Origin of the sequence: Shewanella sp. SNU WT4 (assembly GCF_006494715.1) — a bacterium.
In the GTDB taxonomy this organism is placed as follows: domain Bacteria; phylum Pseudomonadota; class Gammaproteobacteria; order Enterobacterales; family Shewanellaceae; genus Shewanella.
Map to the genome: position 1 here is coordinate 1,787,817 of NZ_CP041151.1, position 230,686 is coordinate 2,018,502.

General features: G+C 44.6%; 195 protein-coding genes, 7 tRNA genes, 3 rRNA genes, 1 other RNA gene, 2 pseudogenes and 1 riboswitch (1 of these 209 running past the window's edge). Of the genes and pseudogenes, 140 read left to right on the forward strand and 68 right to left on the reverse strand.

Going from position 1 to position 230,686, the window contains the following annotated elements; all coding sequences use genetic code 11:
* Together feoB and glnS are read left to right on the forward strand one after the other, a co-directional pair.
* Positions 1-782 carry the end of a Fe(2+) transporter permease subunit FeoB gene (gene feoB, locus FJQ87_RS07995; RefSeq protein WP_140932178.1) on the forward strand. The gene continues 1,513 nt to the left of window position 1, outside the view, so only the last 782 of its 2,295 coding nucleotides appear in the window; its start codon lies beyond the left edge, outside the window; the stop codon is at positions 780-782.
* A gap of 152 nt (positions 783-934) precedes the next feature.
* Positions 935-2,602, forward strand: a complete 1,668-nt coding sequence (gene glnS, locus FJQ87_RS08000; RefSeq protein ID WP_140932179.1) for a glutamine--tRNA ligase — start codon at positions 935-937, stop codon at positions 2,600-2,602.
* A 95-nt stretch (positions 2,603-2,697) separates the two neighbouring features.
* Here glnS and FJQ87_RS08005 read toward each other — a convergent pair whose 3' ends face one another.
* Positions 2,698-3,294, reverse strand: coding sequence for a Yip1 family protein (locus tag FJQ87_RS08005; protein WP_140932180.1), 597 nt, complete (start codon positions 3,292-3,294; stop codon positions 2,698-2,700).
* A 267-nt stretch (positions 3,295-3,561) separates the two neighbouring features.
* On the opposite strand from FJQ87_RS08005, the gene miaE reads away from it, so the two are divergent.
* On the forward strand, positions 3,562-4,314 hold the full coding sequence (gene miaE / locus FJQ87_RS08010; RefSeq protein ID WP_140932181.1) for a tRNA isopentenyl-2-thiomethyl-A-37 hydroxylase MiaE: 753 nt from the start codon (positions 3,562-3,564) through the stop codon (positions 4,312-4,314).
* Between the two features lie 89 nt (positions 4,315-4,403).
* On the opposite strand, the gene FJQ87_RS08015 is transcribed toward miaE, so the two are convergent.
* Both FJQ87_RS08015 and FJQ87_RS08020 read right to left on the reverse strand, forming a co-directional pair.
* Positions 4,404-5,120, reverse strand: a complete 717-nt coding sequence (locus tag FJQ87_RS08015; RefSeq protein ID WP_140932182.1) for a UDP-2,3-diacylglucosamine diphosphatase — start codon at positions 5,118-5,120, stop codon at positions 4,404-4,406.
* Positions 5,121-5,129: 9 nt separating this feature from the next.
* Entirely contained in the window at positions 5,130-5,624 is a 495-nt protein-coding gene (locus tag FJQ87_RS08020; protein ID WP_140932183.1) for a peptidylprolyl isomerase, read from the reverse strand.
* 141 nt (positions 5,625-5,765) lie between these two features.
* On the opposite strand from FJQ87_RS08020, the gene cysS reads away from it, so the two are divergent.
* Positions 5,766-7,145: a cysteine--tRNA ligase gene (gene cysS / locus FJQ87_RS08025; protein ID WP_140932184.1), complete on the forward strand. Its 1,380-nt coding sequence runs from the start codon at positions 5,766-5,768 to the stop codon at positions 7,143-7,145.
* Between the two features lie 163 nt (positions 7,146-7,308).
* Here the strand turns inward: cysS and folD are convergent, their stop codons facing one another.
* Complete coding sequence (gene folD / locus FJQ87_RS08030; protein ID WP_140932185.1) at positions 7,309-8,178, reverse strand: bifunctional methylenetetrahydrofolate dehydrogenase/methenyltetrahydrofolate cyclohydrolase FolD; 870 nt, start codon at positions 8,176-8,178, stop codon at positions 7,309-7,311.
* Positions 8,179-8,482: 304 nt separating this feature from the next.
* Between folD and FJQ87_RS08035 the strand changes: the two genes are divergently transcribed.
* From FJQ87_RS08035 to ppiD, 9 genes are all read left to right on the forward strand, one after another.
* Positions 8,483-8,559 (forward strand) — tRNA-Pro (locus FJQ87_RS08035).
* A gap of 63 nt (positions 8,560-8,622) precedes the next feature.
* Positions 8,623-8,699: transfer RNA gene (locus FJQ87_RS08040), tRNA-Arg, on the forward strand.
* Between the two features lie 8 nt (positions 8,700-8,707).
* Positions 8,708-8,783, forward strand: a tRNA-His gene (locus FJQ87_RS08045).
* Between the two features lie 244 nt (positions 8,784-9,027).
* Positions 9,028-10,332: a trigger factor gene (gene tig, locus FJQ87_RS08050; RefSeq protein ID WP_140932186.1), complete on the forward strand. Its 1,305-nt coding sequence runs from the start codon at positions 9,028-9,030 to the stop codon at positions 10,330-10,332.
* A 91-nt stretch (positions 10,333-10,423) separates the two neighbouring features.
* A complete protein-coding gene (clpP, locus tag FJQ87_RS08055) occupies positions 10,424-11,035 on the forward strand; it encodes an ATP-dependent Clp endopeptidase proteolytic subunit ClpP (protein WP_140932187.1) in 612 nt (203 codons plus the stop codon).
* 82 nt (positions 11,036-11,117) lie between these two features.
* Positions 11,118-12,398 carry an ATP-dependent protease ATP-binding subunit ClpX gene (gene clpX / locus FJQ87_RS08060; protein ID WP_140932188.1) on the forward strand — a complete coding sequence of 427 codons (1,281 nt, stop codon included), beginning with the start codon at positions 11,118-11,120 and terminating at the stop codon, positions 12,396-12,398.
* 129 nt (positions 12,399-12,527) lie between these two features.
* Positions 12,528-14,879: an endopeptidase La gene (gene lon, locus FJQ87_RS08065; RefSeq protein WP_140932189.1), complete on the forward strand. Its 2,352-nt coding sequence runs from the start codon at positions 12,528-12,530 to the stop codon at positions 14,877-14,879.
* 262 nt (positions 14,880-15,141) lie between these two features.
* On the forward strand, positions 15,142-15,414 hold the full coding sequence (locus FJQ87_RS08070; RefSeq protein WP_140932190.1) for an HU family DNA-binding protein: 273 nt from the start codon (positions 15,142-15,144) through the stop codon (positions 15,412-15,414).
* Positions 15,415-15,605: 191 nt separating this feature from the next.
* Positions 15,606-17,465: a peptidylprolyl isomerase gene (gene ppiD, locus FJQ87_RS08075; protein ID WP_140932191.1), complete on the forward strand. Its 1,860-nt coding sequence runs from the start codon at positions 15,606-15,608 to the stop codon at positions 17,463-17,465.
* An 82-nt stretch (positions 17,466-17,547) separates the two neighbouring features.
* On the opposite strand, the gene FJQ87_RS08080 is transcribed toward ppiD, so the two are convergent.
* The 8 genes from FJQ87_RS08080 to pspF all read right to left on the reverse strand — a co-directional run bounded on the left by FJQ87_RS08080 (position 17,548) and on the right by pspF (position 25,739).
* Positions 17,548-17,757 (reverse strand): TOBE domain-containing protein, encoded by a 210-nt coding sequence (locus FJQ87_RS08080; RefSeq protein ID WP_140932192.1) that lies wholly within the window; start codon positions 17,755-17,757, stop codon positions 17,548-17,550.
* A 96-nt stretch (positions 17,758-17,853) separates the two neighbouring features.
* Positions 17,854-19,056 carry an enoyl-ACP reductase FabV gene (gene fabV, locus FJQ87_RS08085; RefSeq protein WP_140932193.1) on the reverse strand — a complete coding sequence of 401 codons (1,203 nt, stop codon included), beginning with the start codon at positions 19,054-19,056 and terminating at the stop codon, positions 17,854-17,856.
* 229 nt (positions 19,057-19,285) lie between these two features.
* Entirely contained in the window at positions 19,286-20,071 is a 786-nt protein-coding gene (locus FJQ87_RS08090) for an ATP-binding cassette domain-containing protein (RefSeq protein WP_140934039.1), read from the reverse strand.
* On the reverse strand, positions 20,052-21,059 hold the full coding sequence (locus tag FJQ87_RS08095; protein WP_140932194.1) for an oligopeptide/dipeptide ABC transporter ATP-binding protein: 1,008 nt from the start codon (positions 21,057-21,059) through the stop codon (positions 20,052-20,054). The genes FJQ87_RS08090 and FJQ87_RS08095 overlap by 20 nt, the downstream gene beginning before the upstream one ends.
* Before the next feature lies 1 nt (position 21,060).
* On the reverse strand, positions 21,061-21,951 hold the full coding sequence (locus FJQ87_RS08100; RefSeq protein WP_140932195.1) for an ABC transporter permease subunit: 891 nt from the start codon (positions 21,949-21,951) through the stop codon (positions 21,061-21,063).
* Positions 21,938-22,969 (reverse strand): ABC transporter permease, encoded by a 1,032-nt coding sequence (locus FJQ87_RS08105; RefSeq protein WP_140932196.1) that lies wholly within the window; start codon positions 22,967-22,969, stop codon positions 21,938-21,940. Before FJQ87_RS08105 ends, FJQ87_RS08100 begins: the two co-directional genes overlap by 14 nt.
* Positions 22,966-24,534 (reverse strand): ABC transporter substrate-binding protein, encoded by a 1,569-nt coding sequence (locus tag FJQ87_RS08110; protein ID WP_240778910.1) that lies wholly within the window; start codon positions 24,532-24,534, stop codon positions 22,966-22,968. The genes FJQ87_RS08105 and FJQ87_RS08110 overlap by 4 nt, the downstream gene beginning before the upstream one ends.
* Positions 24,535-24,662: 128 nt before the next feature.
* On the reverse strand, positions 24,663-25,739 hold the full coding sequence (gene pspF / locus FJQ87_RS08115; RefSeq protein WP_140932198.1) for a phage shock protein operon transcriptional activator: 1,077 nt from the start codon (positions 25,737-25,739) through the stop codon (positions 24,663-24,665).
* A gap of 175 nt (positions 25,740-25,914) precedes the next feature.
* On the opposite strand from pspF, the gene pspA reads away from it, so the two are divergent.
* From pspA to FJQ87_RS08145, 6 genes are all read left to right on the forward strand, one after another.
* Complete coding sequence (pspA, locus tag FJQ87_RS08120) at positions 25,915-26,610, forward strand: phage shock protein PspA (RefSeq protein WP_140932199.1); 696 nt, start codon at positions 25,915-25,917, stop codon at positions 26,608-26,610.
* A gap of 10 nt (positions 26,611-26,620) precedes the next feature.
* Complete coding sequence (gene pspB, locus FJQ87_RS08125; protein WP_140932200.1) at positions 26,621-26,854, forward strand: envelope stress response membrane protein PspB; 234 nt, start codon at positions 26,621-26,623, stop codon at positions 26,852-26,854.
* Complete coding sequence (gene pspC, locus FJQ87_RS08130) at positions 26,847-27,233, forward strand: envelope stress response membrane protein PspC (protein WP_140932201.1); 387 nt, start codon at positions 26,847-26,849, stop codon at positions 27,231-27,233. Before pspB ends, pspC begins: the two co-directional genes overlap by 8 nt.
* 55 nt (positions 27,234-27,288) lie before the next feature.
* A complete protein-coding gene (locus FJQ87_RS08135) occupies positions 27,289-28,704 on the forward strand; it encodes a YcjX family protein (RefSeq protein WP_140932202.1) in 1,416 nt (471 codons plus the stop codon).
* Positions 28,701-29,846 carry a TIGR01620 family protein gene (locus FJQ87_RS08140; RefSeq protein ID WP_140932203.1) on the forward strand — a complete coding sequence of 382 codons (1,146 nt, stop codon included), beginning with the start codon at positions 28,701-28,703 and terminating at the stop codon, positions 29,844-29,846. Before FJQ87_RS08135 ends, FJQ87_RS08140 begins: the two co-directional genes overlap by 4 nt.
* Before the next feature lie 226 nt (positions 29,847-30,072).
* Positions 30,073-31,263, forward strand: a complete 1,191-nt coding sequence (locus FJQ87_RS08145) for an aminotransferase class I/II-fold pyridoxal phosphate-dependent enzyme (RefSeq protein WP_140932204.1) — start codon at positions 30,073-30,075, stop codon at positions 31,261-31,263.
* A 53-nt stretch (positions 31,264-31,316) separates the two neighbouring features.
* Here FJQ87_RS08145 and FJQ87_RS08150 read toward each other — a convergent pair whose 3' ends face one another.
* Positions 31,317-32,693: a DASS family sodium-coupled anion symporter gene (locus tag FJQ87_RS08150; protein WP_140932205.1), complete on the reverse strand. Its 1,377-nt coding sequence runs from the start codon at positions 32,691-32,693 to the stop codon at positions 31,317-31,319.
* A 343-nt stretch (positions 32,694-33,036) separates the two neighbouring features.
* Here FJQ87_RS08150 and FJQ87_RS08155 point away from each other — a divergent pair, with 343 nt between their 5' ends.
* Positions 33,037-33,441 carry a helix-hairpin-helix domain-containing protein gene (locus FJQ87_RS08155; protein WP_140932206.1) on the forward strand — a complete coding sequence of 135 codons (405 nt, stop codon included), beginning with the start codon at positions 33,037-33,039 and terminating at the stop codon, positions 33,439-33,441.
* A gap of 141 nt (positions 33,442-33,582) precedes the next feature.
* Positions 33,583-33,679: signal recognition particle sRNA small type (ffs, locus tag FJQ87_RS08160), an RNA gene on the forward strand.
* Between the two features lie 468 nt (positions 33,680-34,147).
* Here ffs and FJQ87_RS08165 read toward each other — a convergent pair.
* The 3 genes from FJQ87_RS08165 to dinG are packed head-to-tail and all read right to left on the reverse strand — an operon-like array spanning position 34,148 to position 37,625.
* Positions 34,148-34,876 carry a DUF2057 domain-containing protein gene (locus FJQ87_RS08165; RefSeq protein WP_140932207.1) on the reverse strand — a complete coding sequence of 243 codons (729 nt, stop codon included), beginning with the start codon at positions 34,874-34,876 and terminating at the stop codon, positions 34,148-34,150.
* A gap of 9 nt (positions 34,877-34,885) precedes the next feature.
* Positions 34,886-35,542, reverse strand: coding sequence for a primosomal replication protein (locus FJQ87_RS08170; protein ID WP_140932208.1), 657 nt, complete (start codon positions 35,540-35,542; stop codon positions 34,886-34,888).
* A gap of 10 nt (positions 35,543-35,552) precedes the next feature.
* Positions 35,553-37,625 carry an ATP-dependent DNA helicase DinG gene (gene dinG / locus FJQ87_RS08175; RefSeq protein WP_140932209.1) on the reverse strand — a complete coding sequence of 691 codons (2,073 nt, stop codon included), beginning with the start codon at positions 37,623-37,625 and terminating at the stop codon, positions 35,553-35,555.
* A 172-nt stretch (positions 37,626-37,797) separates the two neighbouring features.
* On the opposite strand from dinG, the gene FJQ87_RS08180 reads away from it, so the two are divergent.
* The 10 genes from FJQ87_RS08180 to FJQ87_RS08225 all read left to right on the forward strand — a co-directional run bounded on the left by FJQ87_RS08180 (position 37,798) and on the right by FJQ87_RS08225 (position 53,692).
* Positions 37,798-40,326, forward strand: coding sequence for a DNA polymerase II (locus FJQ87_RS08180; RefSeq protein WP_240778872.1), 2,529 nt, complete (start codon positions 37,798-37,800; stop codon positions 40,324-40,326).
* A gap of 223 nt (positions 40,327-40,549) precedes the next feature.
* A complete protein-coding gene (locus FJQ87_RS08185; RefSeq protein WP_140932210.1) occupies positions 40,550-41,746 on the forward strand; it encodes a porin in 1,197 nt (398 codons plus the stop codon).
* A gap of 411 nt (positions 41,747-42,157) precedes the next feature.
* Positions 42,158-44,908, forward strand: a complete 2,751-nt coding sequence (locus FJQ87_RS08190; protein WP_140932211.1) for a TonB-dependent receptor — start codon at positions 42,158-42,160, stop codon at positions 44,906-44,908.
* 444 nt (positions 44,909-45,352) lie between these two features.
* Positions 45,353-48,118, forward strand: a complete 2,766-nt coding sequence (locus FJQ87_RS08195; protein WP_140932212.1) for a TonB-dependent receptor — start codon at positions 45,353-45,355, stop codon at positions 48,116-48,118.
* A 609-nt stretch (positions 48,119-48,727) separates the two neighbouring features.
* Positions 48,728-49,510: a DUF3450 domain-containing protein gene (locus FJQ87_RS08200; RefSeq protein ID WP_140932213.1), complete on the forward strand. Its 783-nt coding sequence runs from the start codon at positions 48,728-48,730 to the stop codon at positions 49,508-49,510.
* Positions 49,510-50,862, forward strand: coding sequence for a MotA/TolQ/ExbB proton channel family protein (locus FJQ87_RS08205; RefSeq protein WP_140932214.1), 1,353 nt, complete (start codon positions 49,510-49,512; stop codon positions 50,860-50,862). Before FJQ87_RS08200 ends, FJQ87_RS08205 begins: the two co-directional genes overlap by 1 nt.
* On the forward strand, positions 50,862-51,389 hold the full coding sequence (locus FJQ87_RS08210) for a MotA/TolQ/ExbB proton channel family protein (RefSeq protein WP_140932215.1): 528 nt from the start codon (positions 50,862-50,864) through the stop codon (positions 51,387-51,389). The genes FJQ87_RS08205 and FJQ87_RS08210 overlap by 1 nt, the downstream gene beginning before the upstream one ends.
* Positions 51,390-51,403: 14 nt before the next feature.
* Complete coding sequence (locus FJQ87_RS08215; RefSeq protein ID WP_140932216.1) at positions 51,404-51,808, forward strand: biopolymer transporter ExbD; 405 nt, start codon at positions 51,404-51,406, stop codon at positions 51,806-51,808.
* A 1-nt stretch (position 51,809) separates the two neighbouring features.
* Positions 51,810-52,436, forward strand: coding sequence for an energy transducer TonB (locus FJQ87_RS08220; protein WP_140932217.1), 627 nt, complete (start codon positions 51,810-51,812; stop codon positions 52,434-52,436).
* A gap of 2 nt (positions 52,437-52,438) precedes the next feature.
* Entirely contained in the window at positions 52,439-53,692 is a 1,254-nt protein-coding gene (locus tag FJQ87_RS08225) for a tetratricopeptide repeat protein (RefSeq protein WP_140932218.1), read from the forward strand.
* Between the two features lie 141 nt (positions 53,693-53,833).
* Here the strand turns inward: FJQ87_RS08225 and FJQ87_RS08230 are convergent, their stop codons facing one another.
* Positions 53,834-54,346: a diguanylate cyclase gene (locus FJQ87_RS08230; protein WP_140932219.1), complete on the reverse strand. Its 513-nt coding sequence runs from the start codon at positions 54,344-54,346 to the stop codon at positions 53,834-53,836.
* A gap of 69 nt (positions 54,347-54,415) precedes the next feature.
* Here FJQ87_RS08230 and FJQ87_RS08235 point away from each other — a divergent pair, with 69 nt between their 5' ends.
* The 10 genes from FJQ87_RS08235 to FJQ87_RS08280 all read left to right on the forward strand — a co-directional run bounded on the left by FJQ87_RS08235 (position 54,416) and on the right by FJQ87_RS08280 (position 67,520).
* Positions 54,416-56,257, forward strand: coding sequence for a DUF885 domain-containing protein (locus FJQ87_RS08235; RefSeq protein ID WP_140932220.1), 1,842 nt, complete (start codon positions 54,416-54,418; stop codon positions 56,255-56,257).
* A gap of 229 nt (positions 56,258-56,486) precedes the next feature.
* Positions 56,487-56,765, forward strand: a complete 279-nt coding sequence (locus tag FJQ87_RS08240; protein WP_140932221.1) for a peptidylprolyl isomerase — start codon at positions 56,487-56,489, stop codon at positions 56,763-56,765.
* A gap of 44 nt (positions 56,766-56,809) precedes the next feature.
* On the forward strand, positions 56,810-57,331 hold the full coding sequence (locus FJQ87_RS08245; protein ID WP_140932222.1) for a GNAT family N-acetyltransferase: 522 nt from the start codon (positions 56,810-56,812) through the stop codon (positions 57,329-57,331).
* A 73-nt stretch (positions 57,332-57,404) separates the two neighbouring features.
* Entirely contained in the window at positions 57,405-57,638 is a 234-nt protein-coding gene (locus FJQ87_RS08250) for an RNA-binding S4 domain-containing protein (RefSeq protein WP_140932223.1), read from the forward strand.
* A gap of 10 nt (positions 57,639-57,648) precedes the next feature.
* Positions 57,649-58,038, forward strand: coding sequence for a ribonuclease E inhibitor RraB (locus FJQ87_RS08255; RefSeq protein WP_140932224.1), 390 nt, complete (start codon positions 57,649-57,651; stop codon positions 58,036-58,038).
* Between the two features lie 331 nt (positions 58,039-58,369).
* The gene (locus tag FJQ87_RS08260; RefSeq protein WP_140932225.1) at positions 58,370-60,325 is read left to right on the forward strand and encodes an NERD domain-containing protein kinase family protein; all 1,956 of its coding nucleotides are present in this window, start codon (positions 58,370-58,372) and stop codon (positions 60,323-60,325) included.
* A 74-nt stretch (positions 60,326-60,399) separates the two neighbouring features.
* Complete coding sequence (locus FJQ87_RS08265; protein ID WP_140932226.1) at positions 60,400-61,170, forward strand: TSUP family transporter; 771 nt, start codon at positions 60,400-60,402, stop codon at positions 61,168-61,170.
* A gap of 16 nt (positions 61,171-61,186) precedes the next feature.
* Positions 61,187-62,401, forward strand: coding sequence for an exonuclease subunit SbcD (gene sbcD, locus FJQ87_RS08270; RefSeq protein WP_140932227.1), 1,215 nt, complete (start codon positions 61,187-61,189; stop codon positions 62,399-62,401).
* Complete coding sequence (locus tag FJQ87_RS08275; RefSeq protein ID WP_140932228.1) at positions 62,398-66,126, forward strand: AAA family ATPase; 3,729 nt, start codon at positions 62,398-62,400, stop codon at positions 66,124-66,126. Before sbcD ends, FJQ87_RS08275 begins: the two co-directional genes overlap by 4 nt.
* A gap of 125 nt (positions 66,127-66,251) precedes the next feature.
* On the forward strand, positions 66,252-67,520 hold the full coding sequence (locus FJQ87_RS08280; RefSeq protein WP_140932229.1) for a peptidoglycan DD-metalloendopeptidase family protein: 1,269 nt from the start codon (positions 66,252-66,254) through the stop codon (positions 67,518-67,520).
* 65 nt (positions 67,521-67,585) lie between these two features.
* Here FJQ87_RS08280 and FJQ87_RS08285 read toward each other — a convergent pair whose 3' ends face one another.
* Together FJQ87_RS08285 and FJQ87_RS08290 are read right to left on the reverse strand one after the other, a co-directional pair.
* On the reverse strand, positions 67,586-68,092 hold the full coding sequence (locus FJQ87_RS08285) for a YgjP-like metallopeptidase domain-containing protein (protein WP_206194379.1): 507 nt from the start codon (positions 68,090-68,092) through the stop codon (positions 67,586-67,588).
* 40 nt (positions 68,093-68,132) lie between these two features.
* The gene (locus FJQ87_RS08290; protein ID WP_140932231.1) at positions 68,133-68,570 is read right to left on the reverse strand and encodes a DUF3010 family protein; all 438 of its coding nucleotides are present in this window, start codon (positions 68,568-68,570) and stop codon (positions 68,133-68,135) included.
* A gap of 112 nt (positions 68,571-68,682) precedes the next feature.
* Between FJQ87_RS08290 and FJQ87_RS08295 the strand changes: the two genes are divergently transcribed.
* Positions 68,683-69,138, forward strand: coding sequence for a YHS domain-containing (seleno)protein (locus FJQ87_RS08295; RefSeq protein WP_140932232.1), 456 nt, complete (start codon positions 68,683-68,685; stop codon positions 69,136-69,138).
* Between the two features lie 138 nt (positions 69,139-69,276).
* Here FJQ87_RS08295 and FJQ87_RS08300 read toward each other — a convergent pair whose 3' ends face one another.
* The gene (locus FJQ87_RS08300; RefSeq protein ID WP_140932233.1) at positions 69,277-70,641 is read right to left on the reverse strand and encodes a DEAD/DEAH box helicase; all 1,365 of its coding nucleotides are present in this window, start codon (positions 70,639-70,641) and stop codon (positions 69,277-69,279) included.
* A gap of 149 nt (positions 70,642-70,790) precedes the next feature.
* On the opposite strand from FJQ87_RS08300, the gene rssA reads away from it, so the two are divergent.
* From rssA to FJQ87_RS08330, 6 genes are all read left to right on the forward strand, one after another.
* Positions 70,791-71,744 (forward strand): patatin-like phospholipase RssA, encoded by a 954-nt coding sequence (rssA, locus tag FJQ87_RS08305; RefSeq protein ID WP_140932234.1) that lies wholly within the window; start codon positions 70,791-70,793, stop codon positions 71,742-71,744.
* A gap of 464 nt (positions 71,745-72,208) precedes the next feature.
* Positions 72,209-74,326 carry an anaerobic ribonucleoside-triphosphate reductase gene (nrdD, locus tag FJQ87_RS08310; RefSeq protein ID WP_140932235.1) on the forward strand — a complete coding sequence of 706 codons (2,118 nt, stop codon included), beginning with the start codon at positions 72,209-72,211 and terminating at the stop codon, positions 74,324-74,326.
* Positions 74,327-74,386: 60 nt separating this feature from the next.
* Positions 74,387-74,872: an anaerobic ribonucleoside-triphosphate reductase-activating protein gene (gene nrdG, locus FJQ87_RS08315; protein WP_140932236.1), complete on the forward strand. Its 486-nt coding sequence runs from the start codon at positions 74,387-74,389 to the stop codon at positions 74,870-74,872.
* Positions 74,873-74,961: 89 nt separating this feature from the next.
* Positions 74,962-75,318: a YibL family ribosome-associated protein gene (locus FJQ87_RS08320; RefSeq protein ID WP_140932237.1), complete on the forward strand. Its 357-nt coding sequence runs from the start codon at positions 74,962-74,964 to the stop codon at positions 75,316-75,318.
* A gap of 180 nt (positions 75,319-75,498) precedes the next feature.
* Positions 75,499-76,110: a GTP cyclohydrolase II gene (ribA, locus tag FJQ87_RS08325; protein ID WP_140932238.1), complete on the forward strand. Its 612-nt coding sequence runs from the start codon at positions 75,499-75,501 to the stop codon at positions 76,108-76,110.
* A gap of 280 nt (positions 76,111-76,390) precedes the next feature.
* Complete coding sequence (locus tag FJQ87_RS08330; protein WP_140932239.1) at positions 76,391-77,218, forward strand: hypothetical protein; 828 nt, start codon at positions 76,391-76,393, stop codon at positions 77,216-77,218.
* 10 nt (positions 77,219-77,228) lie between these two features.
* Here the strand turns inward: FJQ87_RS08330 and FJQ87_RS08335 are convergent, their stop codons facing one another.
* From FJQ87_RS08335 to FJQ87_RS08350, 4 genes are all read right to left on the reverse strand, one after another.
* A complete protein-coding gene (locus FJQ87_RS08335) occupies positions 77,229-77,642 on the reverse strand; it encodes a VF530 family protein (RefSeq protein ID WP_140932240.1) in 414 nt (137 codons plus the stop codon).
* Positions 77,643-77,727: 85 nt separating this feature from the next.
* Entirely contained in the window at positions 77,728-79,164 is a 1,437-nt protein-coding gene (locus FJQ87_RS08340; RefSeq protein ID WP_140932241.1) for a carbon starvation protein A, read from the reverse strand.
* A gap of 157 nt (positions 79,165-79,321) precedes the next feature.
* Positions 79,322-80,032 (reverse strand): two-component system response regulator BtsR, encoded by a 711-nt coding sequence (gene btsR, locus FJQ87_RS08345; RefSeq protein ID WP_140932242.1) that lies wholly within the window; start codon positions 80,030-80,032, stop codon positions 79,322-79,324.
* Positions 80,029-81,705 carry a sensor histidine kinase gene (locus tag FJQ87_RS08350; protein WP_140932243.1) on the reverse strand — a complete coding sequence of 559 codons (1,677 nt, stop codon included), beginning with the start codon at positions 81,703-81,705 and terminating at the stop codon, positions 80,029-80,031. The genes btsR and FJQ87_RS08350 overlap by 4 nt, the downstream gene beginning before the upstream one ends.
* A 115-nt stretch (positions 81,706-81,820) precedes the next feature.
* Here FJQ87_RS08350 and FJQ87_RS08355 point away from each other — a divergent pair, with 115 nt between their 5' ends.
* Positions 81,821-82,063: a YecH family metal-binding protein gene (locus tag FJQ87_RS08355; RefSeq protein WP_140932244.1), complete on the forward strand. Its 243-nt coding sequence runs from the start codon at positions 81,821-81,823 to the stop codon at positions 82,061-82,063.
* A 49-nt stretch (positions 82,064-82,112) separates the two neighbouring features.
* On the opposite strand, the gene FJQ87_RS08360 is transcribed toward FJQ87_RS08355, so the two are convergent.
* From FJQ87_RS08360 to suhB, 3 genes are all read right to left on the reverse strand, one after another.
* Complete coding sequence (locus FJQ87_RS08360) at positions 82,113-82,418, reverse strand: PilZ domain-containing protein (protein ID WP_140932245.1); 306 nt, start codon at positions 82,416-82,418, stop codon at positions 82,113-82,115.
* A gap of 91 nt (positions 82,419-82,509) precedes the next feature.
* Positions 82,510-82,914 carry a phosphate-starvation-inducible PsiE family protein gene (locus FJQ87_RS08365; protein ID WP_140934041.1) on the reverse strand — a complete coding sequence of 135 codons (405 nt, stop codon included), beginning with the start codon at positions 82,912-82,914 and terminating at the stop codon, positions 82,510-82,512.
* Between the two features lie 150 nt (positions 82,915-83,064).
* Positions 83,065-83,868 carry an inositol-1-monophosphatase gene (gene suhB / locus FJQ87_RS08370; protein WP_140932246.1) on the reverse strand — a complete coding sequence of 268 codons (804 nt, stop codon included), beginning with the start codon at positions 83,866-83,868 and terminating at the stop codon, positions 83,065-83,067.
* 156 nt (positions 83,869-84,024) lie between these two features.
* On the opposite strand from suhB, the gene trmJ reads away from it, so the two are divergent.
* From trmJ to FJQ87_RS08450, 16 genes are all read left to right on the forward strand, one after another.
* Entirely contained in the window at positions 84,025-84,753 is a 729-nt protein-coding gene (trmJ, locus tag FJQ87_RS08375) for a tRNA (cytosine(32)/uridine(32)-2'-O)-methyltransferase TrmJ (protein WP_140932247.1), read from the forward strand.
* A 16-nt stretch (positions 84,754-84,769) separates the two neighbouring features.
* A complete protein-coding gene (gene cysE, locus FJQ87_RS08380) occupies positions 84,770-85,591 on the forward strand; it encodes a serine O-acetyltransferase (protein WP_140932248.1) in 822 nt (273 codons plus the stop codon).
* A gap of 183 nt (positions 85,592-85,774) precedes the next feature.
* The gene (gene iscR / locus FJQ87_RS08385) at positions 85,775-86,236 is read left to right on the forward strand and encodes a Fe-S cluster assembly transcriptional regulator IscR (protein ID WP_140932249.1); all 462 of its coding nucleotides are present in this window, start codon (positions 85,775-85,777) and stop codon (positions 86,234-86,236) included.
* A gap of 79 nt (positions 86,237-86,315) precedes the next feature.
* Positions 86,316-87,530 (forward strand): IscS subfamily cysteine desulfurase, encoded by a 1,215-nt coding sequence (locus tag FJQ87_RS08390; protein ID WP_140932250.1) that lies wholly within the window; start codon positions 86,316-86,318, stop codon positions 87,528-87,530.
* A 46-nt stretch (positions 87,531-87,576) separates the two neighbouring features.
* On the forward strand, positions 87,577-87,963 hold the full coding sequence (iscU, locus tag FJQ87_RS08395; protein WP_140932251.1) for a Fe-S cluster assembly scaffold IscU: 387 nt from the start codon (positions 87,577-87,579) through the stop codon (positions 87,961-87,963).
* Between the two features lie 2 nt (positions 87,964-87,965).
* Complete coding sequence (gene iscA, locus FJQ87_RS08400) at positions 87,966-88,289, forward strand: iron-sulfur cluster assembly protein IscA (RefSeq protein ID WP_140932252.1); 324 nt, start codon at positions 87,966-87,968, stop codon at positions 88,287-88,289.
* Positions 88,290-88,298: 9 nt separating this feature from the next.
* Complete coding sequence (gene hscB, locus FJQ87_RS08405) at positions 88,299-88,823, forward strand: co-chaperone HscB (RefSeq protein WP_140932253.1); 525 nt, start codon at positions 88,299-88,301, stop codon at positions 88,821-88,823.
* Positions 88,824-88,887: 64 nt separating this feature from the next.
* Positions 88,888-90,747 (forward strand): Fe-S protein assembly chaperone HscA, encoded by a 1,860-nt coding sequence (gene hscA, locus FJQ87_RS08410; protein ID WP_140932254.1) that lies wholly within the window; start codon positions 88,888-88,890, stop codon positions 90,745-90,747.
* A gap of 9 nt (positions 90,748-90,756) precedes the next feature.
* Positions 90,757-91,092, forward strand: a complete 336-nt coding sequence (fdx, locus tag FJQ87_RS08415; RefSeq protein WP_140932255.1) for an ISC system 2Fe-2S type ferredoxin — start codon at positions 90,757-90,759, stop codon at positions 91,090-91,092.
* A gap of 254 nt (positions 91,093-91,346) precedes the next feature.
* Positions 91,347-91,778, forward strand: a complete 432-nt coding sequence (ndk, locus tag FJQ87_RS08420; RefSeq protein WP_140932256.1) for a nucleoside-diphosphate kinase — start codon at positions 91,347-91,349, stop codon at positions 91,776-91,778.
* A 374-nt stretch (positions 91,779-92,152) separates the two neighbouring features.
* Positions 92,153-94,978, forward strand: a complete 2,826-nt coding sequence (locus FJQ87_RS08425; protein ID WP_240778873.1) for a TonB-dependent receptor — start codon at positions 92,153-92,155, stop codon at positions 94,976-94,978.
* Between the two features lie 115 nt (positions 94,979-95,093).
* On the forward strand, positions 95,094-96,419 hold the full coding sequence (locus FJQ87_RS08430; protein ID WP_140934043.1) for an IS4 family transposase: 1,326 nt from the start codon (positions 95,094-95,096) through the stop codon (positions 96,417-96,419).
* Between the two features lie 567 nt (positions 96,420-96,986).
* The gene (locus FJQ87_RS08435; RefSeq protein ID WP_140932257.1) at positions 96,987-99,656 is read left to right on the forward strand and encodes a TonB-dependent receptor; all 2,670 of its coding nucleotides are present in this window, start codon (positions 96,987-96,989) and stop codon (positions 99,654-99,656) included.
* Positions 99,657-99,789: 133 nt separating this feature from the next.
* The gene (locus tag FJQ87_RS08440) at positions 99,790-101,115 is read left to right on the forward strand and encodes an IS4 family transposase (protein WP_140934043.1); all 1,326 of its coding nucleotides are present in this window, start codon (positions 99,790-99,792) and stop codon (positions 101,113-101,115) included.
* 91 nt (positions 101,116-101,206) lie between these two features.
* Positions 101,207-102,223, forward strand: coding sequence for an IS110 family transposase (locus tag FJQ87_RS08445; RefSeq protein WP_140932166.1), 1,017 nt, complete (start codon positions 101,207-101,209; stop codon positions 102,221-102,223).
* Positions 102,224-102,791: 568 nt separating this feature from the next.
* On the forward strand, positions 102,792-105,413 hold the full coding sequence (locus FJQ87_RS08450; RefSeq protein ID WP_140932258.1) for a TonB-dependent receptor: 2,622 nt from the start codon (positions 102,792-102,794) through the stop codon (positions 105,411-105,413).
* A gap of 98 nt (positions 105,414-105,511) precedes the next feature.
* On the opposite strand, the gene FJQ87_RS08455 is transcribed toward FJQ87_RS08450, so the two are convergent.
* Positions 105,512-106,471 carry a tRNA-dihydrouridine synthase gene (locus FJQ87_RS08455; RefSeq protein WP_140932259.1) on the reverse strand — a complete coding sequence of 320 codons (960 nt, stop codon included), beginning with the start codon at positions 106,469-106,471 and terminating at the stop codon, positions 105,512-105,514.
* Between the two features lie 228 nt (positions 106,472-106,699).
* Between FJQ87_RS08455 and FJQ87_RS08460 the strand changes: the two genes are divergently transcribed.
* The 14 genes from FJQ87_RS08460 (at position 106,700) to FJQ87_RS08520 (ending at position 119,715) form a co-directional block, all read left to right on the forward strand.
* Complete coding sequence (locus tag FJQ87_RS08460; RefSeq protein WP_140932260.1) at positions 106,700-107,098, forward strand: hypothetical protein; 399 nt, start codon at positions 106,700-106,702, stop codon at positions 107,096-107,098.
* Positions 107,099-107,214: 116 nt separating this feature from the next.
* Positions 107,215-108,045, forward strand: a complete 831-nt coding sequence (locus FJQ87_RS08465) for a DUF692 domain-containing protein (protein WP_140932261.1) — start codon at positions 107,215-107,217, stop codon at positions 108,043-108,045.
* Complete coding sequence (locus FJQ87_RS08470) at positions 108,045-108,791, forward strand: putative DNA-binding domain-containing protein (RefSeq protein WP_140932262.1); 747 nt, start codon at positions 108,045-108,047, stop codon at positions 108,789-108,791. Before FJQ87_RS08465 ends, FJQ87_RS08470 begins: the two co-directional genes overlap by 1 nt.
* A 77-nt stretch (positions 108,792-108,868) precedes the next feature.
* Complete coding sequence (locus FJQ87_RS18945; RefSeq protein WP_256260894.1) at positions 108,869-108,997, forward strand: hypothetical protein; 129 nt, start codon at positions 108,869-108,871, stop codon at positions 108,995-108,997.
* Between the two features lie 53 nt (positions 108,998-109,050).
* Entirely contained in the window at positions 109,051-109,431 is a 381-nt protein-coding gene (locus tag FJQ87_RS08475) for a YbaN family protein (protein WP_140932263.1), read from the forward strand.
* 109 nt (positions 109,432-109,540) lie between these two features.
* Positions 109,541-109,936: a response regulator gene (locus FJQ87_RS08480; protein ID WP_140932264.1), complete on the forward strand. Its 396-nt coding sequence runs from the start codon at positions 109,541-109,543 to the stop codon at positions 109,934-109,936.
* Between the two features lie 87 nt (positions 109,937-110,023).
* Positions 110,024-110,575 (forward strand): adenine phosphoribosyltransferase, encoded by a 552-nt coding sequence (apt, locus tag FJQ87_RS08485; protein ID WP_140932265.1) that lies wholly within the window; start codon positions 110,024-110,026, stop codon positions 110,573-110,575.
* A gap of 123 nt (positions 110,576-110,698) precedes the next feature.
* Entirely contained in the window at positions 110,699-113,512 is a 2,814-nt protein-coding gene (gene dnaX / locus FJQ87_RS08490) for a DNA polymerase III subunit gamma/tau (RefSeq protein WP_240778875.1), read from the forward strand.
* 97 nt (positions 113,513-113,609) lie between these two features.
* On the forward strand, positions 113,610-113,939 hold the full coding sequence (locus FJQ87_RS08495; protein ID WP_140932266.1) for a YbaB/EbfC family nucleoid-associated protein: 330 nt from the start codon (positions 113,610-113,612) through the stop codon (positions 113,937-113,939).
* Between the two features lie 7 nt (positions 113,940-113,946).
* Positions 113,947-114,546, forward strand: coding sequence for a recombination mediator RecR (recR, locus tag FJQ87_RS08500; protein ID WP_140932267.1), 600 nt, complete (start codon positions 113,947-113,949; stop codon positions 114,544-114,546).
* Positions 114,547-114,680: 134 nt separating this feature from the next.
* Positions 114,681-116,588, forward strand: a complete 1,908-nt coding sequence (gene htpG / locus FJQ87_RS08505) for a molecular chaperone HtpG (RefSeq protein WP_140932268.1) — start codon at positions 114,681-114,683, stop codon at positions 116,586-116,588.
* Positions 116,589-116,635: 47 nt separating this feature from the next.
* Complete coding sequence (locus tag FJQ87_RS08510; protein ID WP_140932269.1) at positions 116,636-117,481, forward strand: tetratricopeptide repeat protein; 846 nt, start codon at positions 116,636-116,638, stop codon at positions 117,479-117,481.
* A 100-nt stretch (positions 117,482-117,581) separates the two neighbouring features.
* The gene (adk, locus tag FJQ87_RS08515; protein ID WP_140932270.1) at positions 117,582-118,226 is read left to right on the forward strand and encodes an adenylate kinase; all 645 of its coding nucleotides are present in this window, start codon (positions 117,582-117,584) and stop codon (positions 118,224-118,226) included.
* A 184-nt stretch (positions 118,227-118,410) separates the two neighbouring features.
* Entirely contained in the window at positions 118,411-119,715 is a 1,305-nt protein-coding gene (locus tag FJQ87_RS08520) for an inosine/guanosine kinase (RefSeq protein ID WP_140932271.1), read from the forward strand.
* A 119-nt stretch (positions 119,716-119,834) separates the two neighbouring features.
* Here FJQ87_RS08520 and FJQ87_RS08525 read toward each other — a convergent pair whose 3' ends face one another.
* Positions 119,835-121,151 (reverse strand): dicarboxylate/amino acid:cation symporter, encoded by a 1,317-nt coding sequence (locus FJQ87_RS08525; RefSeq protein WP_140932272.1) that lies wholly within the window; start codon positions 121,149-121,151, stop codon positions 119,835-119,837.
* A 216-nt stretch (positions 121,152-121,367) separates the two neighbouring features.
* On the opposite strand from FJQ87_RS08525, the gene FJQ87_RS08530 reads away from it, so the two are divergent.
* Positions 121,368-123,773 carry a hypothetical protein gene (locus FJQ87_RS08530; RefSeq protein WP_140932273.1) on the forward strand — a complete coding sequence of 802 codons (2,406 nt, stop codon included), beginning with the start codon at positions 121,368-121,370 and terminating at the stop codon, positions 123,771-123,773.
* A 54-nt stretch (positions 123,774-123,827) separates the two neighbouring features.
* On the opposite strand, the gene astB is transcribed toward FJQ87_RS08530, so the two are convergent.
* Positions 123,828-125,162, reverse strand: a complete 1,335-nt coding sequence (gene astB / locus FJQ87_RS08535) for an N-succinylarginine dihydrolase (protein ID WP_140932274.1) — start codon at positions 125,160-125,162, stop codon at positions 123,828-123,830.
* A gap of 380 nt (positions 125,163-125,542) precedes the next feature.
* Between astB and topA the strand changes: the two genes are divergently transcribed.
* The gene (gene topA, locus FJQ87_RS08540; RefSeq protein WP_140932275.1) at positions 125,543-128,191 is read left to right on the forward strand and encodes a type I DNA topoisomerase; all 2,649 of its coding nucleotides are present in this window, start codon (positions 125,543-125,545) and stop codon (positions 128,189-128,191) included.
* 313 nt (positions 128,192-128,504) lie between these two features.
* On the opposite strand, the gene FJQ87_RS08545 is transcribed toward topA, so the two are convergent.
* Entirely contained in the window at positions 128,505-129,284 is a 780-nt protein-coding gene (locus FJQ87_RS08545) for a hypothetical protein (RefSeq protein ID WP_140932276.1), read from the reverse strand.
* A gap of 227 nt (positions 129,285-129,511) precedes the next feature.
* On the opposite strand from FJQ87_RS08545, the gene cysB reads away from it, so the two are divergent.
* The gene (gene cysB / locus FJQ87_RS08550; protein WP_140932277.1) at positions 129,512-130,486 is read left to right on the forward strand and encodes an HTH-type transcriptional regulator CysB; all 975 of its coding nucleotides are present in this window, start codon (positions 129,512-129,514) and stop codon (positions 130,484-130,486) included.
* Between the two features lie 16 nt (positions 130,487-130,502).
* Here cysB and FJQ87_RS08555 read toward each other — a convergent pair whose 3' ends face one another.
* Positions 130,503-131,879, reverse strand: a complete 1,377-nt coding sequence (locus FJQ87_RS08555; RefSeq protein ID WP_140932278.1) for an L-serine ammonia-lyase — start codon at positions 131,877-131,879, stop codon at positions 130,503-130,505.
* 223 nt (positions 131,880-132,102) lie between these two features.
* Between FJQ87_RS08555 and nagZ the strand changes: the two genes are divergently transcribed.
* Positions 132,103-133,122: a beta-N-acetylhexosaminidase gene (gene nagZ / locus FJQ87_RS08560; RefSeq protein WP_140932279.1), complete on the forward strand. Its 1,020-nt coding sequence runs from the start codon at positions 132,103-132,105 to the stop codon at positions 133,120-133,122.
* A 75-nt stretch (positions 133,123-133,197) separates the two neighbouring features.
* On the forward strand, positions 133,198-133,761 hold the full coding sequence (ycfP, locus tag FJQ87_RS08565; RefSeq protein WP_140932280.1) for an alpha/beta hydrolase YcfP: 564 nt from the start codon (positions 133,198-133,200) through the stop codon (positions 133,759-133,761).
* A gap of 68 nt (positions 133,762-133,829) precedes the next feature.
* On the opposite strand, the gene FJQ87_RS08570 is transcribed toward ycfP, so the two are convergent.
* Both FJQ87_RS08570 and FJQ87_RS08575 read right to left on the reverse strand, forming a co-directional pair.
* Positions 133,830-134,408 carry a DUF1415 domain-containing protein gene (locus FJQ87_RS08570; protein ID WP_140932281.1) on the reverse strand — a complete coding sequence of 193 codons (579 nt, stop codon included), beginning with the start codon at positions 134,406-134,408 and terminating at the stop codon, positions 133,830-133,832.
* 146 nt (positions 134,409-134,554) lie between these two features.
* Positions 134,555-135,643: a ketoacyl-ACP synthase III gene (locus tag FJQ87_RS08575; protein WP_140932282.1), complete on the reverse strand. Its 1,089-nt coding sequence runs from the start codon at positions 135,641-135,643 to the stop codon at positions 134,555-134,557.
* Positions 135,644-136,535: 892 nt separating this feature from the next.
* On the opposite strand from FJQ87_RS08575, the gene FJQ87_RS08580 reads away from it, so the two are divergent.
* The 11 genes from FJQ87_RS08580 to FJQ87_RS08630 all read left to right on the forward strand — a co-directional run bounded on the left by FJQ87_RS08580 (position 136,536) and on the right by FJQ87_RS08630 (position 146,928).
* Complete coding sequence (locus FJQ87_RS08580) at positions 136,536-137,912, forward strand: hypothetical protein (RefSeq protein ID WP_140932283.1); 1,377 nt, start codon at positions 136,536-136,538, stop codon at positions 137,910-137,912.
* Between the two features lie 3 nt (positions 137,913-137,915).
* A complete protein-coding gene (locus FJQ87_RS08585; protein ID WP_140932284.1) occupies positions 137,916-139,244 on the forward strand; it encodes a glycosyltransferase in 1,329 nt (442 codons plus the stop codon).
* Positions 139,244-140,305: an HlyD family efflux transporter periplasmic adaptor subunit gene (locus FJQ87_RS08590; protein WP_140932285.1), complete on the forward strand. Its 1,062-nt coding sequence runs from the start codon at positions 139,244-139,246 to the stop codon at positions 140,303-140,305. The genes FJQ87_RS08585 and FJQ87_RS08590 overlap by 1 nt, the downstream gene beginning before the upstream one ends.
* Before the next feature lie 159 nt (positions 140,306-140,464).
* A complete protein-coding gene (gene gmhB, locus FJQ87_RS08595; RefSeq protein WP_168195164.1) occupies positions 140,465-141,019 on the forward strand; it encodes a D-glycero-beta-D-manno-heptose 1,7-bisphosphate 7-phosphatase in 555 nt (184 codons plus the stop codon).
* Positions 141,020-141,386: 367 nt separating this feature from the next.
* A 16S ribosomal RNA gene (locus FJQ87_RS08600) occupies positions 141,387-142,933 on the forward strand.
* An 80-nt stretch (positions 142,934-143,013) separates the two neighbouring features.
* Positions 143,014-143,090: transfer RNA gene (locus FJQ87_RS08605), tRNA-Ile, on the forward strand.
* 67 nt (positions 143,091-143,157) lie between these two features.
* Positions 143,158-143,233 (forward strand) — tRNA-Ala (locus tag FJQ87_RS08610).
* Between the two features lie 324 nt (positions 143,234-143,557).
* Positions 143,558-146,448, forward strand: a 23S ribosomal RNA gene (locus FJQ87_RS08615).
* 89 nt (positions 146,449-146,537) lie between these two features.
* Positions 146,538-146,613, forward strand: a tRNA-Val gene (locus FJQ87_RS08620).
* Positions 146,614-146,646: 33 nt separating this feature from the next.
* A 5S ribosomal RNA gene (gene rrf, locus FJQ87_RS08625) occupies positions 146,647-146,762 on the forward strand.
* Together the 16S, 23S and 5S rRNA genes with 4 tRNA genes alongside form the textbook arrangement of a ribosomal RNA operon.
* Before the next feature lie 89 nt (positions 146,763-146,851).
* Positions 146,852-146,928: transfer RNA gene (locus tag FJQ87_RS08630), tRNA-Asp, on the forward strand.
* A 158-nt stretch (positions 146,929-147,086) separates the two neighbouring features.
* Here FJQ87_RS08630 and FJQ87_RS08635 read toward each other — a convergent pair.
* Complete coding sequence (locus FJQ87_RS08635; protein ID WP_140932286.1) at positions 147,087-147,569, reverse strand: glycine zipper 2TM domain-containing protein; 483 nt, start codon at positions 147,567-147,569, stop codon at positions 147,087-147,089.
* A gap of 276 nt (positions 147,570-147,845) precedes the next feature.
* Here FJQ87_RS08635 and FJQ87_RS08640 point away from each other — a divergent pair, with 276 nt between their 5' ends.
* Together FJQ87_RS08640 and corA are read left to right on the forward strand one after the other, a co-directional pair.
* Positions 147,846-148,208 carry a hypothetical protein gene (locus FJQ87_RS08640; protein WP_140932287.1) on the forward strand — a complete coding sequence of 121 codons (363 nt, stop codon included), beginning with the start codon at positions 147,846-147,848 and terminating at the stop codon, positions 148,206-148,208.
* Positions 148,209-148,313: 105 nt separating this feature from the next.
* Complete coding sequence (corA, locus tag FJQ87_RS08645) at positions 148,314-149,261, forward strand: magnesium/cobalt transporter CorA (RefSeq protein WP_140932288.1); 948 nt, start codon at positions 148,314-148,316, stop codon at positions 149,259-149,261.
* Here corA and FJQ87_RS08650 read toward each other — a convergent pair.
* The 3 genes from FJQ87_RS08650 to FJQ87_RS08660 form a co-directional block, all read right to left on the reverse strand.
* A complete protein-coding gene (locus tag FJQ87_RS08650) occupies positions 149,256-149,582 on the reverse strand; it encodes a DUF3135 domain-containing protein (protein ID WP_140932289.1) in 327 nt (108 codons plus the stop codon). The two genes, corA and FJQ87_RS08650, sit on opposite strands and share 6 nt — an antisense overlap.
* Before the next feature lie 278 nt (positions 149,583-149,860).
* Complete coding sequence (locus FJQ87_RS08655; RefSeq protein WP_140932290.1) at positions 149,861-150,205, reverse strand: hypothetical protein; 345 nt, start codon at positions 150,203-150,205, stop codon at positions 149,861-149,863.
* 239 nt (positions 150,206-150,444) lie between these two features.
* On the reverse strand, positions 150,445-151,128 hold the full coding sequence (locus FJQ87_RS08660) for a LysE family translocator (protein WP_240778877.1): 684 nt from the start codon (positions 151,126-151,128) through the stop codon (positions 150,445-150,447).
* A gap of 287 nt (positions 151,129-151,415) precedes the next feature.
* On the opposite strand from FJQ87_RS08660, the gene nadE reads away from it, so the two are divergent.
* Complete coding sequence (nadE, locus tag FJQ87_RS08665) at positions 151,416-152,237, forward strand: ammonia-dependent NAD(+) synthetase (RefSeq protein ID WP_140932292.1); 822 nt, start codon at positions 151,416-151,418, stop codon at positions 152,235-152,237.
* 203 nt (positions 152,238-152,440) lie between these two features.
* Complete coding sequence (locus FJQ87_RS08670) at positions 152,441-153,868, forward strand: IS4 family transposase (protein WP_140932293.1); 1,428 nt, start codon at positions 152,441-152,443, stop codon at positions 153,866-153,868.
* Positions 153,869-153,875: 7 nt separating this feature from the next.
* Here FJQ87_RS08670 and FJQ87_RS08675 read toward each other — a convergent pair whose 3' ends face one another.
* Positions 153,876-155,993, reverse strand: coding sequence for a diguanylate cyclase (locus tag FJQ87_RS08675; RefSeq protein WP_168195165.1), 2,118 nt, complete (start codon positions 155,991-155,993; stop codon positions 153,876-153,878).
* Positions 155,994-156,510: 517 nt separating this feature from the next.
* Positions 156,511-158,223, reverse strand: coding sequence for an RluA family pseudouridine synthase (locus tag FJQ87_RS08680; RefSeq protein WP_140934045.1), 1,713 nt, complete (start codon positions 158,221-158,223; stop codon positions 156,511-156,513).
* 442 nt (positions 158,224-158,665) lie between these two features.
* On the opposite strand from FJQ87_RS08680, the pseudogene FJQ87_RS08685 reads away from it, so the two are divergent.
* Positions 158,666-159,607, forward strand: a pseudogene (locus tag FJQ87_RS08685) (IS30 family transposase).
* Positions 159,608-159,654: 47 nt separating this feature from the next.
* On the opposite strand, the gene FJQ87_RS08690 reads toward FJQ87_RS08685, so the two are convergent.
* Together FJQ87_RS08690 and bioA are read right to left on the reverse strand one after the other, a co-directional pair.
* Entirely contained in the window at positions 159,655-160,602 is a 948-nt protein-coding gene (locus FJQ87_RS08690; protein WP_140932295.1) for a Dyp-type peroxidase, read from the reverse strand.
* Between the two features lie 273 nt (positions 160,603-160,875).
* Complete coding sequence (bioA, locus tag FJQ87_RS08695) at positions 160,876-162,195, reverse strand: adenosylmethionine--8-amino-7-oxononanoate transaminase (RefSeq protein ID WP_140932296.1); 1,320 nt, start codon at positions 162,193-162,195, stop codon at positions 160,876-160,878.
* A 94-nt stretch (positions 162,196-162,289) separates the two neighbouring features.
* Here bioA and bioB point away from each other — a divergent pair, with 94 nt between their 5' ends.
* From bioB to bioD, 4 genes are all read left to right on the forward strand, one after another.
* Positions 162,290-163,348, forward strand: coding sequence for a biotin synthase BioB (bioB, locus tag FJQ87_RS08700; protein ID WP_140932297.1), 1,059 nt, complete (start codon positions 162,290-162,292; stop codon positions 163,346-163,348).
* Positions 163,349-164,515 (forward strand): 8-amino-7-oxononanoate synthase, encoded by a 1,167-nt coding sequence (locus FJQ87_RS08705; protein WP_140932298.1) that lies wholly within the window; start codon positions 163,349-163,351, stop codon positions 164,513-164,515.
* Positions 164,516-164,795: 280 nt separating this feature from the next.
* Entirely contained in the window at positions 164,796-165,545 is a 750-nt protein-coding gene (gene bioC / locus FJQ87_RS08710) for a malonyl-ACP O-methyltransferase BioC (RefSeq protein ID WP_140932299.1), read from the forward strand.
* Complete coding sequence (gene bioD, locus FJQ87_RS08715; protein WP_140934046.1) at positions 165,545-166,231, forward strand: dethiobiotin synthase; 687 nt, start codon at positions 165,545-165,547, stop codon at positions 166,229-166,231. Before bioC ends, bioD begins: the two co-directional genes overlap by 1 nt.
* Positions 166,232-166,273: 42 nt before the next feature.
* Here bioD and pepE read toward each other — a convergent pair whose 3' ends face one another.
* Positions 166,274-166,981 (reverse strand): dipeptidase PepE, encoded by a 708-nt coding sequence (gene pepE / locus FJQ87_RS08720; RefSeq protein WP_140932300.1) that lies wholly within the window; start codon positions 166,979-166,981, stop codon positions 166,274-166,276.
* 245 nt (positions 166,982-167,226) lie between these two features.
* On the opposite strand from pepE, the gene htpX reads away from it, so the two are divergent.
* Complete coding sequence (gene htpX, locus FJQ87_RS08725) at positions 167,227-168,090, forward strand: protease HtpX (protein ID WP_140932301.1); 864 nt, start codon at positions 167,227-167,229, stop codon at positions 168,088-168,090.
* 258 nt (positions 168,091-168,348) lie between these two features.
* On the forward strand, positions 168,349-168,675 hold the full coding sequence (locus FJQ87_RS08730) for a cytochrome c3 family protein (RefSeq protein WP_140932302.1): 327 nt from the start codon (positions 168,349-168,351) through the stop codon (positions 168,673-168,675).
* Positions 168,676-168,751: 76 nt separating this feature from the next.
* On the opposite strand, the gene FJQ87_RS08735 is transcribed toward FJQ87_RS08730, so the two are convergent.
* Positions 168,752-169,471, reverse strand: a complete 720-nt coding sequence (locus tag FJQ87_RS08735) for a cytochrome b/b6 domain-containing protein (protein WP_140932303.1) — start codon at positions 169,469-169,471, stop codon at positions 168,752-168,754.
* Positions 169,472-169,778: 307 nt separating this feature from the next.
* Here FJQ87_RS08735 and FJQ87_RS08740 point away from each other — a divergent pair, with 307 nt between their 5' ends.
* The gene (locus FJQ87_RS08740; RefSeq protein ID WP_140932304.1) at positions 169,779-170,405 is read left to right on the forward strand and encodes a LuxR C-terminal-related transcriptional regulator; all 627 of its coding nucleotides are present in this window, start codon (positions 169,779-169,781) and stop codon (positions 170,403-170,405) included.
* A gap of 255 nt (positions 170,406-170,660) precedes the next feature.
* On the opposite strand, the gene FJQ87_RS08745 is transcribed toward FJQ87_RS08740, so the two are convergent.
* Positions 170,661-172,427, reverse strand: coding sequence for a PDZ domain-containing protein (locus tag FJQ87_RS08745; protein ID WP_140932305.1), 1,767 nt, complete (start codon positions 172,425-172,427; stop codon positions 170,661-170,663).
* Between the two features lie 556 nt (positions 172,428-172,983).
* On the opposite strand from FJQ87_RS08745, the gene hinT reads away from it, so the two are divergent.
* From hinT to FJQ87_RS08840, 19 genes are all read left to right on the forward strand, one after another.
* Positions 172,984-173,340: a purine nucleoside phosphoramidase gene (hinT, locus tag FJQ87_RS08750; RefSeq protein ID WP_140934047.1), complete on the forward strand. Its 357-nt coding sequence runs from the start codon at positions 172,984-172,986 to the stop codon at positions 173,338-173,340.
* The gene (locus tag FJQ87_RS08755) at positions 173,337-173,867 is read left to right on the forward strand and encodes a PaaI family thioesterase (RefSeq protein ID WP_140932306.1); all 531 of its coding nucleotides are present in this window, start codon (positions 173,337-173,339) and stop codon (positions 173,865-173,867) included. Before hinT ends, FJQ87_RS08755 begins: the two co-directional genes overlap by 4 nt.
* A gap of 1 nt (position 173,868) precedes the next feature.
* The gene (locus tag FJQ87_RS08760) at positions 173,869-174,303 is read left to right on the forward strand and encodes a PaaI family thioesterase (protein WP_240778879.1); all 435 of its coding nucleotides are present in this window, start codon (positions 173,869-173,871) and stop codon (positions 174,301-174,303) included.
* Between the two features lie 100 nt (positions 174,304-174,403).
* On the forward strand, positions 174,404-174,811 hold the full coding sequence (locus FJQ87_RS08765) for a YcfL family protein (protein WP_140932308.1): 408 nt from the start codon (positions 174,404-174,406) through the stop codon (positions 174,809-174,811).
* Between the two features lie 72 nt (positions 174,812-174,883).
* Positions 174,884-174,987: riboswitch (TPP riboswitch) on the forward strand.
* A gap of 44 nt (positions 174,988-175,031) precedes the next feature.
* Positions 175,032-177,215, forward strand: a complete 2,184-nt coding sequence (locus tag FJQ87_RS08770) for a TonB-dependent receptor (RefSeq protein ID WP_140932309.1) — start codon at positions 175,032-175,034, stop codon at positions 177,213-177,215.
* Positions 177,216-177,305: 90 nt separating this feature from the next.
* Positions 177,306-177,566, forward strand: a complete 261-nt coding sequence (locus FJQ87_RS08775; protein ID WP_140934048.1) for a hypothetical protein — start codon at positions 177,306-177,308, stop codon at positions 177,564-177,566.
* Positions 177,567-177,618: 52 nt separating this feature from the next.
* A complete protein-coding gene (gene pnuC / locus FJQ87_RS08780; RefSeq protein WP_240778912.1) occupies positions 177,619-178,206 on the forward strand; it encodes a nicotinamide riboside transporter PnuC in 588 nt (195 codons plus the stop codon).
* Positions 178,207-178,209: 3 nt separating this feature from the next.
* Positions 178,210-179,532 (forward strand): phosphotransferase, encoded by a 1,323-nt coding sequence (locus FJQ87_RS08785; protein ID WP_140932311.1) that lies wholly within the window; start codon positions 178,210-178,212, stop codon positions 179,530-179,532.
* Positions 179,533-179,607: 75 nt separating this feature from the next.
* A complete protein-coding gene (locus FJQ87_RS18950) occupies positions 179,608-179,952 on the forward strand; it encodes a DUF6279 family lipoprotein (RefSeq protein ID WP_140932312.1) in 345 nt (114 codons plus the stop codon).
* A 38-nt stretch (positions 179,953-179,990) separates the two neighbouring features.
* Positions 179,991-180,485: a DUF6279 family lipoprotein gene (locus FJQ87_RS18955; RefSeq protein ID WP_276613167.1), complete on the forward strand. Its 495-nt coding sequence runs from the start codon at positions 179,991-179,993 to the stop codon at positions 180,483-180,485.
* Positions 180,486-180,541: 56 nt separating this feature from the next.
* The gene (locus FJQ87_RS08800; RefSeq protein WP_140932314.1) at positions 180,542-181,135 is read left to right on the forward strand and encodes a DoxX family protein; all 594 of its coding nucleotides are present in this window, start codon (positions 180,542-180,544) and stop codon (positions 181,133-181,135) included.
* A 131-nt stretch (positions 181,136-181,266) separates the two neighbouring features.
* Positions 181,267-183,855 (forward strand): TonB-dependent receptor, encoded by a 2,589-nt coding sequence (locus tag FJQ87_RS08805; RefSeq protein ID WP_140932315.1) that lies wholly within the window; start codon positions 181,267-181,269, stop codon positions 183,853-183,855.
* 224 nt (positions 183,856-184,079) lie between these two features.
* Positions 184,080-184,628 carry an NAD(P)H nitroreductase gene (locus FJQ87_RS08810; protein WP_140932316.1) on the forward strand — a complete coding sequence of 183 codons (549 nt, stop codon included), beginning with the start codon at positions 184,080-184,082 and terminating at the stop codon, positions 184,626-184,628.
* 172 nt (positions 184,629-184,800) lie between these two features.
* Positions 184,801-185,436 carry a GNAT family protein gene (locus FJQ87_RS08815; RefSeq protein ID WP_140932317.1) on the forward strand — a complete coding sequence of 212 codons (636 nt, stop codon included), beginning with the start codon at positions 184,801-184,803 and terminating at the stop codon, positions 185,434-185,436.
* A gap of 45 nt (positions 185,437-185,481) precedes the next feature.
* A complete protein-coding gene (locus tag FJQ87_RS08820; RefSeq protein ID WP_168195166.1) occupies positions 185,482-185,931 on the forward strand; it encodes a GNAT family N-acetyltransferase in 450 nt (149 codons plus the stop codon).
* A gap of 38 nt (positions 185,932-185,969) precedes the next feature.
* Positions 185,970-186,395, forward strand: a complete 426-nt coding sequence (locus FJQ87_RS08825; protein WP_240778880.1) for a hypothetical protein — start codon at positions 185,970-185,972, stop codon at positions 186,393-186,395.
* A 7-nt stretch (positions 186,396-186,402) separates the two neighbouring features.
* On the forward strand, positions 186,403-186,876 hold the full coding sequence (locus FJQ87_RS08830; RefSeq protein ID WP_140932319.1) for a hypothetical protein: 474 nt from the start codon (positions 186,403-186,405) through the stop codon (positions 186,874-186,876).
* A gap of 303 nt (positions 186,877-187,179) precedes the next feature.
* Entirely contained in the window at positions 187,180-188,052 is an 873-nt protein-coding gene (locus FJQ87_RS08835) for a 6-carboxytetrahydropterin synthase (protein WP_140932320.1), read from the forward strand.
* A 104-nt stretch (positions 188,053-188,156) separates the two neighbouring features.
* Positions 188,157-189,083 (forward strand): M23 family metallopeptidase, encoded by a 927-nt coding sequence (locus FJQ87_RS08840; protein ID WP_240778881.1) that lies wholly within the window; start codon positions 188,157-188,159, stop codon positions 189,081-189,083.
* A 91-nt stretch (positions 189,084-189,174) separates the two neighbouring features.
* Here the strand turns inward: FJQ87_RS08840 and FJQ87_RS08845 are convergent, their stop codons facing one another.
* From FJQ87_RS08845 to FJQ87_RS08875, 7 genes are all read right to left on the reverse strand, one after another.
* Complete coding sequence (locus FJQ87_RS08845) at positions 189,175-189,885, reverse strand: pseudouridine synthase (protein WP_140932321.1); 711 nt, start codon at positions 189,883-189,885, stop codon at positions 189,175-189,177.
* 184 nt (positions 189,886-190,069) lie between these two features.
* A complete protein-coding gene (locus FJQ87_RS08850; RefSeq protein ID WP_140930149.1) occupies positions 190,070-191,389 on the reverse strand; it encodes an IS4 family transposase in 1,320 nt (439 codons plus the stop codon).
* A gap of 131 nt (positions 191,390-191,520) precedes the next feature.
* The gene (locus FJQ87_RS08855) at positions 191,521-193,686 is read right to left on the reverse strand and encodes a M3 family metallopeptidase (protein ID WP_140932322.1); all 2,166 of its coding nucleotides are present in this window, start codon (positions 193,684-193,686) and stop codon (positions 191,521-191,523) included.
* 295 nt (positions 193,687-193,981) lie between these two features.
* Entirely contained in the window at positions 193,982-195,685 is a 1,704-nt protein-coding gene (gene ggt / locus FJQ87_RS08860) for a gamma-glutamyltransferase (protein ID WP_140934051.1), read from the reverse strand.
* Positions 195,686-196,016: 331 nt separating this feature from the next.
* Positions 196,017-196,634, reverse strand: a complete 618-nt coding sequence (locus FJQ87_RS08865; RefSeq protein WP_140932323.1) for a LysE family translocator — start codon at positions 196,632-196,634, stop codon at positions 196,017-196,019.
* A 154-nt stretch (positions 196,635-196,788) separates the two neighbouring features.
* Entirely contained in the window at positions 196,789-197,829 is a 1,041-nt protein-coding gene (gene hppD / locus FJQ87_RS08870) for a 4-hydroxyphenylpyruvate dioxygenase (RefSeq protein WP_140932324.1), read from the reverse strand.
* Between the two features lie 46 nt (positions 197,830-197,875).
* A complete protein-coding gene (locus FJQ87_RS08875) occupies positions 197,876-199,033 on the reverse strand; it encodes a homogentisate 1,2-dioxygenase (protein WP_140932325.1) in 1,158 nt (385 codons plus the stop codon).
* 122 nt (positions 199,034-199,155) lie between these two features.
* Between FJQ87_RS08875 and FJQ87_RS08880 the strand changes: the two genes are divergently transcribed.
* Complete coding sequence (locus FJQ87_RS08880; RefSeq protein WP_140932326.1) at positions 199,156-200,049, forward strand: LysR family transcriptional regulator; 894 nt, start codon at positions 199,156-199,158, stop codon at positions 200,047-200,049.
* Positions 200,050-200,099: 50 nt separating this feature from the next.
* Here FJQ87_RS08880 and FJQ87_RS08885 read toward each other — a convergent pair whose 3' ends face one another.
* Both FJQ87_RS08885 and FJQ87_RS08890 read right to left on the reverse strand, forming a co-directional pair.
* Positions 200,100-200,558: an EVE domain-containing protein gene (locus FJQ87_RS08885; RefSeq protein ID WP_140932327.1), complete on the reverse strand. Its 459-nt coding sequence runs from the start codon at positions 200,556-200,558 to the stop codon at positions 200,100-200,102.
* A 284-nt stretch (positions 200,559-200,842) separates the two neighbouring features.
* The gene (locus tag FJQ87_RS08890) at positions 200,843-201,802 is read right to left on the reverse strand and encodes a cytochrome-c peroxidase (RefSeq protein WP_140934052.1); all 960 of its coding nucleotides are present in this window, start codon (positions 201,800-201,802) and stop codon (positions 200,843-200,845) included.
* 218 nt (positions 201,803-202,020) lie between these two features.
* Between FJQ87_RS08890 and FJQ87_RS08895 the strand changes: the two genes are divergently transcribed.
* Positions 202,021-202,794, forward strand: coding sequence for a transporter substrate-binding domain-containing protein (locus FJQ87_RS08895; protein WP_140932328.1), 774 nt, complete (start codon positions 202,021-202,023; stop codon positions 202,792-202,794).
* 49 nt (positions 202,795-202,843) lie between these two features.
* Here the strand turns inward: FJQ87_RS08895 and FJQ87_RS08900 are convergent, their stop codons facing one another.
* Entirely contained in the window at positions 202,844-203,251 is a 408-nt protein-coding gene (locus FJQ87_RS08900) for a YccF domain-containing protein (protein WP_140932329.1), read from the reverse strand.
* 230 nt (positions 203,252-203,481) lie between these two features.
* Here FJQ87_RS08900 and FJQ87_RS08905 point away from each other — a divergent pair, with 230 nt between their 5' ends.
* Both FJQ87_RS08905 and FJQ87_RS08915 read left to right on the forward strand, forming a co-directional pair.
* A complete protein-coding gene (locus FJQ87_RS08905; protein WP_140932330.1) occupies positions 203,482-204,351 on the forward strand; it encodes a pyridoxal-phosphate dependent enzyme in 870 nt (289 codons plus the stop codon).
* An 853-nt stretch (positions 204,352-205,204) separates the two neighbouring features.
* Positions 205,205-206,161, forward strand: coding sequence for a chemotaxis protein CheV (locus FJQ87_RS08915; RefSeq protein ID WP_140932332.1), 957 nt, complete (start codon positions 205,205-205,207; stop codon positions 206,159-206,161).
* On the opposite strand, the gene FJQ87_RS08920 is transcribed toward FJQ87_RS08915, so the two are convergent.
* Together FJQ87_RS08920 and FJQ87_RS08925 are read right to left on the reverse strand one after the other, a co-directional pair.
* On the reverse strand, positions 206,158-206,733 hold the full coding sequence (locus FJQ87_RS08920) for a hypothetical protein (RefSeq protein WP_140932333.1): 576 nt from the start codon (positions 206,731-206,733) through the stop codon (positions 206,158-206,160). The two genes, FJQ87_RS08915 and FJQ87_RS08920, sit on opposite strands and share 4 nt — an antisense overlap.
* A gap of 98 nt (positions 206,734-206,831) precedes the next feature.
* The gene (locus FJQ87_RS08925; RefSeq protein ID WP_140932334.1) at positions 206,832-207,197 is read right to left on the reverse strand and encodes a DUF2750 domain-containing protein; all 366 of its coding nucleotides are present in this window, start codon (positions 207,195-207,197) and stop codon (positions 206,832-206,834) included.
* A gap of 297 nt (positions 207,198-207,494) precedes the next feature.
* On the opposite strand from FJQ87_RS08925, the gene FJQ87_RS08930 reads away from it, so the two are divergent.
* From FJQ87_RS08930 to FJQ87_RS08950, 5 genes are all read left to right on the forward strand, one after another.
* Positions 207,495-208,790 (forward strand): lytic murein transglycosylase, encoded by a 1,296-nt coding sequence (locus FJQ87_RS08930; RefSeq protein WP_240778882.1) that lies wholly within the window; start codon positions 207,495-207,497, stop codon positions 208,788-208,790.
* 39 nt (positions 208,791-208,829) lie between these two features.
* Complete coding sequence (locus FJQ87_RS08935; RefSeq protein ID WP_140934054.1) at positions 208,830-209,312, forward strand: FKBP-type peptidyl-prolyl cis-trans isomerase; 483 nt, start codon at positions 208,830-208,832, stop codon at positions 209,310-209,312.
* Between the two features lie 152 nt (positions 209,313-209,464).
* Entirely contained in the window at positions 209,465-209,692 is a 228-nt protein-coding gene (locus FJQ87_RS08940) for a DUF3389 family protein (RefSeq protein WP_140932335.1), read from the forward strand.
* 93 nt (positions 209,693-209,785) lie between these two features.
* Positions 209,786-210,472, forward strand: a complete 687-nt coding sequence (locus FJQ87_RS08945) for a dienelactone hydrolase family protein (RefSeq protein ID WP_140932336.1) — start codon at positions 209,786-209,788, stop codon at positions 210,470-210,472.
* 404 nt (positions 210,473-210,876) lie between these two features.
* Entirely contained in the window at positions 210,877-211,323 is a 447-nt protein-coding gene (locus FJQ87_RS08950; protein ID WP_140932337.1) for an Hsp20 family protein, read from the forward strand.
* A 167-nt stretch (positions 211,324-211,490) separates the two neighbouring features.
* Here the strand turns inward: FJQ87_RS08950 and ilvN are convergent, their stop codons facing one another.
* The 3 genes from ilvN to FJQ87_RS08965 all read right to left on the reverse strand — a co-directional run bounded on the left by ilvN (position 211,491) and on the right by FJQ87_RS08965 (position 215,406).
* Positions 211,491-211,985, reverse strand: a complete 495-nt coding sequence (gene ilvN, locus FJQ87_RS08955) for an acetolactate synthase small subunit (RefSeq protein ID WP_140932338.1) — start codon at positions 211,983-211,985, stop codon at positions 211,491-211,493.
* A complete protein-coding gene (locus tag FJQ87_RS08960; RefSeq protein WP_140932339.1) occupies positions 211,985-213,718 on the reverse strand; it encodes an acetolactate synthase 3 large subunit in 1,734 nt (577 codons plus the stop codon). The genes ilvN and FJQ87_RS08960 overlap by 1 nt, the downstream gene beginning before the upstream one ends.
* A 428-nt stretch (positions 213,719-214,146) precedes the next feature.
* The gene (locus FJQ87_RS08965; RefSeq protein WP_276613168.1) at positions 214,147-215,406 is read right to left on the reverse strand and encodes an HAAAP family serine/threonine permease; all 1,260 of its coding nucleotides are present in this window, start codon (positions 215,404-215,406) and stop codon (positions 214,147-214,149) included.
* Positions 215,407-216,200: 794 nt separating this feature from the next.
* Between FJQ87_RS08965 and FJQ87_RS08970 the strand changes: the two genes are divergently transcribed.
* Positions 216,201-216,482, forward strand: coding sequence for a hypothetical protein (locus FJQ87_RS08970; protein ID WP_140932341.1), 282 nt, complete (start codon positions 216,201-216,203; stop codon positions 216,480-216,482).
* Positions 216,483-216,635: 153 nt separating this feature from the next.
* Here the strand turns inward: FJQ87_RS08970 and FJQ87_RS08975 are convergent, their stop codons facing one another.
* The gene (locus FJQ87_RS08975; RefSeq protein WP_140932342.1) at positions 216,636-217,793 is read right to left on the reverse strand and encodes a Bcr/CflA family efflux MFS transporter; all 1,158 of its coding nucleotides are present in this window, start codon (positions 217,791-217,793) and stop codon (positions 216,636-216,638) included.
* A 236-nt stretch (positions 217,794-218,029) separates the two neighbouring features.
* On the opposite strand from FJQ87_RS08975, the gene yegD reads away from it, so the two are divergent.
* Positions 218,030-219,397 carry a molecular chaperone gene (gene yegD / locus FJQ87_RS08980; RefSeq protein WP_140932343.1) on the forward strand — a complete coding sequence of 456 codons (1,368 nt, stop codon included), beginning with the start codon at positions 218,030-218,032 and terminating at the stop codon, positions 219,395-219,397.
* Positions 219,398-219,625: 228 nt separating this feature from the next.
* Here yegD and FJQ87_RS08985 read toward each other — a convergent pair whose 3' ends face one another.
* The 4 genes from FJQ87_RS08985 to FJQ87_RS09000 all read right to left on the reverse strand — a co-directional run bounded on the left by FJQ87_RS08985 (position 219,626) and on the right by FJQ87_RS09000 (position 224,855).
* Positions 219,626-220,924, reverse strand: coding sequence for an anaerobic C4-dicarboxylate transporter (locus FJQ87_RS08985; protein ID WP_140932344.1), 1,299 nt, complete (start codon positions 220,922-220,924; stop codon positions 219,626-219,628).
* A gap of 211 nt (positions 220,925-221,135) precedes the next feature.
* The gene (locus FJQ87_RS08990) at positions 221,136-222,320 is read right to left on the reverse strand and encodes a cystathionine beta-lyase (RefSeq protein WP_140932345.1); all 1,185 of its coding nucleotides are present in this window, start codon (positions 222,318-222,320) and stop codon (positions 221,136-221,138) included.
* A gap of 92 nt (positions 222,321-222,412) precedes the next feature.
* Positions 222,413-223,435, reverse strand: a complete 1,023-nt coding sequence (locus FJQ87_RS08995; RefSeq protein WP_140932346.1) for a GGDEF domain-containing protein — start codon at positions 223,433-223,435, stop codon at positions 222,413-222,415.
* 436 nt (positions 223,436-223,871) lie between these two features.
* Positions 223,872-224,855, reverse strand: coding sequence for a RimK family alpha-L-glutamate ligase (locus FJQ87_RS09000; protein WP_140932347.1), 984 nt, complete (start codon positions 224,853-224,855; stop codon positions 223,872-223,874).
* Positions 224,856-225,384: 529 nt separating this feature from the next.
* Between FJQ87_RS09000 and FJQ87_RS09005 the strand changes: the two genes are divergently transcribed.
* Positions 225,385-226,236, forward strand: coding sequence for a LysR family transcriptional regulator (locus FJQ87_RS09005; RefSeq protein WP_140932348.1), 852 nt, complete (start codon positions 225,385-225,387; stop codon positions 226,234-226,236).
* A 79-nt stretch (positions 226,237-226,315) separates the two neighbouring features.
* Here FJQ87_RS09005 and FJQ87_RS09010 read toward each other — a convergent pair whose 3' ends face one another.
* Positions 226,316-226,690, reverse strand: coding sequence for a diacylglycerol kinase (locus FJQ87_RS09010; RefSeq protein WP_140932349.1), 375 nt, complete (start codon positions 226,688-226,690; stop codon positions 226,316-226,318).
* Between the two features lie 107 nt (positions 226,691-226,797).
* Here FJQ87_RS09010 and FJQ87_RS09015 point away from each other — a divergent pair, with 107 nt between their 5' ends.
* Complete coding sequence (locus FJQ87_RS09015) at positions 226,798-227,643, forward strand: DNA ligase (RefSeq protein ID WP_140932350.1); 846 nt, start codon at positions 226,798-226,800, stop codon at positions 227,641-227,643.
* 104 nt (positions 227,644-227,747) lie between these two features.
* On the opposite strand, the gene ylqF is transcribed toward FJQ87_RS09015, so the two are convergent.
* Both ylqF and FJQ87_RS09025 read right to left on the reverse strand, forming a co-directional pair.
* A complete protein-coding gene (ylqF, locus tag FJQ87_RS09020; RefSeq protein ID WP_140932351.1) occupies positions 227,748-228,692 on the reverse strand; it encodes a ribosome biogenesis GTPase YlqF in 945 nt (314 codons plus the stop codon).
* Positions 228,693-228,756: 64 nt separating this feature from the next.
* Entirely contained in the window at positions 228,757-229,599 is an 843-nt protein-coding gene (locus FJQ87_RS09025) for a 2OG-Fe(II) oxygenase family protein (protein WP_168195167.1), read from the reverse strand.
* A gap of 102 nt (positions 229,600-229,701) precedes the next feature.
* On the opposite strand from FJQ87_RS09025, the pseudogene FJQ87_RS19025 reads away from it, so the two are divergent.
* Positions 229,702-230,593: pseudogene (locus FJQ87_RS19025) on the forward strand (bifunctional methionine sulfoxide reductase B/A protein).
* Positions 230,594-230,686: the final 93 nt, after the last annotated feature.

The window sequence follows — 230,686 nt, forward strand, 5'->3', positions numbered from 1 at the left end:
GTAAGCGGACTAAGGGATTTATTTTCGGCGCCGGTAAAACCATAGTTATCGTCGTGACCTTGCTTAATTTTGTTAATGCGATTGGTACTGATGGTAGTTTTGGCCATGAAGACTCGAAAGCTTCACTGCTGAGTGTCGTTAGTCAGCAAATTACGCCTGTGTTCACCCCTATGGGCGTAGAAGCGCATAACTGGCCAGCGACTGTGGGTATTGTCACAGGTATTTTTGCTAAAGAAGCTGTGGTCGGTACGTTAAACAGTTTATATACCGATGCAACCCCTACTGATGAAGGCTTAACGCCTTTAAGTGAAAGCTTTATGGAAGCGCTGCATACCATTCCAGAAAATTTATTTGGCATTGATTTGCGCGACCCATTATCGTTAGCGGTTGGTGAGATTGCTAACCAGCAAGTCGCAGCAGAAGAGCAGGGCGTTGATACTTCAACTTTTACTGCGCTGCAGGTAGGTTTTGGTAGCACGATTGCCGCCTTCAGTTATTTGCTGTTTGTGTTGCTCTATACCCCATGTGTGGCGGCTATGGGCGCCTTAGTGAATGAATTTGGGATACGCTGGGCAAGATTTGCCGCCTTATGGACCTTTGGTTTAGCTTATGGTTCAGCGACCTTAGTGTACCAAGTGGGTACCTTTAACCAGCATCCACTGCAGTCGTCAATGTGGATAGTGGCAATTATCTCATCACTGCTAGCGTTTGTGGCTTGGCTTAAGCATTTAGCTAAGCGCACCGAGCAAACACCGCTTGCCATCAAAGTGGTTACTGAATAAACATAACGCGTTGAAACAAAGCAGCCTGATGGCTGCTTTGTTGTTTTTATTCAGAGTTATTCAGAGTTTTTTAGTCTGGGGATTGTGCTGAGGCCTGATCTGTAGGATCATTATCGTTTAGTCAAATTGCCACTGCTGTAAAGAGGAATTCCATGAGTCATGTGGACAACGAAGCTCGTCCAAGCAACTTCATTCGCAATATCATTGATGAAGATCTGAAGAGCGGTAAACATACCCAGGTTCATACTCGCTTTCCGCCAGAGCCTAATGGTTACCTGCATATCGGTCATGCTAAATCTATTTGCCTTAACTTTGGCATTGCCAAAGATTACCAAGGCCAATGTAACTTGCGTTTTGATGATACCAACCCTGAGAAAGAGAACATAGATTATGTTAACTCTATCCAGCAGGATGTGCAGTGGCTCGGTTTCCAGTGGACCGGTGACATACATTATTCATCCGATTACTTCGATCAACTGCACGATTATGCGGTGGAACTTATCGAGAAAGGTTTAGCTTACGTGTGCTTTATGAGCCCTGAGCAGACCCGTGAATACCGTGGTAACTTAAAAGAGCCAGGTAAAGATAGTCCGTATCGCAATACTGATGTTGTTGAAAACTTGGCTTTATTTGCCAAGATGCGCAACGGTGAGTACAAAGAAGGTGAATGCGTTCTGCGCGCTAAAATCGACATGGCATCGCCATTCATGTGTATGCGTGATCCGATTATTTACCGCGTGAAATTTGCCCATCATCACCAAACCGGTGATAAGTGGTGCATTTATCCTATGTACGACTTTACTCATTGTATTTCTGATGCGCTGGAAAATATCAGCCATTCATTATGTACGTTAGAGTTCCAAGACAACCGTCGTCTGTATGACTGGGTGCTTGATAATCTGAGTGATTTCCAGCAGCCAAATCGTACTCGTCAGTACGAGTTTTCGCGTTTAAATTTAGAATACACCTTAATGTCTAAGCGTAAGCTTAATGACTTAGTGGTGCGCGAACTGGTATCTGGTTGGGATGACCCACGTATGCCGACCATTGCTGGTCTTCGTCGTCGTGGTTATACCCCAGCGGCTATTCGTGAATTCTGCAAGCGCATTGGTGTAACTAAGCAAGACAACCTGATTGAAGTTGGCATGTTAGATGCGTGTATTCGTGAAGAATTAAACGAACATGCACCGCGCGCTATGGCAGTCATTAAGCCAGTTAAAGTGATTATTGAAAACTTTAGCGGTGATAATGAAATGATTAAGGCGCCTATGCACCCGAATCTGCCAGAAATGGGCGAACGTACTTTAGCCTTTGGCCGTGAAATCTTTATTGATGCTGAAGACTTCCGTGAAGAAGCCAACAAGCAATACAAGCGCTTAGTGCAAGGTAAAGAAGTGCGTTTACGCAATGCCTATGTCATTAAAGCTGAGCGTTGTGATAAAGACGAAGATGCTAATGTGACCACCATTTATTGTACTTATGACCCTGAAACTTTGGGTAAAAACCCAAGCGATGGTCGTAAAGTAAAAGGCGTAATTCATTGGGTTGAAGCAAGCTCTGCTATCCCTGCTGAGTTCCGTTTATATGGTCGTCTATTTACTGATGCTAACCCTGCTGCCGCTGACACTGTGGATGAAGTGCTGAATCCAGAATCATTGGTCGTGCGTCACGGTGTGGCTGAAGCATCGCTGGCTAACGCTGCTGCTGAGCAAGCTTATCAGTTTGAGCGTGAAGGTTACTTCTGCGCGGATAACAAGGATTCAAGCCCTGAACATTTAGTGTTTAACTTGACCGTCGCTCTGCGTGATACTTTTGCTTAATCAGATACTTTTGCTTAATCAATAGTCATCGTAAAAAACGAAAGGCCACTTAAAAGTGGCCTTTTTTATTGCGCGCTTTAAAACTTAAGCAATCATTAAACGTAGGCTGGGCCAAAACCAAAACTCCAAATAATCACGCTACCCGTCATTAACGCGACCAATAACACTAAGCCTGCGGTAACTACTGAGCTTGCATAGATAAAGCCTTTCTCTTCTGGGATATGCATCATGATGGGCACACCGGTATATAAAAGGTATACCGAATACGTTAGCCCAACTAACCCGACTAACATCATCACCCAGATGACAGGGTAAAGCGCGCCAAAGCCTACCATAAACAGCGGCGTTGCCGTATATACCGCAAGTTCAAAAGATTGAGTATAAGTCGGCGTTGAATCGAAGGTTTTTGCCATCCAGAAGATGAGGTAAGCGAGGGCAAACACCCCACCAATTAAGCCAAAGTAGGTGGCTATTGACATGAAAATCGCACTTTCATTGGTAAGAAACAATTTGTCACCCACACCTAAGTCCCAACCTATATGGGCGTTGGCAAAGTATGAGCAAATAGCAGGTATTAACGCGACTAAAAAGATGTGGCCTAAGCTGTCGGCAATCGATTCGTGGTTATCATCTATGTGATGCCACTCTTCCTTTGGATGTGTGTAGAGTCCTTTTATGTGATCTAATATCATATGCAAATGTCCTCATAGTGTCCCCAATAATCGCCGCACGACAGATAAAAGCGATGTCACTTATAGTCTATTTATCGTGCATCATCTTAATAAGATCAAGATTTGGCTGTATTTCAATCAAGCTCGTCACATCCATTTAAGCCTAGTGGTCAGTTTAATGCGTGAGCAAATTACCGAGCGTCATGGTTAACAAGTCCAGATTTAGCGCTAACCCAGTGCTTGCCTGTGGTAAAATAGCCAAAATTGCTATGAGTCTTTTTAGGTAATATGGATTTAATACTGGCACCGATAACTAATTTTTTGCACTGCGAAACCCCTCAATCTTGGCTGGATGAGGCGCAAAAGCCTGAAAACTTAAAAGTGATTTTACTTGATCACTTAATTTGCGAATTAAAGGCGGGTCAATCGGCCATGTTTCTTATTCGTAAATATGCCGTTGATAAAGAAAGTGGCGATGCTTTGCTTGCTTGGTTTAAGCCTTATGAAGATTTTGCATATCGCAAAATTGGTGATTGGCAAAGTCTTGGGCAAGTCAAAGGTGTGTCTAAAAGCATGTTGCCAAAATCTGGTACGGCTTATGGCCAAGATTTGATTGATAAGATGGTGCTACTGATCAAAGAAGAGCTGCATCATTTTTATCAAGTTCTTGAGATCATGGCTGAATACAATATTCCTTATGAAACCATTAGCTCAAGTCGTTATGCCAAAGGCCTGCTTAGCCATGTGATCACTCATGAACCGCATACCTTAATTGATAAGCTGATTTGCGGTGCTTATATTGAAGCGCGCTCGTGTGAGCGCTTTGCCAAATTAGCGCCATTGGTGGATAAGCGTTTGGGGGATTTTTATGTGTCGTTACTGCGCTCGGAAGCCCGTCATTATCAGGATTATCTCGCATTAGCTGAGCAAATTGCAGGGCATGATATTAGCGATCGAGTGCGCTATTTTGGTGTGATGGAAGCTGATTTAATTTTATCTGCAGATAATGATTTTAAGTTTCATAGCGGCGCGCCAGAATAGCTACTAGCTAAGTGAAACACTAAGCAAATGGGTAAGCAGTTAGATAAAACAAAGAGCTCAGTTAACACGCTGAGCTTTTTAATGACAATTCACTTTGAAAAAGGCAGTTGCTGCAAACTCACCTCATCAGGCGTAATTGTGAGTACGCTGCCTTGCTGATACCAATCCCCTACAACCATGCGCTGCTTATTGTGAGCCAGAGAATGAATATTCGGTCTATGGGTATGGCCGTGGATCATCCATTCACATTGATATTGCAATAATAAGGCATCAACGCTTGCGGGTTCCACATCCATGATTTCCATGGTCTTATTGCGATTGCCACTTTTACTCTTAGCGCGAATATTGGCAGCTATGCTAAGGCGTTTGCGTTTAGGCAATTTGCCATACAACCATCGAAATACGCTGATATTGCGAAAGCGGCGAAAACGTTGGTAAGCGGCATCTAAGGTGCACAAGCTATCGCCATGCAAGAGTAAACAAGCTTTACCATAAATATTGGTAGCGTAATGCTCTGGCAATAATTGTAAGCCTGCACTTTTGGCAAACTGTTTGCCGAGCATAAAATCGCGATTGCCGTGGATATAGTAAATCGGGATACGCGTTGAAACTTGCAATAACTGCGCGGCCAGTTGCTTGGCAAAGGGTACGGCTAAGTCATCACCTACCCACACCTCAAATAAGTCACCGATGATATATAAAGCATCTGTGTCATTGGGGAGTTGCTGCAAGAAGGTTTCAAAGGCTTGCGTGATATCAGGGCGATCAGCACTTAAGTGCAGATCGCCAATAAAAAGAGTGCGCATTAGCTCAAATTATTCGCTAATGGTAACGCTTTCAATCACAACAGGCTCTAAAGGAACATCTTGATGCATGCCCTTGTTGCCTGTGCTCACGCCTTTAATGGCGTTAACTACGTCCATGCCTTCAACTACTTCGGCAAACACACAGTAACCAAAACCTTGAGTAGTTTCTTTAGTGAAATCTAAGAAGGTGTTGTTATTGATGTTGATAAAGAATTGACCGGTAGCTGAATGCGGATCAGAAGTACGAGCCATAGCTAAGGTACCGATTTTATTCGATAAACCATTGTTGGCTTCGTTCTTAATGGTAGCGCGAGTGGCTTTTTGTTGCATAGCAGCATCAAAACCGCCGCCTTGGATCATAAAACCATCAATCACGCGATGGAAAATGGTGCCATCGTAAAAGCCGTCTTTAGCATATTGGGCGAAGTTTTCTGCGGTGGCAGGGGCATTATCAAAATCTAACTGAATTTTAATATCGCCATGGTTGGTGTGTAATGTAATCATTTTCGTAAGACTCTTGTATAAATGTGGGCGGATTCTAACTTATAAGACCCAGAGCTTAAAGGGCAGTGTTCAATCTTGTCTGACCCATGATAAACTCGAAGATAGATTTTTATTTTAATCATATCTTTAAAGAGAATGCCGATGTTGCAAATATACAACAGTATTACCCGCCAAAAACAAGAGTTTGTACCCATAGTGCCAGGTAAAGTCGGCATGTATGTGTGCGGGGTAACCATTTATGATTTATGTCATATTGGCCATGGGCGCACCTTTGTTTCATTCGATATGATAGTTCGCTATCTGCGCTACAAGGGTTATGAGGTTAATTTTCAACGAAATATTACTGACGTTGACGATAAAATCATTAAGCGTGCTAACGAAAATAATGAGACCTGTGAGTCATTAACGGAACGCTTAATTGGCGACATGCACCAAGATTTTGATGCACTCAATATGATGCGCCCTGATTTTGAGCCACGTGCCACCTTGCACATTGCCGAAATCATTGACATGGTTGAGCGCTTAATCGAGCGTAAGCACGCTTACGTAGCTACCAACGGTGATGTGCTCTTTAGTGTACTGTCATTCCCTGAATACGGCCGTTTATCGGGTCAAGATTTAGATCAACTGCAAGCAGGCGCGCGCGTTGAAGTCGATGAGCATAAGCATAATCCGATGGATTTCGTGCTGTGGAAAATGTCTAAGCCGGGTGAACCTACGTGGGAATCACCATGGGGCCCTGGCCGCCCTGGTTGGCACATTGAATGTTCAGCCATGAACAGCAAGCATTTAGGCCTGCATTTTGATATTCATGGCGGCGGCAGTGATTTACAGTTCCCGCATCATGAAAATGAAATTGCACAGTCTTGCTGCGCCCATGACACACCTTATGTGAACTACTGGATGCACACTGGCATGGTGATGGTTGATAGAGAAAAGATGTCTAAATCATTAGACAACTTCTTTACTATCCGCGATGTATTGTCTCACTATGACGCCCAAACCGTACGTTACTTCTTACTGTCTGGTCACTATCGCAGCCAGTTAAATTATTCAGAAGATAATTTAAAGCAAGCTCGTGCGGCGTTAGAACGCTTATACACAGCATTAAATGACTTAGATTTAACTGTGACGGCAGCGCCTGCCACTGATTATGTCAGCCGCTTTACGGCTGCTATGGATGATGACTTCAACACCCCTGAAGCCTATTCAGTGCTGTTTGATATGGTGCGAGATATTAACCGCTTGAAGCTTGAAGATATCAACGCGGCTTCTGCCTTAGGGGTTGCCATGAAGCAACTCGCTGATGTACTTGGCATTATGAGCCAAGATGCCGATAGCTTCTTTAAAGGCGAAGGCACAGATGATGAAGTGGCAGAAATTGAAGCCTTAATTGTTGAGCGTAATCGTGCTCGCACAGAAAAAGATTGGCCTGCAGCCGATGTTGCTCGCGATCGCCTCAATGCGTTAGGGGTTGTGCTTGAAGATGGTCCAAGCGGCACCACTTGGCGCAAGAAATAGTTATCGCGCTTTGCGATAGCAGAGTGTCATACTTGATTCATATTCGCTAATAAAAAACGCCAGCAATTGCTGGCGTTTTTGTTGTTGTATTCTTTATACCTTGATTTTCTACATCATGGCTGTTGAAGCTTAATCAGTGTTTAGCAGGTGTTTAAGCTGCGAACTAGCAAGCATCCTGCTGGTCGTGATATTGCTCAGCGGCCAATAAGGTATTTTCTAATAGACTGGCAATCGTCATCGGGCCCACGCCGCCAGGTACAGGGGTAATAAATTGCGCGCGGGTAGCGGCCACATCAAAATCGACATCACCCACTAACTCACCTGAATCTAAACGGTTAATACCCACGTCTATCACAATAGCGCCTGGCTTAATCCAATCGCCAGGAATAAAATGCGGTTTACCGACAGCAACCACGAGTAAGTCTGCTTGGCGAATTTTACCTTCAAGATCTTTGGTAAAGCGATGACAAGTGGTGGTCGTGCAGCCTGCGAGTAATAATTCCAGCGTCATTGGCCGGCCAACTATGTTGGAGGCACCCACTATGACAGCATCTAAACCATAGGTATCAATGCCGGTGGACTCAATCAAGGTCATAATGCCTTTAGGCGTGCAAGGGCGCAGCAGTGGAATGCGCTGGGCTAAACGGCCGATATTGTAGGGATGAAAACCATCGACATCTTTATCCGGCGCAATCCGTTCAATCACCTTGGCGTCACTAATGTGAGCGGGTAGGGGCAATTGCACTAAAATGCCATCGACTTTAGGGTCGGCGTTGCACTCATCAATCAGAGTCAATAATGCCTGTTCTGAAGTATCAGCCGGTAAATCATAAGAATAAGAGGCAAAACCCACTTCCTCACAGGCTTTACGCTTACTGCCAACATACACTTGTGACGCGGGATCGGCACCGACTAAAATGACAGCCAGTCCGGGTGGACGTTTACCTTGTGCTATTCTCTCGCTGACGGCATGGGCGAGACGGTGGCGAACGGCTTGTGAAATAACTTTCCCATCGATAATTTGGGCTGTCATGGTGGTACATGTCCTCGTAGCGTGACAGTGAAAAACACCGCCATTCTAGCAGTCTGTGTTTCTGGTGTCATAAAAGACTAATAAACGCTGTGTTTCGACTTTAAATCAATGTATTGATGGGGAATGCTGTAAAAATACGCCAATTGATTTATATTTCAGCAAGCAGTGGTTGCGGGGTAAAAAAGGGGTTGACGCCATTCACCTGTACCGCTAATATGCGCTCCGTTCTCCGGCGGTAAGTGAGCCGCTAGCAAGTGTGATGGTTGAAAGAGTTAAGCTCTTTATCTTGTTAGATAAGAACATTCGGTGATTAGCGCAGCCCGGTAGCGCATCTGCTTTGGGAGCAGAGGGTCAGAGGTTCGAATCCTCTATCACCGACCATATTCGATTTAATGCTTAGCATTGAGTCAAACCGGTTAGGAAACAGTGTTTACTGTTAACCATGCGCCCGTAGCTCAGTTGGATAGAGCATCCGCCTTCTAAGCGGATGGTCGCAGGTTCGAATCCTGCCGGGCGTACCAAAATTATGGTGATTGTAGCTCAGTTGGTAGAGTCCCGGATTGTGATTCCGGTTGTCGTGGGTTCGAGCCCCATCAGTCACCCCATTATAAAAATAAAAAAAGCGACCTCTGGTCGCTTTTTTTATGTCCGATTGCAGGAAATTGCCCCTCGACTCAACAAAAAACGCTGGCTATAATGTCGGGTCTTGATCAGTATCAACTCCGAGCGAGAAGTGCCACAAATCTAATACGATAGGCATTCAAGCGTAATTAAATCAAGCAACGAATACCTGAATAGTTGATGACTCGACTATTACAAAGGACGTTAGACATATTTCGAGGTAATACAATGCAAGTTTCTGTTGAAACAACTCAAGGCTTAGAGCGTCGCCTGACAATTAGTGTACCAGCTGAACAAATCGAAAAGCTGGTTAATGATAACCTGCAACGTGAAGCCAAGCGTGCACGTATCCCAGGTTTCCGCCCAGGTAAAGTTCCTGCTAGCGTGATCAACAAGCGCTATGGCGCTGCGATTCGCCAGGAAGTGACTGGTGAAATCATGCAACGTAACTTCATCGAAGCTATCATTGCTGAGAAAATGAATCCAGCCGGTGCTCCAACTTTCGTACCAGGTCAATCTGATGCTGAAAAGTTTGAATTCGTAGCGACTTTTGAAGTTTACCCAGAAGTTACCCTGACTGGTTTAGATGCTATCGAAGTAGAAAAGCCTACTGCTGAAGTTACTGACGCTAACGTAGCGACTATGATCGAAACTCTGCGTAAGCAACACGCTACTTTCGACGCAGTTGAGCGCGCGGCTGCTGAAGGCGACAAAGCTATTATCGATTTCGTCGGTAGCATTGACGGTGAAGAATTTGACGGCGGCAAAGCTGAAGGCTTCGAGCTGGAATTAGGCAGCAACCGTATGATCCCAGGTTTTGAAACTGGTGTTATCGGTCATAAAGCCGGTGAGCAGTTTGATATCGAAGTGACCTTCCCAGAAGATTACCACGCTGAAAACTTGAAGGGTAAAGTAGCGACTTTCGCTATTACCTTGAATGAAGTGCGTGCCGCATCTTTACCAGAAGTAACTGATGAGTTCGCAACTCTGTTCGGCATTTCTGAAGGCGGCGTTGCTGCTTTAGAAACTGAGATCCGTAAGAACATGATTCGCGAATTAGAGCAAGCTCTGAAAGCTAACGTTAAGCAGCAAGTGATTGAAGGCTTATTAGCTAACAATGAACTGAGCCTGCCTAAAGCTATGATCGAAAGCGAAATCAACGTATTGCGTCAGCAAGCTATGCAACGTTTTGGTGGCCAAGCCGCTAACATGCCTGAATTACCAGCTGACTTGTTCACTGAACAAGCTGAGCGTCGCGTTAAAGTAGGTCTGTTGTTAGGTGAAGTGATCAAGACTAACGAGCTGAAAGCTGATGAAACTCGTGTTGCAGCACTGATTGAATCTATGGCTTCTGCCTATGAAGATCCAAGTGAAGTAATCGCTTATTACAACAACAACAAAGAGCTGATGCAGAATATGCGCAACGTTGCTTTAGAAGAGCAAGCGGTTGAAGCCTTACTGTCTGGCGCTAAAGTTGCTGAAAAAGCAGTTGAGTTCGAAGAATTTATGAACAAGGCTGGCGCTCGCGCGTAAGTGAAACTTGACTTATTTGGCACTTAGCCATTTATAATGGTTCGTATGGGGCTCCTCATACGAGCCATTTTTTATTTTAGGGAAACTAATAATGGTTAATACGTCGGGATCCGTACAAAATGCACTCGTACCTATGGTTGTTGAACAGACAGCTAAAGGTGAACGCTCGTATGACATTTATTCACGCTTACTTAAAGAGCGTGTGATTTTTCTGGTGGGTCAAGTTGAAGAACATATGGCCAATTTGATTGTGGCGCAGTTATTGTTCCTCGAATCTGAAAATCCAGATAAAGACATTCATTTGTATATCAACTCACCTGGCGGTAGTGTGACTGCGGGTATGGCGATTTATGACACCATGCAATTCATTAAGCCAAACGTCAGTACTGTATGTATTGGCCAAGCGGCCAGCATGGGCGCATTTTTATTAGCGGGTGGTGCTCCAGGTAAGCGTCATTGTTTACCTAATTCACGAGTAATGATCCATCAGCCTCTGGGTGGTTTCCAAGGTCAAGCTTCTGATATCGCAATTCATGCTCAGGAAATTTTGGGCATCAAGAATAAGCTCAATCAAATGCTGGCGGATCACACTGGTCAATCGTTAGAAGTAATTGAACGTGACACGGATCGTGACAATTTCATGAGCGCAACTCAGGCAGTGGACTATGGTCTGGTTGATTCCGTGTTAACTAAACGTGGCTGATCTTTGCTGATTGCTGGGCTATGCTCAGAGATAAGCGATGAAAAATCTAGGCAGTAGAGCAAGCTGCAGATGAGGTAGTAGAATGGGCGATAACAAGAGTAACGGTGACGGCGGCAAACTGCTGTATTGCTCTTTTTGTGGAAAGAGTCAGCATGAAGTACGCAAATTAATAGCTGGCCCTTCCGTCTATGTTTGCGATGAATGCGTTGAATTATGCAATGACATTATTCGTGAAGAAATTAAAGAGATTTCTCCAAAACGCGGGCAAGAAAAATTACCGACTCCGCATGAATTACGTGCGCATTTAGATGATTACGTGATTGGCCAAGAAAAAGCCAAGAAAGTATTGTCGGTAGCCGTGTATAACCATTACAAGCGCTTAAAGAATGCCAGTCCAAAAGACGGCGTTGAACTAGGCAAGAGTAATATTCTGCTGTTAGGCCCAACCGGTAGCGGTAAGACCTTATTGGCAGAAACCTTAGCGCGTTTCTTGAATGTGCCATTCACTATGGCTGATGCCACCACGTTAACCGAAGCCGGTTATGTGGGTGAAGACGTTGAAAACATCATTCAGAAATTACTGCAAAAATGTGATTACGACGTCGAGAAAGCGCAGCGCGGTATCGTCTATATCGATGAAATTGATAAAATCAGTCGAAAGTCTGACAACCCATCAATTACTCGCGACGTGTCTGGTGAAGGTGTGCAGCAAGCTTTACTTAAGCTGATTGAAGGAACTGTTGCTGCAGTACCACCACAAGGCGGCCGTAAGCACCCTCAGCAAGAGTTTTTGCAAGTAGATACCTCTAAGATCCTGTTTATCTGTGGCGGCGCTTTTGCTGGCCTAGAGAAGGTGATTGAGCAACGCTCGCACAAAGGTTCAGGCATAGGTTTTGGTGCTGAAGTTAAAGGTCAAAGCGATAAAGCCACAATTTCACAAACCTTAGCTCAGGTAGAACCTGAAGATTTAGTGAAGTTTGGCTTAATTCCAGAGTTTATTGGCCGTTTACCTGTGTTAGCCACTTTAGAAGAGCTGGATGAAGCTGCCTTAGTGCAGATTCTATCTGAGCCTAAAAACGCGCTGACAAAGCAGTATGCTGCGTTATTCGAGATGGAAAACGTTGAGCTTGAGTTCCGTGAAGATGCGCTGCGCGCCATAGCGCACAAAGCTATGACACGTAAGACAGGTGCTCGTGGTCTACGTTCTATCGTTGAAAGCATTCTGCTTGATACCATGTATGACTTACCGTCAGCAGAAGGTGTCGTGAAAGCTGTGGTTGATGAATCTGTGGTTAAAGGTGAATCTGCACCAATCTTGATGTATGAAAATACTGAAGCGCAAGTTGCGTCAGGTGAGCATTAATTAAGCGATTGTAATTAAATCGAAAAATAAAGGAGCCTTAGGGCTCCTTTTTTTCGTATAGTCCATTGAAACACTATCCCTTGCCCCAATATACTCGCTAATAATGCAACTAAAAAACGGAATCGAGCTATGACAATAGAGCGTGAGACGCAAATCGAACTTCCCGTGCTGCCCCTACGTGATGTAGTGGTTTATCCTCATATGGTTATTCCGTTGTTCGTGGGTAGAGAGAAATCAATTCGCTGCCTTGAAACTGCAATGGAGTTGGATAAACAAATTATTCTGGTAGCTCAGCGCGATGCCGATCTAGATGAACCAACCGTCAATGATATGTATGAGGTGGGTACGGTTGCCTCTATTTTGCAATTACTCAAATTGCCGGATGGAACCGTCAAAGTATTAGTCGAAGGCGGGCGCCGTGCTCGCATTACTCGCTTTACTCAAGAAAACGAATTTTTTGTCGCCAAGGCTAAATACCTCGAATCTGCTGACATGGAAGACAAGGAAGAAGAAGTCCTTGTTCGTAGTGCATTAAGTCAATTCGAAGGTTACGTTAAGCTTAACAAAAAGATCCCGCCAGAAGTCCTGACCTCATTGTCAGGCATTGATGAAGCAGCGCGTCTAGCAGATACCATGGCTGCGCATATGCCATTGAAATTGGCTGACAAGCAGTCTGTGCTGGAAATGGTTAACATTTCCGAGCGTTTAGAATATCTGATGGCCATGATGGAAGCGGAAATTGACCTGTTACAGGTTGAAAAACGTATTCGTTCTCGCGTCAAAAAGCAGATGGAAAAGAGTCAGCGCGAGTATTACCTCAACGAACAGATGAAAGCCATTCAAAAAGAACTTGGCGATCTCGATGAAGGCGGTGATGAATTTGATGTGCTTGCCAAAAAGATTGAAGATGCTGGCATGCCAAAGGATGCCAAAGATAAGGCCATTGCTGAGCTCAATAAGCTGCGGATGATGTCGCCTATGTCGGCTGAAGCCACTGTGGTGCGCTCATACGTCGATTGGATGACTTCAGTGCCTTGGAAAGAGCGCTCACGCATCAAGAAAGATTTAGGCAAAGCGCAAACTATTCTGGATGCTGATCACTTTGGCTTAGAAAAAGTCAAAGATCGCATTTTGGAGTATTTAGCGGTTCAAAGCCGAGTTAAACAGCTCAAAGGCCCTATTTTATGTTTAGTCGGACCACCAGGTGTTGGTAAAACCTCATTAGGTCAGTCGATTGCTAAAGCGACAGGACGCGAATATGTACGAGTTGCCTTAGGCGGCGTACGTGATGAAGCGGAAATTCGTGGTCACCGCCGTACTTATATTGGTTCTATGCCAGGCAAGATTATCCAAAAAATGGCTAAAGTCGGGGTTAAGAACCCGCTATTTTTGCTCGATGAAATCGACAAAATGAGCTCGGATATGCGTGGCGACCCGGCATCTGCCTTACTTGAAGTGTTAGATCCTGAGCAGAACTCAACCTTTAGCGATCACTACTTAGAAGTGGATTACGACCTATCGGACGTAATGTTTGTGGCAACTTCTAACTCTATGGATATTCCAGGGCCACTACTTGACCGCATGGAAGTGATTCGTTTATCGGGTTACACCGAAGATGAAAAACTTAATATTGCTAAGCAGCACTTGCTGACTAAGCAGCTTGAGCGTAATGGCTTGAAGAAGAATGAAATCACCATAGATGATGGTGCGCTACTCAACATTATTCGCTACTATAGCCGTGAAGCGGGTGTACGTGCGCTTGAGCGTGAATTATCTAAGATTTGCCGTAAAGTCGTTAAACAAATTCTGCTGAATAAAGACATTAAGCATGTTGATGTTACCGCTGATAATCTAAAAGAATTTTTAGGTGTGCAGCGTTTTGATTACGGTAAAGCGGAAAGTAAAAATCAGGTCGGTCAAGTGACGGGCTTAGCATGGACACAAGTCGGTGGTGATTTACTCACGATTGAAGCCACCTCTGTGGCTGGTAAAGGCAAACTGCTGTTTACCGGTTCATTAGGCGATGTCATGCAAGAATCGATTCAGGCGGCGATGACAGTAGTGCGCGCCCGCGCTGAGCAATTGGGAATTAACGCTGATTTTTATGAGAAGCGTGATATCCATGTGCATGTGCCAGAAGGTGCTACTCCGAAAGATGGACCTTCAGCTGGCGCGGCTATGTGCACGGCTTTAGTGTCAAGCTTAACGGGTAACCCAGTTCGGGCCGATGTTGCTATGACTGGTGAAATTACCTTACGCGGTGAAGTGTTACCTATTGGTGGCCTTAAAGAAAAACTGTTAGCAGCGCATCGCGGCGGCATAAAACACGTGTTGATCCCTAAGGAAAACGAACGTGATTTGGAAGAAATCCCACAAAATGTGATCGCCGATTTGTGCATTCATCCAGTGCGTTGGGTGGATGAAGTACTTAAATTAGCCTTGGAAAGACCGGTCGAAGGTTTTGAAGTGGTTAAAAAATAGCAAAATAGCAAGAAATTGCGCTAACACACTAAAAAATTGAAAAAAATGGATTAACAAACGCTATTCATGTGGTAGCCTAAGTTTGTGAAGGGTCGGTTGCCCCTAGCCCTTGGGGTGACTGGCTTCTAGCAACTTCCAATATTATATTTTGGTTTTTTGATTAGGCTTGCTCTTTGTGAATAAGCTTGTTATAAAAGCCTCCGCAGTCCGCTCTTAACATGGATTTGGATGCGGAGCGAAAAATTACATTCAAGGGGATGACATGAACAAATCTGAACTGATCGAGAAAATTGCTACTGGTGCTGATATTTCTAAGGCGGCTGCTGGCCGTGCACTGGATTCTTTCATTGAAGCAGTTTCTGAAGGTCTGAAAGAAGGCGATAAAATTTCTCTAGTTGGTTTTGGTACTTTTGAAGTACGTCAGCGCGCTGAGCGTACTGGCCGTAATCCACAAACTGGTCAAGAAATTAAGATTGCAGCAGCTAACATTCCAGCTTTCAAAGCCGGTAAAGCGCTGAAAGACGCAGTTAACTAAGATTGCGCACGGCCTTTAAGGGCTCGTAAAATGAAGCACTGCCTAGCAGTGCTTTTTACGAATTAAAAGGTGGTGATTCAATTGAGTCGGCGCCGGCAATATGACAACAGTTATAGTTGCAAAGACATTAAAGGCGCACCAGCAATGGCTGCGCTTTTTTATTTTTTTTTCGCCAATAAGCGAGTTCAACAATGTTAGAAAAAATTCGCGAAGGTTCACAAGGGGTCATTGCCAAGAGTATTTTGGTACTTGTGATACTGTCTTTCGCATTTGCAGGAGTCAGCAGCTATTTAGGCACTTCGACTGAAGTACCCGCTGCGACAGTGAATGGCCAAGAAATTACCCAAGCACAATTAGAACAAGCGTTCCAAGGTGAGAAGTCACGTATGGAACAACAGTTGGGTGACATGTTCGCGGCCTTATCTGCCGATGATAACTACATGAACCGTTTAAAGCAGTCAGTATTAGATCGCTTAATTGGCGATATCTTACTGGATCAAGCGGCCGATAAAATCGGTTTACGAGTTTCTGACGAGCAGATTAAGCAAGCCATTTTCACTGAAACTGCGTTCCAAACCAATGGTCAGTTTGATAACGAACGTTATCAAGCGGTATTGCGTCAGTTAGGCTATCAGCCAATTCAATTCAGCGACATGATGCGCCAAGACATGACTCGCCGTCAGTTGGTGAGCTCAGTGGTTGGCAGTGAGTTCGTGTTAGCGGGTGAAGCTGAGCAATTAGCTAAACTTCAAGGCCAGACGCGTAATATTCGCTACCAAATTATCGATGCGGCGCCTTTAGCGGCCAATGTGGTGATTAGCGATGAGCAAGCAAAAAGTTTTTATGATGCTAATCAAGCGCAATTTACTAGCCCAGAGCTTGTGAGCTTAGATTATGTTGACTTAGATTTGTCGCAAATGGCGAAGACGGTTGCTGTGACTGATGAGCAAGCGCAAGCCTATTATGATGAGCACAAGACGGATTATCAGACTGCTGAAAAGCGTCTGGCTGCACATATCCTGATTGATGCCGGTCAAGAAGGCGCTGAGCAGAAAGCCAATGACATTCATCAGCAGTTGTTAGCAGGCGCTGATTTTGCGCAGTTAGCCAAGCAAGAGTCTAGTGACAAGTTCACGGCGGTTAATGGCGGTGAACTGGATTGGTTTGAACAAGGCGTTATGTCGCCTGAGTTCGATGAAGCCCTGTTTGCTATTACTGCCAAGGGCGGTGTATCTGCGGTGGTTAAATCTGACTATGGTTATCAAATCATTAAGTTAGTGGACGTACAACCTGGTCAAGCCGAAGCCTTTGATACAGTGAAAGCTGAAATCATAGCTAAGTTGCAGCAAGATAAAGCCACTAACGAGTTTTACCAGTTGCAACAAAAGCTGGCTGACGTGTCTTATGAAGTGCCAGATAGCTTGATTGATGCGGCGCAAGCCATCAATGGTAAAGTGCAAACCACTGACTTATTTAGCCGTCAAAATGCTCCAGCAGGCTTTAATACTCCTGAGATAGTGAAAGCTGCCTTCTCTGAGCAAGTATTATTATCAGGCTTGAACTCAGATGTGTTGCAGATTGCCCCTAATCATGTGATGGTACTGCGTTTGAACAAGCACCAACGTGCAGGTTCGGTTCCGTTTGCTGATGTAAAAGCCGATATCGTGGCGCGTTTACAACAAGAGCAAGCGTTAGAGCAAGCTAAAGTCGCGGCGCAAAACGTAATGGCTAGCATCAAGGCGGATAAACCAGATGCTAACTTAGTGGCTCAGGATAAGATTGGGCGTTATACCCAAGATATTAATCCTGCCATAGTGACTAAGGCTTTCCAAATGCCAAGCCCACAAGGCGCGCCAGTAGTTGATACTGTGGCTTTAGGTCAAGGGTATGGCGTAGTCGTGTTAGACGGCGTTAATGCCGCTGAAGGCATTACGGCTGAAGTATTAGCGACTTTAAGCCAAGGCTTAAGTACGTCACTGAGTCAAACTGACTATATGGCTATGATTGATAGCTTAAAGAAGACAGCTGAAATTACTTTCCCTACGGAATAGTGTTTTAAATCGTCATTCTTAAAATGAGATAACAAAAAGGTCAGCAGCTGCTGACCTTTTTTATTAGCAATTAATCCACAGATTAATCAACAGCAACCATTACGCTGCTTGCTTTAACGATAGCGTAAGCTTCGCCACCGACTTTTAAGCTTAAAGCTTCGCAAGCGTTCTTCGTCACGATAGAAGTGATAACCACGTTTGGTGCTACTTCGATGGCTACTTCATTGTTTACTGAACCTTCAGCGATAGAAACTACAGTGCCTTTCAGGTTGTTGCGTGCGCTAATTTTCATAATATATTCCTAAATATTTCAATTGGTTGGAGCTCTCTGGATAATAATAAAAAAGGCTATCATTAAGATAGCCCTTTTACTTAAGAATGTGATCTATTAGAGATTGATGACATCAAACTCAACCGCAGTACTCACATCAGCCTCATAATCTATGCTGTCGATACCAAAACCGAACAACTTAATAAATTCAGCTTTATATTCAAGGTAGTCAGTTAATTGCGCTAAATTCTCTGTGGTCACTTGTGGCCACAATTGCTGGCAATGCTGCTGAATATCTTCTCTTAATTCCCAATCATCTAAACGCAGGCGGTTGTCTGCATCAGTTTGTGGTTGTGCACCATCGTCTTGATATAAGCGCTCGCGGAACAAACGCAAAATCTGCTCCATGCAACCTTCATGCAGGCCTTGCTCACGCATCTTTTTAAAGACCATAGCAATGTAAAGTGGCATGACAGGAATGGCTGAGCTTGCTTGAGTCACGACGCTTTTTAATACTGCCACATTAGCGCTACCGCCAGTTGGAGCTAATAAGCTGTTTAACTCATGAGCGGCGCGATCTAAATCCATTTTGGCTTTGCCAAGGGCGCCATGCCAGTAAATAGGCCAAGTGATTTCAGTGCCTATGTAAGAATAAGCCACTGTTTTGCAGCCTGGGGCTAATACGCCGGCATCATTTAGGGCATCAATCCACAATTCCCAGTCTTGGCCGCCCATCACAGTGACAGTATCAGCAATCTCTTGCTCGGTAGCAGGTTCAACTGACGCTTCAATGATGCAGTCTTTATTCGTATCAACCGCAGTGGCAGTATAAATATCACCAATAGGCTTTAATGATGAGCGAATAAGCTCGCCGCTGTCTGGCATTTTACGAACTGGCGATGCCAGTGAGTACACCACCATATCAATTTGGCCAAGATCAGCTTTGATAAGTTCGATAACTTTGGCTTTAGCTTCATGGCTGAAGGCATCGCCATTGATAGATTTAGCATAAAGGCCCGCTTCTTTGGCAAACTTGTCATAGGCGGCAGAATTATACCAACCGGCAGTACCAGGCTTGGCTTCTGTCGATGGCTTCTCAAAGAATACGCCTATGGTTGCAGCGCCGCAGCCAAAGCCCGCGGCAATACGAGATGACATGCCATAACCACTGGAGGCTCCCACGACTAATACGCGCTTAGGACCGTGCTTAATTGGGCCTTGGGCTTTAGTCAGGTTGATTTGCTCTAACACATTGGCTTCACAGCCTAATGGATGAGTGGTAGTACAGATAAATCCACGAATTTTCGGTTTAATAATCATGAGATCGCTTCTAGAGTCAACTTTGCACAATAGGATAATGATTTCAGTGAATAAATGGCACTGCTATTTTGCCATCATCCCTAAAATTCACAGTGGTTGGAGCAGTATAGTGTCAGTAATAGCCATGGTTTTTAGCCATGAGCCATTGCGACCATACTCACTCGCCTTACCGCACTAACAACTATTTACGGCTTAAACTATTTACGGCTTAAACTATTTACGGCTTAAACTATTTACGATTGAACAATAAGTCCTGCTCGGCAATAAGCCTTTGGGTATATTCATGCTGAGGATGGTTAAATAATTCTTCAGTACGGGCTTTTTCAACCACTACACCTTTTTGCATCACCATGATTTTGTCACTAAATTGACGAATGATGCCAAGATGATGCGACACAAAAATGTACGACAATCCCAGCTCTTGCTGCAGTTTTAGCAATAAATTCAGAATTTGCGAGCGGACGCTAAAGTCGAGTGCGGTTAAGGCTTCATCGGCAATAATGATTTTAGGATCGAGCATTAATGCTCGTGCCACCGCGACGCGCTGTTTTTGACCTTCAGAAATCATGTGCGGGTAAAATTCAGCATGTTCAGGTAGTAGGCCAACTTTGCGTAAAGTATCAAATACTTGCTTGTTAATAGTGGCTTTATCTAACTGAGTATTAAAGCGTAACGGTTCAGCCAAGAGTTCACCAATGGTGAGCCTTGGGTTAAGCGAAGTGTTAGGATCTTGAAATATCATGCGAATGAGGCGGCAGCGTTTAGAGTTATCATGGCTATCTAATGACACGCCTTCAAACAAGATTTCCCCATTAGTGCGCGGCTCAGCGCCCACTAAGATACGGGCCAAGGTACTTTTACCTGACCCAGCTTCACCTACTATCGCTAAAGTTTCGCCGGCATTAAGCTCAAAACTCACGTCGGATAATGCTTGTGAGTATTGCTTGCGCAGGCGTCGATAACCGCTGAAATAGCGTTTATTGAGATGGTTTACTTTAAGCAGCGCTGTCGTCATTGTCTGACTCGGTTTGGTATGGGAAATGACAGGCATAATACCTATCGCGAATATGGCGTAGATTCGGTTGATTCACGCATTGTCTTTGCGCTTGTGGGCAACGCGGCCCTAAACGACAGCCAATGGGTAAATGCTGCAGCGGCGGCGCCGAGCCTGCAAGTGTTGGCATGATCATCTTATGGCGCATGGGATTACCATAATCCGGTAAACATTCGAGCATAGCTTTGGTGTAAGGATGAAACGGACTGGCGAGCAGCTCTTCGGTTGGACCAGATTCCATCACTTGCCCAGAGTAAAATACGGTTACGCGCCCGCACCATTGCGCTAACGTTTCAATTTCATGGCTAATCAATAAGATGGAAACATCTTGCAGTTGATTGAGCTTAGATAGCAATCTAAAGATTTGTGCCTGAGTACTGACTTCCATTAGGTTAGTGGGTTCATCGGCAATCAGCAATTTGGGCTGCTTTGCTAGTGCCATAGCAATCATTACTTTTTGGCATTCGCCTTCTGATAACTCCCACGCATAACGGCGAATGATGCGATCGGGATCTTTAACGCCGACTTTATGTAACCACTTTTGCATATTAAGCTTGCGGGCTTTACCCCGTTGCCAAAAAGGTAATTGCGGGTTGCTCGGCATAGCTTCAAGTAATTGTGCGCCTATGGTGATGGAGGGATCTAAGCTCGCTGATGGATCTTGAAATATCATGGAAATTTCTGATCCCATGATTTGCCGTCTTTGCTGTTGCGGCATTTCCAGTAGATTCATGCCATCCCACATCATGCGATCGACGGTGACCGTCCAATTGGCCTCTGGAATGCCCATAATGGCGCGCGCCAGTAGGGTACGACCAGAGCCCGATTCCCCAAGTAAGCCATGCACTTCACCGGCATTTAAGGTTAAGCTGACTTTTTCTAGGGCTTTAACTCGGCCATAGGGCGTATCTAACTCAATGGTTAAGTTTCTAATATCAAGTAGTGGCATATTATTGATTCCCTCGTGACATGGCGGTACGTAACCCATCGCCAACTAGGTTTATCGATAACACAGTAAAAAGCAGCGCAAGTCCAGGAATGGTGACATTCCAAGGTGCGACTAATAAAGAGTCAATTCCTTGCGCCACCATAGCGCCCCATTCTGGGCTTGGTGATTGCGCGCCAAGACCTAAAAAACCTAAGGCGGCTATATCTAAAATCGCGGCAGAAATGGCTAAGGTGGTCTGCACTATTAGGGCGTCCCATATATTAGGTAAAATCACATACCAGTAAACTTGCAAGGTATTGGCGCCATCAAGCCTTGCGGCGGTCACATACTCTTTTTGCGACTCTTCGTGCACGGCTTGATGAATAGCGCGCACAAATTGCGGCGTTAACGATAAACCCACAGCCCAAAACACATTTTGAATGCCAGGGCCAGCGACTGCGACCAACAATATCGCCATTAACAGTGACGGAATGGATAAGAGGGCGTCCAATAAGTGCGACAGAATGGAAGATTTAAGCCCGCTCATCATACCTGACAATGAGCCTATGATAAAACCCACCACTAAGGCGGTGAATACGACCAGTAAAGATAAGCCTAAGGTGAGCTGCGCGCCATAAAGGATACGGCTGAAAATATCGCGCCCCAGAGCATCTGTCCCTAAAAAGTGCTCAACCGTACCGGCCGGATCCCATGAAGGCGGCAGTAAAATTGACTGAGTATTTTGAAGTTGCGGCGCATAAGGCGCCATTAATGGGCCAAAGATTGCAATGACTAACAATAAGCCCACGGCCCATAAACCCACCACAGAAAAGGGGTTAGAGCAAAACGACCGCCACACCCGTTTACGAGGGGAGGGAATGCGCTCTTCTTGATAAATACTAATGGGAGGCATAAATCTCTTTCCTACTTTTTGGGTTCGCTGCGGTATGAATAATATCGATAAAAATACTAAAGAAGATGATCAATAAGGCGACCGCCATAATACCGCCTTGAATGACAGTGTAATCGCGCTGATAAATGCCTTGCACTAACCAAGCGCCAACGCCAGGCCAAGCAAAGATCACTTCCACCACTATGGCATAACTGGCAAAGGGACCCAGCATAATGCCTAGGTTTTTGAGCACAGGGATTAAGGCGTTAGGTAGCGCATGTTTCATCACTATTTGGCGAGTATGCAGGCCGCGCGCTTCTGCGGCGCGAATATAGGTTTGCTGCATCACATTCATCATGGCGCTGCGGGTTAAGCGCACAACCACAGTGAATGGAAATACCGCTAAGGTGAAGGCCGGTAAAATCATGTGCTGCAAGGCATCAATAAAGGCGCTGTAGCTATATTCATTATCCGATAACAGGCAATCAATCAGTAAAAAACCAGTCACTGGCTGGATGTCATAAAGAAGGTTAATTTGCCCTGAAATCGGCAGCCAGCCTAATTTAACCCCAAACCACAGTGATAAAGACAAACCTAACCAAAATACCGGAATGGAATAGCCTGTGAGCGTAATGGCAATAATACTGTTCTGAGTGAGCTTATCTTTACTTAAGGACGCAACCACGCCAATGGGAATACCAAAACCTAAGGCGAGCATGGCGGTGACTATGATGAGTTCAAACGAGGCGGGCAGTACATCGGCAAGTTCACTGGCAACACTTTGCTGGGAGGTGACTGAGATGCCAAGATTGCCACTTAACCTCTGCTGCAAATAGGCAATAAACTGGCTGAACTGACCATCGTCTAAATGATAATCGCGATTAATTTGCTCGGCTTGTAATTCAGTTGGTTGCTCTATTCCGCTAAGAGCATAACTGCTACTGACAGGGAATAAGTGAGTGGCCACAAACAGCACTAATAACAACACTATACTAGTGGCTAGAAATAAATTAAGGCGTCTTAGTAAGTAATAACTCATGGTTGCAGCTCCTGCACTTGTTTCACCTTATCAAAGGCAATGCCGCCAAAAGCGGGCAAGGGCATATGGCTCACAGTATCATTGACTAAAACCATGCGCTGCGCGTGCGCTAGGCTCACTAAGGGGACCTGTTGACGCACTATTTTTTCGGCATCAGCATACAAAGCCTTACGGGCTAACTGCGATGGCGTGGCGCGCGCTTGATTTAGCAAAGATTCTAACGGGACATGACAAAAACGTGAGCGATTAGTGCTACTCATAATGGCGTTACAACTTAGAAGCGGCGTAAAGAAGTTATCGGGGTCGCTATTATCTGCGTTCCAGCCAATTAATACCGTATCGTAATCGGCTTGATTGAGCTTATTGATAAACACACTCCAGCCATAACTTACGATTTTGGCTTTAACGCCTATGTTGGCTAAGTCGGCTTGAATGAGTTCTGCGGTTTTGTTGGGGTTAGGGTTGTAGCTGCGCCCGACAGGAGCCGACCAAATATCTAAGCTTAAATCGCTAATGCCAGCTTGCTTAAGTAAGGCAATGGCGCGCTCAGGGTCATACACTGAATCGACGTGAATATCATCAAACGCCCAAGATGCTGGCGGTAGTAATCCATGGGCAATGACGCCTTTATCGCGGTAAACCGCATCGAGTATGTTTTGTTTATTGACCGCCATTTCTAAGGCTTGGCGCACTTCTAAGCGATCAAACGGACTCTTTTGGGTGTTAAAGGCCCAAAATGAAACATTTAAACCCGGGTGGCTCTCAAGTCTAAGCTTTGGATGGAGCTCAACTACGTCAAGCTCTACAGGCTTAGGTAAGGCCGAAACACTGCAATCGCCTGTGATTAATTTTACCAAGCGAGTCGCGCTCATGGGGGTGATATCAAACACTAACATAGGCAATTGCCCAGCCTCACCCCAATAATTTGGATGGCGACGATAACGGATCATTTCATTTTTGACATATTGCTGAAATTGATACGGGCCTGTACCTATGACTTCAGTATCCAAACGCTCTGGCATGTTAGTAAACAATAACTGCTGCGCATATTCACTGGAATGTATGACGGCAAAATCTGTGGCCAGATTCGATAAAAATGTGCCATTAGGCTCAGTTAAGTGAAACACCAGTTCTAAGTCGTTGATTTTTTCTATGCTTTTTATTTGCTTAGCAAAACTGATGCTTTCAAAAAATGGATAGCCAGTTTTTGAAACAAAGTGATAAGGATGGTTTGGGTTGATAATGCGCTCAAATGAAAAGAGAACATCATCAGCCGTTAAGGTGCGACTTGGGGTAAAGATGTCACTTTGATGAAAATGCACATCATCGCGTAAGGTAAAGTGATAACGCAGGCCGTCTTGACTGACATGCCATCGTTTGGCGATGGAAGGCACTATGGTCTCTTGTTGATGGTTATATTCCACCAAACGATTAAAAAGCTGCTGAGAGGTGGCATCGATAGTGGTGCCTGATGTCACTAATTGCGGATTAAAGGTCTCTGGATTGCCCTCAGAGCAATAGACTAATCCCGCCGGTAGTGTTTGAGGACTACAGCCACCCAGCATTACCGCCGCGACTAAGGTCAACCCAAGGTAGATAGTGCCACTTAAGGACAGCTTCATATCAAGATCGATTATTATAGATAACAAGAATCGTATTTTAACAGTGCCTTTGAGTTTGGAGCAAACCCAGCTCAATCTTTATCCAATAAATTGTATTTTTTGAGAATTCCGCGCAACTGATGATAGCTTAATGACAATAATTCTGCGGTTTTCTTCTGATTAAACTGCCCTAGGGTTAATGCTTGCTCTAACAAAGCTTTTTCTTGTTGTTCACAATGAGTTTTAAAATCCAGTGGAAAGCTTAGCTGAGCGGCATTTGTTGTGGCAGCGTTAGCACCATTAGCTGCTGATATTGAGCTAGTGTCGTTTGTGACTGCAGCCTTACTTGGTCTTCTATCTTGAGTGCGTATGCTTTGCTTAGGCCGAAAAGGAGAGTCAAAGGGGTCAAGGGTAATGTCTTGAATAGGTTTATCGCGCTGTTGATTACGATACACGGCGCGCTCCACCACGTTTTTAAGTTCACGAATATTTCCAGGCCATTGATGATCAAGCAAGATTTGTTTACTGCTCGCACTAAATCCCGCGAAGTATTCAAGCCTAAGTTGGCGCGCCATACCAATCGCAAAATATTCTGCCAGTGACATAATATCTTCAGGGCGACAGCGCAGCGGCGGTAAGGTGATGACATCAAAGGCTAATCTATCGAGTAAATCGGCGCGAAACTCCCCCGCATCTGCAAAGCTAGGTAAATCTTCATTGGCGGCGCATATTAAACGCACATCGGTTTTTAAGGAGCGATTGCCGCCCACACGCTCATACTCGCCATATTCAATGACTCTCAACAGCTTTTCTTGAATAAGCCCTGAGGTATTGGCCAGTTCATCTAAAAATAAGGTGCCACCATCGGCGCGCTCAAAGCGACCTTCATGGCGTGCTTTGGCGCCAGTGAATGCACCGGTTTCATGGCCAAACAATTCGCTTTCTAATAGGCTATCACTTAAGGAGGAGCAATTAAGCTTAATAAAGCTCTGATCCCAACGGGTCGATAAGAAATGAATGCGTTCAGCAATCAGTTCTTTACCTGTGCCTCGTTCACCTATGATAAGTACAGGTTTAGATAAGGGCGCTATTTGCGATACATGCTCAAGGACTTCGAGTAGGGCATTCGATTGGCCGATGAGATTGTCTTGTTGGTTTTGTTTAGCCACGATAATTTTTGGTCTATGTCACTAACAAATGGTGAAAATTATAATATGTGTCTAGTTGGTGAAAATAAAGATAAACTTAAAAATATATCTATCATATTGTAATTGAAAGGAATTTAAAAGTTGGCACGAAATGTGATTAAAGAACATTGTAACCGCTAACTTTGAGGATAAGATTATGGGAATTTTTTCACGCTTTGCAGATATCATTAATTCAAACATCAGTGCTTTATTAGATAAAGCCGAAGATCCTGAAAAAATGGTACGTCTTATCATTCAAGAAATGGAAGATACTTTAGTTGAAGTGCGCTCAACCTCAGCTCGTGTTTTAGCTGAGAAAAAAGAAGTGCACCGCCGCGTTGCTCGCATTGAAGAACAAGTGGCAGATTGGCATGCTAAAGCGGAACTGGCGTTATCTAAAGATCGTGAAGATTTAGCCAAAGCCGCGTTAGTCGAAAAGCAAAAAGCCAACGATACCTTAAAAGCCTTGAGCGATGAAATGCTGATCATCGATGAGCAAATTAGTCGCTTAAAAGATGAAATCACGCAATTACAAGAAAAGTTAGCCGATGCGAAGGCGCGTCAGAAAACCATTATCATGCGTAATCAAACGGCGACGTCGCGCTTAGAAGTGAAACGCCGCTTAGATTCCAGCAAAATTGATGATGCCATGCTCAAGTTTGAGCAGTACGAGCGCCGGGTAGAAGGGATTGAAGCGCAAGTGGAAGCCTATGAATTATCTAAGGGCGCCAATAAAGGCTCATTAGCGGATGAATTTGCCGCGCTGCAAGCAGAAGATGAAGTGTCGGCTGAATTAGCGGCCATGAAAGCTAAAATGCAGGCTAATGCCGCCACTGAACCTAAAAAATCATAAGGAGTAACTTATGGATTTAGATCTGCTCATCGCCCCGATTATTATTTTTTTAGTGGTGGTTGCACCTATCTGGTTGGTGCTGCATTACCGCAGTAAGAAACAAGTTAATCAGGGCTTTACCGAGGAAGAGTTTACTCAGCTAAATGAGTTGATTGTTAAGGCCGATAAAATGAGCCAGCGCATAGCAAGCTTAGAGGCAATCCTTGATACCGATAGCCCAGAGTGGAGGAGTCGCCATGAGTAGAGGCACCTTATACCGCAATCGCGCGCAGGGGAAAATCGCTGGAGTGTGCGCAGGCCTTGCAGACTACTTTAACTTTGAGACCTGGTTAGTGCGAGTTGTAGTTGTATCGATTTTCTTACTGGGCGGCTCTGGCGTAGTGTTTATTTTGTATATAGCGCTGTGGGTCATCCTTGATGAGACGCCAAAAACGCAAAATATGGACGCTTATCATAAAGAGTCAGGGCTTAAAAAGAAGGCGTGGCAAGCAGGTGAGCCCGCTAAACAAGCGCTAGCAGATTTGAACGGCCGTTTTCGCGCCATTGATATTAGATTGCAGAATATCGAGCGCCATGTAACGTCGGATCAATATGATTTAAAGAGACAAATCAATAATCTTTAGATGTGCTTTCGTTATACTAGGTGGCTAATGCCACCTTTTGTTTTTGGGGTCTTTTATGATAAATGTGCGTCACTCATGGTCACGACTGCAGCAGCAAGCGCAGCAAGTGGCACTGCGCGCCGGTGATAGGCATATTCGTTTAGCAGTTACCGGTTTATCGGGCGCAGGTAAAACCGCCTTTGTGACCGCCTTAGTCAATCAATTGACCTTAGGGACAGACAAGCTCCCGTTATTTGCCGCCGCGCGCGAACATAGGCTGATTGGGGTTAAGCGCGTGATGCAACCGGATTTAAATATTGCGAGCTTTGATTATCAAGGGGCGATAGCGCAATTAACAGGGGAGCCACCTCAGTGGCCATCATCGACCCGCAGTATTAGCGAGTTAAGATTAGCTTTGCGGTATCAGCCAACGAAAGGGCTACGAGCTAAGCTGGTGGACTCTGCCACTTTATATCTAGATATCATTGATTATCCTGGAGAATGGCTACTTGATTTACCTATGCTCAAACTCGACTTTGTGCAGTGGTCTAAAGAGATGCAAACCCAAGCGCAAAAATTTAGTCATAGTCCACTATTTGCGGACTTTACTCAGGCACTATCAGCACTTGATTTAGCGGCGCCCGCCGATGAGCAAGTGCTCGCTAAACTCAGTGAGCATTATCAGACGTTATTAGTCGATTTAGTGAATGAACACGGTTTTTATCAAGTGCAGCCCGGGCGGATGTTATTGCCAGGTGAGCTTGCTGGCGCGCCAATATTAAGCTTTTTTCCGTTATTGACTGTGACAGATGATGAGTGGGCCGCGCTTAACAATAGCGATAAGCATTCTTTTTTCCATGTGTTGCAGCATAGATACCAGCAATATATCGCTAAGGTAGTAAAGCCTTTTTATCGAGATTACTTTTGCCATTTTGACAGGCAAGTGGTGCTGGTGGACTGTTTAGGCGGCTTAAATCGCGGTAAATATCAGTTTGAAGATATGACATCCGCGCTCGAGCAAATTCTCGAGAGTTTTCAATTTGGTCAAAATAGCTTATTGAAGCGATTATTTGCGCCAAAAATCGATAAGTTACTGTTTGCTGCCAGTAAAGTGGATCATATCAGTCGCGATCAACAAGCTAATCTATTGCATTTACTCACCCACCTATTAAAGAGTGGTCAGCAGCAGGCAAAATTTGATGGTTGTATCGTTGAAACTATGGCCATCAGCGCCATTAAAGCCAGTAAACATGGCATGGTTGATACGGCCGCAGGCCCATGTGAAGTCGTGCAAGGCAATGCTCTTGATACGGGTTTACCGCTCACTATTTTCCCCGGTGAAGTGCCGACCAGTTTACCTCAGGCTGATTTTTGGTCGTCTCAAGGCTTTGATTTTCCATCGTTTGCGCCACCATTAGCGCTAAATAAGCGCTTTGAGCATATTCGCATGGATCACTTGTTTGAATTTATTCTGGGAGACAAGCTGTTATGAATACCGGTGCTGATAACTCCCTCAAAGGGCGCCAAGAGTTTACGGCGGTGAATGATGCTGCCACTGAAGCTTCAAAAGATAAACATAATTTGCAAAGCCGCACTCAGTTTGCTGCTAATACTTTTGTGGCTATCGATGAGCAAACATCAAATCTTGAACAAGAGAATTTAGATGCCGCCTTTGCGCCAGCCCAAACTAAGCGTAAACGCTCGCGTTTATTGGTGCTGGTGGTGTTATTATTGTGCGCTGTGGTTGGGGTTGAAACATATTTGAGCCTGCGCGCGGCCTTAGCGCAATCTGTGTGGCTGTTTGCTTTGTATGGCTCAACCTTAGTGGCGCTGGTAGCATTTGCTGGCCGCGCGCTATGGTCTGAGTTTAAAAAATTGCGGCGTTTACGCCATACGCTAGCATGGCAAGAGACTGGCGACAGACTGCGCCTTAGCATGCAATCTGGTGAAGCGGCGCCTGTTATTCGGCAATTAGCCCAAGGGTTTGGCGATGATAAAGATGCCGAGGGTAAAAAGCGTACGTTAGTGGCCATACAGCAAATGGCATTAAGTCAGTATTATGCTAAAGCGACCGCTGATCATAACGACGCTGAGCAAGTGCAATTATTTGAAATCGAAGTCTTATATCCACTTGATAAGCAGGCGCAAAGCATAGTGAGTCGCTACGCCTTAGAAGCCGCGACCTTGTTAGCGGCAAGTCCATTAGCTGTGATGGATATGGCGATTATTTTGTGGCGCAATCAAAAGCTATTAAATGATATTGCCGCTTGCTACGGGATTGAGCTTGGCTATTGGAGCCGGATAAGGCTACTGAAAACCATAGTGCTTAATGTAATTTATGCTGGTACTACTGAAATTATTACCGATTTAGGCAGTCAGTTATTATCTATGGAAATGACAGGTAAGTTGTCGGCGCGTTTAGCCCAAGGGGTTGGCGGCGGACTATTAACGGCAAGGCTTGGTTATCAAGCCATGGCCTTGTGTCGCCCGTTAGCTTTTGCGCCTGAACACAAGCCTAAATTATCAAGAGTCCATAAAGACTTACTTATCGAGCTAAAGCGGATTTTTACCGACAAGCAGGACTCAGGCTTAAATGCTGAAACAATCACTCAAGCTGAAAAAGTAAAGCGCTGAAGTCAAATGCAGTCGATATCATCTATATGTGTAATCAAAAAGTGTCATCAAAGAATGTTATCTATGAGTGCTCTGCTATTTAAGCCATATGCACACTCACTACACAGCTAGGACATCCCAAATGTAACGTATTAGTTACGCTGGTTTTTGGGGTTATTTAGGGTTGCTGCTATGCCCTGATCATTGGACTCGCTAGAGTGAAGCTAATGATCATAGGGGATATATTATGAGACACACTGCAAAAGAATGGCATCTTGCCACTCTCGCCATTCATGGCCCCAAGCCTAGTCATCAAGCGCGTCCTTTGGTTAAACCTTTAGTTCAAAGTGCCACCTTTGTGTTTGACAGTGTCGAGCAAGGTGGCCGCTGTTTTAGTGGTGAAGAGTGTGGTGATATTTACACCCGCCTTGGCAATCCATCCATTCGGGAGCTAGAACAAACCATAGCGGCTTTAGAAGGCGCAGAAGCTGCAGCGGCGACAGCTTCTGGCATGGCGGCAGTGAGTGGCGCTTTGCTGGCTAATTTACAAGCTGGCGATCATCTCATCGCCAGCCACGCCATTTACGGTTGCAGTTTCTCGTTAATCACTGAGCAATTACCAAAATTTGGCATACAGGTGAGTTTGGTTGATTTTGCCCAACTTGATGCCATTACCGCGGCTATCAAGGTCAATACTAAGCTGGTGTTTTACGAGACGCCAGTAAACCCGCATTTAGATGTCTATGATATTGCAGCGGTATCAGACATATGTCAACGCCATCAATTAATATCTATTGTTGATAACACCTTTATGACACCGCTGTTGCAGCAGCCCTTAGCCCTTGGCGCTGACATAGTCATACATAGCGCCACTAAGTATCTTAATGGTCATGGCGATGTGATAGCAGGAGTCGTGTGTGGCAGTGAGCTATTTATCTCTCATCTTAAAAGCACCATTATTAAAGACTTTGGCGGCGTGTTATCGCCGCACGATGCTTGGCTTATTTCTCGGGGGCTTAAAACCTTAGATATCAGGATGGCGCGACATTGCCAAAGCGCGCAAGTGGTGGCTGAGTTTTTGCAGGCACACAGCTTAGTGAGTAAGGTCTATTACCCTGGGCTGAGCACTCATGCCGGGCATTTATTAATGAGCACGCAAATGCAAGGGGCGGGTGGGGTGATAGCCTTTGAATTGAAGGCCGATTTACAGCAAGCCAAAGCCTTTGTTAATCGCTTACAGTTATTTAGCATAGCCGTCAGTTTAGGCGACGCCGAATCCTTAATTCAGCATCCTGCCTCTATGACTCACTCGCCTTATACGCCAGAGGCTAGAAAACTTGCTGGCATATCCGATAATTTACTGCGCATCTCAGTGGGGCTTGAAAATGTGACGGATATTATTGCCGACCTAAAACAAGCCTTGGCCGGCATAGGGTGATAGCTGGCGCAGCGCCAGCCATTACCTCTTTACTATGCACTTATGGCTATGGCTTATATGTTCCAAAAGGTATGAGCCACGATATAAAGCACTACTATGCTGATGAGGTTAATTATCATGCCAGCTTTGACCATTTCAGATTGGCGGACATGACCTGAACCATAAACAATGGCATTGGGAGGTGTTGCTACAGGTAACATAAACGCGCATGACGCGGCTATTCCTATGAGCACTGCTAGCATAATCGGCGACACACCCAGTGGTTCGGCGATGGCCGCAAAAATAGGTACTAATAAGGCGGCGCTTGCCGTATTACTGGCAAATTCAGTCAGCATGATCACAAAGGCAATAACCACTAAAGTGAACAGCGCCATATGGGTGCTACCAAACACATCAGTTACCCAATGGGCTAGAAATACACTGGTTCCTGTGGTTTTTAAGATGGCGCTTAGGGTTAGGCCGCCACCAAATAAAATCAGCACGCCCCAATCTGTGGTCTGCTCAATTTTCTTCCAGCTCACTAAGCCCAATCCTGCCAGTAACGCTACTGCGCTAAGTGCCACTACGGTATCAAACTGTGAAATACCGCCTAATGCTGAAGCTAGTGGTACGCTAAAGACCCACGCCAGCACTGTGAGTAAGAAAATTCCTAAAGTAACCTTGCCGCTAAAGCTGAGTTCTTGCTCTTCAGTATTTATTTTACAAACAAAGGCTAAATCAGGTTTCAAGAAAAAATATAAGGCGATGAGCATGCTTGGCAGCATTAACGCCACTGTGATTAAACCAAACTTGAGCCAATCGGCAAAACTTAATCCCACTTGAGCGGCGGCAATGGCATTTGGCGGACTGCCAACTAAGGTGCCTATACCGCCAATGTTCGCTGAATAAGCTATGCCTAACAGTAAAAACAAATAGGTACTTTTATGCTGATTGTAATCCAGCTGTTTTAAGATACCTAAGGCAAGCGGCAGCATCATAGCCGCAGTCGCCGTGTTACTTATCCACATAGACAATAAGGCCGTCACCGCAAACATTAATAAACAGGCTGAGCTCAGTTTGCCTTTTGACGCTTTAAGTACCTTGTTGGCAATCAGCTTATCAATCCCTTGATAATTGAGTGCCGCGGCCATGACAAAGCCACCGAAGAATAAATAAATGATGGGATTAGAAAAGTTAGCCATAGCGGTTTTGACGTCAAACACCCCAAGGGCGACAGCGACTATGGGAACTAAGATGGCGGTGACACTGAGATGGATAGCTTCGGTTAGCCATAAAATGGCGGTAAATACTAAGATGGCTAACCCAGTGTTGACCTCAGGTTCATAGGGTAAAAATTCTTTAAGCAAAAACAGCAAGACTATATCAACGCCCACTATGGCTAAATTGGCTGCGACTTGATGGTTGGGTGGTCGACTCTGTGTTTGCTGCATAATTATCCCTTTCTGCACGAGTTTTTAACTCACTGTAGGGGAGAGATACCCTTATACAAATATCTTTATTAATGCTTGCTTTGTTGGTTTTTTATCACTTTTACTACTTATTTTGGGGTATTTTGGTTGGTTAACGAATTAATGAGGTTGTTTTTCAACAAATACTAGATATATCAATAGTTAGTATCCTTTCGTGGCTAAAGACTGTAATTAAACCAGATGTCATTTATGTGATCTTGATATGGTTTTTTTATGAGAATTGGTAACTTGCACTTAGCTTTTACTGGTCTAGGCTTTTATTTGACCAAGGAGTTAGAGGTCATTTACTAATAGGAGAAAGTGAATGAGAAAAATTTTATCCGTTTTTGGTTTGTCCATGTTGTCATTTTTATTTGTACCCTCAACTTTTGCTGCCGATCCGCAGCTTAAGGCGGTGAAGGAAAGCACCAAAGCCATTCCGAGCACAGCAACAGATAAAGTGAGCACTAAAGCGTTAGAGGCTAAAGCTGAAGCGCGAGGCGCCATGGAGAAGCCAAAATCGAGTGTTGGCCAAGCCATGCGAATTAATATCAATACCGCAAACGTGGAAGAATTAAGTATGCTTGATGGGGTTGGCCCGTCTAAAGCACAAGCGATTGTTGATTATCGCAAACAACATGGTAAGTTTTCATCGATTGATGACTTGCTGAATGTGAAAGGCATAGGTCCTAAGACGCTGGATAGCAACCGTAATCTGCTGGGTTTGTAACCACAAAGGTGGTATTTGTTCAATCAGTGTTCACTTGGAGCCACTAATAGTGTTAGTGGCTTTTTAATGCTTGAATATCTTAAGGGGCTAAGGGATAATGACTTCGTTGTCAGAGAGAAATCCTGATAAATCAATGGTGACCTAGGGTCCCCCCGCAATGATAACCTGTGAACTCGGCCAGGCCCGGAAGGGAGCAACCGCAGCAGGCGACTCGTGTGCCGGGGTGTGGCTCTAGGGAACCTCCAAATTGTTTTATTCCTTAGCTTACAATCAATTAAACCTTCTTGTTATTCCAATTACTCTCCAGCGTAAATTAATTTATCCCTTTGTTTTATGGTCATTTAATCGTTTCGTATTAATCCACTCAGTTGTTAATTCAGTATGCTGTTGTTTGGTTTTCTTGGCCTTTCTTACTATTTTCTTTTGCCATTTTTGTAGCAAGGCTTTTTAGCGCTTGGCATTTGTGCTTAAACGTCATTACTAACGTTATGAACTAGTCTGCGAATGCATACACTAAATTCAGGCAGCATGACTGAGACTAAGATTAACTGCGATTAAGGCTATCTATAATTAAAGCTAACTGTGCTTAAGATTATCTGTGGATAGATGATGGTAAAACCGGATGCTAACCAGAGGGTTAGCATCCATAGTGCGGGTCAACACTGTACGCCAAAACTATAAGTAAGCAGATTGGTTAGGCTTAGTATTACAGCTGCTTAATGGCCCAGCCCATAAATTCTTTACGAGTATTATCATCTGCTTGTAACCACCAGTATTGCAGCATTTGCTCTGGGTTAGCACCATCGTTAACGGCGGTGGCTGGCGCAGTGACTACACCAGATGCCGTTTGCGCTGCGCCAGTGGCTATCACAATCGCATCCGCACTATTTGCTTGATTGGTTGTTGTCTGAGTATTGGCTTGAACCATAGCGCTAGTGCCAACAGCAGTGGCAGCAGCTGTGCTGGCATCAATTTTGGCAGTTTGACTACCAGTAAATAACCGATTAAAGAAGCTTGGCTCTTCATATTGGGTTAATACATATTGGAAACTTACCGGCGAATTATTGTTGCTGTTGATATTGACCTTAGGTGTTTCTGCGTATTTCTTTGGGTCTTTCAGCGCTAAGTCAGAGGCGGGAGCTAACTGATATTCAGTGTTATCCTGCACATCTAAGGTGATGATAAAGGGGGATGATTTAACGAAAGTTTGGCTGTCGCTGTACTGATCTTGCACCATATCATGAAAACGAATCGCGATTTTATGTGTGCCAGGGGTTAAATCTAACTCAGCTTGATGCTTAAACGAAGTGGTTGAAATTTCTTGGCCATCAAGGGCCAAATATTCAAAATTAAGCGGGATCTCTAAGCTTGACGCCAATATAGATGCACTGAAAAATAAACTCGCAAAAGCAGTCGTTGGCACTAAATATTTCATTGAAACTCCTTATCTATTTCTAAAGTTAGGTCGCTCGAGCGCTTGGATCCTATCTTCAATGTAGGTAATTGCCTGCCGACATTTACCTAAACGTTTATGCATTGATAGGATTTCATTTTGAAACTTGATTTTGTCATTACTATGACAGTTTGCAAGATGCATATCGAGTTCGGCGATTTTTTGTGTAAATTTATCAGCCCACTTCAAATGCTTATTCAATTCTTGATATAAATCATGGCTATTTTGCATCACCGCCGATGCAATCCACTCAAAGCCGGTTTGTTCATGCTGAGTTTGTTGGCGCTTAGCCCATAGGGTTTTACGGGTTCTTTGGGTTTGCTGCGCGGCCTTAACATTGATTTGGGTCGAGGTCAGGGCTTTTTTAACGGCAATAAATTTATCTTGAATGCGCTGACAACTTAACGCAATCAATTGTGGGCTTAATTTCATCCGCAATTGTTTTTCAAGCTGTTCAATGGCCGTTCTAATTTGCTTAATGCATGGCGTAAGGGCGGCGCCATGCTGCACAAATAACTCATTATTAAAACGTTCAGTATCTTGAATTAGCCGACAAGCGGTCGCCGTTAACAACCTGTCATGCTGTAGCACTTCTTGTTCCAGTTGTTGCAGCTGTTGGCGTAATTGTAGTAGCGGGTCTAAAGCCATAATAATAAGCCTATTCAATGACCTGACGATAAGGTGGCAAGGAGTCTAGCAATGATTGACCGTAACGCTTAGTCACTAATCGTCTATCTAATATGGTAATACGACCATAGTCTTGCTCTTTACGCAATAAACGTCCGCAACTTTGAATTAATTTACGTGAAGCATCAGGAATTGTTAACTGCATGAAAGGGTTACCGCCGCGTAACTTAATATATTCAGCATGCGCCTGCTCAACCGGTGAGGTAGGTACTGAAAACGGTAACTTAGTAATAATCAGGTTAGTTAGATAATCCCCTGGTAAATCCAAACCTTCTGAAAAACTGCCGGTACCAAACAAAATAGATACTTGGCCGTCATCACAACGTTTTTTATGTTGCTCCAGCAGCATTTGGCGTGAATCCGTGCCTTGGATTAACAAGTGCTTACCTAACTTAGGCTTAACTAAGTCGGCCACTTTTTCCATTTGCCAATAAGAGGCAAATAGCACTAAAGTGGCGGTTTCATCTTCAACCAGTTGAATTATTTGCTGGGCTAATTCTTCGGTATAACTGTCTTCAGTCGGCTCAGTTTTCATCTTAGGTAAAAACAAGGTGGCATTGTTTTTATAATCAAAGGGCGATTCTAATGCCAAATAGCGACTGCCATCATTGAGCCCAAGACCCACTTGATGGGCAAAGTGGTCAAATTTATTTAAGGCGCGCAGTGTGGCTGAACATAACACCACGCCGGCAGCTTTTTCCCACAACATACTATCAAGCATATAGCCAACTTCGATAGGGGAAGCGCACACTAAAAAATCACTTTGGCGGTTGTTGATGACTTCAATCCAGCGCGCCATAGGTGCGCCTTTAGGACTGTCTTCTTTGGCCATCATCTTCCATAACTTACTGATGTTTTCTAGGCGCTGAATAGTAAAACCAACATCGGTTTGCAAACTATCGGCCTGGGCTTTGGCAACGTCGCCATCTTTAATGGCTTCATTTAATAGGCTTTGCAGACGAGTAAAGTTCTTTAAGGTCGTGGCGCTGGCCTTGGCTAAATCATTGGCATGGCTGGTTAATTGCTGCGGTAATTTACCATGCTCAAAGCGCCAGCGATTATCAAGATTGGCAAACATCTTAGGGTTCGCATCTAAGCTGGTGGCCAGTAAATTAAGCAGGCGAGCTAATTCACCCGCATCATCTTGTAATTGCTGCACTGGGCCATTGACTTGCGATGATTTAATCAAGTCTTGCAGTTTCTTACTGGTTTTTAAGGCTTTATCTAACCAGTCTATACTGCCTCGGACTGTGGCTTGGGCACTTGAAAAGTCACGAGCAACCGATGGTAAATGATGGGCTTCATCAATCACATAATAAAGCTCGGCAGGATCTGGCAATATGATACCGCCCCCGAGTTCAAGATCAGCAAACAGCAAGCTGTGGTTAACGATTAATACATCCCATTGGTCCATATCTTCACGGGCCAGATGAAAAGGGCATTGCCTATGACTTGGGTGGCCACGTTGGCAAGAATGCTTATCACAAGATATCTGCTGCCATAAATAGTCAGGGATAGCTTGCGGCAAGGTATCTAGCTCACCATTCCAGCGTTTGGCGTGATAATCTTTAAGTAGAGATTGCAGCAATTCAACCTGACTATTGTCAGGTTTAGTTTGCCACAGGGGCATTTGATCGATATTGCTATCACCGCAAAGCAGTTCCAATTTCGCAAGGCACACATAACGCTGGCGGCCTTTGACTAGGCCATAACGAAAATCTAGCTGGGACACTTCTTTAAAAAATGGCAAGTCTTTATGCAGCAGCTGCTCTTGCAAAGCAACCGTTGCGGTGGCAATGCACACTTTCTTCTTGGTATTTAGGGCTAACGGTATGGTCCCCAAAATATAGGATAATGACTTACCAATCCCGGTACCGGCCTCAACCACAATAATAGGGCGTTTTTGATCGTATTCGCCCACTAAAGTCTTGGCAATTTCTGCCACCATATAGTTCTGTTCCCGGCGCGGGCAAAAGTGAGGCATAGCCGAAGCAACAGCTTTGTAAATGGTGCGGATTTGGGTTTTAACGAGATCAGGAAGCATGGCCGCAATCGTTAGCAAAATGGCTGTACATAATATCAGTATTTGGCGGTCGGTGAAACTAGCGCAAGCAATGTGAAGCGAATGCCTGAACTAATGCTCAAGCAATGCCAGAGTGCAGCCCAGCCTAATTCGGTGTAGCCTATTCATCCTTAAACCTTTATTGGATATTTGCGTGTCATTGTCAGTACTCACGACTATTTCAGGTCGGATTTTAAGCCGTCACTGGCAAGTTTCCTCAGGCCAAGCGTGGGCTGAATATTTTATCGCCACCCCAAATGGCACTGTGCTGGCCAAAATGGCAGAACAATGGCCTACCTGTTTTTGCCTGCAGCAAGATGAAGCGCGAATTCGCCAATTGCGAACCGATATTCGTGTGAGTCGCCCCGTCACTCAGACTAACTTTGCGAGGCAGGCATTAACTTTGCTGCAGCTGCCCTCGATGGCGGCTATGGGGCAATTGTATAAGCAAGGCTTAGATCTCGGTTTACCTATTTACGAGAGTCAATTTAGGCCGGAGCAACGCTTTTTAATGGAGCGCCATATTCATCTTGATATTGAATGCCGTGGTCAGTGGCGTGGCGATGATAATGGCGTGCCTATATTTGAGATAACTCAGGCAAGACCCGCCTTAGCCCTAGCTGCGCGCAAGTTAAAGTTAGTGTCATTAGATATTGAATGCGCCCCTTCTGGAGTGCTTTACTCCATAGGGCTTTACAGCGGCAGTGATAAACGGGTGCTAATGGTTAACAGTCACGGCGCTAATAATAACGCCAATTCTGGTAATGACACTCAATCCACTCGGCAGAGACTTGAAGGCGATTGCGAGTTTGAACTTGAGTATGTTAATGATGAGCGTCAGTTACTGCTTAAGTTAATGGATTGGTTTATCGAGCAAGATCCTGATGTCTTAATCGGCTGGTCTGTGGTCAATTTTGACTTGGCGTTATTGCATCAACGCGCGCAGGGCTATCAGTTACCTTTATTGCTGGGGCGGGCAGGGCGGGCGTTAAGCTGGAAAGTTAAAGATGTGCATCGCAGTGACACCCTTATCATTCCAGGGCGAGTGGTGCTTGATGGTATTGAATGGTTAAAGGCAGCCTTTTATCAGTTTGAACGCTATTCCCTCGAGTTTGTCGCACAACAACTATTTTCAAGCGGTAAGCTGATTGATACTACTAAAAATAAAGTCGAACAAATCACTCATTTATTTAATCTTGATAAACCGGCACTGGCGCAATATAACCTGCAAGATTGCAGCTTAGTGTGGCGAATTTTTGAAAGTAAGGAGTTGCTGGCTTTTGCCCTTGAGCGCGCAGGTATGACAGGGCTGGAACTCGGCCGCGTTGGTGCATCTGTCGCGGCCTTTATGCACTTATATTTACCGCATTTGCATAGGCATGGTTATGTGGCGCCCATAGGTAATGAAGTGTTACAAGCCGATAGCCCAGGTGGCTATGTAATGCAATCGCTGCCGGGGTTATATCAAGACATAGTCGTGCTGGATTTTAAGAGCCTCTACCCTTCAATTATTCGCACATTTGTTATTGACCCCAAAGGATTAGTGGAAGGCTTGCACCAAAAAAGTGAGCATGAGCGGCGCACTAGCACTGAAGATAGCACAGACTTTAGCACGCAAATTAGTACTGAAATTAGTACTAGCCAAGGTTATCGCACAAAGACTCACGAGAATGACCATTGCCATGATAATCAACTCGTACCAGGTTTTTTAGGGGCATGGTTTAGTCGGGAGCAACCGATATTACCTAGCATAGTGGCGCGTTTAAGTGAGGCGCGGGAGCAAGCAAAACTCGAAGGTAATCAGGCATTATCGCAAGCGATTAAGATTATTATGAATTCACTTTATGGCGTTCTAGGTAGCCAATCTTGCGTGTTTCACGATCCCAAACTTGCTAGCTCAATCACCTTGCGTGGCCATGAAATCATGCAGTTAACTCGAGATTGGATTGAAGCGCGCGGTTTCAAGGTAATTTATGGCGATACCGATTCTACATTTGTGCATTTAGCAGGGGTGGATGATGTCAACGCGACTGCGCAGCAATTAGTGACTGAGATTAATCAAGCGTGGCAACAAAAGCTTGCCAGTGAACTTGGTATTAACAGTTATCTGGAGCTGGAGTTTGATGCTCATTATCACGCGTTTGTGATGCCAACCCTGCGTGATTCTGAGGTGGGTAGTAAAAAGCGCTATGTCGGCGCGAGCTTACATGATGGCCACTGGCAATTGACTTTTAAAGGCATGGAGCAAGTGCGCAGTGACTGGACCGTATTTGCCAAAGAAGTACAGTATCAATTGTATTTACTGTTATTTCAGGGCCTTGATGTTAAATCCTACCTAAAGCAAGTCATTCAAGATGTTAATGCCGGCCGTTATGATGACAAGTTAGTCTTCACTAAACGGCTGCGGCGCGATCTCAATCATTATCGCGCTACCGCCAGTCCTCATGTAAAAGCTGCACGTTTAGCGTGGGAGCGCAGTGGCGATAGTCGTTTTAGTCATCTAGGCACCAGCATTACTTATGTCATGACGCAAGCGGGCGCAGAGCCTGTCGATTATCAATACAGCGCTCTGGATTATGGCTATTACATCGATAAACAATTAAAAGCGATTGCTGATCCGGTACTTTCGATAATGAAATTAGATTTCGAAAGTATCACCAGCCAACAACTTAAGTTAATTTAGCTGGCGTTAATGTTTGGTTGTTTGGCTTTGGTGGTTAATTGCGGGTATTATCTTTGTTAAGTCAAAGTGTTTTTGGCATAAAAGTGATAACTTGCGCATATTTCTGGATAGTTCATCTTTGAGTGACTACTAATGTTTTGTTAATCTCGCTGCAACAAGGAAAGTTATAAAGCAACGGAATGGGGATGACAAATTGAAAACAACAAAGGTTAGGTTTACTCAAATGAAAAAGACACTCGTAGCAAGTGCATTGGCCGCCATTATCGCCGCGCCAGCAGTATATGCAGTAGAAGTTTATCACGACGACACCAATTCTTTAACCGTTGGCGGCATCGCTGACGTTCGTGTCGTAAGCAGCCATGGCGAAACTGACATGGTTCCTGGCTGGTCACGTATATTTTTCACCTCTAAGCATCAGTTGAATGATGGTTGGAGCGCATTCAGTAATTTCGAGTGGTCTGTTAACCCATTTGGGAACACTAAAGTTAATGTTAATACTAACGGTCAGTTTTCAGATTCTAAGGCCAACTTCCTTGGTAACCGTTTAGGTTATGTTGGCCTAGGCCATGACCAATATGGTCAATTAAGCTTTGGTAAGCAGTGGAGCGTATGGTACGACCTTTCAGGCGGCACCAACAATGCTATCGGTTTCGATGGTAACGCATCAGGCACTTATACCTATAACAAATCAGACGGTTCTTTCAACGGTACTGGTCGTCCTGACAAAGCCATTCAATACCGCAATGCCTTTGGCGACTTTAGCTTTGGCCTGCAGTTCCAGCTGCAGCAAAATGAAGTTAAAGTTGAAGATATCTTAGATGGTAATGCGGGTCCTAAGGCTGCTTTTGCCCGAGCTACTCCAAATATTACTGTTGAATACCAGAATACCTATGGTTTCTCTGCCACTTATGCTGTTACCGATAAGCTGAACTTAATCGCTGCCGCTAACACCGGTGAGCTGACCATTACCGAAGATGGTATTCAGCGTGATGAAACTGATTACATTTATGGCGTAGGTATGACTTACGGTAGCATGAATGACGGTCTGTATTTAGCGGCTAACGTTAACAAAAACCAAAACCACGACACAGATAACGCCGGCCGTTTACTGCCAGAATCTGTAGGTGTTGAAACGTTTGCTAGCTACACCTTTGCAAATAAGGTACGCCCAATCATCTCTTACAACATCTTAGATGCTGGCGATGAATATGCTGAGACTTATGATAAATACGGTACTAATGATGAGTTCAAGCGTGAAACTCTGATTGTTGGTGTGCATTACTTATGGACTCCGCAGTTGACTGTATACACTGAAGGTCGTTTTGATTTCAGTGACTTCAACATCAATGGTCCTTTAGCTGGTAAAGCTGCTGATGGCGAAGGTGATGCTTTCGTTGTTGGTATGGCATATAAGTTTTAATTAACAATATATCAAAGTAACAGCTTGTTACTTGTGTAAATATATTGTGATATTGAGAATAGAAATGGATTGATTAATTTCAATCCATTTTTTTGTTTAAATTTAAATAGCGTATTACCACTCCTCATTTCTTAGTATTTGAAGTTTTCATCTGCGATATGATCAATTATCAAATTTATACCCTCTCATCGCCATTGTTGCGCCATTGTTAAGCAAAGTGTTGATTTAGCGCTAAAAACGATATGTTAATGTTGTGATAAATTAGTGCTAAATATTCTCGCAAGGATGTTGTTATTTGTTATTGGTTGTGTTTTTATTGCGCCAAATAGGTGGCTTACTGAAGTTACCTGTTTATCGCAGTGAACTTTATTAATACGAAAACATAATTAAAAATCCAGGGAGTAATGAGTAATGGATAACAACACACTGACAACGGCTATTCGCGTTGCCTTAATTAGCGGCGCCGCCACCGCAGCATTTAGTACCCCAACATTTGCGGCTGAAGCTAAACAAGATAAAGTTGAACGAATTGAAGTGACAGGCTCGCGTATTCAACGCACCGATATGGAAACTGCGACCCCAGTAACCATTTTTAGCGCTGCAGATATCGATAAAACGGGTTTTGCAACTGTGGCTGAATTCTTACGTACTACAGCATCATCCGGTGGTTTTAACGAATCATCAACATTAAGCCAAGCCGCTGGTGCCTCGTCTGTTGGCCTGCGTGGTTTTTCCCCTGACTACACCTTGATATTATTGAATGGTCGCCGTCTGCCGAAAAACTCTGCCGGCGGAATATTTACCGACGTTAACCAATTACCTATTGCTGCGGTAGCGCGTATTGAAGTGTTACCTGATGGTGCCTCTGCCATTTACGGTTCTGATGCGGTAGCTGGCGTTATTAACATTATTACTAAAACTGATTTTGACGGTTTAGATGTCTCAGCTCGCTATGGCGCAGCGCTTGAACATATGGACGCCGATGAATCTAATTTCTCGCTGGTGACTGGCGCGTCTAACGATAAGACTAACGTGTTATTTGCCGCTGAATATTTTGAGCGTAAACCAATAGAAGCCACAGATCGCGAGTTTGGTAGTACGGCTAATATCGAAGGTCATGAAGGCGGTGATGGTCAATCAACTTGGGGCATTCCTGGTTTTACTCAGATTGGTGGTAAAAAAGGTACTGTTTCAGCAACACAAGGCACTAAGCCTTGGTCTGATTGTCCTCCTGAGAATATTTTAAGTAGTGGTCGCTGCGCTTATGACTTCGCCCCTTTATATCAAATTCAACCAGCATCAGACAGACAGTCCATATTTACCGCGATTAATCATGAGTTTAATGCTGACTTAAAACTTGATGGTCAATTCCGTTATTCTCGTGCATATACGCTCACTTCAAATGCGCCATCACCAGGTGCCGTTGATGTCACTAGCAGCCCGTACTTATATGATTTCTTGTTGAACGATCGCTATAAAGATGATCAAGTGACAGGTCAAAAAGTTATCGAAGAACTGAAGGCGGGTAATGCTTTTGTTAGGGTCGGTCGCCGTTATGTCGATTTCCCTAATCGTGAGAAGGATAATACTAACGAAACGTTTGAATCTGTGGTGGGTTTAAATTACAACCTAGACGATAACTGGAACTTAGATTACGACTTAGGTTTTTCTCGTTTGACTAACCGTCAAATTGGCTCAGCGGGTCAACTCTTAATTGAAGGTGTGGAAGAGGCATTTGCTTCTGGCGCGCTAAATCCTTTCATTATCAACGACTGTTCATCAGCGCAGTTATCTGAAACTTGTAAAGATTTGCAAGCATCGATTCACCGCACCGGTGAGTTTAAGATGGCTTTCTCCTCATTAGTGCTTGCAGGTACTACGCCTATCACTTTGTGGGGCGGTGATGTTGGCTTGGCGACAGGTCTTGATTATCGCAAAGAAGAATACTCAGATCGCTCAGATCCCGCATCAGTTGCCGGTCAAGTGATTGGTGGCGCTGGATCAAACGGTGGCGGTAGCGCGACTAACAATGCTGGCTTCATTGAAGTTTCATTGCCTGTGATTGAAAATGTTGAAGTCAACTTAGCCGCTCGTTACGACATGGCTGATTGGGAAGTGAATGATGACAGTAAGGCGACTTACTCAGCCAAAATTGCTTATACCCCGATTGAAGACTTATTGCTGCGTGCCAGTTATGGCACAGGCTTTAAAGCACCAAGTTTAGATAGCTTATATTTGAACGAATCATCAGGTGTGACTTTCGCGATTGATACCAAGCTGTGTAAAGCTGCTGGTAATAATCCTGCGAGTGCTGATTGTAAGCGATTAGAGCTTAATTCTAAATCTGGCGGAAACGTCAATTTAGAATCTGAAACTTCAACTTCTTATAACGTTGGCAGCGTTTATCAGTTCACTGATGATTTATCATTCTCAGTCGATTACTGGTCATTATCGGTGGATAACATAGTCGGCAGTTTAAGCATGCAGGAAATTCTGGATGCCGAAGCTGTGGGTGAATTAACGGATTTAGTGATTCGTAACGCGCAGGGTCGTTTAGATGACACGGCTCGTACTGGTTATGTACGTACTAACTTACAAAACCTTACCGAGAAGAGTGCAACTGGTTTAACTTACGACCTGCAATACGCTGGTGATTTCTCATTTGGTGGCTTGAGTGCGGTATTACGCGCTGAGCAGTACTTATCGTATGAGACTCAGTCTTCAGCAGTTCAGCCTCTGTGTGATTGGGCCGAAGATGATGCCATGGAAAAATGGCGTTTAAATGGTAATGTCACTTATACCGCTGGTGATATGGCGACCACGTTAAATGCGCGTTGGTTACAAGGATACGATCAATATCAAAAACGCAATACTGGTAATAAATCGTGCCAGTTAGTGGGTTGGTATGATGTCGGTACTGAAGTCGATGCCAACGGTGATTTGACCGATATTGGCAGAGCTCAGCACGTAGCTAGTTACGTTCAATTTGACTTAACCAGTGTTTACAATATTGATAACCACAATAAAGTCACCATGGGTATTCGTAACTTACTCGACCGTCAACCATCATTCAGTGACCCATACAGCTGGCCATTCTATGAGCAAGGTTCATACGACAACATAGGTCGTTTTGCTTACCTGCAGTATGACGTTAGCTTCTAATTGAAATAATCATTTAGTGCAGTAGGCCTCTTCGGAGGCCTTTTTTGATCAAGTCATATCAAACCAATCCAACCCCCGGCCTTTGTTACATGTATAGAGAATCATTGTATATTTATGAATATATTTCGTTGTTATTTGCTGAAATCATTCAATACACTCATTACTCACTGTTTCTAGTTAAATTGCATTAAATCAATTGCTTATGCATTTGTGCTGGTCATTGTTAGATTGAGAATTAGATGTAACCCCTAAGAATTCGACTTTGAATGCAAAAAAAGTGAATTAAAAATCGCCACATCACTTGGTGACATTTGTTATGTCGTTGTTGCGAGTTGGTTTATTTTGTGTTTCTATGAGTGTGGGTAGTACACATTTGATGGTGTAAATGTGTCACCAACTCAAACAGGGTTGGCAAATAACAAGAGATGACTGGGAGAAAGACTAATGTTAATTAATAAATTCTTAGCTCGTTCCATCAAGGTTGCATTACTGAGTAGCGCTGGCGTCGCAGCCTTTGGTGTTGGTTCGGCGATTGCCGCAGAAGAAAAAATAGAACGAATTGAAGTGACTGGCTCAAGTATTAAACGTATCGATATGGAAGGTGCGTTGCCTGTTACTGTGATTACCAATGAAGATATAGCCCGTTCAGGCGCTGTGGATACCGCGGATTTAATTCAGCAATTACCATCAATGCAAGGTTTTACTGTTTCTGCTGACTCTGTGGGTGGTGGCGGTGGGGGTTTGCAAACCGCATCTATTCATGACTTAGGTGCATCCTATACCTTAGTGTTGATTAATGGTCGCCGCTTAGCACCATCGACCTCTGGTTCAACCATTGACTTGCAAAGTATTCCTTTAGCCGCTATTGAGCGCGTTGAAGTACTAACCGACGGTGCATCAGCATTATATGGTTCAGATGCGATTGCGGGTGTAGTGAACTTCATCCTAAAAGACAATGTTCAAGGTGTTCAACTTCAAGGGCGTTACGATAAACCACAAGAGTCGGGCGGAACTAGCTGGAATGGTAGCATTACCGGTGGTTTTGGTGACTTTGATGCCGATGGTTACAACGTTATGCTGTCATATACCCATGATGACCAAAGCCAGTTATCATCAAAAGATCGTGACTTTGCCAGCTCCGGTATTATTAACTTCAAAAATGCGGGTAAGGATTATACCTTCTTCAACGGTTCCGGTAATGCGATACCAGGTAATGCTCGGGTTCGTGAAAAAGGCACTAATAACTGGCGGGTTTTTAACCCTTATGAACAAGCAAATGGAAAATGTGCCGAAGACAACGCTTTGGTAGGAACTCAGTGTTTCTTTGACTTCACTTCTACCATTGAAATTGTTCCAGAAAGCACCAGAGATAGCTTATTCGTTAATGCAAACGTTGCAATATCGGAAGATATTAAGTTATTTGCTGAAGGTATTTTTGCAAATCATACAACCACAGCTCGTATTGCTCCTTACCCAACTGGTTATTTCCCAATTCCGGCAAACTCTGCGCTTGTTAGTCAATATGTTGTTCCGTATTTAACCGCCGCTGAAAAAGCACTTTATGATGCGGGTAACCTGGATTTTCAATCTAGATGGCGCGCATTACCAGCGGGCAATCGCACCACTGAATACGACACAACCGCTGTGCATTTAGTTACAGGTATCGATGGCGTTATTAATGATTTTGATTTTGAAGCAGCACTGACTTACTCAACGAACGATCAAGAACAAAATTATCCTACCGGCTGGTTACTTGCCGACCCGTTCCTTAAAGCTGTTAGTAGCGGTAGTATTAACGTATTTATACCACCATCTGAACTTGATCAAGCCAGTAAAGATGCGTTAGCGCAAACCATTTATTCTGGCCCATGGAGTGGTAACAAAATTGAAACTTTAGGCGGAGACTTTAAAGGTTCATTACCAGTGTTTGAAATGGATGCTGGTCAAGCGTATTTGGGATTCGGCGCCGATTACCGCATGACATCCTTTAAGCAAAATATCGCTGAAGTTAACAAAAACGAAGAGATTTTATTCTTAAGTACTGATGACACTTATGATTTAGAGCGTAACACCTATGGCTTATTTGGTGAGTTAGTAGTTCCTGTGTTTGAAGATCTTGAATTAACAGGTGCCCTGCGTTATGACTCAATTGGTGGTGTTGATGACAACCAAACAGGCACGAAGGTCAATGATTCGGTTAGCGATGTAACTTATAAGTTTAGCGGTCGTTACCAAGCGACGGAAGACTTGTTGTTACGTGCTTCTTACGGTACTGGTTTTAAGGCTCCATCTATGCTGGAAATTGCGCGTCCACGTGCAGAGTTTGGTGTGACTGGTGATTCTTACTCTTGCCCATTCCCAGCAGGTGACCCATTAGCAGCTTTCTGTTTACCAGGATTGTCACAATACTCAGTGTTTACTCAAGGCTTCCCTGAGCTAAAACCTGAGAAATCAACACAGTATTCATTTGGTGCTGTATTTGCACCAAGCCAAGAGTTCAGCATTGGTGTTGATTACTGGAATGTTGAAATGGAAGATCAGGTCACTTCACTAACGGAAGACCAGATTTTCTCTGAAGCAGAAAGATATCGCGATTTATTCACCACCAAACGTAACTTAGCCACCGGTGAAGATGAACTGGCGATTTTACAAACAGCGGTGAATGTTGGTAAGGCTAAATACAGCGGTGTTGATTGGAATGTAACCCTTAATAATGATTTAGGCTGGGGCGAGTTATCTTCCTACTTTGTTGGAACTTACATGATAGATAGTGAGTACACTAAGCCTGGCACCGATGAATACATTAGTAGTCTTGGCGCGTTTGGTGATAACAACTCTGTGACCTTTAGAGTGGTATCCCACATAGGGACTACCTTAACGGTCGGAGATTCTCAAAACAGTTTAATAGCTAAGTACAAGTCAGGTTATCAAGATCAATTTAAGTCAAAAGAAGATTGTGGAGTTACTGATGCTGATGGTGAGTGCGTTGATATTCAATTGCACGTGCCTTCATACACTACCGTTGACTTCCAATCACGTTACTTCTTTACTGAAAACTTTAATGCTACCTTCGGTATAGCTAACTTGTTTGATAACGCACCTTCGTTATCATTACGCGGCGGTGGTTCAGGCCATCAGGTGGGTTATGACCCACGTTATACAGACTCCTTTGGTAGAACATTCTATCTACAAGCTGACGTAAAGTTCTAAGTTTGATTTAAATAATACTTAATTAGCGTATTAACTTTAAAAATCCGAGCGTGTAAAACGTTCGGATTTTTTTATTGGATTAATTTTGTTGAAAAATAGTACTGATTGAGCTGAGTTTTTGATTTTTGATGATGACTTTTTCATTAACAATACCAATCCAATGCATAAGCCTTATTTTTTATTCATGCTAACGCCAAAAAACGACTGAGTTTACCCTTGCTAAAAGTTGAGCAAAGCCTGCTTAATAGCCAACATTCATTATGCTTAAGGTGTTGTTTTATACCAGATTATAGTGGTATAAATAAGTCCGTTACTTGAGTGAAAAGGCTCAACAAGGAACAACTTAACTTAGTTTGAATGATTAAGTTTGATAAATGTTTTTTTGTTATTTTTGCTCAGGCCAAATTGTTGACATAGGTCAACAATTTGTGAAATGATGCCTCTGTCTCTATACCTTGTACTGAATATAGAGAGCGAAATAAAATACTAACAATCACAAGAGAAAGACATACTTAGCAGTAATGTATGTGAGTTTCACCCTCAAGGTGTCGCGAAGCCATCCTTTATCTGCAAGTTAACTTTTTATTCACTTCAAATTGGTTGGGAACTATGTCCAAGGTAAGCAATAGAACAAAAATCGCTACTGCACTTGTTGGCGCTCTGGCGTTTGCCAGCAGCAACCTAGTGGTCGCAGATCCACTTACCGACGTGCAACAAGCGGATAGCAAAATTCACGCTGAAGGCGCTGCGTCACAGAAAAAAATTGATAAACATTTTGATCAGGCGCAAGACATGCTGTTTGAATACAGCTCTGTCGCTGATGAGCGTGAATCTCTTAAAGCCTATAACAATTATGTGGCGACTTTAGTTGCCGATCAACAAAACACCATGTCGTCAATCCAAGCCGATATCAATGGTATCGACAAATTACGTCAAGGCGTGGTGCCTTTGATGTTTAATATGGTTGATTCGTTGGAGCAGTTCGTTCAATTAGATCTACCTTTTAACTCAGATGTTCGTGCTGAACGTGTTAAAAACTTGCGTAATCTTCTCAATACAGCAGAAGTCTCTTTAGCTGAAAAATATCGCTTGATATTAGATGCCTACAGTATTGAGCGTGAATACGGTAACTTTGTTGAAGTTAAACCTGGCCAAATTAACATAGATGGTAAAGAAGTCTTAGTCGATTTCTTTAACTTAGGTCGTGTCGCTCTTTACGCGCAAAGCTTAGATCAACGTTCTGGTTGGATATATAACCCAGAAACTAAATCTTGGGATGTACTGGCTGACAGCTATATGCGTGAACTGACCAAAGGTATTCGCATTGCTCGTAAGCAAGGCGCACCAGATATGTTCGCATTACCAGTTCCAGCTGCGGAGGCTGCACAATAATGAAAAAGTTAATTATTTCAGCTGTAGTAGCAGCAACTTTCGCGTTAACGGGCACGGCAATTGCTGCCGAACAGCCTAAAAATATCGATCAATTATTTCAGCAAGTACAAGCAGACCGCGCTAACTCTGCGAAAACTAACAGTAAACGTGAAGCTGAATTTCAAGCTGAACGTGGCGATAAAGCCGCCATGCTTAAGCGTGAAAAAGATGGCTTAGCGGCTGAACGTCAGCGTGGTATTGATCTTAACCAAGCCTTTCTTGACAACGAGCGTAAAATTGCTCAGTTAGAAGAAGATTTAAAGACAGCTCAAGGTGACTTGGGGGAAATGTTTGGTGTGGTTAAAGGTGAAGCCGGTGATTTCGCTGGTAAGTTAGTGGGTTCTAACATTAGCGCTCAATATCCTGGTCGCAATGCATTTATCGCCGATTTAGGTGCTCGTAAACAGTTACCTAAGATTGAGGAATTGCAGCAATTCTGGGAAGCACAGTTATTTGAAATGGTAGAAAGCGGCAAAGTCGTAAACTTCCAGGGTAAAGTGACTGATATTGAAGGTAACGTACGTGACACCACTATTACTCGTGTGGGTCCATTCAACTTATTAGCCGACGGTGAATATGTTGTATACAACAATGAACTGAACATCATTCAGGAATTGTCACAACAACCTGATGGCTATGTAGTTAATACAGTGAAGCCTTTCCAGGCCGCATCTGCTGGCACTGAAGTATTGTACATCGACCCAGTTAAAGGCGTGTTACTGAGTATCTTTACTCAGAAAGCAACCTTTGAAGATCGTCTGGAGTCGGGTGGCGTGATTGGTTACATCATTCTGGCACTGCTGGCATTAGGTGCGCTGATCTCTGTTGAGCGTCTTGTTACTCTGTATGTAATTGGCGCGAAAGTTAAAGCTCAGAGCAAGAATGTGGACAATCCAGGTAACAACCCATTAGGTCGTATCTTGAAGGTTTATCAAGCTAACAAGAATGTTGACGTTGAAACCTTAGAACTCAAGTTAGACGAAGCCATCTTGAAAGAAACACCTGCCATTGAAGCTCGTATTCCAATTCTTAAGGTATTGGCGGCGATTGCTCCTATGATGGGTCTGTTAGGTACAGTAACAGGTATGATTGCAACCTTCCAAAGTATCCAATTGTTTGGTACTGGCGATCCTAAGCTGATGGCAGGTGGTATTTCTATGGCACTGGTAACCACAGTTCAGGGCTTAGTTGCAGCATTACCTCTGATGTTATTACATGCCATTCTAGTGGCTCGCAGTAAGACAATCGTACAAATTCTTGAAGAGCAAAGTGCTGGTATCATAGCCGCACACGCTGAGAAGAGGGCTGACTAATGATGCTATTCCTGATGGATATTTGGGATTCCGTCAGGGGCTTCATGGCCTCCGGAGGCGATGTCCTCTGGTTGGTTGCGGTAGTGTTGTTTTTAATGTGGGTGTTAATGCTTGAACGTTTTTGGTACCTCAATTGGGTGTCACCAAATCAACATAAAGCCATTATCGCTACATGGGAACAGAGGACAGATACTACGTCCTGGTATGCACACCGCATCCGTGAAGCTTGGATATCTCAAGCAAAGCAAGAATTAAACGCGCGTATGCTGTTAATTAAAACTCTGGTAGCTGTTTGTCCAATGATAGGTCTGCTTGGCACGGTAACCGGTATGATTGCAGTGTTCGATGTAATGGCAGTACATGGGACGAGTAATGCTCGTATGATGGCAGCTGGTATTTCAATGGCGACCGTGCCGACAATGGCGGGAATGGTTGCGGCGCTTTCTGGGGTGTTTTTTAGCACTCGGTTAGATGCCAAAATGAAAATCAGTCTGGAAAAGCTGAAAGACAGCCTGTCTCACCACTAGAAGAGATATTAAACATGGCACGTAAAAAGCATTCCGTAATGGATGATGAAGCGCAAATTGATATGACACCGATGCTTGACATCGTGTTTATCATGCTGATCTTCTTTATTGTGACGACTTCGTTTGTTAAGCCTTCAGGTCTTGACTACAACAAGCCTGAAGCGTCCCAAGCGACCACGAAGCCTTCTGCGAACATCTTTATTGGTGTAAGTAAGACAGGCGTGATTATGATGGAAAACCGTCAGGTTGATATCGAACGAGTAACGGCTAACGTTGAACGTATGTTGGCTGAAGCGCCTGAAGCTGCTGTATTAATTCAAGCAGACAAAGATGCTCAGCACGGCTTAGTGGTTAAGGTTCTTGATCAAGTTAAGTCAGCCGGTATTTCTAAAATATCCGTATCAGCGGGGAAGGATTAATATGCTAAGAGCAATAGTATCAATCATAGTTGGTGCTGCTATTACTTTTGCTCTGTTCGTGTTTATGGCGTTTTTGATTGGTGGCGGCGCTCAGCGCGCCGACGTCGGAGAAGACGCACCTGTTATTGAAATAACGATGGATAAACAGGATTCGACAGCTCAAAAGAAGCCAAGGGTAGTTCCTAAGCCGCCACCACCACCAGAAAAGCCACCGCAGTTGGAGCAAGCTCCACCTGAGACGTCTTCTAACCTCGACACCAATATGTCATTCAATATGAATGGCGTAGCGGCAGAGGGTGTGAGTACCGGCTTTAAACTTGGCGATATGATGACACGAGATGGCGATGCCACCCCGGTTGTTCGTATTGACCCTCAATGGCCAGTGCAGGCGTTACGCGATGGTAAAGAAGGCTTTGTTCAGCTGAGTTTTACCATTAACGAGCTCGGCGGTGTTGAAGATATTGAAATCATGAATGCTGAGCCAAAGCGCTTGTTTGATCGTGAGGCCAAGCGTGCATTGTCAAAGTGGAAGTACAAGCCGAAGATTGTTGATGGCAAGCCAATGAAGCAACCTGGCATGACAGTTCAACTTGATTTTAAACTAGATAAAGCACAGCAGGGAGGATAAGCATGCGTAAAGTAACTCAATGTGCCACAGCATTATTATTAACCCTGTGTGGTGGCAGTCTAGTGTTATCGCCTTTGGCCATGGCCAAAGACGATTGCCAGATTGATACACGTAAGTCACAAGCAGTTGGTGAGCGCAGTGGTAAGAAAGTTCAACGTTCTTACGAAGCCTATACTAACGGCAATTTAGATGAGGCTATTGGGCTTTTGCTAGAAGCAAATCCTTCTGATTCATTTGATAAGGCTTATGTAGGTCGCATGCTCGGTAACTTTTATGCCGAAAAAGGCGACATGTCGGCGGCTCGCAAATATCTGAAACAAGCGGTTGATGCCAATATTTTAAGTGGTACTGACCATGCGGCTACTTTACGTCTATATGCTGATATCTTGTTGCAAGAGAAACAGTATAAAGAGGCGATTCCTTACTACAACAAGTGGATGGAGTTTACCTGCAAAACCAATGATGCCAATATTTATAAGCGCATTGGGGTAGCCCACACTGAGCTGGAGCAGTGGGATAAAGTGCTGGCGGTAGCAGATAAAGGTATCGAGTTTGCTGATAAGCCAGATCAAGCGCTATATCAGATGAAGTTGACGGCTTACTACAACAAGAAACAGTATAAAAATGCCGTTTCTGTGCTTGAGGTGATGATCCCAATTTGGCAAACAGATAAACGCCTGTGGGTTCAATTAGCTCAGTTTTATGTAGTTACTGAAAACTATGATAAAGCGCTAGCAACATACGATTTAGCTTACAAAAATGGCTTTTTAGATACCGACGCTAACATTACCCGTTTAGCCCAATTGTTAAATCAAAAAGAGTCACCTTATCGTGCGGCTCAGATTTATCAAAAGGCGTTGGATAGTGGTGTTATCGCTAAAGATGCTAAGTCCTATAAGTTATTAGCGACTTTCTTTCAAAATGCGAAAGAAACCTCTAAAGCTGCACAATATTATGGCTTAGCTGCTGATGCTGGTGGTGATGGTGATTTATATTTGCGACAAGGCCGTCTGTTAGCCTTAAGTCAAGAGTATGAAAAAGCTATTCCTGCGTTGAAAAAAGCGTTAGATGCTGGGATTAAAAACCCAGGAGAAGCTCAGTTTGAAATGGCTTTGGCCTATTTGAATCTTAAACAGTATAAGGCTGCTTATAATAATGCAGTATTAGCTGCCAATGATAAGAAGACAGAGCGCAGTGCTAAGAGTTATATGGCATATATCAAAGAAAAAGCGCGTATTTACAACGTTACTTTGTAATAGTTTATTGAATGAATGCCTTAAAAAGCCCGCATCGCGGGCTTTTTTATTACTGACATTTCGCGGCTAATTGGTGGGTTAGCGATTAGCTTTTGGCATTAGTTAATGCTAACTTATTGAATAATAAAGTGGTACAGACAGTTAAGCTCTTTGCATATATTTAAGCGCTAAATGTTGGTTTTGCCGCTCTAAATCATCACTGATTTGCTCGACAAAATTAAATAACTGCTCGATATTATTGCGTCTATCAGGAACGCACACGCCAGAGGCAATTTTATAGTCAAGGGTAAAACTATGATCTTGGCCATAAGTTGCCATAAACTGACTTATCTGCTCTTCGACTCTTGCAATAACTACATCCGCGCCTTCTTCATTAATGTTAAATAAACCTAAGGCAAAGATATCTTTGTCAAACTTCGCAATTAAATCGGTCGCTCTTAATAAACTTTTTTCAATGTCATGACTGAATATTTCGAGTAATTTATGATGTTTAATCATTTCATGAATATGCGGCCTTAGATACACTAGCGCTAAGCTTTGCTCTTCACGCAAATGCCGATACCATTCACGATTAAATACCTCAAGAAAATATTCTTGGTTATAGATACCAGTTTGTGGATCTCTAAAGCTGGCATTACGAAATGAATAAATCATATGGCGCCTCCCTGTCCTAATCATAAGTATAGAAATATCTGGGAAAAAGCCTGCATCTGGAGAATAAAAATGAAACAGAAGAAAACACTGGCAGGGATTATCCTCGCTTTCGGACTATTGGGATGTGATGATGGTGTGGTAACTGGGGCACTAAATGTAAGCCAGTCGTCTGCGGTAGATGCGGTTAAATCAGCTGAGGTTAATGCCGAGCAAGCTTATCAAAAGCTGACAGCCGATTATTTTGCCAAGCTACTAGCGCTTGAGCCTATCTTTGCCACCTATGTAGGCGTTAATGATTACAATCATGTATTTACTGACGGTTTAAGCGATGAATATCTGACTAAACGTCATCAACTCAATACCGATTTTTTATCCCAAGTTAAAGCCATTGATGCCGCTGCGTTATCAGCCCAATCACAGTTAAGCCGCAGTATTTTTATTTACGAGCGCGAGCAAGCTCTCGTAAGCGAAACTTTTCCTGAACGCTTCATGCCGCTAAATCAATTTGATAGTCAGTTATTTTTACTGATGCAATTAGGCAGCGGTGAGAGTGCGCAGCCGTTCGCGACCCTTGCGGATTATCAAGCTTGGCTCGCGCGGGTTGATAGCTTTATTGTGTGGAGCAAGATGGCGCAGCAGCGCATGAATGATGGTATTGCCAGTAAAGTGGTACTGCCACGAGTGCTGGTTGAACGCATGATTGAGCAGATTAAAAGCATGCGCGCGCCAGTCGTTGAAGACAGCGTGTTTTATCAACCTGTGGCAGAGTTTCCAAAGGCTGTGCCGTTAGCCGAGCAAGAGGTGATGCGTGCTAATTTCAAACAGATGATAGTAACTAAGATATATCCTGCGCTGGATGACATGCAGCAATATTTAGAAACTGTGTATTTGCCAGCTAGTCGCGGCAGTGATGGCTGGTGGGCCTTACCTAATGGCCGGGTTTGGTATCAACATTTGGCCAATCAACACACAACTACCCAGATGTCAGTTGATGACATTCATCAAGTAGGCTTGCAGGAAGTGTCTCGAATCTTAACTGAGATGGATAAAGTGAGGCAGCAGGTTAACTTTGATGGCGATCTTAAGGCGTTTTTTAAGTCATTATCGACTGAACCTCAGTATTTTCATACCAGCGCCGAGGCACTCATTAAGGGCTACGATATTTTAAGAGTCACCATTAACCAAGTTGTGCCCCAATACTTTAATGTTAAACCGCAAGCTGATTATGTGGTGAAACTTGTGGAAGCGTTCAGAGAGCAATCTGCCGCGGGCGCCTCTTATCAAGCGCCTGCCATTGATGGTTCGCGTCCTGGTATCTTTTATATCAATACTTTCAATTTGATGGCGCAGCCTATTTGGGGAATGACGACGTTATCTCTGCATGAAGCTTCACCTGGGCATCATTTCCAAATAACGATTAAGCAAGAGTTACAAAATCTACCCGATTTTCAACGTTTTGGCGGCTATACCGCGTTTGAAGAAGGCTGGGCCTTATATGCAGAAGAGTTAGGTATTGAAATGGGGTTGTTTTCTGACCCTTATCAATATTTTGGCAAGTTATCGGACGAAATGCTTAGAGCCATGCGCCTAGTCGTTGATACCGGCTTACACACTAAAGGCTGGAGTCGCGAACAAGCTATTACTTATATGCAGGATAATTCGCCCATGGCTAAGAGCGATATTATTGCTGAGGTTGAGCGTTATATGGCAATTCCTGGGCAAGCGCTGTCTTATAAGATAGGTCAGCTAAAAATCTTAGAGTTGCGGGAGCGGGCTAAGGCGGCTTTAGGAGACAACTTTGATCTTAAAGCATTTCATGATGAAGTCTTAACGTCTGGCTCACTGCCTATGGCAGTGTTAGAGCAAAAAATTGATGCTTGGATAACCGCCAACAAGCAGCCTAAGTCATAGCCGTTATTAATAGCGGGATTAAAGACTAGAAGCTTAGTTATTCATTCCTAGTTACCAGTGATTTGCTAAAGCTACCCATGATGGTCGTTAAGGTATGCAGCTTTGCCTTAGTGACCATCATTTTACTAAAAAGTGCTGGTATTCAGCTTGTGAGTTTTTATACTTGCAGGCGGGCAGTTATTGACTGCGAAGTTTTCGCCGATGGCGAAGTAAATAAAGGATAGTGATTATGGTACAAGCAAGCGCAAGACATCTGTTAGTTAGCAGCGAAGCTAAGTGTAACGAACTGAAGCAACAGATTGAAAATGGCGCGGATTTCGCCGAGATAGCTAAAGCACATTCAAGCTGTCCATCGGGTGCTCAGGGCGGCGAATTAGGCTCTTTTGGCCCAGGCATGATGGTCAAAGAATTTGATGAAGTGGTATTTAGTGCGCCGCTTAACCAAGTTCAAGGACCGGTTAAAACCCAATTTGGTTACCACTTACTGGAAGTAACCAGCCGCGGTTAATCAATACAGCAGCTTCGGTTGCTGTTTCTTTATGGGGAGTCGTTATGATTGACTTAATGACGGCAAGACTGCATTTATCACCCTTGCTTGACAGTGATTGGCAAGATTTCCTCACTCTGCATCAACACAGTGACGTCAATCATTTTGTGCGTGAACCTGACCCTATCTGTAAAATCCGCGCTAAATTCATCACAGCTCTACAGCCTTGGGTTTATGAGTCTGGCGACTGGCTCAGCTTAAAAATAACCAATCAGCAGCAAGAGTTTGTCGGCATTATCGGCGGTTTTTGTGAGGATGTGTTTTCAGCGCGCATTCAAGTGGGATATATGCTTAACCCTGCCTATCAAGGTTTAGGCTATGCCACCGAAGCATTAACTGAATTATTGCGCTGGCTTCAATCCACTTATCAAGTTCATAAGGCGATTGCCTATTGTCATCATCATAATCTCGCATCCATTAGGGTGTTAGAAAAATGTGGCTTTGTAGTGGAAGGGCGGTTATCACAAAACTACCGTCTTGGGTCTATATGGATTGATGAAGTGCAATTAGGTAAGGTACTGGCGTAATTTTTTGATGCTTGTCGTGCCAGCCTGTATACTAGCGCCCGAATGATTTCTTTGACCGAATAGGCGAATACGCGTGAGCGATAATATTGAGCAATTACCCCTGCGAGCTGGGGATGAGTTTGTTGAACTGTACAAGGTACTCAAAATCCAAGGCTGGGTAGATGGCGGCGGCGATGCTAAGCATTTGATCAGCGAAGGCCAGGTCAAAGTGAATGGCGTAGTTGAAACTCGCAAGCGTAAAAAATTAGTCGTGGGTGACAAAATCCAGTTTAATGGTGAGTCAGTCGTAATCTCTGCAGCGCAATAAGGAATCTACCATGCAATTTCCTGATGATGACAATGGCCAAATGCTAGCCGCCATGCAAGAGTCTGGTATTGATTTAAGCCAAGCTCTTGATGTTGATTTCTTCTTAGTGTTTGAAGACAAGCGTGACGCCGAATCAGCCTTAGAAGATTTAAGTGCTTCTGAGCTTAATGGTGAATTAGAACTTACTTTCAACGAAGAGTTGGAAAAGTGGGAACTGATAGTTTGTCTTAACATGGTGCCAGAGTACGATGCACTGGTGGCTAAAGAAACTTGGTTAAATACCTTTGCCGGTGAGTTTGATGGTCAAAGTGATGGCTGGGGCGTGATGCAGCACCAACATGGTGATGACGAATTTAGCGACGAAGACGATCATGAGTGTGGCGATCATTGCCACCATTAATGGCCCCATAGCCACTAATGTCAAAAAATACTGCCAACCTGTTTAGGTTGGCTTTTTTTTGCAATGTTGCCGCGTAATGTTATTTCTTGGCTAAAGACAGATACCTTTGGTTTGATGATCGCTTTGAATTCTTCTTGAAGCCGCAAGTGGTTTGTTAGTCAGCAATTAACTCAGCAATTACCTCAGCAACTACCTCTGCTATGACCTCAGTTTTTACCGCAGCTAAAGCCGCTCTTGAACCCTAAATTCTGCCTCTGGGATTAGCCCTAGTAATTTGCTCTCTCGCCCTTTAGACTCGATTCAACTTTTGCCAGCCAACAGGATGTTTTTTATGGCCAAACACATCAGCTTTAATACCCCAGTTAATGACGCCGAGCGTTGGGCATTCACCTTATTAGCCGATGAGCTTCCCGATGACTATAGCCTGCTCACCAATGTTGAAATCCCGTCGCGCTCAGGTCAACCCTTAGAAGTCGATGCCTTAGTCATAGGCGAGTGGGGCGTGTATGTGGTCGATGTTAAAGGCTATATAGGGCGCTTAAATGCGGGTATGCATGCTTGGTCATTAGATGGCCGTGATGTGGATAATTCCTTGGCCAAAGCCAATTATGTGGCGCGGGTGTTAGCTGGCAAACTCAAATATAAAATCCCTGTAGGCGTGTACGCGCCTTGGTGCCAAGGCATGGTGTTTGTCACTGGCCGTAAAGGCGAAGAAATAGAGCTTGAAAAAGATGATGGCGCCTTAAGTATTTATACGCCAAGACAAATTGTTGAAGCCTTAACCCAAGAGTGGGGGCTAACAGCGCCGCGCAAACATATGATCACTGAAGAGCAAAAAGCAATGGTGCTCGATACCATAGGGCAGGTCGCCATTGTTGAGCAGCGCAATCATCGCATTCAGGATTTCATTAAATTAAAGTGTCTGTTTATTCAACATGGCCTTGAAATTTGGCAGGCCGAATATAGCCCTGGTGGCTGGACGGCGCCTTGGTTGCTTAAAATTCTAACCCCAGTAGAGTTTACTGAGCCAGAGCAAGCCCATGCCCATGAACTGACTATGCGTGATGAATTTGCGCGCTTGCAATCATTATCAGGTTGCAGCGGCGTGCCTTATTGCGCGCCGCTTATTCAAGACGGTGAGCAGCTGGTGTTACCCATAAGAATGCCGCGCGGCGTGCCGATGAATATTGTGGAGTACGACAGGCTCACTACCTATCAACTGTTAGAGATATTGCGCCGCTCAGTTACTGGGCTGCAGCAAATTCATCGCCGCGGCTTTACTGTGGGCGGCTGGGCCGAAAACTGCGTGTTTATCTCAGCCATCGGTGATGTTGAGTACATAGATATCCGTGACAATATTGATAGCAGCCAAGACATAATGGCTTATGCCAAGTGTTTCTTAAAGGTGGCGGAGCGCACTCATCAACCGCGAGTTACAGCGTGGTATCGCTTAGCTGCGCGCGGAGGCACGGTTGATATTGATGGTTTACGCTGCGATTTAAGCGCCTTAATGCAGCAAGGGGTGTGCGATAGTCTGGATGTTGCCTTTACTATCGCGTCCGCGGCTATCTTAGATAATCATTATGAGTTGCAAGGCTTTATCGCTAAAACGGCCACGAGTGAGTTATGGCAAGGGCGCCACATTCAAGGGCAATATCCGGTGGGGATTAGCTTTTATCGAGAGACTGAGTGTCATTGGCCGAGCCTTTGCAGCCAGTTTGTTAGCTTATCTCACTTATATCATCCGAGCATTGAAAAGCTACTGGCCTTTGGTCAATTGCCTAAGAGTGATGACTTGTATATTGTGCGGGCGTGGGAAGATGGCGTATCCCTTGATGAGCTAGAAAGTTATGAGCCCGAGCAGTTAAAGATTTGGTTTGTGCAGCTGCTTGGCGCCTTGCAATACTTGCATCAATTAGATATTTACCATGGGGCCATTTGCCCTAAAAACATCATAGTGCGTGGCGGGCGCGCTATTTTAGTCAACTTTGGCATTGGGCTTGATATTGCTGCTAGTCATTATGCCAGCCAGTATGCCGATCCCGCTTTATGGCTAGAAGAAGGGCCTGCTGAGAAAGATCTCTATGGTTTAGTGGCTTCTATGATTGCCAGCATTAGCCGTCATGGTGAGGAGGCCCGCGCGGAGAGTTTGCTCGCGGCATTAGTGCAAATCCAACCTATGTTTGCCAAATCGCCACTGTATCAAGCCTGTGAGCAGGTACTTACTTTTCGCTTACATGTGACCCCAGGTCAGGACTACTTAGCAAATTTCGGATTATCTGCCTGAAGAGGGTGATTACCTTTTGAATTTTCCAATAAAAGTGAGTCTAATAGCCTCACTTTCGCTGTATGGATACTGCCATGGAATTTGAACTAACTTGGCAACTGGTGACCATCCTCTTTGGGGTGGCCATAGTTGCAGGATTTATTGATGCGATAGCTGGCGGCGGCGGTTTACTGACTATCCCGGCCTTACTCTGGGCCGGTTTATCTCCAGCACATGCCTTAGCAACCAATAAGTTGCAGGCTTGCGGTGGCAGCTTTTTTGCCAGTCTTTATTTTGTGCGCAAAGGCTTAGTAAAAATCTCTGAGCTCAAACTGCCTTTAGCGTGCGCGTTTGTGGGCGCGGCGATAGGCACGTTAACAGTGCAAGCCATTGACGCCAGTATTTTACAATTAGCGCTGCCATTTCTTATCTTGGCCATTGGCATGTATTTTTTGTTTTCACCCAAAATCACCGATGATGATCGCCATAGAGTGTTAACGCCCACAGTATTTTCATTTACCGCAGGGCTTAGCATAGGTTTTTATGATGGTTTTTTTGGTCCAGCGACCGGCAGCTTTTTTGCGTTGGCCTTTGTGTCATTAGCGGGTTTTGGCCTTGCCAAAGCCACAGCGCACGCCAAATTATTGAACTTTGCTACCAATATCTCATCGTTAATATTTTTCGCTTTGGGTGGCAAGGTGGTGTGGTTACTTGGTGGCATTATGTTACTCGGCCAAGCACTCGGCGCGACATTAGGTTCGCGCATGGTAATGACTAAAGGCTCAAGCATCATTAAACCACTCGTTGTCAGCATGTCATTGGTGATGAGTATTAAGTTACTGAACGATCACTTTTCATTTTTTTAGTGAGTAGGAATAAGTCATGCGTGTGTTACACACCTCAGATTGGCATTTAGGGCAATCGTTTTATGGCAAAAGCCGCTTTGAAGAACATCAAGCATTTTTAGGCTGGTTATTAGAGCAAGTGCGTGAGCACAGCATTGATGCCTTGATAGTGGCAGGCGATGTGTTTGATACCGGCACGCCCCCTAGTTACGCCCGCGCCTTATATAACCAGTTTGTGGTGCAAATGCAGCGTTTAGCTTGCCCTATGTTTATTCTTGGCGGCAATCATGACTCGGTTGCTATGTTGGCTGAATCCCAAAGTTTGTTAAGTTGCCTCAATACCTATGTCGTGCCCAATGGCACCAGTGCTGAGCAATCAACCTTTATTATCAATGACAAAAATGGCCAACCAGGCCTAGTACTTGCCGCCGTGCCTTATTTACGCCCGCGAGATCTGATTCGCAGTGAAGCCGGGCAAACCGGGCAAGATAAGCAGCAGCAACTGGGGGACGCCATCAGGGATTACTACCACAGCCATTATGAGTTGGCGTTAGCTAAAGCCACTGAACTTGGCGCTGATGCCCCTTTACCTGTAGTAATGACGGGGCATTTAACTACCGTTGGCGCGACTAGCAGTGAGTCGGTGCGCGAGATTTATATTGGCAGTTTAGATGCCTTTAATGCTAATGCCTTTCCGCCAGCAAGCTACATAGCGCTTGGCCATATTCATCGTGGTCAATTGGTGGCGGGTAGTGAAGCGATTCGTTACAGCGGTTCACCTATTCCGCTCAGTTTTGATGAAGTTAGCCGCAGTAAACAAGTGTTACTGGCTCATTTTGATGAGCAAGCCCTAGTCAAGGTTGAATCACTTGCCGTACCTATGTATCAAAAGCTGATGGTGGTTAAAGGCCTGCTCGGTGAGGTAGAAGCTGAGCTTGCAAAGCTGGTGGCAATGGATGAGAGCGTGTGGGTCAGTATCGCCCTTGGCAGTGATGAATTACTCAGTGACTTACAGCAAAGGTTGCAAGCGCAAGTGGCTGACTCGCAAGTGCAAGTATTACAAATCAAACGTTTGCGCAGCCAACGGCAATTAAGCGCTATCGATACTGGTGAAACCTTGTCTGAGCTTAGTGTCGATGAAGTCTTTAGTCGCCGATTAGCGAGTGAACCTTACACTGAAGATGAGCAGTTGCGACTGACCGCCTTATTTAAGCAAGTCAGTATGGCGGCAATGGAGGCCCCTGAGGCATGAAGATTTTACGTTTACGCTTTAGCAATATTAACTCCCTCAAAGGCAGTTGGTTTATTGATTTTACGGCGGCGCCCTTTACCGATTCTGGACTCTTTGCCATCACAGGCCCCACGGGCGCAGGTAAAACCTCCATATTAGATGCTATTTGCTTGGCCTTATATCATCAGACCCCAAGACTTGGCTTAATTTCCAAAACCAGTAATGAACTGATGACCCGCGGCACCGCCGAAGCCCACGCCGAGGTCGAGTTTGAGGTAAAAGGTGTCGGTTATCGCGCCTTTTGGAGCCAAAGACGCAGCCGTAATCAAGTGGATGGCAAGCTGCAAGATGCCATGGTGGAACTGGCCTATTTAGAATCTGGCGAGATTGTAGCGAGCCAAATAAGACAAAAATCTGAACTGATGGAAAGTATTACCGGCTTAGATTTTGGCCGTTTTACTAAATCAATGATGTTATCCCAAGGGCAATTTGCCGCATTTTTAAATGCATCGGCCAATGATCGCGCCGAGTTATTGGAAGAACTCACTGGCAGCGAGATTTATGGCCGTATTTCAGAGCAAGTGCACCTTGATTATAGTGAGTCAAAGCTAGCCTTAGCCCACTTACAGGACAAGGCTGAATCGGTCGTGCTGCTAACCGCACAAGAGCTTACTCAATTAACTGAGCAGCAAAGCAATATCAATGCTGAGGTGGCTGGTCTTGATAATCAGTTTACGCAAGTGCAGCAACAAGTTAATTGGTGGCAGCAAAGAAGTGCGCTCAAGGCGCGGGAATTGGCTGCGACCACACAAGGCGAGCAAGCGCAGCAAGCACTGATGGCTAATGCGCCATCGCTTGAGCGCTTAGCGCGCAGTTTGCCGGCGCAGCGCCTGCAAGGGCATTATCAAGTGAAAACGGCGCTGCAAACCCAGCAGACAGAGATAATCGCTAAGCAGCAGATCCGCGCTGAAGCTAAAGCTGCCTTAATAGAGCAAGAGCAAGCACTAACCCTTGAGTTAGCCAATATTAGCCAGAGTTTGCAGCAAGCTGAGACCGAATTAGCCGCCTTAACCTTAGTCATAGATGAGCAAGTGCGGCCGCTTGATACCGAATGCGAATTGTTAACTGAGCAGCAGCGCAGCTTAAATGAAGAGCAGCAACTTAATCAGCAGCAAATAATTGAGGCGCGCGCGGCGCAAAGCGCAATGCAGGCATCATTGCAGCATATTGAGCAGCAATTGCATGCACTTAATCAGCAGCAAAATGAATATCAAGATTGCAGCGATATAACATCAGCCTTAAGCGGTTGGCAGCAACAGTTATTGCAATTGCACGCGTTAAGCACTACGGCTGCCAATTTGCAGCAGGCGAGTTTGCAGCAGCAAGCGGCGCAGGCGCAAAAACTGGATGCTATAAAACAAGCGCTACCCGCGCTTGAGCGGGCGCAGCAGCAATTAGCTAGTGTGCAACAGCGCGAGCAACAAGCCTGTCACGCATTAAGCCAATTACTGGCAGGTGCCAGTGATACTGAGGTCTACCAAAGCTTACATTACTGGCAGCAATTGCAGCCCAAGCTCTTAACCTTGCAGCCACTGGCGCGAGAGTTCCAGCAGCATAATGAGCAAATCAGCCAATTACGCCAGCAGCATAATGAGCGCGAGCAGCAATTGCAGCAGCTTGATGCTCAACGCGGGCAACTGCGGGTGCAGTATCGCCAAGTGCAGCAGCAATTTAATGATGTGGCGACCTTACTGAGCCAAGAAAAAACCATCATGGATTTGCAGCAACTGCGCGCGCAGCTGCAACCCCAGCAGCCGTGCCCACTATGTGGCGCTAGCGAGCATCCGTTAGTTGAGCAATATCAGCACTTAGATGTCAGCGATACTCAAAAGCGCTATAGCGAATTAGAAAAGCAGTTAGCGGAAATAAAGCAGCAGGGCAGTACTCTGACTGAAACCGAAAAATTATGGCTGCAATCGCAAACTGAGCAATTACAAAAAATTGCCGAATTTGAGCTCAATCAAGGCCACATTCAGACGCGCTGGCAGGCATTAATCACTGAGGTGATGACGAACTTAGTGCCACCCGTTGGCATTAGCCCATTGTTCTTGGCATCCATTGAAAGTGAGTCAGAAGCCAGTATTGCGGCGCATTTAGTCCATGTTGGTACCGAACTTGCTAGCCTTGAAGCGAAAGCCAATAATTTGCGCGCCGCGCAGCAAGCGTTGCAAGTGAGTCAGCAGCAAGCATTGCAAGCGCAGCAAGAATGCCAAGGCTTAAGCTATCAGCAGCAGCAAAGTAAGCTGGAGCTTAAGCATTTACAACAGCACGAGCAGCAGCAACAAGTGGAATATCAGCAGGCTAATCAGCAAGCAAGTACTTTGCGCAAGCAATTGGCGAGTCAATTGCAGCCGTTTGCCTTGGCCGTGCCGCAAGATCATGAACTAGAGGCTTGGCTGCAAGCATTACGCAATAAACTGAAAGCTTGGCAACACTGGCAGCAACAGCTCACTGAACTTAATGGCGAGAGCGATAAACTGCGCGCAACGTTAGCTGTCAGCAATGCTAAAGATGCTGATTTAAGCACTAAGACTGAGTTAAGTGAGGCTAAGCTTACAGTCTTTAGCCAAAAAATTAGTGCTAATCGTGCCAAACGTTTTGAATTAGTGGGCGATTTACCCATTAAACTCTTGCTAGATACTAAGCAAGGCATATATCAGCAACATAAAGAGAGCGCCGCGCAGTTACACCTTAAACATCAAGGCTTGCAAACGCGTTTAGCCCATGAGACAGGGGTAATAGAGGCACTCGACGCCGATAGCCTCAAACTCGCGCCATTTTTGAGCGCTGCCATTAGCGAGTGGCAAAAATTACTTGATGAGAGTGAATTTAATGACGAGGCCGAGTTTGCGGCGGCATTGTTAAGTGATGAAGAGCGTAACCAACTGCAAGCGCTTGAGCATGAATTGCAGCAACAGTTGCAACATGCGCGCCTTAGTCTTGAGTCGGTAACCAGTGAGCTAGCTCAGCATTTAGCGGCCGCGAGTGCTTGCCCTGAACTTGATGTTGATGCGCTTGAAAGCGAAATTGTGGTCATTAAACATGGCCGAGACTTATGTAACGAGCAGCTTGGTGGTATTAAGGCAAAACTGCAGCAAGATAATCAACTGCGAGCAACGCAGCAGCAATTGTTAGTGCAATGGCAATTGGCTAAGCAAACCCATGAAGATTGGGCGCGCTTGCATAGCTTAATTGGTTCGCGCGATGGCAGTAAGTTTAGACGCTTTGCCCAAGGGCTGACCTTAGAACATTTAGTGGCGCTGGCCAATCGCCAACTTGAACGCTTGCATGGCCGTTATTTATTGCAACGTAAGGCTGATGGTTTACTTGAACTTGAAGTCATAGATACTTGGCAAGGCGATATAAGCCGCGATACTCGCACCCTTTCTGGCGGTGAGAGTTTCCTCGTGAGTTTAGCCTTAGCATTAGCCTTGTCCGACCTTGTTAGTTATAAAACCAGCATTGACTCGTTGTTTTTAGATGAAGGTTTCGGTACGTTAGATGCGGACACCTTAGATATTGCTTTAGATGCGCTCGATAACTTGCATGCTAGCGGCAAAATGATTGGTGTGATCAGTCATATTGAGGCGATGAAAGAGCGCATTGATGTGCAAATCAAGGTGAAAAAACAGTCTGGACTTGGCTATAGTCAGCTGCAAGACTGTTTTAAAATGAGAACAGAGTGATCAAGGCCGGGAACTGTGGTAGTTAATATTTGTCAAACCGATAATTTTTACGATAACATCGCCGGTTAAAGGCGATTTATTTCCCAAATTTGCTTCACCTAAGGTGAATTACTAGGATTATAAGAGTGCATTTATCGGAACAAGAACCTAGTTCATGGCCTCAATGGCTAAGCGTATACCATAAGCGAGCGTTACTCGGCGGCGGGTTATTACTCGCTACAGCACTGCTATGGCCAACGCCCCAATTAACGACAGGTCAGCGCATTGCGTTGCCCTTAGATTTATCAAGCACTAGTACCCATTTCTCTGTGCCAGATACATTAGAAGCCTTGGCAGATAAGCCTGCTTTTAGCACTACTATCACGACTGGAGACACCTTAAGTAAGTTATTTGAGCGCGCTGGGGTTGATCAACAAACCATGTATAAGGTGCTTGAGGCCGACTTAAACATTTTGGCCTTAGATACCTTGCAGCCAGGGAACGAGATCAGTTTCTATCTTGACGAAAACCATCAATTGATGCGTCTTGAGATTGATTTTAGTTTAGCTCGTCAAGTGGTATTTACTCAAGTTGATGGCAGTTATGATGTAGAAGAAATTCAGAAAAAAGGTCAATGGCAGCCCAAAGCTGTCAGTGGCGATATTTATGGATCTTTTTATACTTCGGCCAGCAAAGCAGGCTTAACCGCTGGGCAAATTCAGCGCATTGAAACTATTTTGAAAGAAAAAATCAACTTTGCCCGCGACTTACAAGCTGGTGCAAGTTTCTCTGTGGCTTTAAGTGAGCAATACATTGAAGGCGTGGCGAGTGGTGATAGTCAGCTGCTGGCGATTCATATCAATAATCGCGGTAAACAAATTGATGCTTATCAATTCAGTGATGGTCAGTACTATGATGCCAATGGTGAGAGTTTAGTTAGAGCCTTCCTGCGTACGCCGCTAGCTAAGACTTATCGTTTAACCTCTAACTACAATGGTAAGCGTCGCCATCCTGTGACAGGGCGGATAGCGCCTCATAACGGCACTGACTTCTCGACCCCGATTGGCACGCAAGTGATTGCACCAGGTGATGGCGTAGTCACTTTAGTTACCGATCACCGTTATGCGGGTAAATACATAGTGATAGATCATGGCAACCAATATGTGACCCGTTACCTGCATTTATCAAAAACTATGGTTCGTAAAGGGCAACGCGTGACTCGTGGCCAACCTATTGCATTAACGGGTAATACTGGTCGCACGACGGGTCCGCATTTGCATTACGAGTTCCATATCAATGGTCGCCCAGTGAATGCCATGACAGCGAAGATCCCAATGGCAAGCCGTTTAAATAAAGCCGAATTGAAACGCTTTAAGAGCATGGTCAGTCAGCGCAATATTCAAATGGGTGTATAACTAACATCTGTGTCTATGGGCTAAAACGCAACGCTAAAGCCCATAGACACAAATGCGCTAGGTCATTAACTTGCTGGCAGTTCTTGGTCTTGCAAGGTTAAAAATAGCCGTAAGTCGAGTTCGAGCTGATGATAGTCGGGCTCCATATGGCAACAAAGTTGATAGAAGGCCTTATCGTGGTCTTTTTCTTTAATATGGGCCAGTTCGTGCACAACTACCATATGCAGTAACGCCTCCGGTAACTGTTTTAACTGACCACTTATCCTAATTTCATGCTTAGCCTTGATACGACTTCCATGCTGACGCCGAGCGTAAGTATGTAATCCTAGCGCTTGCTGCTTTAAGGTTTGCTTGTCATCAAAACATACCTTGGCCAACGGCGGCGCATTTTTCAAATACCGATTTTTCAGCGCCATAGTATATTGATACAAGGCTTTATCGTTGCGCAGATTATTTTGGGGTTGGGGGTATTTTTTATCGAGTACCAACTTGAGTTGTTGGTTGTCGAGTAAGCTTTGTACTTGTTGTTGCAGAGATTCTGGATAATGAGCGAGATACTTGAGCATAGCCACCTAATGAAAAAATGCCGAAGCTTAGCTTCGGCATTAATGATTAATCTTTGTTGTACATTAAATTCATGTGCTGAGCATAGGCAGCTTCAAAAGATAATTGCTGGAATTTCTTTAAATCTAAACCTTCAAATGCCGCAACTGGCGGATTACGCTTTAATTGCGCCTTAATATCGACAGCTTTAATCAAACTTACCGGTAAATCCATTAACTGAATGGCCGCTTCTAATTTAAAGCTAGTCGCGCTGCCGGCAAATTTACCTTTCTGCTCGCGCTCAACTATCACCACTTCATCGACTTTGTAGTCAGCCATCAGCTTGGCAAAATCGAACTGAAACTTACGAATTGCCTCAGTGGTGGCAGATTGCGGTACCGCAAAGGATTGCTTACGGCATGCAGGTACCACAAACACATCCGCATTTTGTTCCAGTAAACAAATAATGGCTTCGCCACCTTTTAACTCCACACCACAAACTTTCATGTTACACCTGTCAGCAAATTTTAAGGCCGTCATTGTATAAGCTTTCGGGCTAAAGCTGAAATGATTTCCTTATACTTAAGGTCAACTGACAAGGATTCACTAACGGAAAGCCATGATGAGACTCTTTTTATTGGTTACTCTGATGCTTAGCATCAGCGCTTGCACTAGCTTAGGCGGTGATGATTGGTATGTGAATGAGCAAGGATTTGGCGCATCAGGGTATGATTTGGTGAGTTATCAAACTGAGCAGCAAGCCGTCGAGGGCAAGGATGAGTTTGTGGTGAATATTGCTAATGCCGTGTGGCGCTTTAGCTCGGCTGAACATGCCAAGTTATTTAGTCAAAACCCAAAGCAATATCTCCCCCAATACGGCGGCTATTGCGCTTATGCCATGGCGCAGGGCTTTGTGGTGAGTTCAGATCCTAAGGCTTTTACTTGGTATAAAGATAAGCTGTACCTTAATTACAGTGTGGGCGTGCGTGAAACTTGGCTACAAGATAAAGAGGGTTATATAAAGGCCGCTAATGACAACTGGCAAGAAAAACTGCAAGCGCAAAAGATGGAATAAGGCTTGAGTAAGCATCAAAGGTGGCTGAATCAAAAGTACTGAAAAGTTAAGACTACAACAAAAAATAAAACCCTCGCATTCAGAAGCTTGGCTCTAAGTGCGGGGGCTTAATTTTTACAAAAGCTGAGGTTTTAGCATTTAATCTTCAAACGTACCGATAATACTTTCTTCATCAGTATCTTGCAGTGGTTTAGCTTTTCGGCGCATTGGCGCATCACCCACATCAATACCGGTAATAAAGCGTTTGTCACGCTTTGGCGCCGCTTTTGGTGCTTTCGTGCTAGTGGTACGGAGCGTCTTAGCAGCAGTATTGACCTTAACATTGGCCGCTTTAGCCTTAGGCTTATCACTCAAACCTTTGAATTTTGCTTCAAGGCCAGCGACTTGGCTGAAATCCAATTGTTGGCGTAAGAACAATTCAACTTTCTTAAAGTTCGCCCAGTCTTTAGGACCGACTAAAGAGATAGCATCCCCTTTAGCGCCAGCACGACCGGTGCGACCGATGCGGTGAATATATTCTTCGGCAAACTTTGGCATATCAAAGTTAATCACTAATGACACATTGAGTAAGTCCAGACCGCGCGAGGCTAAGTCTGTGGTCACTAAAATGCTGTACTGACCCCGGCTAAATTGATCCATGATGCGGTTACGTTCATTTTGCTTTAACTCACCACTTAAGGCGATAGCACCAAGGCTTGACTGATTCAGCAAGCTCGCTAAACGCTCGGTATCACTGCGAGTCGCGGTAAAGATAATCACTTGCTTGTGGGCCTTAGCCGTTAACAAATGGCTTAACAGCGCTTGCTTATGATCTAAGTGATCGCACAAGTACACAGCTTGCTGAATATCTTGGTGGGCGACGTTGGCGCTACCAATGGCGATATGCTCAGGGTTTTTCAGTAATTCACTGGCAAGTTCATTGATATCGCTGTGATCTAAGGTAGCCGAGAACATTAAGGTTTGACGACGCTTATGATCCGCAGCCAAGTTAATGGCACGCAGTTGCGGCGCAAAACCTAAATCAAGCATACGGTCGGCTTCATCTAAGATCAGCAACTCTAAGCCATTTAAAAATAAATGACGTTTTTGCAAGTGATCGGCAATGCGCCCTGGGGTTGCCACAATAAAATGCGGTTCGCGGGCAAGCGCTTTGGCCTGATCGTTAAAGTTCTCACCGCCTAAAATGCTAACCGCTTTATATTGGGTATTAGCAATCAGTAAGCGTAATTGGCTATACACCTGATGAGCTAGTTCGCGAGTTGGCAGTAAAATCAGTACCCGAGGGTCTTTTTTATTCAGTGCGCGGGTAGAAATAATCCTTTGCATTGCCGGTAATAAAAACGCCAATGTTTTACCCGATCCCGTTTTTGACGAGACCATTAAATCCTTGCCAGCCATAGCGACTGGAATGGCCTGAGCCTGGACGTCGGTTGGAGTGGTTAACCCCATATGCTCAAGACTCGTCATTAAGCGTTTATCAAGGGAAAAATCGGTAAAGTGCAAAAGAAAACTCCTTAAAAAATTGACCCAATATTGTAAACCCAAAGCCTGTCTGGCACCAGCAATGATGGATAATCACAGCTAAGGCTTGTGCCTTTTGCTAGCTATGGTATACATGGCGCCAAGTTTGATTAGCTAGGATGAATAAACCAATGCAAAGCAAAAAACGCGCAACCATAGGCTTAGCCCTTGGCAGTGGTGCCGCCAAAGGTTGGGCACATATTGGTGTGCTTAATGGCTTAAAGAAGATGGGCATTGAGCCAGATAAAGTGGCGGGTTGCTCCATTGGCTCGTTAGTGGGCGCGGCCTATGCCAATGATCATTTAGAGCAATTGCAATCATGGGTGGAAGGTTTCTCATCGTGGGACGTGCTCGGCATGATGGATTTAAGCTGGCGTAAAGGCGGCTTAATGGGCGGTGAAAAGGTATTTGATCAAATGCAGGCCAGTATTGGCGCGGTTAAGATCGAAGACTTAAAACGCCCGTTTACAGCGGTAGCAACTGACCTTTATACCGGCCAAGAAATTTGGTTTCAACAAGGTGACTTGCGCCAAGCCGTGCGCGCTTCTTGCTCAATGCCGGGAATTTTATCGCCAGTGCGCTTAAATCAACGCTGGCTGGTGGATGGCGCTGTGGTTAACCCTGTGCCTGTATCTGTGGCTAGAGCCATGGATGTCGATATTGTGATTGCGGTTGATTTAAGTGCCTATAAGCGCACTCGCATGCAGGTATTGCCAGTGCAAATGATGTCGAGTACTCCATGTGCCCAAGATGCAGTGGATAATGCTGGCCATAAGGGCGCACGCTTTATGGATTTACTCGCCAAAGGCAAAGAGTATGTGTCGGGCTTAACCGATAAGCTAAGTCTCAGCCAAAGCTTTGGCGATCCTGGCATGTTAGCTGTGATGTCGCAATCTATGGAAATCTTAGAAATGCGCCATAAACGCGCGCGCTTAATGGGCGACCCGCCGGATATCTGTTTAGCCCCGAAAGTGGCAGATATTGGCACTATGGAATTTCATCGCGCCAGTGAAGCGATTGCCGCTGGTGAGCAAGCTGTGATTGAGGCTGCCCATTTGATTGAAGCCGCATTAAGCGGCCACTAGAGAGTTACTCATATTTTTATGATTAAAAGTGCTTAGTGGCAGAGTCATTGCCGCTAGGCACATATGTTAGTACTCAATCTACTCACTCTACTCAATCCAATTAATCGCCATCATTCTTAGCCATCATTTTCATTGCCCACAAGCGTCGCCATCAGCGTGTTTCGCTATTTTCTTATTGGTTTCGCCGTTTGTTCGTTTCAATTCAAAGTCGCTTTCACGCCCAAAATAACAGCAATAATGACGCTATTACTCCGAGAAATGCTTAGGGTCAAGTAGCAGTTTGGCAAACAGTGCTCGGGGCATCACTAATAGGGCAGTGTTGCAGCCATCACACAATTTGCATGATCTGGATCAATGTTTTTTCTGTCAGCTTGGCGCTTAATACGCTACATATTGTGTCTGTAGTTTTAAATGCCACTACATATAGTGCGTATTTTCATCATAGCGTGGAGAGATAAATCATAATGCCAGTAGTGATTAAGCGAGACGGTTGCCGTACTTTGTTTGACGAAGCCAGGATCAAGGATGCAGTAATGGCGGCAGCTTGCTCAGCTGGCATACAAGATGATGAATATGCGGTTGCGGTTGCTGCAGGCGTAAGTGGTGCTGTTGCCCATTTGGCTGAAGTAGAAATTGCTTGTCTTCAAGATGCGGTAGAAAATGCGCTGATGGAAGGCCCGTACAAGGAAGTGGCGCGCCATTATATTGAATATCGCCATGACCGTGATGTGCAGCGTGAATCTACCAGTCGCCTGAATCTTGAGATTAAAGGCTTAGTTGAGCAAAGCAATCCAGCGCTATTAAATGAAAATGCCAATAAAGATGCCAAGGTTATTCCGACTCAAAGAGACCTGTTAGCCGGTATCGTGGCTAAGCATTATGCCACTCGCTATTTATTACCAAAAGATGTAGTCGCCGCGCACGAAGCGGGTGAAATCCACTTCCACGACTTAGATTACTCGCCATTCTTCCCAATGTTTAACTGTATGCTGATTGACTTGACCGGCATGTTAACTCAAGGGTTTAAGATGGGTAATGCTGAAATTGATACGCCTAAATCGATTTCAACCGCGACTGCCGTGACGGCGCAAATCATTGCGCAGGTGGCGAGCCATATTTACGGCGGCACCACGATTAACCGTATCGATGAAGTGTTAGCGCCATTTGTGACTAAGAGTTATCAAAAGCATTTAGCTATAGGCACAGAGTGGCAGATAGCCGATCCTGTCGCTTTTGCCCGCGCGCAAACTGAAAAAGAATGTTATGACGCTTTTCAATCGTTAGAGTATGAAGTCAATACCTTGCATACTGCTAATGGCCAAACGCCGTTTGTGACCTTTGGTTTTGGTTTAGGGACTAGCTGGGAATCACGCTTAATCCAGCAATCTATGATGAAAGTACGCATTGGTGGTTTAGGTAAAAACCGTAAAACAGCGGTATTCCCTAAATTAGTCTTCGCCATTCGTGATGGTGTTAACCATAAAGCCAGTGATGTTAACTATGACATCAAGAAGTTAGCGTTAGAGTGCGCCACCATGCGCATGTACCCTGATATCTTAAACTACGAGCAAGTTGAGCGCGTCACCGGCTCATTTAAAACGCCTATGGGCTGTCGCAGCTTCCTTGGTACCTATGAAGAAAACGGTGAGCTCATTCACGAAGGCCGTAATAACCTCGGTGTTGTGAGCTTAAACTTACCGCGCATTGCCTTACAAGCTAAGGGCGATGAAGCTGAGTTTTATAAAATTTTAGACGCGCGTTTGCTGGTGGCACGCCGCGCCTTAGATTCGCGCATTGAGCGCTTAAATGGCGTTAAAGCCCGTGTCGCTCCAATTCTTTATATGGAAGGCGCGTGCGGCGTACGTTTAGGGCCTGATGATGATATCGCGCCAATTTTCAAAAATGGCCGCGCCTCTATTTCATTAGGTTTTATTGGCTTACATGAAACCATTAATGCCTTGTATGTGGGGCAAGGTCATGTGTACGACAGTGAAGTGTTGCGTCAAAAAGCCATTGAAGTGGTGCAATACTTACGCAATGCTACCGATAGCTGGAAAGAAGAAACTGGCTATGGTTTTAGCTTATACAGTACTCCAAGTGAGAGCTTATGTAGCCGCTTTGCCAAAATCGACACCAAAGAGTTTGGCGTTGTGACCGGTGTGACAGATAAAGGCTATTACACCAACAGCTTCCATCTGGATGTGGAAAAAGCGGTGAACCCTTATGACAAATTAGAGTTCGAGCGCGCTTATCCAGAAATCGCCAGTGGTGGTTTTATTTGCTACGGCGAATACCCAAATATGCAGCACAACATTGAAGCGCTGGAAGATGTGTGGGATTACAGTTATTCCCGCGTGCCATATTATGGCACTAACACGCCAATCGATGAATGTTATGACTGCGGTTTTACTGGCGAATTTAGCTGTACCAGCAAAGGCTTTACTTGCCCTAAGTGTGGTAACCATGAGCCGAGCCGAGTGTCAGTGACACGCCGCGTATGTGGGTATTTAGGTAGCCCAGATGCGCGTCCATTTAACTATGGTAAGCAAGAAGAAGTGAAGCGCCGCGTTAAACACTTATAAAGGCTAGGTTTACTTTTGCTATTCATCCACAGGGCGCCTTAGGCGCCCTTTGAGGTTATTATGAATTATCATCAATATTTTCCGCTCGATGTGATTAATGGTCCCGGCACGCGCGCCACCTTATTTGTGTCGGGCTGCGAGCATCAATGCCGTGGTTGCTACAACCAAAGCACCTGGGGACTCAATTCTGGGCATTATTTTGATGACGCCATGGTTACGCAAATCATTAACGATTTAAACGATGAGCGTATTAAACGCCGTGGTTTGTCATTAAGTGGCGGCGATCCTTTGCATCCGGCGAATTTAGCCGCCATTGAACACTTATTATTGCAAGTGCGTGAACATTGCCCTGGCAAAGATGTGTGGCTATGGACTGGCTATGAATTATCGAGCTTAAGCGCCGCGCAAGAACGCGTGGTGGCACTCATCGATGTGCTGGTGGATGGTAAATTTGAGCAAGCCTTGGCCGATCCGAGTTTGCGTTTTCGGGGCTCAAGTAATCAGCAAATTCACTATTTGACGGTAAACTCCAGCCCTGAGGTATAAATCAGACTGTTTCTCAAGCGACAGGCAGTGTTATAATCAGCGCACAAACAGCTATTGATTGCTGTATTTTCCATCCCTAAGGTATCAAGATGAATTTGAAAGAAGAACTGCAACAGCTCAATGACAAGCTGGACAAGTTTCGTCGTAAACTGGCCGTGGCTGAACAGCGCGGTGATGCTGGCGTAATTCTGCAGTTTAAACGTGAAATCGCCACAGTGACTAAGCGTATTGGTAGCATTAAAGGCCAACAAGATCGTTTGCTGAATAAAGAAGGGCAAGACATCAAGAACTTGCCATTCAAGCGTGAATTGACTTCACAAGAGCAAGCCAATATGGGCCAGCTGAAAAAGACGGTAAAAGACTTAGTCGTTGTTCATCCTATGACTAAATTAGGCCGTCAAATGGGCTTAACTAAAGTGACTGGTTACGCTCCTAGTGCATTCTAATCAACGCGCCATGAGTTGACGTCTAGGATGTGAGGCGTCCACAGAGTAAGCGTGTCAGTGAGTGTTGTGTCTATGTGTGAAACCACACCATTGTTGATGACAACACTCAATTATTAAAAGGATTTCTCTTCAATGGATTGGATAGAATTCAACGGATAGAGTTGTCGTTAAGGTTTTTACATGTCGATTAATTATGTCGCCACCTCAAAATTACCCACCCCTTGGGGCGTTTTTGCTATGCATGGTTTTGAAGATACTGAAACCGGCAAAGAGCATGTGGCGTTAACTTTTGGTGAGTGGTCGTTAGACACTCCAGTGTTGGGCCGAGTGCATTCTGAATGTTTGACTGGTGATGCGCTGTTTAGCTTACGTTGTGATTGTGGTTTTCAGTTACAAACGGCGATGCAAAATATTGCCGAAGCGGGTCAAGGATTTATTCTTTATTTGCGTCAAGAAGGCCGCGGTATTGGCTTACTCAACAAAATTCGCGCTTATGAATTGCAAGATAAAGGCGCTAATACCGTTGAAGCTAATGAGATGCTGGGCTTTGAAGCCGATATGCGCCGCTATGACATGATAGCGCCTATGTTCGCGCATTTAGGCATAGCTCAGGTTAAGTTAATGACCAATAACCCAAGAAAAGTAAACGCGCTTAAAGATATTGGTATCAATGTCGTTGAGCGAGTGCCTTTGCAAGTGGGTAAAAACCGCTATAACGAAGCCTATCTAAAGACCAAGTCGACTGAGTTAGGCCATATGATGAGCGAATATCATTTTAATGATGAGGCTTAACTAGCCTTTAGCTCCATTATTGCTTATGCGTCGCTAGATGTAAGGCTTAAGTGTATACGCTTAGGCTTTGCTTCTGTTTCATGGCTTATTTTTTCATGAGTTATTTTTTCATGAGTTATTTTTTCTTAATATCACCCCATCTATATTTGTGTCTTCTATCCTTGTAAATCCCTGCAAGCTTTCAAAATTTTATCAGTATTATCAAAATTTTACTTAACATCATGGCTATCTCATTTATTATGGTGAGCGAATTATCGTAAGAGCATAAGAGGGCGCAGTAATGGATGTGAGGCAAGTGGCACTGATGGCAGGGGTTAATCTTTGCGTTGCAACAAGCTCTCTCGCAACAACAGAAACCACTGACTCAAGTAGTGACGCACATTTTGCCTTTGCCAGTTATTTAGGTAGTGGTATTTATCGCACCAGTGGTCAGCAAGCGTCAGTACTCAACTTACCCTTATATGTCACCCTTGAACAAGATAGCGACCATAAGATCAATTTACGTTTACCCGTGTCCTTAGGCTTTTTTGATTATCAATGGCAAGACTTACCTGATGGCGATTTACCCTCAAGCATAGGCACTGCAACCTTTACCCCTGGGATTGAATACAGTTGGTTTATTGACCCGCAACTTACTTTAGAGTCTTATTTAGATTTAGGTGTAGGTTGGAATTTTAGTGAGAATCGCCAAGTCGGTATTTATTCCACTGGCGTGAGTAGTCTCTATAAATTAACCCCCGAACAAGATGCGGCCATTTGGGTCGCAAGGCTGTATACCGCAGGCTATAACGATAATAACCGCGGCCAAACCGAAACCTATGGCGCCTTACATACTGGCATTGATTGGTCGTTGGGGGAGGGATGGCATTGGCAAGCGCATCAGTTGCAACCGCGCGCATTTGCTGCCGCTTACTGGTTTTTTTCACCAGTTAACTTTAACTCAGGTGAAAAGAATCTATTTGCTGATAACGCCATCGAGCTAGGATTAAGTCTCGCGCTTGACCCCGTGCCGCAATGGCTCGGGGTTACACTGAGTCGAGTTGGGATCAGTTATCGTTACTCGCAAGATTTGCGCGTGTGGCGTCTTATCTTTGATTTTCCGTTCTAATCCCAGTCGCTTAATTTTTTCCCCAAATATGGGCATTAACGTTAGCGCTGTCATCGCTGGCACTAGCATCGCTTTGGCGAGCGTTAGTCGGTTGGCTGCTATGGCTCTTAGGGCTATGGCTTCTAGCGCTATGAGCTTTGGCGCCTTGAGTCTTAGCGCTTGGCTCTTTAGGGCTCTGGGTATACACGGCCACTAAGTGTGGCGGTAACGCTAATTTATGTTTGTTGAGATATAAGATTTCAACTTTCTCTCTGGCCCAAGTCGTTTTACGCAGGAATTTGAGGCTAGATTTGATGCTGGGATTATCGTTAAAACAATTGATGCGGATTTTCTGATAAAGACCTTCCCAGCCATAGTGAGACTGTATATCAGTTAAAATGGCTTCAAGGGTGAGGCCGTGTAACGGGTTATTCGCTTGATTCATGTTGAGCTCATCAGAAAGTGAGCCGCTAGTATAACAAAAAAGCACACAGGACATAGCCCTGTGTGCTTTTGAATAGCGATTGAGCTTAGCCTTCGGCTTGCTCATCCGCTGCAATTTTGCCGCGGGTCTTTACTACGATTAACGCGGTAATCACTAAGGTAGTCACTATGCCAGCCACCGTTGAAATCGTCATAGGTAAGCCTGCACCTAATGTGGCAGAGTTCAGCATAAAGGTGATAACCACTGTGGTCATAAACATGGCTGGGATAGTACAAATCCAGTGCAGCTTGTTGTGACGCAGCAAATAAGCTGATGCTGTCCATAACATCATGACTGCAGTTGCTTGGTTAGCCACGCCGAAGTAGCGCCAAATCACACCAAAATCCACTTGAGTTAAGATGCCGCCTAAGGCGAACAATGGCAGAGCCAGCATTAAACGCTTGCCAACTTCAAGTTGTGACATCTGAAAGAATTCAGCCAAAATCAAGCGAGCAGAGCGGAATGCGGTATCACCAGAAGTAATAGGCAGGATAATTACACCCAGCACGGCCATAAAGCCACCGACCACACCCAGTAAGCCAGTGGATGCTTCATAAACTACGTTGGCAGGATTGCCAGCCATGCCAGCATTTAAGCCTTCAACACCGCCAAAGAATGACAGGGCAATCGCACACCAAATCAGGGCGATAATACCTTCACCTATCATGGCGCCATAAAACACGAAGCGACCATTAGATTCATTTTCAACGCAGCGCGCCATGAGCGGTGACTGAGTTGCATGGAAACCAGAAACAGCGCCACAAGCAATAGTGATGAACAGCGCAGGCCATAATGGCATGTCGTTCGGGTTCATGTTGCTAAAGAAATGCGCGATTTCATAACCTGGCAGTAAATCATGCTCGCTTGAAACGATTAACGCTAAGGTTAAGCCGACAGACATGAATAGCAGCAGCGCACCAAAGAATGGGTATAAGCGGCCAATAATCTTATCAACAGGGACTACGGTAGCAATGAGGTAGTAAACGAAAATACAGCCTAAGAAAATGCTCATATCAAGGCCGGTCAGCTTAGTCAAAAGACCCGCTGGCGCTGAAATGAACACTACGCCAACCAGCAGCAATAAGATGATGGCAAAGCCATTCATAAAGTGCTTAGCGCCTTTGCCTAGGTATTTACCGGCAAGATTAGGCACGGATTGACCTTGGTTGCGTACTGATAGCATGCCAGAGAAATAATCGTGCACGGCGCCTGCGAAAATACAACCAAACACAATCCATAACATGGCGGCAGGGCCATACAAAGCGCCTAAAATCGGACCAAAGATAGGGCCTACGCCAGCAATGTTCAGCAATTGAATGAGGTAAACCTTGCCTTTAGACATAGGCACAAAATCGACCCCGTCAGTCTTGGTAAAAGCAGGTGTTTGACGCTCAGGTTTGATGCCGAAGATTTTTTCGACGAAGGCGCCGTAAATGAAGTAGCCGCCAATTAGCAAGCCGACACACAATAGAAACCAACTCATAATTTTATTCTTATTCCATTAATAAATATGGAAAATATATTAACGGAAAATGAATTATTTTTGGGGCTAAGCTGATTGAGTGGTCTGATTTTTTGTCTTAGCGGTCATATAGGCGGGTAAGCGGCGGGCTCATTTATTGATCCCGCGCAACTTTGGGTTATAAATAACCAAAATGCTGTTTTAGGCTTTTTAAATAACGGCGCGAAATCGGTACTTTGGCGCCACTGTGAGTAATGGCTTGGCCGCCAGATTCGAGTGGTTCAATTTCAGCAATGGCTGCCGGCATGATTAAATATTGGCGATGACAGCGTACCATAGCGGTTTTTTCTTCCAATATCCTTAAGGTCAATTGGGTATGAACATTGTGATCGTTTGTCACCACATGAATACCGCTAAGATCGCTAAACACATATTCTACCGCAGCCGCTTTGACGACTCGCAAGCGATTGCCACAGTAACAAGGCAAATGGGTGAGCTCATCGGGCACTATGGCTGGCATTAATTTCGGCCGTAAATCTCGCCTTACTTTATCTAAGGTTTGGGCTAAGCGTGATTCATCCAGCGGCTTTAACAAATAATCATAAGCATGATATTCAAAGGCTTTTAATGCGTAATCATCATACGCTGTGGCAAACACTACTCGCGGCATAGTCTCAGGATCCAGCATAGCGAGCAATTCTATGCCACTAATTTGCGGCATTTGAATATCAAGAAATACCAGTTGCGGCTTTAAACGATTGATGGCGCTTAAGGCTTCAATGGCATTGGCGCATTGGGCTATCACCTCAATATCATCGGTCGAGGCTAAGAGTTCGGCTAATTCATCACGGGCGAGCGGTTCGTCATCAACAATAATGCAGCTAATCATACTGTGTCCCTGTCGGCTGGCAGTTTAATGGTGATTAAGGTGGAATGCTGCGCGTTACACACAGCAGTGAGCCCATATTCTTGGCCAAATTGATTTTTTAAACGCTTATCCACTAAGGTCATGCCAAGGCCTTGATGATCATCTTGGGGCTGATATAGGCCGGCATTATCTTCAACACTGAGATAATGACTGTGCTCAGTCTGCCAAGCTCGGATATGTATGATGCCTTGGGAGAGTAATTGCGATGTACCATGTTTGACGGCGTTTTCGATTATGGGTTGCAAGGTAAATGCGGGTAATTGCCATTGATGAAATTCAGTTGGAATATCAATGGTTACTGTTAACTTATCACTAAAGCGGGCTTTTTCTATGGTGAGATAATTATCTATGTGATCCAGTTCATCACTTAGGCTAATTAGGCCGGTGGTGCGCTTTAAATTAATCCGTAAAAATTGCGCCAATTGCAGCAGTAAGGTGCGCGCCTTAGTGGGGTCTTTACGCATAATCGCGCTGATGGTATTGAGCGCATTAAACAAAAAGTGAGGATTAACCTGGGCTTGCAATAGCTTAAGTTCAGCTTGAACCAGCAGGTTTTGTTGAGCCTCCAGTTGGCCATACAAAATTTGATTGGATAACAGCTTAGCTATGCCTTCGCCTAAGGTGCGGTTGATATTTAAAAACAGCTTTTTTTTGGGCTCGTATAACTTGATTGTGCCTATGACTTCAGTGTCACTGTGCAGCGGGATCACTAAGCAAGAGCCTAATTTGCAATGAGAAGACAGTGAGCAGGCGTAACGGGTATCGACCCCATCGGCAAACATAACCTTGTTTTGGGTTAAGGCATCTAAGGTTAACTGCGATGAAATCGCGGCGCCTGGAATATGATGCTCAGCGCCTATGCCGATAAATGCCAGTAATTTATCTTTATCGGTAATAGCCACCGCGCCCACTTTGGTTTCTTCAATAATGATTTGCGCCATTTGCGCAGAGGTCTGTTGGTTAAAGCCTTTGGATAAGACGCCAACACTACGCTCAGCTATTTTAAGCGCCTTAGTTGAAAAGCTTGATGACAGCTTATCAAACATGGTTTTTTGGTCGCGCACCATACTCATGAATAAGGCGGCGCCTAGCGCATTGACAATCAGCATAGGTAGGGCAATTTGCTGCACTAAATCTAAGGCAAGCGCTAGAGGCTCTGCAACCAATACAATCAATAGCATCTGCAGCGCCACCGCAAATAAGGTCACGGCAAATGCCAAACTTGGCATAAATAGCTTTTCTATCTGACCTTTACTGCGAAAATAGTAACTGACTAACCCTGCCGACAAGCCTTCTAAGGTGGTTGATATAGCGCAGGCTAAATCGGTGAAACCGCCCACACTGTATCTGTGCAAGCCGCCGGTAATGCCGACTAAAAAGCCTGTCACCGGGCCGCCAAGCAAACCACCTAATACAGCACCCATGGCGCGAGTGTTAGCTATGGCATCCGCCGTTTGCTCACCAAAGTAAGTTCCCATGATGCAAAAACCCGAAAAGATAAGATAAATGAAAATCTTATGAGGGAATCTTGGCGACGTTTCAGTCACTATTTTAAATAGAGGTGTTTTACTGACGAGATAGACTATGACCAAATAAACACACATTTGTTGCATGAGGAGCAGTATTAAAGACATGGATCATCGCTTGGGAATATTTGGCGTTATTTTGCCAGACTTTTGCGGTAGATCAGAGATTAATTATCTCAAACCCTTTAAGCTATAAAAAATTTACATGTTTAAAGGCGTAACAATGACACAATCAATTCATGGCCATAAAGTAATGGATTTTATGGTAGAACTCGGCCTAAAGGTTGAGCTCGACTTAATCGCAGCAATTCAGCATCAGTTTGGCGCAAGCCAGCGCTTTCATACCTGTAGCGCCACCGACCTTGATGCCAAAGCTTTATTAGATTTTTTAAAAACTAAGGGTAAGTTAGTTGCCATTGAGGGTGAACAGTGGCAACTAGCGGCTGGCCAAAAATGCGATCATTAATGTCCCGAGCAAATTAAAGAGTCGGTTAAGTCGTTGGTTAAACCACGACTTAAGCGTTACTTTTTTGCTCAAACTCAACAGCAATTAAAAATAGTTGCTGTTGCGGTTCTACTCGGCAAACCTTAGCGGGAATTTTTTCGACACTATCTTTACTGGGTTGCAGTGCTATTAACACGTTACAACCGAGAGGGAAGTTTGTACTTGAAATAAAACTCGTACCGAAACGTGAAATATCAGCGTGTTTGGCAATCAGGCTGTGCTCTTGTCCTTGCTCAAGCCAAAAGACACCAATATCGCTCGCTTCCATATCAATTCGTACCGACTGACGCAGTTCTTTGAATCCTTGAATAGTCACAACTAATTCCTTTTATTGGTAAAGAATCCAAGATAATAGTAGTTGCTGCCGGCGGTAAATCAAAAAAAACGGCCAATGGCCGCTTATCGTATTAGTCGTCGTTGTCTGGCGTTTTAGGGTAGGGCAGTTTTAATTGGCCCCAACGAATAACAATAACAGTTCCGGCTAACACTATGGTTGATAACGAAATGGCGGCAATGCGCCAATCATCCATGCTTTTCATATCAAGAATAAGGTAGCGAGCTAAAGCAACAATGGCGATATACACGGGCATACGTACTGGCAATTTACCCGACTCAATGTAATTAGACACCATGGCTAATACTTCAAGATAGATAAATAGCAGCAGTAAATCGGCCAAGGCCACCATGCGAACATCAATGATATGCACAATTTCTTGACCAATAGCCACCATAGTGGCAATAGCGATAAGTGCTAAAACTAGATGTTCAACCAACTTGATGCTTTTAATCCCGTTTCTGCGGATTTTTCCCATAGTGCTCTCAGTGGATAATTTAATGGACGGCATGGTAGCAGCATCGCAGGAAAATGTGACATTAAGGCGTGTGATCAAGATCGGGATTTTAAATTTTTAGCAATAAAAAAACCGCCAAATGGCGGTTTTTAATGAGAACAGTCGCTTAACTTAGCGCTTTAACGCTTCGTTTAAATGAGGGCGGAATGCCTTCACTAAGTGGCTAGTCACTTTAGGAGAGCCAGCAACTATGTTGCCTGACATCATATAGTTGTGGCCACCGGTGAAATCAGTCACGGTGGCGCCCGCTTCACGACAGATTAAGTCGCCAGCAGCTATGTCCCAAGGCTTTAAGCCTAACTCGAAGAAACCTTCAACGCGGCCAGCGGCAACATAGGCTAAATCAAGTGCGGCAGAACCGGCGCGGCGAATATCGGCGCACTGGTTAAATACGTCAGCTAACATAGCGAAATAGCTTTCGGTATGTTGACGAGCCTTGAATGGGAAACCAGTAGCAATAATGGCGTTGTTCAAATCATTTGGTTGACCTACGCGGATACGACGGTCATTGAATTTAGCGCCTTGACCACGAACGGCTGAGAACAGCTCGTCACGCATTGGATCATAAACTACGGCAACTTCAGTCTTACCACGGATTTGTAAAGCAATAGACACTGCGAAGTGAGGAATACCTTTAACGAAGTTATTGGTACCATCCAGTGGGTCTACAATCCAAATGTAATCAGTGTTGGTACCACGGTTTTCACCGCCTTCTTCACCCACGATAGTATGATCAGGGTAAGATTTACGAATTTGGTACACGATCGCTGATTCGGCTTCTTTGTCGACGTTAGTTACGAAGTCATTAATACCTTTTACACTGACTTCAATTTTATCTGAGTCGTGATAAGCACGCATAACGGTTTGACCGGCGGCGCGAGCGGCGCGGACGGCGATGGTTAGCATCGGATGCATTGCATTCCCCTGGATGTAAAAGAACGAAAAAATAACCGCGAGATTATACTCAAATCTCAAGTTATATCAAATGCTGATTTTGCACTAAAGAATCAAACTGGCTTGTGGTAAGCTTTTAGCCTTATAACTCTTTGTCTAAGAAAATTATTCTATCTTATGCTCAGTAATATTCGTGTTGTACTGGTGGGAACATCTCACCCAGGTAATATAGGTTCAGTGGCCAGAGCCATGAAAACCATGGGATTATCAAGCTTGTATTTGGCTGAACCTCGGGTTGAACCCGATGGTCAATCGGTGGCGTTAGCCGCTGGTGCTTCTGATATTCTTAAGCATTTGGTGAAAGTTGACTCACTAAGCGATGGCATTAAAGATTGTTCATTAGTGATTGCGACCTCAGCGCGCAACCGCACTTTAGATTGGCCTATGCTCGATCCCCGTCAAGCCGGTGATAAGTTAGCCACTGAGGCGCGCACTGGCCCGGTTGCTATTGTTTTTGGCCGTGAAAACCATGGTCTGAGCAATGAAGAACTGCAAATGTGTAATTATCACGTGTGTATTCCTGCCAATCCTGAATATAGCTCGCTTAATTTAGCCCAAGCAGTGCAGTTGATTTGTTATGAGACTCGGGTTGCTCATTTGGCACATTTAGCCAGTGAAAGCGCGCCTGAAGCGCCGGCTGAATACCCATTAGCGGACGATCAAGAACGCTTTTTCGTCCATTTAGAAAACACTTTACTGTCGACGGGGTTTATTGTTAAAAACCACCCAGGTCAAGTGATGACTAAATTACGCCGCCTCTTTACACGCGCGCGCATCGAAGCTCATGAAATGAATATTTTACGCGGTATTTTGACCTCTATTGATAAAAAGGTTGGCAAAAACTAACGGTTAAAGGAAATCCATGGGTATCAAGGCGAGATTAAAAGAAGATATAGCGTCTATCTATGACAGGGACCCTGCCGCGCGCAGTACCATAGAGATTTTATTCAATTACCCAGGGATGCATGCTATTTGGTTGCATCGCATTAGTCATAGATTGTGGAAGGCCGATTGGCGCTTGAGTGCTCGGTTATTATCAACTTTTTCCCGTTTTCTAACGGGGGTTGAAATTCATCCGGGCGCTACCATAGGTCGACGCTTTTTTATCGACCATGGCATGGGCGTGGTGATTGGTGAAACGGCTGAAATTGGCGATGATTGCACCTTGTATCATGGAGTGACGTTAGGTGGCACCAGCTGGCAAGCCGGTAAACGTCACCCGACCTTAAAAAATAACGTAGTAGTGGGCGCTGGCGCTAAGATTTTAGGCCCTATTACTATGCATGATGGTGCGCGTGTCGGCTCTAACTCAGTAGTCGTTAAGGATGTTGAGCTTGATACCACAGTGGTCGGTATTCCAGGGCGCGCTGTGGCTAAACCCACCAGTCACGACCAAGAACAAAGCGATAGACGCAGCGCCATGGCTAAAAAATACGGCTTTGATGCTTATGCGGTATCACCGGATAACCCAGATCCGGTCGCCAATGCCATTGGCCAGATGCTTGATCACATGCATTTAATGGATTCTAAGGTGCAAGAATTGTGTCAAGTGGTGGAAAAACTTGGCGGCGATGTCTGCACTGACCGCTTACCTCAGTTAGATGTTGGCGATTTTAATGATGCTGAAATTGCGGCAGCTCAAAAGCGCCAAAAATCGATTGATGAGTTTGATCCCATTATCTAAGGCTATTTGCCATAAAATGGCCTGACAAGATTGAAAGTTTGACTAGAAAAGGGTTAAATACCCCAGCGTTAAGACGGGGTATTAATCTTATAATGTCCTAGTATTTTACTCAGGTAAATACTTGACTAAAATGCTTGGGTATGTTGCAATGCTTACCAAGAACCGTTGGGAGCAGTAGTAGTTATGAAATTAACCTCGAAAGGACGCTATGCCGTCACTGCCATGCTGGATGTAGCTATTCATTCTGCCAATGGCCCGGTACCTTTAGCCGATATTTCCGAACGTCAAGATATCTCATTGTCTTATCTTGAACAGCTGTTTGCCAAATTGCGTAAACAAGGGTTAGTCGCGAGTGTCCGTGGACCTGGTGGAGGTTATCGTTTAGGGCTTGATGCCGATACGATTACTGTGGCTATGGTAGTGAGTGCAGTCGATGAGTCCGTCGATGCCATGCGATGTCAAGGTAAGGCCAATTGCCAGGGTGGCAGCCGCTGTTTAACTCACTCGTTGTGGGGCGATTTAAGTAAACAGATATCAGATTTTCTCGATAGCATAACGCTGGCGGGACTGATGAAGAAACGAGACGTACAGGTTATCTCTGTCAAACAAGACGAGAAACACCTAAAACAACGTGTCAGTGCGTGATATTCGCAACCCAATCAACATTTTTTTTGTACGTAGTAGGCAATCGCAACATTGCAGATTGTAAAGTACGGAGTGTGAAATGAAGCTTCCTATATATCTCGATTATGCCGCAACCACCCCTGTTGACACTCGTGTCGCTGAGAAAATGGTTCAGCATATGACTATGGATGGTGTGTTCGGTAATCCTGCGTCACGTTCTCATCGCTACGGTTGGCAAGCTGAAGAAGCTGTTGACAATGCTCGTAGTCAAGTGGCTGAGTTGATTAATGCCGATCATCGTGAAATCGTATTTACTTCAGGTGCGACTGAGTCTAGCAACTTGGCTATTAAAGGTGTTGCTCACTTTTACCATAAGAAAGGCAAGCACATCATTACCAGCAAGACTGAGCATAAGGCGACGTTAGATACTTGTCGTCAGCTTGAGCGTGAAGGTTTTGAGGTAACATATTTAGAGCCTGGCAGCAATGGTATTATTTCGCTGGCGCGTTTAGAAGAAGCCATGCGTGACGACACTATCTTGTTAACCTTAATGCATGTTAATAACGAAATCGGTGTTATCCACGATATCGAAGCCATTGGCGAATTATGTCGCGCTAAGAAAGTGATTTATCACGTTGATGCTGCCCAAAGCGCCGGTAAATTACCGATTGACTTACAGACAGCCAAAGTCGACTTGATGTCAATTTCTGGTCATAAGATGTATGGCCCTAAAGGCATAGGTGCATTATATGTGCGCCGTAAGCCACGCATTCGTCTAGAAGCACAAATGCACGGTGGTGGTCATGAGCGCGGTATGCGTAGTGGCACTTTAGCAACTCACCAAATCGTAGGTTTAGGTGAGGCCGCCGCCATTGCTAAGCAAGATATGCAAGCTGATGGTCAGCGCATTACAGCGCTGCGTGACAGATTGTGGAATGGCATCAATGATATCGAAGAAACCTATATCAATGGTGACATGCAGCAACGTTATGCCGGCATTTTCAACGTCAGCTTCAACTTTGTTGAAGGTGAGTCTTTGATGATGGCCTTAAAAGATTTAGCTGTGTCATCAGGCTCTGCCTGTACCTCTGCCAGCTTAGAGCCAAGCTACGTATTACGTGCTTTAGGCCTGAGTGATGAAATGGCGCATAGCTCAATTCGTTTCTCTATCGGCCGTTTTACCACAGAAGAAGAAATTGACTACGCAATTAAGACCATTCGTGCATCGATTGGCAAATTACGTGAAATGTCACCTTTGTGGGAAATGTTTAAAGACGGTGTTGATTTAAGCAAGGTGCAATGGGCTCATCACTAAGTGATCCCCCATTAACGAAGCAATAGTAAAGAATTGGAGCAGGATCATGGCTTATAGTGAAAAAGTAATAGACCATTATGAAAACCCTCGTAATGTTGGCGCCTTCGATAAGGATGACCCATCAGTAGTAACAGGCATGGTGGGAGCACCTGCATGTGGCGACGTGATGAAATTGCAATTGAAGATTGATGACAATGGCATTATTCAAGATGCAAAATTTAAAACCTACGGTTGCGGTAGCGCGATTGCTTCTAGTTCATTAGTGACTGAGTGGGTGAAAGGCAAAACTGTTGCTGAAGCTTTAGCGATTAAGAACACTGATATTGCTGAAGAGTTGGCATTGCCGCCAGTGAAGATTCACTGTTCGATTTTGGCAGAAGATGCGATTAAAGCCGCATTGGACGAGTACAAGTCTAAGCATTCAGCGGAGTAATCATGGCGATTTCGATGACACCTGCAGCCGTCGCTCGGGTGAACGCATTTCTCGAAAACCGCGGTAAAGGTATTGGCTTACGCCTGGGGTTACGTACCTCAGGCTGTAGCGGCATGGCGTATGTCATTGAGTTTGTTGATGAACTTAATGACGATGATGAAGTTCATAACGTTGACGGCGTCAATATTATTGTTGACGCTAAGAGTGCTATTTACTTGCAAGGCATCGAGCTTGATTTTGTCAAAGAAGGCCTGAACGAAGGCTTTAAATTTAACAACCCTAACGCCAAAGGCGAATGTGGTTGTGGTGAAAGCTTTACTGTATAAGCTGACGTTATGAATTATTTTGAGTTATTTGCACTACCTATTAGTTTTGAGCTGGATAATGCCGCGCTCAGTGAACGTTATCGTGAACTGCAGCGCACTGTGCACCCCGATACATTCTCTGGCGGTAGTGAACAAGATAAACGCATTGCTTTGCAGCGTACCTCGCAAGTGAATGATGCTTATCAAACCTTGAAACGCCCAGTGACTCGCGCTGAACATATCTTGTGGCTTAACGGCAAAGATATTCAGCACGAAACCACCACAGTCAAAGATATGGCATTTTTGATGCAACAAATGAGTTGGCGAGAAGCACTGGCAGATATACCGTCTGCCCGTGAGCCCGAAAACGATATTGCACAATTAGCCACAGAGTTTACTCAATATCAATCGACTATCTTGCAGCAACTGGCGCTCAAATTAGCCAGTGACGATCCTGATGATCTTAACGTTGCAGTCGATTTGGTGCGTAAGCTCAAATTCATGAATAAGCTGCAGGATGAACTTAGCCGGGCAGAGGATGCTTTGCTCGACTGATCCTGTATAAAGAGTTGCCATCGAGGCTCAACCCAGTTGAGCCTTTATTACAAGAGTTATCACTATGGCCTTACTGCAAATTGCTGAGCCCGGACAAAGCGCGGCTCCGCATCAACATCGTCTCGCCGCCGGTATCGATTTAGGCACCACCAACTCACTGGTTGCTGCTGTTAGAAGTGGCCAGGTTAATACTCTCGCTGATAGCCAAGGGCGCCATGCGTTACCTTCGATAGTGCGTTATTGCGAGCACTATGTTGAAACGGGTTATCGCGCTGCTAATGCTTCTGCTAAAGATCCACAAAACACCATAGTCTCAGTTAAACGCTTTATGGGACGCAGCCTTGCTGATGTGCTGAGTAAAGACAATCATCACGCCTATCAGTTTACTGCCAGCGATAATGGCCTGCCTTTATTCAATACAGTGCAAGGGCCGGTTAACCCCATTCAAGTCTCCGCCGAAATCTTAAAGCCGTTAGTGGCTAGAGCCGAAGAAACCTTGGGCGGTAAGCTTGAAGGCGTAGTGATCACTGTGCCGGCTTATTTTGATGATGCTCAGCGCCAAGGCACTAAAGATGCCGCTAATTTATTAGGGCTTAAAGTCTTACGTCTGTTAAATGAGCCTACGGCTGCCGCTATTGCTTATGGTTTAGATTCCGGCCAAGAAGGCGTGATCGCGGTTTATGATTTAGGCGGTGGCACCTTTGATATTTCGGTGTTGCGCTTACATAAAGGCGTATTTGAGGTCATGGCTACAGGTGGCGATTCTGCCTTAGGTGGCGATGATTTTGACGAGTTACTGGTGCAACACTTAGTGACCGAATGGCAATTAGCGCAAACTAATCATCAAGTGAATCGCCAATTGCTGATTGAAGCGCGCCGCATTAAAGAAGCCTTGAGTGATGCCCCCACTGTTGCTGCCAAGCTTGATATTGATGGTCAATCTTACGAGCTTACTATCACACGTGAACTATTTAACCAGCTGATTGAGCCATTAGTTAAAAAGACTATTGCTGCTTGTCGCCGCGCGCTGCGCGATGCTGAAATTAGTCAAGATGAAGTGCTGCAAACCATTATGGTGGGTGGCTCTACCCGCGTACCTTTCGTGCGTGAGCGCGTGGCTGAATTTTTTGGTAAATTGCCATTAACTAGCATAGATCCAGACAGAGTCGTGGCCTTAGGCGCCGGTATTCAAGCCGATATTTTGGTAGGTAATAAGCCTGAATCTGAACTGCTGCTATTAGATGTGTTACCTCTGTCGCTTGGCATAGAAACCATGGGCGGCTTAGTGGAAAAGGTGATTACTCGCAATACCACTATTCCGGTGGCGCGCGCGCAAGAATTTACCACCTTTAAAGATGGTCAATCGGCCATGGCCTTTCATGTCGTCCAAGGCGAGCGTGAATTAGTGCAAGATTGCCGTTCATTAGCGCGTTTTACCTTGCAAGGTATTCCGGCGTTAGCGGCGGGCGCGGCGCACATTCGCGTGACTTTCCAAGTGGATGCCGATGGTTTGCTCAGTGTTACCGCCATGGAGAAATCTTCTGGCGTGCAGTCTAGCATTCAGGTTAAGCCATCGTTTGGTTTAAGCGAAAATGAAATTAGCACTATGCTAAAAGATTCGTTAAATCATGCGAAAGCTGACATTGAACTGCGGATGTTAACTGAGCAGAAAGTAGAAGCGGCGCGCGTGATTGAATCTTTAACCTCGGCGTTAAGAAAAGATGCAGATTTACTGGATGCTAGCGAGCATGCCATGATTGAATCTGCCATGCAGGCGCTCGTGATAGCCGCTGACGGTAGTGATGTTAAAGCCATTACTACTGCCATCGAAGCGGTAGATGCCCAGACCCAAGAGTTTGCTGCGCGTCGTATGGATAACTCGATTAAGACGGCTTTAACTGGCCAATCTGTTGATAATATATAGGTACAAGCTATGCCACAGTTAGTTTTTCTTCCTCATGAAGAATTGTGTCCGCAAGGTGCGGTAGTTGAAGCAGAAGTCGGTGAGTCGATTCTGGATGTTGCCCTGCGCAATGGCATTTTGATTGAGCATGCCTGCGAGAAATCCTGTGCATGCACCACTTGTCATGTGATAGTGCGCGAAGGCTTTGATGAATTAGAGCCAAGCGATGAACTGGAAGATGATATGTTAGATAAAGCTTGGGGCTTAGAGCCTGAAAGCCGTCTTTCGTGTCAGGCTAAAGTGGTTGATTGCGATATGATTATTGATATCCCTAAATATACCATTAACATGGTTAGCGAAGGTTAATCTGCCTTCACTCTATAATCCTCGTTTCGGCGGGGTTTTTTTTTACCCGTAAGTTCTGAGTTGTGAGCACCCATCAATTAGATTATCAGTCAAGACTAATTCAGTCTTATCTCAAGTTTGAGCGGTTGCGCGTGTTAGGTAATCGCTCTTGGTGAGCTTTGTCACGAATTCGTTGTTATAAAGATAGGATTCAATACGTTAATCTCGTATAATTCGCGCAAATTGATAATCCCTACTGAAAGGAATACATAATAATGGCGATCGAACGCACTTTTTCAATTATCAAGCCTGATGCCGTAGCCAACAACCATATTGGTGCTATCTACAGCCGTTTTGAATCAGCGGGTCTTAAAATTGTTGCTTCAAAAATGGTGCACTTAACTAAGGAGCAAGCTGAAGGTTTTTACGCTGAACATAGCGCACGTCCATTCTTTGGCGCCTTAGTGGCCTTTATGACCTCAGGCCCAATCATGGTGCAAGCCTTAGAAGGCGAAAATGCCGTGTTAGCTAACCGTGAAATCATGGGCGCAACCAATCCTGCTGATGCCGCCCGTGGCACTATCCGTAGCGATTTTGCTAGCAGTATTGATGAAAACGCTGTTCATGGTTCTGATGCATTAGGTTCTGCCGAGCGCGAAATTGCTTACTTCTTCAGTGTTGATGAGTTGTGCCCTCGCACTCGTTAATATTTGATTGCAAAGTGATTATTTTAGTCGTTAATGATAAAGGAGCTTAGGCTCCTTTTTTGTGGCTGTAATGTGATCACTGTCAAGTTTATTGAAAAAAACGAGCAGTGACTGAAACTTTTATTGTTATCAGCTTGTTTCGATCCCACTGATTGCGTGTTATTTGTCACTCAAGTTAATCGCCTGATTTTTAACCGCTTTATTTCCAGTTTCATTATTTTCTAAATCTCCTGAAATTCAAAATCGCCTAAAACCAACATTTTAGCAACAAATGGTTGTGTTGATGTTGTTTTTGTTGCGAGTTAGTTTGTTTTTGGGGTGGTTACTCTTGTTTTGTAACCATGATAACAACAATGAATGAAAGGATGAGGCATATGACAATGCAAACTGCAGTGGCTAACGCTGTTGGTATCAGCCTGTTTGCTATGGGGGTTAGCTCTATTCCCGCATTTGCGACAGAAACCAACGAAGTTGAACGGATTGAAGTCACAGGCTCACGAATTGTTAGGGAAGGCGCGATAGCTCCAACACCTGTGACTGTGATTACTGGTAAAGAGCTGCTCAATACGGGTGCAGTTAACATTGCCGATGCACTGAATGAATTACCGCAACTGGCGGACACATATTCACTCGGTAATTCAGGTACTTCCATTGGTACTGCGGGTCTGAATCGTTTAGATTTACGCGGTATGGGTTCGAATCGAACCTTGGTACTGGTGGATGGTAAGCGCCATGTGGCGGCTGTTCCTGGCTCTGCGGCTATGGATATTAATACTATTCCTACCGCTTGGGTTGAAAGCGTTGAGATTATTACCGGCGGTGCATCGGCGATTTATGGTGCCGATGCCGTGACTGGCGTGGTTAACTTTAAGCTCAAAAAGAGTATTGAAGGCTTTAACGCTAATGTCAGCAGTGGTTGGGCTGAAGACAGCGGTTATAACAATCAGCGCGCATCACTTAGTTACGGTAGTAACTTTGATAATGACCGTGGTAATGCCGCTATTTCGGTGGAATACGCGCAGCAAGCGCGCCTCGATATGATGGAACGCGATCAGACCGCAGTCTCTTGGGCAAGGTTTGCCGATAAATCTGGCAATACTGTCAATGAGTTTTTACCTAATGCTGGTCATTATCGGATCAGTAATGGCGGCACTACCAACATAGGCGGCAAATATTACACCTTTGACCCAGATGGCAGTGTGCGTGAAGTTGACCGTGGCGATAAATTTGATGGCGCCTATTGCGCTGGTGATTGCGACTACATCAATTTACGCCAGTGGGAAGAACTACAACCGGAATTTGATCGCACCACAGTGAACTTCAAAGTGAATTACGATCTTACCGATTCGCTCAACGGTTACTTGGAAGCTAAGTATTCGCAAACTAATGCGACCACGGCAGGTCAGCCAGCCTTCTTTTTCTTTAACCCTAAAACCACCATTGAAAGAGATAATGCTTTCATCAGCAATGAACTTGGCGCCTTGATGGATACTGCAGGCCTTGACAGTATCATGGTTAACCGGTTTATGAGTGATTTGGGGCCGCGCACCGAAGAAGATGAACGCACCACCCAGCGTTATGTGATGGGTATTCAAGGTGAAGTATTTAGCGGTTGGGACATGGACTCTTATGTGGTTTATGGCCAAACCAAGCATGACAGAACTAACCTTAACAACCTGATCTACGATAACTTTAACTATGCCATCGATGCCATTAAAGACCCCACTACTGGTCAAATTGTGTGCCGTGACTTAGAAGCTAGAGCCAATGGCTGCGTGCCCGCAAATATCTTTGGTCATGGTAATTTAAGTGATGAAGCGCGTGATTATATCAGTACTACTACTCGCGGTAGCTCTACTATCAAGCAGTTTGTGACTGGTGCATCCATCGCTAACTCGAGTTTATTTGAGTTACCCGCGGGTTATGTCGGGGTTGCGACAGGGGTTGAATATCGCCGCGAAGAAAGTACTTCCGATGAAGACCCATTTGCCGCCGCAGGCAATACCTTCTTCAATGCTTTGCAAAGTGAAGGTGGTAAATTTAACGTTAAAGAAATTTTTGCTGAAGTCTCTATTCCACTGCTCGCCGATTTGCCGTTAATCGAACAGCTGAATATGGATGCGGCGGTGCGTTATGCTGATTATTCATCTGTGGGTGATGCTACCAGTTGGAAGCTTGGGCTTGATTGGGCGCTATATAGTGATTTGCGAGTGCGCTCGACCATTGCTACCGCGATGCGGGCACCTAATATTGGTGAGCTTTATTCCGCGCAGTCGCAGAACTTCTTTAGGGTGAACGATAGCTGTAAAGCCAGTGAAATGACCAGTTTAACTCCAGAGCAGCGCGCTATTCGCAGTGCTAATTGTGCAGCCCTTGGTGTACCCACTGGCTTTGATGATCCCTATGATGATAAGACCCTCGAAGGGTTATCTGGCGGTAATGAAAACTTAAAGCCTGAAGAGTCTAAGTCATTTACCGCAGGCTTTGTGTTTGAGCCAAGCTATGTCGAAAACTTAGTCTTTATGGTGGATTATTGGCAGATTGAAATTACCGATGCTATTAGCTCAATTAGCGCGCAAGATATTATAGATAAGTGCGTGGATTCAGCGACGGGAGTCGATAATCAATATTGCAGCTTGATCACCCGCGATAAGAATAATCATCAAATCACAAACATTTTACAGGTAGTGCAAAATATAGCCAAGTCAGAAACCTCTGGGGTGGATTTCCAGTTAGGATATGATTTCCCATTGGCAGGCGGTGACTTTAAAACCAACTTACTGGCGACTTATTTAATCGAGAGTAAGAGTTATCCATTCCAAGATAATGTCAGCGAATATGAAGAATATGCTGGCGTAATTGGCGATGCTAAATGGCAAGGGCAACTTAGGTTTGCCTACAATATAGATGCGTTAACCTTAAATTGGAAAACGACTTATATCGATAGGGTAAGTTTATATACCGACCAATTTAGCGCTAATTACGATAAGCCTTATTCCAATATTATGGAATATGGTTCATACGCGACCACAGATATTTTTGGTTCTTATGAGTTGAATAATGGCTTATCTATTGGTTTAGGTGTTGATAATTTATTCGATAGAGATTTGCCGATTATGGCTACTGGTAACGGCAGTGGCCAAGGCGGCTACGATAATATAGGTAGGTTCTATTATTTAACGCTAGATTATGCCATCTAATGTTTAAACGATAAAAAAGCCCTCAACTGAGTAATGCCGATCAGTTAAGACAGATCGCTTGACGATCTCACTGAAAGGATCAAAATCCGATGACCCCATGTCATCGGATTTTTTTATGCAACTTTCAGAAGCTTTGGCGCGTACTCATATCAATCGCCATACCGAATTCACCTGTCTGGCCGATGTGCTTGAGCCAGATTTAATTCAGTCGTGCCTTGATTCACATGGTGTTGCCAGTTTACGGCGACGTAAGTTACCTATGGATGCCATGATTTGGGCGGTGATTGGTATGGCTCTGTTCAGAGGCGAGTCCGTCCGCTCTCTCATCAATAAGCTTGATATCGTCTTACCTCAAGAGGTGGATTACGTGGCTCGCAGCGCTGTCACGCAAGCGCGCAAGCGCCTGGGCTCTGACGTTGTTCAGGATGTGTTTAAGCGAAGCGCCAAGACTTGGCATGAGAGAGCAGAGCATCCTCATTGGTGTGGACTCAACCTCTACGGTGTCGATGGTGTCGTGTGGCGAACACCTGATAGTGAGCAAAACAACCAGGCCTTTGCCAAAACCGCCAATGCTGCTGGTGATGCTGCCTATCCTCAAATTCGTATGGTTTGCATGATGGAATTAAGCAGTCACTTGGTATTGAACAGCGCCTTTGATTCTGTTGCTGTCAGTGAAATGAATTTAGCCGCCGAACTGATATCCAGCATACCCAATAACAGCCTGACGCTGTTTGACAGAGGCTTCTATTCGTTGGGGCTTTTGCACGCCTGGCAACAGGCTCAACCTAACAGCCACTGGCTGCTGCCGTTGAAGAAAGGGACACAATATGAAGTGGTACGCTCTTTAGGAAAACACGACCAACTGGTGCAGTTAACCACCACACCTCAAGCCAGAAAGAAGTGGCCTATGCTGCCTGACAATATTGAAGCTCGCTTACTGACGAAGACGGTAAAAGGTAAGTTGGTTTCAATTTTGACCTCATTAACTGACCCCTTGCGTTATCCGGGGGCCGAGATAGTGGATTTATATGCCCATCGATGGGAGATAGAAGTGGGCTATCGGGAGATGAAGCAGCATCTGCTGGAGAGTCGCTTTACGTTACGCAGTCAATTGCCAGAGCTGGTTATCCAAGAATTGTGGGGGGTACTGTTGGCCTATAACCTCATCAGATACAAGATGGTGTTGATGGCTAAAAGCTTACCGTCGTTACATCCGAACCAATTGAGCTTTAGAGATGCGTCGAGTTATATCATTTTAAAACTGACTCAGCTGTCATCTCAAACGCGAGGGAATGTCCCGAGAGATGTCTTGGACATAGTGCGTAATGCGAGACAGTTCAAGCTTGATGGGAAACGGGATAGGGCCTATCCACGTGCGTTAAAAATGAGTAAAAACAAGTATCCCATTAAGCCTAAGAAAAATGCCGTTCACACTAAGTGAACGGCATTACTCAACTGAGGGCTTTTTTTTGCATAAAAGTTAGCGTTAGTGAGATGTTATTGAATATTTTACGTTTGCAAGTCTCTATTGGCTCTGGTTTATAGCACTTTTTTGGTTGTCGACCAGAATGTGCCAATCCTTGATGTTGATAAATGACTCGTTAACATGTGAATGGCCATAAAGCTTAATTTATTGTCAGTTTACTCAGTCATTAATCCCTTATAGTTGCGAGTTAAATGATATTTGCGGTGTGATATTCATCACGGATTTGACAATTTCGTGCCGTTCGATTTTTTGTTGTTAAATGTTAATTGTTATGCGCTTGTGTTAATTGGTATTTGCTAATCAAGCCTGCTACTACTGGTTGTTCCTTATGCTAATAATAATTAGTCAATTCATTTATCTCATCAAATTTAACCAAGCTTAAAAAAGTGACTATTTTAGTTAACAATATTTAATGTTGACCTGTTGCTTGTTATTGATAAGTATTTTTATCGGAAGGCATGGTTATTAAAATAATAAGTTTCGGTAAATCCTCCTACTGCCGAATGTTGAGGGAATGAAAATATGTCAACGCAAACAGCTGTATCTAAGGCAGTACGTCTTAGTTTGTTTGCTTTAGTTTCATCATCTGTGGCCAATATCGCCCAGGCTGAAACTGAGCAAAATGAAAATAATCTTGAACGCATTGAAGTCACTGGTTCACGCATTCAACGTACTGATATGGAAACCTCATCACCTGTGACCGTGATCAGCAAGGCTGAAATTGATGCTTCAGGTGTGGCGACTGTGTCTGATTTTGTACGTAATTTATCACAGAACAGTTTTGGTTCATTTCGTGATGCGTCAGGATTTGGTGCCGGTCAATCATCGCAATCAACTGTGAGTATGCGTGGTCTTGGCCCGCAGCGTACCTTGCTGTTGATTGATGGTCGCCGCATGGGGTCATCGGTGGCATTTGGCGGTGGTACTCAAAATCTTAACGTTGTGCCTATGGCTGCGGTGGAACGCATTGAAGTACTGCGTGATGGTGCTTCTGCGGTTTATGGCTCTGATGCTGTAGCAGGCGTAATTAACATTATCACCAAAAAAGAATACCAAGGCGTGGAAGTGGATGCTGAACAAGGCATTACTGAGCACGGCGGTGCGGAAAACAGTAACCTACGTATGACCTTTGGTGTGTCAGGTGACAAAACCAATATGGTCGCTTCAGTAGAATACTTTAATCGCTCTCCCTTGTATGACAGAGACAGAGATTTTAGTAGTCACTTAGATAGTTCTTGGGGCTGGCCTGGCACAGGTTCTTACACTGATGGTAGTAAGCCGAAAGTTGATAAGGAAGGAAAACCAGTACTTGATGCAAATGGTAAGCCTGTGTATGAAACGGTTTCCTTTGCTGATGCGCGCTGTGATGGCTCAGAAAATTCAAGCTTAATCACAGATAATAAAGGCAATAAAATTTGCGCATACAACGCCGCGCAAGACTCTGCCACTATGGCTGCGCAAGAACGTTTCTCGACTTTCTTTAAAGTGGATCATGAGCTCACCGCTGACATCAACTGGACTAACCGTCTGATGATGACTCGGGTGTGGACTGAAGGTCAGTATGCCGGCGCGCCAAACAGTAATAACCCAGTACTTAAACATACGAGTGAAAACTCAGACATCTATCTGGCAACGGTTGATAAATATGGCAGCCAATGGTTAAAGGATGAAGTGGCTGCTGGTCGCTATGTTGATATCGCGCTTAAAATGCGAACCACGCCGCTTGGGCCAAGGATCACTAAGGTTCAAGACTCAGATATTAACTTCTTAACCGCACTCGATGGTTATTCAGATGTGTTAGGCGGCATGACTTGGGGTTTGGGCGCGCAGTGGATCCGATCCGATGTAAGTTCTGTGCAATCAGGCGCGGCTAACGCCACTGTTATTCAAGAGTTATTAGATAACGGTAAGCTTGATTACTTTGCCGCGGGTAGCGGTTATGTTGAAGGTCATAATGAAGAGGCGATTCAGGCCGCAGGCCATACCGCGTTATTTAACGGCCGGGTGCAAACCTATGGTGTCGATGGCGGCTTTAGCATAGATCTGTTTGATATTCCCAATGGCACCATTCCATTAGCCTTAGGCTTTGAGTGGAACCGTACCGAATATGAAAAAATTTATGACTTAGCATCTAACCAAGGCAATATTGTCGGCAGCTCAGGTGGCGACATTATCACAGGTAAGAGTCGTGAAGTATGGTCATTATCGGCAGAAACCATTATTCCGGTATTGGATAATTTAGACGTGGAATTGTCGGCTCGTTTTGATGACTACAGCGATTTTGGTAGTACTTTCAATCCGAAAGCTGGTATTAGCTATCGCCCATTTGACTCGTTATTACTGCGCGCCTCTTATGGCACAGGCTTTAGAGCGCCAACCTTTGATGATTTGTACACAGGTCAGTCGGAAACCTTCCTATGGGCTTCAGATTGGGCATCATGCGCAGGCTCTTCAACCTGTGATAAGAAGCAATACAAGGCATTTTATCAGGGCAACGAAGACTTAGAGCCTGAAGAGTCAACCTCTTTGTCTATGGGAATGGTGTGGAATATCACTGATGAGTTAGATGTTGAACTCTCTTATTATGATATCCAAATAGATAATGTTATCAGCACCTTGTCATCACAAGATGTATTTAACTTAGAGCGCGATGGCTATGATGTTTCAGGAATGCTGTTCCGCGAGAATAATGGCGACGTTAACCATCTCTTATTGCAAAAACTGAATTTGGGTGAGTTAAAAACCCGCGGCATTGATTTCAACGTCCGTTACTTATTGCCAACCCAAGTGGGTGACTTTAACTTTGGCGCTGAGACCAATTATGTCTTGAGCTGGGAAGCTAAGGATGGCCCAAATTCGCCAATGGAAGATATCGTGGGTGAAACAGATCAACCGCAATTTAGGATAAATCTTAGCTCTACCTGGTCACATAATGAGTGGGAAGCATCTTTGTTTGCCCGTTATACCGCAGAGCAAGAAGATGCTGAATATGGCAAGACGGACGGTCAATGGATAGTCGATACGCAAGTAGGTTACTATTTACCATGGAATGCTAAAGTCAATCTTGGTATTCGTAATTTACTTGATGAAGAGCCGCCATTTAATTATGAAGTTGGTTTCCCTTATTACAGCACTAGCTTATATGACCCCATAGGGCGTGAATATTATCTGCGTTACAACCAGAAGTTTTAATATTCATATCATGTAAAGTAAGCGTATAAAAAAAGACCAGTCAATAGCTTAATGCCGATCAGTTAAGACAGATCGCTTGACGATCTCACTGAAAGGATCAAAATCCGATGACCCCATGTCATCGGATTTTTTTATGCAACTTTCAGAAGCTTTGGCGCGTACTCATATCAATCGCCATACCGAATTCACCTGTCTGGCCGATGTGCTTGAGCCAGATTTAATTCAGTCGTGCCTTGATTCACATGGTGTTGCCAGTTTACGGCGACGTAAGTTACCTATGGATGCCATGATTTGGGCGGTGATTGGTATGGCTCTGTTCAGAGGCGAGTCCGTCCGCTCTCTCATCAATAAGCTTGATATCGTCTTACCTCAAGAGGTGGATTACGTGGCTCGCAGCGCTGTCACGCAAGCGCGCAAGCGCCTGGGCTCTGACGTTGTTCAGGATGTGTTTAAGCGAAGCGCCAAGACTTGGCATGAGAGAGCAGAGCATCCTCATTGGTGTGGACTCAACCTCTACGGTGTCGATGGTGTCGTGTGGCGAACACCTGATAGTGAGCAAAACAACCAGGCCTTTGCCAAAACCGCCAATGCTGCTGGTGATGCTGCCTATCCTCAAATTCGTATGGTTTGCATGATGGAATTAAGCAGTCACTTGGTATTGAACAGCGCCTTTGATTCTGTTGCTGTCAGTGAAATGAATTTAGCCGCCGAACTGATATCCAGCATACCCAATAACAGCCTGACGCTGTTTGACAGAGGCTTCTATTCGTTGGGGCTTTTGCACGCCTGGCAACAGGCTCAACCTAACAGCCACTGGCTGCTGCCGTTGAAGAAAGGGACACAATATGAAGTGGTACGCTCTTTAGGAAAACACGACCAACTGGTGCAGTTAACCACCACACCTCAAGCCAGAAAGAAGTGGCCTATGCTGCCTGACAATATTGAAGCTCGCTTACTGACGAAGACGGTAAAAGGTAAGTTGGTTTCAATTTTGACCTCATTAACTGACCCCTTGCGTTATCCGGGGGCCGAGATAGTGGATTTATATGCCCATCGATGGGAGATAGAAGTGGGCTATCGGGAGATGAAGCAGCATCTGCTGGAGAGTCGCTTTACGTTACGCAGTCAATTGCCAGAGCTGGTTATCCAAGAATTGTGGGGGGTACTGTTGGCCTATAACCTCATCAGATACAAGATGGTGTTGATGGCTAAAAGCTTACCGTCGTTACATCCGAACCAATTGAGCTTTAGAGATGCGTCGAGTTATATCATTTTAAAACTGACTCAGCTGTCATCTCAAACGCGAGGGAATGTCCCGAGAGATGTCTTGGACATAGTGCGTAATGCGAGACAGTTCAAGCTTGATGGGAAACGGGATAGGGCCTATCCACGTGCGTTAAAAATGAGTAAAAACAAGTATCCCATTAAGCCTAAGAAAAATGCCGTTCACACTAAGTGAACGGCATTAAGTCAATAGCTGGTCTTAATTAGATGGTCCGCCTCACCCCTAAGCTAAGCTTAGGGTTAGGCAAACAAAGAGGCGAACCATCATGTCTACTATTAAAGTAATTGGGATCGATTTAGGCAAATCTTCTTTTCATCTTGTTGCTCATGACTATAGCGGTCGAGAGCAATTTCGAAAGCATTTATCTCGCGCAAAACTTATTGAGTTTTTAGCTCAAACACCCGCAACAATCATAGCCATGGAGTCATGTGGTGGCTCACATTGGCTCGCTCGAAAGTGCCAGTCTTTTGGGCACGAAGTTAAACTCATTCCTCCGCAGTACGTTAAACCTTACGTTAAAACTAATAAAAATGATTACATCGATGCTGATGCAATAGCGGAAGCATCAACACGCCCATCGATGCGCTTTGTTGGTGTTAAAACTGAAACTGCTCAGGTTATCTCAGTGATCCAACGTATTCGTTCTAGTTACGTAAAAGAGCGTACCGCGTGCATGTCCCGTATTGGAGCTATCTTGCTTGAATTTGGTATGAGCTTCCCTAAAGGGCATAGCAAGATGAAGAGCCTATTTCAATGGCTTGCTTATAGTAAAGAATCTATTCCTCAGATGTTAATGCAGGAGTTGATTGAGCATCACGAATACTATTTACAGCTTAATGAGCGTATTGCAGGTCAAGATAACAAGCTGAAACAGCTTGTCGAGCAAAATGAAGATGCTCAACTGCTTAAATCTATCCCAGGTGTGGGAAATTTAACCGCGAGTCAGTGTTTAGCGGATATCTCCGATGTGGGTCACTTTAAAAATGGACGACAGTTAGCCGCCTGGATAGGGCTTGTCCCACATCAATACTCAACTGGCGGCAAAACCACGCTTTTGGGGATAAGTAAGCGCGGCAACAAAGCGTTGAGGACGTTATTCATCCATGGTGCACGGTCGATTTTATCAAGGCCAGAGGTTGCAGTCGCTGTTTTTGGTGAATGGATTTTGGAGTTAAGAGCCAGAAAGCCATTTAACGTAGCGGTTGTCGCTTTGGCGAATAAGTTAGTGCGGATAGCGTGGTCAGTGTTATCGACCAAGCAAGCATTTGAAGTAAGAGTTTAAGCCGAGTTTGCAGATGATAAAAAAGATGGCAGAACGGTCAGACCACTAGATTGAAGACCTGACATAAAAAACAGCAACGCAGTATGCTTTGGGCTTTTTGAGGACAATCTAGCGCGGAACTCATCGTGGAGCGGGTGGTAGCACCTAATGAAGACTCCGAATACATTAGCGCAAACCAACCTCGTTATCGAAAATATCATTTGCAATAACGAGACGGACCATACATTTTTTATGCGTTAATGCGGCAAGTTAATGCCGCTGAATAACAAATGTTACTTAAGTGCGGGGTGAATTAATTGTAGCATATGTTGCGCAAGTGTAAATAATGTAAAATATGTTAAATCAATAAAAATATGTAACTGCTTGATTTTTAGTGTTTTGTGTTTTTAGTCTTACTTTTTTTGTTAATTAAAATTCGCCATGTAAAAAAACATGATAAATATCACAAAACATGATTGACTGCGCTCAAATTGTTTAACATTATTCACTCAGCAATTTAATTGTCATACACATAAATATAAAAACAAAGCAGCATTTGACTTGTTCTGGTCAAATATTGGAGGGATATATGGTAGCAATGAATTTAACGGCTAAAGCAGTACGCCGCTCATTATTAGTGTTAGCGTCAACGAGCACAGTGTTTACTGGCGTGAGTTATGCTGCAACTGCAACCGATGCTGAAAAAGTAGAACGCATTGAAGTGACTGGCTCTCGTATTCAACGTGCCGATATGGAAACCGCAAGTCCAGTCACAACCATTGATGCAGCAACGATTAAAGCTAGTGGTGCAACATCTATTGATGAAGTTTTACAAAAAATGACCGCCACTGGCGGAGCTATGACTAATCCTGGTGTTAATAATGGCTCTAACGGTAATGCTAGCATCAACCTCAGAGGCTTAGGTTCACAGCGAACCTTAGTGTTAGTCAATAGTCGCCGTATGGTTAACTCAGGTACAGGTGCTGCTTCAACAGTTGATTTGAATACCATTCCTGTCTCTATGATTAAACGCGTTGAAGTACTTAAAGATGGCGCATCAGCTATCTATGGTTCCGATGCCGTTGCCGGTGTCGTCAATATCATTTTGGTTGATGATTTTGAAGGTTTCGAAATGAACCTGCAAAACGGCATTTCAGGCCAAGGTGATGCCGAGGAAATGAGCTTTGATATTACGTTAGGCGCAAACTTTGACCGTGGAAATGTGGTCATGGGCATGCAATATATGGATCGCGGTAGTGCTTCTATGTCCGACCGTGGATTTTCTGAGTGTCCAATATTAGAGCGAAATGCTGCTGGCGGTGGTAGAGAAACCTTTTGTGGTGGTAGTGCTTATAGTGCTTATGGTCATATTTGGGGACCAGATGGACGCGATGAACTGCAAGGCGGTGCTGATGGCAGTTGGCATGAGTTTGCTGATGCCGACCGTTACAATTATTCAAGTACCAGTTACCTATATACCCCTATGCAGCGCTTAAATCTAACTGCTTTAGCTAACTATCAACTGACGGACGACACTAAGTTATTTGCTGAAGGCATGTTTACTAAACGTTGGTCATCGCAACAAATGGCACCTCAGCCAATTTGGACAGATACCTTTGAATATAAAGAAGCTATGGGTAATAGCCTATTAGCTCATGGGTACAAGTATGGCGATTCACTTGATTATGGTCGCCGCATGACGGATATCGGTAACCGTGAATTTAGCCAGGTTGTTGATACTGCAAGGGTTGTATTAGGTCTTGATGGTGAACTGAATAATGGCTGGAATTGGGATGCTTCGGTTAACTATGGTCGAAATGACTCAGTCGATCGCTTAGCCAATCTGGTTAATATGGGTAGCATTAATGAAGGTATTGAAAACGGCACCTTTAATCCATTGGATCAAAACTCTTGGAGTAGGGAGAGTCTAGGTGGAAGTATCTATACAGAGCTTAACTCTGGTGGTAGCGAGATGTTTATTGTCTCGGCTAACATTGATGGCGAGCTCATGGAGCTACCAGCGGGTTATTTAGGCTTTGCGGCAGGTATTGAGCACCGAAAAGAAAGTGCGTGGTTTATTCCAGACTCTTTAACCTCACAAGGTTTGGCTAACGATCCTAAGGTGGAGCCTACTAGTGGTGAATACGATGTGAATGAAGCCTATCTTGAGTTAGCTATTCCGTTGTTAAGTGATTTACCATTTGCTCAGCAAGTTGATTTAAGTGCAGCGGTTCGTGCTTTTGAATACAGTACCTTTGGTATGGATAGCACTTGGAAGTTAGGATTAACCTGGCGCTTAGTGGATGACTTGATGTTACGTGGCGTGGCTTCTACAGCCTTCAGAGCCCCCTCTGTTGATGAACTTTATGGTGGTGAATCTCCATCCTTCGACAAAGTGGAGCATCCCGTTGGTCAAGAGCAAGCGGAGGTAACGCGTGGTGGTAATCCGAATCTGACACCAGAAGAGGCCGATATCCTGACTGCTGGTTTTGTATATTCACCCGGTTGGTTTGATGGTTTTTCTATGACCGCCGATTATTACAATATTAAAGTGACTAACTCTATTGCCTTAGTTGATTCACAATATATTGTTGATCAGTGTATGGATGCTCAAGGTAACCCAATTAATGGTGCAACCGCATTATGTAAGTCGGCAGATATTAAGATGGGACCTGGAAATCGGATTATTTTCAATAACCAGTTACAAAACATTGGTGCAGAAAATACCTCAGGTGTGGATATTAACTTAGCCTATACCTTCGAAGCTTTAGGCTTAGATTGGCGCACAGGCTTAGACACCACAATTTTACTCGAAAACGAGTCGATTATTCTGGATCAAGCAATTGACTACGCGGGTTTTATTACTGCTGGTAACGGCGGTTTTGCTAAATATAAGAGTAACTTTAGTTTAGGCGTCCAATCTGACGAATGGACTGCAAATTATGAAGCACGCTATATCGATGGCATGGACAGTTATGCGTGTGTTGCTGATGCCACTAAATGTGTTGCGCCTACTACAGGTTCTGTGATGTACCATGATATTTCGGCAAGTTACTTCTTACCACATGGTTGGAAAGTATCAGGTGGCGTGAACAACTTGTTTGATAAGGCACCACCTTATTACACGGGTAACAATGATTCAAATACCGATCCATATACCTATGATACTTTAGGTCGTTATTTTTACCTGCAAGTTAGTCTAAAAATGTAATTTTAATGATTCACTAAAAAAGCGCCTACGGGCGCTTTTTTTATGGCTAAGCTAATTCATCAAACATACGCATAAAGTGAATACAGTGAAACACTCGATTATTGCTGCAAGCTGAGCTCGGCTTTTGCCGCCTGTAGACTGGCGACAATCGGGGCGGTTTCTTTATGAGAGCGTAACTGCCTAAATAACGTATCGGCCTGTGGATATTGGCGATTCAAATACGAAAACCACTGCTTAATTCGAGATGGATAATAACAACTCTTACGACCATTAAGCTCACGTTCTGAATACGCCAGCATCAAATCTAAGGTTTGCTCCCAGGTAAATGGGGTATCACCATTTTTAATACAGGCGGCTAAATTGGGGAGCGAAATGGCGCCGCGTCCAATCATCACGCTTTCACACCCAGTAATGGCTTGGCAGCGCTTGGCATCATCGGCAGACCAAATTTCGCCATTGGCTATCACAGGAATTGCTAAGGCTTGGCGCAAATCAGTAATGTATTCCCAATAAGCAGGCGGCTTATAGCCATCCACTTTACTGCGGGCATGTACCGCAAGCTCATTGGCGCCAGCTTCCGCAATGGCTAATGCATTTTCCATGTATAAACTGCGATCGTTAAACCCCAAACGGATTTTTGCTGTCACCATATGCTCTGGAGGCACAGCATCGCGCATGGCTTTAACAATGGCATAGAGCTGCTCAGGATATTGCAGTAATACCGCGCCGCCATTGCTTTTATTGACCATTTTCGCCGGACAGCCAAAGTTGATATCGACGCCATGGGAGCCAAGCTCTACCGCTTTTACTGCATTTTCAGCAACATACTCAGGATGCTGCCCTAATAACTGCACTCGAACTGGGGTGCCAGATGGGGTGAAACCATCATTTTTAAGCTCAGGGCAGAGCCGATAAAAAACCTTATCCGGTAAAATTTGGTCTGTGACACGAATAAACTCTGTCACCATTAAATCAAAGGGATTAATGCTGGAAAGTATGTCGCGCATGAGTGCGTCTACTACACCTTCCATAGGTGCCAGAATAACTCGTGTTTTCATAAATGTCTGCGAATGATAACGATGGGCGCGCATTTTACCTCAAGGGAAATCATTGGCATAGCCTTGCTTTATTTTGTAACTATGCGATAACAACTGTGGCGGTAACTCGGCGAAATTCGCGACAATTGATTAACGGTCGAAATTTTTTTTAGCCGCTGTGGGTCTACTAGCTAAGTTCATAGCAAACAGTGCTAATGAATGCCTTTCATCAATTACGAGGGAAATTTTATGAATTCAGTTAACAAGACAGCCGTAGCCGTGGCCTTAGGTGCAGTGATTATGTCTGGCGCAGTGAGCCACACTGTAGAAGCGCAAGCCTTGTTTGGTTTCGAGCAAATGGAAGCGGGTTATCAGTTAGTGGGTGAAGAAGGTAAATGCGGTGAAGGCAAATGCGGCGAAGGTAAAAAAGCTAAAGAAGGCAAATGCGGAGAAGGTAAAGCCGCTGGCATGAAATCTGGCGAAGGTAAGTGCGGAGAGGGCAAATGTGGCGAAGCTAAAGCGGCCGCAATGAAGGCGAGTGAGGCTACTAGTGCCGGCGATAAAAAAGCCAAAGAAGGTAAATGTGGTGAAGGTAAGTGCGGCGGTGACAAAAAAGCGAAAGAAGGCAGCTGCGGCAGCAATCGTTAATCCACAAAACTGAGCCTCTTTTATTGCGTTAAAGAGGCTCAAAAAAAGCAATGTAGCCAGTTAAAACGGCCCGGACAAACTGTCTTGGTTCGATTAATAAGTGATAAGGATAATTGATGACATCAGCATGCGCAGGATTAGGCTTAAGGCGGGAGATGCTAACTGAGTTTTGCCTGTCATTACCCAGCGCCATCGATTTCCTTGAGGTAGCACCAGAAAACTGGATGACGCTCGGGGGCAAATTTGGCAAGCAGTTTCGAGCGCTCACTGAACGTCATCGTTTTTTTTGCCACGGTTTATCTTTATCCGTCGGCGGACCTAGCCCTGTTGATATTGAATTTGTTAAAGGGGTGAAGGCGTTTTTAGACCTGCATAACATCGAGTGTTATTCCGAGCACTTAAGTTACTGTAGCGGAGCGGGTCATCTTTATGACTTAATGCCAATTCCATTTACCAGTGAAGCGGTAACTCATGTGGCGCAGCGGGTGAAGCTTATTGAAGATGTGTTGGAGCGGCCCTTAATCTTAGAAAATGTGTCTTTTTACGCAGCACCAGGCGCGCAAATGACTGAGCAAGAGTTTGTATGCCAGGTGTTAGAAGAGGCCGACTGCGGTTTACTGTTGGATGTTAATAACATCTATGTGAATGCCACTAATCATGGCTATAACGCGCAAGCATTTTTGGCGGCTATGCCCACCTCACGCATTCGCTACTTACATGTGGCAGGCCATTATCGGCAAGATGCAGATCTCATTATTGATACCCATGGCGCCGATATTAATGCGCCCGTATGGCAATTATTGGCGCAGTGTTATGCCATACATGGCGTATTTCCGACCTTGTTAGAGCGCGATTTTAATTTACCTGCCACATGTGAATTAGTGGCGGAAATTGAACATATCAAATTTTTACAGCAACAAGCCTTGAGTCACAGAAGGTCAGCGTAATGGCATTTAAACACATTCAGCAAACCTTTATTGATTATATAAAAAATCCGCTGGAGCCTTTGCCTGTGGGCACTGATGCGCGCCACATGCAGGTATACCGCGATTTGTTTTATAACAATATTTATGGCTTTGTTTCCAATGCTTTTCCGGTATTAAAAAGCTTATATGGCCCGAATGATTGGGGCAGGGTAGTGGATAAGTTCTTTCAAACCCATGACTGCCAAAGCCCCATATTTGTAGATATCGCCGGTGAATTTATGCATTTTTTGCAACAGCAAGATGCCAAATATTTACGTTTTCCGTTTGAATTAGAACTTGCCCATTATGAGTGGCAAGAATTAGTGGTTGCAGTCGCTAGCAATGAAGATAGTCAAAATGTATTGCAGGCTGATGAATTAGCTCAGTATCCCATGATGCTCGCAGGCTTTACTGCGGTGGTGAGTTATCAATATCCAGTGCACAAAATTAGCCCAGATTTTTTACCCCAAGCGGTGTCAACGCCTGCCCATAATTTTTGCATTTATCGCGATATTGATGACGAAGTGCAGTTTTTGCAACTGACGCCGTTAGCGGCGCAGGCCTTATTTTTATTAAAACAACATAGCTATGATTTGCGCGAGTTGTCCGCAGCAATCACTGCTCTTTATCCCAATATAGCGAGTGATATCATCTATTCAGGCTTAACGGCGTTATTAACCCCTATCGCTGCTATGGGGATTTTGCGTAAAACTCATGCAGTTAACTAAATATCTGCAACAATGTGATTGTGGTCACGCTTTATTTGTACGCATAATAATGGGGTCTACAACAGAGGATGTTAACAATGCAATCGGAATTCAAAGATCCATTTAACGCGCTTTATCTGCTGGTGTTTGTATTATTGCTATTACTGCCTACCTTGCCTGCGACCTTGTCTTGGCTTAAAGTGGCCGGCATTATTCCTTATTATTAATCCTAACTATATTAGGTTGGCCAGATACCGCTCTGGCCTGTGCTGGACGACTCATGATTTTTAAGCGTGGATTATTGCTTTTTATCGGCTTGCTAAGCTTAGTTCTTGGTTTTGCTGGTGTATTTTTACCTGTATTGCCCACAGTTCCCTTTATTCTGTTATCAGCCTATTGCTTTGCTCGCTCGAATCAAAGATTGCACGATTGGTTGCACCGTCACCCATGGTTTGCTGATGGTCTGCAAAATTGGGAGCAACATAAAGCCATGCGTCCAAACTTAAAGCGTAAGGCGATAATGATGAGTGCTTTAAGTTTTATGATCAGCATTTACTTTGTTCCTTTGCTATGGGTTAAAGTTCTTTTAATATGTTGTTTTTGTTCGCTAATGTTATTCATTTGGCGTATCCCGACCTTAAGTGAATCTATAGATGTATAAATTTGTTTACACTTAATCACGTGCGTTACCGCACGTTCTGTGACGTTCGTCATGAAATTTGACGGCAACTAGCTTAAAATCCGCGTCATCGAGAATACAAGGTGTAACTATGACATTTAGAATACTTGTCGTCGATGACAATAGGATCAGTCGCGAAACTCTACAAACGTTATTAATGCACTCAGGTTGTCAAGTGGATTGTGTGGACAATGCTATTCAGGCCTTATCGAAAGTCGGCCATGTCCAATATGATTTAGTGATTACTGGATTTTTTATGCCAGTCATTGATGGCCCTCATTTGACCGGTTTGTTGAAAACCCGCCATGATTTAGCGCATATCCCCGTCATTATGCTAAGTACCCGCAGTACAAGTGATGTCGCCGCGGCTATGGATATGAACTTGTTGTCGTTGTTTTTACGCAAACCGTTAAATTGTGACGCTAAGCGGCTATTACTCGAACACATCAGCACACTCATAGTTGCAACGAGTGGCAAAGCGGCATAAGCTTGTGCCGGATAGTAAAGCAGTCCACCATAGTGTGGACTTTTTTGTTGTATAGACCGGTGTAACCGGCAGACTAAGTAAGCGAATATGGCAATGAATTCAGAAAGCCTGGCGATGATAAAGCAAAGCATTAAAACAATTCCAGATTATCCAAAAGCTGGGATCATGTTCCGTGACGTCACCAGTTTATTGGAAGACCCAAAGGCCTATAAGGCGACTATAGCTATTATGGTTGAAGCTTATAAAGACATGGGTTTTACCAAGATAGTAGGTACTGAAGCCCGCGGGTTTTTGTTTGGTGCTCCGTTAGCGCTTGAACTTAATGTTGGCTTTGTGCCAGTGCGTAAACCAGGCAAGTTACCTCGCGCAACTATCGCCGAAAGTTACGAATTAGAATACGGTCATGACACTTTAGAAATTCATCAAGATGCGATTGTTGCAGGTGATAAAGTGTTAGTGGTTGATGATTTATTAGCAACCGGCGGTACCATAGAAGCCACAGTTAAACTGATCCGTCGTTTAGGTGGTGAAGTGACTGAAGCTGCTTTTGTGATCTCATTACCTGAACTCGGTGGTGAAGCGCGTTTAACAGCGCTGGGTTTGAATATTCTCAAACTGTGTGAATTTGACGGCGAATAACCAAGCAAACTTTTTCATCCGATATTGGCACCATATATAAGCTTGAGCTTTAGATAATATGGTGCCAATATCGTTCGCAATAAAGCGGAGCTTGCTCCCAACTCATATTATTTGGGGAGTCTCATGTCCTATCAGGTGTTAGCCAGAAAATGGCGCCCTGCCACCTTCGAGCAAATGGTTGGTCAGTCGCACGCATTACAAGCCCTGACAAATGCTTTGCAGCAACAACGTCTTCATCATGCTTACCTATTTACTGGCACCCGCGGTGTTGGCAAAACCAGTTTAGCGCGTCTGTTTGCTAAAGGGTTAAATTGCGAAACTGGGATCACAGCCACTCCTTGTGGACAATGCAGCAGTTGTATCGAAATCGCCCAAGGGCGCTTTGTTGACTTAATTGAAGTTGATGCTGCGTCACGCACTAAAGTCGATGACACTCGCGAACTCCTCGAAAACGTGCAATATCGCCCAAGTCGCGGCCGCTTTAAGGTCTACTTAATCGATGAAGTGCATATGCTGTCGCGCAGCAGTTTCAATGCCTTATTAAAAACTCTCGAAGAGCCGCCTGAGCACGTTAAATTTTTATTAGCAACGACAGATCCACAGAAATTACCTGTGACTGTATTATCGCGCTGCCTGCAATTTAACCTTAAAAGTCTGGGGTTAGATGATATTCTCGGGCAATTACAGCATGTATTAACGGCTGAAAGTATTCCGTTTGATGATGGCGCGCTGCGCCTTATCGCCAAATCTGCCAACGGCAGTATGCGTGATGCCTTAAGCCTTACCGATCAGGCCATAGCTTATGGCGCTGGCCATGTTGAACAAGCGCAAGTGCAAGCTATGCTTGGCACATTAGATGCGCAGCATATTCAAGCTATGCTGGCCGCGCTGATTGCAGGTGATTCAGTCACTTTATTAACCTTAGCCGCCGAAGCATTAAGTTATGGCGGTGACGCCGGTGAAATACTGCGCAGCCTGTTAGAGCAACTGCACCAAATAGCCTTGTGTCAATTTGCGCCTGCGTGCGCGCAGTTAAGTTTAACGGGTGAAGATTTATTGCCATTTACTGAGTTACTTAGCCCAGAGCAAGTGCAACTCTACTATCAAATGTTGCTGCAAGGCCGTAAAGATTTACCTTTCGCGCCGGACCCGCGCTCAGGGCTAGAAATGGCATTACTGCGCGCCATGATGTTTGAGCCTGAGCCCGACCCAAGTGGTGGACAGGCAATTGCAAGCTCATCCGCCGCGCCTGCAAATAAAACACCAGGCGCTGGTAAGCGAGCGTTTAGTCAATTATCGCAGCAATTGCATCAAGCACTGGTAAAGCCCGCAGCAACCGCTCATTCAACTAGCGCGTCGTCAACTGTATCAGTCGCTACTCAAGCCGCAGCAGCAATAACAGCGCCGAGTGTAAGCTTGGTAGCTGTTGAGCCTGTTGTAGCCTCAGTTGTGCCTTCAACTCCTGCGGAGGCGCAGTTGCAAGTTTCTGCGCAAGTAAATACACAAGCAAACGTACCGGCGCCATTAGATGTGAGTCATCAGGCTATTGGTTATGACCAAAATCATGACCAGAACCATAAACTGCATGATGAATTAAATGGTGATGCAGCATTATTGGCGGAACAAGCGTTACTCATTAGCCAAGCCCAATCCCATGGTTATCAAATTGACGCTGGTGGTCATCAATCGGGTGCGGCGCAGCAAGCGTATTGTGACGCTGCGCCTTCACAAGATGAACCAGCATTACCAGAAATGGGCAATGATGGACTCGATGGTTATGCCTTAGATCACTCATCTTTCAATGGCTATGGCAATGACGCCAGTCAGTTTGATGATTATCAAGCGAGTTTCACTGAACCTGCTGCTGATAACGCGCTCGAAAGTTATGGCCAAAGTGTTGAGCTAGTAGTATCGCAGCCAACAGCACAATTAACTGAGCCGAGCGCAGGCTTTAACCCATTAGATGACATTTTGGATCAAGTGCTTAAATCGCAAGCAGAATTGTTATCAACGATTGCCCCGCAGACCACGGACTCTGAGCCGCACACTAGTGCTTTGGCTAGGGTAGGTGATATAAAAAACTCTGAAGGTAAGTCGGCGTTAACATCGGGGCTGTTAGCTGGTCGCAACAAAGCGGCTTTGCAAATCCCTGACGCTGGCAGTGTTAGTGATGACGAGGCGGTTCAAGCGGCAAATACCAATGCGCCAGCTATTGCAAGCCCAATGGCGAACACTGTTACCAATACCATTACCAACAGTGCGGCAACTACGGCTCGTGTACTCACGCCCCAAGAAGTTGAGGCTAACCGTCCGCCATGGGAAGACGCGCCAGTAACAGCTAATGAAACTGCCGCGAGTGCTCCATCTCAGGTTCACTTAGCCAGTGCTAATACTGTTGTCGCATCTTCAGCAACCGTGGCAACGACTCCTGCGCCTAAGGTGGCACCGAATACCACTCAGTTAAGCTCTACATTTGCGCCGACCGGCGATGCTTTAGATTTGCATTGGTATAAGCAGATGTCGAATATTCAGGTGGGCGGGCGTGTGCGGCAATTGGCGGTCAATTCAATTTGCCAGCAGTGGTCTGAAGATAGAGTGATTTTGCTCCTTAAACCGGATCAAAAGCATTTAGCTGCGGCGAATGCCATCGAGCAACTAAGAGATGCATTAGCACCTATACTGGCAGCTGGCCTTGAATTAGTGATAGATGTGGGTCTTGATATTGGGCATGAAACTCCCAGAGAATTAAGGCATCGCTTTCATCGGCAGTTATTAGGCCAAGCGCGAGATGCGCTATTAAGTGATGAGCAAGTGCAATGGATGCAGACCATGTTAGCGGCAAGCTTAGATGAAGATTCTCTGAGTTATCCTGGCGAATTATTGACAGCGGTCGCGCAGCAAATTCCATCTTTAAGCGCTCCAGTGGCAAAAGCATGACAAAAGTCACTAACTCAGTTTGCCAAATAGAACGTTTTCAGTAAGATTAACCCCTAGGTGGGATAATCCCATTTTTTGATAACAAGAGATAAGTATTATGTTTGGAAAAGGCGGCATGGGTAACCTGATGAAACAGGCCCAAATGATGCAAGACAAAATGGCGAAGATGCAAGAAGAAATCGCCCGTATGGAAATTACTGGTGAAGCCGGTGCTGGTTTAGTTAAAGTCACTATGACGGGCTCGCACAATGTTCGTAAAGTGGACATAGATCCAAGCCTGCTTGAAGACGACAAAGAAATGTTAGAAGATTTAATTGCAGCAGCTTGTAATGATGCCGCTCGCCGTATCGAAGAAAATCAAAAGTCTAAAATGGCTGATGTCACTGGCGGTATGCAATTACCACCAGGCATGAAACTGCCATTCTAAGCTGCTAATGAAATTCAGTCCTCTGGTTGATGAATTAGTGCAAGCCTTGAAGTGTTTGCCTGGCGTTGGGCCAAAATCGGCTCAACGTATGGCCTTTTCTTTGCTTGAGCGTAATCGCAATGTAGGTATTGCCTTGGCTGATACATTGGCTGCGGCAATGCGTGATGTTGGCCATTGTCGTCAATGCCGCAATTTTACCGAGCAACCAACCTGCCCGATTTGCGCGAGTCTAAAGCGCGGCCACGCCGAATTAGTGTGCGTGGTGGAAACGCCTGCCGATGTGCTTGCCATTGAAGCGGGTGGTCATTTCTCTGGCCGCTATTTTGTATTGCTGGGGCATTTATCCCCCCTTGATGGCATTGGTCCGCAAGAGCTAGGTTTGGCCCTGCTTGAAGAGCAATTAGCTGCGGGTGGGGTGAGCGAATTAATTTTGGCGACCAATCCGACCGTGGAAGGGGATGCGACCGCTCATTACATTGCCGATATTGCCAGACGCTATAACGTGATGATTTCCCGTATTGCCCATGGTGTCCCCGTTGGTGGTGAGCTTGAGTATGTTGATAGTACGACTTTAGCCTTGTCTTTCACCGGCCGCTTACCTTTGTAAGCTTGCAATGGACGTAACTGAATGAAAAAAGACCCAATGATGGGTCTTTTTTGTTTTTTACCCTTGAAATAATGTCAGCTAACCCCATTTAGTTGGTATCGAATTTGTATTTGTGTAAAACAAGGGAAATTTTCATGTCTAAACAAGAAACACTAGGTTTTCAAACAGAAGTTAAGCAACTTTTGAAATTGATGATCCACTCTTTGTATTCCAATAAAGAAATTTTTCTGCGTGAATTGATCTCAAACGCTGCAGATGCCGCCGATAAATTACGTTATTTGGCGCTGACCAATGACACGCTTTATGAAGGCAATGGTGAACTGCGAGTGCGTGTCAGCACAAATAAAGAGCTGGGCACTGTGACCATTGAAGACAATGGCATCGGCATGAACCGCGACAGCGTGATTGAGCACTTAGGTACTATTGCTAAATCAGGGACTTCTGAGTTCTTTAGCCACTTATCAGGTGATGCTGCCAAAGATTCACAACTGATTGGTCAATTTGGTGTGGGCTTTTATTCAGCCTTTATCGTTGCCGATAAAGTGACAGTCACTAGCCGCGCGGCCGGCGACAGCAAAGATAAAGGCGTGCAGTGGCAGTCTTGTGGTGAAGGTGATTTCACCGTTGAAGATATCGAAAAAGCGGAACGTGGCACTAAAATCGTACTGCATTTACGTGATGATGATAAAGAATTTGCTGATGACTATCGTCTGCGTTCTATCATCACTAAGTATTCTGATCATATCTCTATCCCAGTTGAAATGTGGGAAGAGGGCACTGCTGAACGTGAAGAAGACGGTGAAACCATTCCAGCCGTTGCTGGTGCTTGGAAAGTTATGAACAAGGCATCAGCACTGTGGCTGCGTAGCAAGTCAGAAGTGACGGATGAAGAATACCAAGAGTTCTACAAGTACTTATCCCATGACTTTAGCGATGCGTTAACTTGGGCGCATAACAAGGTTGAGGGTAATCAAGAATACACTAGCTTGTTATACATACCAGCCAAAGCGCCATGGGATATGTGGAACCGCGATCGTAAGCACGGCTTAAAATTGTTTGTGCAGCGTGTGTTCATCATGGATGACGCTGAGCAATTTATGCCATCTTATCTGCGCTTCGTGCAAGGCTTACTGGATTCTAACGATTTACCGCTTAACGTTTCCCGTGAAATTCTGCAAGACAGCAAGGTTACCCGTAATTTACGTAATGCGTTAACTAAGCGCGTTCTGAGCCTGCTTGAAAAGTTAGCTAAAGATGATAGCGATAAGTATCAGCAGTTCTGGAGCGAATTTGGTCAGGTGCTAAAAGAAGGCCCGGCGGAAGATTTTGCTAACCGTGAAAAAGTCGCTGGCTTATTACGTTTTGCATCGACCCATAACGATAGTGCCGCGCAAACAGTGTCTTTAGATGACTATATTGCCCGTATGAAAGATGGCCAAAAGCACATTTATTACATAGTGGCTGATAGCTACGCTGCTGCGGCGAATAGCCCACACTTAGAATTGCTGCGTAAAAAAGGCATTGAAGTTTTATTAATGTCTGAACGTATCGACGAGTGGTTGGTTAATCATCTGCATGATTATAAAGAAAAATCACTGCACAGTGTTAGCCAAGGTGACTTAGATTTAGGCGAACTTGAAGATGCTGAAGAAAAGCAAGCCCAAGAGCAGTTAGCTGAAAACAGCAAAGACTTGATTGAGCGCGTAAAAGCCGCCTTAGGTCAGCAAGTTAAAGACGTTAAAGTCACCACGCGTTTGACCGATACACCGGCGTGCGTTGTGGCTGGTGAAGGCGAAATGTCATCGCAAATGATTAAGTTGATGCAAGCTGCCGGTCAAGCCGTGCCAGAATCTAAGCCAACCTTTGAGATTAACCCTAACCATCCATTGGTGGCGCGTTTAATCACTATGCAAGATGAACAAGCCTTTAGCGATTGGAGTGAGTTGTTACTGCAACAAGCTCTGTTATCTGAAAAAGGTTCGCTGGCCGATCCATCCAGCTTTATCAAGCTGATGAATCAAATGTTACTGCGTCAAGATTAATACCAGTAGGGCCACCATAGGTGGCCCTGTTTGTCTGAGGAATGTATATGAATGGCATAATTGATTTAACTAAAGAGAACATTCAGCAAGTCGTTGATGCCTCAATGCAACAGTTAGTAGTGTTAGCTTTTTGGTCACCGTCTGAGCCTGCAAGTTTGGCTGTGTTAGAACAACTGGCACAAGAACAAGCGCGCGGTTTTTTACTGGCCAAAGTAAACTGCGACACTGAAATGGAGATCGCGGGCTATTTTCGTATACAAGCCTTACCTACCTTGATGTTATTGCAACAAGGTCAGCCGATAGATGCGCTAATGGCACCTATGTCGGGCGAAATGATAAGCGCTGTACTCGACAAACACGTTAAGCCGTTATGGCAACATCAATTGGCGCAAGCCATGGCTATGTTGCAAGCCGATGACGCCAGCTTATTGCCACAAGCGCAAATGTTACTAAAAAGCGCGCAAGCAGCCCATCCTTGCGATGAAATTAGTTTGGCCTTGGCTGATGTGTACTTGCAGTTGCAAGACGCGAGCGCGGCGCAAACGTTATTAGCGACTGTCGGTCTAGCCGGGCAAGATGGCTATTATGCCAATTTAATGGCCAAGCTTAATTTGGCTAAAGAGTCAGCCGACAGCCCAGAGATTCGTTCATTAGAAGCGGCATTTGAGCAGACGCCTGATGATATCATCGTGCGCCAAGCGTTAGCTAAGGCCTATCATCAAGTGCATCGTGATGAAGAAGCGTTAGCGCTGTTATTTGAACAGCTGCGCCGTGACCTCAATGTTGGTGATGGTAGCTTGAAAAAAACCTTTATGGAAATCATTACCGCTTTAGGGCAAGGCAGTTCGATTGCCAATCAATATCGCCGAAAGCTTTATAGCTTGTTGTATTAGTGCTGACTCATCCTAAGGTCTAATGAAAATTCCTTCTATCCTGTGCTCATATATGCGAAGATCACGGACTTTAACAATTAGTGCAAAAGAGGACTCTTGAATGCGCATTATCCTATTGGGCGCCCCAGGTGCCGGTAAAGGTACTCAGGCTCAATTTATTATGGAGCATTTTGGTATTCCACAAATCTCCACCGGTGATATGCTGCGTGCCGCGGTTAAAGCGGGTACTCCGCTTGGTCTGGAAGCTAAAAAAGTAATGGACGCAGGTCAACTGGTTTCTGATGATCTAATTATCGGTCTAGTGAAAGAGCGCATTACTGCTGATGATTGTGTTAAAGGCTTCCTGTTAGATGGTTTCCCACGCACTATTCCACAAGCCAATGCCATGGTTGATAATGGTATTGCGGTTGATCACGTCATTGAAATTGATGTGCCAGACGAAGAAATCGTTAAGCGTATGTCTGGCCGTCGTGTACACCCAGGTTCTGGTCGTACTTACCATGTGGTATTTAATCCACCAAAAGAAACGGGTAAAGATGACGTGACGGGTGAAGAATTAGTTATTCGTCCAGATGATGAAGAAACCACAGTACGCAAGCGTTTAGATATTTACCATGAGCAAACTAAGCCTTTGGTTGATTTCTATGGTGCTATGGCTGCTGCCGGTGAGACTCAATACCGTAAATTTGATGGTACCCAAACTGTTGCCGCAGTGAGCGAGCAAATGGTTGCTGCGCTGAAGTAAATATCGGCGCTAGAATAAAAAGCCTGCCTAAGTGCAGGCTTTTTTGTATTTGAATTAAGCTCAGCACTGGTGCATCGACTAATTTATGCTAAAATCTGCCGCCATTAGCAACCCGTTGGTTGTATGGGGACAGGTTAGTCTGTCTATAAGGCGTGCACGGAAGCCAGTAATTAGAGAACCCAGAATGAAGTTTCCCGGTCAGCGTAAATCTAAGCATTATTTTCCCGTTAAAACCCGAGACCTTTTACTCGCGCAACTGACGCAACAGCCAGAACCTTTTTCCGCTTATATCACAGGTATAGATCAGACCTTAGTGGATATTGAAGCCAAAGTAGAAGATGAATTGCTTGAACGCTATCAGCTGCCTAAGGGAAATTCGACCTTAATTAATGATGAGCAAGCGCACCAACTGTATCATGAGCTTAAATCACTGCAATTGATCAGTGATGAATTTGCGGGTGGCACTATTGGTAATACAGTTCATAACTATTCTATTTTGGCCGATGATCGCTCAGTGCTGTTTGGTGTAATGAGCCAGAACATTGAAGTGGGCAGCTATGCTTACCGTTATTTATGCCATACCTCATCCAAAGTTGACTTAAATTACTTGCAGCCAGTTGATGGCCCTATTGGTCGTTGTTTCACGTTAATCTCTGATTGCGGCGAACGCACTTTTGCTATCAGCAAAGGCTCGATGGATAAGTTAACGCCAGAGTTTATTGATTGCGATGTTATTCAAGGCGCGAGCGCTTTAGTGTTAACTGCCTATTTAATGCGTGCTAGCGATGGCGATGGCATTACTGATGCGGCGATGAAAGCCATTGAATATGCCAAAGCTGCCGATGTTCCTGTGGTATTAACTTTAGGTACGCGCTTCTTAATTGCTGAAGATCCTAAGTGGTGGCAAGAGTTTATTGCTGAGCATGTGACTGTGCTTGCGATGAATGAAGACGAAGGTGAAGCGCTGACTGGTTTTAGCGATCCTTTGCTTGCGTGTGAAAGTGCCTTAGATTGGTGTGACATGATTTTACTCACTGCTGGCCCAATAGGTTTATATACCGCAGGTTACACTGAAGAAAGCCAAAAGCGCGAGACTCAGCACACCTTATTGCCAGGCGCGATTCCTGAATTCAATCGCTATGAATTCTCACGTCCTATGATGAAAGAAGATTGTGTAACGCCGCTTAAGGTGTATGCCCATATTTCGCCATACATGGGTGGCCCTGAGCGTATTCGCAACACTAATGGTGCGGGCGATGGCGCGTTATCTGCCTTGCTGCATGACTTATCAGCGAATGATTTTCATAAAACCAATGTGCCAGGTTCGAGTAAGCACAAGCGTGAAGGCTTATGTTATTCATCTTTCTCGCAAATTTGTAAGTACGCTAACCGCGTTGCTTATGAAGTGTTAGCCCAGCATAGCCCACGTTTATCTCGCGGCTTACCTGAGCGTGAAGACAGCTTAGAAGAATCATACTGGGGCAGATAATTTAGTTATCTTCGCCAATAAAAAAAGCGCCTTTAGGCGCTTTTTTTGTTACTAGATAACTACTGAGAATTGGGTGATTACTTAAAAATAGTTATTTAACATTAACGGCTTAAAGATAATTACAACGGGCGATGAACTTGCTCGTCAAAACTTAATGCCACTTTTCCTGCTTGTGAGTCATTGTAAATATCAAGATTTAGCTCGCCTTCAGACTTAGCAACAATCACAGCTGCAACTGAGTCACCAGTCACATTGACCGCGGTGCGTACCATATCCAGCAATCGGTCAACACCGATAATCAAGGCAATACCTTCAACAGGTAAACCCACTTGATTAAGGACCATAGCTAGCATAATCAAACCTACCCCAGGCACGCCAGCAGTACCAATGGAGGCTAAGGTTGCAGTAATTACCACCATAAAGTAATCGGTAATGGTCAGTTCAATACCAAACACTTGAGCAATAAATACGGTCGCAACCCCTTGCATTATCGCTGTACCATCCATGTTAATAGTGGCGCCTAAGGGCAAGACGAAGGACGAAATTTTGTTATCAACTCCGAGCCTGTGCTCGGTGGCCTCCATCGTGATAGGCAAGGTAGCGTTCGAGCTGGCGGTACTAAATGCAAATAACTGCACATCACGCATTTTACGAATGAACAGCAGCGGGTTTAGTCCTGAAAACAATTTAAGCAGTACGGGATAAACCACTAAGCCGTGGAATAACAGCATGACTAATACCACTAAAAAGTATTTGATAACGCTGCCAAAGGTATCCAAGCCTAAGGTTAATGCCAGTTTCGCCATTAATGCCGCAACACCATAAGGCGCTAATTGCATCACTAAGGTGACGACGCGCATGATCACTTCATTTAAGTCATCAAATAATTGAGCGACACGTTTACCACGCTCACCTATGTGGGCAATTGCAAAACCAAAAATAACAGCAAATATAATGATTTGCAGCATATTGCCTTGGGTCATGGCCTCTATTGGGTTGGTCGGGATAATATTTATGATGACTTCAGATAAGCTCGGCGCTTCTTTCGCGACGTACTGTAAATTTTCAGTACTAGTTAATGATGCATTGCCTGGCTGAATGACGACGGCAGCCATGATGGCAAAACTCAAGGCAATAACGGTAGTAAATAAATAAAAACCTATGGTCTTACTACCTAAGCGTCCAAGTTTGGAGGGTTCGCTTAACGAGCAAGTACCACACACCAGTGAGATAAAGACTAAAGGAACGACCAGCATTTTTAAGCTAGAGATGAAAATGGTGCCTATGACATGTAAAAAACCATCAGTGATATATTCTTTAACAATCTCATTAGCAGGGAACATATTACGTAGCAGTAGGCCAAAAATGATGCCTATGGCCATGCCCAGTAATATTTTTGCGGTTAATCCTAGCGGTTTGCTCTTTGTTTTATTCATGGGTGATTCCGTTTAAATATTGTGATTATTGTTTTAAACGAGAGAGAGACTAACAAGAATATGCCACTAAGAGAATAACTAAAGTGGGTTATATTGTTGTGATTTCTCGATATTTTTATATTATTATGAATGATGTGTTGCGCATTGTTAGCTCGGTTACGTGTTGATGCTGCGTAATAACCCATGGAATTGACGGATAATACGGGGAGTCTGACAATGATGTCAGCGTTAAGGATGTTTACCGCCCTCATTTTGGCGGTGTTTTTGGCAGGATGTAGTGGCGGCGGTGGTCTCAGTGATACTGGCACCAATCCTGATCCCACGCCGAGCAAGCTAATTAATGTTTCGATCAATACCACGACTATTTCCGCCGAAAATCCAGCTCAGATTTCAGCCAAAGTCACGGATAGTTCAAATACACCGCAGTTCAATCAATTGGTCACTTTTGTACTTAATGACCCTAAGCTTGGCACCTTAGTCCCTGCCATTGGTACAGCGGTAACCGGAGCTGATGGTATCGCGACAGTTTCCTTGTATACCGGTAGTACAGCAGGCGCTGGTAGAATCACTGCGAGTCTTAGCAGTAGTGAAAGTGCGGACGTAGCCTTTACCATGGTTGGTGATGGCGGTGATGTCACTGGCGGCGCTCAAGTCGTATTATCTCTGACTAATCAACAAGGCGAGCCTATAAGCACTATTAATAATTTAATCCCGGGGAGGATTAAGGCTAAAGTATCTGGGGTTAACAAACCTGTGATAGTGACCTTTACAACGACTAAAGGTGAATTGCCGATTGATACCGCTGTGACTAATGCTGCAGGTGAAGCCATTGTTGATATTTATGCGGGAACTAGCTTAGGCGCAGCGGAGGTGTTTGGCACATTATCAAGTGGCGAAAAAGCCGCTGTTATCGTGGTGATTGGTGAAACTGATTTAGATATGGGCAGTGGAAGTCCATTTGTTGATGGCAAAGCTGCCGTTAGTAGTCCTATCCTTTCAGCGGGGGGAACGGCTTCGGTTGAGGTTGTTATTCAAGATAAAAATGGCGTCCGGTATAATCAACCCATAGATGTTATTTTTACGTCAACCTGTAGTCGAGCATCAACTCCATCTGCAATCTTAAGTTCACCAGTGCAAGCGGTGAATGGCATTGCTACTAGTACTTATTTAGCGAAAGGCTGCGATGGTAATGACACTATTAATGTCACTGCTAATGCGGGTGGGCTTAACTTATCGGCCTCTGGCGCGATAAATGTGTTAAAGGCAGATGTTGGCAGCATAGTATTCGTCTCAGCCACCCCTAAAAATATTGGTATTTTAGGCACAGGTGGTGATGAATCTTCTGTTGTTGTATTTAAAGTTCTTGATACTACTGGCAGTGTAGTCAGTAACCAGAGCGTGAATTTCAGCCTCAATACCGACGTTGGGGGGATAAAAGCCAGTCCTGTCACTGCAACCACTAATGGACAAGGCTTAGTGCAAACCGTTATAAACTCAGGCACTGTGGCCACTAGTGTGCGAGTAACTGCTAATGTTGTTGGTTCGAGTCCATTAATTTCAAGTCAGTCCAGTGAACTTGTAGTATCAACTGGTATTCCAGATCAAGACAGTTTTTCACTCTCAGCATCAACCTTAAATCCTGAAGGCTGGGATATAGATGGTACCGAAGTTACCGTGACAGCTCGTCTTGCTGATGCATTTAATAACCCAGTTAAAGATGGTACTGCAGTAACATTTACCACAGAGGGCGGTGCAGTCGACCCATCATGTACCACGCTTAATGGCAAATGTACTGTTACTTGGCGCAGTCAGCAGGCGCGCCCTGATGGTAAGAAACTACCTGTTTTAGGCGTTAACCCTCGCACTGATAACTTTATGGGGCAAGCCTATGGCGGCCGAGCAACCATAATAGCTACAGCTATTGGTGAGGAGTCTTTCCCTGATACCAATGGTAATGGTCGGTTTGATGCCGCTGAAATGCCAACCTTTTTAACTGGGGTAGATGTTAGTGGTAATAGCTACGATCTAAATGAGGCTTTTGTTGATCACAATGAAGATGGTGTTTTTAATCCCCAACAAACAGGTGGTGATTCTCTAGGCGGTAAGAATGAAGAGTTGATTGATTTTGATAGTGATGGGGTATTTGATCTTGCCGATAAGCTTTATAACGGCGTGCTTTGCTCTGAACCTACGCATTCTGGTTGCGCTGATGGCGTATCTAACTCTAAATCAATTAACGTTCGAGCTAGCTTAGTATTAGTCATGTCGGGTAGCACGGCATACGGCTCAACCCCAATAATTAATGATGGCGGCGCGGTTGATGATGGTGATGGCGTGCTTGATATTAATGGTAAAAGCAGCGGCACTGTCAGTATAGTGATTAGTGACTTACATAATCAGCAGATGCCTTCTGGCTCAGTGGTGAGTTTTAAAGCCACTGCTGGGTCTGTGGTGAGTACCAGTAGTTATACTTGGCCATCATCAAATCATAATGGTGGTAGTGCCTATGGGGTGGTGATTAAGGGTGAGGATAAACCAAATTCCGGCACATTAATCATAGAAGTAACATCGCCCTCTGGATTAGTAACGCCTGTGGCTAATATTCCTATTAATATTTATTAATGACTTGTTGGTGATGAAAAATGGCGCTAATGCGCCATTTTTATTTAGATTAACTTAACCTTGAAATGAGTAAATACTGCCTAAGTTCATGATTTGTGTGAGCTCATCAAGGGCGGTACATGACTCTTGATAAAGGCTGATGTCAGCAAGGTCGGCGGCGCTTATCCTGTCGCGATAGTGTTTATTCACCCACTGCGTGAGTTGTTGATACAAAGCATCATTTAAAATGACATGCGGATTAACCGCGGCGAGCTCTGCTTGGCTAAGGGCTACGCGCAGGCGTAAACAGGCGGGTCCTCCGCCATTTTGCATGCTTTGTTTAACATCAAAATATTTAACTTGGGTGATTGGGCTGCCGCGCTCGGGAAGGCTTTGTAAGTATTGATAAACTTGCGGGTGTTCTTGGCAATCACTGGGGGCGATTAATATCATGCTGTCATCATTTACACTGACTAATTGAGTGTTAAATAAGTAGCTTTTCACCGCAGCATCTATGCTCACATCATCCGTGCTGACTTCTACCAGATGCAAATTCCCATGCATTTTTTGCTGCAATTGCGCTAACTGCTTTTGACTATCGACAAAAGCTTGTTGGTGATAAAAAAGTACATTTTTATTACCAACGGCAATCACATCATTATGAAACACGCCTTGGTCAATAACCGCTGGATTTTGCTGAATAAAATGAACACTGTTGTGCTCAAGCTGATGCAATCTGGCAATGGCTTGACTGGCTTCAAGGGTTTGCCTTGCAGGATAGCGCCTGGGCGCTGGGGCACTTGGATTACTGGCTTCACGGCCATAGACAAATAACTCAACGCCTTGTCTGCCATAGTCACTGCACAAACGGGTATGATTAGCCGCGCCTTCATCCCCAAAAAATGGATGTTCAGGTAAATGGGGGTGATGGGCGAAGTGGTTGTCGTTGGCAAATATCGCCTTGAGTGTCTTAGTTGTTTGCGTAGGCTCAATGCTGCGATGCAGCTTATCGACTAAGTTTGCTGCGGTAAAATGCACTTTGCCATCGGCGCAATCAGTGCTTGGAGACACAGTAGCAGCATTGGCGGTCCACATACATGACGCACTACTAAAACTATTGAGTAGATGCGGCGCTAACTTAGCGGCTTGGGTTAATACGTTAGCATCACTACCCGTGAAACCTACTCGGCGCAAACTGGATAAGTCTGGACGCGCTTGTGGCGGTAATATTCCTTGAGTTAATCCCATGTCAGCTAATGCTTTTGCCTTAGTTAATCCTTGTAATGCTGCGGCTTTGGGATTCGATGGCGCCGCTGCATTATGTTGTGATGCCACATTTCCAAACGACAAGCCGGCATAGTTGTGGGTCGGTCCTACTAGTCCATCAAAATTAGCTTCCAGATAACTCATGAATCATCCTCGTACTCATCGACTTACGTTTAGGGAAATAACCTATATGAATTGGATAACACTTGTATTTAGCTTGAGTGGTTAGTGTTGCTTATCTGTAAAGTCATGAAGTATACGTGAGCGGTTAGCGCACACAAGGGGCAGAGGATTTGCTTATGTGGGCATCCATGACCTAAAGTGCATAAGTATTTTCATTAGATGGTAAAAACTGAAAGAATAGTTTTTAATATCGCAAGATTATTTTTTACAAAAAGCCATAAATTGTATAAAAATTGACTCGCTGGCGCACATAATCGAGGGATTCACTTGAAACTCGTAGGACAACCCTCTATATATGGAGCCATTTCCACCTTCCAGAGACCATTGGCGCGAATCATACTATGGGTAAATCGCTAGTTATTGTCGAATCACCGGCTAAAGCCAAGACCATTAATAAGTATCTTGGTAAAGAATTTATTGTTAAATCGAGCGTAGGTCATATTAGAGATCTACCTACATCTTCCTCGGTGTCTGATGGCAATGGCGTTACTAAAACCGCTGCTGAAGTTCGTAAAATGTCTCCTGATGAAAAGGCGGAGTATAAGCGTGCAAAGGACAAATATAATCTAGTAGCACGCATGGGGGTTGATCCTGAACATGGCTGGAAAGCCAACTATCAGATCTTACCCGGCAAAGAAAAAGTCGTTAAAGAGTTACAAGCCTTGGCCGATTCCGCAGATAAAATCTATCTCGCAACGGATTTGGACCGCGAAGGGGAAGCTATTGCCTGGCATTTACAAGAAATCATCGGCGGTAATCCTGAGCGGTATCAGCGTGTAGTCTTTAACGAAATTACTCAAACAGCTATTCAAGAAGCTTTTAGCAAACCAGGTCAACTCGACACTAACATGGTCAATGCTCAGCAGGCGCGCCGTTTTCTCGATCGCGTTGTGGGCTTTATGGTATCGCCGTTATTGTGGAAGAAAGTCGCGCGCGGCTTATCGGCTGGCCGAGTGCAATCTGTGGCTGTGCGTTTAGTGGTTGAACGTGAAAGCGAAATTAAAGCCTTTGTGCCTGAAGAATTTTGGGACGTGCATGCGGATTTAAAGACGCCATCACAGCAAGATATCACCATGCAGGTCCTGCGTTTTAAAGGTGAAGCCTTTAATCCGGTGACACAAGCTGAAGCGCAAGCTGCTGTTGATGCTTTATCAAATCAGACATTTACTCTTATAGATCGCGAAAATAAAGCGACTCAAAGTAAGCCAACGGCGCCTTTTATAACTTCAACATTGCAACAAGCGGCAAGCACGCGTTTGGGCTTTGGGGTTAAAAAGACCATGATGATGGCCCAGCGTTTGTATGAAGCTGGATATATTACTTATATGAGAACTGACTCGACAAATATCAGTCAGGAAGCCTTAGACGCTGTCAGAGGCCTGATCTCTAAAGAATTTGGTGCTAAGTACCTGCCAGAAGCTCCACTGCGCTACGGTAGCAAAGAGGGCGCTCAGGAAGCTCACGAAGCTATCCGTCCATCGGATGTTGCCGTTGAAGCAGCGTTCTTAAAAGACATGGAACGCGATGCCCAGCGTTTATACGAGTTAATTTGGCGTCAGTTTGTGGCGTGTCAGATGACACCTGCTAAATATGACTCTACTCGCTTAACCGTTAAAGCCGGTGAGTTTGAGCTCAAAGCGTCAGGTCGAATTTTAAAATTTGACGGTTGGACACATGTACAACCAGCGCTGAAGAAGAAAAACGAAGAAGAAAAACTACTGCCTGAAATTGGGATTGGTGAAGCACTGGGCTTAACGTCGCTGCTGCCAAAACAACATTTTACCAAGCCGCCAGCCCGTTTTAGTGAAGCTTCTTTGGTTAAAGAATTAGAAAAGCGTGGCATTGGTAGACCATCGACTTATGCGACCATTATTTCTACCATTCAAGACCGAGGTTATGTCAAAGTTGACAACCGTCGTTTCTATGCTGAAAAAATGGGTGAAATCGTCAGTGACAGATTAGTTCATAGCTTTAAAGAACTGATGAGTTACGATTTTACTGCCGGAATGGAACAGACCTTAGATAACGTCGCTAAAGGTGAGCGTGATTGGACCCAAGTACTCGATGGTTTCTATCATGATTTCGTTGGGCAGTTAACCACGGCTGAAAACGAGCCTGAAGAAGGCGGCATGTTAACCAATGACATGGTGCTGACCGATATTCCTTGTCCAACGTGCGATCGTCCTATGGGCATACGTACCGGTACTACTGGTGTGTTCCTCGGCTGTAGTGGCTATGCATTACCGCCAAAGGAAAGATGCAAAACCACTATGAATCTGACATCGGGTGATGAGGCTATTACCTCTATCAGCGAAGATGCCGAGACTGACGCTCTGCGTGCCAAGCATAGATGTCATTTATGTGGCACGGCCATGGACTCTTATTTGATTGATGAAACTCGTAAGCTGCATGTGTGTGGTAACAACCCTACATGTCTTGGTTATGAAGTGGAAATGGGTCAGTTTAAGATCAAAGGTTATGAAGGACCTCTGATTGAGTGCGATCGCTGTGGTAGCGATATGGAACTTAAAAATGGTCGTTTTGGTAAGTATTTCGGCTGTACTAATAGCGAATGTAAAAATACCCGTAAACTGCTGAAAAGTGGTGAGGCTGCGCCGCCAAAAGAAGATCCTATTTATCTTCCAGAGCTTAAGTGCACTAAGTCTGATGCGCACTTTGTACTGCGTGATGGCGCTGCAGGTATCTTCTTAGCCGCTAGCACTTTTCCTAAGTCACGTGAAACTCGCGCGCCGTTAGTGGAAGAGTTAGTGAAATATCGCGAATTGTTGTGGCCAAAATACTTGTATTTAGCCGATGCACCAGTAACCGATGACGAAGGTAATAAAGCACAAGTTAAGTTTAGCCGTAAGACCAAAGAGCAATATGTCGCCACAGAAGTGGAAGGCAAAGCCACAGGTTGGACCGCTAAATACTTAGATGGCAAATGGGTGATTGAAAATACCCGTAAGAAGAAAGCCAAAGAAAGTTAATTAACTTTGCCAACATAAGCTTACTTAATTAAATCCAGTGCTGAGCACTGGATTTTTTTATGCAGATTTTTTCAGTCTCAGAGACTTATGCTGATGTTTAACTTCTTTAATGCATCAGTCTTTTCATACAATAGACTGTTCATACATTAGTCTTTAGGTGTGTCATCGCTTTGAGTGGATAATGGCATGTAAACATTGCTGGAATTAGGCTTGTGTTTACTATTATCCATCAGGTTGTTGAACATGGCGTAAAACATAGGATATGGGCATAAAAAAACCGCCAATACAGCGGTGTTTTAGCGGTTGACCAGGTTTACCATTTCTTTTTCGGTTGAAACAGCATGTCTAATTCATCCCCTGGTTTTTGTGCTTGATTGGCATTGGGTTGTTCGGTTTGCTGCGCCCCGGTCATTTCTTCTAAAAGATCTTTTGCCTCATCAGATTTTTTTAAGACAAAAGGATCGGTAGGGTTGTGTTGTTTAAGGGCATTTAAGGTGGCAATGGCTTTAGTGACTAACTGTTTAGCTGAACCGTACTGCTTAATGGCGCAAGCGCTTTTCGCGCGATTGAGCATTGCATCAACGTTAATTCGCAGTTGTAAACTATCAATCCGTTTTTCTTCCTGGCTAAAAATTTCAGGGACGACTTTGCCTTTAGTATTTTCATTGCGCAGTATTGCTTTTAATTTTTTTAAGGATTGAACCAATAACAAAATTTGTTTGTCATTGTCTGGCAAGCGAAAACTCTCAATCGAAGGCGTGTTGTCGGCGTTCTTTCTTAATTGCTCGAGCATGTTGTTTACATCAACTAAACGCTTTTCTAGCTGGCTTGATATCGGGGGAATTGCTGAAGTTAACGCACTTTGCAGTGCATCTTTAATGCGTTCATGCAAAATGATAATAATTTGGTTGGAGCATGGTAATATCGCTGAATTGGCGAGAACAGCTTCCGTTTCATCAAGAATCGCTTTTTGGCGATTAAACTCATTTCTACGGTCACCCTCAACGCGCGCTTTTTGTTGCTGTATTATGTTAATCCCAATGACTACTAATACTAGGGCACCGATGAGGACTAAGACCACAGTAATTATCATAGATAATCCATTAAGTTAGACATGGGAACAATGCTACATGAAATCAAATAGCTAGCATAGTTATCTTAGACTAGCTTTGAGTCTGTGTCGTTATTGGTCATTAAATCAGGTTTTTTATTCCACTTTGGTTTGGTAATCTGCACCATTAAAACTAATAATTATACGTATACAGTCAGGAAGGACTTCCGCAGGCTTTATGCGGAGTATTTAGTGCTTAGGAAATTAGCATGAAATTACAACAGCTTAGATATATAGTTGAAGTTGTTAATCATAATCTTAATGTCTCTGCGACGGCAGAATCTCTGTATACCTCTCAGCCAGGTGTTAGTAAACAAGTCAGAATGCTTGAAGATGAACTCGGTGTACAAATCTTTGAGCGCAGTGGTAAACACCTTACTCACGTGACTGAAGTCGGTAGCCAAGTCATAGCTATTGCCACTGAAATTTTAAGCCGAGTCGATAGCATCAAGCGTGTGGCTAATGAGTTTACTTATCCTGACCGCGGTGAATTGCGGATTGCTACCACTGAAACCCAGGCTCGATATGCGCTCCCTCCTGTGATAAAACCTTTTATGGCAAAGTATCCTAAGGTTAATTTGCATATGCATCAGGGCACTCCGGCACAAATTAGCGATAAGGTTGCTCGCGGTGAAGTGGATTTTGCTATCGCCACCGAAGCTATGCATTTTTACAGCGATTTAATTATGCTGCCTTGTTACCACTGGAATCGCAGCATAGTTGTCTTGCCAGATCATCCGTTAGCTAAGGTTGAGCAGATTAGTCTTGAAGATTTAGCGGATTACCCATTAATTACTTATGTGTTTGGATTTGATCCCGCATCCCCAATCGATGCCGCGTTCAATCGTGCCAATCTTGAACCTAGGGTCGCCTTTACTGCAACTAGCGCCGATGTACTAAAAACTTATGTACGCTTAGGTTTAGGGGTCGGGGTGATTGCCACTATGGCGCTTGATAGTAAGCTTGATAGCGATCTTATCGTGCGCGATGCTAGTCATTTATTTGCGGCCAGTACGACTAAAATTGGTTTTAGGCGTGGCAGCTTTTTACGCAGTTATATGTATGAATTTATTGAAGAGTTTGCGCCGCACCTTAGTCGCGATGTAGTTGAAGAAGCCATCATGCTCAAAGATCAAGACTTGATTGAGAGCATGCTGGCGACTATTGAGTTACCTGTGCGCTAAGCCGTTATCTGCTTGTTTAGCATTCAACAATATTGACCGCCAGACCTCCTTTGGCGGTTTCTTTGTATTTACTGCCCATGTCTCGGCCTGTATCCATCATGGTTTTGATAACTTTATCTAAGCTGACCTTATGATTGCCATCACCGCGAAGCGCCATTCTTGAGGCGTTAATTGCTTTTACAGCGCCCATGGCATTGCGCTCAATACAAGGAACTTGCACTAAACCACCAACAGGGTCGCAGGTGAGGCCAAGGTTATGCTCCATACCAATTTCAGCGGCATTTTCAACGTGTTCAACCGTGCCGCCCATAATGGCTGTTAATGCTCCTGCGGCCATAGAGCAAGCAACCCCAACTTCACCCTGACAACCCACTTCAGCGCCTGAAATGGAGGCATTCTTTTTATATAAAATGCCGATGGCAGCTGCCGTTAACAGGAAGCGATTACAAATATCTTGGTCGACTTCTTGCACAAACATGTCGTAATAACACAGTACGGCAGGGATAATGCCGGCAGCACCATTGGTTGGGGCCGTGACCACTCTATCGCCTGCGGCATTTTGCTCATTGACTGATAATGCAAATAAATCCACCCAATCCATTGCCGTTAATGGGTCAACATTATTGCGACCTTCGGCTTTAAGGCGACGGTATAACGAAGGAGCGCGGCGGCGCAGTTTAAGGCCTCCTGGTAATAAGCCTTCCTTAGAATATCCTTTATTGACGCATTCTTTCATGGTCTGCCAAATTGCCCATATTTTTTGGCTAATGGCTTCTTCTGTGCGGATACTAAGTTCGTTTTTCATCATTAAGGATGAAATGCTTAAGCCATTGTCATTACACATTTTAATGAGTTCATTGGCGCTGTTAAAATCAAATGGCGCAGAGCCCAGTGGTGTTGCTGGTGAGGCATTCACGGCCAAAATTTCGTCTTGATCTAAAATAAAGCCGCCACCCACGGAATAATAGGTGCGCTCGGCAATACATTGACCTTGCTGGTAAGCGTAAAGTGTCATGGCATTGGCATGAGCCGGTAAGCTTTTGCGTCTGTGGTAAGTGATACCATCTTCGCGGGTAAAGCGCACAATATGGCCACCGCTTAACGTTAACTGTTGTTCTTGCTCGACTAAAGCGAGTGTCGCATCGATATTGTCTGTATCGACTTTATCTGGCTCCTCTCCCAGTAAACCTAAAATAACGGCTTTACCTGTCCCATGACCTTTACCGGTTTGACCTAAAGAGCCAAAGAGTTCACAGCGCAATTCATCGACTGGAGTCAGGATACCTTGGGCTTGTAAACCATCAATAAATAGTTTGGCAGCTTTCATTGGGCCAACAGTGTGAGAACTTGATGGGCCTATGCCGATTTTAAACATATCAAAAACACTGATCATACTCATACCTTGATGTATCCAAATTTGAAGGATTATAGCTGGAATGTCGCCAAGCCGTTAATGTCTCAAGTATCCCATAGTCAAGACGCTATTATTTCATGATATTTTCTTATCTAAATGTGACGGCATGACAAATTTTATTGGTTAATGGCAGCATACTCGCTCCCCAGAACATTCGCTTTTGTGGCAGACTAAGGCATTACTCTTTGATGATGGACATACGATGAGCTATTTAATGATGGATCTGGCGGGGTTAACCTTAGACCCGCAAGAAGCAAGTCAATTGCAACACCCAGCCGTTGGCGGGTTAATTCTTTTTAGTCGTAATTATCAAAATCGTAGCCAACTAGCACAACTCATTGCCAGTGTTAGGCAATGCCGACCCGATCTCTTGATTGCCGTTGACCATGAAGGTGGCCGCGTACAACGTTTTCGTGAGGGCTTTACCTCAATTCCGGCCATGGGTGATTTGTTACCTTTGGCAAAAGATATGGCAGAAGCGTGTGACTGGGCGCGTGAGCTGGGCTTTTTGATGGCAATAGAATTATTGTCGCTAGATATTGATTTAAGTTTTGCGCCGATACTGGATTTAAATGGCATTAGTGCCGTGATTGGTAAACGCAGTTTTAGCTCAGAGCCGCTGGAAGTCGCCAGTTTAGCGCAGGCCTTTATTGAGGGCATGAATAGTGCGGGTATGGCCGCAGTAGGTAAGCATTTCCCTGGGCATGGCAGCGTAGCGCCGGATTCTCATATCGCTATGCCGGTGGATGACCGTAGTTTGCAACAAATTGAAGCCCTTGATCTTATCCCATTTGTTAAGCTGATAGACGCCGGTCAATTGCAAGGCTTAATGCCTGCCCATGTGATTTATCCGCAGGTGGATGAACATCCTGCAGGTTTTTCAACGGTATGGCTGCAAGAGATTTTAAAACAGCGTCTGCAGTTTAACGGCGTTATTTTTTCTGATGATTTAGGCATGAAGGGCGCCAGTGTCGCGGGGAATTATCGCGCACGGGTGAAGGCGGCATTACTGGCGGGTTGTGATATGGCGTTATTGTGTAATGACCCCGAAGGCGTTGCCAGCGTGCTTGCTGATGATTTTGTGTGGCCACCACTGCCTATTGCTTCGAAAGTCTCTCAATTACTGGCGAACAAGCCGCAAGTTGCCATTGCGCTGCAACAAGAAACACGGTGGCTAGAAGCGGCTGCGTTAGCCAAACGCATTAGTGCTCAACTTTCATAGTCAATAATTTACTGAGAGCTCAATTTTCAACGTTGTTAATTTGAATCGTATTTAACATTATGCATAGGAGGCGTGATGATTTTTTATCTCCATGGTTTTGATGCCACAAGTCCTGGTAATCACGAGAAGATGCGCCAGTTACAATTTATTGATAGCGATGTGCGGTTACTGAGTTATTCCACCATGCACCCAAAGCATGATATGCAGCAAATACTCAATCAAGTTGCTCGCCAATCTACTCCTGCTGAGGTACAAAAGCCGTTATTTATTGGTGTAGGTTTAGGTGGCTATTGGGCTGAACGGATTGCGTTTCTAACGGGGGGGTATAGCGTACTCATCAATCCCAATTTATGGCCTGAAACCACAATGCAAGGCAAAATTGATAGGGCAGAAGAGTATCAAGACATAGCCACTAAATGCGTGACGCAATTTAGAGAGAAAAACCAAGGCAATGCCTTGGTCATTCTGTCGAGGCAAGATCAATTGTTAGACGTAAACGCCATTGATGACTGTTTGAATGCTTATTATCAAGTTCACTTTGATGAGCAGCAGTCGCATAAGTTCTCGCAATTAAGCCCTTGGTTAGCGACGATTAAACAGTTTTACGCCGCTAAGCTATTAGTCAGCCCTGTGATTTAACGCTTTAGTCCGTAAGTTATAATCCAAGGCCATCATGCGAATGCTGAATAACTGTCAGCGTTCGCTGTTTACTTTTTGTCACCTAAGTTGTCATCAGTGTCATGGCGCTGACAATCACTCAGTAATTGCTGGAAGAATGCGGCGCCTTTGCGCTCGCAAAAGGCAATATTACGCTCAGGAATCGATTCAGGCTCAAGGTAACTGGCTAATGCCTTTTCTAAACTGGCTTCACGAATAATGTGTAGAGTTGGGTAGGGCGCTCGATTGGTATAATTAGCGGCCGCATTAGCATCGTCACCATCAAAGCAATAGTCGGGATGAAAACTGGCCAGTTGATAAACACCTTCATAGCCATTATCCATTAAGGCATCGTTAGCTACATCCACCAAATCTAAGTAGTGATGAAAATCTTCAAATCCACGCGGTAGGATAAATAATGAGGTTTCAAGTGCTTGATGTTCATCTAAGTATTGGCATTCATCGATTAACTGTTTTAATACGGCCTTAAACTTAGTGTCTTCAACCACGCGATAACGCATGGCATTACGTTCCACTTCTTTACGGGCGAACGGACAAATATTGTATTTCATGATAACTCGCTTAACCCAGTTATCTGTGTGAGTAATAATATCGTTCAGTTCGTGCATAGCAGTCTCTTGTTGGCTAGGTATATGTTCGCAGTAAGTGACTTATCATCACTCAATAGTGAATGGTACTTTGAAAATAAAACGTCCACCTAAATGATGTTAGGTGGACGCCATGCTGCAATGAAGTCATTGCTACTTTTTATTGCTTAAGCTTCTTGATTAGCATGCGCTTTTGATAAGAAATAATCCGCAGCACGTTTAACCAATTCAATGCCGGTCGATTCACATGGCGGCAGATCAGCATCTGATAACGCGATTGGCTCAACGCGCTCGCCCCATTTTAGCAATAATGCCGCTGAGGTTAAGCCCGCACCAAAGGCGCAAGATAAAATAGTATCGCCAGCCTTAATGCGGCCTTGTTCCAGTGCATCACAAATAGCAATGGGGATGGTGGCAGCAGAGGTATTGCCATAATTTGCGATATTGACAAAAGCTTTGCTCTTATCAATCTTCATGCGGCTCACTAAAGTATCAATAATGCGCTCGTTAGCTTGGTGAGGTATGACTAAATCTATGTCATCTTTATCTATGCCGGTTTTCTCAAGCACTTTTTTGCTGAGATTGCCCATGCCACTAATGGCACGTTTAAAGATTTCTTGGCCATTAAACTGAATATAAAAATCCAGTGAACTTGGATCGAATCTATCCATAGCCGTACCAAAACCAGCGCTTAAGATTTCGCGGCAACTTGGGTCGTTATTTAGCTCGTAAGCTAACACGCCTTCTTTATTATCCGTGGCTTCAAGTACGACAGCGCCGGCACCATCACCAAATAACACCGCAGTATCACGGCGTGACCAATCAAGATAATAACTTAAGCGCTCAGCACCGATTACCATTACGCGTTGGCATTGACCACTTTGAATTTGAGCATTGGCTAGACCCATGCCGTATAAAAAGCCACTACAGGCGGCATTGATGTCGAACGCAGCGCAGCTGGCACCAAGATTAGCTTGTACCGTTGAGGCAATGTTAGGGATGAGCGTATCTGGGCTCGCGGTTGCGAGGATGATCATATCAATTTGGCTAGCTTCAAGACCTGCGGCCGCTAATGCGCGCGCCGCGGCCACCGATGCGAGCTCAGAGGTGTTGACATGGCTAATATGACGCTGAGAAATCCCTGTGCGTGGGCGAATCCATTCATCAGAGGTTTCGATAAAAGTTGCGAGGTCATCATTAGTTAATACTGCAGGAGGCAAGCATTTGCCCCAGCCGGTGATAGTTGCGTACTGCATGGTTTACTCTCTTGTCGTGGGCCCTAAGCCCTGACCAATAAAACTAGGATTCGACCTTGGATGGTGTTGAATACTCAGCGATTAGCTAGTGTGTAAACTCATCATTCAGGCTAGACCGTGGGTAAGAAAATAGCCTAAGTGACACCTGTTCAAAGCTAGGTATCAATAATGATGCTTTAACCACGCATCTGCTTTATTGGTGTTGGTTTCTACATAATGCGAGCGAGTCGCAATGTTCATGTTCAGCTTGCTAAGCACCGCCAGCTAACACGCTGAATCTGATATCTCGCGTTCACCATGGGTATTCTATCCATGAACAACATCTAAGGTGTGAGGGCGGTTGGCAGCTTGAGATTCACCAGTCAATTTGCAAGAGTAACTTACCCTATATCGCAAAACTAGCTTCACAGTTAAACGCGGCGGTAAGTATATCCAGCACTTTCTCCGCATAAATTAGCCGTCATCTTGAATGTTTGAGCTAGCTTTGGCAAGTCATTCAGCTTCAATTAATCTTGTTTATGCTGGCGCTAATGAAAGAATCAAATTGAATTTCAGTCGGTTGCAAAGGTTACTCTAGTGCGTCAGCGGCAATCCACTGGGTGAGAGATGGCTATTGTTGGTGGCTAATTTTCGTTCTCATAAGCAGGGTGGGCGAAAATGTACTAACGTTTATGTTAACTAAGGGCTATTAACCACAAGGTTTTGCCGCCGATCGATGAATAGTAATCTCGTCACTAAATAAAGAAATACAAGTTAGGTGTGGACTTGAGTTTTTTAGTTCCTTTGTTAAATATACGTTTTGCTAGTTTTTGGCGGGGTTGATGTGTGAGGTCATATCTAAGTGGCTAGATAGTTGATCTGCAATGTGTTTAATGACAATAAAGTGGTGAACATGCAAAATTTACGTGAAATCATTCCTCTCCCAAAGGCTAATTGGCATCATAGTGGTGTATGGCTCGGTATACCTCCCCCGATAGAGTTGCAACATAAATTTATTTTTATTGATCGCCTTAGCGGCTTAGTTGAAATCGATTTGACCGATGCGTTTTTTGTCGTCGCTTGTGATGCTCATGAGCAAGACGAGATACTGACTGCGCTGAGAAAAAATCAAAATACGGCGTTAAGTTTGATATTAGTCATTGCGCCAAGTCCGTTATCACCTTATCTAGCCAATGGTACATTTGATATGGATACCCTCACTAAGGTGGAGGAGTATTTCCATAAAAAGAGTCTAGTTAACTTATATTATGAAAATAATCGTGAGTTTACATTGCTAACCTATTTGTGGCTGCACTCAGGTAATGATTTATCTCCCATAAAAGATCCTAAAAATGCCAGTGTTTATTACTATCCCTTGTTTGATGCTTGGGGCATTAATATTATCGATAGCTTTGCTTTGCTGGCACAGTTGCAGAGTAAAGGGTGGCTAGAGTCGACACGATTAGAGAGTCGTATTCGCTGCTGTCCAAGTTGCCAATCAGCTCGATTGAATTACATTGATGTTTGCCCGCGCTGCTTTGGCATTGAAATTAATCTTCGTGCGAGTTTGCATTGTTTTAATTGTGGTCACATTGGCGAGCAGAGTTCATTTCGAGAATCAGGCATGCTTGCTTGTCCTAATTGCTTAACGCAACTACGCCATATAGGTGTGGATTATGACCGGCCGATTGAAACTCATTCTTGTCATCATTGTCAGCATTTATTTGTGGATGCCAAAGTTCAGGCTCAATGCTTGGAGTGTGGCACTACCAGTGAATTGTCTGATCTCATAGTTCGCAACGTTCGTCACTACCATTTAACGCAAACCGGTCGGCTATTAGTGATCCAAGGCGCCTTAGATCAATTATTTGCAGATAATAGTTCAAACATTATGGATACCAATCAATTTTATTGGTTGGTGAAATGGCAGAACGATCTTGCTAAGCGTCATAACCTCGAGCACGCCATTATTTCAATGAAATTGCTCAATCTTCAAGAAATAGTGAGCTCTAAAGTGAGCTTTGATCAATTGCAAGAGTTTCAGCAACGCTTGTCATCTGTGGTGCGTGGTACCGATGCGTGCAGCCAATTTACCGAAGAAGGTTTATTGCTATTTTTACCTTTTATCAGTCCAGATGAGATACAACATGTATTTCAAAAACTCACCGATTTGATAGCTATTTTTCCAGAAGAATTCAAATTTAGTTTTTGTGAAATCCATTTGCCGGCGGAGATAGGAGCAGATGTCAAAAGTTGGCTGGTGGATAATTTAGCCTCATTGGAACGTTAATCTATGAGCGAAATTACGACACTTATCTATTTAGTGCTCGATCTAGCTCATAGCTTAGGTCAAAGTATGACAGTGATCTTTTGGTTCATGCCACTGATGATCATGTACGAATTGCCACTATTAATTTTAGTCGTAACTGGGATTTTGCGTTTTTATTATCAGCAGCATAGCACCACTCAAGTCACTAGTTTATACACACCTAAGGTGTCCTGCATTATTACCTGCTATGGCGAAAAAGCAGCAGTTGTCACAACTATCGCATCATTTGCCGAGCAAGTTTATGACGGTGAAATGGAAATTATCGCCGTTGTTGATGGCGCTGTAAGTAATGCTGAAACTTACGAATTTGCTAAAACCGCAGCAGTTAAATATTCGACTAATAATCGCCATATAGTCGTGTTACCTAAATGGCAACGCGGCGGGCGAGTATCGGCATTAAATGCTGGGCTGAGTGTGGCAACTGGCGAGATAATCTTTAATGCCGATGCCGATACGTCATTTGATAATGATAGTGTGGCGCAAATAGTCAGTTATTTTATTGACCCTAACGTGCCTGCAGTGGGAGGAGCATTAAGAGTCCGTAACGTCAACGCGTCATTTTTAACGCGTATGCAGTCAATTGAATACCTAATTTCTATGCAAGGCGGTAAAACTGGCTTGGCTCAATGGAATTTACTCAATAATATCTCAGGTGCCTTTGGGGCATTTAGGCGCGATCTATTAATACAAATCGGCGGTTGGGATACTCATACGGCAGAAGACTTAGACTTAACGGTACGTATCAAGCAATATTTTAGTAGGCATCCGCAGTGGCGCATTCCGTTTGCGACCTTTGCTGTGGGACACACTGATGCACCTCACACATTAAAAGATTTAATTTTGCAGCGAATGCGTTGGGATGGCGATTTGTTTTTTCTCTATTTTAGAAAGCATTGGCCAGCGTTTACCCCTAAGTTATTAGGTTTTGGCACCTTCATATACACCTTACTTTATGGCTACCTGCAGAATGTGTTAATGCCAATTATTATTGCCATTTACTCAGTTGCTATTTTCGTCGCTTTTCCTTTTGTGTTTTCTTCAGCGGTAGCGGTTGGCATCTACTTCGTTTATTTAGCGATATTATTCTATATCTTCATCATAGTGTTCCTGGCAATTTCCGAGCGTCCTAAAGAAGATATCAAGCTTATTCCTTGGCTAGTATTTTATCCAATTTACGCATTGTTCATGCGTTTTGTATGTTTATTTGCCTTGCTAAATGAATGGTTGAGGCGCTCGCATGAAGAAAGCTCCATGGCTCCTTGGTGGGTATTAAAACGAGGTCGAAAATTTTAATGAAAGTTATCTATCCAGCTACATCTAAAATGGATCAACCTACGCTTGAACAAGGCATAAAAATCAATTATGCCCAATCTAAACGTGGTGGCTATCAAGGCCGTTGGTATTTATTGATTCTGGTTGTCATTTCACCTGTGTTGGTGGTGTCTTGGTTTTTAGCTCGCCCTTACATATTTATCCTAGCCCCTGGGGTGTTAACAACCGAACCCTTAGCTATGCGTGCGCCTGAATTTGCAGTGGTTGGCCAGGTATTGGGAACCATTGGCCAAACCATAACTAAAGGTCAGGTACTCATTCAATTAGATAACCCAACCTTGGATGCTCGGATTGATGAAATTATTGGCCAGCAGCGGCAATTGAATGTGCCGCTAACAGCAGAGCAGCAAGCAATCATTAATCAATCCCAGCAAAGGATCAAAGTGGCTGAACTTGGGCTTTCAAAACAACAGTCATTATTAGTGGATTTTAAACAGTACCAAACTCAGGGATTGGTGCCTTTGGCTGATATGGCTGTTATCATCCAGGCTCACACTGCCGCCAGTATGGCGTTTGAGCAAGCCAAAGCCGACTACCTCAATGTTATATATCAACAAAAAATAGAACAAGAATCCGGAACTATAGCGCAGCTCAAACTTGCGTTAGCGCGAGAACTGAGCGAGTTGACCAGTAAACGTCAACAACTGGCGATTATGGCGCCTTTTTCTGGGCGAATTAGTGATATTCAAGTGCAGGCTGGCGAGTATGTTAATAGTGACCTCCCTCTGCTGTGGTTATCAAGTAATGACCAGCCGGTTATTCAGGCATACTTAGACCCTAAGTATTTAGACTTTGTTGGCATAGGACAAAAGGCATCGGTTAAGTTACCTAATGGCGATATTTTTGATGCTGAAATACGTGAACCAACTAAGTTAGTTGGCCGTTTGCCTAAACAATTGATGGGGCCATTTGATGGTGAAAAACCCGTCTTGAAAGTAACGTTAACGCCTCTCATTGAGTTAGCCATAGATATAGAAGGCATACCAGTAGAAGTTACATTCGATCACGACTGGCAGTGGTAACGTCCTAATTTTGAGTGAATCAGCCGTTTTGGTGAGTTTATTCTCAGGTTTAGCGAGCACTTTGCAAGTTCCTGCCGCCAGTATCGAATGAAGGCGATGCAATTTCACAGTAACAGTGGAATAATACAAGGGTTAATAATAGCGATTGGAGCTTGTACTGTGAGTCGAGCCATTTTTTTAGACCGTGATGGCGTGATAAATAAAGATCACGGTTATGTACACCAAGTTGACGATTTTGAATACATTGATGGTGTGTTTGAAGCATGTGCAGCCTTAAAGCAAATGGGATATAAGTTAGTTGTCGTGACTAATCAGTCTGGAATTGCTCGCGGCATGTATTCAGAAGATGAATTTCACAATCTCACCGAGTGGATGGACTGGAATTTTGCTGATAAAGGTGTGGAGTTAGACGGTATCTACTATTGTCCGCATCATAATGAACATGGCATAGGTGCTTATAAGGTCGATTGTGATTGCCGTAAACCTAAGCCTGGTATGATCAATGATGCTGCTAAGTTTCTAAAACTTGATGTTACTCAATCTGTCATGGTGGGTGATAAAGCAGATGATATGCTAGCCGCAAAGGCTGCTGGGGTAACGATTAGAATATTAGTGCGCACTGGTAAACAAGTGCCGGAGCATTCAGAAGCAACGATAGTGCTAGATAGTATTGCCGATATACCTAATTATTTGCGTTCATTAACCGCAAATTAACTGAAAAAGCTTTGGTTTTGATCTAAAAAACATCGTTCGGGCTAAAAGTTGTTCGAACGAATGGTTTTTTGTGTTTTTTACCTAAAAAGGTCTTGCGCTAATTTCTATCTTCCCTATAATTCGCAACCACTGACACGATGAATGAATCGCAAGTCAGCGAGCTGATGCTCAGTCACCTAGTGACATGTTCTTTAACAATTTATCAGACAATCTATGTGGACATTCACAGTAGTTGCTAAATCGACAACGATTTAAAACGTCTCGCAAGAGACATCAACGAAGATGTCCGCATAACATGCAAATTTGATGATTTATCATCGAATCGACAGAATTCATTGAGCAGGACTTTCGGGTCCGAACAAAACTTTAATTGAAGAGTTTGATCATGGCTCAGATTGAACGCTGGCGGCAGGCCTAACACATGCAAGTCGAGCGGCAGCGGGAAGTAACTTGTTACTTTGCCGGCGAGCGGCGGACGGGTGAGTAATGCCTGGGAATTTGCCCATTGGTGGGGGATAACAGTTGGAAACGACTGCTAATACCGCATACGCCCTACGGGGGAAAGCAGGGGAGCCTTCGGGTCCTTGCGCTGATGGATAAGCCCAGGTGGGATTAGCTAGTAGGTGAGGTAAAGGCTCACCTAGGCGACGATCCCTAGCTGTTCTGAGAGGATGATCAGCCACACTGGGACTGAGACACGGCCCAGACTCCTACGGGAGGCAGCAGTGGGGAATATTGCACAATGGGGGAAACCCTGATGCAGCCATGCCGCGTGTGTGAAGAAGGCCTTCGGGTTGTAAAGCACTTTCAGTAGGGAGGAAAGGTTGACGGTTAATACCCGTTAGCTGTGACGTTACCTACAGAAGAAGGACCGGCTAACTCCGTGCCAGCAGCCGCGGTAATACGGAGGGTCCGAGCGTTAATCGGAATTACTGGGCGTAAAGCGTGCGCAGGCGGTTTGTTAAGCGAGATGTGAAAGCCCCGGGCTCAACCTGGGAATTGCATTTTGAACTGGCAAACTAGAGTCTTGTAGAGGGGGGTAGAATTTCAGGTGTAGCGGTGAAATGCGTAGAGATCTGAAGGAATACCGGTGGCGAAGGCGGCCCCCTGGACAAAGACTGACGCTCATGCACGAAAGCGTGGGGAGCAAACAGGATTAGATACCCTGGTAGTCCACGCCGTAAACGATGTCTACTCGGAGTTTGGTGTCTTGAACACTGGGCTCTCAAGCTAACGCATTAAGTAGACCGCCTGGGGAGTACGGCCGCAAGGTTAAAACTCAAATGAATTGACGGGGGCCCGCACAAGCGGTGGAGCATGTGGTTTAATTCGATGCAACGCGAAGAACCTTACCTACTCTTGACATCCAGAGAATTCGCTAGAGATAGCTTAGTGCCTTCGGGAACTCTGAGACAGGTGCTGCATGGCTGTCGTCAGCTCGTGTTGTGAAATGTTGGGTTAAGTCCCGCAACGAGCGCAACCCTTATCCTTATTTGCCAGCACGTAATGGTGGGAACTCTAGGGAGACTGCCGGTGATAAACCGGAGGAAGGTGGGGACGACGTCAAGTCATCATGGCCCTTACGAGTAGGGCTACACACGTGCTACAATGGTCGGTACAGAGGGTTGCAAAGCCGCGAGGTGGAGCTAATCTCACAAAGCCGATCGTAGTCCGGATTGGAGTCTGCAACTCGACTCCATGAAGTCGGAATCGCTAGTAATCGTGGATCAGAATGCCACGGTGAATACGTTCCCGGGCCTTGTACACACCGCCCGTCACACCATGGGAGTGGGCTGCACCAGAAGTAGATAGCTTAACCCTTCGGGGAGGGCGTTTACCACGGTGTGGTTCATGACTGGGGTGAAGTCGTAACAAGGTAGCCCTAGGGGAACCTGGGGCTGGATCACCTCCTTACCTATGCGATTTACGGTTACTGTTGAGTGTTCACATAGATTGTCTGATAGAAGATAGAGAATATTGCGAGACCAAAGCATGGGTCTGTAGCTCAGCTGGTTAGAGCGCACCCCTGATAAGGGTGAGGTCGGTGGTTCAAGTCCACTCTGACCCACCAAATTGTTTTGTTATCAAACCGATTTGGCGGATGTTTTAGGTTTCAATATGTTTTCGACTGCTGCAATGGGGCTATAGCTCAGCTGGGAGAGCGCCTGCCTTGCACGCAGGAGGTCTGCGGTTCGATCCCGCATAGCTCCACCATTTCTCTGATTAGAAATGGACACCATTGCAGATTTTGGAATAGAAATGCCAAAGATAATGTAAAATTTATCTTTGGCTTTTTTAAGCCTAATTTCAACCAAGTCGTTGAAATATGTTCTTTAAAAATTTGGAAAGCTGATAGTAGAACTTAGTGCGCAAGCATTAGGTGATACAAAATTGAGTTCTCAAAATACTTTAATCAAGTGTTTTGGATATTCTTTAACTTCAGAAATGAAGTAAATCAAGGCGTTCTTTTGCGAAAGCAAGAGACAGTAAAAACCAGCTAGTTGCAATACGCTCAAGTGAAACTCATTTGGGTTGTATGGTTAAGTGACTAAGCGTATACGGTGGATGCCTTGGCAGTCAGAGGCGATGAAGGACGTAGTAACTTGCGAAAAGCGTTGGCGAGCTAGTAACAAGCATTTGAGCTAACGATGTCCGAATGGGGAAACCCGGCCACATAAGTGGTCATCATGCAGTGAATACATAGCTGTATGAGGCGAACCTGGGGAACTGAAACATCTAAGTACCCAGAGGAAAAGAAATCAACCGAGATTCCCTAAGTAGCGGCGAGCGAACGGGGATTAGCCCTTAAGTCTAGGGGGTGTTAGTGGAATGGTCTGGAAAGTCCAACGGTACAGGGTGATAGTCCCGTACATGAAAACTAACCTTAGATGAAAACGAGTAAGGCGGCACACGTGATATGTTGTCTGAACATGGGGGACCATCCTCCAAGGCTAAATACTCCTGACTGACCGATAGTGAACCAGTACCGTGAGGGAAAGGCGAAAAGAACCCCTGTGAGGGGAGTGAAATAGAACCTGAAACCGTATACGTACAAGCAGTGGGAGCGGTTCTTGAGACCGTGACTGCGTACCTTTTGTATAATGGGTCAGCGACTTACATTTAGTAGCGAGGTTAAGCGAATAGCGGAGCCGTAGGGAAACCGAGTGTTAACTGCGCGTTTAGTTGCTAGGTGTAGACCCGAAACCCGGTGATCTAGCCATGGGCAGGTTGAAGGTTGAGTAACATCAACTGGAGGACCGAACCGACTAATGTTGAAAAATTAGCGGATGACTTGTGGCTGGGGGTGAAAGGCCAATCAAACCGGGAGATATCTGGTTCTCCTCGAAAGCTATTTAGGTAGCGCCTCGCACGAATACCATTGGGGGTAGAGCACTGTTAAGGCTAGGGGTCATCCCGACTTACCAACCCTTTGCAAACTCCGAATACCAATGAGTACTATGCGGGAGACAGACAGCGGGTGCTAACGTCCGTTGTCAAAAGGGAAACAACCCAGACCGTCAGCTAAGGTCCCAAAGTACTAGCTAAGTGGGAAACGATGTGGGAAGGCTTAGACAGCTAGGATGTTGGCTTAGAAGCAGCCATCATTTAAAGAAAGCGTAATAGCTCACTAGTCGAGTCGGCCTGCGCGGAAGATGTAACGGGGCTAAGCTAGTCACCGAAGCTACGGGTGCATTTCATTAGAGATGCGCGGTAGAGGAGCGTTCTGTAAGCCGTTGAAGGTGAAGGGGTAACCCACGCTGGAGGTATCAGAAGTGCGAATGCTGACATGAGTAACGATAAAGGGGGTGAAAAACCCCCTCGCCGGAAGACCAAGGGTTCCTGTCCAACGTTAATCGGGGCAGGGTGAGTCGACCCCTAAGGCGAGGCCGAAAGGCGTAGTCGATGGGAAACGGGTTAATATTCCCGTACTTGTGCTAACTGCGATGGAGAGACGGAGAAGGCTAGGCTAGCGCGGCGTTGGTAGTCCGCGTTTAAGGTGGTAGGCGGTATTCTTAGGCAAATCCGGGAATACATACGCTGAGAGCTGATGACGAGGTCCTACGGGACTGAAGTAGTTGATGCCATGCTTCCAGGAAAATCTTCTAAGCTTCAGGTTAGCAGGAATCGTACCCCAAACCGACACAGGTGGTCGGGTAGAGAATACCAAGGCGCTTGAGAGAACTCGGCTGAAGGAACTAGGCAAAATGGTACCGTAACTTCGGGAGAAGGTACGCTCCTGCCGGTGATGAGACTTGCTCTCTAAGCTAGCGGGAGTCGCAGATACCAGGTGGCTGCAACTGTTTATCAAAAACACAGCACTGTGCAAAATCGCAAGATGAAGTATACGGTGTGACGCCTGCCCGGTGCCGGAAGGTTAATTGATTGGGTTATCTTCGGAGAAGCTCATGATCGAAGCCCCGGTAAACGGCGGCCGTAACTATAACGGTCCTAAGGTAGCGAAATTCCTTGTCGGGTAAGTTCCGACCTGCACGAATGGCGTAATGATGGCCACGCTGTCTCCAGCCGAGACTCAGTGAAGTTGAAATTGCGGTGAAGATGCCGTATACCCGCGGCTAGACGGAAAGACCCCGTGAACCTTTACTATAGCTTGGCACTGAACATTGAACCTACATGTGTAGGATAGGTGGGAGACTTTGAAGCATGAACGCTAGTTTGTGTGGAGTCGTCCTTGAAATACCACCCTTGTAGTTTTGATGTTCTAACCTAGGTCCCTTATCGGGATTAGGGACAGTGCCTGGTGGGTAGTTTGACTGGGGCGGTCTCCTCCCAAAGAGTAACGGAGGAGCACGAAGGTTGGCTAAGTACGGTCGGACATCGTACGGTTAGTGCAATGGCATAAGCCAGCTTAACTGCGAGACAGACACGTCGAGCAGGTACGAAAGTAGGTCATAGTGATCCGGTGGTTCTGAATGGAAGGGCCATCGCTCAACGGATAAAAGGTACTCCGGGGATAACAGGCTGATACCGCCCAAGAGTTCATATCGACGGCGGTGTTTGGCACCTCGATGTCGGCTCATCACATCCTGGGGCTGAAGTCGGTCCCAAGGGTATGGCTGTTCGCCATTTAAAGTGGTACGCGAGCTGGGTTCAGAACGTCGTGAGACAGTTCGGTCCCTATCTGCCGTGGGCGTTGGATGATTGAGGGGAGCTGCTCCTAGTACGAGAGGACCGGAGTGGACGAACCGCTGGTGTTCGGGTTGTCATGCCAATGGCATTGCCCGGTAGCTACGTTCGGAATCGATAACCGCTGAAAGCATCTAAGCGGGAAGCGAGCCCCAAGATGAGTCATCCCTAGGACTATAAGTCCTCTGAAGGGCCGTCCGAGACTAGGACGTTGATAGGCAAGGTGTGTAAGCGTTGTGAGGCGTTGAGCTAACTTGTACTAATGACCCGAGAGGCTTAACCATACAACCCAGATGGGTTTTACTGAACAAGCCTGATAAAGAATCGAAAAATACTTGATTGAAGATTAAGTACTCAATAGCAAAAAATCTCAGGTCGCTTAGCTCAGCTGGGAGAGCACCTCCCTTACAAGGAGGGGGTCACTGGTTCGAGCCCAGTAGCGACCACCATATTTTTTCACAGCTTTCCGAATTCCAAATTTGTCTGGAGACCATAGCACTGTGGCACCACCTGATCCCATTCCGAACTCAGAAGTGAAACGCAGTCGCGCCGATGGTAGTGTGGGGTTTCCCCATGCGAGAGTAGGTCATCTCCAGGCGCCTAATTTGCTTGCAAAAGCACGTCTCCTAACGCTGACACGTTAGCGACGCTAAAAGAATTTAGTGAGAAGCGCAAGCCATCACTAAAGGAGCGGTAGTTCAGTTGGTTAGAATACCGGCCTGTCACGCCGGGGGTCGCGGGTTCGAGTCCCGTCCGCTCCGCCAACATAAAGATGAAAGCCTCAGCAGAAATGCTGAGGCTTTTTTCGTTGTTTAACACTTGGACATTGAAAGTACCGACTTATGATTGAAGTCGGCATTAAGATGCATATTCATAACTTTAACCATAAATCCTATGGTAAGCGTCGGTTATTATTAGACTACTATTGAATTGCACCGTTGGCAGGGACGACTCTCGCTGTGCCATTTAGTTGATAAATATCTACTTGTTCACCAACTTGAAACAGTATTCTTGGATTTACTTGTTGGACGATGGCGACCGTTTGCCCATCGCTAAGTTGTATGACTATGTTGACCCCATTATGGGTGCCTGCTGCTTGTCCTGCATCGTTACCAACAATACCCCCTAATAAACCGCCACCAATCGCCGCAATTTCTGATCCAGAGCCTCCACCTATATGTGAGCCTAATATGGCGCCTATTGCTCCTCCTGCTATGGTGCCAATCGTACTGGAGTTTTCACCAGACAAGGTAACAGGAACTAATTTAACTATGGTACCAGCGGTTACCGTTTGAATTTGCTGGGCGTCTGCGACTGAATAAGCATCACCATAAGGATTTGAAGTGCAAGCCGTTAAGCCGACAGAACTTATTATAATGAGTGCTATTACTGATATTTTTGCCATCTTGACTCCACGGAAATGAAATATAAAACCACTTGAGTATAAAATATTTGGCTGGATATTTTGGTGGTAATCAGCATTGATGAAGCTTATTTAAGCTGGCAGTTAACGGCTGGCAATCATCCAATAACAAGTGCGCTGATTACCGCTGAGTCAATGGCTAATTATCTGATTAGGTTGTAATTTGAACTAGATCTCAGCTTGTAGGATTTAATGCTAAAAGTGACATAGTTTAGTGATAAGGCGCGTTACAATAGCTTTTTTTAAGGGGCACTTGTTATGCTGTTAAAGTTATTTTTTACTGCCGTTGTCATTGCCTGTGTGTGGTTCATGCTAACTCGGCGCCGAAATGTCGTGGTTACTACATCCGAAACGCCCATTCTTACCAGTCAAGCATTACTGCGTAAATACATGTTAACGGCATCATTAGGCGTGGTGCTAGTGGCAGGTATGTGTGCTAGTGCTTGGCATTGGTTAGAGCAGCAACGAGTCTTGCTTGTCAGTATTCAATCACCGACAGAAACAACAGTTAAAGAATATCGTGTTAGAAAAGGTGATATTCAGGGAAATCGTATGGTTACTATTGATGGCTTACAGGTGCGTTTTTCAACAGAAGATCGCGTTATTATTTCACCGCTTTAGTCGCTAACATATTAATCTTTTTCTGAAATCGTTACAGTTTACTGTGATTGATCAATAATAGCATACACTGATAAACGTTATTCTTAGTGGAAAGTAGGGGGCTGCATGATCACTGCATACATCTATGATAATCGCCAACTCATTTTAAAAGAGCTGAGTATTCACGACTCTTTACCCGTAGATACCCTGTGGTTAGATTTATACAAACCTGAAGATAACGAAAGGGAATGGTTATCAGCGTTTTCAGCTGAAGAGGTTCCTGACGAAGAAGATATGAATGAAATCGAGGCCTCTGCACGTTTTTATCAAAACAAAGATGGCTTACACATTAATTCATTATTTCCTCAGCGTGTAGGGCAGGAAGTGAGAGCGGTTAACATTTCTTTTAATCTGCGTGAGCGATTTTTGATAACCATGCGTGAGGAGGATGTTGGCCTTATCCGTTTATTGCGTAATTACCTGCGTTTAGGGCGTCTTGATATAGTGACGCCGCAGCAGCTATTCATCGAGCTTTTTACGCTTAAAGTCGATTATCTTTCTGACTTAATAGAAGATGTGTATACGGTTTTAGATAATGTAGGACATGAGGTGTTTGATAATGAAGAGTTAGATGATGTTTTTAAACTCATCACTCTACAGGAAGATTCCAACGGTAAAATTCGCTTAAGTTTGCTCGATACTCAAAGATCGCTGCGTTACATTCAGCGTTATTATCGTAAAAAACTCTCCGATGAAGATATGAAAGAATTGCGCGAAATGCTCTCTGACATTGAGTCCTTAATGCCTCATAGCCAATTTATTTTCGATAAACTCAATTTTTTGCTGGATGCTGCCATGGGGTTTACTGGACTTCAACAAAATAAAATCAGTAAAATTTTCTCTATTGCAGCGGTGCTTTTTTTACCACCAACCTTAATCGCCAGTAGTTATGGGATGAACTTTGAAGATATGCCTGAACTGCATTGGCATTATGGTTATCCGTTGGCACTGGGTCTAATGTTAGCTAGTGCCACGGCAACCTATTGGTTTTTTAAGTTAAAGCGTTGGTTATGAATTTTGGACCCTGTCATGTTGAGTGGGAAATTCTAGTATTTTTGCTTTATGCGCTTTGAATTCAGCGGGCTGATTCAATACATTCGACAAAGTCACTAATTTATTGCGCATCAAAGTCATAGCCACTACACATCTTTGATACGGGTTATTGCACAAAGACATCTTGTGTTGATAATGATGTTTTAAGCTTAATAATTGCTCCCTATTTCTTCCTGAAGATTCGATAATTTCATCCATGAGGGTTTCCTGTAGCTTCGCTAATTCGTCTGGCTCATTTTCTGCCATCCGCTTTAGGGTATCGAAGTCGGGTAAGTTGGTCATAAACCACCCCTCTGGTTATTGTACTTCTTGCATAGAGAATTATGCTGGATAGTAACTGCCTTAAAGCCAGTTAACACTATCCTAACTTTGTTAACTCATCAAGACTGCTTCACTATATCGAAATGCTAGTTGGATGTAATTTGTTATAAGTTGGCTAAATGGCATTGGAATTTAGGATGCAATGTTTTGGCATTAGGCTGATTTCTGTGATGGAAAGGTTTTACGAAAAATCGTAGTCGAGGGCAGGTTGCTACCCTCGACTAAGGCGAAAATAAGAATTATTTTAGCTGATTGTTTAACTGGCGACGCTTAAGGATGCCATTGCCGCAATAGGCGGCAAATAAACTAAAGGCAGTGACGGTAAGCATAATTACCATAAGACGTAGCCAAGGGGCATTCATTAGTATACGCGTTTGTACGTACTCATAAGTGCTGCCGCCCCAAACTAAGCAAGTGCTTATTACTAAACATAATTGTAATGCACGCATTACTAACGGATATTGAATAAAAATCAATAATGGCAGTAGGGTGTAAGTACCAGCCAGAATGACTTGGTTATATCTGAGGAAGTGTGCGCCCAGTAAAATATAGGCTAAGGTCATTAAAATTATACGCCACCACATAAGTATGCCTGCATCTAAAAAACCGCATTATACCAAGCAGTAAAGCTATATTATACATGCACCTATTTGAGGTGTGAAATAGCGCATATCTTAAGATTTACAGGCTTGGACTTTACGATTGTGAATTTGGCAGATTAATTTATTGGTTTGTTTTTATGTTGAGGTGTAATAGTGGTTAAAGGCTAGCCGGTTAGGGCTTAGCCTGTCGCTGTGGATTGCTAATTAACTCATTATCAGTATTACAATGTTAGTAATAATTGCCTAATTATCATGACACTTACCGCAACAAATAGTATGCCCGTGATTAAATCCACATAGCGGCTGTTGCGCTCTAGCATAGATTTAATATCGCCTTTAGAAATCACTATCGCTAAACCGCCAAACCACAATGCGGTCAGAGCAAAAAATAAGCCACTAGCTGTTATCTTAGTTGCTAAGTCAAGATCTGGCGGGACCAACGCTGAAAGCAAGGTAATGAAAAATAACATAGCTTTGGGGTTTAGCAGGTTAGTATAAAACCCGATTAAAAAGCCGCGATGAGTCGCCATAGGTTTAGCGGCTATGGTTTGTTCTTTGTCATCAAGTGTTTGTTTTTGTGTAGATGCTGTTGCTTGCCACTGCTTAAATGCACTGGTTAATGCGGCTATACCTATCCAGGCTAAATAGGCCGCGCCCATGAGCTGAATGATGGTGTAAGCCAACACTGAATTTGCAATTAATATTCCCATACCAGTCAAACTTAACGCACAGTGAATAAGAATGGCTGTGGCTATACCGAATGCACAGGCTAGGGCGACGGTACGATTTTGTTGGCTGGCAAGTTTAACTATGATGGCAAAATCAGGCCCTGGGCTCACTAGAGCGATAAAGTGGAGTACGCTGAGCGTGAGTAACAGTGAATAATCCATGAAAGAGTCGGTCATTATTTATGTGGGGCCGCATTATCACTGATCCCGCGTGGGAACACCATTATCAAGGTTCGCTAATGTAGAATAAGTGATTAATAAGTAAATTATTTCAATCATCAATCTTATGACAAGTACCTTGCTATTGATTGTTATGGATGAATCATTGCCACTTTGGCATCATGTCCATATTCCTAGGCAGTTTTTACTATAGCGCTACAGCAAATAATGATAAATTTAGCTAATTCTGGTGGGCGGCGACAATCACTTCATCCAATTGATAAACCATTAGCACGGAGTAACCTGTGAAAGGACAAATCTTAAGAGAAATGAAAGTACTCAAGGCGATTGAACCTGAGTATGAAGTTCAACGTAGAGTTGCCTTTATCAAAGCCAAGTTGTTAGAAGCTAATAGCCGATACTTAGTGCTTGGGATCAGTGGTGGTGTTGATTCATCCGTTGCTGGACGTTTATGTCAATTGGCCATTAATGAACTTAATAAGCCTGTAACGGATAAACCATATCAATTTATTGCTGTGCGCCTACCTTATCAAATTCAGCAAGATGAAGCGGAAGCTCAGTTAGCTTGTCAGTTTATTCAACCATCGTCACTCTTAACCGTTAATATTGGTGATGGCGTTGAAGGAATACATAATGCAACCCTTAACGCGGCCGCAAGTGTGCTTGATAGTAATATCAATGTCGATTTTGTTAAGGGCAATGTCAAAGCGCGGATGCGCATGATAGCTCAATATGAAATTGCGGGATTATGTTCAGGACTTGTGGTTGGCACAGATCATAGCGCCGAAAATTTAACTGGTTTTTATACTAAATGGGGTGATGGCGCCTGCGATTTAGCTCCCTTATTTGGTTTAAATAAACGTCAAATTCGCCAGCTCGCTGAATATTTAGGCGCGCCAGACCAATTAGTTTATAAGGCGCCGACAGCAGATCTTGAAGAAAATAAACCATTATTGCCAGATGAAGTGGCATTAGGGTTAACTTACGATCAAATTGATGATTTTTTGGAAGGTAAAGATGTTGGTGAAAAAGTCGATAAAAAACTTATCGGCATTTATAAGCGCACTCAGCATAAGCGCCAGCCTATCCCGACGCTATATGACTAACTGATTAACTCGTAATCGCGCCATGGCATTGCCCGTGGCGCTAAATCTATTAGCCTAACGCTATACTATTTAGGCGATAGATGATTCGCACAAGGTTAATTGATGGCAACCCTGTCTCTTCTACACAAATTATTAGCAAAAAATGGAACTTTCTTGACTGGCGATGATCAGATCATGCAAATTCACTCACTTCATCATTTTTAATGTCAATTTTTAACCCGAACAAATGGGCATATGATCACTTTCATCATGCTGAGCTAGGTGATAAACGACGAGCGGCAAGGTTAACCGCCGTCGCTGAACACATGGCGGTTGGCAGCGGTAAATCGGTTGCCAGATCTTGTAATGGTGAAGATGCCAAACTCGAAGGAGCCTATCGATTGATCCGCAATGATAATGTTAGCCCATCTATGATCAGAGCCGCCGGTTTTGCTCGCACCGCCCAAGCGATTGAAAATATAAATGAAATACTTGCTCTCGAAGACACGACAGCCCTGAGTTATAAGCACAGTGTGGCGTCTGAATTAGGGAAATTAGGCAAACCTACCGATAAGTCTCGTGGTTGGTGGGTTCATTCTGTCTTGCTACTGGATAGCCATACTTCTCGGACCTTGGGCTTGATCCACCAAGATTGGTGGTGTCGACCTGATAATCCCAACAAGGCCGATGAAAAAGAGAGCGGTAAATGGGCCGATGCATCCTATTTTACGCGGCAACGCTTGCAGGCTCACATGTCGCGAGTGATCTCAGTGTGTGATAGAGAAGCGGATATCATGCATTATTTATCGGATAAACAATCACATAGTGAACGGTTTGTGGTGCGGGCAAAACATGCAAGAAACCTAGTAGAATACGAGGCTAAGCTGTTTGAGCACATGGATAGTCATCCCGTTACCGGCGGATACACCATCGCCATCCCACAAAAAGGCATAAAGGAAGCCAGTGGGAAAAGCAAGAATCGTCCCTCGCGAACAGCCAAATTCACCCTCAAAGCCAGTGCGGTTAACATCAAACATAATCGTCAGCAGCATGCGATTAATGTGGTGTACGCACAAGAGCTCAATCCTCCCCAAGGTGAAGATGGACTATCTTGGATGCTACTGACCAGTGAGCCGATTGACACGTTGGCGCAGCAACTTCATGTGATTGATATTTATACCACTAGATGGCGCATTGAGGACTTTCATAAGGCGTGGAAAACCGGCGCGGGGGTTGAAAGGTTACGCATGACATCGCCAGACAACCTTGAGCGAGCGGCCTCGATACTTTGCTTTATTGGTGTGCGGCTACTGCAACTTCGGGAAGTGATGAGCCAGCCAATTTATCTGAGAAAAAGAGGGCAAATCGAAGCAGCGCAAAGCATGGAAAATCAAAGCTGCAGCAATGTCTTAGAGAATGATGAATGGCGAGTACTGATGCAGCTCTACAAGCCAAGGGGACATAAAGGCAAAGAAGCCCCAAATATGAAGTGGGCTTATCAATCCTTGGCCAAACTAGGAGGCTTTAATGATAGCAAGCGCACGGGAATGGCCAGCTGGTCCACGATTTGGGAGGGATGGGATGATCTTCAGGCTCAGGTAAAGGGGTATCGCTTAGCCAAAGCCCTATTTGAAGCCGGAGAAACGCTATGAGATCTGATCAAGAGACAGGATGGCAACCTGTGCATATGACTTGGTTTCTTCCTTGTTTTTTCGCTTGGTATAAGTTTTCATCGGCAATACTCAGCCATTTATCTAGGGCTGAGCCAAATTTAGCCGCGCAATTAAAACCACCGATACTCGCCGTTACCTTAAATGGTGCAGCAGCGCCATAATGAATTGAAAGTTGTTCAATCTGCTCCCTAAAGTGCTCTAAGTGGGCAATTAATGTGGCTTGTTCATAGCCAGATAAAATAATTAAAAACTCTTCGCCGCCATAGCGCGCTAAAATATCGGTTTCACGCCTAAAATGCTGCTTTAATAATACGCTTACCTGCCGTAAACATTGATCGCCTGCTAAATGCCCATAGGTATCGTTAACGGTTTTAAAATGGTCAAGATCCAATAGAATGACGGCCAGATTTTCTTGGCTGCGTTGGCAGTATTCCTGCGCGATAATAAATAACTGTTCGCCATGGCGTCGATTAGATAGCTGAGTTAAGCCATCTTGAGTCGCTAATTGTTGGAGCTTGTCATTGGCCTGTTTCAGCTCAAGGGTGCGAATAGTGACTTGCTCTTCCAGCGCTAATTGATGGGCTAATAACTCTTGCTGATTTAGTGATATTTGCTCATACAAGCTAATCATTTCAATCGGCGTATGCTGGGTAAATTCCATCTTTATGTTTTGAGTATCTTTATTGGTTACGCACCGACTAATAAGCACTAACGGTCGAGTCTGAATGCGGCTAATAATGCCAGCTAGACTCATAGCTAATGCAATCGCTAGCCATAAAAATCCAAAGGTATAAAGATACAGCTGTTGAGCCGACATTAATAATGGCTCAAAAGGCTGTAGTAGCATTAAACGTAATCCATTATCAAATGAGCGAGTGAGATAGATATATTCCGGCGCATTAGTCGATAAATCATGTAAATTTATCATGTTAAATGGAGTGCTATAGCCCTCTCCTGACTGTCGATATTTAAGCGGACTTAGCAAAGGCAGTGTTAATGATGGTGATGAATAAATAATATAGCCCTTGGCATCTGTAATAATGACCAGCGGCTGAGACTGATTAGCGCTCTCTATATTAGTAGTAAACATCTGTGGTAAATTAAAAGTCGCCAATAGATGACCTAAAAGCTGCTTATCTTGCTGTGATATTACGTCTATGGTTAAGGTTAACTTATCAAGGCGAGTCTTTTCTTGTATAAAGCTTGGCGGCTTTTCTGCCTCTACCCCAGGAATATGGCTGTTTGACTTGCTTTGCAAAAGGCTGGCAGGCTCAGTGTCCATTATCAGCGGTGTAATCGCTTGATATTTTAAGGTTAAATAGTCCGCGTTATGCTCGACTAATTGATTGATATCAATATTTATCGCATCGGTTGTCTCTGCCGATAAACCTAACCACAGCGCCATAGTCGATAAGGATTTATAGTGATCCTCAAATGAATGTTCGAGTGTTTGATATTGATAATTCAGAGAGTCACTGAGCTTATTTAGCAGCAACTGCTGTTGTTGCTGTAGATGCGAATAGTTAAGGAATAAGGTCGAAATTAATAATGCGGCTGTGATAATAAGGCAAAATATATAGGTTAGGTGTGAGTTAAACGATCTCCGCGGATGATATGGAAAACGGTCAAATTGATATAAGTAGGGCCAAACCAATAAGATTAATGCGGCTATTGCCGTATAAAGTAAGCCGTTAATGGCTTGTTTAAGCAAAATGAAGGGTAAATGACTGATGGGTAATTGGGTGAATACTAGCGTGTAACAATAAAAAATCACTGGCGCAAGCAATAACCAAAACAGCATGCTGGCATATAAAATATAAATGTTTTTTCTGCGCGCAAACCCCAATACTATGGCCTCAATGGCCAAAAATACGAAGATAAACCAATTCCCCCAAGATAGAAACAAACCTAGGGCACAGAGCATAGCTGTGAGTAATGCAAACCATGGCCCCGCCAACACAGCAATAATAACTAAAGCCGTATTACCAAAAATTAGCTGCACGTTAGCAAATAATGGAATAGGAAAGAGGTTGAGTATTAGGCCTATGACGCCAAAAATAACACTTAACATCAAAGTTGTTTGGTATTTACTGGGTTGTTGCACGTATAAGCCTTTAATAGTTGCGAGAAAATGCTGCGTTGCAAATATGTTGCGCTTGATGCGTATGTTACTTGTTTCTGTGCCAACTTGCATCAGTTACTTGATGATAATGCTGCGCCAATCAGTATTCGCCGTGGGTGATTAACTGCTTTGAACTAATAATTCCAGTCACCCAGTAGGTTTGAGTCACCAATACATAGCACTAACATAAAGCTGTATTTGCTTGATACGAGTTTCTTGGTAGTACAGGTGTAAATGTTGGCGTTATAGGTGAGTGTGGGGCAAAATTTAGCAAGCTAAGTGTATATTTAGGTGTATGTCTAGGTGTATCTCAAGGTGTGAGCCTAGTTGAATGGCTATTAGTTAGTTCAGCTATCAAATCGCAGCTGTCGATATAAATAGGCGCTGCGCTCAAGATTGCTCCTGATGCCGGCGGCAACGCCTATAGTTTAAAAATCTCAAAAATCTCAAAAATCTCAAAAATCTCAAAAATCTCAAAAATCTTAAAAATGTTAAGTGGTTAAAAGTCGGCATCCACTTGGAAGGTCATTAACTTGCCACTCATCGGATGGCTCAAGGTTAGGGATTCAGCATGAAGATGCAGGCGGTTAGCAACTTGTCCATAGAGATCATCACCCACCATAGGCATATTTAAGCCGCGAGCATGGGCGCAGTGGACACGCAGTTGATGAGTGCGACCAGTTTTGGGATATAAATACAGTTTAGTTTTTTGGCCAATATGCTCAATCACTTGCCACTCGGTGATGGCTTCTTTGCCATGTTCATGACACACAAGTTGCCTTGGTCTGTCATCTAAATCACCGCGCAAGGGCAGACTAATAGTGCCGCTAGCTATGCTTAGCTTGCCATCTATTAAGGCGACATAGCGCTTACTGGCAGTACGCTGAATAAACTGCCGTTGCAACGCTTTATGCGCATCTTTAGTTAGGGCAATCACCATTAAGCCCGAGGTCGACATATCAAGGCGATGGACAATTAAAGGCCCGGTCGCAGCCGGGAACATAAGCTGCGCGCGGCTAAATACCGAATCCGTGACTTGCTTACCTGGCACAGATAAAAATTCGGCCGGTTTATTGATAATAGCCAAGGCGTCATCTTGATAAATAATCTCGATAGATTTGCCTGCCGCAGTATTTTGCAGCAATGGATTATCATCCACAGTTAATCCTTGCAGCATGTGGCTTAAAATCGGATGGCATTTGCGCTGACAAGCGGGGTAGTAGTATTTATGTTGTCGCACTTGGGATTTAGGTGAAGCGCCCCACCAAAACTCAGCCATAGCAATAGGTTGATAATTATGACTAAAGGCATAATGCAGCAATTTTGGCGCGGCGCATTCACCAGAGCCAGCTGGCGGGGTTAATTCTACGGTCGATGTAAAAATGCTATGCAGGCTTTTACTCTCGCCTTTGATATTTAAAAAACGGTATTGCTCAAACAAGCGTTGTTGCAACTCATTGGACAGTTGTTTCCGCTCGGTTTGTAATTGCTCAATATCGCGGGTTAATCGTGATAAGGCGTGCTGCGCCGTATCGATTTGTTGCTGCCAAGCAAGCTTAGTATCACGTAAATGCAGTTTTTCTCGCACGCTTTGCTGACTAAGCTCAAGGGCTAATGTTTGCCCTTGCTGTTCAAGCATTAATAAGTCCTCGCCCTTGGCACTGTCACGCTTTGCTTGCCACTGCTCGCGGGCTAATTTGCGCTGCGCTCGTGCCACTATCATGGCTTGCCTTAGCGCGGCAATAGCAAGGTCTGCCTGTTGTTCAATCTGCTTAAGGTGCAGCTGACAATCACTTAACTCGTGTGCGGCTTGTTTATGCGTGACTTGGCGGTTTAAATCATCGATATAACGCTTTTGCTCAACAAAGAAATTATCGGCCTGCAGCATGTCATACACGGGCGGTGCAAAGCCTGTAATGTGATTACTGTTAGCCAATTTTCCTGAAAATGCGCTGAGGTAGCCTAATTCGCCGGCTTGATTGCGTACCACCAGTACGCCAAACATTTTGCCTATGGCAAATGCATCGCTATCGTTTAAGCCGAAATTATGTTGCCACTCGTGTGGCGCGCTAAGATAAGCCTGCAGCGACTGCGCCGCTAATACACAAAGCGGATGCGGCTGATAGTAAAAGGGGAAGGTGAAGCGTGCTGGCAATTCAATTTCTTGAGCAATATCTGGCAGTAAGGTGAAGCAAGCGTCGGTCATAGACATAAAATAAGTTACATTCGGCGAGTAAACTAAGGCGGCCGCTATTCTACCTGTTCGCGCCATAGAGATCATGGCTTAATTCGACTCGCCATAGCGTGTAGCAATAGGAGTGTAGGAATGAGTGTGTAGTCGTTGGAGTGTAGCAATAGGATTGTCAGGATCGGAGCGTTAGTAGGGTGGGTGTTTTGACGAGTTGGCTTGCTGCTGGGCTTTGCTAATGAATGGCTAATTTGCATGCTAACTGGCGGCGACTAGTTTTCCGCAATTTACTTTTCGCGACTGACCTTTTATGACGAACTTGCCGCGACTTGCTATCGCGGCAATGCTTGGGGTGTTTGTTTCTGCCAGAATTCAGATAATAACTGCGACACTCTAATTGAGGTGTAGAAGAAGCCAACTGCTGAAAGTGGTACGCTTTATCTCGCCAAAGTAAAAGAGTATCACTATGAATTATCAACAGTTGACTGAAGCAAGACGAGACCAGATTTCCGTGCTTTTAGAACAGGGCTTTTAGATAGCACATATAGCTAAATGCATTCATTGCCATCGCTCTAGTGTCTATCGGGAAGTGAAACGATGCCAAGGGCAATCACGCTATCAGCCTGATATTGCACACGAGCAGGCTGTCACAATGAGGCGTCAGTCGAGTAAATATGCGATACCCTCGCAGTGAATAGAGAGCATCATCCTTTTGCTGGAATTGGATTGGAGCCCTGAGCAAATCTCGCAGGTGTTGCGCCTAGTGAAGGAACCTGTCAGTCACGAGTGGATTTATCGCTATATTGCACGCGACAAACGCCGTGGCGGTAAGCTTTATCGTCATTTACGCCAAGGACATAAGCGTTATCGGCGCGGTAAAGTAGAGCAAGCTCCTACCATAAAAAACGCCGTATCGATTGACGACAGACCTGCGATTGTCGATAGCCGAGAGCGATTTGGAGACTGGGAAATCGATACTGTATTGGGTCTACATGGAACGGGCTCTATTGTGACTCTATTAGAGCGTAAGACTCGGTTTTATTTGATAAAGAAAGTTAGTTCAAAGTCAGCGGCAGATGTAACGAAAGCGACTATTGAGTTACTGATGCCATATAGGGCACATGTGCTGACGATAACGGCAGATAATGGACGCGAATTTGCTAACCACCAAGAGATAGCAGAGGCGCTAGATACACAGGTGTATTTTGCGCACCCTTATCGTTCTTGTGAACGTGGTGCGAATGAAAACGCCAATGGATTACTCCGGCAGTATGTCAAAAAAGGCGTTGATTTGAGGCTAGTGAGTGACGAATTAATCGAATTTGCTCAGAATAGAATTAACTATCGACCAAAAAGGTGTTTGAAGTTTAAGCAGCCTGCGGTGGTATTTCACCAATTAGCTGCTTAATTGCCGAGTGTCGCACTTCGGAGTTGAATTCGGGTGTAAGGCGTTAGTTAATCGTCAAATTGCCCTAAGAAAGTCGCTGATGGCATAAAATAAATGGCGCCAGTTTTCGCATCTACAAAATCTAATAAGCGATCGTAATCGCCATTGTCATCGGCAAAAATCATTTGTTTTAATGAGGTGTTGATAATCTCAGGGGTCGATGCAAAACCCACGAAAAAGGTGCCATGTTCTTTGGCATTACCCCAAGGGCGGTTTTGTCTTAGCATCTTAATTTCAACATCATCAATTTCAACTTTACTCTTGGCATTGTGCGCCCACGCTGGTTTGACATCGTCATCAAGCTCAACATTATCCATTTTAGTGCGACCAATCACTTGCTCTTGATATTCGGTATGCTGCGCTTCCCATTTATCGAGATTATCCACATAACGTTGAGTCGTGAGATAACTGCCCCCTTGGTGCAGTTCAATATCTTGTTGCACTAATACGGCCTCAACGCGCTCGTCTCCGCTTGGGTTTTCAGTGCCATCGACAAAATCAATCATGTCGCGGTTATCTAAATACTTATAGCCTTGAATATCTTCGATAAGCTCAGCGATGGCTTGTAAGTCACGCATGACTAGCTTGGCGGCTTGGAAGTTGAGATCGATGCGATTTGATTTAATCATCACAAAAATATCGCCAGCGGTGGCAGGAAAAACCCGCGTGCCGTCACGCATTTCTGTAAAGGGTTGCAGCTGCGCTGGCATTGGCATGCTTGGGAATAACTGCGGCCAAGCATTAGCCGAAAAACCTATGCTAATCGTGAGGCTTGCGTCTAAATCTTTTTGGTTAATGGATTTAGTGATGACATCCAGTTTGGCCAAGCAATGGGCAATTTGTGCACTTAAATGATTAGTATCAAGCCTTTGTTCAAGTACAAAGGTCATATACTCAGCATGAGTGGTAGGATTTGATAGCACACCGGGTTGGGCCAAGTTACTTAACACTGTCATGGGACACTCCTGCAAATATTGATGATAATCGCATTATTAATTCATTACTCACTGGTAATGTTAGCGTTAGCTTATCAATCAAGGCGGTTTACGATACGTTAATTTATGAACTTACTATACGTAGTTAACATAGTGAGTGGTATCCACATAAATCAGAATTAATCCCGCGAGTAACTCCTTGCTAATTTCGCTAATTCCTCGCTAACACCTTCGGCTAATCCGCGCTAATCGCAGCGCTTTGCCATGCACGACAAGATAACCAAGCGCCCAAGTTTAGCCATTACAGGGCGTATCGGCAGGCAAAGCTTGTCGGCTCAGTTCTTGCGCCACTGTGGTCATGGCTTGGGTTAGCTGAGTTAATTGCGCAGAGCTAATAGTGTAGGGCGGCATAATATAAATAAAATGGCCAAATGGGCGAACCCATACCCCGAGTTCAACAAACCTTGGTTGCAGTAAACTGGTATTGACCGCTGAGTGCATTTCAATGACGCCCACGGCGCCTAACACGCGCACCTCTTTTACTGCGCTAAAGTGTGCCGCTTGTGCCAGTTGTTGTTGTAACTGCTGTTCAATATTGGCCACTTGTTGTTGCCAATCACCAGTTTCAAGAATGGCTAAACTGGCGCTGGCGGCAGCGCATGCCAACGGATTAGCCATAAAGGTCGGGCCATGCATAAATACTGAGGTCGAAGATTGGCTAATGCCGCGCGCGATTTCATCCGAGCATAAGGTTGCCGCCAAGCTGATGTGACCGCCCGTCAGCGCTTTACCTAAGCACAGAATATCCGCTTCAATATCAGCGTGTTGATAGGCAAAGAGCTTACCTGTGCGGCCAAAGCCAGTGGCGATTTCATCCAAAATCAAAAGCACATCATATTGACTACAAAGACGGCGCAATAGCTTAAGGTACTCAGGGCTATAAAAGAACATAGCGCCAGCGCCTTGCATTATAGGTTCAATGATACAAGCCGCTAGCTGGTGGTGATTCTTCGCAAATAAGGTTTCTAAGGCGCTAATGTCCTCGGGAGTTAGTGCTTGCGTAAACGGCGTGCGCGGCGCAGGTCCAAAACACTGCGGGCTTAAGGCATGATTAAACAGATTGTGCATGCCGTTATCTGGGTCGCACACGCTCATGGCAGCAAAGGTGTCGCCATGGTAACCATGTTTAAGCGTTAACATTTGTTGCTTATGACTGTGACCGCGCCCATGCCAATATTGCATTGCCATTTTCATAGCCACTTCAACGGCGACTGAGCCTGAATCACTGTAAAAAATCTTAGTTAACTGCGGGCTCGTCATCGCCAGTAACTGCTTGCCTAAGCGGATGGCGGGTTCATGGGTCAAACCGCCAAACATCACATGGCTAAGTTGCTGTAATTGCGACTGCATGGCTGCAACAATCTGCGGATGACTATAACCATGGACACACGACCACCAAGAGCTGGTGCCATCAATGAGTTGCCGACCATCCGCTAACGTCAGTAGGCAAGCATCACCAGAAACCACACCAAACACTTGGGCGGGTTGCTCGAGATTGCTATAAGGGTGCCAAAGATGCTGACGGTCGAAGGAGTAGTCGATGCTGTCGCTCATATTTTAATCACTAGTAAATGTTAAGTTGGCAGATTGATTGACAGTTTACGACCTGAGGTTATGCTAGCCAAGTTAAAATTACTCAGGGAACCCTATGTCTACTCAGTGTCGCCACGATTGGCAAAAGCATGAAATTGAAGCCTTGTTTGCATTACCTATGAACGATTTACTGTTTCAGGCGCATAGCATTCATCGGCAGTCATTTGATGCTAACCAAGTGCAGATTAGTCGCTTATTGTCGATTAAAACGGGAGCATGCCCTGAGGATTGTAAATATTGTCCGCAAAGCGCTCGCTATGATACTGGCCTTGAAAAAGAGCGTTTGCTGGAAATTGATAAAGTGATCACTGAAGCTCGCAGCGCCAAGGCTGCAGGTGCCAGTCGTTTTTGTATGGGCGCGGCTTGGCGTAATCCGCGGGATAAGGACATTCCGTATCTTGCTGACATGGTGCGTGAAGTCAAATCCTTAGGGCTTGAAACCTGTATGACCTTGGGGATGTTAAATCAGCAGCAGGCGCAGCAATTGGCTGACGCTGGGCTTGATTATTACAACCATAACTTAGATACCTCGCCCGAGTTTTACGGCGATATTATTACCACTCGCACTTATGCTGATCGTTTAGATACTCTTGAACATGTGCGTTCTGCCGGCATGAAGGTCTGCTCTGGCGGTATTGTCGGCATGGGGGAAACCACCACCGACAGAGCCAGTTTATTGCAGCAATTAGCTAATCTGCCAAGACACCCTGAATCTGTGCCTATCAATATGTTGGTTAAAGTTGCGGGAACGCCGTTAGACAAGGTGGAAGATTTAGATCCCCTCGAGTTTGTACGCACCATTGCTGTGGCCAGAATTGTGATGCCGCAATCAAGAGTGCGCTTATCGGCGGGGCGCGAAAAGATGTCAGAAGAACTGCAAGCCATGTGTTTCTTTGCTGGCGCCAACTCGATTTTTTACGGTTGCAAACTGCTAACCACTAATAATCCTGAAGAAAATCAAGATATGCAGTTGTTTAAAAAGTTAGGGTTAACGCCAGAGCAAGGCGCAGTAGCCAGCGCGACTATCGCCCGTGAGCAAGATGTGATGGCAAGCGTAAAAGCCAAACAAGATAAAACCAATAATGCGTTATTTTTTGATGCTGGAGCCTTGTAAGTGACGCCATTTGCTCACTGGCAACAAGGATTGGCGGCAACCTTAACTCGCCAAGCCAGCCTTGGTTTGTTGCGACAGCGCAAGCTTGCCCATATTGACTCAACTCATGCTGAGCCGCCGTTGGCTGAGGTCGATTTTAGTAGCAATGATTATTTAGGGTTAGCGCGGGATAGCGATATCGCGGCGGCGCTTGCGAAGGGCGTTGCTGTATTTGGTCATGGCAGCACGGCATCGCCATTAATTAGTGGTTATAGCCAAGCCCATCTTGAGTTAGAGCAGCGCTTGTGTATGACGGCGGGGCAAGATGCCGCGTTACTTTTTTGCTCAGGCTTTAGTGCCAATGTCAGTTTATTTAAAACCTTGTTTACGGCCAGAGATGTGATTGTCGCCGACAAACTGATGCACGCGTCTGCCTTAGATGGCATTGCAGATAGCGGCGCTAAATTAGTGCGCTTTACCCATAACGATGTCGCGTCTGCCAAGACGCAGTTGCAACGCTTAGCTGAAAAAGGCACGCCTGCGACGGCATTAGTCACTGAATCGGTATTTAGTATGGATGGCGATGAAGCGCCATTGGCAGAACTTAAACAGCTTGCTACTCAATATGGTTGCGGCTTGATTGTGGATGATGCCCATGGTTTTGGCTGGCGGCCTTTAGCCGTAGTGCCAGATATTCATTTAATCACCTTTGGTAAGGCGCTCGGCGGTCAAGGCGCCGCGATTTTAAGTCAGAACACTGTGATTGATTATTTAGTGAGCCATAGCCGCGCTTATATCTATTCAACCGCGTTATCTCCGGCAAGTTGCATGGCAGTGAGTGTCGCGGTAACTAAAGCCAAAGAGTCGTCATTAGTGGCTAAGCTGCGGGCTAACATTGCTTATTTTCAAGAAAAAACCAAGGAGCTAGGCATAGCTATCATGGTATCAAACAGCCCAATTCAAGGGGTGTTGACCTATGATATTCAGGCGACAATGGCCTTAGCCGCAGCGCTTGGTACACAAGGACTCAAAGTGGGTGCCATTCGCCCACCGACCGTGCCTAAAGGCCTGTGCCGCTTACGTATTACCTTAAGCGCCGCCCATCAGCACACTGACATCGATAGATTATTAACGAGCTTAAGCCATCTGTTAGCGCAAGAGGCCAATCACTTAAACGCCGTTAGCTAATTGGCTAAATTAACAGTCAAATTAACAGCCAAACTATAGCCATAACAATAGTCACAATAATTTTTGAATCATGCGTTTAAGCATTTACTGTGGAGCAGCCGCTTAATGATTACAGCGAGCATGGCTTAGGTTGTTGATAGCTATAGTTTTCGAAAGAAATGATTGTCGATAGCGATGGCGAAGGCTATGTATAGACGGATAGGCGGATAGACATTGGCTTACCGATACAAATGGTTATCGATAAAAATTAGCTTATCGATACAAAATAGCAGGAGGCGAGATGGCCACTGAAAACCTTATCGCCAGTCACTTTTCAAGAGCTGCCACTGGCTATCTTGAGCACAATCGAGTGCAGCGCATTTGTCAGCAGCAATTGTTATCTGGTTTAGGCCAAGGTCAAACACTACTGGATATTGGCGCTGGGCCAGGCACAGATTTTAGTCAGCATACACAGGCTCATATCCAGGTTTATGCCTTAGATATTGCCGGTGGCATGCTGCAACAATTAAAGCGCCATTATCCTGCCTATCAGGTGCTGCAAGGAGACGCCCAGCAGCTCCCGTTGGCAGATAACAGCATGGATGTTATTTATTCCAACTTAGCCTTGCAGTGGTGCCCTGATATTAATCAGGTGGCGCGTGAACTTAGCCGCGTATGTCGCCCTGATGGCCAAATATCCTTAAGCATAGTGACCGCGGGCAGTTTGCCTGAACTCAAGGCGCTGAACTTACAGGTCAATGCCTTTGATGCCAGTTGCGATATTATTGACGCCTTTAGTCTTAAGGATTGGCAAGCCTTAAATGTCAGCACCCAAGCTATCACAGTGCATTTTAAGGATGTCCGTGAATTGCTGTATTCCATCAAAGGGGTAGGGGCCAACACGACCTTAGCCAATCAAGGCGCGGGGCGTAAAGGATTAATGTCGCGCCGCTATTGGTTAGAACTAGTTGCTCGCGCAGAAGCATTGCGCCAAATGGAGGGTATTCCATTAACTTACCATATCACTTTTATCCATATGAGGCGCTTATGATGAAGCCGACCCTATTTATTACCGGCACAGATACTGACAGCGGTAAAACGCTGATTGCCAGTGGCTTGTTGCATTTAGCGCGCTCACAAGGATTAGAGACCCAAGGCTATAAGCCGCTGGCTTCTGGTTGCGTTAATACTGAACACGGCCTGCGTAATCCCGATGCACTGGCGCTAATGGCAGAATCATCGCTGGGGCTTGATTATCAAGAGGTCAATCCGTTTGCATTTGAGCCCGCGATTGCGCCGCATATCGCCGCGGCCAAAGATGGACAAGATATCTCCGTGGCAAAAGTCTCTGATGCGCTGCTCGCCATTGGTAGCGCTAGCTTTGCTGCGCAGTTGGTGGAAGGGGCGGGCGGTTGGCGTCTGCCTTTAGTGATGGGTGAGTATTTATCTGATGTAGTTCAAGCGCAGCAATGGCAAGTGGTGCTGGTGGTCGGCATGAAACTTGGCTGTTTAAATCATGCCATCTTAAGCGCTGAAACCATTTTGGCGGACGGTTTGAATTTAGTGGGCTGGGTTGCGAATCTCGTGGATCCTGACATGAGCTGCTTTGATGAGAATCTTGCGAGCTTGCAGCAAATGATGCCAGCGCCATGCTTAGGGGTGGTTCCACATTTAGAAAGTGCTAATGCTAAGCAAGCGGCAGCCTATTTACAGCTGCCGACGTGTTGGCAAAGTTAACAGTTAACTGTTAAGCGCTAACTCAGTGGTGAGTTCCGAGTCTTAGTTACTGAGAGAAAGCGCACTTCCTGGTGCAATTTCTTGATGCTGGATGGCGCCGCAAAAGTAATAGGCAGGGTTGCAACCCAGTAGACTTAAGCGTTGCCCTTGCAAATGTAAGACTGAACCTTCTTGCAGGCCAATCACCGCCGCGTTGCTATCAACCCGAGTAAACTCTTCAATCCGCTGCGCGCGAGTTTCACCATTGTGACCGGCTTGCACATAGTCACTGTAATGCGGGTTTAATTGATAGGGCACCAATGCCAAGGACTCAAAACTTGGCGGATAAATGATGGGCATATCATTGGTGGTGCGAATACTAAGGCCAGCAATGTTAGCCCCTGCGCTCCAGCCTATATAAGGCTTGCCTGCGGCCACGGCCGCTTGGATTGTCGCCAATAAATCAAAGCGATACAGTTCATGAAGTAAGTGAAAAGTATTGCCACCACCAACAACAATCACATCGCAATCGGCGATGGCTTGCTGGTAGTCGGAATATTGATGAATGCTCGTCAATTCAATGGCTAAAGGCGCTAAACCTGTGGCGACTTGCGCCAAATAATCATCATATTCAAGGCTAGCATCGGCAAAAGGAATAAATAACCATTTCTTAGTGGTTAAGCTAAAAGGCCGCATAAATTCAATGGCATGGCTTAAGTAAGGTGTCGCTTGGTATTTTGAACTGCTTAACAATAACGCTTGAGTGGTCATGATTCGGATCTCATTTTTCTTTTTGGGCTTGGAACTGGTTAACTTGGGTAAGAGGATATCAATTTATTGATAATTAATGCAGCATGTTAGCCTATCTAAGTCATGATTAAGTTTGGCTTAATTAACTGTTCTTAGACTATTTACCGCCAAACAAAGTAGGTTGTGCCCCTTGAATTTTGGTAATTCAGACATATTATGTCATTAGACAGGTCATCTTGGCACAAAGTGCCCTATTAGGAGCGTTAATGAAACGTATATTCTTATTGATTGTAACTAACTTAGCTATATTGCTGGTTGCATCAATCGTCATGTCACTCTTAGGTGTCAATACCTCTACCATGAGTGGATTATTGGTATTTGCTGCGATTTTTGGTTTTGGTGGCGCGTTCGTCAGCTTGGCCATTTCCAAGTGGATGGCAAAGAAAACCATGGGGTTACAAGTTATTACTCGTGCGCGTGATAGCTCTGAACAGTGGTTGTTAGACACTGTGGCTCGTCAAGCGCAGCAAGTTGGGATCAAGATGCCAGAAGTGGCTATTTATGATTCACCAGAATTAAACGCCTTTGCCACTGGCCCAAGTAAAAATAATTCGTTAGTGGCTGTGAGCACTGGCTTGTTATATAACATGTCTCAGGCTGAAGTTGAGGCTGTGTTAGCTCATGAAGTTAGCCACGTAGCCAATGGCGACATGGTGACCTTGACCTTAATTCAAGGCGTAGTGAATACCTTCGTTATTTTTGCTGCCCGCGTAGTTGCCGGTATTATTAATAACTTCGTAGCAAGTAACGATGAAGAAGGCCAAGGCTTAGGCATGTTTGCCTATATGGCAGTGGTGTTTGTTCTCGACATGCTGTTTGGTATTTTGGCGTCAATCATAGTGGCTTACGTTTCACGTATTCGTGAATACAGTGCCGATGAAGGTGGCGCTCGTTTAGCCGGCAAAGATAAAATGATTGCCGCGTTAGAGCGTTTACGTAATGGCCCAGAAGCCGGCGCTATGCCAGCATCAATGGCGGCCTTTGGTATTAACGGTAAGCGCAGCTTAACCGAATTATTAATGAGCCACCCACCGTTAGATAAGCGTATTCAAGCTTTACGCCAATCATAATAGTTAATTTCAATTATAAAAAAGGAGACTCTGTCTCCTTTTTTATTTTCTGCAATAGTGACTTCTGATATTAAGTACATGAGATAGCGCACAGTTCATAAATGCTATGGCTGCTAAAATAGGGATGACTACTTTTTTTACTGCACTCTTGATTAGGTTGCGCTAAATTAGTGTGAGTAGACATACATAATTACAGGTTGCCACAAGCTCAGAACGCAAGTGAAGCTTATTGTAGGCACCATCTTCGGAGGATATATCGTGAGCAATAAATTACTGAGCATATTATTCGGCGCTGCTATCGCCTTATCACCAGCCGCTTTTGCTGCAGATGAAAATTTGGCTGACTTCCACGCTGAAATGGGTGGCTGTGAAAGCTGTCACGCCAATGGCGAGCCTTCTGCTGATGGCGCATTTGAATTTCAACAATGCCAATCTTGCCACGGTTCTTTAGCTGAAATGAGTGCAAACCACAAAGCCCATGATGGCGTGCTGACTTGTGCTGATTGTCATGCTCCGCATGACATGAATGTTGGCCAAAAGCCAACATGTGATGCTTGTCATGACGATGGTCGTAAAGCACAATAATATTGAATTAATAAAAGGCCGGCTTTTAGCCGGCCTTTTTATTGGGCGCTATTTATTCATGGTTATTGATTGTTATTCATCGATCTATGGGTGGCCGCGGCAGGTATTTTTTACCTGAAAACATCGCAGAGATAGTGCCAGGTTGGCTGGTGACTTCTTGGCGAATAGCGCCAATAATATGCAGTACGAGTAATATCCATAATAGATAGGCGCCGTACAAATGAATCTTACCTACTAGGCCTTTTACCGGCGATAACTTTTGTTCCTGCTCAGTATTCACCCCTGTTTTATCATAAGGTTTGATGCTTGCAGGGGATACGCCATCATCCGCTAAATAGCTTTGTATCATATGGCCAAAGGGTGGGTAGTAAATATCAGTTCCAGCGCGAAATAAACCGCTAGTTGCCATGGTAATGAGTAACAGATACAGCGCCATTACAGCTAATCGCCCTAACGGGTTATGTCCCAAATATTGCGGTGGCGAGTCTGATTTGATGGCTTGTAAATAAGGCTTAATTTCGTTTGACTTACGAGCGCTAAATAATGCGCGCCAGCTATTTTTCCCTGATAGCATAAAACCTGCCAGTAATCGCACGACCAAATTAATCACAAACACATAGCCAAATAATACATGTATTTGTTTTAAGCCTATTTTAGCGGCAAGTCCTTCAATCCCAAGCTCAGCCTTAAACATCATGACCAAGCCTAATAGGCTGAGGGTGAAAATGAGTAAGACATTGATCCAATGAAATAGTCTTACCGATAAATGCCACACTTTATACTCTTGGATTTCCATAGCATTGCCTTAGTTTTTTAAGATTGAATTAAGTGTACGGCATTTCATATTAAAAATAAGCTTACAAATAGATTACTTCATCATTATGAATGACTGCAGATCTTGGTATCTGTAGGTGTGACAAGGGATTGGTGGCTGGTTAGCCTATTTGGTAATAACTAAGATACTGATTGTTACAGCATATTGACGTTACTTTCTTGTTAAAAAAACGTAGCTGCAATACAATCCCATGAATAGATTAGGGATACTTGCTTGATGCTGTCTGTATCAAGCGGAATTTGCCAATACAATTATCAGGGAGTAGATAATGTTTAAGGTCAAAAAATGGATTTTAGTATCACGTTCGTCGCTACTGAGCGACTTGCTACACCACTATTGGCCGCAAGAATTCTTAATTAAATTAAATGCCCGCACCCCAGACCAAGTCACTACTGTGGAATTAAGTCAGCATTCATTAATGCTGATAGATTTATCCTCTGTGGATTTGCAAACTGCCTATCAACTCACGCGTTTAGCGGAAAAGCTAATTGCTCCCATTAAATTAGTGTATTTACATTACCCGCGAAAAGCCGATGCCGCCTTTATATTAAATCCGTTAAAAACCGCCGGAATTTTTTATTGCAATAATACTTTGGCTGAGATTTCAGCAGGGCTTAATGGCATATTGCGCGGCCAGCATGCTATTCCAGATGCGATTGCTGAAAAAATCGTAAATATGGAGAGCCTAGAGAGTGAAACGCTCACTTTGCGTGAACGCGAAGTGTTGCAAGCCTTATTGTGCGGTTCTACCAATCAAGATATCGCTAAAAAACTGTATGTCAGTGAAAGTACTATTAAGACCCATCTTTATCGCGCGTTTCGTAAAATCGGGGTAACGAGTCGCGGTCAAGCCATTGCTTGGGCGCAGCAAAATATGCACGAGGTGAGGGTGTAAGCCATTACATCGGCGTGACGGATGAACTCCGCGTTCGCAAATCTGGTTATCACTGATTACTGATTTATAAAGCAATCAATAAAGATGAGTGAATACTCCCGTAGAAACTAACGGGAGTATTCACTTAGTTCAGGCGAAGAATTCCGAGCTAAATGCCAAGCGGCATAGTAGCAACATACCAAATACCAAACACTTAAGACAACAACACACCAAGCGCGTAAGACAACGCCAGAGCTCACACAATGTTTATGCCAATTACAGCCAGCGCTTTAGCTTTGCTTCATCGGTAATAGTAAAGTGCACTGTATTTAAGGGCGGCGCCATTAGCGGTAAGATTCCGCTGAGTAACTGGTCGCGGCGAAAATAGTGCAATTCAATCTGGCTCGCTTTTGGATAATCTTGCAGATTTTCCATAAATTTAGCGGTGACTTTTAAGCCGTTGGCTGCAATCAAGACATCGCCAGCGCTGAGTCCTGCTAACATAGCTGGGCTGTCTTGGCGCACATTTTTAATCACGAGCCCATGACTTTCAGCGCTAAACTGCGCGCCAACATCCCAGCGTGCGGGCGTTAATGCTTGGCCGCCGTTATCTTGCGGATTGGCTTTGGCGCGCACATGCATAGTCACCCCAACTTGCTTGAATAACTCAGCGAGCGGAATATCTAAGGTGTTGTCGATATAGCTAAACATGTCGGTGGCATCGCGGCCTAACACTTGCGTGACTAATGCTTGATGGCTGGAATCATCCGTGCCTATACCTGTGAGACCATGTTGCTGCCATAACAGGCGCATCACATCATCAAGGCTGGCATTGGCGCTTTCAAGGCGAATGGTTAAATCCACAAATAGCGCAAATAAAGCGCCTTTCGTGTAATAAGACACTATGGCGTTTTGTGCATTTTCATCTTGCTGATAAAACTTAGTCCAAGCGTTAAAGCTTGAATCACCCAGGCTTTGTTTACTTCGGCCTTGGCTGCGATACACCCGCGTTAACGTTTGCGCCAGTTGCGCTAAATACTGGGATGGGGAAATCACCCCAGATCTATAGGTCATCAAGTCATCGTAATAAGAGGTAATTCCTTCATAGGCCCATAATTGGCGGGTATAGGTTTCTTGACTTAGTTGATAGGGAATAAATGGCTGCGGTTTAATTCGCTTGACGTTCCAACTATGAAAATATTCATGGCTGCATAAGGATAAATAGCCAAGATAGCCATCATTAATTGGCTGCTGGAAAGTAAGCGGTAAATCTGAGCGGCTACACATAAGCGCCGTTGAGTTTCTATGCTCTAGGCCGCCAAAACCATTGTCGAGCACAGCTGTCATAAATAGGTAGTCAGTAAAAGGTGCTGGCGTACCAAATAAGGCGATTTGACTGCGACAAATCTTAGTTAAGTCACTGGCTAAACGCTGCAAACATGGGCTGCTGTCTTGCGCTAACGCATCGGGTAAGCGGCCAGCTAAAACAATGTCATGGGGCACGCCATCAACATCAAAGCTATGGTGGGCAAACTGGCCCAATTCAAAGGGATGATCTATGAGTTCATCGTAACTCTTGGCCATAAAGTCGCCATAGTGCCATTTAGCGCCAGTAACGCGCTTAAGACCTGTGGCAAGTAGCCAGTGCTCAGGCCCTGCGACTGTGACTTTATGAGGGCTATCTTCTAAGCCTTCAAAGCCTACAAATACGCTACTACCATTAAAAAAGCCGCGCTCGTTATTAAGAAAGGCGCTGCGCACCGATAAATCGGCGGCATACACTTGATAGCTTAAGGAAAATTCAGTGCAATTATTCACAAGTTGCCAGCGCTGCTTATCTAATTGCACCAGTGCCAATGGCGCGCCGTTGGCATCATGGGCCTTGATATCAATAAGATGACGGGCAAAATCACGGATCATATAACTGCCAGGGATCCAGGCGGGAAGATAGAAAATCTGTTGCGGCTTGGCTGAGCTCACATCAATAGTGACATCAAATAAATGAGCCAAATAGTGGTGCGCATTAATCTGGTAATGTGGCATAGGTTAATCCCAATCTGAATCCTGATAGATGTTGCTCCTATGCTAGCAAAATTTACTTGATTACTCAGGGATTTTGCTGAGCCTAGTGGCAATTTCCTGCGCTTATTAATTCCAGAACTTCTCAATACGAGATGTTTAGTAATGGCCGAAGCCAAGGCATAGGTTAAGGACGAATCACAAGCTGAGCTTTCCCCTTCGGTTAACGACTTAGGCTAACAGCTTATGCTACGACTTAGACTAATGACTGGCATAACGCTTAGTGTTATTGCCGTTAGTTGCTCATGGTTTACAGCGGGGCTTGCCATTCGCTAGAGCCTATCCCAAGTATTTGATTTTAAGTTATACTGGCGCCACGTTATTTAAGGCTAACGCGCTATTCTCTGCTGCTATTTACTCATACGGCTCAATGTAAACGACGCTAATTAAAGCCATGCTTGCTGCAGCTATTTACATGCTTAGGGTGATTTGAGTAACTTGCATAACGAGGCGCGCTCGCTAATTATCAGGTATACCGCCGAGGGGATTTTCAATGACATCATCAAAAGGACAAACACTCATGGCCGAAGAAACCATTTTTAGTAAGATTATCCGCCGTGAAATTCCAGCGGATATTTTATATCAAGATGAGCTAGTGACCGCGTTTCGCGATATTTCTCCGCAGGCGCCGACCCATGTGTTAATTGTCCCTAATCACCTGATCCCAACCCTGAATGACGCTAAAGCGTCTGATGAACTGGCGTTAGGGCGGATGATGACAGTGGCTGCGCGTCTAGCGCAAGAAGCGGGCATTAGCGAAGATGGCTACCGAGTTATCATGAATTGCAATCGTCATGGTGGCCAAGAGGTGTACCATATTCACCTGCACTTAGTTGGTGGTCAGCAGTTAGGCCGGATGTTGAGCCTTAAAGCATGAAGGTATCCCCCCAAGATTTCCCACTCACAGGCTTAGCGCAGCGCTTTGTTGCGCAGCTTGCTCATTGTCGGCAGTTAAACATTAAGGTGTTAGAGGCCAGCGAGCATCATGTCTTGCTGGAATTACCTTACAGCACTGACATAGTGGGCGACCCTGATTCTGGGGTTATTCATGGCGGGGTGATCACCACCTTAATGGACACCAGTTGTGGCACTGCCACTATTTGCGCCATTAAGAATAAATACAATGCGTTAGAAATATCCCCGACCTTAGATCTACGGGTGGATTATATGCGCCCAGCGGCGCCGCATTTGCCTGTGTATGCCATGGCTGAATGTTATAAATTAGCCACAAGCGTGGCCTTTACTCGGGCGATCGCTTTTCAAGATTCCATAGATAACCCCATAGCCCATGCGGTAGGCTCGTTTATGCGCATTAGCCCCGAAATGGTGGGGGATGCCTTTCGCGCAGCATTGATGGGCGATGATGCCGACGCCGACAAGCTTGGTAACAATGATGGAAACTAACATGGAACATAGCCACTCATTACTTAGGCAAGCGGCGCGCAGCCAAGATGTTAATCGGATATTAGCCTTAGTGCCTTATGCTAATTACATTTGCATGGGAGTTGAACGCTTTGGTGATGAATTAGTGTTTAAATTGCCGGCTAAGGCTGAAAATCTTGGTAATCCCGTGTTACCCGCGCTGCATGGCGGCGTGATCGCGGGCTTTATGGAAATGGCGGCGATAGTGCAACTTATGGTGCTGATGCAAGCCTCTGGCGTCCCTAAGGTCGTGGATTTCTCCATTGATTACTTACGTGCAGGCTATGATAAAGATACCTTTGCCGAGTGCCGTATTACTCGCCAAGGTCGACGTGTGGCCAATGTGAGTATCGATTGCTGGCAGTCGAATCGAAAGCAATTAATTGCCACAGCGCGGGCTCATTTTCTGTTAGGTTAGTGTTTTACGATGAAGGCTTAACATGAGTGAGTCGCGGTAAGTATTATTGGTAGGTAAAAGTGAGTTATTTAATCTGGCTTAGCTTGAACAGGAGATGCTGATGAAACCCCATATTCGCTTAGGTTATGCGTTTGCTATGTTGTTAGTTGTTGCTGGCATGAGTGCTTGCAGTCATAGAACTGGCGGGATAATGGCATCCACGGGTGGTATTACCCGCGTTGATAACAGCAGCGTGGGCAGTGATGTCAGCATTAGTGAGCTTAAAACTCGCCTTATCGGCGGCATGATGCAAGGCATTGCGACTATCACTAGCTTAGATTCCACCGACTTAAGCCTGCAATATCAATTTACTTGGTTTGATGGCAGTGGTTTTGTGATTGAAGGTGACTCTTCATCTTGGACCCCGTTAACCTTATACGGTAAACAACAAGTCCAAGTGCAAGCCATGGCGCCAGCCAATGGTGCTGTTAGTTTTGAAATTTATGTGCGGGAAGTATTCTCTCAATAAGTTTATTTTTAACAAATAGGCGTAATTTACTGATTATGCTCTATTAACAATCTGACTACTTAAGCTATACTTGCGGCCGCCAAGGGGTGTCAGCAGCGCTGACTGAGATGTCGATAGACGAACCCTTAGAACCTGATCCGGCTTATACCGGCGTAGGAATGGTGTGTTTATTGCCTTCGCGCGTCTTGCCGGATCTCAACCTAGTATAGATTGAGGTCCCATGAAATATCCTATCTCTTTGCTGTCGTTAGCTATATCGACAAGCTTTTGTAGCAATGCCTTCTCTGCCACCACAGGTTTAACCGCGCCCGATAATAAGCCGATGGAAGTCTTAGTGGTATCGGCCGATTTTCGCGCCATTAATGTCAATCAAGTGCAATCTAGCGTCAGCGTCATTGATAAATCCCAATTACAAGATGATGGCGGCGAAAACTTTCAAGATATTTTAAATGGTGTCCCAAACCTTAACTGGTCTGGCGGCAGCTCGCGGGCGCGATATTTTCAAATTCGCGGTGTGGGCGATCAAGAAGAATATCAAGGCGCGCCTAACAGCTCAGTAGGTTTTTTTGTCGATGATATCGATTTGTCTGGGTTAGGCATGGCATCAGGCTTATTTGATATCGACCAAGTTGAAGTGCTGCGCGGTCCACAAAGTACCTTGTTTGGTGGTAATGCCTTAGCGGGCGCGATTTATTTAACCAGTGCTGAGCCGAGTGCCATACCTGAGGCTGGCACTGAACTCACCTTAGGTACCGATGATTTGTGGACCTTAGGTGCCTATGCTGGCGGCTCACTTAATCAAGACGATAGCCTGCTTGGGCGCATTTCAGTGCAAACCCATCAGCAAGATGGCTTTATGGAAAATAGCTATCTTGGCCGTGATGATACCAATAAGCGCGATGAAACCTCAGTTAAAGCTAAATTACGCTGGTATATCAATGATGATTTACAAGCGGATTTAACCTTACTGCACGGTAATTTTGATAATGGTTATGATGTTTGGTCGCTAGACAGTAACGGTACTTATACTAATACCGACCAACCCGGAGTCGATACTCAAACCACCAATGGCGCGGCACTTAAATTATCTTGGCAAGCTGATCCGCGCTTTAGCATTGAATCCATCAGCAGCTTTACTGATACTAAACAGCGCCATGCCTATGATGGCGATTGGTCAAACTCAGAGTATTGGCAGCAGTTGGAATGTGCTGTTTATGATGATGGTGGTACTTTCATTGGAATGGCGCCATGTGTGTATGACAGTTGGTGGGATAAAACCGCTAAACGCCAAAATTTCAGTCAAGATGTGCGCATCCTGAGCGATGATGCTGGGCGGATATTTGCTGGCACCACAGATTGGTTGTTTGGCTTGTACTTTAATAGGCTGACTGAAGATAACCTGCTTAGAGAAGAATATAACGGTTGGGATTCTTCTTGGTTGAGTAATTATGAGGCTTTAAAACTGTCCGTCTTTGGGCAATTGGATACCTATATTAATAAGTTTCACTATTCTATTGGATTGCGAATAGAGCAATGGCAAGCTGATTATAGTGATAGTAATGACGAGGTTTATTCGCCAGATGCGACTCTTTTTGGAGGGCATATTTCTGTTGGTTATCAGATATCAGATGAACAGCAACTCTATGCAAAAGTAGCTAGAGGATACAAAGCTGGTGGATTTAACGTTGGCTTAGACTTAGCTACCTATCCAGAGTTAAGTGATTATATTGGATATGAAGCCGAGACTCTTTATAACTATGAAATTGGGCATAGTGGTAACTGGTTAAATGGTGACATGAATACCCGTGTTTCACTTTTCTTTATGGATCGCCAGGATCAGCAGGTAGACGCTTCAATTCAAGTTTTCAATATTGAAGCCAATACTCAGAAGTTCATTTTATATACCGCTAACGCAGCAAGCTCAACCAATTACGGTCTCGAAGCTAATGTTAATTACTACGCCACTCAGAACCTTGAACTATACGCTTCTTTGGGATTATTAAAGGCGACCTATGATAACTATATCTATCGAGACGATAATGGCGAGATAGACTTATCTGACCGTGAGTTAGCGCATTCTCCTAGCTATAACTATCAAGTGGGCGCTACTTGGCGTAACGCTGGCTATTTTGCCAACCTGACCTTATCCGGCATGGATAGTTTTTATTATTCTGACAGTAATGAATTTCAATCCGATGATTACCATTTGCTTAATATGCGTTTAGGTTACGAGGCGAATGCTTGGTCTGTGTATCTGTGGGGGCGTAACCTCACTGATGAGCAGTATGGCGTGCGCGGTTTCTTATTTGGTAATGAACCCAATAAAGACTGGGCCGATCAGCAATATGTGCGTTATGGCGATCCACGCCAAGTAGGTATTACTGTTAAATATGATTTTATGTAATTTAACTCTCTGAATGTATTCAGTGAGTCATTCTTGGCCACAGCCGTGGCCTTTTTCAATGTGGCATTGCCGCAAACTTTGGACATTATGATGAAATTAACCGCCGAAATTAGTATGTATCCGCTGCAAGACAATTACTTAGAAGCCATTGAATGGTTTATTCAACGAGTTGACTCTTACCCTAATATTGAGCGTGTAACTAATGCTATGGCCACGCAAGTGGTTGGTGAATATAGCGAAGTGATGGCTATGCTTGCCGTTGAAATGGAAGCTGCCCATAGTAAATTTGGTAAGGCGGCGTTTGTGTGTAAATTCTTGGGAGGTGAGCTTAATTTGGCTCATAAGCAGTAATATGTGGTCGCAATTGACGACTTGGCTCCAAAGCTTACAGTCTGATTGGTTGATGATGAATGGCTGGGAAGCGTTAGCTGTGCTGCTCGCTATGGCTTATCTCATTTTGGCTATGCGCCAAAGTATCTGGTGCTGGCCAGCGGCTCTTGCGAGTACTGCAATTTATACCTTGTTGTTTTGGAAAGTGTCCTTGCTGATGGAATCTGTGCTCAATGTCTATTACATGGCCATGGCCGTGTATGGGTTTTGGTTGTGGAAGAACGGCGGTGAGGGCGGTCAGGGGCAGCAATTAGTCTCTTGGAGTGTTAAGCGCCACTTAGGGATTATTGCTGTCACAGGTATGGTTTCTGTGTTGGTGGGGTACTTGATGGCCAATTACACCCATGCTTCGATGGCGTATCTTGATGCGGCAACCACGTGCTTTGCGGTCATGACCACAGTGTTAGTCGCGAAAAAAGTGGTGGAGAATTGGTTGTATTGGGTAGTGATAGATCTCGTGTCGATTTATTTATACCTGAGTAAAGGCATGATCTTAACTTCTGGCCTATTTGTGCTGTACGTTGGCTTGGCTATGAGCGGCTATTGGCTGTGGCGCAAGCAGTTAGCCTTGGATTCTGAGCCGCAAATGGTTGGTGCCTAACTTATGCCTCAAGAGGGTTTGCTATGGCAATCATTGCTTAAACTCTTAGCGCGCCATGAGGCGCCGCTTGATGTCGTTAATGCCTTAGGCAAAGTCTTGAGTCATTATCAGTTAGCGTTGACGGCAACACCGCAGTTATTGACGAGTGGCCTTAACAATATCAATGTGCTGCTGTTTTTGGGCGAGGCTAAGTCTAGATCTAAGACCAAGCCTAAGCCTCCAGCATTGACTATAAGTGTGTCAGAGCTTGATTTCAGCCGTGAGCACATCAGTCATCAAGAGTTAGACTGTCAGTTAGGCCTGCGTTGGGTGCTGCGCTGCAACTTAATCAAACCATTAGATGCCAGGCAAAATGAAGTGAAGGCTTGGCGTCAAGCGGCAGCGGTTAATCTAGCGCCGCCGCTTCATTGGGTGAGTGCAGATTTTCAGTGTTACTTGAGTGAGTATTGCCCCGCAGTAAATGCGGCGGCCTTTGGCGCAGGCTTTGCTGATGTGGATGGATTAACGTCAAGCACCAAGTGGCGCTCGCAGCTTAATACTCCGACGATTAACGCTATGGGGCAGGGCAAGGCTAACAAAAGTAAGGTTAACAATGGTAAGAGCAGCAAGGTTAAGGATGACTCGCGCGCAAACGAAGATTTATGTTCAGGCTTAGCAAGCCATCAAGTGAAATTGCTGGATAGTTTGTTGCAGTTATCTCAGATCTCTCAATTGTCTCCGCTATCTCACTTGCCTCAATTGTCACAGTCATCTTCACTGTCACAGTCGTTAGCGCAATCTGTTCCTACAAACTGCGCAGCGGCCAGAGGCAATAATTTATCGCACCAAATTGAGCAGTATTTAAGTGCGTTAACGGCGTTAGCGCCTTGCTCAACGTGGACAAGCGCGCAGCAGCAAAGCTTTGCGGGGTTAGCTCGGGCGTTTAAGGATTATGGCTCTGATCAAAGCGCCCAATGGCGGGAGTTAGATCAAGGCTTTAATTGGCAGCAATTTAGTCATAGAGATTTGCATCCTGATAATCTCTTGCTGCAAAGTGATAGTGTCTATGTGATTGATTTTGAATTTAGCTGTGATTTTCATCCCTTGTGGGATCTCACCTCAATTATTGCGACCTGTGAGTTTACTGACACCGAGGCATTTAGCTTCTGTCAGGCCTATTTAGCGCGTCACCCGCACTTTAGTGGTAATGAAATGGTATTGATACCAGCCATGCTTGATTGCTATTGGTTTACCGCCAGCATTTGGGCGCTCAATCAGGCTTGTGATAGCTGTGACGCAGAATTTCTGGACTGGTCTAAGTGTTTCTGGCAACTTGTTAGTAAATAGTTAACGTCAAACTTGGTGTGTAGCGTAAGACGGGCACTATGACTCTACACAGCGGCGAATGCCTAAGGCTATCAGATGCTATCCTCTCGTTTGCGTGGCCACCTATTGATTATCTTAGTGCTACTTACCTGCGTTAGTGCTTGCTCGACGAAAATGAGTTATTACTTTATTGATTGGGCCATAAAATGGCAACTCGATGATTATGTTGAACTTAATGACAAGCAGCAACAAGCATTAGACGCCGCCATTGCCGAATTTATCCTCTGGCATCAAGCTCATGAACTTCCCAAATATAATCAGCAGCTTAATGCCTTAAAGGCGAATATTGGACAGAGACAATTAACCGCCGATCGCTGGCATTATCACAGTGAGCAAGGCAAGCAGTCATTCATCATAATCTTGACACTATCACCAGCTTAATTGGCTCGTTAACGGATGAGCAAGTCCAACAAATTAAGATAAATATTCAAGCCGAAATTGATGAGGATAAAGAGCGCTATCTCAACAATAGTGATGACGAATGGGTTCATCGCAACGATAAATCCATGCTCGATAAAGCTAAAGAGTACTTGGGGGCACTATCTGCCGAGCAGCGAATTATGATTTTGCAATACAACCGCAGTCGCCCAAGAACGACTAAGCTCTGGTATAGCTATCAAGCTGTGTGGTTTAAGCGTTTTATGCATGCGCTGCAATTGCGCCAAGATAAAGAGTATCTGCGCCAAGAATTAGCTGTGTTATTAACAGCGACTGATACCCTTAAAAGCGCGCAATACCAAGAGCTCATCACAGCCAATAGCCAAGCGCTCGCAAGATTAGTGGCAGCGCTGCAAACGAGTTTAAGCGCGAAGCAGCAACAAAAAATCATGGCCACTATGACGCAACTTGCCGCCGATCTTGACGAGTTAAGCGCTGATGGATTGAACAATATTGCATCTCACCCACAGCCTTGAAATAAGGCGGTACATTTCAAGGTCTAGTTCAACAGTTAATTACTAGAGGCTACATCATGGGATTTAATCGATTAATTCACCTGTTTAATCAAGCGGCCAGCAGCACTCAAGGTTTAGCGTTACTGGGGCTACGCGTGTATTTAGCCCCTGTGTTAATTCAAGCTGGCTATAACAAGTTAAGTCATTTTAGTGATACCGCCGCTTGGTTTGGTAATGCTGAGTGGGGGCTTGGGCTGCCAATGCCTGAGGTGATGGCGGGCTTAGCGGCGGGTACTGAGTTTTTGGGTGGCATTTTGTTATTGCTTGGCTTGGCAACGCGCCTTGTCGCTCTGCCTATGATGATCACTATGGCGGTGGCCGCAGTAACTGTGCATTGGCAGCATGGCTGGCTGGCGATTAGCGACCCGTCCTCTTGGCTTGCCAATGAGCAAGTCCTAGCCTCTGCTGAAAAGCTGGCTAAGGCTAAAGAGCTATTGCAGCAACATGGCGATTTTGAGTGGTTAACCAGTTCAGGCAATTTTGTGGTGCTCAATAATGGTATCGAGTTTGCGGCTACCTATTTTCTGATGTTACTTGTGCTGTTTAGTTGTGGTGGCGGTAAAGGCTTTAGTGTGGATTATTATCTCGCCAAGGGGCGGCAGCAGGTATAGGACAGTTAGTTTTAACAAAACAGAAACTTATGTTGCATAGTTGTTATCTTTCCAGTTATTACTAGTGGGTATCTTTAGCTTTCACTAAAGATACCAAGGCTATTTTAATAATAATAATTGGGAAAATATCTATGAAATACCAATACAGTAAGTTGCATCAAGCAATGTTTGTGGTGGGGGCTATGTTAGGGGGAACGCTGCCGACTGTGGCTATGTCAGCAACGAGTGGTGATAGTGCAAGTGATGCCAATATTGAAAAAATTGCCGTGGTCGGCACCCGCGCGGCGCCGCGCTCAGTCACGGATTCACCTGTGCCGCTTGATATTATTGGTGCAGAAGAATTTGTGCGACAAGGCAATACCGATCTTAAATCTCTGCTGAGCAGTGTTACGCCATCGTTTAACGTGAACGATCAACCTATTAATGATGGCTCATCCCTCGTTCGCCCAGCCAACTTACGCGGCTTAGCTGCCGATCATACCTTGGTATTAGTTAACGGTAAGCGGCGTCATCGCAGCGCTGTGATCACCTTTTTAGGTGGCGGACTGTCTGATGGCTCCCAAGGCCCAGATATTTCAAACATTCCAGTGTCGGCATTAAAGCAAGTGGAAGTATTGCGCGATGGCGCGGCTGCGCAATACGGCTCAGATGCCATTGCCGGTGTACTTAACTTTGTACTCAAAGATGCCCCGCAAGGCGGCAGTGTCGAAACTCGTTATGGCCAGTTCTATGAAGGCGACGGCGCTGGTTGGCAGTTTTCTGGCAATAAAGGTTTTGCCTTATCTGAAAATGGTTTTGCTAACTTTTCCATGGAATATCGCACTCAAGACTCAACTTCTCGCAGTGTACAGCGTGACGATGCGGCTGGATTAGCCGCGGCAGGTAACCCGTTTATCATAGATCCCGCACAGGTTTGGGGCACCCCAGAAGTAAAATCTGATGTAAAGATACTAGGCAACTTTGGTCTGGATTTAAATGACACAGACAAAGCCTACATGTGGATAAATTATGCGAAGCGCGATATCGACGGCGGCTTTTATTATCGTAATCCCCATAATCGCGGCGGCGTTAATGATGGTGGCATGAAGCCAACCGGGCAAATAGGAAGTGATGGTAAACCTATCTTAGCGCCTACCTTATTGGTGGGGGATTTAACCCCAAATGATGGTATCGCATGCCCAGTGGTATTTACTGGCAGCAACGTGTTAAACAGCGACGCGTATAAGCAAGTGGCGGCCGACCCTAACTGTTTTGCTTTTAATGAAATATTCCCAGGTGGCTTTACCCCAAGATTTGGCGGCAAGATTAATGACTTAGCTTTTGCTCTTGGCACTGAAGGGCAGTGGCAGGGCGATTGGAATTACGATCTGAGTGCCAGTTATGGTTACTCAGATGTTGAATACAGTATCTATAACACTATCAATCCATCGTTAGGCCCTGCTTCACCCACAAGCTTTAAGCCCGGCGCTTATACCCAGTTAGAGCAAACCTATAATTTTGATGTCACTAAGCAGTTGCTGGTGGACGGTTGGGAAGAGCCGATAAACTTCGCCTCTGGCCTTGAATATCGCTATGAAACCTTTGAAATTCAAAATGGCGATCCGGCTTCTTTCGAAGTCGGACCATTAGCTAACCAAGGGTTTGGCATCGGCTCAAACGGCTTCCCTGGATTTAAGCCACAAGATTCCGGTTCATGGTCTCGCTCAAACATTGCAGCCTATGTGGACATGGAGTTTTATGCGACCCCAGACTGGTTGCTGACAGGCGCGGTGCGTTATGAAGACTTCAGTGACTTTGGGTCAACGGTCAATGGTAAAGTTTCCACCCATTACTCGATTTCTGAGGTTTGGGCGATTCGTTCAGCGGCCAGCACTGGCTTTAGAGCACCTACAGTTGGTCAAAGTAACGTGCGTAACGTCACGACCGCATTCACTGCTAATGGCTTAGAAGATCAAGCTACTTTGCCACCGACTCACCCCATCTCTATTCAAAAAGGGGGGGAGCCGCTTGAGCCAGAAACGTCGGTTAACTTAAGTCTTGGCGCCGTGGCAGAATTTGAAAACGGCCTATATATGACGGTGGATTATTTTAATATCAAGCTTAAAGACCGCATTAGTCAGACATCACCACTGGAATTAACCTTAGATGACATTGATGACTTGCTCGCTTTAGGCGTGAATGATGCCACCAGTTTTTCTAGCGTTAAGTATTTCACCAATGACTTTGATACGACTACCCAAGGCGTAGATGTCGTGATGAACTACAACATGGAGATTTTAGGCGGCGATACTAAGTTCCAACTCGCCTATAACTGGACTGATACTCAAGTCGATAGCTATAACCCTGCCAACATTAACGCCGCTAAAGTGCAAATGCTGGAAGATAACTTACCGGCGCAGCGAGCAAACTTCACCACCATTTATGAATATGGTGATGTTAATACACTGATGCGGGTTAACTATTATGGTGATTACTATGAAGATCACTTAGATGCTGGTGGCGATTTACCTATTTACGCTGGCAGCGAAGTAACAGTTGACCTTGAAATGAGCTATTTCTGGAATGAAGCCTTTAGCACATCGGTTGGCGCTAATAATCTGTTTGATAATTCACCGGATGAAAACCCATGGTCAGGAGTGGTGGGTGCCTTGTATCCATCGACATCGCCTATGGGAATTAATGGTGGTTTCTATTATGTTCGCGCTAATTATATGTTTTAAGTAAGTCTGCTGGCGGTGATGAGAGGTCTAACATCACCGCCTTTTCCATCGGACTGCTTGGTTGTATTGATTGCCTATGTATATTGTCTGAGCTAATGACTAGCGCGCTGCAACTTAGCTATATCAATGCGGGGTGATTCAATTCACCATTTTCATAAAACGTTGACATTAATCACGTTTTGCTTGATACAATACCCGCATCTTGTCCCACATGAGTCGCTGTTATGCTCGCTACTGAACTGTTATTAACCCGCCAATCGTGTCCGCGATTAACTCATCCAGCTCCCACTGCCGCGCAATTAGACTTAATGCTCGATGCTGCGGTGAGAGTGCCTGATCATGGGGCTCTTGGTCCGTGGGAATTTATTGTGGCAAGTGGCGCGGGTTTGCAGCGCCTTAGCGATATTTTTGTGGCAGCTAAACGCAGCGAAGGCGCCGATGACGCCACATTAGAGCGCACCGCAGGCTTAACGCAGCGCGCACCTATGGTGATAGTGGTCGTGAGTAAATATCAACTGCACCCTAAAGTGCCACAATTAGAGCAGCAATTAGCCGCCGGTTGTGCGTGTATGGCGATGCAGCAAGCCGCCTTTGCCCAAGGCCTTGGCGCTATTTGGCGCAGTGGTGATTTAGCTTTTAATTCTGAGATTAATCATGCCTTAGGTTTAGCGCCGCAAGATCAAATCGTCGGCTTTTTATATGTAGGCACACCTATGGTAGTCAGCCCCATTAAGGCCACGCGCTCTGGCGCTGAATTTACCCGTTACTTGTAATTTAAGTGTTGGCGGTTACTTGTAATTTAAGTTTTTGCGTAAGTATTGGCCGCACCCATGGCGCTACTAATTACTAACTTATGGCGATACTAATTTGATAGCGCCAGTAATCAATAGCGCTACCCATTAATAATGCCGTTATGCCAGTTAACTGTGCAATGCGAGGTGATAGATGCAAACTAATCATGTAATGGGTGACTATGTCGCGCTAGAGCCATTAACGGCTGCGCACAAGCCTGCTTTGCTCCTTAATGCTCGCGAGCGTAAACATCCGCTGTGGCATACAGGTTTACCTAGCGTTAGTGAGTTTGATGCTTGGTTTGAGCAGGCTTTGCTCAGTGATAATGCCAACAGCAGTCAGCATTTTGCGGTGCGCCTTAGACATGCCTCTACCAATTCAGACCAGATTATTGCTTGGGTGGCTATCAATCGCTGGAGCCAAACCAACCTCAGAGCAAGATTACAACTAGAAGACTTGCCCCTTGCGGCTTTGCCTGATGTTGATGACCCCATTCCAAGTGAACCAGAGCTAGGTGAACCAAAGCTAGGAGACACTGAGCTCAGTAAACAAGTCGCTTTATTATTAATGGATTATGCCTTTAGTGATAAACGCGCCATAGTCGTAGAATTTGCAACCTTTTGGCACCATCAAGCCCTCAGAGCGTTAGCCGTGAGTCTTGGGGCGCAGCAAGATGGGGTATTACGCAATCATAGAATTCTTGCAGATGGCACAGTTCACGATCAGGTCATTTACTCAGTGTTAGATTCTGAATGGCGGCAGATGCAAGCGCGTCGAAGCCATACATAAGGGATAGGTTCGGGCGCACTAATGGCAAGCAAGATGGGTAGCGATATGAACAGCCAAATAATCCGTGCTGATAGTCATGAGTTAGTCGCCGTGGCGCAGTTATTTAATGAATACCGCCAATATTATGAGCAAGGCGATGATATGGCGGCGGTGACAGCATTTATTGAGCAGCGCTTAAGCCGTCAAGACTCCATCATACTAATCGCCAAAAATAACAAAGGTGAAGGGCTAGGCTTTTTACAGATGTATTGGCAGCTATCGTCATTAGATATGAGCGAGTTTTTAATCATCAATGATTTATTCGTCACTCAGTCGGCGCGAGGCCAAGGCGTAGCGCGCAAGCTGATGGCGACAGCAATTGAAATTGGCATTAACCAAGGTTGCAAGCGTCTCACCTTGGAAACTGCGAGCACTAATTATAAGGCGCAGTCCTTATATGAGACCTTAGGGTTTAGGCGTGATAATCATTATTATCACTACCAATTGGACATATAAATAAACTAGAGCTAGTTATTGATATAAAAGGAAATTTTATGAAGCGTAAGCAAAGGTCACTCATGGTGGCATCCAGTGTTCTGGTTTATATGACTATGGTAAATAGTGCATTTGCAGAGGCGCCAATCAATGCCGCCGAAAAAGCCTATACGGCTGAATTACTTAACTGCGCCAGTTATTATGATATTAGCAGTGAAGCGATAGCGGCTATGGATGCCCCGCAAATGCAAGCGGTTGCCGAGCGCTTAGTGAGCTCATCTCAGCAAGCTAAGCAATTAGCGGCGCAATATTTAGCGCCTGAGCAATTAGCAACTGAGTTAGTTGCGGCGAAACAAGCGCAAATACTTGAGCTAAAAGATAGTGCTAATCTTGGCGGCTTAATGGCGAAATACAAAGATAGTTGCAAGCAAGTGTTAGCTGATCCCAAGCAGCGACTAGAATATTGGCAGATGGCCAATTTTTAGGACGCTTATGCAACCACTGTTATTGATTTGCGCGCTTTTAACCTTGTTGAGTATGAGTGCGGTGATTTATTTAAGTCGCCAACCTCAACTAAACCAAACTCGACTAAGCCAAGCGTTAATTGCATCAGCTTTTCCTAGCAGTGTCATTATCAGTGTCTGTTTTCAAGCCACGGCCAGCGTTATCTTGCTGGCCTTAGGCCTTGATGCGTTATCCTTTTCTCAAAGCTTTAGCTTACTGATGTTTATCAGTCTTAATCAGGGCCTTGCGGGTATTTGGTTGTTATGGCATCAGTGGCGTTTTGGCCATGAAGGCTATTATCACGGCCATAGCGTTGCTCAAACTGTAGGCGATAGTGTCGGCATTAGTCACTCTCACTCCAACCATAACTCAGCAAGAGTCAATGGCGGCATAGTTAAACTTATCAGTGTGTGCTGCCTTATTTCTGCGGGCGTGATTTTATGGGTATTGCTGCAGGCGTAAATGGGCTCAATGCCTGGCTTAAATAATTGCATAGAGGCCTAAGCCAAGCTTAGTTATAATGGCTTTTTTACGCATAGAGCCACCCATGAATTATATTATCGACTTACTGTTATTTTGCGCTGGCCTAGGCTTGCTCATTTTAGCCATACGCCACATGCGTAATCACAAAAAATAAACCTTAGTTAGCTGTTACAGACTTTGCGCTTATCATAGCGCTATTTTTGCACGCAGGCGTCCAGACCTGTGGTGCCTAGACACTAAAGTGTCATTACTAACGCAGACTGTATTTCTGCTGGAGATGTTATGCAATTATTCGTAAACGATCTGACGGTTATCGACTTTTCGTATTTGTGCCCCAAGCGCGGCATGGTGGGTGAAAGTTGGATTGTGGATGTCATTCTTAACGGTGGCCTAGATGAACAAAGCATGGTGCTCGATTTTGCTAAGGTAAAACGCACCATTAAACACACTATTGATGCGATAGCCGATCACCGTTTATTGGTGCCTATGGCCAATAGTGCTTGTGAGGTGACAGCACAAGGCGAGCGTGTGTGGTTAGATTTCACCACTGAGCAAGGCACGATTCACTTGGCTTGTCCGGCCGAAGCCTTTGCAATGATCCCAACCGACATCATTGATTATGAAAGCGTAAATGAGTTTTTAATCGCCGCTTTAACTCAAGTATTACCAGACAATGTGGAAGGCATAAGTTTAACCCTTAGGGCTGAAGTGTTAGACCGTCCTTTTTATCATTACAGTCATGGCTTGAAAAAGCATGACGGTAATTGTCAGCGTATTGCCCATGGTCACCGCAGCCCAGTGCAAATTTTTGTGGATGGCAAAGCAGACACAGCATTAGAGGCTAAGTGGGCTAAGCGTTGGCAAGATATTTACTTAGGTTCAATTGAAGATGTATGCCCAGTAGCGCAGCTTGCGTTATCAAGCTTGGCTAACACCATTAGCGATAGCAGCCATGTAGGTTTTCATTACCAAGCGCCCCAAGGCGATTTCCAATTGGCTATGCCAAAAGAGGTGTGTGAGATTATCCCCCATGACACTACGGTTGAATTATTAGCGCAATTTATTGCCAGCCAATTAGCGGCAGAATTACAAAAAACAGTGCGTGTGATTGCCTATGAAGGCGTGGGCAAGGGCGCGATTTTTGTGACTGAATAACATGTAGGATTAGGCTCGATTCAGCCTGGTTAAGTCTTGCTAACCATAGCCTGACTCATATTGATAAACAGGCGGATCGAGTTGTTACCAAAGGATTGTGAATCATGATAACTAACGTGCGTTGTTTACTGCTTTCAATAGCCTTACTGCCGCTTGGCGCTATATCTATGAGCGCAACTGCCACGGCGCCCACGAGCCATTGTCCCACGCATCAGGCGATTTACCCGCAATTACAAACGCAAGGTTTGTGTTTATGGGGGCAATTAACACCAGGCGCCTTAGTTCGAGGCCAACTGCCCGCAGGTTCCAAACTCTGGTTAGATGAGCAAGCGGTAAAAGTAAATGGGCAAGGCTACTTTGCCTTTGGTTTTGACCGTGATGCCAAGCTTGAACATAGCCTTAGTTGGCAATTGCCACCGCAAGTAGGTACCGATAGCCGGCAGCAACAAGTGCTGCAATTAACGCCGCGGCAATACAAAATACAACAAGTGACTGGGATTGCTAAAAAAATCATGCAGCCAGATCCTAAAGATGTCGCGCGGGCGACATTAGATAGTCAGCAAGTTAACCGCGCGCGCGCGATAGATAGCGATGGCATGGCCTTTGTGAGCGAGTTTATGTGGCCACTGCAAGGGCGCATTTCTGGCGTGTATGGCTCGCAGCGAGTTTATAACGGTGAGCCGGGGCGTCCTCATTTTGGTGTTGATATTGCGGCGCCGCGCGGCACTAAAGCCATGGCACCAGCAGATGGCGTAGTGACGTTAGCGGTTCCTGATATGTTTTACTCAGGCGGCACTTTGATAGTAGATCACGGCAATGGCGTTAATTCCACCTTTTTACACTTAGATAAGCTTCTTGTTAACGTTGGGCAAAGCATCAAACAAGGTGAGGTGATAGCGCTGGTAGGTTCCACTGGGCGCTCCACTGGGCCACATTTAGATTGGCGCCTTAATTGGTTTAATACTCGGCTTGATCCTGCCACCATAGTGCCAGCTATGACCAAACCCACAGCCAAGTCAAAAGCTAAGTAATAAATCTAAGCGAAATCAGTCGGTTATTGTTGTTCTCATCAAAAAAGCGCCGTTAGTGGCGCTTTTTTGATTCTATGATTTTTAGAGGCTATTAGTCAGTATCGCAAAATACTGACGCCACTTCTGTTGGGGTTAAGTGGCGCCATTCACCGGGCGCTATATCTAAGCTGATGGCGCCTACTTGCTGTCGATGCAGGCCTACTACCTTATTGCCCATGAAGGCAAACATACGTTTAACCTGATGATAGCGCCCCTCGCTAATGCTAAGTAATACTTGCCGAGGCGTGAGCATATGGATACTGGCTGCTAAGGTATCGGCTGTTTCCCCTGGGAGTAATAGTCCCTCAGCAAAGCGCACTTGAATACGCAGAAATTCATCAGTATCAAGTGGGTCACGCAGATCAACGCGGTAAATTTTTTCGCACACAAACTGCGGGTTAAATACTTTAAATGACCAGCGGCCATCATCAGTGATGAGCACTAAGCCTGTGGTATCGGCATCAAGTCGCCCGGCAATATGCATGTCACTGCTGTTCGGTAAGTTTAAATAATTAAATACACTCGGATAATCGCCATCCACATTGGAGCATAAAGTGCCTGCAGGCTTATGCAGCATGATATAGCGCGATGGCCGCGCAATAAGGCGCTCGCCATTAAGAGTAATGCAATTATTCTCATGCACTTGCATCGATGCCAAGGTTGGATATTCACCATTAACGGCAATCTTACCGGCGGCAATGAGGCTGGTGGCCTGCGCGCGGGTCAACTCAGTGCTTTTACATATAAATTTATCAAGACGCATTTAAAAACTCAGTACACAGACTAAACCAACACCTTGCACGCACTTACAGTGAGCATGAGGAGCCAGCGGATTATCACTTAGCCCATTGTATCTTATTATCCGCAGCCAATGGTTTTTGACTGACAGAGTTAACTTGGCTGATTTCTCCCACAAGAAAGCCGAGCTTAGGCTTAATGCCACTCGCTTAAGAGCGAGTGGCATTTTTACTTGGATATTTCACTGTTTTCTTTAGCACCACACGCGGGTAGCTGGGCCGCTTCCTCTTTGGGGGTAAAATCAACCTTTTGCCATTTTCCCTCAGTCGTTTTAAGTGCTGTGGGATCGCTCCCGGACTCCCTCTGTCACTCCAACCAAACTCATCCTGTATTAAAAACAGGGCATTAATGAAACTTATCCTCTGTGGCTCAACTTTATGCTGCACTGCCATTGCGGCCATCTCTAGCCGAACAATATTGTAGGTCGTTAAGATCCCCCATAATTCTTGATACACCCCATCCTTCTTCTTACTGCGCAGGACTGGTTTATTTTCCAGTTGATATTGCTTTAGCTCACTATAACCCCTCTCTATCTCCCATCGCTGCCAATACACCTTGAGTAAATCGTTCACTGGATAGCTGTTGGGGCATAGGCAGGACGTGATAAACCCTTTGATATCACCTTTGGGTGACGGAATAAGAATAAGGCGGGCTTGCCAGCTCTCCCCCAGATAAGGCGCTTGCTGTTTAGCTTGGGGTGATACCGGCATCTCAACCAGATGGTCATACTCTGAGAATGACTCGATAATTTGATAGCGGGTCTTAGACTTTATCGGGGTTAACCAATGGGTGTTTGCACCGCTTTCTTGCCAGCTGATGAGCAATTCGGCAGACATAAACCCACGGTCAAACAACGTGAGCGAATTCTCGGGAGCTGAGCCAACCAATTGCTGTGCATAGTGAATTTCACTGTGGGTAACAGGCCCGAAAGCCGCATCAGAAAGTAAGTGGCTACGAGTAGACATTAAGGTGACCGCCAGCACAGAGGGAAAAGAAGCCGTGCTTTGTGCAAAGCCAAAGTGATGGTTTTCTTCAGTGTTATGCGTCTTAAAATACGTCCCATCAACACTGAGCAATTTCAATCCCGCTATCTCATCAAATTCGCACTGTGTTTCCCACTGTGCAGCGGTTGTTTTGAACAGATAACGCATGGGCTCTGAACCCAACTTTTCTTTGGCTTTGATGATACTACTGGTCGCCAGTGGCGGGAGCTCCCCCTTGGAGTCGGGAAATGCCAGTGAGAGCGTATCACAGACTTGCTGAATCGAGCGGTTACGCATCAAACCAATGCCTAGAACCAACCAAACAGCTTGCTCTGCAGGGAAACGGCGGGTTCGAAGCGAGGCCCTGCCAGTTTGTTGCACAGCCTCAGCCACCCAATCCATGGGAACATGTTTGGCGAATACATCAATATCTTGCGCTTGGAAAAATTCAGCGGTAACGAGTAGCTCTTTAGAAAATTCAGACATAAAAAAATCAGCTGCAACTTAGGTTGCGGCTGATTATGAAGCCCTTGAAAGATCGTTCAACTACTTAAAACGATCGGCATTAAGCTTAGGCTCGGCTGTATTAGCTAGTCAGAATTAGCTGGGCTGTATACCTAGTGCGCTAATAAACCGCGACTACGCAGCAGCGGCTCAATACCTGCCTCTTTACCTCTAAATTGCTGGTAGAGCATCATAGGATCGGCGCTGCCACCTTGGGATAAAATATAGTGGCGGAATGCTGTCGCTGTCTTCTCATCGAAAATACCGTTTTCTTTAAAGGCTTCATAGGCATCAGCGCCTAAGATATCAGACCAGAGATAACTGTAATAACCTGCTGAATAGCCGCCGGCAAAGATATGGGAGAAATAGGTACTGCGATATCTAGGGACTATTTCCTTAATGAGCCCCATATTAGCCAGCGACTCGGCTTCAAATTTAGCGGCATCTTGCGGCTTAGGGGTGGTCAGCGTATGCCAGTCTAAATCAAGCTTAGTGGCGGCCATATATTCAACGGTGGCAAAGCCTTGATTAAACTTACTGGCCGCTTGAATTTTTGCGACTAACTCAGTAGGGATAACTTCACCCGTTTGATAATGCTTAGCAAATTGCGCTAATACTTCGGGCTCAGTCATCCAGTTTTCCATGACTTGCGATGGAAATTCCACATAGTCACGGGGGACTGCGGTACCCGCCTGTGAGCGATATTGCACGTTTGATAACATGCCATGGAGCGCATGGCCAAATTCGTGGAATAGGGTACTGGCTTCATCAAAGGTCAGTAGGCTTGGCTCACCAGGTGCGCCTTTAGGGTAATTGAGCACATTGACTATGATGGGCACTGAAGTGTCGCCATTCATTTGATATTGAGGGCGATAGGCATTCATCCACGCGCCAGCGCGCTTACTGTCACGGATGAAATAGTCACCCATAAAAATGGCTAATAATTTGCCATCGTTATCAAATACTTCAAAGGTGCGTACATCTTGATGATATTTAGGCAAGTCGTGACGTTCTTTAACCGTAATGCCAAATAGCTTATTGGCTGTATAAAATACGCCTTGCAGTGTGTTTTCTAATGAAAAGTAAGGGCGGGTATCTTGCTCATTAAAGGCATACTTGGCCACTCGAATTTTATCGGCGTAATAATCCCAATCCCAAGCGGCTAAGGTGAAATGTTGGCCTTGCTCATTAATCAGCGCCTGCATGGTCGCAACTTCAGCCTGAGCCTGTGCAAGGGCGGCGGGCCACACCTTGTTTAGTAAGCTGTAAACATTTTCAGGGGTCTTAGCCGTTCGTTCTTCTAATACCAAGTGCGCGTGTGTTGGGTAGCCAAGTAACGCCGCGCGCACAGCCCTAAGGGCGGCCATAGTCGCTAAAATTTGTTTGTTATCATTGGCATTGTTGTTATTGCCACGGGCAACATAGGCTTCAAAAATTTGCTTACGTAATTCGCGATTATCGGCATAAGTTAAAAAGGGGGTGATAGACGGTTTTTGCGTGGTAAATATCCACTGGTCGGTTAACCCTTTTTGCTTGGCAGTTTCGGCCGCCGCCGCAATCACGTTGGCAGGAAGACCGGCCAAATCTTCTTTTTTGCTGATGATAAGTTCATAAGCATTGGTTTCGGCCAGTAAGTTGTCACCAAACTCCAAGCTTAAGCTATCTAAACGTTGGTTAAAATCGCGAAGCTTAATTTTGTCTTGCTCATTTAAATTGGCGCCGCCGCGCACAAAGCTTTGATAAGTATCAGTCAGTAGCTTTTGTTGGGCAGGGGTTAAGCTTGGGTCTGGTGCTTGATAAACAGCGTTAACGCGCTGAAATAACGCATCATTGAGCATAATGTCATCATTGGCGGCAGATAATAGTGGCGACACCTGTTTAGAGATGGCGCGCAGCTCGTCATTGGTATCAGCACTGGTTAAATTGAAAAACACCCCTTGCACTTTAGCCAGTAAGTTTCCTGAAAACTCCATTGCTTCTATGGTGTTAGCAAAACTGGCCGCTTCTTTATTGTTAATAATGGCGTTAATTTCAGCTTGCTGCTCGCCAATGGCGCGCTCAAACGCTGGCAGATAATGCTCTGGCTTAATTTTGCTAAAGTCTGGAATTTCTAAATAAGTGTTGTAAGGCGCGAAAAATGGATTTTGTTCAGTAACCGTTTGGCTTGACTGCGCTGTTGGTACTTGAGTTTGAGCCATACCTGTAGTCGCTGACTCTTGGCTGCAAGCACTGGTGAGTAGCACTAAGCCTATGCTGGCGGCAAGATAGGTGATTTTCATGGTTAAGTCCTTGTAGGGCATCAATGGGTTTATACATCAGATCATAAGTTTGTTATTGGTTTTACGATGATGCTGATGATTAATTACTTTGCGGCAACAAAGCTATCACAGTTGATGGGTGCTGGCTAATTAACCATAAAGGCACACAAGCCACATTAAGTGGCTTGTGTAGTATCTGGTGTGAGGGATTAGAGTATTTGCATGCGGCTTGCTTATAACAGACTGATTGCTATCTCATCTAAGGCGCTTATGGCTGTGGTTATGCTGGCGCCTTGATGTTGATTCTTATGCAGAGTTAGTGGCCCGCGGTGAGTGATGCGCCGCGGCGAGGATCTGAGCTACCAAACCAACCGACAGGCGCCCGCATAATGGATTGAGTGCTGCCCATGGCAGCTTGTATTTTAGTGACATGGCCTTTAGCTTGTAAAAGGCTAATGGTATCGCTATTAATCGAGCGCTCATGCAGTAATTCATCGGGCAACCATTGATGATGAATTCTGCCAGCTTGGGTGGCTTCGGCAATATTCATTTGATAATCAATCACATTGGTTATGATTTGTAAGGTTGTACTGATAATGCGCGAACCGCCTGGACTGCCAGTCACTAACAAAATGTTGCCATCTTTTAAGACCAAGGTTGGGCTCATTGAACTTAATGGCCGCTTACGTGCTTGCACGGCATTAGCGGCGCCGCCAATCAATCCAAAACCGTTAGCAACCCCAGGTTTTGCTGAAAAGTCATCCATTTCATTATTGAGTAATATGCCAGTGCCAGCAGCAACTAGGCCAGATCCATAACTAAAGTTAAGGGTATAGGTATTAGAAACGGCATTACCCCATTGGTCGACCACTGAATAGTGAGTGGTTTGTGGGCTTTCGTTCTTGAGCATGGCACCAGGTTTGATTTCGTTTGCTGGGGTTGCCTTGTCCTTGATGCTAGCGGCTAACTGTTTAGCATACACTTTAGCGATTAATGCTTGGGTTGGCACAGGGTAAAAATCAGGGTCGCCTAAATATTCACTTCTATCGGCATAGGCCAATTTCATGGTTTCAGTCAGCAAATGTAAGCTCGCGGCGCTGTTGTGGCCAAGCTCTCCTAAAGGGAAATTTTCTAAGGTATTCAGCATTTGGATAATATGTATGCCGCCAGAGGAGGGCGGCGGCATAGAGATTACTTGATGGCCGCGATACTCTCCCACCACAGGAGTGCGCTCGACCACTTGATAATCACGCATATCTGCTAGCGATAAAATTCCGCCAGCTGCAGCTACGGCTGCCACGATTTTTTGCGCGGTTTCACCCTGATAAAACCCCGCCGCGCCTTGTTGTGCAATTAAGCGCAGGCTATTGGCCAGTTGTGGCTGCTTTAACACTGTATTAGGCGCGAAATTGTCACCATTTGGCTGATAAAAAATGGCTGCCGTACTTGGCCAGCGGCTGAGTTTAGGCTTTAACGCGGCAAGTGATTGCGCTAAATCATAACTTACGGTTACCCCTTGCTCGGCAAGGGCAATGGCGGGCGCTATGACTTGCGCGGGTGACATAGTGCCATATTTGTCCAACGCGCTCAGAAGCCCCATCACAGTGCCGGGCACACCGACAGCTAAGCCATGCTCTTTAGACAGTAATGGATTGACTTCACCTTGTGTATCTAAAAACAAATCTTGGTGGGCTAAGGCTGGCGCCATTTCACGGTAATCTATCGCTATGGTTTGTTTTTTTTCGGCAAGATACACCAACATAAAACCGCCGCCGCCAATATTACCGGCTCTGGGTAAAGTGACCGCTAAGGCAAAGCCTGTGGCTACGGCGGCGTCTATGGCGTTGCCGCCTTGCTTTAAAATATCGACCCCAATTTGAGTCGCGAGCGCCTCTTGGCTGGCAACCATGCCATGCTCAGCCCACTCTGGCTGCGCTGTGGCTAAATGTTCATAAATCACCGCGGGTGGATTGGGGGGCTGAGCTGCGCTAGATGTTAGGCTTAATGGTAAGCATAACATTATGATTAACGCAGACTTAGATATAGCTGCTGGCACTAGAAAAGAGGGTTTCGCCCATGAAATTGATGATTTAGCGGGTGTTAATGGGGCTGGCAATTTAGGCAGGCTTGGCTGCTGGAACGGCTTAGTTATAGTCATGCTTACCTGACACTAATGTTGTTTTAATGTTTAGTAATGTGCCGTTAATTAACTGAAATTGCAATGCTCTAGCGTGAGAGCAATAAGTGTAGGAGTTGTGATAGTGCCAAGATGATAATTGAGCGAGCTTAATGGGGCTCGCTCAAGGGTATATCACTTATTGTTATTTAGGGAAAATAGCCTCTTAAGGTATTTACCCTAAGGCCAGCCAACCACCGACCAAAATCATTAAGCTGCCAGCAATGCGGTTCATTAGCTTAATGTTATCCCCTTGGCTTAAAAACAGTTTTAGGGTTTTGCCACCGGATGCATAAAGCATCATGCACACAAACTCAGATACTAAAATAATGGCAATTAACGCCATTAACTGTACCGGCATAGATTCTTGCGGATTAATAAAGGGAGGCAATAAAGACACCATAAATGCCCAGCCCTTTGGATTGGCAATCGCTGTGCCGAACCCTTGAGAGAACAAAGTAATGCGGCTAATACTTTTTTGGCTATCGGCGACTATGGCCATACTGCCGCGACTGCGCCACATATTGATACCGACATAAATAAGATACACGCCGCCCACCCATTTAAGCAGCGAGAACACTTGCGGGTAATTCAACATTAAGCTGGCAACGCCCATGACGGCGGCGATAGCAACTATGGCAACGCCTAACAGTTCACCTAGCATCATCCATAAGGTTTTACGCACCCCTATGCTCATGCCTAATGTCATGGCTAAGGTCATACACAACCCCGGAGTAATAGAAACAAAGAAGAAGGTTGGGATAAATACCGCAAGTAAGGTGAAATCAGGCATACAGGTCTTAAGCAAACAAAGGTAAAGAATATTACCTGTGAAATGGCGTTAAAAAAACTGCCAATCAGTGACTCATTGGCAGTTTGTGAGATATCGCATGAAATCAGTTGGTGCTTAGTAACAAAACTCTGATTTCAGCAAGTAAAGCGTTGAGTTATAACACGCCGCGGCGCGCTTGATCGCGTTCAATGGATTCAAACAAGGCTTTAAAGTTACCTTCACCAAAGCCTAAATTGTTTTTGCGTTGAATGATTTCGATGAAAATTGGCCCAAACAGATTTTTAGTGAAAATTTGCAATAAATAGCCGGATTCATCGCCATCCACCAGAATTTGATGATTCTTGATTTTCTCTCTGTCTTCAGTGACTTGTGGCAATCTATCAAAAATGGTGTCGTAGTATTCTGGGATAATATCTAACGTGCTAATATGAGTGCCCGCCATAGCATCAAGGGATGCCACTATATCCCTGCTTCTAAAGGCCAGATGCTGTACGCCTGGGCCATTATATTCACGCAGATATTCATCAATTTGATTATTGTCGTTGCCTTTGCCCTCATTAATCGGAATGCAAAAACTGCCATCGGGAGAGCGCAACGCATAAGAGATGAGGGCAGTTTGTACGCCGCTAATGTCAAAGTAGCGCACCTCAGTAAACCCAAAAATATCCTTATAGAAGTTTGCCCAGTACTGCATTGTGCCTTTAAAGACGTTATTAGTGAGGTGATCGACTTCAATAAAGCCCTTATCTTTCACTATGATGGGCTCGGCTAAATCCACAAAATCGCGCTCATAAATGCTGCCGTTAGCGCCAAAGGTATCGATAAAATAAATTAAGCTGTCACCTATGCCATAAATGGCGGGATAAGGTAGGTCTGTAACCTCCCGCGGGGCAGGCTTAGCGCCACGAGCGACGGCTTGCTCAAAGGCAAAGTTAGCATCTAGCACGCGCCAGCCCATAGAGCTAATGGCAGGTCCATGACTTTTAGTAAATGCAGCGCTAAAGCCTTGTTTAGAGCGATTAAGTAAAAAGTTGATGTCATTTTGGCGGTAATAAATGATGTCGTGCTCATGATGCTGTTTCAGCATAGAAAAGCCAAAATCGATAAACACTTGGTGCATAAAGTCGAGGTTTGGACTGGCAAATTCGGTAAATTCTATGCCCATCAAACCTAAAGGATTGGTTGTTGTTGCCATTTTTATGTCCTTGATTGCAAATTTTGTGGGTGATTAAGGCTGACCATTATTCGAGCCAAGAATTAACGTAATCAGCGGCCATGCTGTGTTTAACATGGGCTGTAAGCTGCAACGGGGCAAAAGTATCAACCATCACCGCATATTCGTGAGTTTCTTTTTTGCCGATACTGGCTTCTGTCTTACCAGGCTGCGGCCCATGAGCAACGCCTTTTTGATGCAAAGTTAAAAAGCCTGCCTGTATGCCTTTGCGACTCATAAAGTCGCCATCGACGTAATACAAGACTTCATCGCTATCGATATTGTTATGAAAGTAAGGCGCCGGAATGGCTTGGGGATGGAAGTCATAAAGGCGCGGCACAAAATTGCAAATCACAAAGTTATGGGCGCTAAACAACAAATGCTCTGAGGGCGGTAAATGAATTTTACCCACCTTAGGAGCGTAATCCTTAATATTCAATGCCCAAGGGTACACACAGCCATCCCAGCCCACTAGATCAAACGGATGCCACTGCAGCAGGGTTTGCTGATACTTGTCACCAAACTTACTGATCAAGCTAAATTGCCCTTGTTCAACAATCGCCGCAGTCAACTGTGGCGTTCGAATATCGCGCTCACAATATGGGGCTGACTCTAGCATTTGCCCATACTCATTACGAAAATGGCGCGGCACTTCCACCATGGACATAGATTCAATAACAAACAATCTAACATCTTGATAATCATCGAATATCAGCTGATAGGTGGTGCCGCGAGGTATGACTAGATAGTCCCATTGGCGCACAGCTAACACGCCGTATTCACTGAGTAATTGGCCTTGACCTTGGTGGACAAAAATCACTTCATCGGCGTAGGCATTGCGGTAGAAGTTATCTGTGCCTTCACTCACTTTTGCTGTGTACATGGCAAGATCGTTGTTATAAAACAGCTTGTTACGCGCCGAAAAGAAATTACCGCTTTTATCAACGACACGAGAATCCAGTTTGTAGTTTTGAATTAATGCATCTTGCCAGTTATCGCCATGGTCAATATCAAATACGCGGTTTTCTAAAATTTTGGTCGGCATATTGTGATGATATTTATTGGAATAAATGTTGGAAAAGCCATGGGTGGAGAACAGTTCTTCTCGATATAACTCGCCGTTCGGTTTTTCAAAGGTGATATGACGTTTATGAGGAATATCACCTTGTTTTATATAGATGGGCATAAAATTTCCTCAGCACCTAAATGTAGGGTAAATGTGACTTTGATAACAATCTAGTTGCTTGAATCAACAAAAAAAAGAATAATAAATTGTTCAACACGTTCTATTTTTTAGATGGAGTTGCTATGCGGATTGATATTGATGCTTTTCGGGTGCTGGATGTGTTGGTCGAAACGGGCAGCTTTGCCGCAGCAGCTGAGCGTTTGCACAAAGCGCAGTCGGCTGTGAGTTATCAAATCAAAAAGTTAGAGCAAGAATTAGGCATTACTTTATTGGATAGAAGCCAGTATCGCGCGCAGCTTACCCCTCAAGGCTTAGCCATTTTAAAAGAAGGTCAACGCTTATTGCAGCAATGGGATCACATCACCCAACTGGCTAGCCGCTTTGGTGAGGGCTGGGAGCCAAAGCTTGAACTGATTATTGATGGCGCCTTGCCGATGGAGCCAGTAATGACAGCCCTTAAACGTATGGCGGCTCATCAAGTGCCCACTAAAATACAGCTAAATGTCGAATTTTTAGGGGGCGTACAGCACAGATTTTTACGCGATAGCGCTGACTTGATGTTAGTGAAGGATTTTCGCTCAGGATCTCAATACCACGCCACGCCGCTACCCAGTGTGACCAGTATTTTAGTGGTGGCCTCTAGTCACGTGTTAGCGGTGAAACGCCAAGTCGAATTGCATCAATTACAGCAATTTGTAGAGCTTACTATTGAGGATTCATCAGGGGATAAGGGCTATCGGGATGATATGCAGTTTGGTGGCGATAAAGTGTTTTATTTATCAGGTTTTATGATGAAGAAAAATGCTTTACTCAAAGGCTTAGGCTTTGGTTGGATGCCAGATTATTTAGTCAATGATGAGTTAGCGAGCGGCGTACTCGTTGAAGTCGATTTTGTTGCCGGTTCGCGCTATAGCTTCACGCCGCAATTAGTGTGGAGCCAGCAGCGGCCATTAGGCCGCGCCGGCCAACTCTTTACTCAACTACTGTTGGAAGAATGTGGTCAAGCGCATCACTAAACCACACTAAAGCAACCAAACTAAAGCCAGTAAACTCTGGAGAACTTACGTTAGCGGCCAAGCGCTAACAGTTGCTGCCAATGGCTGCTACTAACGGGTTGCACACTGAGGCGCGGTGATTTTATGAGTGCCAGTTCAGAAAACTGTGGCATGGCTTTGATTTGCGTAAGGCTAATGACGCGCTTAAATTTTTCAAGAAATTCAATATCAACTAATACCCACCTTGGATTATCTATGCTGGATTTAGCATCGAAATATGGCGATACGCTATCAAACTGACTTGGGTCTGGGTAGGGCGTACTCGCAACCTTAGCCAGCCCGACTATGCCAGGTTGTTTACAGCTTGAATGGTAAAATAAAATGCCGTCGCCAATTTGCATTTGATCGCGAATAAAATTACGGGCTTGATAATTGCGTATGCCAGACCAAGGTTCAACCTTAGGCGCCAACTTGGCAAGATCGTTAATACTAAATTCGTCCGGCTCTGATTTCAGCAACCAATACTGCATAAATGAATGTCTCTTAAGAAAAGCGATACTGGCTATCATACGATAAAGGGCAGGGGTACACATAACCATCAAGCAGAAATTAAGGACAGGTATTATGCACTTAGCTTATGAAGTGAGCTTATGAAGTGAACTTAAGTACTGAGGTCAAACTCAGGAAATTTGAGACACTGAGTGCGCATAAATAACAGGAAGGTTAGCTTTAGAATTAATCGCTCCAGCAGCTTGATACGGTAGAAGAATCATGCCCCACGCGGGGCATGATATATCAAGGCTAATACTTAGGATTATTCAGCAAATGGCTGAGGTCTTGGAGTATTGGCGTTCGATGGCGGTAAAATTGGCAATACAATTTGTGGCTGCTCGCCAGTTAACGACTTTAAGAAAGCAACCATCTGTACAGTTTGCTGCTCATTAAGCTTCTGACCTAATTGAATATCAGCCATGACATTAACGGCTTGCTCTAAGTCCCACACGCTACCATCGTGGAAGTAGGGATAGGTGAGTTCAATATTGCGCAGGGTTGGCACTTTAAATACATGCAGATCGGCATCTTTACCTGTCACACCTTTACGCCCTTCGGCAGGGTTATTGGTGTGGAACGGCTTAATTAAGCCCATTTTCATATACATGGTGCCGCCAACCGCAGGACCATTGTGACAAGCAACACAGCCCTTATCTTTAAATAACTGATAACCGGCTAATGCATCATCGCTAATTGCTGCCTTATTTCCTGCCAGATAAAGATCAAATGGGCTATTAGGAGTCACTAAGGTTTTTTCAAATTCAGCAATAGCATCGGTGATCATGTCAATATCGATTTTATCGCTACCATAAACTTGTTTGAACTTAGCGCGATAGCCAGGCAAAGACGCTAAGGTATCAATGGCCAGTTCATGGGTGAATGCCATTTCTTTCGGGTTAGCGATCGGGCCGCCAGCTTGCTCTTTTAAGTCTTTTGCTCGGCCGTCCCAAAATTGTGCCAGCATAAAGTCAGCATTCAATACGGTAGGAGAGTTAATCGGGCCTTGCTGCCATTTATCACCAATCGAGGTTGGAATGGCGTCAACGCCGCCTAATGACAAGTTGTGGCATGAGTTACAAGAGATAAAACCTGACATGGATAATCTAGGTTCAAAATACAGCATTTTGCCTAGCTCTACTTTTTCAGGCGCGGTAATTTTTGCTGGCTGGATGATCTCAATCGGTTCGGCGCTCGCCAGCGGCGAACAGAGCAAAGCTAACATGACCCAATTAAATTTCACAGGTAATTCCCTTACAAATAGTATGTGTAAGAGTATGGTATACATAAAATAAGTTATTGAATATTAATAAAATTAGATTGAGTCTATCGGCCGTGTTGATTAAATATTTGTGATCAATGACATGGAATTGTTCGCAATAGCTTGATAGGTATACACTATACTTACAAGCCGTTGCCTGCGATAAGGATTCAGACTCGACTATGTCAGCCAATTTTACTAAATTTGCGATAGCCGCCAGATGTCATTTTCTATCCTTAATGCTAGTGGCAGCCTTGAGCCCCCTTTATTGCTTTAGCGACACTTTAAAACTCACCTCTGGGCTGTGGCCACCGTATTCTGGGCAAACGTTAAAGCAACAAGGCGCGAGCGTGGCCGTGGTTAAAGCGGCCTTGCAAGCTGTAGGGCATGATCTTGAAGTTGATTTTTATCCTTGGGATCGAACCAAAAAATTAGCCAGTATTAATACCGGTCAATATCAAGGTTATTTCCCGACTTATGCCTTTGATAGTAATGAATTTATTTTCTCAAATCCTATTGGCGTGAGCGATATTGGTTTAGCCACTAAGCAAGTGGCTCCCTTAGTGTGGTTGCAGTTAAGTGACTTAACTCTATATACCTTAGGGGTGATTGAACCCTTAACTAGCCCCAACCAGCCAATGACGGCGCTATTTGCTGCCGATCAACCACTTATTGTTGCTGGATCAGATGCGCATAATTTGCAGTTGCTTGCGAGTAATCGCATTGATGGCGCGGTAATTGACCCTTGGGTGATGAAATACTGGTTAAGCCAAGAGCCATTAACCTCAGTGGCTAAGCAATTGCAAATGCAGCCTAAAGTTTTGATTAGCCAAGATTTGTTGATTGCATTTAGCGCGAATGAACAAGGGATGATGTGGCGTCTACGAGTGAATGAGGGCCTAAGTAAAATAGACCCTCAAGCTGTGATGAATAGTTACCTAACCAAATCTTACTAGTTAAGTGCTATTAGATAGGTCAGATTGGCGTTTGACTATGGTTTGGCAACTATGGTTTAGCGACTATGGTCTGACCAATCGGGGTTAGGCTTAACATAGCGAGCTTAAGGTGTTGTAATCCAAACGGAATACCTATGATAGTAATGAAATAGCCAAGGGCTAACACTAGATGACCTAAGCCTAGCCAGAAGCCAAAAATCACAAACCAAATAATATTACCTAGCATACCGAAAGAGCTAGTACCTAAATCTTCTTGGCCAGAAACTAGTTGCCGATTAACGCTTTGCTGACCAAAAGGCCAGAACGCCATTTCACCAATAACAAAACAGGCGCGCCCGAACGGTATGCCGATAATACTAATAAAGCACAAGACTCCGGCTAACCACCAACCTAATCCCATGATAAAACCACCGCACACTATCCAGAGGATATTTAATAATAAACGCAAGAGTGACATGAAAAGCTCCACTAACTAAAACTGAGATTTAGCAAATTTGATGCCATCATCATAATTCATTGATTACAGTATATAAAATTAATGTCTGTTGAGATTGATTGGTGAGTTTAACCAATATATGGTTAAGTTTAGCAACGAAAATCGTTAAAATAGCTTTTTTGTCTTTCTAAGTGTTTATGAAACTAGCGCAAACGCCCATTCAAGCATTCTAGTTTTTACATCATCAACTCTTGATTAAGCGCGACGACTTATTGCACCCATTATTTTCCGGCAATAAAGCGCGTAAGTTCTATGGCTTATTAGCCTTAGAATCTGGTGCTATCAATACTTTGATTGGTTATGGGTCGCCGCAAGCTAATTCACTGCTCTCTATGGCAGCATTGGCGCAGCTAAAGGGCTGGAAACTTGAGTTCTATGTTGATCATATCGCTGGATTCTTGCTTGAAAACCCAACGGCCAATTACCAGCGGTCATTAGCTTTAGGCGCCAACATAATACCGATAAATTCAATTGCTGCAGCGACCGGAATGACATGTCAGCAATACATTGAAGGCGTGAGATTGCAGCAATCTGATGCTGCACAATGTTTATTTGTACCTGAAGGCGGGCGCTGTCAATTAGCCTATCAGGGCGTTGCTAAGTTGGCCGATGAAATTATTGCTGATTATCAAGGCAATTCAGAACCTTTAGATGTATTTCTCCCATCTGGCACAGGCACAACTGCTTTCTTTTTGCATCGCCGTTTTAAGGAATGTGCCGTGGATATTAATGTCATCACCTGCGCTGCTGTCGGCGGCAGTGATTATCTGCGAGCTCAGTTTAATGAATTAGGCGCTGCTACTTACGGTATGCCTGAAATAGTCACATTAGCGAAAAAATATCATTTTGGTAAACCGTATCTTGAAGGCTATCAACTATGGCAAGCGGTACAGCAAAGCTCAGGGATAGAGTTTGAATTGTTATATGACCCAATTGGATTTTTAGCGTTAAAACAAAGACTAATGCAAGTGCAGTCACGACAAATATTGTATTTACATCAAGGAGGATTAATAGGTAATGAATCTATGCTGCCTAGGTATAGGCGCAAGTTTGAAATTTAAGGATGAGGAATATCTAGAGGAAATAATGGAGTGTGATGCATTGGTTGGCAGCAACAAGGCCTAACCTCGCATCACACTGACGACTCCTGCGTAAGGGCAGGGCGTTGAATTAACAGTTACCGCTAAGCAACCATTTCATAAATTTTAACGCATCGGTGCGTTGGGTAAACGTTTGTTTATTTTTACCCTGTCTATCGTTGAAAGCGATAGAAGATTTGTTTAGTGAAATAGAATCCACAGGAAAACATACGTTTATTTCAAGACCATCAATTTTATATGACATAGTTTAAAGCTCCATGAACACCCAGTGGTGTCGATATTTGTACAATAAGCCTTCCTCGTACTGTGAAATTTACGGGTTTGCTAGTTAAAGTTAGTTTTTTAGTTATCAAAAGTCCCTCAGCGATTAACTGAGAAGCATGTCTATTTTAGGTTTGTTTTATGACCAATAGATGACGCTGAATTAATTTCTTTCTAAGGCGGACAGCTTAAGAGGAAAGAATAGAGGAACTAGAGGTTGAACTGCTACTGATGATAGCAAGATATTGAGATATGTCAACAATATCTTTCAAGATGTTAACTGTTGAGGTTGAAATGGCGCTAAAAAGCTCAATTGGCTAGTGGGTAAAGATTGTCAAGCTAAGTTAATTCCATTGTTATTGTCGGTTTAAGCGTAAAACACACTGAGTTTAGCGCTACACACATAATGCTTTTTAACTAACTATTTGAGCTTGCCTGATAATTTTTTTGACAACTTTTATTATTTTTATGGTTAATGGCTATACTTGCAACAAGCAATAAGGACAATTCGGTTCAAACACGTTTGAACCATGAGACAGCAGGAAAGTCATCTATGGCAAAAGTATTGGAAAGCGTCGATCAACGGACACAGTTGGTGGGTGAGAATCGACTAGAATTACTGCTGTTTCGCATCAACTCGATGCAACTTTTTGCAATTAACGTATTTAAAGTTCGAGAAGTCGTTAAGTTACCCCCCTTAAATACCTTACCAGGCAGTCATGCGCATGTGGCTGGCGTTGCCAATATCCGTGGCGTTTCTATTCCAGTTATTGATTTACGGGCGGCGATAGGTTTTAAACCCATAGAAACCACGGCTGAAAGCAATCTCATCATCACTGAATATAACCGTACCATTCAAGGTTTCTTAGTCGGTAAAGTTGAGCATATTGTTAATATGACTTGGAGTGATATTTTACCGCCGCCAAAAACGGCTGGTGCTAATAATTATCTCACCGCCATTACTCGCCTCGAAGAAAATGATCGCAGTCAGCTAGTCTCCATTATTGATGTAGAGAAGGTTCTAGCCGAAATCATTGATTATGATACGAATTTGTCTGCTGGAATTTTGGATGGCGGCTTAGTTAACCATCTGAAAGGCCAGCATATTCTTGTGGTCGATGATTCTGGAACGGCGCGGCGTCAAGTCAAAGAAACCTTATGTCCGCTCGGCATTGATATTACTGAGGTACAAGATGGCTTGCAGGCATTAGAGTTGCTGCAGTCTTGGACGCGAGATGGTGTGAATGTGAACCAAAAGCTGTTGATGGTGATTACGGATGCTGAAATGCCAGAAATGGATGGTTATAAGTTAACCGCTGAAATTCGCAGTGACGAAAAATTGAAAGACTTGTACGTAGTTCTCAATACTTCGTTAAGTGGCAATTTTAATAATGCTATGGCGGAGAAGGTTGGCTGTAATAAATTTATTTCAAAATTCCAACCGGATATGTTGGTGAGCCTAGTGCAGGAGCGTCTGCGCGAGAAACTTAAGGCATATTCTAAATGTTAGGATTGAAAGTCACTCTGCAGCTCATCAATGAGCTGTTTTTTTTGTTGCAAGCTCACGCCGCGATATAATTTAGCAAGCCGAATGGCATAAGCAAATCTAGGTTTTCCAACTATGTCCACTAAGCTGATAAGGAACGATTCATCGAGAGCATGGCGTTGAGTTTGCTCACTGATGGCCTCGCTAATATGGCTGTATTCAACACCGTTAAAGCTAAATGCCATAGATAATGGTGGCGGATAATCAATGCCATCAATCACCACTGGCCAACCTTGCGCGTTGACCCTATCCCTTGCTATTTCAAACATTTGCCATGCACTTTTTTTAAAACCACCAAAAATATTGTCATCAAAACCACTGTCGGCCAGTTCCTCTTGAGTCCAATTTTCACCTATGGCTAAATGTTTGGCATATTTTTGTCTGAGCGTGCGTTTTATTTGATCGCGGCAATGCCAAATATCTTCAAAGTAGTGTTTTTTGGCGATAGATAAACATTCTTGGCAGGCTGGAACTAGGGCTTGCGGATGCGACATCTGCGGTTTTGCTGTGGCGGGGCATAGCAGGAAATCGCTCATGGGTTCATTACAAAACCAACAGCAATGACGTTTATTAAAAGGAATCGTAATCATAAGTGCTAGATAAAACGCCGAGTGTTGCCACTCGGCGATATCAATTACTGCTGCAGCAGCTCAACATCTACCAGATGTTTAGCTAAGACGATAGGATCGACTTCAACACAGTCTTGATCGTTTTGCCAATCAATACCAATCACCACACCATCATCATTTAAATCAGAGACCCAAAATTCTAAGTACTCAGATAATGGGATGGCAACGGCTTTATAGTCAGCCCAATCATCGGTGCAATTGGCTGAAGCTAAGGCTTCAGTTGACCATAATGGCATGGCATCAGTATCTTCAAAATCGGCAGAATCACATACTACCCAGCCTTCGCCTGTTTCATCTTGCAGGCCCCATAACAATTGATGCTGTTTAACATTATCGATAAAGCTGCTTAATAAAGGATCTAATTCAGACATAAGGAGTACTCAAAAAGACAAAAGATGGCCTATTGTACCACGCTTGCCCCAACAGGCTCTAGCGATTGAGTATTTTTCGTCTTGTTAGCATGAATTTAATCATTCCCTGATTGTCAGACCCATTAACTTGGGTCAGGATGTGCTAAGTGTAATGATTCTGTAACCTTAGATAACGAGATTAAGGTACATATTTTTGTGCGGTTGACCCTATTATCATTGTCGGTCAGCTTTTATTTTTGCAGTTGCTATTTGAGTACATTCGCTCATGGCAAAGGTCGTTATCAGCAAGGAGTGAGGGTGTTGAAAAGACGTATTTCTATCCTATTACTGGCAGGCTCAGGCATGAGTGCTTGTGCATCATCGGCGTTAGCACCATCTGTGCCAGTCCCCAATTCGATTAATGAGCCCATCATTAAACAGCAAACCGTTAAGCAGAGCGTTGAACCTACGATTGCGCAAATAGTTGAGCAATCTAAGGCCAACTTCCCTGAGTGTGTAACTAAACTGCAACAACAAGCGCAAGCACAAGGTATTAACGCCGCCATTATTAAGGCGAGCCTAGCGGATGCGCAGTTTGTTACTAAGGTGATTGAGCTTGATAGAGCGCAACCTGAATTTAGCCAGACATTCGCGGATTACTATACTAAGCGAGTGACTGATAAGCGCATCGAGCAAGGTCGAGCCTTATATAAAGAACACCAAGTGCTATTAAATAAGTTAGCGGCAGAATATGGCGTGCCGCCGCAGTATTTATTGGCATTTTGGGGCCTTGAAACCAATTTTGGTGGTTACAAAGGTAAAATGCCTGTGATTGATTCATTGGCAACCTTAGCCTGTGAACCCAGACGCAGCACCTATTTTACCCAAGAGCTAATGCAAGCGCTGCGGATTCAGCAAATTCATGGCATAGATAAGCAAGAGATGGTGGGTTCTTGGGCGGGCGCTATGGGACACACCCAATTTATGCCAAGTGCTTATCTTAATCATGCTAAAGATGGCGATGGTGATGGTAAAATCAATCTGTGGCAAAGCACAGATGATGCATTAACCTCTGCTGCCGCTTTCTTACAAGCGTTAGGCTGGCAAAGAGGCGAACCTTGGGGGCAAGAAGTTAAGCTGCCGGCCAACTTTGACTACGCGTTACTTGGGGCTAAACACAGCCGTGATGTTGCCTTATGGGCAGATTTAGGCGTCACTCAAGCTAATGGTCAGGTATTAAGCCGTGAGTCTATGCCGGCCGCGGTATATTTACCTGCAGGTTATCAAGGCCCTGCGTTTTTGGCTTACCCTAATTTTGAAGTCATTCAGAAATGGAATCGCTCAATATTTTATGCCATTGCTGTCGGTCAGCTCGCTGATAGCATCAATGGTGGCGGTCCATTAGTGGTGCAGCCGCCTGAGCAAGCGAAATTAACCCGCGCTCAATTACAGGCGATGCAGCAGAAATTGACGGATTTAGGGTATGATGTCGGCAAACCTGATGGTGTATTTGGCCCGAGATCGAAAGCAGCATTGCAAGCCTTTCAACTTAAAGCGGGCTTAATTGCTGACGGTTACCCCCATGACACCAGTTTTAAGGCCTTAGGGCTTTAAGTGGGTATTTTTACTTAGATCAGAATTTAGAGAAGTATGATGACAGTTGCAGATAATCAAGTAGTACGTTTTATTTATCAAATTAGTGATGAGCAAGGCCAGTTATTAGAAGGCAATCATGATGAAAAGCCGGTGGCCTATTTACATGGTCACGACAACATGATGCCAGGTGTTGAAGCTATGCTTGAAGGCAAGGCTGCTGGTGAACATGTGTCTGCCATGCTGACTCCAGATCAAACCTTTGGTGAGCGCGTTGATGGCCTTGAGCAACGAGTGCCAATCAAGCACTTAGAAGGCGCTAAAACTTGGAAAGCTGGCATGCCAGCACTAGTGCATACCGAGCAAGGTCCAAGACAAGTGACAGTACTGAAAGTGGGTAAGTTCATGGCCAATGTCGATATGAATCACCCGTTAGCAGGCAAAACCTTACAATTTGATATCACTATTCTTGATACTCGTGATGCCACGGATGAAGAAATCGCTCATGGCCATGCCCATGGTGATGGCGGCCATCAGCACTAATCTCTCTTAAGTGCCAGATGCCCATATAGCTAACTATATGGGCATTTTTTTATGTCGTCTCAATGAATTGTTTAAGAATGATGCTAATAGCTGTGCGACCTAAGCAGTAGCAATGAGATGGCAAGAGTAAGATAAAAAGTGAGTATCTAGTTATGATCCTGAATATCCCCTTAGGAAAAATTATCATCACAGCGCATGAAGTGCAGGTACGCCTGACATCGAGCGGCGTTGTGCTGCAAAGCTATTGTGAGGATTTAGTGTTGCTACCAGGGCCCTTATTGCTCGCGGATGCGGGCGCTGTGCGCTGGAGCTTACCATTAAGCCAAGAGGCCGCCGATGTGATGCTGGATGTCATTGGCCCGCAATTATTAAAGCGTTAATATTCATAAACTAACCCCCAGTAAGCGCTGCATTCACGCTAATAATTAGGGTATGCTTACGGTTCAATATTTTTCACTCGATGGTATTTGCTCATGTCTGTTAGTCAATTAACCCCTGCGTTATCTGGAATTGTGGTCGAGCCTGCACAAGCTGCTACCGCTTGCGTGATTTGGTTACATGGTTTAGGTGATTCAGCCGACGGATTTGCGCCTATTGTTAAGAGCTTACAATTACCGAAAAACTCATCTATTCGCTTTATTTTCCCCAATGCTCCCGAGCAAGCCGTCACTATTAACGCGGGTTATATCATGCGCGCTTGGTATGACATTAAGAGCCTAGACTTACATGATCGCGCCGATATGGCGGGGGTGATGGCATCTGAGCAATTATTAGATGAGTTAATCGGTCAGCAAATCGCCGCAGGTATTGCTAGCGATAAGATTTTAATTGCCGGTTTTAGTCAAGGCGGGGTGATGGCCTTATTTACAGCGTTACGCTGTAGCAGCAAACTCGCTGGAATTTTAGCCTTGTCTTGCTATTTACCTGGTGGTGATGAATTGCCACAAGCGTGCTCAAGTGCCAATCAAAACACTCCCATTGTTTATCAACACGGTGAGCAAGATGACGTAGTGATCCCTATGGCGGCGGATATGGCGCGTCAAGCCTTAACTGCTGGTGGTTATCCGCTCGACTTTAGTTGGTATCCAGTCGGTCACAGCTTATGCGCGCAGCAAATTATGCCCATTCGCGAGTTTATTTTGAATCGGTTAATGGCATAAACACAAAAAGATGCCCTGTGATATTAGGGCTTTTTGGGCGTGTATTTAATACATTGATTGATGACGCCTAGTGCCTCGACTGCGAGTCAGGCGCTATGGGCTATTTCTTAGGTGATGTCAGTTTCTATTATATTTGTGTGAGTGCATGACATCTTTGCAAATCATATCAGTAGGTTATCAATTAAATGTTTAGTCTCTTTTAAAATTTTCAATTATGCCCTTGAAATCAATATGGCTGACTATATATCTAGGTTATGGATGCTCATGAGAGATCCTATTAGCGACTTAACTAGTAAGTTAGTGGTTAACCTATAAGTTAATGATTAAAGCTAGTGAGTCTATTTATATTCGGTGCAACTCTGTTGGCCGAGGTTATTTCACATATTGCTTTCGAGGATATGATTATGCGTAATTATGATTTATCACCTTTATTCCGTTCCGCCATTGGTTTTGATCGTTTAGCCCGAATGGCTGAACATGCGGCTGCCAATAATGGCAATGCCGGCTACCCACCTTATAACATTGAATTACTTGGCGAAAATCGATATCGCATCACAATGGCGGTCGCTGGTTTTGGTATGAGTGATCTTGATATCACGAGCGAAGGCGAAAAGCTACTGGTTAAAGGTACGCGTCAAGAGCCTAATGGTGAGCGTCAGTATTTGCATCAAGGTATTGCTGAGCGCAGCTTTGAACGTACATTCCAATTGGCTGATCACGTGACTGTTACTAGCGCCAACTTAGAGCATGGCTTATTAAACATTGATCTGGTGCGTGAAATTCCTGAAGCCATGAAGGCGCGCAAAATCGCTATTAACAATCAAGATGTGATTGAGCAAAATACTATTTAATCCTAGGGTTGAACTTAGGCTAAATAATAAGGGAAGCATTCGCTTCCCTTTGTCGTGTTATTAATAACTTTATGTCTTTATCTAGATAAATAGCAAATAGCAAATAGCAAATAGCAAAGGGTATAGCCAATAGTATATCCATGTAATAGCTAACTATCGGCTTGAACTTATGATACTCGCATGGCTTTATCGCCGCGGCATAGCCCAACCACACCAGAGCGCGATACTTCCACGACTTTGGTGGCTTCACTTAAGGTGCGAATAAAGGCATCGAGTTTTTCACTGGTGCCAGTGATTTGAATGGTATAAAGCCGCGCATTCACATCGACAATTTGCGCCCGAAAGATATCTGCGGTGCGTTTTACTTCTTCGCGCTGCTCGCCGTGAGCTTTCACCTTAATTAAGGCTAATTCGCGTTCGATAAAATCACCATCAATACAAGCCACTTTAAGCACATCAATCAGTTTATGCAGTTGCTTTTCAATTTGCTCCAGCACTGAGTCATCGGCAACCACAGTAATAGTTAAGCGCGATAATGTGACATCATCTGTGGGGGCAACGCATAAGGTTTCAATGTTATAGCCGCGCTGGGAGAACAAGCCGACAACGCGCGACAATGCACCCGGTTGGTTTTCTAATAAAATACTGATGATCCGGCGCATTAGCTTCTCTCCGTTTTAGTTAACCACATGTCGTTCATTGCACCACCACGAATGAGCATAGGGTAAACGTGTTCGGTTTCATCGACACTGATATCAACAAATACCAACTTATCAGTTAACGATAAGGCGTGGGCTAACGCTGCTTCTAACTCATCAGGATGACTGACGGCGATTCCCACATGGCCATAAGCTTCGGCAATTTTGGCAAAATTGGGCACAGAATCCATGTAGGAATGTGAGTGTCGGCCTGAGTAAATCATGTCTTGCCATTGTTTAACCATGCCTAAAAAGCGGTTGTTGAGGTTAATAATTTTCACCGGCGTGTCATATTGCAGCGCGGTGGATAGCTCCTGAATATTCATTTGAATCGAACCATCACCAGTAACACACACTACGGTTTCATTAGGCAATGCAAGTTTTACCCCCATGGCCGCGGGTAAACCAAAGCCCATGGTGCCAAGCCCGCCAGAATTTATCCATCGTCTTGGTTTATCAAATGGGTAGTAGAGCGCGGCAAACATTTGATGCTGACCAACATCGGATGTCACATAAGCATCGCCTTTAGTTAACTTGTATAAAGTCTCAATCACTTGCTGGGGCTTGATGCGATTAGTGCTGGTGTCATAGGCCAAACTATTGCGGCTACGCCAAGCATTAATCATTTGCCACCAGTCAGCCAAACGCTGTGGTGAGGCATTGGCTGCTAAGCTCACATCGGATGGCGCAGCTAATAGCGCTAACATTTGATCTAGTACTTGTTCGGCTGAGCCCACAATGGGGATATCAACCGCTATGGTTTTTGAGATGGACGATGGGTCAATATCGATATGCAAAATTTTGGCATTAGGACAGTATTTTTCAACGTTATTCGTGGTTCTGTCATCAAAGCGTACCCCTATGCCAAAAATCAAATCGCTATTATGCATAGTCATATTGGCTTCATAACAGCCATGCATACCGAGCATGCCAACGGCGTTTTTATGAGTGCCGGGAAAGGCGCCTAAGCCCATCAAGGTGCTCACCACAGGAATATTAAGCAGTTCTGATAACGCCTTAATTTGGGCGCCGCAATCAGAGATAATAGCGCCGCCGCCTACATACAATACTGGCTGCTTAGCGGCGATGAGCGCTTGTAACCCGCGTTTTATCTGGCCTTTATGGCCCGATGTTGTGGGGTTATATGAGCGTAAAGAGACAGATTCTGGGTAGTGATAAGGAAATAAATGTTCGGGACTTAAGCAATCTTTCGGTAAGTCGACCACCACAGGGCCAGGTCTGCCCGTCGCTGCAATGTAAAAGGCTTTCTTAATAGTTTCAGGGATGTCTTTAGGGTCTTTAATCAAGAAACTGTGCTTTACCACAGGGCGGGAAATACCAATCATGTCGCATTCTTGAAAGGCATCATTACCGATTAGATGACTGGGAACTTGGCCTGACAACACCACTAATGGAATGGAGTCCATATACGCTGTGGCTATGCCGGTAATCGCATTGGTAGCCCCAGGACCACTGGTGACTAATACCACACCAACTTTGCCGGTAGCACGGGCGTAACCATCAGCCATATGCACGGCCGCTTGTTCATGGCGCACCAGTATGTGTTCAATCGACGAGGCTTGGTGGAGCGCATCGTAAATATCGAGCACTGAGCCGCCAGGATAGCCGAAGATATGTTTAACGCCTTCATCAATCAGTGAGCGCACTATCATTGCTGCGCCAGAGAGCATTTCCATGTAAGACTCCTAAGTTACCGTATGGGTGAGCAGTAGCTTTAATAGGTGAGGGTAATCACGCTATTTGCAGCCTCTCCTGGCCGAGGGAGGCTGACTAGTCGAAGGGATCCTACTTTGACTAGGCTAAATTAGCTCAATAAAATTGAGCAAGATTTGAGCATACCAATACATTTTTATATTTCAACCGCAAAGTGTAAATAAAGCGTTAACGTTAGTTATTTTCATTATGCGCGAATATGAAAGCGGCAAAGAATCGGGGGGCGTTACTGCAATGATGGGGGCTATCGGATTGAGGGGGCACTAAGATATAAAAAAACAGGTGACCTGAGGTCACCTGTTCATTGTTGCTATAGTCGTTACTAGCCGTTAATTGCTATCGATTATTCATGGCATCTATAAGCTTTGCTATCACGTGATAGCGCTTGCGATTAACCCAGTAAAGAATACACGATAGCTGAGATAGCAATTAAGCCAATCAGGGTAACAAAGACGTTGCTTATCTTACCGCTGTATTTACGCATCGCTGGCACTTTATGGATAGCGTACATAGGCATTAAGAATAAGATGGTCGCAATAACTGGGCCGCCTAAGGTTTCAATAATCCCAAGAATTGATGGGTTTAACGTAGCGACTAACCAAGTCGTCACCAGCATGAAGCCCGCGGTCAGAGTGTTTAATTTCTCTGGCGCTATGCTCTTGCCGCGTTGACGCAATGACTTAACTACCATGCCGTTAAAGCCTTCACGGGCACCTAAATAGTGACCTAAGAAAGATTTAGTAATAGCCACAAATGCAATCACAGGCGCTAAATAAGCGATCACTGGGGTATTAAAGTGGTTAGCTAAATAAGACAGAATTGAAAGATTCTGCGCTTTTGCTTCGGCTAAATCAGCAGGAGATAAACTCAATACACAGCTAAATACAAAGAACATCACGGTAATAACCATCATGATATGTGCATACGCTAAGATTTTTGAGGTTTTCTGATCAACGATTTCATCACCATATTCCTGGCGCTTAGCCACCGCAAACGCTGAAATAATAGGTGAATGGTTGAATGAGAATACCATCACAGGAATGGCTAACCATAAGGTCATCCAAATACCTGGGCCAGAATTATTAGCTACATGAATAGTATCAAGGAATGCGCTCTGCCAATGAGGGATCAAATACAGTGCTAATAACATTAATACGGCAACAAATGGATAAACCAAGATGCTCATCACCTTGACTATCAAATGCTCACCAAATTTAACGATCGCCATTAAGCCAACAATCAGCACTAATGACAATAATGCACGCGGTGGGGCAGTCATTTGCAACTGGTTAGTGATGAAGCTTTCAACCGTATTGGTAATCGCCACACTGTATACCAGCAAAATAGGATAAATGGCGAAGAAGTATAATAAGGTAATGATTTTACCCGCGCCAACGCCAAAGTGTTCTTCAACAACTTCAGTAATGTCGCCGTTTGGGTTTTTACCAGAAAGAACGAAGCGAGTTAATCCTCTATGAGCAAAAAAGGTCATAGGAAAGGCTAACAGCATCATGATGATTAACGGAATAAGTCCGCCGACACCAGCATTAATAGGTAAAAATAATACGCCTGCGCCTACTGCCGTGCCGTATAAACCTAACATCCACATAGTGTCAGACTTTTGCCATTGACTGGCTTGAGCAGGACTCATGACTTTAGCAGTCGTGTTTTGCGTTGAATCCATTAGTGTTCTCCGAAAGTCGATAACCGACTTCTTAAATATCGTTTATTAGTTCAAGACTATTGATTATTAGAATTACATATTCTGCGATTGCTATCCTTTGTAAAGTAAATGGCTGGTTATTAGCATTCACCTAACAATTTCTATTTTCCTTAATGAAATCAGCAGCAGTAATTTTCTATTTAGTATTACACCATCGTTATTGGTAAAAACTATAAAAATTAGGGCATATGTCTAATTATTTGATTGTTATTGGTGGTTAATGCTGTTGATGGTAGTTTGAGTGGATGTTGCGATTAAAATTAGTTGTAAATCAGGGTTTTACTGTGTTTTGAGCCGGCGTGAATAAAAAAGCCCCAAATTAATGATCAACTTGATTATTGTTGATAGATAACTGTTTACATTTAAAATGCGTAACCATCTGTTTTAAATGATAGTAATAATCACATGGTTACTTATTTGTTATTTTCTATGGCGGCATCCATGTAATTCAGTCGTTGCTTATATGGCTGCTTATGGTTGCCAAAATTCAGCGATTGGTTGCCAGTAGTTAATATCCGGCGACTGTTGAAAAGCATGTTAATATTGGTGGTGAAATGTAATTTATTTGCTGCAGCGCTTATTTGATATCATTTTATTAACAGGGTGAAGCTTATTTGCACAGCGTGTATCTGTGACATGCATACTTAAGCATTATTTGGGCTTTGGACTCTGACTAAGCCTAGGTATAATGCAAACAGAATAGTGACAAAGAGTATCCATCCATGGATTTTACAGCCAAGAATCGAAGCCACGCGGCAAGTTTTGCTGAGCAACAACGCTTAATTAAGGAGGTGTTTTCAGGTAAGACAGTATTGTGTCAGCATTGCCAGCAACCGTTGAAATTATTAGCGCCTGCTAAAACCACTCATAAAGCCAATAGTAAAATGAAGGCTAAGGGCACAAATATCAGTAATCACACGGACAAGAATCCAACTAGCGATGCGCCTATTTATGGGATTCGTTGTCAGAAGACCTGTACCGATATTGAACTCGACTTTATCTAAGTCTGGTTATCTAAGTCTGGTTATTTAAGTCTGGTTGTTTAAGTCTGGTTGTTTAGGCGCCGTTCTTTAAGCTAGCTTATGTAAGCACTGATATGTAGGCACTGATATTAAAGTACTGATATTAAAGCTGCGCTATTTGCGCATAGCTATTTGCTAAGTTTGATTAAGCCTTAAGTTAATAACTATGGCGACTAATATAACGCTCAACATCACAGGAAATAACCACAGTGAATGTGGAGCGATAGCGAGTAGTGGGCCGGCTAATGCGCCCACGCCAAATTTCAAGGTTCCCATCACGGCCGTTGCCGTACCACTATCTTCCTGAAAGCGTATCAACAGCAAAGCATCGCTATTTACCGACATTAAGCCAATACATAACATGATTGCTGGCACTAAGCACAAAATAGCCAGGATAGATGTTTGCACGCTGGCGACGACTAATAGCAAAGCAATGATCAATGCGCTGCCTGCTGCCCACTTAAGTATGGTTAATGACCCCAGTTTACCGACAATGCGAGTATTGATGAGGTTAGCGAGCATTAAGGAGCCGACATTAAGCGCAAATAATAAGGCAAACTTCTCGGCGCTGATCCCAAGGATGGCCATGTAAATCAAGGGCGCTGCCGTTAAATAAGTGAAAAACGCAAAGGATGACAGCATAGAGTTGGCAATGAGCGGCAACACCTTAGGGGTTGAAAATACCCGTCGATAGCGGCCTAAATAACTAATAGGTTCTTTACTGCTAGCTGGCATGGCCGGCAAGTCCATTTTCCAGGTTAAGCCTAACAATATGGCGGTATAGGCAGATAGCAGAATAAAAATGGCGGGCCAGGTTGAAATATTGAGTAAACCTGCACCTATGGATGGCGCAATTAATGGCGCTACCATCATGATTAAGCTGACATACGACATGCCTTTAGCCATTTGCGCGCCGAACAGCTGACGTATATAACCTGGAACCACCACTGTCGCGGCCGCGCCGAAAAATGCTTGCACAAATCTAAGCACTAAAAAATGACTAATATCGTTACTGATACTCAGTAATAAGCTAGTGATTAAAAAGCCGCTCAGCCCAAGGCGCAATATGTGGATACGCCCCCATTTATCGGCTAATGGCCCAAGTAATAGCATGCCTGTCGCATATCCGGCTAAATATAAGCTCATACTGAGCTGCACTAGTCCAATGGAGGTGGATAGATTTTCTGCTATGGCAGGCATTGCCGGTAAGTACATGTCAATGGTTAACGGACTAATCGCGATAATCGCCGCGAGGAATAAAATTAACTGAGTATTTACCTTGGGAGAATTCACACACTTTCCATTTGACGTTGTTAAGCGATAACTGAGTGCTAAGAGTAACCTGCTATGGCGTGATTATCATTAAAAATTGACCTGAAAGAAATTAGCTAATTCTCAGGTAGTTAAATGTCAGTTTTATATTGCCACGAGCAGTTTATGACAGACTTTTTCGCTTGCGCTTGTGATGGTTAACAGGCTTGTGCTAGTCTCTTGCCTTTTTTATCTCACCCCAAGAAGCGGAGCAAGTCATGAAAGTCGGATTTGATTATGGCAGTGCCAATTGTGCTGTCGGGGTAATGGTAAACGATGAGGTTAACCTTATCGATTTGACGGCAGGCAGTGCCTATTTAACCTCAACCTTATATGCCTGGGATAAAGACTTAATTGCTTTAGCTGTGTATCAAGGGTTACCGGTTAGTGCGCAAGCTGAGTATGCCGCATCGCGCAGCGCCGAATTATCGCGGGCGCGCCGAGCCTTGATTGATTTAGATTTACGCGCCGATGAGACCTTAGTCTTTTTTGGCCAAGAGGCTATCAGTCATTATTTAGATTGCCCAGAAGATGGTTTTTATGTGCGATCGCCTAAATCCTTTTTAGGCGCGAGCGGTTTGCGTGTCGATCAAATCGCGTTGTTTGAAGACATAGTGACCTTAATGATGCGCAATATTTTGCAGTGCATCTATCAACAAACCGGTCAAAGCCCTAGTACTAACATAGATGCTGTGATTGGACGCCCGGTTAACTTTCAAGGGCGGGGCGGCGAAGACAGTAATTTGCAAGCCCAAGGCATTCTTGAGCGCGCCGCCATTCGCGCCGGTTTTAATAGTGTCGCCTTTTTGTTTGAACCTATTGCTGCCGGAATGGATTTTGAAGCGGACTTAAACAGCGATAAAACTGTGCTGGTGGTCGATATCGGCGGTGGTACCACAGATTGCTCTGTGGTGAACATGGGGCCACAGCGCCGCCATGAGCGCGAACGCGAGGCCGACTTTTTAGCCCACACTGGTCAGCGTATTGGTGGCAATGATGTCGATATCGCGTTAGCTATGCATTCATTTACGCCACTGCTGGGCCGTGATGGTCAATTATCCACCGGCAAGCCGCTGCCAAGACACTTGTTTTGGAATGCGGTCGCAGTTAACGATGTGAGCGCGCAGCGAGACTTTATGTCGCTCAGTTGCCGCAAGATGATTGAAGATTTAAAGAAGGATGCACTGGATGTCGCATCCCTTGATTTACTACTCAAGGTGCAAAAATATCAGTTGGGATATCAACTGGTGCGTAGCGCTGAGCAAACCAAAATTGGCTTATCGGAATCATCAGAGCAAAGTGTTGCCCTTGATTACTTAGCTAAAAATATGGCTACTCGCGTAACATCTCAAGACTTTAGTAACGCTACCGCTGACACCTTAGATAAAATTCAGCACTTAATGCTGGAAGCCATCACCAAAGCTGATACTCAGCCAGAAGTGATTTATGTGACTGGTGGTACTGCGCGCAGCCCAGTGATTTTTGAGCGTATTAGTGAGTGTTTCCCGGATTGTGAAATCGTGGTGGGCGATCACTTCGGCTCTGTGACTGCCGGCTTAACTCGTTATGCCCAGCAATGTTTTTAATCGCTTATTGATTAGCGGCTTAATACTCTAGCGAACTAGCGAACTAGCGAACTAGCGAACTAGCGACTTAAGAGCGTGGATCTGAATGAATCTAATGAGCTGCGGCGAGTAAGACGATATTAATCACTGAGCTAAAAGCAACATAAGCGTTAACAGCAAAAAAAACCACAAGCCAAGGCTTGTGGTTTTTTTTTCGCAATTATTTGCTATCAGCAAGTTAGGCCATCTTTACAGAACTAAATGCCCCAATATAAAACCAAATCCTACGGCTAGGCCGGTAGTTAGTAGGCCTGGGATCATAAAGGGATGATTAAATACTGCTTTACCTATACGGGTAGAACCTGTGTCATCCATTTCCACTGCAGCCAGCAAAGTTGGGTATGTAGGTAGCACAAATAAGGCTGATACCGCCGCAAATGAAGCAATCGCCGCCACTGGGCTTACGCCTAAGGCTAATGCCGCAGGCATTAATGCCTTAGTGGTGGCGGCTTGTGAGTACAAGAGCATAGCGGCAAAGAATAAGGCAATGGCCAGCATCCAAGGATATTGATTTAATAGTAAGCTTGCTGAGCTTTGAATATGTTCAATATTGGCTTCAACAAAGGTTGCACCTAACCAGGCCACACCCATGACACAAATACAGGCGCACATGCCTGATTTGAAGGTGGCGGCACTACTGATTTTATCCGCATCGATTTTGCAGCGCCAAGTAATGAGGAGCGCCGCCGATAGCATAATGGCTATGATGGCATGATCGCGACTAAGTACCGGTTCGGTAATTAAACCCACCACAGGTGATAACGCTGTGGCATAAAACATGATGAGGCCAATAGCGCCACAAAATATCAGTAATGAGCGTAGTGCAAAGGGTTGCTCGGGGGCATTTTGCTGTTGACGCTGCGCCACTTCACCACGGGCTAAGCGCTCTTGATAGACAGGATCGTCCTTTAACTCACAGCCTAAAAATTGTGTCACTAGCGAGGTGAGAAACACTGCGGTTAATGTCGAGCAAAAACAGATGAAGACTAAGGTAATATAATCAACGCCCTTAGGCTCAAGCAGACTAGAGAAGTACACCATAGCCGCAGACACTGGGGAGGCGGTAATGGCAATCTGCGAGGCAATTACGGCAATGGATAATGGACGAGATGGCCTTACGCCTTGCTCTTTAGCCACTTGCGCTATCACAGGTAAAGTAGAAAAAGCGGTATGGCCAGTGCCAGCCAATAACGTCATAAAGTAGGTGACTAACGGCGCTAAGATAGTGATATGTTTAGGATGGCGTCTAAGTAAGCGCTCAGCGCGATTGACTAAATAATCCATACCTCCAGCCACCTGCATGGCTGCAATGGCAGATATCACCGCCATAATAATTAAGATGACATCCCAAGGGATATGCCCAGGTTGTACGCCAAGACAAGCAAGTGCCAGTACGCCAATTCCGCCAGCAAAACCTATGGCTACGCCACCAATTCTTGCTCCAATAAAAATTGACAATAAAACGATGGCAAGTTCAAGCCAAATCATAGCGGCTCCAATGTTCAAAAATGAAGTGCTATTTTAGCGTAATTGAATATGAGGCGGGGTATTAGTTAGGCGTAAACCTAGTTAATGTGGCTATTTGCCAACTAGCTCACGCAAGACTGGTGGCTTTTGTGATCTAGGTTGGCTTAAGGGGCTAGGTATGCGAGCATTGCTAAGACTCAATTACATGCCAAAGTAATTGGTAATGGCCCAATCACTTGGCTGAACTTATGGCTTGATGAAAGCGGTCAAAACCGAGTGCTAAGTCGGCAATTAAATCATCGGCATCTTCGAGTCCGATATGCAGTCTTAGTAAAGGGAAGCTTGAGTCCCAGTGAGTGGCGGTTCGTATTTTATCTATGCCTTGGATCCACAGCAGCAAGCTTTCAAAGCCGCCCCATGAGAACCCAAGTTTGAAAAACTGCATATCATCCACTAGAGCTTTAATGGCAACACTTGGCGCAGGTTTAAGTACCACAGAAAACAAGCCATTACCGCCGCTAAAATCACGCTCATAGAAATCATGCCCTGGGCACTCACTAAAGCTTGGATGCCTTAGATGATCCACTTCTGGGCGCAAAGCCAACCAGTTAGCGACTTTTAACGCATTATTGGCTTGCTGCTGCAGGCGCACGCTTAACGTGCGCAGGCCGCGCAAGGCAAGATAACTGTCATCGGCTGACACACATTGGCCTAATAGATAACTATGTTGTTGCAGTTGCCGCCAATATTTAGGGTTAGCGGTGGCACTCCCCATCATCACATCGGAATGACCGGCGACATATTTAGTAATGGACTGAATCGAGATATCGATCCCCATAGTAAATGGGCGGCAATTGATAGGGGATGCCCAAGTATTGTCCAGTAAGGTAATGCAATTAAACTGATGGGCTATTTGGCAAAGTTTTGGAATATCTTGCACTTCCATTGTGATTGAGCCTGGGGATTCAAAAAACACTGCCTTAGTATTGGTTTGTATTAGGCTCGCTAATTCATCACCTATCATAGGATCATAATAACTGGTGCTGATCCCATAGCCAGAAAGAAGTTGATCACATAAATCGCGCGTCGGTTCGTACACGCTATCGACCATAAGTAAATGATCGCCCGCTTTAAGAAAAGATAACAGCACGCCAGCAATGGCCGCCGTACCCGAAGGGAAAAGAGCGCAGCCGGCACCCCCTTCGAGTTCAGCTATCGCTTGTTGTAATGCAAATTGGGTCGGGGTGCCACGCCTGCCATAAAACAGTGCACCATCAGCTTTTTTTAAGCTGGCTTGGTGCATATGTTCAAGACTATCGAACACTACCGTTGATGCGCGGTAAATCGGGGGATTGACTATGCCTTGGGTGAAGTGCTTATCGCGACCAGCACTCACAATTTTTGAATCTTTTTTCATTGGCATCAACAGTTAATGGTTTGTTAGCACTCTAGCATTAACTCAGGCGAGACTCATGGTTTTTTAATATCACTTAAGGGCGAAGGCCGACCTTAAGTGATAGGCATGACGCGATTACGGCCTAAATTTTTAGCTTGGTATAACTGACGGTCAGCCTCCTCAATTACAGTTTCTATGGCTTGAGCTGCTTGCCATTGGCTAACACCAAAAGATGCGGTGATTGAATCCACCTTAGCGCCTTTGCGTCTATCTTTAAGCACTAATTTTTCAACTGCGCGGCGCATACTTTCAGCTAAATGGCGGGTTAGCGCTAAGCTTGATTGCGGTACTAAAACCACAAATTCTTCACCACCGAAACGATAGATATTGGCGCCATCACGACATTGCTCTTGCAAGCGTTTTCCTACGGCTTTAAGTACCGCATCGCCCAGTTGGTGGCCAAAGTTATCATTAAATTTTTTAAAATGATCAATATCCACCATGATGACGCACAGGCCTTCCGGAGCTTGGGAAATAATGGCTTTAGTATCTGCATCAAAAGCGCGGCGATTTAAGCAACCAGTTAGCGCATCATGCAACATGTCTTTTTCACTTTGGGCAAGCTTAGCCCGTAGCTCACTAATCTCAGTTTGTGCTTTGCTCAGTTGTTGGGTGAAAAAACCGGTATTACGGCGAATGCTGTCAGACTCATTCACTAAGGATTTGACTAAGGCGAGCACTTGTTCAAGTGACATACCTTCTTGTTCAATCAGATTTAATTTATTGAATTGGTTGTCTATCTGCTTCTGAAATTTGACCGCATCATTATTGGTATCTTGTAAGGATGCCGATAACTCTAATGTCATAGCCTCTAAGCTTTGGCGCATGCTGCGCACGTCGAGCTCAACCGGGTCAGCAACATACTGGCGGTAGAGGAGCTCACCAGTCACAGTTGGGCAGGTACGAAAATCGGCAATGACTCTATCAAGTTCAGAATTAAGGGCTGGTTGCTGCTCAGCCACATAGGCATACCACAGGGCGTAATTGGTTGGCGTCGTTGGAATTTGATGTTTCATCATCAAAGGTAAGGCTTTTCGAAGATGATTGGCGGCGGTTTGCAATAACGGATCTGACATACGCTATCCCTGCGTTCAAAAGAGTTAAGCCTAAGTCTAGTTGGCAATGGATGAAATTCTAGGGCTAATCAGCGACTAAGCAGCTTGTTGTAAGCATTTATCTGCAGAGTGGCATTATTGGCACAAAATTAAAGAGTCAAGGCAAGTGGCTATTGAAATAGTGACTCGCTTAGCCCATGGGCTCAAATGCTTAACATTGGCATAAAAAGTCGCGGTGAAAATATGTGCGTTTAGGTGAGTGACTTTGGATAACTGATCTTGGAGAACTGGTTTTAGGGGACTTGCTTGAGGGAATTGACTTTAGAAAACTTGCTTTTGATAACTGGGTTTGGATATTTACTGCGGATGCCAAGGGAAGTGTGGGTCTCGCGAATCAAGGGCCTAGACAGGGAGTAATAACATGGCTCGAATGAGTCGAGCCATGTTATATCAGACATTACTCTGATGATTTTGAACGTTTATTTTTCAATTTCAACGGCGGCTCAATGTTCGTTGGGCTGCTAGGTTCGTTCTTGTTAAACATACCTAAGCGAATACGAATAAAGTGCATAATATGTGAAGCAATATCAATATCCAAGCAAGACTCTAAGCCTTCAAATCCTGGTGATGAGTTCGCTTCACAAATTTTGTAATGACCGTTGTCAAACAACAAATCAATACCTGCTACGTCCAAATCTAAAATATTGGCAGTTTGGGTTGCTAACCATTCGATTTCTGGAGTGACTGCAAAAGGACTCGCAGAACCTCCGGCACTGACGTTAGCTTTAAAGCTATCTTCTTGGCCACGGCGTTCATAACAACCAACAACACGACCACCGATAGTAAATACTCGCAGATCACGACCATGACTGTTAGCGATGAATTCTTGCAAAATAATATTGGCGTTCTTGTTAGTCGCTTCAATTAACTGCATTAAGTCATCGAATTCACGGGCTTTGTGCGATAAAAACACACCGCTGCCTTGTGAACCAGACAAAGTTTTAATCACTACAGGAAAACCTAAGTGACGGTCTACCAAGTCAATATCGACTGGGAATTTAACTAACATAGTTTTTGGTGTCGGCAAATTTTTCTCAGCCAATAACTGCTGAGAGAATAATTTATCTTTCACCGTTTCAATCGCAGTAGAAGAGTTAAGGCAATACACGCCTAAACGCTCTAAGTGACGAATGATTGCTAATGCAAAATATGTTGTACCTGATCCCATCCGGGGAATAATGAAATCGGGCAACTCAACTGGTTGTCCGTTCAACAAAATACTCTTGTTGTCTTCCCTGGTGACCGTCAGATCGAATTCTTCTGGAGCAAAAACTTCTAACTGAATGTTATCTGCTTTTGCCGCCTCGAGTAGACGGTTGATCTCATATAATTCAGGTTTCAGCAGCGTTGCAGTTTCTTTGTATAAAATCCACCCACGCATTATTCGCAAACCTTCATTTTCATTGTTAATCCTTACGCCCGCTATAAGTTAGGGAGCTACTAGGTCATACTGGAACTCAGAAGCTTTACTCCTCTGAGTGTTTTGCCATGTGCCCTCTAAAATTGAGGTTACATTTTGGCGTAAAAGGGTGTTCCCTGTGCAATTTTACCTTACTTCATCCAAATGCGCTCATATAAACTGGTCACTTACGTAATTAGTTATCGCATTACTTGTGGTGGCGATAATTTGAACGCACTTGTGAGTAAAATCACAGTTGTTATGGGAATGATTAGTTAATGATTACCTACAAAAGTGTTTAAGAGTGAATGTTGCAGAAGTTTAGTGACGTGAACTTTGCACTTGCTAAGATAGTGACAATGATATTTTTGGGCTAACGCGTTGTCTTATTGCTATTTTTCTACATATGCCGCGTAACTTTTTTACTGAGAAACGATTTTCAAGCTGAGTCTTGGCGAGTATTATTGTGACTTAAATCAAAATATTTTCGCACTTTTGGTAAAGAATTTTTATGGATACAGATTTGCTCAAGACCTTTTTGGAAGTTTCCAGAACGCGTCATTTTGGGAAAGCGGCGGATAATCTTTACCTCACTCGAAGTGCCGTGAGTTTTAGGGTCAAGCAGCTTGAAGGGATTTTAGGGGTGGCCTTGTTTGAACGCCAACGCAATAATATCCATCCCACTCATGCTGGCGAACGCATGCTAGTCCATGCTGAAGCTGTGTTGACCGCTTGGGAGCAAGCGAAGCAAGATGTGTCTTTGAGTCTGCAACAAAGTGTTCAGCTGGCCATAGGTACTGGACCCAACATTTGGGACATTTACCTTAAGAAAAGAATCCATCGCCTTTATCAAGGGCTTGATGGAGTGGCGCTAAGAACGGACGAAAAGCCCGATGCCACAGTTGCTAGGCGTTTGCTTGATAAGTCTTTGGATGTCAGCATTAGCTTAGATCCGCCCAAACTCGATGACTTAGTGCAAGTGGCGGTAGGACAGTTAGAGTTAGTGTTAGTGAGTTCAAGACAGGTAAGCTTGGAGCAAGTGAATGAGCTTGCATATGTTAAGGTAGATTGGGGCACGGCCTTTAACAGTTGGCATGCGCAGCATTATCACCATCTGCCCGTCCCTATGTTGCATACTAGCTCGGCCGATATGGCATTAAATTATTTGTTAACACAAGCGGGGCTGGCATTTTTACCGCTTGATTTTATTCAATCGTTACTGGCTGATGAGCAGCTATTTTTAGTGGCGAATGCGAGTTACTTAACCAGAAATATCTACGCTACCTATTGGCCGCAATCGGCAAATATTGCAGAAATTACTGCCAGCATTGAATTGCTGCAAGAGTGCAGCAAATTGCGATAATCAATAAAAAATCGAAAATCAGCTGCTTAAGCCACTATGGCTAACAGCTGAATTGCCAGTGCTGTTCGCTTTAATGTTACTAATTAATAACAAGATCAATGAGGACTAACGCCCAAGTGATGCCGCATAAGGCTAGACTCATAAATACGGCGGCAGAGGCAATATCTTTTGCTCTACCACTGAGCGGATGAATTTCATCACTGATCCTATCGACTACGGCTTCTATCGCTGAATTGAGTAATTCGGTGATAAGTACAATAAATACCGTACTAATTAACACCAATTTTATGATCAAAGCTACGGGCAATAAGATAGCTATTGGCAGTAAAATCGCCGCCAATATGGCTTCTTGTCTAAATGCCGCTTCATGCTTCCACGCTGCTGTTAATCCTTGCATCGAAAATCCGGTAGCTCGGATCACGCGTTTTATTCCATTATTGTTAGCCGGTTTCATTGATCACTCTAAGGCATTGGATTCTATTGAGGTTTACATTATATCAGTTTGTTTTTTTAGGGTTAAGTGAGTTTATACAATACTTAATTAAACATACTGAGGGGCTAATGATGCGCACCATTATTTTTCTGATGAGTTTTTTATGGGTGAGTAACCTAAATTCAGCGCCTATGGCGAAGTTGCAACTTGCAGGTAAGGATTATCATGGGGTCGATGTTGCTTTATATCTAGTGAGTGAGAAACTTGATGGTGTTAGGGGCTATTGGGATGGCAATACTATGTGGTCAAAGCAAGGCCATGTTATTCATTTACCACCAGAATTTATAGCCAACTTTCCGAATACGAGTTTAGATGGCGAGCTTTGGGCCGGGCGCGGTAAATTTGAGCAAGTGCAGACAATGCTTGCCAGTTTTCAGCCTCATCAAGGTCAAAAGTCGATACTGACACCACAGCCACTTAAATATATGGTGTTTGATGTACCGCATCTAGATTTGCCTTTTAATGAGCGATATCAATGGGCTTTGACGCATCTGACTGGGATAAATCCCACGCTTGAAGTGATAGAGCAATACTCATTAACATCACAACATGAGTTAGCGCACCAACTTGACGAGGTGATAGCCGCTGGCGGGGAAGGGCTAATGCTGCACCTTGCGAGCGCTAAGTATTTACCCGGCGATAAGCAAGCACTCATAAAAGTTAAACCTTATATGGACGCTGAAGCGACTGTGATTGGTTATGTGGCTGGAAAAAAAGCCTTGATTGGCAAGATGGGGGCGTTAAAAGTGAGAACCGCTAATGGCGTAGAGTTTGCCATAGGTACAGGGTTTAGCTTACAAGAAAGAAATCATCCACCTGTGATTGGCGCTGTGATTACTTATCGATATCAAGGATTAACGGCTAAGGGAAAACCAAGATTTGCCAGTTTTGTGCGAATACGCAGCAACCCTTAACTGTGGTTTTAACGCCGCTATTATGGTTATAAAATTAATAACCGTAATAGCGGCGAAATAGTCAACGCCTAGTGCTTGAACCTTAACTATGTAGTTAAATCATGCTAGTCGTTGTGTCTAACACCTGAGCGGCGACGCTTTTCAGCTTCGAGTTGCTCTTGGCGCAGCGCTTCTTTCTCGGCTAACATGCGCTCAACTTCAAGTTGTTCTGCAATTGCCATCGTTGGGGTTTCTAGGGTTAACAACCCAATTTTACCGCTGCGATATTCGTGCAGTAATAATTCAGAAACCTTATGTAAATCAATATAGCCACCGGGTCTGCGAGCGCCGCGGCTAATGCCAATGGCTTCAAGCAAAGGTAGCTCTTCTAAATCAATGGTGGTTAACTTGTATCTTTGCTGCAATTCTTGTGGATAAGCATCACGCATAAAGCCTACCGCAAACATAGCGACATCTTCATATTCCATCGCGGTATCTTTGATTGCACCTGTCACCGCCAAGCGATAGCTAGAGGCCACATTATCTACTTTTGGCCACAAAATACCTGGGGTATCGTTAAGAACAATACCGTTACGCAGATTAATTCTTTGCTGTGACTTAGTCACCGCAGGCTCGTTACCGGTTTTGGCTATCACGCGACCAGCCAAGGTGTTGATAATGGTGGATTTTCCTACGTTAGGGATCCCCATGATCATAGTGCGAATGTCTTTTTCAGTATCGGCTCTATGTGGTACTAACTTGCGGCATAATTCTGGAATAATGCGTTTGATGAGCGCCGGTTGTAACGTTGTGACCGCCATGGCCTTAACGCCTTGCTCTTGCTCTAAGTGGGCTATCCATTGCTCAGTAACCACAGGGTCGGCTAAATCGCTCTTATTAAGCAATTTAATACAAGGTCTATCGCCCCTTAGTTGTTTCACTAACGGATTTTCACTGCTGTAGGGAATTCTAGCATCAAGAACTTCAATGACTAAATCTACGGTGGGCATGGCTTCGGCAATTTCTTTGCGCGCCTTATGCATATGTCCTGGGAACCATTGGATCGCCATAAGAGCTAAATATCCTGAGTCAAAAAATAATCGCAGCATTTTACCTTGTTATTGATCAAATTGCTCAATCAATCTGTTTGGTGAGTACGCCTAGGTCGATTAATCGCGCATTTAGCATCTCAGATGCGGTTGCTCGCGGTGATAACACTTGGTTTGGCGCTGCATGATAAAAAAATGGGATCTCTAAATTAGCTTTTTGGGTCCGAGAGTTACCTGTTTGCTCAACACGGTGACATAATGAGGGATACAGGCCTTGGCTGATTTCTGTCAGCATTTCGCCCACTATCACTAGCATAGTATTGGCTGCATAAGGAATTGCGTGCCAAGCGTGATTGATACGATATTCTAAGGCATTACTGGCGGTTAATGGTGTAATTGTCAGTAAGTTAATATCATGATGCGGGGCGCATGGATAAGCGCCAAACTCGGCGGAATCATTAAGCGGCGGATAATGGACTATACGCAGTAAATGTTGCTTATGCGGCGTAGTTAAACTTAGCGCTGATAACGGATGGTGTAAGTGTTGGGTGGCATTATCTATTAGCATGGTCATTAATTGTGAGCTGAGGGTGCGCGCTTGCTCAAAGTAGGCTTGAGTCATTGATTGTAAAGAAGCTGGTATTTTTGCTTCAGGCCTATAATGAAAAAATTCTTTGATGTCTTTGACACAGTGATCTTTGGCGGTTTCTGAAATTTCTAACGGGTAAAAGCCAAGTTGATCTTTGGGATGATATAAATAGTGGTATTTAGCAGGATCACTAAAGTAATGTTGCCAGTGCAGATTAAGGCGAGTCACTAATTCAAAATCAATGGGTGTTTGCTGTAATAGCACTATTCCATGTTGTTGTAAGCTTTGGCAAAAGTACTTGGCACAATCCTTTGCGCGAAAATCGATATTTATTAACATACTGCTCTCCATGTCGGCCTCAGTGTAAACGCAGGCCCTGGATGATGCAAGGCGTAAAATTGCACACTTATAGTTTAACACTATGAAATTGGAGAAGTTATCATGGCTGAATTAACTGAGTTTGAACGTTTTGTGATCGAACAAAAAGGCACGGAAGCGCCATATTCAGGGCAATATGACAAGCATAATGCCCCTGGTGTTTATGTGTGTCGTCGCTGCGAACAACCGCTTTATTTGTCTCAACATAAATTTCAAGCTCATTGCGGTTGGCCCGCTTTTGATGATGAAATTCAAGGTGCCGTGACGCGCCACGCTGATAAAGATGGTCGCCGAGTCGAAATCGTGTGCAGTCAGTGTGATGGGCATCTTGGCCATGTATTTAACGGTGAATATTTAACAGAGCGTAATGTTCGTCACTGCGTAAATTCTGCATCATTACTGTTTAAAGGGCAGGTTGAACATGAGTGAACCTATTGAGTTAGCGACCCTGGGCGGCGGCTGCTTTTGGTGTACTGAAGCCATTTTCTTAGCGATTAAGGGCGTGAAAACAGTCGCCTCTGGCTACAGTGGTGGCGAGGCTAGTGACGCAGATTATCGCCAAGTGTGCACAGGTAAGACTCAGCATGCAGAAGTGGTGCAGATAGAGTTTAATCCCAATGTCATCAGTTTTAGTGAGTTACTTGAAGTGTTTTTTGTGGCGCACGATCCCACCACCTTAAATCGGCAAGGTAATGATATTGGCCCGCAATATCGCTCAGTGATATTTTTTCATAATGATGACCAAAAAAATGAAGCTGAAGTGAAGATTATTGAAATTAAGCAGCGCGACAAACTAGAGATAGTGACTGAAGTGTCGCCCTTTACTCAATTTTTTGATGCTGAAACCTATCATCATAATTACTTTGAACAAAATAGTCAGCAAGGTTATTGCAAGTTTGTCATTCGACCAAAATTAACCAAAGTATTACAGCAATTTAGTGAGCGATTAAAATAGCATTTCACTCTTAGTTAGTATCCAATATCGCCAAAGCGCACTAGTTAACTATTGCGCTATGTTAGCGAGTTTCAGCAGTTAACCTCTAAGCAT

What these genes read in the sequence shown, in the direction of transcription:
- FJQ87_RS08950 (WP_140932337.1), top strand. Translation starts at nt 210,877, where the DNA reads ATGCGTAATTATGATTTATCACCTTTATTCCGTTCCGCCATTGGTTTT.
- FJQ87_RS09000 (WP_140932347.1), bottom strand. Translation starts at nt 224,855, where the DNA reads ATGCGTGGGTGGATTTTATACAAAGAAACTGCAACGCTGCTGAAACCT.
- htpG (WP_140932268.1), top strand. Translation starts at nt 114,681, where the DNA reads ATGTCTAAACAAGAAACACTAGGTTTTCAAACAGAAGTTAAGCAACTT.
- FJQ87_RS08915 (WP_140932332.1), top strand. Translation starts at nt 205,205, where the DNA reads ATGGCAAAAGTATTGGAAAGCGTCGATCAACGGACACAGTTGGTGGGT.
- lon (WP_140932189.1), top strand. Translation starts at nt 12,528, where the DNA reads ATGACAATAGAGCGTGAGACGCAAATCGAACTTCCCGTGCTGCCCCTA.
- FJQ87_RS08680 (WP_140934045.1), bottom strand. Translation starts at nt 158,223, where the DNA reads ATGTCTATGACCGACGCTTGCTTCACCTTACTGCCAGATATTGCTCAA.
- trmJ (WP_140932247.1), top strand. Translation starts at nt 84,025, where the DNA reads ATGCTCAGTAATATTCGTGTTGTACTGGTGGGAACATCTCACCCAGGT.
- FJQ87_RS08230 (WP_140932219.1), bottom strand. Translation starts at nt 54,346, where the DNA reads ATGATTTATTCATTTCGTAATGCCAGCTTTAGAGATCCACAAACTGGT.
- FJQ87_RS09010 (WP_140932349.1), bottom strand. Translation starts at nt 226,690, where the DNA reads ATGAAACCGGCTAACAATAATGGAATAAAACGCGTGATCCGAGCTACC.
- FJQ87_RS08640 (WP_140932287.1), top strand. Translation starts at nt 147,846, where the DNA reads ATGCTGTTAAAGTTATTTTTTACTGCCGTTGTCATTGCCTGTGTGTGG.
- FJQ87_RS08320 (WP_140932237.1), top strand. Translation starts at nt 74,962, where the DNA reads ATGAATTTGAAAGAAGAACTGCAACAGCTCAATGACAAGCTGGACAAG.
- FJQ87_RS08145 (WP_140932204.1), top strand. Translation starts at nt 30,073, where the DNA reads ATGAGACACACTGCAAAAGAATGGCATCTTGCCACTCTCGCCATTCAT.
- ilvN (WP_140932338.1), bottom strand. Translation starts at nt 211,985, where the DNA reads ATGCGCCGGATCATCAGTATTTTATTAGAAAACCAACCGGGTGCATTG.
- iscU (WP_140932251.1), top strand. Translation starts at nt 87,577, where the DNA reads ATGGCTTATAGTGAAAAAGTAATAGACCATTATGAAAACCCTCGTAAT.
- FJQ87_RS08965 (WP_276613168.1), bottom strand. Translation starts at nt 215,406, where the DNA reads ATGAGTCCTGCTCAAGCCAGTCAATGGCAAAAGTCTGACACTATGTGG.
- FJQ87_RS09015 (WP_140932350.1), top strand. Translation starts at nt 226,798, where the DNA reads ATGATGCGCACCATTATTTTTCTGATGAGTTTTTTATGGGTGAGTAAC.
- FJQ87_RS08445 (WP_140932166.1), top strand. Translation starts at nt 101,207, where the DNA reads ATGTCTACTATTAAAGTAATTGGGATCGATTTAGGCAAATCTTCTTTT.
- FJQ87_RS08390 (WP_140932250.1), top strand. Translation starts at nt 86,316, where the DNA reads ATGAAGCTTCCTATATATCTCGATTATGCCGCAACCACCCCTGTTGAC.
- FJQ87_RS08195 (WP_140932212.1), top strand. Translation starts at nt 45,353, where the DNA reads ATGTTAATTAATAAATTCTTAGCTCGTTCCATCAAGGTTGCATTACTG.
- htpX (WP_140932301.1), top strand. Translation starts at nt 167,227, where the DNA reads ATGAAACGTATATTCTTATTGATTGTAACTAACTTAGCTATATTGCTG.
- FJQ87_RS08225 (WP_140932218.1), top strand. Translation starts at nt 52,439, where the DNA reads ATGCGTAAAGTAACTCAATGTGCCACAGCATTATTATTAACCCTGTGT.
- FJQ87_RS09025 (WP_168195167.1), bottom strand. Translation starts at nt 229,599, where the DNA reads ATGTTAATAAATATCGATTTTCGCGCAAAGGATTGTGCCAAGTACTTT.
- ppiD (WP_140932191.1), top strand. Translation starts at nt 15,606, where the DNA reads ATGTTAGAAAAAATTCGCGAAGGTTCACAAGGGGTCATTGCCAAGAGT.
- ylqF (WP_140932351.1), bottom strand. Translation starts at nt 228,692, where the DNA reads ATGGCGATCCAATGGTTCCCAGGACATATGCATAAGGCGCGCAAAGAA.
- FJQ87_RS08015 (WP_140932182.1), bottom strand. Translation starts at nt 5,120, where the DNA reads ATGCGCACTCTTTTTATTGGCGATCTGCACTTAAGTGCTGATCGCCCT.
- FJQ87_RS08110 (WP_240778910.1), bottom strand. Translation starts at nt 24,534, where the DNA reads ATGCTGGGTGGCTGTAGTCCTCAAACACTACCGGCGGGATTAGTCTAT.
- FJQ87_RS08090 (WP_140934039.1), bottom strand. Translation starts at nt 20,071, where the DNA reads ATGACGACAGCGCTGCTTAAAGTAAACCATCTCAATAAACGCTATTTC.
- topA (WP_140932275.1), top strand. Translation starts at nt 125,543, where the DNA reads ATGGGTAAATCGCTAGTTATTGTCGAATCACCGGCTAAAGCCAAGACC.
- FJQ87_RS18945 (WP_256260894.1), top strand. Translation starts at nt 108,869, where the DNA reads ATGCAATCGGAATTCAAAGATCCATTTAACGCGCTTTATCTGCTGGTG.
- FJQ87_RS08865 (WP_140932323.1), bottom strand. Translation starts at nt 196,634, where the DNA reads ATGCCTGATTTCACCTTACTTGCGGTATTTATCCCAACCTTCTTCTTT.
- cysS (WP_140932184.1), top strand. Translation starts at nt 5,766, where the DNA reads ATGTTGCAAATATACAACAGTATTACCCGCCAAAAACAAGAGTTTGTA.
- FJQ87_RS08850 (WP_140930149.1), bottom strand. Translation starts at nt 191,389, where the DNA reads ATGTCTGAATTTTCTAAAGAGCTACTCGTTACCGCTGAATTTTTCCAA.
- FJQ87_RS08215 (WP_140932216.1), top strand. Translation starts at nt 51,404, where the DNA reads ATGGCACGTAAAAAGCATTCCGTAATGGATGATGAAGCGCAAATTGAT.
- bioA (WP_140932296.1), bottom strand. Translation starts at nt 162,195, where the DNA reads ATGAGCGACAGCATCGACTACTCCTTCGACCGTCAGCATCTTTGGCAC.
- FJQ87_RS08170 (WP_140932208.1), bottom strand. Translation starts at nt 35,542, where the DNA reads ATGGCTTTAGACCCGCTACTACAATTACGCCAACAGCTGCAACAACTG.
- miaE (WP_140932181.1), top strand. Translation starts at nt 3,562, where the DNA reads ATGGATTTAATACTGGCACCGATAACTAATTTTTTGCACTGCGAAACC.
- FJQ87_RS08210 (WP_140932215.1), top strand. Translation starts at nt 50,862, where the DNA reads ATGATGCTATTCCTGATGGATATTTGGGATTCCGTCAGGGGCTTCATG.
- FJQ87_RS08275 (WP_140932228.1), top strand. Translation starts at nt 62,398, where the DNA reads ATGAAGATTTTACGTTTACGCTTTAGCAATATTAACTCCCTCAAAGGC.
- FJQ87_RS08220 (WP_140932217.1), top strand. Translation starts at nt 51,810, where the DNA reads ATGCTAAGAGCAATAGTATCAATCATAGTTGGTGCTGCTATTACTTTT.
- FJQ87_RS08920 (WP_140932333.1), bottom strand. Translation starts at nt 206,733, where the DNA reads ATGAGCGATTTCCTGCTATGCCCCGCCACAGCAAAACCGCAGATGTCG.
- FJQ87_RS08295 (WP_140932232.1), top strand. Translation starts at nt 68,683, where the DNA reads ATGATGAGACTCTTTTTATTGGTTACTCTGATGCTTAGCATCAGCGCT.
- ndk (WP_140932256.1), top strand. Translation starts at nt 91,347, where the DNA reads ATGGCGATCGAACGCACTTTTTCAATTATCAAGCCTGATGCCGTAGCC.
- btsR (WP_140932242.1), bottom strand. Translation starts at nt 80,032, where the DNA reads ATGATTAGCTGCATTATTGTTGATGACGAACCGCTCGCCCGTGATGAA.
- FJQ87_RS08335 (WP_140932240.1), bottom strand. Translation starts at nt 77,642, where the DNA reads ATGAATCAAGCGAATAACCCGTTACACGGCCTCACCCTTGAAGCCATT.
- FJQ87_RS08830 (WP_140932319.1), top strand. Translation starts at nt 186,403, where the DNA reads ATGCAACCACTGTTATTGATTTGCGCGCTTTTAACCTTGTTGAGTATG.
- FJQ87_RS08835 (WP_140932320.1), top strand. Translation starts at nt 187,180, where the DNA reads ATGCAATTATTCGTAAACGATCTGACGGTTATCGACTTTTCGTATTTG.
- FJQ87_RS08525 (WP_140932272.1), bottom strand. Translation starts at nt 121,151, where the DNA reads ATGAATAAAACAAAGAGCAAACCGCTAGGATTAACCGCAAAAATATTA.
- astB (WP_140932274.1), bottom strand. Translation starts at nt 125,162, where the DNA reads ATGAGTTATCTGGAAGCTAATTTTGATGGACTAGTAGGACCGACCCAC.
- corA (WP_140932288.1), top strand. Translation starts at nt 148,314, where the DNA reads ATGATCACTGCATACATCTATGATAATCGCCAACTCATTTTAAAAGAG.
- FJQ87_RS08585 (WP_140932284.1), top strand. Translation starts at nt 137,916, where the DNA reads ATGAGCGAAATTACGACACTTATCTATTTAGTGCTCGATCTAGCTCAT.
- FJQ87_RS08430 (WP_140934043.1), top strand. Translation starts at nt 95,094, where the DNA reads ATGCAACTTTCAGAAGCTTTGGCGCGTACTCATATCAATCGCCATACC.
- FJQ87_RS08570 (WP_140932281.1), bottom strand. Translation starts at nt 134,408, where the DNA reads ATGCACGAACTGAACGATATTATTACTCACACAGATAACTGGGTTAAG.
- suhB (WP_140932246.1), bottom strand. Translation starts at nt 83,868, where the DNA reads ATGCATCCGATGCTAACCATCGCCGTCCGCGCCGCTCGCGCCGCCGGT.
- cysB (WP_140932277.1), top strand. Translation starts at nt 129,512, where the DNA reads ATGAAATTACAACAGCTTAGATATATAGTTGAAGTTGTTAATCATAAT.
- FJQ87_RS08900 (WP_140932329.1), bottom strand. Translation starts at nt 203,251, where the DNA reads ATGTCACTCTTGCGTTTATTATTAAATATCCTCTGGATAGTGTGCGGT.
- FJQ87_RS08135 (WP_140932202.1), top strand. Translation starts at nt 27,289, where the DNA reads ATGATAAATGTGCGTCACTCATGGTCACGACTGCAGCAGCAAGCGCAG.
- FJQ87_RS08470 (WP_140932262.1), top strand. Translation starts at nt 108,045, where the DNA reads ATGGCATTTAAACACATTCAGCAAACCTTTATTGATTATATAAAAAAT.
- FJQ87_RS08745 (WP_140932305.1), bottom strand. Translation starts at nt 172,427, where the DNA reads ATGCCACATTACCAGATTAATGCGCACCACTATTTGGCTCATTTATTT.
- FJQ87_RS08260 (WP_140932225.1), top strand. Translation starts at nt 58,370, where the DNA reads ATGGCCAAACACATCAGCTTTAATACCCCAGTTAATGACGCCGAGCGT.
- apt (WP_140932265.1), top strand. Translation starts at nt 110,024, where the DNA reads ATGGCAATGAATTCAGAAAGCCTGGCGATGATAAAGCAAAGCATTAAA.
- FJQ87_RS08660 (WP_240778877.1), bottom strand. Translation starts at nt 151,128, where the DNA reads ATGACCGACTCTTTCATGGATTATTCACTGTTACTCACGCTCAGCGTA.
- FJQ87_RS08655 (WP_140932290.1), bottom strand. Translation starts at nt 150,205, where the DNA reads ATGTGGTGGCGTATAATTTTAATGACCTTAGCCTATATTTTACTGGGC.
- hscA (WP_140932254.1), top strand. Translation starts at nt 88,888, where the DNA reads ATGGCCTTACTGCAAATTGCTGAGCCCGGACAAAGCGCGGCTCCGCAT.
- FJQ87_RS08555 (WP_140932278.1), bottom strand. Translation starts at nt 131,879, where the DNA reads ATGATCAGTGTTTTTGATATGTTTAAAATCGGCATAGGCCCATCAAGT.
- FJQ87_RS08330 (WP_140932239.1), top strand. Translation starts at nt 76,391, where the DNA reads ATGGATGTGAGGCAAGTGGCACTGATGGCAGGGGTTAATCTTTGCGTT.
- FJQ87_RS08960 (WP_140932339.1), bottom strand. Translation starts at nt 213,718, where the DNA reads ATGGAAATGCTCTCTGGCGCAGCAATGATAGTGCGCTCACTGATTGAT.
- rssA (WP_140932234.1), top strand. Translation starts at nt 70,791, where the DNA reads ATGCAAAGCAAAAAACGCGCAACCATAGGCTTAGCCCTTGGCAGTGGT.
- FJQ87_RS08150 (WP_140932205.1), bottom strand. Translation starts at nt 32,693, where the DNA reads ATGCAGCAAACACAGAGTCGACCACCCAACCATCAAGTCGCAGCCAAT.
- tig (WP_140932186.1), top strand. Translation starts at nt 9,028, where the DNA reads ATGCAAGTTTCTGTTGAAACAACTCAAGGCTTAGAGCGTCGCCTGACA.
- FJQ87_RS08265 (WP_140932226.1), top strand. Translation starts at nt 60,400, where the DNA reads ATGGAATTTGAACTAACTTGGCAACTGGTGACCATCCTCTTTGGGGTG.
- FJQ87_RS08845 (WP_140932321.1), bottom strand. Translation starts at nt 189,885, where the DNA reads ATGCGTCTTGATAAATTTATATGTAAAAGCACTGAGTTGACCCGCGCG.
- recR (WP_140932267.1), top strand. Translation starts at nt 113,947, where the DNA reads ATGAAATTCAGTCCTCTGGTTGATGAATTAGTGCAAGCCTTGAAGTGT.
- FJQ87_RS08985 (WP_140932344.1), bottom strand. Translation starts at nt 220,924, where the DNA reads ATGATTTGGCTTGAACTTGCCATCGTTTTATTGTCAATTTTTATTGGA.
- FJQ87_RS08155 (WP_140932206.1), top strand. Translation starts at nt 33,037, where the DNA reads ATGAGAAAAATTTTATCCGTTTTTGGTTTGTCCATGTTGTCATTTTTA.
- fdx (WP_140932255.1), top strand. Translation starts at nt 90,757, where the DNA reads ATGCCACAGTTAGTTTTTCTTCCTCATGAAGAATTGTGTCCGCAAGGT.
- ggt (WP_140934051.1), bottom strand. Translation starts at nt 195,685, where the DNA reads ATGTTATGCTTACCATTAAGCCTAACATCTAGCGCAGCTCAGCCCCCC.
- iscR (WP_140932249.1), top strand. Translation starts at nt 85,775, where the DNA reads ATGAAATTAACCTCGAAAGGACGCTATGCCGTCACTGCCATGCTGGAT.
- FJQ87_RS08435 (WP_140932257.1), top strand. Translation starts at nt 96,987, where the DNA reads ATGTCAACGCAAACAGCTGTATCTAAGGCAGTACGTCTTAGTTTGTTT.
- FJQ87_RS08545 (WP_140932276.1), bottom strand. Translation starts at nt 129,284, where the DNA reads ATGATAATTACTGTGGTCTTAGTCCTCATCGGTGCCCTAGTATTAGTA.
- FJQ87_RS08100 (WP_140932195.1), bottom strand. Translation starts at nt 21,951, where the DNA reads ATGCCTCCCATTAGTATTTATCAAGAAGAGCGCATTCCCTCCCCTCGT.
- FJQ87_RS08240 (WP_140932221.1), top strand. Translation starts at nt 56,487, where the DNA reads ATGGTACAAGCAAGCGCAAGACATCTGTTAGTTAGCAGCGAAGCTAAG.
- dinG (WP_140932209.1), bottom strand. Translation starts at nt 37,625, where the DNA reads ATGCTTCCTGATCTCGTTAAAACCCAAATCCGCACCATTTACAAAGCT.
- FJQ87_RS08245 (WP_140932222.1), top strand. Translation starts at nt 56,810, where the DNA reads ATGATTGACTTAATGACGGCAAGACTGCATTTATCACCCTTGCTTGAC.
- nrdD (WP_140932235.1), top strand. Translation starts at nt 72,209, where the DNA reads ATGCCAGTAGTGATTAAGCGAGACGGTTGCCGTACTTTGTTTGACGAA.
- nagZ (WP_140932279.1), top strand. Translation starts at nt 132,103, where the DNA reads ATGAGCTATTTAATGATGGATCTGGCGGGGTTAACCTTAGACCCGCAA.
- glnS (WP_140932179.1), top strand. Translation starts at nt 935, where the DNA reads ATGAGTCATGTGGACAACGAAGCTCGTCCAAGCAACTTCATTCGCAAT.
- FJQ87_RS08840 (WP_240778881.1), top strand. Translation starts at nt 188,157, where the DNA reads ATGATAACTAACGTGCGTTGTTTACTGCTTTCAATAGCCTTACTGCCG.
- FJQ87_RS08495 (WP_140932266.1), top strand. Translation starts at nt 113,610, where the DNA reads ATGTTTGGAAAAGGCGGCATGGGTAACCTGATGAAACAGGCCCAAATG.
- FJQ87_RS08255 (WP_140932224.1), top strand. Translation starts at nt 57,649, where the DNA reads ATGCAATTTCCTGATGATGACAATGGCCAAATGCTAGCCGCCATGCAA.
- FJQ87_RS08810 (WP_140932316.1), top strand. Translation starts at nt 184,080, where the DNA reads ATGCTCGCTACTGAACTGTTATTAACCCGCCAATCGTGTCCGCGATTA.
- FJQ87_RS08650 (WP_140932289.1), bottom strand. Translation starts at nt 149,582, where the DNA reads ATGACCAACTTACCCGACTTCGATACCCTAAAGCGGATGGCAGAAAAT.
- pspB (WP_140932200.1), top strand. Translation starts at nt 26,621, where the DNA reads ATGGATTTAGATCTGCTCATCGCCCCGATTATTATTTTTTTAGTGGTG.
- bioD (WP_140934046.1), top strand. Translation starts at nt 165,545, where the DNA reads ATGAAGCCGACCCTATTTATTACCGGCACAGATACTGACAGCGGTAAA.
- FJQ87_RS08475 (WP_140932263.1), top strand. Translation starts at nt 109,051, where the DNA reads ATGATTTTTAAGCGTGGATTATTGCTTTTTATCGGCTTGCTAAGCTTA.
- FJQ87_RS08825 (WP_240778880.1), top strand. Translation starts at nt 185,970, where the DNA reads ATGAAGCGTAAGCAAAGGTCACTCATGGTGGCATCCAGTGTTCTGGTT.
- yegD (WP_140932343.1), top strand. Translation starts at nt 218,030, where the DNA reads ATGAAAGTCGGATTTGATTATGGCAGTGCCAATTGTGCTGTCGGGGTA.
- FJQ87_RS08935 (WP_140934054.1), top strand. Translation starts at nt 208,830, where the DNA reads ATGACAGTTGCAGATAATCAAGTAGTACGTTTTATTTATCAAATTAGT.
- FJQ87_RS08070 (WP_140932190.1), top strand. Translation starts at nt 15,142, where the DNA reads ATGAACAAATCTGAACTGATCGAGAAAATTGCTACTGGTGCTGATATT.
- hppD (WP_140932324.1), bottom strand. Translation starts at nt 197,829, where the DNA reads ATGGCAACAACAACCAATCCTTTAGGTTTGATGGGCATAGAATTTACC.
- iscA (WP_140932252.1), top strand. Translation starts at nt 87,966, where the DNA reads ATGGCGATTTCGATGACACCTGCAGCCGTCGCTCGGGTGAACGCATTT.
- dnaX (WP_240778875.1), top strand. Translation starts at nt 110,699, where the DNA reads ATGTCCTATCAGGTGTTAGCCAGAAAATGGCGCCCTGCCACCTTCGAG.
- FJQ87_RS08205 (WP_140932214.1), top strand. Translation starts at nt 49,510, where the DNA reads ATGAAAAAGTTAATTATTTCAGCTGTAGTAGCAGCAACTTTCGCGTTA.
- FJQ87_RS08940 (WP_140932335.1), top strand. Translation starts at nt 209,465, where the DNA reads ATGATCCTGAATATCCCCTTAGGAAAAATTATCATCACAGCGCATGAA.
- FJQ87_RS08590 (WP_140932285.1), top strand. Translation starts at nt 139,244, where the DNA reads ATGAAAGTTATCTATCCAGCTACATCTAAAATGGATCAACCTACGCTT.
- FJQ87_RS08990 (WP_140932345.1), bottom strand. Translation starts at nt 222,320, where the DNA reads ATGAAAAAAGATTCAAAAATTGTGAGTGCTGGTCGCGATAAGCACTTC.
- hscB (WP_140932253.1), top strand. Translation starts at nt 88,299, where the DNA reads ATGAATTATTTTGAGTTATTTGCACTACCTATTAGTTTTGAGCTGGAT.
- bioC (WP_140932299.1), top strand. Translation starts at nt 164,796, where the DNA reads ATGGCCACTGAAAACCTTATCGCCAGTCACTTTTCAAGAGCTGCCACT.
- FJQ87_RS08995 (WP_140932346.1), bottom strand. Translation starts at nt 223,435, where the DNA reads ATGTCAGATCCGTTATTGCAAACCGCCGCCAATCATCTTCGAAAAGCC.
- FJQ87_RS09005 (WP_140932348.1), top strand. Translation starts at nt 225,385, where the DNA reads ATGGATACAGATTTGCTCAAGACCTTTTTGGAAGTTTCCAGAACGCGT.
- FJQ87_RS08775 (WP_140934048.1), top strand. Translation starts at nt 177,306, where the DNA reads ATGAAATTAACCGCCGAAATTAGTATGTATCCGCTGCAAGACAATTAC.
- FJQ87_RS08760 (WP_240778879.1), top strand. Translation starts at nt 173,869, where the DNA reads ATGGAACATAGCCACTCATTACTTAGGCAAGCGGCGCGCAGCCAAGAT.
- FJQ87_RS08580 (WP_140932283.1), top strand. Translation starts at nt 136,536, where the DNA reads ATGCAAAATTTACGTGAAATCATTCCTCTCCCAAAGGCTAATTGGCAT.
- FJQ87_RS08235 (WP_140932220.1), top strand. Translation starts at nt 54,416, where the DNA reads ATGAAACAGAAGAAAACACTGGCAGGGATTATCCTCGCTTTCGGACTA.
- FJQ87_RS08890 (WP_140934052.1), bottom strand. Translation starts at nt 201,802, where the DNA reads ATGTTAGCTTTGCTCTGTTCGCCGCTGGCGAGCGCCGAACCGATTGAG.
- FJQ87_RS08020 (WP_140932183.1), bottom strand. Translation starts at nt 5,624, where the DNA reads ATGATTACATTACACACCAACCATGGCGATATTAAAATTCAGTTAGAT.
- ycfP (WP_140932280.1), top strand. Translation starts at nt 133,198, where the DNA reads ATGATTTTTTATCTCCATGGTTTTGATGCCACAAGTCCTGGTAATCAC.
- FJQ87_RS08290 (WP_140932231.1), bottom strand. Translation starts at nt 68,570, where the DNA reads ATGAAAGTTTGTGGTGTGGAGTTAAAAGGTGGCGAAGCCATTATTTGT.
- bioB (WP_140932297.1), top strand. Translation starts at nt 162,290, where the DNA reads ATGTCTACTCAGTGTCGCCACGATTGGCAAAAGCATGAAATTGAAGCC.
- FJQ87_RS08460 (WP_140932260.1), top strand. Translation starts at nt 106,700, where the DNA reads ATGAATTCAGTTAACAAGACAGCCGTAGCCGTGGCCTTAGGTGCAGTG.
- nrdG (WP_140932236.1), top strand. Translation starts at nt 74,387, where the DNA reads ATGAATTATCATCAATATTTTCCGCTCGATGTGATTAATGGTCCCGGC.
- FJQ87_RS08440 (WP_140934043.1), top strand. Translation starts at nt 99,790, where the DNA reads ATGCAACTTTCAGAAGCTTTGGCGCGTACTCATATCAATCGCCATACC.
- pspC (WP_140932201.1), top strand. Translation starts at nt 26,847, where the DNA reads ATGAGTAGAGGCACCTTATACCGCAATCGCGCGCAGGGGAAAATCGCT.
- FJQ87_RS08165 (WP_140932207.1), bottom strand. Translation starts at nt 34,876, where the DNA reads ATGAAATATTTAGTGCCAACGACTGCTTTTGCGAGTTTATTTTTCAGT.
- ribA (WP_140932238.1), top strand. Translation starts at nt 75,499, where the DNA reads ATGTCGATTAATTATGTCGCCACCTCAAAATTACCCACCCCTTGGGGC.
- FJQ87_RS08815 (WP_140932317.1), top strand. Translation starts at nt 184,801, where the DNA reads ATGCAAACTAATCATGTAATGGGTGACTATGTCGCGCTAGAGCCATTA.
- FJQ87_RS08520 (WP_140932271.1), top strand. Translation starts at nt 118,411, where the DNA reads ATGAAGTTTCCCGGTCAGCGTAAATCTAAGCATTATTTTCCCGTTAAA.
- pspA (WP_140932199.1), top strand. Translation starts at nt 25,915, where the DNA reads ATGGGAATTTTTTCACGCTTTGCAGATATCATTAATTCAAACATCAGT.
- FJQ87_RS08690 (WP_140932295.1), bottom strand. Translation starts at nt 160,602, where the DNA reads ATGACAGTGTTAAGTAACTTGGCCCAACCCGGTGTGCTATCAAATCCT.
- FJQ87_RS08765 (WP_140932308.1), top strand. Translation starts at nt 174,404, where the DNA reads ATGAAACCCCATATTCGCTTAGGTTATGCGTTTGCTATGTTGTTAGTT.
- FJQ87_RS08005 (WP_140932180.1), bottom strand. Translation starts at nt 3,294, where the DNA reads ATGATATTAGATCACATAAAAGGACTCTACACACATCCAAAGGAAGAG.
- FJQ87_RS08185 (WP_140932210.1), top strand. Translation starts at nt 40,550, where the DNA reads ATGAAAAAGACACTCGTAGCAAGTGCATTGGCCGCCATTATCGCCGCG.
- FJQ87_RS08785 (WP_140932311.1), top strand. Translation starts at nt 178,210, where the DNA reads ATGCCTCAAGAGGGTTTGCTATGGCAATCATTGCTTAAACTCTTAGCG.
- sbcD (WP_140932227.1), top strand. Translation starts at nt 61,187, where the DNA reads ATGCGTGTGTTACACACCTCAGATTGGCATTTAGGGCAATCGTTTTAT.
- FJQ87_RS08080 (WP_140932192.1), bottom strand. Translation starts at nt 17,757, where the DNA reads ATGAAAATTAGCGCACGCAACAACCTGAAAGGCACTGTAGTTTCTATC.
- FJQ87_RS08945 (WP_140932336.1), top strand. Translation starts at nt 209,786, where the DNA reads ATGTCTGTTAGTCAATTAACCCCTGCGTTATCTGGAATTGTGGTCGAG.
- FJQ87_RS08855 (WP_140932322.1), bottom strand. Translation starts at nt 193,686, where the DNA reads ATGAAAATCACCTATCTTGCCGCCAGCATAGGCTTAGTGCTACTCACC.
- FJQ87_RS08820 (WP_168195166.1), top strand. Translation starts at nt 185,482, where the DNA reads ATGAACAGCCAAATAATCCGTGCTGATAGTCATGAGTTAGTCGCCGTG.
- FJQ87_RS08095 (WP_140932194.1), bottom strand. Translation starts at nt 21,059, where the DNA reads ATGCCACTACTTGATATTAGAAACTTAACCATTGAGTTAGATACGCCC.
- FJQ87_RS08105 (WP_140932196.1), bottom strand. Translation starts at nt 22,969, where the DNA reads ATGAGTTATTACTTACTAAGACGCCTTAATTTATTTCTAGCCACTAGT.
- FJQ87_RS08970 (WP_140932341.1), top strand. Translation starts at nt 216,201, where the DNA reads ATGGATTTTACAGCCAAGAATCGAAGCCACGCGGCAAGTTTTGCTGAG.
- FJQ87_RS08530 (WP_140932273.1), top strand. Translation starts at nt 121,368, where the DNA reads ATGATGTCAGCGTTAAGGATGTTTACCGCCCTCATTTTGGCGGTGTTT.
- hinT (WP_140934047.1), top strand. Translation starts at nt 172,984, where the DNA reads ATGGCCGAAGAAACCATTTTTAGTAAGATTATCCGCCGTGAAATTCCA.
- cysE (WP_140932248.1), top strand. Translation starts at nt 84,770, where the DNA reads ATGGGTATCAAGGCGAGATTAAAAGAAGATATAGCGTCTATCTATGAC.
- FJQ87_RS08880 (WP_140932326.1), top strand. Translation starts at nt 199,156, where the DNA reads ATGCGGATTGATATTGATGCTTTTCGGGTGCTGGATGTGTTGGTCGAA.
- fabV (WP_140932193.1), bottom strand. Translation starts at nt 19,056, where the DNA reads ATGATTATTAAACCGAAAATTCGTGGATTTATCTGTACTACCACTCAT.
- FJQ87_RS08350 (WP_140932243.1), bottom strand. Translation starts at nt 81,705, where the DNA reads ATGTCTTTAATACTGCTCCTCATGCAACAAATGTGTGTTTATTTGGTC.
- FJQ87_RS08510 (WP_140932269.1), top strand. Translation starts at nt 116,636, where the DNA reads ATGAATGGCATAATTGATTTAACTAAAGAGAACATTCAGCAAGTCGTT.
- FJQ87_RS08770 (WP_140932309.1), top strand. Translation starts at nt 175,032, where the DNA reads ATGAAATATCCTATCTCTTTGCTGTCGTTAGCTATATCGACAAGCTTT.
- FJQ87_RS08740 (WP_140932304.1), top strand. Translation starts at nt 169,779, where the DNA reads ATGTTTAAGGTCAAAAAATGGATTTTAGTATCACGTTCGTCGCTACTG.
- FJQ87_RS08925 (WP_140932334.1), bottom strand. Translation starts at nt 207,197, where the DNA reads ATGTCTGAATTAGATCCTTTATTAAGCAGCTTTATCGATAATGTTAAA.
- FJQ87_RS08805 (WP_140932315.1), top strand. Translation starts at nt 181,267, where the DNA reads ATGAAATACCAATACAGTAAGTTGCATCAAGCAATGTTTGTGGTGGGG.
- FJQ87_RS08635 (WP_140932286.1), bottom strand. Translation starts at nt 147,569, where the DNA reads ATGGCAAAAATATCAGTAATAGCACTCATTATAATAAGTTCTGTCGGC.
- FJQ87_RS08450 (WP_140932258.1), top strand. Translation starts at nt 102,792, where the DNA reads ATGGTAGCAATGAATTTAACGGCTAAAGCAGTACGCCGCTCATTATTA.
- FJQ87_RS08575 (WP_140932282.1), bottom strand. Translation starts at nt 135,643, where the DNA reads ATGCAGTACGCAACTATCACCGGCTGGGGCAAATGCTTGCCTCCTGCA.
- pnuC (WP_240778912.1), top strand. Translation starts at nt 177,619, where the DNA reads ATGATGAATGGCTGGGAAGCGTTAGCTGTGCTGCTCGCTATGGCTTAT.
- FJQ87_RS08755 (WP_140932306.1), top strand. Translation starts at nt 173,337, where the DNA reads ATGAAGGTATCCCCCCAAGATTTCCCACTCACAGGCTTAGCGCAGCGC.
- FJQ87_RS08190 (WP_140932211.1), top strand. Translation starts at nt 42,158, where the DNA reads ATGGATAACAACACACTGACAACGGCTATTCGCGTTGCCTTAATTAGC.
- adk (WP_140932270.1), top strand. Translation starts at nt 117,582, where the DNA reads ATGCGCATTATCCTATTGGGCGCCCCAGGTGCCGGTAAAGGTACTCAG.
- FJQ87_RS08425 (WP_240778873.1), top strand. Translation starts at nt 92,153, where the DNA reads ATGACAATGCAAACTGCAGTGGCTAACGCTGTTGGTATCAGCCTGTTT.
- FJQ87_RS08340 (WP_140932241.1), bottom strand. Translation starts at nt 79,164, where the DNA reads ATGAGTTGGTTTCTATTGTGTGTCGGCTTGCTAATTGGCGGCTACTTC.
- FJQ87_RS08455 (WP_140932259.1), bottom strand. Translation starts at nt 106,471, where the DNA reads ATGAAAACACGAGTTATTCTGGCACCTATGGAAGGTGTAGTAGACGCA.
- pepE (WP_140932300.1), bottom strand. Translation starts at nt 166,981, where the DNA reads ATGACCACTCAAGCGTTATTGTTAAGCAGTTCAAAATACCAAGCGACA.
- FJQ87_RS08895 (WP_140932328.1), top strand. Translation starts at nt 202,021, where the DNA reads ATGTCAGCCAATTTTACTAAATTTGCGATAGCCGCCAGATGTCATTTT.
- FJQ87_RS18950 (WP_140932312.1), top strand. Translation starts at nt 179,608, where the DNA reads ATGCTATCCTCTCGTTTGCGTGGCCACCTATTGATTATCTTAGTGCTA.
- FJQ87_RS08800 (WP_140932314.1), top strand. Translation starts at nt 180,542, where the DNA reads ATGGGATTTAATCGATTAATTCACCTGTTTAATCAAGCGGCCAGCAGC.
- FJQ87_RS08140 (WP_140932203.1), top strand. Translation starts at nt 28,701, where the DNA reads ATGAATACCGGTGCTGATAACTCCCTCAAAGGGCGCCAAGAGTTTACG.
- clpX (WP_140932188.1), top strand. Translation starts at nt 11,118, where the DNA reads ATGGGCGATAACAAGAGTAACGGTGACGGCGGCAAACTGCTGTATTGC.
- clpP (WP_140932187.1), top strand. Translation starts at nt 10,424, where the DNA reads ATGGTTAATACGTCGGGATCCGTACAAAATGCACTCGTACCTATGGTT.
- FJQ87_RS08885 (WP_140932327.1), bottom strand. Translation starts at nt 200,558, where the DNA reads ATGCAGTATTGGTTGCTGAAATCAGAGCCGGACGAATTTAGTATTAAC.
- FJQ87_RS08465 (WP_140932261.1), top strand. Translation starts at nt 107,215, where the DNA reads ATGACATCAGCATGCGCAGGATTAGGCTTAAGGCGGGAGATGCTAACT.
- folD (WP_140932185.1), bottom strand. Translation starts at nt 8,178, where the DNA reads ATGACAGCCCAAATTATCGATGGGAAAGTTATTTCACAAGCCGTTCGC.
- FJQ87_RS08200 (WP_140932213.1), top strand. Translation starts at nt 48,728, where the DNA reads ATGTCCAAGGTAAGCAATAGAACAAAAATCGCTACTGCACTTGTTGGC.
- FJQ87_RS08480 (WP_140932264.1), top strand. Translation starts at nt 109,541, where the DNA reads ATGACATTTAGAATACTTGTCGTCGATGACAATAGGATCAGTCGCGAA.
- FJQ87_RS08670 (WP_140932293.1), top strand. Translation starts at nt 152,441, where the DNA reads ATGTCAATTTTTAACCCGAACAAATGGGCATATGATCACTTTCATCAT.
- FJQ87_RS08735 (WP_140932303.1), bottom strand. Translation starts at nt 169,471, where the DNA reads ATGGAAATCCAAGAGTATAAAGTGTGGCATTTATCGGTAAGACTATTT.
- FJQ87_RS08355 (WP_140932244.1), top strand. Translation starts at nt 81,821, where the DNA reads ATGACACAATCAATTCATGGCCATAAAGTAATGGATTTTATGGTAGAA.
- FJQ87_RS08365 (WP_140934041.1), bottom strand. Translation starts at nt 82,914, where the DNA reads ATGGGAAAAATCCGCAGAAACGGGATTAAAAGCATCAAGTTGGTTGAA.
- FJQ87_RS08875 (WP_140932325.1), bottom strand. Translation starts at nt 199,033, where the DNA reads ATGCCCATCTATATAAAACAAGGTGATATTCCTCATAAACGTCATATC.